Origin of the sequence: Marivirga aurantiaca (assembly GCF_016679925.1) — a bacterium.
GTDB classification, from domain to species: domain Bacteria; phylum Bacteroidota; class Bacteroidia; order Cytophagales; family Cyclobacteriaceae; genus Marivirga; species Marivirga aurantiaca.
On sequence record NZ_JAEQBW010000001.1, the window covers coordinates 403700 to 634385 of the forward strand.

199 protein-coding genes and 2 riboswitches (2 of these 201 cut by a window edge) are annotated in these 230686 nt (G+C 37.0%); of the genes, 84 read left to right on the forward strand and 115 right to left on the reverse strand.

What is annotated here, in order from left to right:
• A protein-coding gene (locus JKA74_RS01725; RefSeq protein WP_201429427.1) for an NUDIX hydrolase crosses the window boundary here: on the reverse strand, positions 1–13 show its 5' end (the start). It extends 674 nt beyond the left edge of the window; the window shows 13 of its 687 coding nt (coding positions 1–13); its start codon is at positions 11–13; its stop codon lies beyond the left edge, outside the window.
• A gap of 292 nt (positions 14–305) precedes the next feature.
• On the opposite strand from JKA74_RS01725, the gene JKA74_RS01730 reads away from it, so the two are divergent.
• Positions 306–719 (forward strand): hypothetical protein, encoded by a 414-nt coding sequence (locus JKA74_RS01730; protein ID WP_201429428.1) that lies wholly within the window; start codon positions 306–308, stop codon positions 717–719.
• A gap of 37 nt (positions 720–756) precedes the next feature.
• On the opposite strand, the gene JKA74_RS01735 is transcribed toward JKA74_RS01730, so the two are convergent.
• The 5 genes from JKA74_RS01735 to JKA74_RS01755 form a co-directional block, all read right to left on the reverse strand.
• Positions 757–1566, reverse strand: a complete 810-nt coding sequence (locus JKA74_RS01735) for a ZIP family metal transporter (protein ID WP_201429429.1) — start codon at positions 1564–1566, stop codon at positions 757–759.
• 320 nt (positions 1567–1886) lie between these two features.
• The gene (locus JKA74_RS01740; RefSeq protein WP_201429430.1) at positions 1887–2549 is read right to left on the reverse strand and encodes a hypothetical protein; all 663 of its coding nucleotides are present in this window, start codon (positions 2547–2549) and stop codon (positions 1887–1889) included.
• A 202-nt stretch (positions 2550–2751) separates the two neighbouring features.
• Entirely contained in the window at positions 2752–3498 is a 747-nt protein-coding gene (locus tag JKA74_RS01745; protein ID WP_201429431.1) for a L,D-transpeptidase family protein, read from the reverse strand.
• Between the two features lie 15 nt (positions 3499–3513).
• Positions 3514–4173: a DUF998 domain-containing protein gene (locus JKA74_RS01750; RefSeq protein WP_201429432.1), complete on the reverse strand. Its 660-nt coding sequence runs from the start codon at positions 4171–4173 to the stop codon at positions 3514–3516.
• Between the two features lie 63 nt (positions 4174–4236).
• Positions 4237–5271 carry a hypothetical protein gene (locus tag JKA74_RS01755; protein ID WP_201429433.1) on the reverse strand — a complete coding sequence of 345 codons (1035 nt, stop codon included), beginning with the start codon at positions 5269–5271 and terminating at the stop codon, positions 4237–4239.
• Between the two features lie 350 nt (positions 5272–5621).
• On the opposite strand from JKA74_RS01755, the gene pyrE reads away from it, so the two are divergent.
• Entirely contained in the window at positions 5622–6266 is a 645-nt protein-coding gene (gene pyrE / locus JKA74_RS01760) for an orotate phosphoribosyltransferase (protein ID WP_407659036.1), read from the forward strand.
• A 200-nt stretch (positions 6267–6466) separates the two neighbouring features.
• Here the strand turns inward: pyrE and JKA74_RS01765 are convergent, their stop codons facing one another.
• The 8 genes from JKA74_RS01765 to pdxA all read right to left on the reverse strand — a co-directional run bounded on the left by JKA74_RS01765 (position 6467) and on the right by pdxA (position 13030).
• Entirely contained in the window at positions 6467–7168 is a 702-nt protein-coding gene (locus tag JKA74_RS01765; protein WP_201429434.1) for a hypothetical protein, read from the reverse strand.
• A gap of 166 nt (positions 7169–7334) precedes the next feature.
• Positions 7335–8678 carry an acetyl-CoA carboxylase biotin carboxylase subunit gene (gene accC, locus JKA74_RS01770; protein WP_201429435.1) on the reverse strand — a complete coding sequence of 448 codons (1344 nt, stop codon included), beginning with the start codon at positions 8676–8678 and terminating at the stop codon, positions 7335–7337.
• Between the two features lie 56 nt (positions 8679–8734).
• Positions 8735–9217: an acetyl-CoA carboxylase biotin carboxyl carrier protein gene (gene accB / locus JKA74_RS01775; RefSeq protein ID WP_201429436.1), complete on the reverse strand. Its 483-nt coding sequence runs from the start codon at positions 9215–9217 to the stop codon at positions 8735–8737.
• A 67-nt stretch (positions 9218–9284) separates the two neighbouring features.
• Positions 9285–9851: an elongation factor P gene (gene efp, locus JKA74_RS01780; protein WP_201429437.1), complete on the reverse strand. Its 567-nt coding sequence runs from the start codon at positions 9849–9851 to the stop codon at positions 9285–9287.
• Positions 9852–9872: 21 nt separating this feature from the next.
• The gene (locus tag JKA74_RS01785) at positions 9873–10871 is read right to left on the reverse strand and encodes a beta-ketoacyl-ACP synthase III (protein WP_201429438.1); all 999 of its coding nucleotides are present in this window, start codon (positions 10869–10871) and stop codon (positions 9873–9875) included.
• A 348-nt stretch (positions 10872–11219) separates the two neighbouring features.
• A complete protein-coding gene (rpmF, locus tag JKA74_RS01790; RefSeq protein WP_201429439.1) occupies positions 11220–11411 on the reverse strand; it encodes a 50S ribosomal protein L32 in 192 nt (63 codons plus the stop codon).
• Between the two features lie 21 nt (positions 11412–11432).
• Positions 11433–11963, reverse strand: a complete 531-nt coding sequence (locus JKA74_RS01795; RefSeq protein WP_201429440.1) for a YceD family protein — start codon at positions 11961–11963, stop codon at positions 11433–11435.
• 56 nt (positions 11964–12019) lie between these two features.
• Positions 12020–13030, reverse strand: coding sequence for a 4-hydroxythreonine-4-phosphate dehydrogenase PdxA (pdxA, locus tag JKA74_RS01800; protein ID WP_201429441.1), 1011 nt, complete (start codon positions 13028–13030; stop codon positions 12020–12022).
• An 89-nt stretch (positions 13031–13119) separates the two neighbouring features.
• Here pdxA and rsmA point away from each other — a divergent pair, with 89 nt between their 5' ends.
• From rsmA to JKA74_RS01830, 6 genes are all read left to right on the forward strand, one after another.
• Positions 13120–13911: a 16S rRNA (adenine(1518)-N(6)/adenine(1519)-N(6))-dimethyltransferase RsmA gene (gene rsmA, locus JKA74_RS01805; RefSeq protein WP_201429442.1), complete on the forward strand. Its 792-nt coding sequence runs from the start codon at positions 13120–13122 to the stop codon at positions 13909–13911.
• Positions 13889–15253, forward strand: a complete 1365-nt coding sequence (gene mgtE / locus JKA74_RS01810; RefSeq protein ID WP_201429443.1) for a magnesium transporter — start codon at positions 13889–13891, stop codon at positions 15251–15253. The genes rsmA and mgtE overlap by 23 nt, the downstream gene beginning before the upstream one ends.
• A 3-nt stretch (positions 15254–15256) precedes the next feature.
• Positions 15257–16201, forward strand: coding sequence for an NAD(P)-dependent oxidoreductase (locus JKA74_RS01815; protein ID WP_201429444.1), 945 nt, complete (start codon positions 15257–15259; stop codon positions 16199–16201).
• Between the two features lie 81 nt (positions 16202–16282).
• Entirely contained in the window at positions 16283–17119 is an 837-nt protein-coding gene (locus JKA74_RS01820) for a pentapeptide repeat-containing protein (RefSeq protein WP_201429445.1), read from the forward strand.
• A gap of 124 nt (positions 17120–17243) precedes the next feature.
• Positions 17244–17717: a transcription elongation factor GreA gene (greA, locus tag JKA74_RS01825; protein ID WP_201429446.1), complete on the forward strand. Its 474-nt coding sequence runs from the start codon at positions 17244–17246 to the stop codon at positions 17715–17717.
• 12 nt (positions 17718–17729) lie between these two features.
• The gene (locus JKA74_RS01830; RefSeq protein WP_201429447.1) at positions 17730–18125 is read left to right on the forward strand and encodes an HIT family protein; all 396 of its coding nucleotides are present in this window, start codon (positions 17730–17732) and stop codon (positions 18123–18125) included.
• A 92-nt stretch (positions 18126–18217) separates the two neighbouring features.
• On the opposite strand, the gene JKA74_RS01835 is transcribed toward JKA74_RS01830, so the two are convergent.
• The 3 genes from JKA74_RS01835 to folK all read right to left on the reverse strand — a co-directional run bounded on the left by JKA74_RS01835 (position 18218) and on the right by folK (position 19729).
• Positions 18218–18811, reverse strand: coding sequence for a hypothetical protein (locus JKA74_RS01835; protein ID WP_201429448.1), 594 nt, complete (start codon positions 18809–18811; stop codon positions 18218–18220).
• Positions 18812–18822: 11 nt separating this feature from the next.
• Positions 18823–19035 carry a hypothetical protein gene (locus JKA74_RS01840; RefSeq protein WP_201429449.1) on the reverse strand — a complete coding sequence of 71 codons (213 nt, stop codon included), beginning with the start codon at positions 19033–19035 and terminating at the stop codon, positions 18823–18825.
• A gap of 208 nt (positions 19036–19243) precedes the next feature.
• Positions 19244–19729, reverse strand: coding sequence for a 2-amino-4-hydroxy-6-hydroxymethyldihydropteridine diphosphokinase (gene folK / locus JKA74_RS01845; protein ID WP_201429450.1), 486 nt, complete (start codon positions 19727–19729; stop codon positions 19244–19246).
• A 136-nt stretch (positions 19730–19865) separates the two neighbouring features.
• Between folK and sppA the strand changes: the two genes are divergently transcribed.
• The 3 genes from sppA (at position 19866) to JKA74_RS01860 (ending at position 24491) form a co-directional block, all read left to right on the forward strand.
• Positions 19866–21617 carry a signal peptide peptidase SppA gene (gene sppA, locus JKA74_RS01850; protein WP_201429451.1) on the forward strand — a complete coding sequence of 584 codons (1752 nt, stop codon included), beginning with the start codon at positions 19866–19868 and terminating at the stop codon, positions 21615–21617.
• A 43-nt stretch (positions 21618–21660) separates the two neighbouring features.
• Positions 21661–22665, forward strand: coding sequence for a biotin synthase BioB (gene bioB, locus JKA74_RS01855; protein ID WP_201429452.1), 1005 nt, complete (start codon positions 21661–21663; stop codon positions 22663–22665).
• A 149-nt stretch (positions 22666–22814) separates the two neighbouring features.
• Positions 22815–24491 carry an alpha-amylase family glycosyl hydrolase gene (locus JKA74_RS01860; RefSeq protein WP_201429453.1) on the forward strand — a complete coding sequence of 559 codons (1677 nt, stop codon included), beginning with the start codon at positions 22815–22817 and terminating at the stop codon, positions 24489–24491.
• A 55-nt stretch (positions 24492–24546) separates the two neighbouring features.
• On the opposite strand, the gene JKA74_RS01865 is transcribed toward JKA74_RS01860, so the two are convergent.
• The 3 genes from JKA74_RS01865 to JKA74_RS01875 are packed head-to-tail and all read right to left on the reverse strand — an operon-like array spanning position 24547 to position 27922.
• Positions 24547–25392, reverse strand: a complete 846-nt coding sequence (locus JKA74_RS01865) for a 1,4-dihydroxy-2-naphthoyl-CoA synthase (RefSeq protein WP_201429454.1) — start codon at positions 25390–25392, stop codon at positions 24547–24549.
• Positions 25389–27083, reverse strand: a complete 1695-nt coding sequence (gene menD / locus JKA74_RS01870) for a 2-succinyl-5-enolpyruvyl-6-hydroxy-3-cyclohexene-1-carboxylic-acid synthase (protein WP_201429455.1) — start codon at positions 27081–27083, stop codon at positions 25389–25391. The genes JKA74_RS01865 and menD overlap by 4 nt, the downstream gene beginning before the upstream one ends.
• 26 nt (positions 27084–27109) lie before the next feature.
• A complete protein-coding gene (locus tag JKA74_RS01875; protein ID WP_201429456.1) occupies positions 27110–27922 on the reverse strand; it encodes a DUF3108 domain-containing protein in 813 nt (270 codons plus the stop codon).
• A 283-nt stretch (positions 27923–28205) separates the two neighbouring features.
• On the opposite strand from JKA74_RS01875, the gene JKA74_RS01880 reads away from it, so the two are divergent.
• Positions 28206–29561: an alanine/glycine:cation symporter family protein gene (locus tag JKA74_RS01880; RefSeq protein ID WP_201429457.1), complete on the forward strand. Its 1356-nt coding sequence runs from the start codon at positions 28206–28208 to the stop codon at positions 29559–29561.
• A 65-nt stretch (positions 29562–29626) separates the two neighbouring features.
• Here JKA74_RS01880 and JKA74_RS01885 read toward each other — a convergent pair whose 3' ends face one another.
• The 10 genes from JKA74_RS01885 to JKA74_RS01930 are packed head-to-tail and all read right to left on the reverse strand — an operon-like array spanning position 29627 to position 38876.
• On the reverse strand, positions 29627–29824 hold the full coding sequence (locus tag JKA74_RS01885; protein ID WP_201429458.1) for a hypothetical protein: 198 nt from the start codon (positions 29822–29824) through the stop codon (positions 29627–29629).
• Positions 29825–29876: 52 nt separating this feature from the next.
• Complete coding sequence (locus JKA74_RS01890; protein ID WP_201429459.1) at positions 29877–30140, reverse strand: hypothetical protein; 264 nt, start codon at positions 30138–30140, stop codon at positions 29877–29879.
• Between the two features lie 33 nt (positions 30141–30173).
• On the reverse strand, positions 30174–31541 hold the full coding sequence (locus JKA74_RS01895; RefSeq protein WP_201429460.1) for a glycosyltransferase family 2 protein: 1368 nt from the start codon (positions 31539–31541) through the stop codon (positions 30174–30176).
• A 9-nt stretch (positions 31542–31550) separates the two neighbouring features.
• Positions 31551–32384 carry a class I SAM-dependent methyltransferase gene (locus JKA74_RS01900; RefSeq protein WP_201429461.1) on the reverse strand — a complete coding sequence of 278 codons (834 nt, stop codon included), beginning with the start codon at positions 32382–32384 and terminating at the stop codon, positions 31551–31553.
• Complete coding sequence (locus tag JKA74_RS01905; RefSeq protein WP_201429462.1) at positions 32377–33399, reverse strand: N-acetylneuraminate synthase family protein; 1023 nt, start codon at positions 33397–33399, stop codon at positions 32377–32379. The genes JKA74_RS01900 and JKA74_RS01905 overlap by 8 nt, the downstream gene beginning before the upstream one ends.
• Positions 33389–34078, reverse strand: coding sequence for a cytidylyltransferase domain-containing protein (locus JKA74_RS01910; protein ID WP_201429463.1), 690 nt, complete (start codon positions 34076–34078; stop codon positions 33389–33391). Before JKA74_RS01910 ends, JKA74_RS01905 begins: the two co-directional genes overlap by 11 nt.
• Complete coding sequence (locus tag JKA74_RS20930; RefSeq protein WP_201429464.1) at positions 34075–34620, reverse strand: acyltransferase; 546 nt, start codon at positions 34618–34620, stop codon at positions 34075–34077. The genes JKA74_RS01910 and JKA74_RS20930 overlap by 4 nt, the downstream gene beginning before the upstream one ends.
• A complete protein-coding gene (locus JKA74_RS01920) occupies positions 34621–35535 on the reverse strand; it encodes a hypothetical protein (RefSeq protein WP_201429465.1) in 915 nt (304 codons plus the stop codon).
• Between the two features lie 6 nt (positions 35536–35541).
• Complete coding sequence (locus JKA74_RS01925) at positions 35542–36438, reverse strand: glycosyltransferase (RefSeq protein ID WP_201429466.1); 897 nt, start codon at positions 36436–36438, stop codon at positions 35542–35544.
• A complete protein-coding gene (locus JKA74_RS01930) occupies positions 36438–38876 on the reverse strand; it encodes a YfhO family protein (protein ID WP_201429467.1) in 2439 nt (812 codons plus the stop codon). Before JKA74_RS01930 ends, JKA74_RS01925 begins: the two co-directional genes overlap by 1 nt.
• Before the next feature lie 194 nt (positions 38877–39070).
• Between JKA74_RS01930 and JKA74_RS01935 the strand changes: the two genes are divergently transcribed.
• Complete coding sequence (locus JKA74_RS01935; RefSeq protein WP_201429468.1) at positions 39071–39649, forward strand: hypothetical protein; 579 nt, start codon at positions 39071–39073, stop codon at positions 39647–39649.
• Positions 39650–39787: 138 nt separating this feature from the next.
• On the opposite strand, the gene JKA74_RS01940 is transcribed toward JKA74_RS01935, so the two are convergent.
• Genes JKA74_RS01940 through JKA74_RS01955 form a run of 4 tightly spaced genes read right to left on the reverse strand, consistent with a single transcriptional unit; the run spans position 39788 to position 43561 of the window.
• Entirely contained in the window at positions 39788–40888 is a 1101-nt protein-coding gene (locus JKA74_RS01940; protein WP_201429469.1) for an alanine racemase, read from the reverse strand.
• A gap of 4 nt (positions 40889–40892) precedes the next feature.
• Positions 40893–41633, reverse strand: a complete 741-nt coding sequence (locus JKA74_RS01945; RefSeq protein WP_201429470.1) for a GIN domain-containing protein — start codon at positions 41631–41633, stop codon at positions 40893–40895.
• A gap of 3 nt (positions 41634–41636) precedes the next feature.
• The gene (locus JKA74_RS01950; protein ID WP_201429471.1) at positions 41637–42734 is read right to left on the reverse strand and encodes an acyloxyacyl hydrolase; all 1098 of its coding nucleotides are present in this window, start codon (positions 42732–42734) and stop codon (positions 41637–41639) included.
• 32 nt (positions 42735–42766) lie between these two features.
• Positions 42767–43561: a thymidylate synthase gene (locus JKA74_RS01955; protein ID WP_201429472.1), complete on the reverse strand. Its 795-nt coding sequence runs from the start codon at positions 43559–43561 to the stop codon at positions 42767–42769.
• A 220-nt stretch (positions 43562–43781) separates the two neighbouring features.
• Here JKA74_RS01955 and JKA74_RS01960 point away from each other — a divergent pair, with 220 nt between their 5' ends.
• The 8 genes from JKA74_RS01960 (at position 43782) to rimK (ending at position 52062) form a co-directional block, all read left to right on the forward strand.
• A complete protein-coding gene (locus tag JKA74_RS01960) occupies positions 43782–45275 on the forward strand; it encodes an NAD(P)H-hydrate dehydratase (protein ID WP_201429473.1) in 1494 nt (497 codons plus the stop codon).
• Between the two features lie 45 nt (positions 45276–45320).
• Entirely contained in the window at positions 45321–45713 is a 393-nt protein-coding gene (locus tag JKA74_RS01965) for a T9SS type A sorting domain-containing protein (RefSeq protein ID WP_201429474.1), read from the forward strand.
• A gap of 205 nt (positions 45714–45918) precedes the next feature.
• Complete coding sequence (locus JKA74_RS01970) at positions 45919–46593, forward strand: lysoplasmalogenase (RefSeq protein ID WP_201429475.1); 675 nt, start codon at positions 45919–45921, stop codon at positions 46591–46593.
• Positions 46594–46729: 136 nt separating this feature from the next.
• Positions 46730–46823, forward strand: a riboswitch (SAM riboswitch).
• 293 nt (positions 46824–47116) lie between these two features.
• On the forward strand, positions 47117–47560 hold the full coding sequence (locus tag JKA74_RS01975) for an OsmC family protein (RefSeq protein WP_201429476.1): 444 nt from the start codon (positions 47117–47119) through the stop codon (positions 47558–47560).
• 12 nt (positions 47561–47572) lie between these two features.
• A complete protein-coding gene (locus tag JKA74_RS01980) occupies positions 47573–48901 on the forward strand; it encodes an O-acetylhomoserine aminocarboxypropyltransferase/cysteine synthase family protein (protein ID WP_201429477.1) in 1329 nt (442 codons plus the stop codon).
• Complete coding sequence (locus JKA74_RS01985) at positions 48888–49901, forward strand: homoserine O-acetyltransferase family protein (RefSeq protein WP_201429478.1); 1014 nt, start codon at positions 48888–48890, stop codon at positions 49899–49901. Before JKA74_RS01980 ends, JKA74_RS01985 begins: the two co-directional genes overlap by 14 nt.
• Positions 49888–51087, forward strand: coding sequence for a homoserine dehydrogenase (locus JKA74_RS01990; RefSeq protein ID WP_201429479.1), 1200 nt, complete (start codon positions 49888–49890; stop codon positions 51085–51087). Before JKA74_RS01985 ends, JKA74_RS01990 begins: the two co-directional genes overlap by 14 nt.
• A 63-nt stretch (positions 51088–51150) precedes the next feature.
• Positions 51151–52062, forward strand: coding sequence for a 30S ribosomal protein S6--L-glutamate ligase (gene rimK / locus JKA74_RS01995; RefSeq protein ID WP_201429480.1), 912 nt, complete (start codon positions 51151–51153; stop codon positions 52060–52062).
• A gap of 81 nt (positions 52063–52143) precedes the next feature.
• Here the strand turns inward: rimK and JKA74_RS02000 are convergent, their stop codons facing one another.
• Positions 52144–52866, reverse strand: coding sequence for a TIGR04283 family arsenosugar biosynthesis glycosyltransferase (locus tag JKA74_RS02000; protein ID WP_201429481.1), 723 nt, complete (start codon positions 52864–52866; stop codon positions 52144–52146).
• A gap of 50 nt (positions 52867–52916) precedes the next feature.
• On the opposite strand from JKA74_RS02000, the gene JKA74_RS02005 reads away from it, so the two are divergent.
• A complete protein-coding gene (locus JKA74_RS02005; protein ID WP_201429482.1) occupies positions 52917–53714 on the forward strand; it encodes a DUF547 domain-containing protein in 798 nt (265 codons plus the stop codon).
• Between the two features lie 107 nt (positions 53715–53821).
• On the opposite strand, the gene JKA74_RS02010 is transcribed toward JKA74_RS02005, so the two are convergent.
• The gene (locus JKA74_RS02010) at positions 53822–54943 is read right to left on the reverse strand and encodes a BamA/TamA family outer membrane protein (protein WP_201429483.1); all 1122 of its coding nucleotides are present in this window, start codon (positions 54941–54943) and stop codon (positions 53822–53824) included.
• Between the two features lie 432 nt (positions 54944–55375).
• Here JKA74_RS02010 and guaA point away from each other — a divergent pair, with 432 nt between their 5' ends.
• The 4 genes from guaA (at position 55376) to JKA74_RS02030 (ending at position 61359) form a co-directional block, all read left to right on the forward strand.
• Positions 55376–56905 carry a glutamine-hydrolyzing GMP synthase gene (gene guaA, locus JKA74_RS02015; RefSeq protein WP_201429484.1) on the forward strand — a complete coding sequence of 510 codons (1530 nt, stop codon included), beginning with the start codon at positions 55376–55378 and terminating at the stop codon, positions 56903–56905.
• A 69-nt stretch (positions 56906–56974) separates the two neighbouring features.
• Complete coding sequence (locus tag JKA74_RS02020; RefSeq protein ID WP_201429485.1) at positions 56975–58756, forward strand: ABC transporter substrate-binding protein; 1782 nt, start codon at positions 56975–56977, stop codon at positions 58754–58756.
• 27 nt (positions 58757–58783) lie between these two features.
• Positions 58784–60079 carry a glutamate-1-semialdehyde 2,1-aminomutase gene (gene hemL / locus JKA74_RS02025; protein WP_201429486.1) on the forward strand — a complete coding sequence of 432 codons (1296 nt, stop codon included), beginning with the start codon at positions 58784–58786 and terminating at the stop codon, positions 60077–60079.
• A gap of 221 nt (positions 60080–60300) precedes the next feature.
• Positions 60301–61359 (forward strand): hypothetical protein, encoded by a 1059-nt coding sequence (locus JKA74_RS02030; protein ID WP_201429487.1) that lies wholly within the window; start codon positions 60301–60303, stop codon positions 61357–61359.
• A gap of 117 nt (positions 61360–61476) precedes the next feature.
• On the opposite strand, the gene pgi is transcribed toward JKA74_RS02030, so the two are convergent.
• The 4 genes from pgi to JKA74_RS02050 all read right to left on the reverse strand — a co-directional run bounded on the left by pgi (position 61477) and on the right by JKA74_RS02050 (position 68013).
• Complete coding sequence (gene pgi, locus JKA74_RS02035; protein ID WP_201429488.1) at positions 61477–63129, reverse strand: glucose-6-phosphate isomerase; 1653 nt, start codon at positions 63127–63129, stop codon at positions 61477–61479.
• 101 nt (positions 63130–63230) lie between these two features.
• Complete coding sequence (locus JKA74_RS02040; protein ID WP_201429489.1) at positions 63231–64223, reverse strand: polysaccharide deacetylase family protein; 993 nt, start codon at positions 64221–64223, stop codon at positions 63231–63233.
• Positions 64224–64225: 2 nt separating this feature from the next.
• Entirely contained in the window at positions 64226–65431 is a 1206-nt protein-coding gene (locus tag JKA74_RS02045; protein ID WP_201429490.1) for a glycosyltransferase family 4 protein, read from the reverse strand.
• Between the two features lie 146 nt (positions 65432–65577).
• On the reverse strand, positions 65578–68013 hold the full coding sequence (locus tag JKA74_RS02050; protein ID WP_201429491.1) for a glycoside hydrolase family 31 protein: 2436 nt from the start codon (positions 68011–68013) through the stop codon (positions 65578–65580).
• Positions 68014–68271: 258 nt separating this feature from the next.
• Between JKA74_RS02050 and JKA74_RS02055 the strand changes: the two genes are divergently transcribed.
• Together JKA74_RS02055 and JKA74_RS02060 are read left to right on the forward strand one after the other, a co-directional pair.
• Entirely contained in the window at positions 68272–70095 is a 1824-nt protein-coding gene (locus tag JKA74_RS02055; protein WP_201429492.1) for a glycosyltransferase, read from the forward strand.
• Positions 70096–70113: 18 nt separating this feature from the next.
• The gene (locus tag JKA74_RS02060) at positions 70114–71619 is read left to right on the forward strand and encodes a DUF4301 family protein (protein ID WP_201429493.1); all 1506 of its coding nucleotides are present in this window, start codon (positions 70114–70116) and stop codon (positions 71617–71619) included.
• Positions 71620–71681: 62 nt separating this feature from the next.
• Here JKA74_RS02060 and JKA74_RS02065 read toward each other — a convergent pair whose 3' ends face one another.
• Entirely contained in the window at positions 71682–72149 is a 468-nt protein-coding gene (locus JKA74_RS02065; protein ID WP_201429494.1) for a hypothetical protein, read from the reverse strand.
• Between the two features lie 162 nt (positions 72150–72311).
• Between JKA74_RS02065 and JKA74_RS02070 the strand changes: the two genes are divergently transcribed.
• The 4 genes from JKA74_RS02070 (at position 72312) to JKA74_RS02085 (ending at position 75277) form a co-directional block, all read left to right on the forward strand.
• Positions 72312–72572 carry an autorepressor SdpR family transcription factor gene (locus JKA74_RS02070; protein ID WP_201429495.1) on the forward strand — a complete coding sequence of 87 codons (261 nt, stop codon included), beginning with the start codon at positions 72312–72314 and terminating at the stop codon, positions 72570–72572.
• Positions 72569–73216 carry an SdpI family protein gene (locus JKA74_RS02075; protein WP_201429496.1) on the forward strand — a complete coding sequence of 216 codons (648 nt, stop codon included), beginning with the start codon at positions 72569–72571 and terminating at the stop codon, positions 73214–73216. The genes JKA74_RS02070 and JKA74_RS02075 overlap by 4 nt, the downstream gene beginning before the upstream one ends.
• A gap of 346 nt (positions 73217–73562) precedes the next feature.
• Complete coding sequence (locus tag JKA74_RS02080; protein ID WP_201429497.1) at positions 73563–74849, forward strand: ATP-binding protein; 1287 nt, start codon at positions 73563–73565, stop codon at positions 74847–74849.
• Positions 74846–75277 (forward strand): response regulator, encoded by a 432-nt coding sequence (locus JKA74_RS02085; protein WP_201429498.1) that lies wholly within the window; start codon positions 74846–74848, stop codon positions 75275–75277. The genes JKA74_RS02080 and JKA74_RS02085 overlap by 4 nt, the downstream gene beginning before the upstream one ends.
• Before the next feature lie 163 nt (positions 75278–75440).
• On the opposite strand, the gene JKA74_RS02090 is transcribed toward JKA74_RS02085, so the two are convergent.
• The 4 genes from JKA74_RS02090 to JKA74_RS02105 form a co-directional block, all read right to left on the reverse strand.
• Positions 75441–76235 (reverse strand): zinc ribbon domain-containing protein, encoded by a 795-nt coding sequence (locus tag JKA74_RS02090; RefSeq protein WP_201429499.1) that lies wholly within the window; start codon positions 76233–76235, stop codon positions 75441–75443.
• A gap of 4 nt (positions 76236–76239) precedes the next feature.
• The gene (locus JKA74_RS02095; RefSeq protein ID WP_201429500.1) at positions 76240–77337 is read right to left on the reverse strand and encodes a Nif3-like dinuclear metal center hexameric protein; all 1098 of its coding nucleotides are present in this window, start codon (positions 77335–77337) and stop codon (positions 76240–76242) included.
• Between the two features lie 176 nt (positions 77338–77513).
• Positions 77514–78725 carry a succinylglutamate desuccinylase/aspartoacylase family protein gene (locus JKA74_RS02100; RefSeq protein WP_201429501.1) on the reverse strand — a complete coding sequence of 404 codons (1212 nt, stop codon included), beginning with the start codon at positions 78723–78725 and terminating at the stop codon, positions 77514–77516.
• Between the two features lie 3 nt (positions 78726–78728).
• A complete protein-coding gene (locus tag JKA74_RS02105; protein ID WP_201429502.1) occupies positions 78729–80639 on the reverse strand; it encodes a CBS domain-containing protein in 1911 nt (636 codons plus the stop codon).
• Between the two features lie 615 nt (positions 80640–81254).
• Between JKA74_RS02105 and lpxK the strand changes: the two genes are divergently transcribed.
• From lpxK to miaE, 3 genes are read left to right on the forward strand one after another with little or no spacing between them, the layout of a single operon-like run.
• Positions 81255–82274 (forward strand): tetraacyldisaccharide 4'-kinase, encoded by a 1020-nt coding sequence (lpxK, locus tag JKA74_RS02110; protein ID WP_262895923.1) that lies wholly within the window; start codon positions 81255–81257, stop codon positions 82272–82274.
• A 34-nt stretch (positions 82275–82308) separates the two neighbouring features.
• Positions 82309–84150 (forward strand): putative porin, encoded by a 1842-nt coding sequence (locus JKA74_RS02115; protein ID WP_201429504.1) that lies wholly within the window; start codon positions 82309–82311, stop codon positions 84148–84150.
• A gap of 6 nt (positions 84151–84156) precedes the next feature.
• Positions 84157–84750: a tRNA-(ms[2]io[6]A)-hydroxylase gene (gene miaE, locus JKA74_RS02120; RefSeq protein ID WP_201430164.1), complete on the forward strand. Its 594-nt coding sequence runs from the start codon at positions 84157–84159 to the stop codon at positions 84748–84750.
• Positions 84751–85576: 826 nt separating this feature from the next.
• On the opposite strand, the gene JKA74_RS02125 is transcribed toward miaE, so the two are convergent.
• Genes JKA74_RS02125 through JKA74_RS02140 form a run of 4 tightly spaced genes read right to left on the reverse strand, consistent with a single transcriptional unit; the run spans position 85577 to position 89064 of the window.
• Positions 85577–86059, reverse strand: a complete 483-nt coding sequence (locus tag JKA74_RS02125; RefSeq protein ID WP_201429505.1) for a low molecular weight protein-tyrosine-phosphatase — start codon at positions 86057–86059, stop codon at positions 85577–85579.
• Positions 86056–86922, reverse strand: coding sequence for a glycosyltransferase (locus JKA74_RS02130; RefSeq protein WP_201429506.1), 867 nt, complete (start codon positions 86920–86922; stop codon positions 86056–86058). The genes JKA74_RS02125 and JKA74_RS02130 overlap by 4 nt, the downstream gene beginning before the upstream one ends.
• Positions 86915–88153 (reverse strand): MATE family efflux transporter, encoded by a 1239-nt coding sequence (locus JKA74_RS02135; RefSeq protein ID WP_201429507.1) that lies wholly within the window; start codon positions 88151–88153, stop codon positions 86915–86917. The genes JKA74_RS02130 and JKA74_RS02135 overlap by 8 nt, the downstream gene beginning before the upstream one ends.
• A complete protein-coding gene (locus tag JKA74_RS02140; protein WP_201429508.1) occupies positions 88147–89064 on the reverse strand; it encodes a GNAT family N-acetyltransferase in 918 nt (305 codons plus the stop codon). The genes JKA74_RS02135 and JKA74_RS02140 overlap by 7 nt, the downstream gene beginning before the upstream one ends.
• Before the next feature lie 114 nt (positions 89065–89178).
• On the opposite strand from JKA74_RS02140, the gene JKA74_RS02145 reads away from it, so the two are divergent.
• Positions 89179–89772, forward strand: coding sequence for an IMPACT family protein (locus JKA74_RS02145; RefSeq protein WP_201429509.1), 594 nt, complete (start codon positions 89179–89181; stop codon positions 89770–89772).
• Positions 89773–89863: 91 nt separating this feature from the next.
• Here the strand turns inward: JKA74_RS02145 and JKA74_RS02150 are convergent, their stop codons facing one another.
• From JKA74_RS02150 to JKA74_RS02170, 5 genes are all read right to left on the reverse strand, one after another.
• On the reverse strand, positions 89864–90250 hold the full coding sequence (locus tag JKA74_RS02150; RefSeq protein WP_201429510.1) for a hypothetical protein: 387 nt from the start codon (positions 90248–90250) through the stop codon (positions 89864–89866).
• A 34-nt stretch (positions 90251–90284) separates the two neighbouring features.
• A complete protein-coding gene (locus JKA74_RS02155) occupies positions 90285–91184 on the reverse strand; it encodes a helix-turn-helix domain-containing protein (RefSeq protein WP_201429511.1) in 900 nt (299 codons plus the stop codon).
• Positions 91181–91996 (reverse strand): SDR family oxidoreductase, encoded by an 816-nt coding sequence (locus JKA74_RS02160; protein WP_201429512.1) that lies wholly within the window; start codon positions 91994–91996, stop codon positions 91181–91183. The genes JKA74_RS02155 and JKA74_RS02160 overlap by 4 nt, the downstream gene beginning before the upstream one ends.
• Positions 91997–92120: 124 nt before the next feature.
• Positions 92121–92513: a DUF1801 domain-containing protein gene (locus tag JKA74_RS02165; RefSeq protein ID WP_201429513.1), complete on the reverse strand. Its 393-nt coding sequence runs from the start codon at positions 92511–92513 to the stop codon at positions 92121–92123.
• A 330-nt stretch (positions 92514–92843) separates the two neighbouring features.
• Positions 92844–93896 (reverse strand): DUF4407 domain-containing protein, encoded by a 1053-nt coding sequence (locus JKA74_RS02170; protein ID WP_201429514.1) that lies wholly within the window; start codon positions 93894–93896, stop codon positions 92844–92846.
• Positions 93897–93953: 57 nt separating this feature from the next.
• Between JKA74_RS02170 and JKA74_RS02175 the strand changes: the two genes are divergently transcribed.
• Complete coding sequence (locus JKA74_RS02175) at positions 93954–94166, forward strand: hypothetical protein (RefSeq protein ID WP_201429515.1); 213 nt, start codon at positions 93954–93956, stop codon at positions 94164–94166.
• 27 nt (positions 94167–94193) lie between these two features.
• On the opposite strand, the gene JKA74_RS02180 is transcribed toward JKA74_RS02175, so the two are convergent.
• From JKA74_RS02180 to JKA74_RS02200, 5 genes are all read right to left on the reverse strand, one after another.
• Positions 94194–95288: a serine hydrolase domain-containing protein gene (locus JKA74_RS02180; protein WP_201429516.1), complete on the reverse strand. Its 1095-nt coding sequence runs from the start codon at positions 95286–95288 to the stop codon at positions 94194–94196.
• Between the two features lie 317 nt (positions 95289–95605).
• Positions 95606–96169, reverse strand: coding sequence for a DUF4256 domain-containing protein (locus JKA74_RS02185; RefSeq protein WP_201429517.1), 564 nt, complete (start codon positions 96167–96169; stop codon positions 95606–95608).
• Between the two features lie 27 nt (positions 96170–96196).
• Complete coding sequence (locus JKA74_RS02190; protein ID WP_201429518.1) at positions 96197–96571, reverse strand: DoxX family protein; 375 nt, start codon at positions 96569–96571, stop codon at positions 96197–96199.
• Positions 96572–96575: 4 nt separating this feature from the next.
• On the reverse strand, positions 96576–97052 hold the full coding sequence (locus JKA74_RS02195) for an SRPBCC family protein (protein ID WP_201429519.1): 477 nt from the start codon (positions 97050–97052) through the stop codon (positions 96576–96578).
• 3 nt (positions 97053–97055) lie between these two features.
• Positions 97056–97379 (reverse strand): ArsR/SmtB family transcription factor, encoded by a 324-nt coding sequence (locus JKA74_RS02200; RefSeq protein WP_201429520.1) that lies wholly within the window; start codon positions 97377–97379, stop codon positions 97056–97058.
• Between the two features lie 294 nt (positions 97380–97673).
• Here JKA74_RS02200 and JKA74_RS02205 point away from each other — a divergent pair, with 294 nt between their 5' ends.
• Entirely contained in the window at positions 97674–98249 is a 576-nt protein-coding gene (locus JKA74_RS02205) for a YdeI/OmpD-associated family protein (protein WP_201429521.1), read from the forward strand.
• A 157-nt stretch (positions 98250–98406) separates the two neighbouring features.
• Here JKA74_RS02205 and JKA74_RS02210 read toward each other — a convergent pair whose 3' ends face one another.
• Positions 98407–99438, reverse strand: a complete 1032-nt coding sequence (locus JKA74_RS02210) for a chemotaxis protein CheB (RefSeq protein WP_201429522.1) — start codon at positions 99436–99438, stop codon at positions 98407–98409.
• Positions 99439–99777: 339 nt separating this feature from the next.
• Positions 99778–101460 carry a CocE/NonD family hydrolase gene (locus JKA74_RS02215; protein ID WP_201429523.1) on the reverse strand — a complete coding sequence of 561 codons (1683 nt, stop codon included), beginning with the start codon at positions 101458–101460 and terminating at the stop codon, positions 99778–99780.
• Positions 101461–101851: 391 nt separating this feature from the next.
• Here JKA74_RS02215 and JKA74_RS02220 point away from each other — a divergent pair, with 391 nt between their 5' ends.
• Positions 101852–106924 carry a T9SS type A sorting domain-containing protein gene (locus JKA74_RS02220; RefSeq protein ID WP_201429524.1) on the forward strand — a complete coding sequence of 1691 codons (5073 nt, stop codon included), beginning with the start codon at positions 101852–101854 and terminating at the stop codon, positions 106922–106924.
• A gap of 471 nt (positions 106925–107395) precedes the next feature.
• Here JKA74_RS02220 and JKA74_RS02225 read toward each other — a convergent pair whose 3' ends face one another.
• The 3 genes from JKA74_RS02225 to JKA74_RS02235 form a co-directional block, all read right to left on the reverse strand.
• Positions 107396–108889 carry an alpha/beta hydrolase gene (locus JKA74_RS02225; protein ID WP_201429525.1) on the reverse strand — a complete coding sequence of 498 codons (1494 nt, stop codon included), beginning with the start codon at positions 108887–108889 and terminating at the stop codon, positions 107396–107398.
• A 134-nt stretch (positions 108890–109023) separates the two neighbouring features.
• On the reverse strand, positions 109024–112203 hold the full coding sequence (locus JKA74_RS02230) for an FG-GAP-like repeat-containing protein (protein WP_201429526.1): 3180 nt from the start codon (positions 112201–112203) through the stop codon (positions 109024–109026).
• A 234-nt stretch (positions 112204–112437) separates the two neighbouring features.
• Positions 112438–113742 carry a PorP/SprF family type IX secretion system membrane protein gene (locus JKA74_RS02235; protein ID WP_201429527.1) on the reverse strand — a complete coding sequence of 435 codons (1305 nt, stop codon included), beginning with the start codon at positions 113740–113742 and terminating at the stop codon, positions 112438–112440.
• A gap of 364 nt (positions 113743–114106) precedes the next feature.
• On the opposite strand from JKA74_RS02235, the gene JKA74_RS02240 reads away from it, so the two are divergent.
• Positions 114107–114892, forward strand: a complete 786-nt coding sequence (locus tag JKA74_RS02240; RefSeq protein ID WP_201429528.1) for an outer membrane beta-barrel protein — start codon at positions 114107–114109, stop codon at positions 114890–114892.
• Between the two features lie 519 nt (positions 114893–115411).
• On the opposite strand, the gene JKA74_RS02245 is transcribed toward JKA74_RS02240, so the two are convergent.
• A complete protein-coding gene (locus JKA74_RS02245) occupies positions 115412–115936 on the reverse strand; it encodes a transposase (protein ID WP_201429529.1) in 525 nt (174 codons plus the stop codon).
• Positions 115937–116455: 519 nt separating this feature from the next.
• Here JKA74_RS02245 and JKA74_RS02250 point away from each other — a divergent pair.
• Both JKA74_RS02250 and JKA74_RS02255 read left to right on the forward strand, forming a co-directional pair.
• A complete protein-coding gene (locus tag JKA74_RS02250) occupies positions 116456–122578 on the forward strand; it encodes a gliding motility-associated C-terminal domain-containing protein (protein ID WP_201429530.1) in 6123 nt (2040 codons plus the stop codon).
• Between the two features lie 5 nt (positions 122579–122583).
• A complete protein-coding gene (locus JKA74_RS02255) occupies positions 122584–123543 on the forward strand; it encodes a PorP/SprF family type IX secretion system membrane protein (RefSeq protein ID WP_201429531.1) in 960 nt (319 codons plus the stop codon).
• 23 nt (positions 123544–123566) lie between these two features.
• Here the strand turns inward: JKA74_RS02255 and JKA74_RS02260 are convergent, their stop codons facing one another.
• The 16 genes from JKA74_RS02260 to JKA74_RS02335 form a co-directional block, all read right to left on the reverse strand.
• Entirely contained in the window at positions 123567–124544 is a 978-nt protein-coding gene (locus tag JKA74_RS02260) for an NAD(P)-dependent alcohol dehydrogenase (RefSeq protein WP_201429532.1), read from the reverse strand.
• Between the two features lie 75 nt (positions 124545–124619).
• Positions 124620–125195, reverse strand: a complete 576-nt coding sequence (locus JKA74_RS02265) for a Crp/Fnr family transcriptional regulator (protein ID WP_201429533.1) — start codon at positions 125193–125195, stop codon at positions 124620–124622.
• A gap of 128 nt (positions 125196–125323) precedes the next feature.
• Positions 125324–125752, reverse strand: a complete 429-nt coding sequence (locus JKA74_RS02270) for a nuclear transport factor 2 family protein (RefSeq protein ID WP_201429534.1) — start codon at positions 125750–125752, stop codon at positions 125324–125326.
• A 311-nt stretch (positions 125753–126063) separates the two neighbouring features.
• On the reverse strand, positions 126064–126492 hold the full coding sequence (locus JKA74_RS02275) for a DUF2141 domain-containing protein (RefSeq protein ID WP_201429535.1): 429 nt from the start codon (positions 126490–126492) through the stop codon (positions 126064–126066).
• The gene (locus JKA74_RS02280) at positions 126489–127031 is read right to left on the reverse strand and encodes a peroxiredoxin family protein (protein ID WP_201429536.1); all 543 of its coding nucleotides are present in this window, start codon (positions 127029–127031) and stop codon (positions 126489–126491) included. Before JKA74_RS02280 ends, JKA74_RS02275 begins: the two co-directional genes overlap by 4 nt.
• Positions 127028–127516, reverse strand: a complete 489-nt coding sequence (locus JKA74_RS02285; RefSeq protein WP_201429537.1) for a hypothetical protein — start codon at positions 127514–127516, stop codon at positions 127028–127030. The genes JKA74_RS02280 and JKA74_RS02285 overlap by 4 nt, the downstream gene beginning before the upstream one ends.
• A gap of 77 nt (positions 127517–127593) precedes the next feature.
• Complete coding sequence (locus JKA74_RS02290; RefSeq protein WP_201429538.1) at positions 127594–127980, reverse strand: DoxX family protein; 387 nt, start codon at positions 127978–127980, stop codon at positions 127594–127596.
• Between the two features lie 101 nt (positions 127981–128081).
• Entirely contained in the window at positions 128082–128942 is an 861-nt protein-coding gene (locus JKA74_RS02295; protein ID WP_201429539.1) for a helix-turn-helix domain-containing protein, read from the reverse strand.
• A 144-nt stretch (positions 128943–129086) separates the two neighbouring features.
• Complete coding sequence (locus tag JKA74_RS02300) at positions 129087–129686, reverse strand: START domain-containing protein (RefSeq protein WP_201429540.1); 600 nt, start codon at positions 129684–129686, stop codon at positions 129087–129089.
• Positions 129687–129697: 11 nt separating this feature from the next.
• Positions 129698–130108: a hypothetical protein gene (locus JKA74_RS02305; RefSeq protein ID WP_201429541.1), complete on the reverse strand. Its 411-nt coding sequence runs from the start codon at positions 130106–130108 to the stop codon at positions 129698–129700.
• A 95-nt stretch (positions 130109–130203) separates the two neighbouring features.
• Positions 130204–130776 (reverse strand): Crp/Fnr family transcriptional regulator, encoded by a 573-nt coding sequence (locus JKA74_RS02310; protein ID WP_201429542.1) that lies wholly within the window; start codon positions 130774–130776, stop codon positions 130204–130206.
• Between the two features lie 86 nt (positions 130777–130862).
• Positions 130863–131213 carry a bleomycin resistance protein gene (locus JKA74_RS02315; protein ID WP_201429543.1) on the reverse strand — a complete coding sequence of 117 codons (351 nt, stop codon included), beginning with the start codon at positions 131211–131213 and terminating at the stop codon, positions 130863–130865.
• A 558-nt stretch (positions 131214–131771) separates the two neighbouring features.
• The gene (locus JKA74_RS02320; RefSeq protein WP_201429544.1) at positions 131772–132896 is read right to left on the reverse strand and encodes a hypothetical protein; all 1125 of its coding nucleotides are present in this window, start codon (positions 132894–132896) and stop codon (positions 131772–131774) included.
• Positions 132897–133487: 591 nt separating this feature from the next.
• Positions 133488–134474 carry a T9SS type A sorting domain-containing protein gene (locus JKA74_RS02325; RefSeq protein ID WP_201429545.1) on the reverse strand — a complete coding sequence of 329 codons (987 nt, stop codon included), beginning with the start codon at positions 134472–134474 and terminating at the stop codon, positions 133488–133490.
• A 149-nt stretch (positions 134475–134623) separates the two neighbouring features.
• Positions 134624–137692, reverse strand: a complete 3069-nt coding sequence (locus tag JKA74_RS02330) for a WD40/YVTN/BNR-like repeat-containing protein (RefSeq protein ID WP_201429546.1) — start codon at positions 137690–137692, stop codon at positions 134624–134626.
• Positions 137693–137985: 293 nt separating this feature from the next.
• A complete protein-coding gene (locus tag JKA74_RS02335; protein WP_201429547.1) occupies positions 137986–138636 on the reverse strand; it encodes a hypothetical protein in 651 nt (216 codons plus the stop codon).
• Positions 138637–138781: 145 nt separating this feature from the next.
• Between JKA74_RS02335 and JKA74_RS02340 the strand changes: the two genes are divergently transcribed.
• Together JKA74_RS02340 and JKA74_RS02345 are read left to right on the forward strand one after the other, a co-directional pair.
• Entirely contained in the window at positions 138782–139030 is a 249-nt protein-coding gene (locus JKA74_RS02340; RefSeq protein ID WP_201429548.1) for a hypothetical protein, read from the forward strand.
• A gap of 456 nt (positions 139031–139486) precedes the next feature.
• Positions 139487–140374, forward strand: a complete 888-nt coding sequence (locus JKA74_RS02345) for a tetratricopeptide repeat protein (protein ID WP_201429549.1) — start codon at positions 139487–139489, stop codon at positions 140372–140374.
• A gap of 218 nt (positions 140375–140592) precedes the next feature.
• On the opposite strand, the gene JKA74_RS02350 is transcribed toward JKA74_RS02345, so the two are convergent.
• Positions 140593–141069 (reverse strand): Mpo1 family 2-hydroxy fatty acid dioxygenase, encoded by a 477-nt coding sequence (locus JKA74_RS02350; RefSeq protein ID WP_201429550.1) that lies wholly within the window; start codon positions 141067–141069, stop codon positions 140593–140595.
• Between the two features lie 463 nt (positions 141070–141532).
• On the opposite strand from JKA74_RS02350, the gene JKA74_RS02355 reads away from it, so the two are divergent.
• The 4 genes from JKA74_RS02355 to hisC all read left to right on the forward strand — a co-directional run bounded on the left by JKA74_RS02355 (position 141533) and on the right by hisC (position 145695).
• Complete coding sequence (locus JKA74_RS02355; protein WP_201429551.1) at positions 141533–141943, forward strand: hypothetical protein; 411 nt, start codon at positions 141533–141535, stop codon at positions 141941–141943.
• A gap of 497 nt (positions 141944–142440) precedes the next feature.
• The gene (gene hisG / locus JKA74_RS02360) at positions 142441–143301 is read left to right on the forward strand and encodes an ATP phosphoribosyltransferase (protein WP_201429552.1); all 861 of its coding nucleotides are present in this window, start codon (positions 142441–142443) and stop codon (positions 143299–143301) included.
• Between the two features lie 29 nt (positions 143302–143330).
• Positions 143331–144620: a histidinol dehydrogenase gene (gene hisD / locus JKA74_RS02365; protein ID WP_201429553.1), complete on the forward strand. Its 1290-nt coding sequence runs from the start codon at positions 143331–143333 to the stop codon at positions 144618–144620.
• A 19-nt stretch (positions 144621–144639) separates the two neighbouring features.
• Complete coding sequence (gene hisC / locus JKA74_RS02370) at positions 144640–145695, forward strand: histidinol-phosphate transaminase (protein WP_201429554.1); 1056 nt, start codon at positions 144640–144642, stop codon at positions 145693–145695.
• A gap of 612 nt (positions 145696–146307) precedes the next feature.
• On the opposite strand, the gene JKA74_RS02375 is transcribed toward hisC, so the two are convergent.
• The gene (locus JKA74_RS02375) at positions 146308–146721 is read right to left on the reverse strand and encodes an OsmC family protein (protein ID WP_201429555.1); all 414 of its coding nucleotides are present in this window, start codon (positions 146719–146721) and stop codon (positions 146308–146310) included.
• 254 nt (positions 146722–146975) lie between these two features.
• On the opposite strand from JKA74_RS02375, the gene JKA74_RS02380 reads away from it, so the two are divergent.
• Positions 146976–148973, forward strand: a complete 1998-nt coding sequence (locus JKA74_RS02380) for an alpha-amylase family glycosyl hydrolase (RefSeq protein ID WP_201429556.1) — start codon at positions 146976–146978, stop codon at positions 148971–148973.
• A gap of 92 nt (positions 148974–149065) precedes the next feature.
• Here the strand turns inward: JKA74_RS02380 and JKA74_RS02385 are convergent, their stop codons facing one another.
• Entirely contained in the window at positions 149066–149572 is a 507-nt protein-coding gene (locus tag JKA74_RS02385; RefSeq protein WP_201429557.1) for a Rid family hydrolase, read from the reverse strand.
• A gap of 180 nt (positions 149573–149752) precedes the next feature.
• Here JKA74_RS02385 and JKA74_RS02390 point away from each other — a divergent pair, with 180 nt between their 5' ends.
• Positions 149753–150451 (forward strand): 3'-5' exonuclease, encoded by a 699-nt coding sequence (locus JKA74_RS02390; protein ID WP_201429558.1) that lies wholly within the window; start codon positions 149753–149755, stop codon positions 150449–150451.
• A 63-nt stretch (positions 150452–150514) separates the two neighbouring features.
• Complete coding sequence (gene rnr, locus JKA74_RS02395; RefSeq protein WP_201429559.1) at positions 150515–152680, forward strand: ribonuclease R; 2166 nt, start codon at positions 150515–150517, stop codon at positions 152678–152680.
• Between the two features lie 166 nt (positions 152681–152846).
• Here rnr and JKA74_RS02400 read toward each other — a convergent pair whose 3' ends face one another.
• Both JKA74_RS02400 and JKA74_RS02405 read right to left on the reverse strand, forming a co-directional pair.
• A complete protein-coding gene (locus tag JKA74_RS02400) occupies positions 152847–154034 on the reverse strand; it encodes a phosphoglycerate kinase (RefSeq protein WP_201429560.1) in 1188 nt (395 codons plus the stop codon).
• Positions 154035–154061: 27 nt separating this feature from the next.
• Positions 154062–155009, reverse strand: a complete 948-nt coding sequence (locus JKA74_RS02405; protein WP_201429561.1) for an L-threonylcarbamoyladenylate synthase — start codon at positions 155007–155009, stop codon at positions 154062–154064.
• A 98-nt stretch (positions 155010–155107) separates the two neighbouring features.
• On the opposite strand from JKA74_RS02405, the gene JKA74_RS02410 reads away from it, so the two are divergent.
• Entirely contained in the window at positions 155108–155266 is a 159-nt protein-coding gene (locus tag JKA74_RS02410; protein WP_201429562.1) for a hypothetical protein, read from the forward strand.
• 50 nt (positions 155267–155316) lie between these two features.
• On the opposite strand, the gene JKA74_RS02415 is transcribed toward JKA74_RS02410, so the two are convergent.
• The 9 genes from JKA74_RS02415 to JKA74_RS02455 form a co-directional block, all read right to left on the reverse strand.
• Positions 155317–156024 carry a tetratricopeptide repeat protein gene (locus JKA74_RS02415; protein ID WP_201429563.1) on the reverse strand — a complete coding sequence of 236 codons (708 nt, stop codon included), beginning with the start codon at positions 156022–156024 and terminating at the stop codon, positions 155317–155319.
• A 182-nt stretch (positions 156025–156206) separates the two neighbouring features.
• Positions 156207–157265 carry a saccharopine dehydrogenase family protein gene (locus JKA74_RS02420; protein WP_201429564.1) on the reverse strand — a complete coding sequence of 353 codons (1059 nt, stop codon included), beginning with the start codon at positions 157263–157265 and terminating at the stop codon, positions 156207–156209.
• Position 157266: 1 nt separating this feature from the next.
• Positions 157267–157806 carry an NUDIX hydrolase gene (locus JKA74_RS02425; protein WP_201429565.1) on the reverse strand — a complete coding sequence of 180 codons (540 nt, stop codon included), beginning with the start codon at positions 157804–157806 and terminating at the stop codon, positions 157267–157269.
• A 54-nt stretch (positions 157807–157860) separates the two neighbouring features.
• Positions 157861–158301 carry a hypothetical protein gene (locus tag JKA74_RS02430; RefSeq protein WP_201429566.1) on the reverse strand — a complete coding sequence of 147 codons (441 nt, stop codon included), beginning with the start codon at positions 158299–158301 and terminating at the stop codon, positions 157861–157863.
• A gap of 76 nt (positions 158302–158377) precedes the next feature.
• Complete coding sequence (locus JKA74_RS02435) at positions 158378–158998, reverse strand: ABC transporter ATP-binding protein (RefSeq protein WP_201429567.1); 621 nt, start codon at positions 158996–158998, stop codon at positions 158378–158380.
• A gap of 11 nt (positions 158999–159009) precedes the next feature.
• Positions 159010–159789 (reverse strand): acyl-ACP--UDP-N-acetylglucosamine O-acyltransferase, encoded by a 780-nt coding sequence (lpxA, locus tag JKA74_RS02440; protein ID WP_201429568.1) that lies wholly within the window; start codon positions 159787–159789, stop codon positions 159010–159012.
• 96 nt (positions 159790–159885) lie between these two features.
• Positions 159886–161286, reverse strand: a complete 1401-nt coding sequence (locus JKA74_RS02445; RefSeq protein WP_201429569.1) for a bifunctional UDP-3-O-[3-hydroxymyristoyl] N-acetylglucosamine deacetylase/3-hydroxyacyl-ACP dehydratase — start codon at positions 161284–161286, stop codon at positions 159886–159888.
• Positions 161287–162336, reverse strand: a complete 1050-nt coding sequence (lpxD, locus tag JKA74_RS02450) for a UDP-3-O-(3-hydroxymyristoyl)glucosamine N-acyltransferase (RefSeq protein WP_201429570.1) — start codon at positions 162334–162336, stop codon at positions 161287–161289.
• 25 nt (positions 162337–162361) lie between these two features.
• The gene (locus JKA74_RS02455) at positions 162362–163582 is read right to left on the reverse strand and encodes an HD domain-containing protein (protein WP_201429571.1); all 1221 of its coding nucleotides are present in this window, start codon (positions 163580–163582) and stop codon (positions 162362–162364) included.
• A 31-nt stretch (positions 163583–163613) separates the two neighbouring features.
• Between JKA74_RS02455 and porX the strand changes: the two genes are divergently transcribed.
• From porX to JKA74_RS02485, 6 genes are all read left to right on the forward strand, one after another.
• Positions 163614–165176: a T9SS response regulator signal transducer PorX gene (gene porX, locus JKA74_RS02460; protein WP_201429572.1), complete on the forward strand. Its 1563-nt coding sequence runs from the start codon at positions 163614–163616 to the stop codon at positions 165174–165176.
• Positions 165166–165630: a tRNA (adenosine(37)-N6)-threonylcarbamoyltransferase complex ATPase subunit type 1 TsaE gene (tsaE, locus tag JKA74_RS02465; RefSeq protein WP_201429573.1), complete on the forward strand. Its 465-nt coding sequence runs from the start codon at positions 165166–165168 to the stop codon at positions 165628–165630. The genes porX and tsaE overlap by 11 nt, the downstream gene beginning before the upstream one ends.
• On the forward strand, positions 165608–166840 hold the full coding sequence (locus JKA74_RS02470; protein WP_201429574.1) for an alanine dehydrogenase: 1233 nt from the start codon (positions 165608–165610) through the stop codon (positions 166838–166840). Before tsaE ends, JKA74_RS02470 begins: the two co-directional genes overlap by 23 nt.
• A 99-nt stretch (positions 166841–166939) precedes the next feature.
• Positions 166940–167449 (forward strand): hypothetical protein, encoded by a 510-nt coding sequence (locus JKA74_RS02475; protein WP_201429575.1) that lies wholly within the window; start codon positions 166940–166942, stop codon positions 167447–167449.
• A 78-nt stretch (positions 167450–167527) separates the two neighbouring features.
• Positions 167528–168403: a hypothetical protein gene (locus JKA74_RS02480; RefSeq protein WP_201429576.1), complete on the forward strand. Its 876-nt coding sequence runs from the start codon at positions 167528–167530 to the stop codon at positions 168401–168403.
• Positions 168404–168411: 8 nt separating this feature from the next.
• Positions 168412–169914: a vanadium-dependent haloperoxidase gene (locus JKA74_RS02485; protein WP_201429577.1), complete on the forward strand. Its 1503-nt coding sequence runs from the start codon at positions 168412–168414 to the stop codon at positions 169912–169914.
• A 494-nt stretch (positions 169915–170408) separates the two neighbouring features.
• Here the strand turns inward: JKA74_RS02485 and JKA74_RS02490 are convergent, their stop codons facing one another.
• Both JKA74_RS02490 and JKA74_RS02495 read right to left on the reverse strand, forming a co-directional pair.
• The gene (locus JKA74_RS02490) at positions 170409–171011 is read right to left on the reverse strand and encodes a ribonuclease HII (RefSeq protein WP_201429578.1); all 603 of its coding nucleotides are present in this window, start codon (positions 171009–171011) and stop codon (positions 170409–170411) included.
• Positions 171008–171811, reverse strand: a complete 804-nt coding sequence (locus JKA74_RS02495; RefSeq protein WP_201429579.1) for a transporter — start codon at positions 171809–171811, stop codon at positions 171008–171010. The genes JKA74_RS02490 and JKA74_RS02495 overlap by 4 nt, the downstream gene beginning before the upstream one ends.
• Positions 171812–172487: 676 nt before the next feature.
• Here JKA74_RS02495 and JKA74_RS02500 point away from each other — a divergent pair.
• Positions 172488–181781 carry a LamG-like jellyroll fold domain-containing protein gene (locus JKA74_RS02500; protein ID WP_201429580.1) on the forward strand — a complete coding sequence of 3098 codons (9294 nt, stop codon included), beginning with the start codon at positions 172488–172490 and terminating at the stop codon, positions 181779–181781.
• Between the two features lie 234 nt (positions 181782–182015).
• Positions 182016–183911 carry a ribosomal protection-like ABC-F family protein gene (abc-f, locus tag JKA74_RS02505; RefSeq protein ID WP_201429581.1) on the forward strand — a complete coding sequence of 632 codons (1896 nt, stop codon included), beginning with the start codon at positions 182016–182018 and terminating at the stop codon, positions 183909–183911.
• Positions 183912–184158: 247 nt separating this feature from the next.
• Here abc-f and JKA74_RS02510 read toward each other — a convergent pair whose 3' ends face one another.
• The 7 genes from JKA74_RS02510 to JKA74_RS02540 form a co-directional block, all read right to left on the reverse strand.
• The gene (locus JKA74_RS02510; RefSeq protein ID WP_201429582.1) at positions 184159–184455 is read right to left on the reverse strand and encodes a putative quinol monooxygenase; all 297 of its coding nucleotides are present in this window, start codon (positions 184453–184455) and stop codon (positions 184159–184161) included.
• A 69-nt stretch (positions 184456–184524) separates the two neighbouring features.
• On the reverse strand, positions 184525–185484 hold the full coding sequence (locus JKA74_RS02515) for a transketolase family protein (protein ID WP_236587476.1): 960 nt from the start codon (positions 185482–185484) through the stop codon (positions 184525–184527).
• Between the two features lie 10 nt (positions 185485–185494).
• Positions 185495–186883, reverse strand: coding sequence for a vWA domain-containing protein (locus JKA74_RS02520; protein WP_236587477.1), 1389 nt, complete (start codon positions 186881–186883; stop codon positions 185495–185497).
• 163 nt (positions 186884–187046) lie between these two features.
• Positions 187047–187898: a transketolase gene (locus JKA74_RS02525; RefSeq protein ID WP_201429583.1), complete on the reverse strand. Its 852-nt coding sequence runs from the start codon at positions 187896–187898 to the stop codon at positions 187047–187049.
• 5 nt (positions 187899–187903) lie between these two features.
• Positions 187904–188353, reverse strand: coding sequence for a thioredoxin-dependent thiol peroxidase (gene bcp, locus JKA74_RS02530; RefSeq protein ID WP_201429584.1), 450 nt, complete (start codon positions 188351–188353; stop codon positions 187904–187906).
• Between the two features lie 4 nt (positions 188354–188357).
• Positions 188358–190256: a M23 family metallopeptidase gene (locus JKA74_RS02535; protein WP_201429585.1), complete on the reverse strand. Its 1899-nt coding sequence runs from the start codon at positions 190254–190256 to the stop codon at positions 188358–188360.
• On the reverse strand, positions 190243–190854 hold the full coding sequence (locus tag JKA74_RS02540) for a fumarylacetoacetate hydrolase family protein (RefSeq protein ID WP_201429586.1): 612 nt from the start codon (positions 190852–190854) through the stop codon (positions 190243–190245). The genes JKA74_RS02535 and JKA74_RS02540 overlap by 14 nt, the downstream gene beginning before the upstream one ends.
• A gap of 137 nt (positions 190855–190991) precedes the next feature.
• Here JKA74_RS02540 and JKA74_RS02545 point away from each other — a divergent pair, with 137 nt between their 5' ends.
• Positions 190992–191894, forward strand: a complete 903-nt coding sequence (locus tag JKA74_RS02545; protein WP_201429587.1) for a M48 family metallopeptidase — start codon at positions 190992–190994, stop codon at positions 191892–191894.
• A gap of 119 nt (positions 191895–192013) precedes the next feature.
• On the opposite strand, the gene JKA74_RS02550 is transcribed toward JKA74_RS02545, so the two are convergent.
• Complete coding sequence (locus JKA74_RS02550) at positions 192014–194233, reverse strand: amylo-alpha-1,6-glucosidase (RefSeq protein WP_201429588.1); 2220 nt, start codon at positions 194231–194233, stop codon at positions 192014–192016.
• A 25-nt stretch (positions 194234–194258) separates the two neighbouring features.
• Positions 194259–195338, reverse strand: a complete 1080-nt coding sequence (locus JKA74_RS02555; RefSeq protein ID WP_201429589.1) for a glycosyltransferase family 4 protein — start codon at positions 195336–195338, stop codon at positions 194259–194261.
• A gap of 564 nt (positions 195339–195902) precedes the next feature.
• On the opposite strand from JKA74_RS02555, the gene JKA74_RS02560 reads away from it, so the two are divergent.
• The 14 genes from JKA74_RS02560 (at position 195903) to JKA74_RS02625 (ending at position 212589) form a co-directional block, all read left to right on the forward strand.
• A complete protein-coding gene (locus JKA74_RS02560; protein ID WP_201429590.1) occupies positions 195903–196841 on the forward strand; it encodes an IS110 family RNA-guided transposase in 939 nt (312 codons plus the stop codon).
• A 64-nt stretch (positions 196842–196905) separates the two neighbouring features.
• On the forward strand, positions 196906–197142 hold the full coding sequence (locus tag JKA74_RS02565) for a hypothetical protein (RefSeq protein WP_201429591.1): 237 nt from the start codon (positions 196906–196908) through the stop codon (positions 197140–197142).
• 382 nt (positions 197143–197524) lie between these two features.
• On the forward strand, positions 197525–198031 hold the full coding sequence (gene lspA / locus JKA74_RS02570) for a signal peptidase II (RefSeq protein ID WP_201429592.1): 507 nt from the start codon (positions 197525–197527) through the stop codon (positions 198029–198031).
• A 269-nt stretch (positions 198032–198300) separates the two neighbouring features.
• Complete coding sequence (locus tag JKA74_RS02575; protein WP_201429593.1) at positions 198301–198681, forward strand: response regulator; 381 nt, start codon at positions 198301–198303, stop codon at positions 198679–198681.
• Positions 198682–198724: 43 nt separating this feature from the next.
• Positions 198725–201184 (forward strand): PAS domain S-box protein, encoded by a 2460-nt coding sequence (locus JKA74_RS02580; protein ID WP_201429594.1) that lies wholly within the window; start codon positions 198725–198727, stop codon positions 201182–201184.
• Positions 201185–201893: 709 nt separating this feature from the next.
• The gene (locus JKA74_RS02585; protein WP_201429595.1) at positions 201894–202430 is read left to right on the forward strand and encodes a DUF421 domain-containing protein; all 537 of its coding nucleotides are present in this window, start codon (positions 201894–201896) and stop codon (positions 202428–202430) included.
• A gap of 349 nt (positions 202431–202779) precedes the next feature.
• Positions 202780–203772 carry a chemotaxis protein CheB gene (locus JKA74_RS02590; RefSeq protein WP_201429596.1) on the forward strand — a complete coding sequence of 331 codons (993 nt, stop codon included), beginning with the start codon at positions 202780–202782 and terminating at the stop codon, positions 203770–203772.
• Positions 203769–207812 carry a CheR family methyltransferase gene (locus JKA74_RS02595; protein WP_201429597.1) on the forward strand — a complete coding sequence of 1348 codons (4044 nt, stop codon included), beginning with the start codon at positions 203769–203771 and terminating at the stop codon, positions 207810–207812. Before JKA74_RS02590 ends, JKA74_RS02595 begins: the two co-directional genes overlap by 4 nt.
• A 272-nt stretch (positions 207813–208084) precedes the next feature.
• Positions 208085–208182: riboswitch (TPP riboswitch) on the forward strand.
• 70 nt (positions 208183–208252) lie between these two features.
• Positions 208253–208975 (forward strand): class I SAM-dependent methyltransferase, encoded by a 723-nt coding sequence (locus JKA74_RS02600; RefSeq protein ID WP_201429598.1) that lies wholly within the window; start codon positions 208253–208255, stop codon positions 208973–208975.
• The gene (locus JKA74_RS02605; RefSeq protein WP_201429599.1) at positions 208975–210030 is read left to right on the forward strand and encodes an AIR synthase-related protein; all 1056 of its coding nucleotides are present in this window, start codon (positions 208975–208977) and stop codon (positions 210028–210030) included. The genes JKA74_RS02600 and JKA74_RS02605 overlap by 1 nt, the downstream gene beginning before the upstream one ends.
• The gene (locus tag JKA74_RS02610; protein ID WP_201429600.1) at positions 210030–210671 is read left to right on the forward strand and encodes a thiamine phosphate synthase; all 642 of its coding nucleotides are present in this window, start codon (positions 210030–210032) and stop codon (positions 210669–210671) included. Before JKA74_RS02605 ends, JKA74_RS02610 begins: the two co-directional genes overlap by 1 nt.
• Positions 210668–210970 carry a Trm112 family protein gene (locus JKA74_RS02615; protein WP_201429601.1) on the forward strand — a complete coding sequence of 101 codons (303 nt, stop codon included), beginning with the start codon at positions 210668–210670 and terminating at the stop codon, positions 210968–210970. Before JKA74_RS02610 ends, JKA74_RS02615 begins: the two co-directional genes overlap by 4 nt.
• A gap of 101 nt (positions 210971–211071) precedes the next feature.
• Positions 211072–211755 (forward strand): DUF6624 domain-containing protein, encoded by a 684-nt coding sequence (locus tag JKA74_RS02620; RefSeq protein WP_201429602.1) that lies wholly within the window; start codon positions 211072–211074, stop codon positions 211753–211755.
• Between the two features lie 105 nt (positions 211756–211860).
• On the forward strand, positions 211861–212589 hold the full coding sequence (locus JKA74_RS02625) for an alpha/beta fold hydrolase (protein ID WP_317193545.1): 729 nt from the start codon (positions 211861–211863) through the stop codon (positions 212587–212589).
• Positions 212590–212925: 336 nt separating this feature from the next.
• Here the strand turns inward: JKA74_RS02625 and JKA74_RS02630 are convergent, their stop codons facing one another.
• On the reverse strand, positions 212926–213648 hold the full coding sequence (locus JKA74_RS02630) for a hypothetical protein (RefSeq protein WP_201429603.1): 723 nt from the start codon (positions 213646–213648) through the stop codon (positions 212926–212928).
• Positions 213649–213660: 12 nt separating this feature from the next.
• On the opposite strand from JKA74_RS02630, the gene JKA74_RS02635 reads away from it, so the two are divergent.
• Positions 213661–214671, forward strand: a complete 1011-nt coding sequence (locus JKA74_RS02635; protein WP_201429604.1) for an acyl-CoA synthetase family protein — start codon at positions 213661–213663, stop codon at positions 214669–214671.
• On the opposite strand, the gene recN is transcribed toward JKA74_RS02635, so the two are convergent.
• The 7 genes from recN to JKA74_RS02670 form a co-directional block, all read right to left on the reverse strand.
• Entirely contained in the window at positions 214668–216320 is a 1653-nt protein-coding gene (gene recN, locus JKA74_RS02640) for a DNA repair protein RecN (RefSeq protein WP_201429605.1), read from the reverse strand. The genes JKA74_RS02635 and recN overlap by 4 nt on opposite strands.
• A 66-nt stretch (positions 216321–216386) precedes the next feature.
• Positions 216387–217283, reverse strand: a complete 897-nt coding sequence (porD, locus tag JKA74_RS02645) for a type IX secretion system protein PorD (protein WP_201429606.1) — start codon at positions 217281–217283, stop codon at positions 216387–216389.
• Positions 217280–218476: a bifunctional phosphopantothenoylcysteine decarboxylase/phosphopantothenate--cysteine ligase CoaBC gene (gene coaBC / locus JKA74_RS02650; protein ID WP_201429607.1), complete on the reverse strand. Its 1197-nt coding sequence runs from the start codon at positions 218474–218476 to the stop codon at positions 217280–217282. Before coaBC ends, porD begins: the two co-directional genes overlap by 4 nt.
• 9 nt (positions 218477–218485) lie before the next feature.
• Positions 218486–218797, reverse strand: coding sequence for a DNA-directed RNA polymerase subunit omega (locus JKA74_RS02655; protein WP_201429608.1), 312 nt, complete (start codon positions 218795–218797; stop codon positions 218486–218488).
• 4 nt (positions 218798–218801) lie between these two features.
• Positions 218802–219626, reverse strand: coding sequence for an outer membrane protein assembly factor BamD (locus tag JKA74_RS02660; protein ID WP_236587478.1), 825 nt, complete (start codon positions 219624–219626; stop codon positions 218802–218804).
• An 81-nt stretch (positions 219627–219707) separates the two neighbouring features.
• Positions 219708–220364: a T9SS type A sorting domain-containing protein gene (locus JKA74_RS02665; RefSeq protein ID WP_201429610.1), complete on the reverse strand. Its 657-nt coding sequence runs from the start codon at positions 220362–220364 to the stop codon at positions 219708–219710.
• A 144-nt stretch (positions 220365–220508) separates the two neighbouring features.
• On the reverse strand, positions 220509–222125 hold the full coding sequence (locus tag JKA74_RS02670; protein ID WP_201429611.1) for an OstA-like protein: 1617 nt from the start codon (positions 222123–222125) through the stop codon (positions 220509–220511).
• 64 nt (positions 222126–222189) lie between these two features.
• Between JKA74_RS02670 and tilS the strand changes: the two genes are divergently transcribed.
• The 5 genes from tilS to rlmF all read left to right on the forward strand — a co-directional run bounded on the left by tilS (position 222190) and on the right by rlmF (position 226384).
• Positions 222190–223530 (forward strand): tRNA lysidine(34) synthetase TilS, encoded by a 1341-nt coding sequence (tilS, locus tag JKA74_RS02675; protein ID WP_201429612.1) that lies wholly within the window; start codon positions 222190–222192, stop codon positions 223528–223530.
• Positions 223531–223579: 49 nt separating this feature from the next.
• A complete protein-coding gene (locus JKA74_RS02680) occupies positions 223580–224047 on the forward strand; it encodes a Crp/Fnr family transcriptional regulator (protein WP_236587479.1) in 468 nt (155 codons plus the stop codon).
• A gap of 119 nt (positions 224048–224166) precedes the next feature.
• Positions 224167–225087, forward strand: coding sequence for a malate dehydrogenase (locus JKA74_RS02685; protein ID WP_201429614.1), 921 nt, complete (start codon positions 224167–224169; stop codon positions 225085–225087).
• 101 nt (positions 225088–225188) lie between these two features.
• Positions 225189–225413, forward strand: a complete 225-nt coding sequence (locus tag JKA74_RS02690) for a VF530 family protein (protein ID WP_201429615.1) — start codon at positions 225189–225191, stop codon at positions 225411–225413.
• A gap of 41 nt (positions 225414–225454) precedes the next feature.
• The gene (gene rlmF, locus JKA74_RS02695) at positions 225455–226384 is read left to right on the forward strand and encodes a 23S rRNA (adenine(1618)-N(6))-methyltransferase RlmF (protein WP_201429616.1); all 930 of its coding nucleotides are present in this window, start codon (positions 225455–225457) and stop codon (positions 226382–226384) included.
• Between the two features lie 12 nt (positions 226385–226396).
• Here rlmF and JKA74_RS02700 read toward each other — a convergent pair whose 3' ends face one another.
• Complete coding sequence (locus JKA74_RS02700; RefSeq protein WP_201429617.1) at positions 226397–227881, reverse strand: aminopeptidase P N-terminal domain-containing protein; 1485 nt, start codon at positions 227879–227881, stop codon at positions 226397–226399.
• A gap of 229 nt (positions 227882–228110) precedes the next feature.
• Between JKA74_RS02700 and JKA74_RS02705 the strand changes: the two genes are divergently transcribed.
• From JKA74_RS02705 to JKA74_RS02715, 3 genes are all read left to right on the forward strand, one after another.
• Complete coding sequence (locus JKA74_RS02705; RefSeq protein WP_201429618.1) at positions 228111–229229, forward strand: cytochrome-c peroxidase; 1119 nt, start codon at positions 228111–228113, stop codon at positions 229227–229229.
• The gene (locus JKA74_RS02710; RefSeq protein WP_201429619.1) at positions 229216–229944 is read left to right on the forward strand and encodes an MbnP family protein; all 729 of its coding nucleotides are present in this window, start codon (positions 229216–229218) and stop codon (positions 229942–229944) included. The genes JKA74_RS02705 and JKA74_RS02710 overlap by 14 nt, the downstream gene beginning before the upstream one ends.
• 174 nt (positions 229945–230118) lie before the next feature.
• Positions 230119–230686, forward strand: partial view of an acyl-CoA dehydrogenase family protein gene (locus JKA74_RS02715; RefSeq protein WP_317193548.1) — the 5' end (the start) only. Its footprint extends 1676 nt past the window's final position; the window shows 568 of its 2244 coding nt (coding positions 1–568); it begins with the start codon at positions 230119–230121; the stop codon falls past the right edge of the window.

Here is a 230686-nt window from a genome sequence, read left to right on the forward strand (position 1 = left end):
TAAATATCTTCATAAATACTTTTTGAAACTCCTTGCAAGTAAAAGAATTATTAACAGTACACAAATTCAGGAAGCTAAATTACTTCAGAAATTTCGATTAAACTCCAATAGTGTGTTCATAAATTCGAGAGAGCGAAGGATGTTTTATCTTCTTGGGATTCAATGGTTGGGATAGCTGGCTTTTCCGCACTGTGAAAAATCACTTGCAACTTAACAGAGACAATATTAATTTAATCTTGTTAATCGGTCATATTTCCTTTGTGAAAAGGATTACATTTGTTTTTCAGTTATTTACTTCATCTAAAATGACATCAAACTTTACGAAAAACATATCCATTTACGGATTAATCATTATTTTTTCATTGACTATTATTTTCCATTTACTGGTGATAGTAGGAGTAGTGCCTTACGAAATAGTATGGGGCGGCCGGCTTACCAATCATTCACAGATGTTGATTTTTGAATCTGTTTCTATCACTATAAATTTATTGATGTTATGGGTTGTTGTCTCTTATGCAGGTTTTTTAAGAAGAAAACTCAATTTAAAATGGTTGAAAGTAGCTTTCTGGGTTATGTTTTTTCTTTTTTCGTTAAACACCATTGGTAATCTGAATTCCAGTAATCAAACAGAGAAAATGATATTCACCCCGGTAACTGTTTTGCTTGCGGTTTTTTGCTTAAGATTGGCATTGAGTAAGCGATCAGGAGAAAGTTTCTGATCACGATTAAAAGAAGTATTTCGTGATCTTCGACTAGTTAGCCCAAAGCCACATCCAACAACATCATTACGGCAAATCCCAACATAGCACCTATAGTGGCTGAATCGGTTTCATTGTCTCTTTGAGAGCTGGGGATTAATTCTTCTACTACCACAAATATCATGGCTCCTGCGGCAAAAGAAAGTGCATAGGGAAGTATTGGTTTAATCGTTGCCACAAGATAAGCCCCGGCTACTCCGGCTATAGGTTCAACAATTCCTGATAATTGTCCATAATTAAATGCTTTTAACCTTGATAGGCCTTCTTGTCTCAGGGGAACTGATATTGCTGCACCTTCGGGAAAATTCTGCAATCCGATTCCTATAGCAAGTGCCACATCCCCAGCCAATTGCCCCGTTTCCGGGCTATTGGCCAAAGCTCCAAAAGCCACTCCAACTGCCAATCCTTCAGGGATATTATGAATGGTTACCGCAAGCACTAACAAAATACTTCTTTGCCAATTGGTTTTAACCCCTTCCGCTTTATCAGTGGAAAGCCCCAAATGTAGGTGTGGAAGAAGTTTATCTATCAAAAAGAGAAATGCCCCACCAAGTAAAAAGCCAACTACAGCAGGAATCCAGGGACTTACATTGGTGGCTTCAGCCGCTTCTATGGCGGGTTTTAAAAGTGACCAGAAGCTTGCAGCTATCATAACTCCGGCAGCAAACCCTAACATAGGCTTTAATATCTTTTTGCTGATTGTTTTAAAAAAGAAAACCAATGAAGCCCCCAGAGTAGTAATACCCCAGGTAAATAAGGTGGCAAAGAGGGCTAGTAATACCGGGTCATATTTCAGAAGCCAATCCATTACTTTTTTTCAATTTCCGGCTGTATGATTAGTTACTAACCTGAGTTCGACTATTATTGAATACCGTCCCCGCTAAGGCGGGGCAGGCTATGCCGCAAAATAAAGACTTACTTTTTTAAAAAGTCTTTATTTATGCGGTATCTCATACTATATACAATGAGATTACGGATACCGCTGTGGCGGCACAAGTTAATTTTCTTTTTTATGAAAAATGTAATCCCGATCCATCGGGACCGAAATAGCCAGTCCCGCACGAGCGGGAACGTTCTAATGAGTTTTTAGTGCAAATTTAAAATCGAACTCAGCCTAATAGGCTCTATTTAATTTTGTAATTCTATCTGAGTTTCAAATTTAGGGTTTTCAATATCCGTGGCATTGATCCAATATTGGGAGGTTGTTACTTTAAATTGATTATTGTCTTTATTTTCAATCTTCCAAAGAATATCATTGGCCTCAGGTAAAGAGGTGTTTTCATCAAGTTGTTCACGAAACAACCGTTTAATGATATTACGATCAGATAAACCTCCCGTTAGTATCTTAAGAAAAAGTTCTTTATCAGTTGGATCGAGCTTGCCATCAGCAGAGATGATCTCACAACCAATTATAGTGGCCAGTGAATTCAGGAACTTTCCATTATAGGCTTTATACAGAAATTGGTTAATATGAAACAGAGGTTCATGTAAATCAATTTCCGGATACTCCTCGCTGATTCTGTCAATGAGCATGTCATTGGATATTTGATCGATTTGACCCTCGTTTAATTTGTCATTCAATTTATAGTTCAATAAAATAGCGGCCGATTCAGCTGGTTCAAATTCTGAAATAGCCATTTTTAGATATTCAAGACGGTTTTCTTTCTTCACTGTTTCAGCCTCAGGAAAGTCAAACAGTTCCAGAAGATTGAGATAGTCTTCGTCAGTCCAATAATCAGGTAATTCATCAACTGTAGTAATATTCTTTATCGTTACTTTAAATTTTGTCATGTCCGGGGGATCTTTTTATTCCTTTATTAGCAACGGGGATAAAGAGTTTTGGATACGCACAAATCTTCTTCTCTTTTCTATTTTGAGGTAATAGTTGGTGTGTTGATATAAAAGAAGTAATCGACAATACTTTTTAAAAATCAATTTTTAGGCTTACTGAATATAAATTTGTGTGTGGGACAACATCCATTAGTCACACAAATTAGAAAACATAATCCCCATCAGCTTCAACTGTGACTTTTAATTCTTTCTTTTCTCTGGAAAAGATATCGTAACCTGTTTTCAGGTTTGCCCAAAAATCAAGTAATTCTTTATTATTACTATACCTGTTTTTGTATGTGTTGAAATTCTGGTTAGTCATTTTAAAAGGAAAAATATAAACAGGGATTTTCATTTGTCCATTATTTCTTGCGTGAATGGCATATAGATAAATCTCTTTTATTTTGTCTGTGGTCATTGGCAAACATCCGATGGTCACGCAGGAGCCATGTATAAATATGTCCCCACCAAGATTATCCGCTTTACTTTTTCTTTTGTCCGATAAGTTGGGGTAATTAATTCCCAGCGATAAATAGAAATTACTAGCGGGATTATATCTGTCAACATGATAAAAACCTTCAGGAACCTGGTAATCCCCTTGTTTTCTTTTGGGGCCTGCCTGCCCTGATTTGGCACATACATCGTAGGTAATAAGTTTTTGATAAGTAAGCTCATCTTTCTTTTTTGCATATAGCTCAAGCTGGTCTTCCTCCTTATAAGCTATTATCAGGATGTTCAGGTTGTCGAGCGCTAATCCATTTTTGAGTAGCTTTTCTGATATAAGCTGTTCTTTGTCTGCAATGGAGGTGCGAACTCGCTGATATCTTTTTTGCTCAGTCAGGAAATCTGTAGGAGATACCAAAGCACTGAGGCTTGTTCCCAATATTATTAAAATAGCAATTTTGTTCATTCGTAAATGATCTTGTTATTTGTTTACCTTCACGCTGCTGAACGTAGCTTCAGACAACTTGCTGTTTTTAATAGAGATAGCACATGCAATTATCCAAATCATGAAGGTGCTTTCAACAATACGTTGGTATAGCCCTGCATATGTTGTTAGAGGATCTGCTATTAAAAGACTTATAAATCCAATACTTACTATAGCGCAAATAATTGAAACATTCGATAATTTGGGGTAAACCTTAAGATTGCGCAAACCAGCTCCCACATTAATGATACTGATAGGAACAAAAATATATGTTAAGAAGCCTGTGAGATTGTGGATTAGTTGTGAGACACTTGGATCAATCAGCTCTTTATTACAGCCTACATCACAAGGAAATAGGCCTACAATGATAGTGGCGATTCCATAAAATAGAGCAATTCCCCCAAAGCCATATTTGATATAAGCTGATGGAGGAAATTTTTTAATTGCTTGAATAGAAAAGATTGTGATGAGTATGCCGCTGGGGATATAACCAAAATACCTTAGTGTTTTACCATAAGGAGTACCAATAGCCATTGACTCACTTATTAATTGCGATACCGGATTGTAATCCTCAAATTGGAAACCACCCAGAACTGAGGCTACAAAAAAGAGTGCAGTACCTAGCAGCCCTACCCAGAAAACTAATTTGTTATTCATTCTTTTTTAAAGACAAGATAGTAATTTACGGACAAGAATATTTCACCTGATAGAAATTTTGTGTTATTTCCCTGATTGGGAAGTACTCAATATAGCTGCTTCCAACATCTTTTTAAACTCATTTTTCTGATCAACAAAAATGGCTAACTTGTTGTAATTTCTTTTAATGCCATACAGTCCAATTAAGGTGTTTTCTTCTTTGAGCGTTATCAGTAAATTGTGGCTTTCCAATTCTCCCAGGGGAGATAATTTTGCAATTCCGTCTTCCTTTTCTATTGACTTACTAAAAGCTTCAATGGATTCAATGTTTTTTAAATCAATAGTAGTTTCATTCAAAATTCCGTAGCGGAGTTTTAATTGATTGTTTTCCAGAACGTAAGGTCTTTTCGGAATAGATTTAATGATACCCCAAACCTGCATGGCAGTGTAGAGGCTGAGTCCGGTAAAAATCCAGGCTACTATGTTGCTCCACCTTACCAATAAAAGGTGAATTACAAAGGTCTCTACAAGGACTATCAAAATAAATACTGCCAATAAAGCAATTGCCCCACTGTTTTTGTGGTGCGTAAACTCATTAGGCTTCAGAATTCTCTTTCGCCAACTTATAAAACCATAGTACATAACAGCAACTTCAGTAGCAAATGGCATTACCGCCCCGCGAGGTAAAAGTTCATAGCAGCTGTCCTTAAGTGCAGTAAAAAAATCAGGGGTAGTTTCCTTTTGCGATCGAAAAGCTTTAACTGCCTTTCTTACTTTGAAAATGATGAAAGAAAGAATCGCAAGCTCAATGAAAGGGAGAGCCCATGTTTTAAAGAGTGCTAAATAATATTGATTTTCAATGGGTATGATTAGAGAGCCAATTATTACACCAATGATTAAAACCGGTACTACGGTAGTATTGGGGATTTTTGTTTTTCTGATTAATAGGAAATAAACCAAAGGAATGGTAAATAAAAGATCAGCTATAATCCCCAGAGATAAGGCAGAAGTATGTTGACTGAATGCAGTTGATTTGGCCAGTAAAATCAATGCTAAAAACAATAAAAGGGGAAGTGCAAGGGCAATAGTTGGACGGTTAAGACTGAGTGATTTTGTCATGTGATCAGTTTTTATGTAACAACTCAATAATTGATTGTATAATGATAAATATCAGTTTATACTTAGTTATACACCGAGTTTTGTTTAAAGTCAGTATATTTTTTAACTCCGCTAGTACATATCTAATATACGGATTTTTTAGGGAAAGAGTAATGTGTGGGAAAGGTATTGTCGGCAGTGGAGGCAGCCCGGCAGAGTAAGATTGCTTCCTGTCAAATACTACTTTATTAAACACTCGCTGATCTTGAGCTTTTCAACTTTCTGATGGAGGAATTCGCCAAATATCCGTCAAATCTCAATAAAAAACTTAATTTTGCAGAAATATTCAGCACAAATAAAACTCTCACATGATTTCAATTGCCAAAGCCGAAATAGCACAAAGAGTAGCTTCAGAACTCCTTCGTATTGGAGCTATCAAAATACAAGCTCAAAAGCCTTTTACCTGGGCTTCAGGATGGAAGTCGCCTATTTATTGTGATAATCGCTTGTCTTTGTCCTTTCCGGAAGTGAGAACAGCTATCAAAAACTATCTAAAAGAAGTGATGTTGCAGGAATTCCCAAAGGCAGAGGCCATTGCAGGTGTTGCTACAGCCGGTATACCGCAGGGAGCACTGTTAGCTGATTTACTGGATTTACCTTTCTTGTATGTGCGTTCGAAGCCTAAAGGGCATGGCATGGAGAATATGATCGAAGGTAAGCTGGAACAAGGCCAACAAATAGTGTTAGTGGAAGACCTGGTTTCCACAGGTGGCAGTTCAATCAAAGCAGCCGATGATATAAAAGCAGCCGGTGGCAAAGTTTTAGGTATGCTTGCCATTTTTACCTATGGTTTTGATGTAGCAGTGCAGAATTTCGAAAAAGCTAATATTTCTTTAGTTTGTCTGAGCAATTACCATTATTTGTTGGAAGAGGCATTAAAGGAAAACTACATTGAGGAAAAAGAGCAGACTACTTTAAAGGACTGGAGAGATAATCCGGCTGAATGGGGTAAGTAATTTCCTGGTCGTTTGGTTGAGAAAATGTCATAAAGTTTGAAATGGGTTTACTCCATGGGAAGTAATATATTTTGGTGAGCTAAGACTGTAAATAGCTTAAGTTGATTCGTAATCAAATAAACATGCCAACCTGCAAACTTGCTCACTTAATAAAACCTAATCACTTCAACACCCAGGCACATCCGCACCTCAAAACTTGTTCACTTTATCACTTTACTAAATCGCTTAACAACTGAAAGCTGAAAGTTCAGGATGTTATCATTATTATCAGGATTCCCAAAGCTTGAAATATTATCGAGGTAGTCTGTTTGTGTATTCCAAAGGCTTATTTTTGCATGAAACCCAAAATCATTGGGTAAAAAATAATAGGCTCCCAGGCTGGTAGGTAAGATCACTGCAAAGTTGGAAACAGACTCCCCCGGGGCTCTGGAGTTCAATTGGTCAGAGAGGTCATTATGGTGTTGGTCATATACCCTAAAGCTAAAAAAACCAAAACCCTGAGCGATGAAAATAGCCCAGTTTTCTTTTTTGACCAGATTGAAAGTAGGTTCTACATGTAGGCTTTGATAAACTGTAGAAGCATAGCTATTGATTTGAAATTCACTTTGATCCAAATAAGCAACCTCTCGGTCTTCGGATTGTACCTTACCTATATTTAAAAATAAAGACAGATTAAGCCTTTTCCTTTTATTGAAATGAAATGAAGCGGAATAATTGCTGCCGGGCTTTTGGTAAGTAGGAGCCAGGTCGGTTTTAGGTAAAACCATTCCTATCCCTATTCCGGTAAACTTATTTTTTTCTACTGCCCTTTCTGTCTCAAATGGTATAGAGTCTTCTTCCTGAGCATAGCTTAATGAAATACAGGAGCAAACCAAAGCAAGTACCAATAATATTCTGAGCATCCACATAGTTTGCAATATAGTTAATCAATGCAAGAATTATGAAAGCTGTGTTTAGATTTTTAATGACAGTCCCTTTCCTCTTTGTAAAATTGGACATAAAAAAACACTAATTAAGAAATCTAAGACCTTCTTAATTAGTGTTTTGATTCTTTGATTTAATTGGTTCCTAGAGGTCAGAAAAATCAAAATCTTCCAGGAACTTGGTAGTAAATTGGCCTGATTTGAATTTTTCATCTTCCATCAATTTAATATGAAATGGAATGGTGGTTTTTATTCCTTCTATCACGAATTCTTCTAAAGCTCTTTTCATTCTCACCAAAACTTCTTCTCTTGACTGGCCAGAAACTATGAGTTTAGCAATCATAGAGTCGTAATAAGGAGGGATTGTATAGCCTGCATAAACGTGACTATCAACTCGTACTCCATGGCCACCTGGTAGGTTTAAGTTAGTGATTTTTCCAGGGCTAGGTCTAAAACCATTTCTAGGATCTTCCGCATTGATACGGCATTCCATTGCAAATAAAGTAGGAAAATAGTTTTGGCCTGAAATGGTTTCCCCGGCAGCTACTTTGATTTGCTCTTTAATCAAATCAAAATTTGTTACTTCCTCAGTGATTGGATGCTCTACCTGTATACGGGTATTCATCTCCATAAAGTAGAAGTTTTTATGTTTATCAACCAAAAATTCTATGGTTCCTGCACCTTCATATCCTATGGCTTCAGCACCTGCAATAGCTGCTTTCCCCATGGCTTCTCTTAATTCATCGGTGATGATAGGAGAGGGAGTCTCCTCTACTAACTTCTGATGTCTTCTTTGAATAGAACAATCTCTTTCTGAAAGGTGACATGCTCTTCCATTCTTATCTCCAACAATTTGGATTTCTATATGGCGAGGCTCTTCAATGAATTTTTCAAGGTACAAGCCATCATTACCAAATGACGCTCCTGCTTCCTGTTTTGCATCATCCCAGGCTTTTTTGAAACCTGCATCATCCTTTACAATCCGCATTCCTTTACCACCACCACCGGCAGTCGCTTTAAGGATAACAGGATAACCCATTTCTTTGGCAATCACTAACCCATCTTTGATGGTGTCAACTAATCCATCTGAACCGGGTATTGTAGGAACACCTGCTTTCTTCATGGTGGCTTTGGCGGTTGCTTTATCACCCATTTGGTTGATCATTTCAGGATCAGCACCAATGAATTTAATGCCATATTCAGCACATATTTTAGAGAATTCGGCATTTTCTGATAAAAATCCGTAGCCGGGATGGATAGCATCTGCATTAGTGATTTCAGCTGCTGATATAATGTTGGGAATGCTCAGATAAGAGAACTTGCTTTGTGGTGGCCCAATACAAACGGCTTCGTCAGCAAATCTAACATGAAGACTGTCTTTGTCTGCGGTGGAATAAACCGCTACAGTTTTAATTCCCATTTCTTTACAGGTTCTTATCACACGTAATGCGATTTCTCCTCTGTTAGCAATTAATATTTTCTTAAACACAACGAATTATTTTTAAGTGAAAATCTCAAATATAAAATGATAGATCAAACCTTATTTCAAGAAGGATCCACTAAAAATAATGGTTGATCATATTCTACAGGGCTAGCATTTTCTACTAATATTTTCACGATTCTACCTGATATATCAGATTCTATCTCATTAAATAATTTCATTGCTTCCACAATACATACTGTGTCCCCGGCTTTTACGCTGTCACCAACATTTACAAATGAAGGAGAATCAGGATTAGGGGTTCTGTAGAATGTGCCAATCATTGGTGATTTGATGGTCAGGTAATTAGCTTCTTCATTGCTGGCTTCAGCAGGTTTTGCTTGTTCTGCCGGAGCAGGGTTGGCAGCTTGCTGAACTGGTGCTGCCTGTTGCTGTGGTTGAGGAGCTGCTGCAGCTTGCACCAATTGAGTTTTTACCTCAGAATTCTTTTTTACCTTAATCTTAAATTCTTCAGTTTCTATGTTTACCTCATCCAGGCCGGATTTTGAAATAAAATCGATTAAGTCTTGAATTTCTTTTGCTTTCATTGCTGTAGGTTTGTTATAGTTATTAGTCTGTTATCTGTTTTCCAATTAGCTAAATTGAATTTTACAATTACTTTTTTACCCGTTCTGCATAAGAGCGAGTACGTGTATCTACTTTTATCCATTCATCCTGCTCTATGAAAAGAGGTACTTTTATTTCAGCACCTGTTTCCACAGTGGCCGGTTTAGTTGCATTAGTAGCCGTATCTCCTTTTATGCCTGGTTCGGTATAAGTTACCTGCATTTCCACAAATGGTGGAAGCTCGCAGCTAAGTGCTTTTTCCGTTTCGGCATGGAAAAGAATTTCTACTTCCTGCCCTTCTTTGAACAAATCAACATTGTCAATCATTTCTTCCGGGATAGAAATTTGTTCAAAAGTGCTACTATCCATAAAGTGAAGTCCTAAATCATCTTTATACAAAAATTGCTGTGGTCTTCTTTCTATTCTTGCAGTAGTTACTTTATGTCCGGCAGTAAAGGTATTATCTAAAACCTTTCCTGTGGATAAGCTTTTTAGTTTAGTTCTTACAAAAGCAGGACCTTTACCGGGTTTTACATGTTGAAATTCGGTAATTACAAACAAGTCGTGATTGTATTCAATACAAAGTCCGTTTCTGAAATCAGCAGTTGTTGCCATTATTTTTATAGAATTAATTTATTATTTCGAATCATATGCCCATTTAACATAAACGGATCCCCATGTAAATCCGCCACCAAAGGCTGCCAATATTAAGTTGTCTCCTTTTTTCAGTTGCTTCTCATACTCCCAAAGACACAAAGGAATTGTGCCGCTGGTAGTATTTCCGTACTTGTGAATGTTTAGCATTACTTTATCAGAATTTACTCCCATTCTGTTGGCTGTAGCGTCTATTATTCTTTTATTAGCCTGGTGTGGTACCAACCATGCTACATCATCTCCAGTAAGATTGTTTTTCTCCATGATTTCAGCAGCTACACTAGCCATATTGGTCACAGCAAATTTAAATACCTGACTCCCTTCCTGAAACACATAATGTTCCTTAGCTAATAAAGTTTCAGGAGTGGCAGGTTTTCTGCTTCCCCCGGCTTTCATGTGCAAAAATTGCTCCCCTGATCCATCGGTATGGAGGATAGAATCTTTTATGCCATAACCTTCGGTATCAGGCTCCAATAACACAGCTCCGCCACCATCTCCAAATATAATACAAGTTTGCCGGTCAGTATAATCTATAATAGAAGACATTTTATCAGCTCCTACCACAATAACTTTTTTGTATTTTCCGGTTTCAATAAATTGTGATGCAGTACTTAGTGCAAAAAGGAAACCTGAGCAGGCAGCTTGCAAATCGTAGCTGAATGCATTAATAGCTCCTACGTTGTGCGATATAACATTAGCAGTAGCAGGAAATAGCATATCGGGAGTGGTGGTAGCGCAAATTAAAAGATCGATGTCTTTTGCATCTGTGCCGGTCTTCTCTAAAAGGCCTTTTACAGCACCTGTTCCAATTACGGAAGTACCCTGGTTTTCTCCTTTTAGGATTCGTCTTTCCTTAATACCTGTTCTGGAGGTGATCCACTCATCGTTGGTCTCCACCATTGTCTCTAACTCCTTGTTAGTAAGTACGTAATCAGGTACCCATCCATGTACTCCTGTGATAGCAGCTGTTATTTTATTCATATTATTTGTTTGCTTTTCTTCGCTTATCAAATGCTAATATATATAATTATTGATGTCAAGCCCGACAAAAAGCTAAGAAATACGTTGTTTTAAGGATAACAATCCTTTGGTTAAGATGATATTTAAATTCAGACTTATCAGAATGCTATTATTTATTAAGTAATAAGTGCGTGGCTTTCTTCAACACTAATTAATGCCCTGGTTAAATGGGAAAAAAAGTGTAGATCTTCATCATAAAAAGGAATCTATAGTAGATGTCCGTTTTATGATGCTGGAATAACCCGGGAAAGCCTCTAATAAAAAAAGCTTTGCTGTTGAGCAAAGCTTTAAAATAATTTTATAGAAATTTTATACTAAAACTTCTTTTTCCATTACTACATTACCTTTATAGTATAATTTACCTTCATGCCAGTGGGCTCTGTGAGGCAAATGAGCTTCTCCGGTTGTTGGGCAAATTGCTAATAATTTTGCCGTTCCTTTCTTATGTGTTCTTCTTTTATCTCTTCTGGTTCTCGAGATTTTTCTTTTAGGATGCGCCATTTTTATTTCTATTTATAATTCTTAATTCTTGTTTTTTAAATTCTTTAATGCTGCCCATCGTGGGTCTATATCCTCTTTTTCTTCATCTTCAGATTCCAAAGAGTCATCAATATAAATGTATTCGTCAGTATCCTCATCCTCAACTACTTCATCGGGATGAATTTTCTTTAATGGAACCTCCAGAGCAACTGTTTCATAGATGAAATGAGCCAGATTTATGGTTTGGGTGTTTTTGGTAATAACAAAAACATCTTCCTCTAATTCAGCTTCCTCTTCTCCATATTTAAAGAGTACTTTTTTCTTAATATCAACAGGCTTCTCAAAAGGTTTTAAGCTTCTGTCACAAATCAAATTAAGAAATCCATTAAAGTCAACACTTGCTTCAATCATATTCTCTCTTTTATCAAGAGTTATTCTGACCAAAAGCTTACCGCTTTCAACGATTTCCCCTTCAAATTGACTAAAAAAGGCATCTGAAATAGGGTATTCATATTCGTGCAGCTTATTGCTGAGCTTATATATTTGAATATCAAATTCCTTCAACTTTTCCATCCCACCTAAATTAAGAGCGCAAAGATAAATAATTTATTTTATTATGCTAAATCCATTCAAGAATATTCTTTCCTGTTTTTCAAGATTTCCAATGCAAGAAACAAAGCTTGTCTCATAGAAGTTTCATCTGCAAGGTTTTTCCCCGTTATATCATAAGCTGTACCATGGTCAGGAGAAGTTCTCACAAAGGGTAACCCGGCTGTGAAATTTACTCCATTGGCAAATGCTAGTGTTTTAAATGGAATCAATCCCTGGTCATGGTACATGGCCAAAACAGCATCAAATTTCTTGTATTGACCATTTCCAAAGAATCCATCTGAAGGAAATGGGCCAAAAACCAATTTACCTTTGTCTTTCCATTCCTGGATCAGTGGCTTGAGCATTTCCTCGTCTTCTGTCCCAATCACTCCGCCATCGCCTGCATGCGGATTTAATCCTAAAACAGCAATTCTTGGTTTGGCAATACCAAAATCTATTTTCAAAGACTTTTCCAGTATGCTTAATTTTTTGTTGATTTTCTCTTTCGTTACCTTTTGTGCCACCTCACTTATAGGAATATGGCCAGTTACCACGCCTACCCGTAATCCTTCATCGACCAGCAACATCAGGCTTTCATCAACCCCTGAAGCTTGTGCCAGGTATTCTGTGTGGCCTGCAAATTTAAATTCATCTGACTGAATATTATGTTTATTAATAGGAGCGGTAACAATAGCATCTACTTTTCCGGCAAGGGCATCTTCCACAGCTTGCTTTATACTGATAAGTGCATATTTGCCGCCATCTGCAGTGGACTCACCCATAGTGATATTAATAGTGTCCTCCCACAGGTTAAGCACGTTAAGTTTTTTGTGGCTCAATTCATCCAGTTTTTTAAGCTGAAAATAATTAAAATCACGGATATTGAGTGCTTTTCTATAATACGACAAAATTTTACCTGAACCGTACACGACCGGAGTCATCATTTTTATGATCCTGGCGTCTTCCAATGCTTTGATAATTACTTCAGGAGCAATGCTGTTTACATCACCAATGGTGATGGCTATAATTGGTTTATCAGTTTCTTCCATATTGAGGTAATTTCGATGTTTTTCAGATTTACTGAAAATATTATGCTTAAATTCTGTGCAATTTAGTTTTTTTTTATCTGCTTTGAAAAATGAAGCAGGTACGCGCTAAAAAACATTTGGGTCAACACTTTTTGAAAGATCAAAATATAGCTCAAAAAATAGTAAATAGTTTGACAGGCCATAATGGCTACAATGATTTACTGGAAATTGGGCCTGGCACAGGTGTGCTTACTCAGTACATTCTTGAGGAGGGTAAATTCAATACTTTGTTTTTGGACGTGGACAAAGAATCTATTGATTTTTTACAGGAGAAATATCCGGAGGTCAGGGAGAAAATGATATTGGCTGATTTCCTGCATGTGGATATATCCAAATATTTCCCGGGACAATTTGCTGTAATAGGCAATTTTCCCTACAATATTTCAACACAAATATTTTTCAAAGTTTTAGAACACCGAACGCTTGTTTCCGAGGTAGTAGGCATGCTTCAGAAAGAAGTAGCCCAACGTATTGCAGCCGGCCCTGGAAATAAAACGTATGGGATACTAAGTGTTTTGCTCCAGGCTTATTATGACGTAGAATACTTATTTGAAGTGCCTCCTAATGTTTTTGTGCCACCACCCAAGGTAACATCTGCAGTTTTGCGTTTAAAAAGAAATAAAACCAAAACATTAGGCTGCGATGAAAAGTTGTTTTTCAGAGTAGTAAAACAAGGGTTTAACAATAGAAGGAAGACTCTTCGGAATGCGTTAAAAACTTTTGAGCTGATGGATGACGTTAAATCCTTGACTATAATGGATAAAAGGGCAGAGCAGTTAAGTGTGGCAGATTTTGTGGAATTAACAAATTATATAGCAGGTGGAGAAAGTAGAGCAATTTGAATTATCTAAAGAGTACCTAGAGAAGCTCCAGCAGGCCATTAAGGAAATGGACGATGTGTTTATTCTCAACACATTGGAAGGCATTAATCCTGCGGATATATCCACTATTTTATTGGAGTTCAGCACAGATGAGTCCAAATATGTGTTGGATGTGCTGGATTACGAGGTGAGTGCCGAGGTTATTAATGACCTTGATGAGGATACTCGTGCCAAATTCCTGAAGAATTTCAAGAATAAGGAAATATCCCTCATGTTGAATGAGCTTGATTCGGATGATGCCGTGGATATTATCAATGAGCTTCCACTAAAAGATAGAGAGGAAGTAATTGCCTTAATTGAGAATAAGGAAAAGGCTAAGAATATTCTGGATCTTTTACGCTACGAAGAAGATGTAGCCGGAGGTCTGATGGCCAAGGAATTGGTAAAAGCCAACGTGAACTGGTCGGTAAGGCAATGTATTGAGGAAATCAGGAGACAGGCGGAAAATGTTGAAAAGATCTATTCAGTATATGTAGTGGATGATCAGAATATTTTATTGGGCAGAGTTTCTTTAAAAAGAATTATCCTGGCCGAAGATCATGTGAAAGTAAAAGATCTGTATGATGATGAGGTAATTGCTGTTGAAACCTATATGGATGAGGTGGATGTAGCTGAAATCATGAGGAAATACGATTTGGATGCCGTACCTGTTGTGAACGTACAAGGTAAACTGATGGGGCGTATTACTATCGATGATATTGTGGATGTTATCACAGAGTTGGCAGAGGAAGAGCGTCAAATGATGGCGGGTATATCCGAAGATGTGGAGGAAGATGATAGTGTGTGGATGCTGACACGCGCCCGTTTGCCCTGGCTGATAATAGGGATGTTCGGAGGGTTGTTAGGTGCGCAATTTATCGGGGTATTTGAGGAAGATATTTTATTGGTGCCTGCCATGGCATTTTTTATTCCATTGATTACGGCTACTGGTGGAAACGTAGGGATACAATCTTCCTCTATTGTGTTACAAAGTTTGGCCAATAAATCGGTTTTCGATGATTCATTCCTTAAAAGAATCACTAAAGTATTACTGGTTGCCTTGTTGAATGGAATTGTAATAGCAGGCATAGTAATGGGAATGAATTTGATATTAGGGCAGGAGATGAGATTGGCCCTGGTAGTATCTTTAGCATTGTTTACAGTTGTGCTTTTAGCTTCCTTTATGGGAACTGTAACACCCTTGGTTTTGGATCGTTTTGGAATAAACCCGGCATTGGCAGCCGGTCCTTTTATTACTACTGCCAATGATTTGTTAGGGCTATTGGTCTATTTCTCAGTAGCTCATTTACTTTATTACGGTTAAAAAATGAATGTCCTGATTATAGATAAAATGCACGATAGTATCCATGGCTTGTTAAAAGCTATTGGAGTAAATGCAGACTACCAACCAGATATCACCAGGGAAAAGATACTTCAAATTATTTCTTCTTATGAGGGACTGATTGTGCGTAGCAAAACCTATATTGATGCAGAAGTTTTGTCCAGGGGCAAAAACCTGAAATTTGTGGCGCGTGCTGGTGCAGGTATTGATAATGTGGATATGGAAGTAATGAATGCAAGGAATATCACCTTGTTAAATGCTCCTGAAGGAAACAGAGATGCCCTGGCGGAACATTGTATTGGGATTTTACTTGCCTTGTTGAACAAAATACATGTTGCAGATCAGGAAGTAAGGAATGGCAAGTGGGACAGAGAAGGTAGCAGAGGAGTAGAACTCATGGGGAAAACCATAGGCTTATTAGGTTATGGTTTTATGGGGGAGGCATTTGCCAAACGTTTACAATCTTTTGGTTGTGAAATAATAGCTTATGATAAAGATAAGTCTGGTTTCGGTAATGAATATGTGAAGGAAGTGTCCCTCAGCGAATTGAAAGAAAAAACACAAATATTAAGTATACATATTCCCTTGATAAAAGAAAATCGAGCTTTGATTGATAAATCCTACCTCACTTCTTTTAAGCGATTAGACTACCTTGTAAATACCTCACGTGGTGAAGTGCTGGTGCTGGAGGATTTGCTTAGCTTGCTACAAGCCCAATCCCTTAAAGGAGCAGCACTTGATGTTTTGGAAAATGAAAAAATAAATAGCTTATCTTCTCATGAACAATCTGTTTTTGAACAACTGGTTCAACTTCCTCAAACCGTTCTGACTCCTCATGTTGCGGGCTGGTCTTTTGAGTCATATCAAAAAATAAATGAAATACTTACCTTCAAAATTGAAAAATTAGTCGAAAAAAGAACCGATTTTTAAAAAATAAATAAAACTGATAGTAAAATACATTTAACTTAGTATTAGTATTGCATAGCATTGCCAATTTTGTGAGCGTTAAATATGAAGTTAATTTTTACCAAAATAGAAGAAAAATTTAAAGAAATAATTGAGAAGCCAATTCTCACATCTTTTATTGTTTTAATAATATTATCGTTTATTGTCCTTGGCTTCAGTGCCCCTTATTATATTCATGATTTTTCCAATTTTTTTAAAGAAGTTCTGGCAGAAGCGCATGGTATGCTTTTCGATATTGCCATTATAGGTATCCTTATCTTCTGGATGAATGCCACAGGTGAGAAGCAACTTCGAATAAGGATGTATAAAGATGAAATTGACGATTTTAGGCAATGGGAATCCGAGGAAGCTGCCTTCAGGACTGTAGGTAACATTAAGAGGCTTAACAGGCATAATATCAGTACTATTAATTTAGTGGATTGTTACCTGACTCGAACGAATATGAGTCACCTCAACCTGGAAGGCTCTAATGTGAACTCAGCCAATTTTAGCCATTGCAATGCTATTGACTGTAATTTCAAAGATACGAGAGCCAATCAAACTAATTTTGAAAATGCTAAAATGAACCAGGCCAATTTTGAAGGAGCTTTTGCCAGTGGTGCCAACTTTAAAGATACTTTTCTTATCAAAGCCAATTTCAAGAATGCTTTTCTTATCAAAGCCAATTTTACTAACGCTTATTTAATGGAAGCCGATCTCAGTAATTGCCACTTAACAGGTGCTATTTTTGATGAGGCCAGCTTATATAAGGCCAATTTAAAAGGAGTGGAAGGTTTAACTGTTGAACAGCTTAAGAATGTTAAAACTCTTTACCTGGCTAAGCTGGATGATGATATTTTAAATGAAATCAAAGAAAATTATCCTGAATTGATTGGAAAATAAGCACTTGATTTTTCCTTGCTTTCAATTCATAATTCCTATATATTTGTATAAATAACAAATCGAATCGAAACGGCTCATGCAATTGTGCCGTTTTTTATTTGTACAAATTTCAATTTTTATAGTGATGAGTAAGGTATCATATTACACAGAAGAAGGGTTGCAAAAAATGAAGGATGAACTTCATGAATTGAAAACCAAGGGAAGATCGCAGGCTTCAGCTGATATTGCAGAAGCAAGGGATAAAGGTGATTTGAGTGAAAATGCAGAATATGATGCAGCTAAAGATGCACAAGGTCTGCTTGAAATGAAGATTGCCAAATTGGAAAATATTGTAGGTAACGCTCGGATTATCAGAGAGTCCGATGTTGATACTTCTAAAGTTGGCTTACTGACCAAAGTGAAAATTAAGAATAAGAAAAATGGTATGGAAGTAACCTATACTATGGTTTCAGAAGAGGAAGCTAATTTAAAAGAAGGTAGGATATCCATTAAATCCCCATTAGGAATGGGTTTAATGGGTAAGAAAATTGGTGAACTGGCGCTTGTAGAAGCCCCGGTTGGCAAAATGGAATTTGAAATTCTGGACATTAGTCTCTAAAAAAAATAAATTATGCCGAGCATATTCACAAAAATTATCAACAGGGAATTGCCTGGACATATTGTTGCCGAAAATGACAATTTCATTGCATTTCTTGATATTCAACCGTTAGTGCACGGGCATGTATTGGTTGTACCCAAAAAAGAAGTAGATTATATTTTTGATTTGGATGATGATACTTTCTCAGGTTTACATTTGTTTGCAAAGAGAGTAGCTAAAGCTATTGATAAAGCCGTGGAATGTAAAAGGGTAGGTGTTGCAGTAATTGGGCTTGAAGTGCCACATGTACATATTCATTTAGTACCTATGAACAAGATGGAGGATATTAATTTTAGTAAACCTAAACTAAAACCTTCGGAAAAGGAATTAAAGGAGATGGCCCGGAAAATCATTTCGGCTTTAGAGTGAGCTTAAACAAAATGATAAATAAGTCAATCAACAAAAAAGGAGGCAAAATTTTGCCTCCTTTTTTGTTGATGAATAATCCTTAAAGCATCTTTTTAATCTATTTTTTCTACCTTTTGTTTTTCATGGATTCGGGATACTTTCTCTTCTACTTTAATATTTCTAGCTTTGATTTTTTCCCTGGTTTCATTAAGTTTTTCCTCAGCCTGTTTAATGCGCTTTTCCTTTTCCTTTATTTCTTCTTCGCTCAGTTCCTGCCGGCTTTGAGCCTCCAGTAACTTTTCCTTGGCTCTGGCAATCTTCTCCTCGGTTCGCATCAAAATAATTTCAGCCTCTTCCATATTGGCTTTTGCTTCGCTCATTTTTGCTTTGGCCTGCTCAGAAGTTAATTTCCCGAATTCATTTTGGATATTATGCTTCTTGTTTTTATTTTCTCTTTGCTTTTCAGAATTGTGGTTTTTATGATCGTTTTCATGCATTTCCTGGTGATCTTCTTCCAAAAACTTCTCGTTTTCCAGCTCTTTCTCAATTTGTTTGTTGAGCTTTTCGGTTTCTCTACTCTTTTTGGCTTCCTCGGAAGTTTCATTCCCTTTATTTGATTTTCCCTGAGCTGAAATGTCACAGTTAAATCCTAATACCAATAGCAGGCTTAAGCTACTGATAAATATACTTTTGGTTAAATTTCTCATGGCTTTTGGTTTTAAATGTCCTTTAACAATTCCTCAACTTCCTTTTCAGTAGAAGAGGCTTCTTCTTTGGCTTTTTCAGAATTATCTTTAGCTTCATTAGCCAAATTTTCTTCTTGTTCCATTATAACTGTTTCATCTCGATTTTCTTCCGAACTATTATTGCCTCCACAGCCAAAGGCTATTAAAATAGTGGCGATTCCTAAAATAATTGAAATTTTTCTCATGTTTCCTTAGTTTTGAAAGGTTATATTCCAAGATACTTATTTTTTTGTAATATTGGAATAATACAAACTATTCTTTTGAAATAGTTTTTGTTTAGGTTTTAAATGTGATTGTATCCGCGATATCCAGAACAATATTTCGATTCGTTTATAATGAAAGAACAGGTTGTTCAATGCTTTAAATCTATGAAGGAAGATAAGTTGATGAAGGTTATATATCCAGTTTGTGTGCAGACAATGGATCGGTACATTCTTTCAATAGCTCCTTTTGGTTTTTCTTGTACACAGGGTGAATAAAATTTGCAGCTATTTCCCTTAAAGGAAGCAATGTGAATCTTCTATCAGGAATTCCTTTATGGGGGATTTGCAAATTGGCAGTATCTATAACCACATCATTAAAATACAATATATCAATATCAATTAGCCTCTCACCCCATTTTTCTGTTCTTACACGACCCAATTGAAGTTCAATTTTCAGTATAGTTTCTAAAAGCCCCTCAGGTGTTAAATCTGTATTGATTTGGATCACCTGATTATAAAAAGATGCCTGATCAGTTTTCCCCCAGGCTTCTGTTTCATAAATAGAGGATGATTTGATTAATTCAATTCCATTGTTATTTAATTTTAACAGCACATCATCCAAATGTTGTTTTTTTTCACCTAAATTACTGCCAAGTAATAAAAATATCCCTTTCATAAGTTCCTTTCACCAAAAATAGAATTATCCTTTTTTTAATAACACTTTTGTACCTATTTTGTATTCCTTACAATGATAAAACAAAACTATAGATTTACTATACTAGTTAAACACCTATCAACATAAATCAACAATCATGAAAAGTTTCTTTAAAATATTTTTCGCTACGCTATTGGCTTTTGTAGTGTTCAATTTTGTTCTGTTAATGATATTAATTGGTATAGCTTCCTCAGGGGAAGAAACTCCCGTACCGAATAATGCTTATCTGGAATTGGACCTGAACAGACCTATTGTAGAGATGACCTCAGAGGATCCTTTTGCTGAAATAGCACAGGCTTTTGGAAACGAAACTGCCCCGCAAAGCTTAAAAAATATTTTGGAGTCTCTCGAGAATGCTGCCAATGATGATAATATCAAAGGGGTTTACCTTAATGCCTCAAATGTAATAGCCGGATTTGCCCAAATAGAGGAAATCAGAAATGGGTTAATTGATTTTAAAGCTTCGGGGAAACCTGTTATTGCTTATGCAGAAACCTTTTCAGAAGGCGGTTATTATGTAGCTTCAGTAGCGGATGAAATTATTTTAAATCCTGTGGGGATGTTGGAATTCAATGGTCTTAGTTCTGAAGTAACTTTCTTTAAAGGTACTTTTGAGAAATTAAATATTGAACCTCAAATTTTCCGAGTAGGTACTTTTAAAAGTGCAGTAGAGCCTTTTATAAGAAAAGATATGAGTGATGCCAGCAAACAACAAATTGGGGAATTGCTTAACTCAGTTTATGGCCATTACTTGTCCAATGTTGCTGAGGCCAGAGGAATACCCATTGAGGAACTTACCAATATTTCTGATCAGTATTTGGTAAGAGAGGCGGAAGATGCTTTGAAATACGGCTTAGTTACGCAATTAGGATATTATGATGAAGTATTGAGTATCATTAGAAATAATATTGGTTTGGAAGCTGATGCGGATGTTCCGACAGTTTCTATAAAAGATTACAAGAAATCTTTTGTAGCTGAACCCTATCAGCAAAATAGAATAGCGGTAATTGTGGCCGAAGGAAACATCATTTCGGGAGAAGGGGATGGGAAATCTATTGGATCTGAGAAATTTGCAAAGGAAATTAGAAAGGCAAGACTGGATGATAAAATTAAAGCAATTGTAATTAGAATCAATAGCCCGGGTGGAAGTGCTTTAGCTTCAGATGTAATGTGGAGAGAAGTAAAATTAGCCAAGCAAGTGAAGCCTGTAATTGCTTCAATGTCTAGCGTGGCTGCTTCCGGAGGATATTATATGGCCATGGCATGTGACACTATTGTGGCACAGCCTAACACCATTACAGGTTCTATAGGGATTTTTGCAATTATTCCGGATTTATCAAACTTTATGGATTCCAAATTGGGAATTACATTTGACAGGGTGAGTACAGGAGAGTATTCTGATTTATTTACCGTTACCAGAAGTTTGAATGATGCTGAAAAACAAATTATTCAAAATATGGTTGAAAGAGGCTATGAAGATTTTACCACAAAAGCTGCAGAAGGCAGGAACATGCCAGTGGAAGCCTTATTGGAAGTAGCGTCAGGTAGAGTTTGGTCAGGAATAGAAGCTCATGAAAGAGGTTTGGTGGATGTTTTAGGTGGTTATGATGATGCCATAAGAATTGCTGCACAATCAGCAGGTCTTGAAGAGGGGAATTATATGAAAGTTTATTACCCGGAGCAAAAGCCGTTATTCCAGAAGTTGATGGAAGATTTAGGTTCTTCAGCTAACATTTTTTATCAAAAAGTCATATATGGTGAGGCTTCTCCTTACGTAGATGAATTTAAATATGTGATAGAAAACAAAGGATTACAAACAAGGATGCCATTTGATTTGGAAATCAAATAAATTGCCCGTTTTTTTACAATCAAATTAAAGTATACATACGCTTATGACTGAGATTAGAAATAACTGGACAAAGGAAGAAATAGAAAAAATATATAATCAACCGATTTTAGAACTGATTTACAATGCAGCTACTGTACACAGGGAATATAATGACCCACAGGAAGTGCAGGTTTGTACACTCCTTAGTGTGAAAACCGGTGGTTGCCCTGAAGACTGTTCATATTGCCCTCAGGCTGCTCGTTACCATACTGATGTTAAAGTGCACAAATTACTCCCAAAAGAGCAGGTTTTGGAAAGTGCCAGAACTGCAAAAGAAAATGGGAGCACCCGTTTTTGTATGGGAGCTGCCTGGCGAGAAGTACGCGACAACCGTGATTTCGATAGCGTACTGGAAATGGTAAAAGGCATTAATGCAATGGATATGGAAGTTTGCTGTACTTTGGGTATGCTGACAGAATCCCAGGCAGAGAAATTGAAAGAAGCAGGTTTGTATGCTTACAATCATAACTTGGATACCTCAGAAGAGCATTATGAGGATATCATCAGTACAAGAACTTATGGTGACAGGCTTGATACTATTGGTGCAGTGCGTAAAGCTAAAATTTCTGTTTGTTCAGGGGGAATTATAGGTTTAGGCGAACAACATAAAGACAGAGTAGGCATGTTGCACACTTTGGCTACTATGGAAGAGCATCCTGAATCTGTACCGGTAAATGCATTGGTGCCTGTAGAGGGAACTCCACTTGAAAAACAACCTAAAGTTTCTGTTTGGGAAATGGTGAGGATGATAGCTACTGCCAGAATTATTATGCCTAAGGCAATGGTTCGATTATCAGCCGGAAGGGTTAGGATGAGCCAGGAAGAACAAGCACTCTGTTTTATGGCCGGTGCTAACTCTATTTTTGCAGGTGATAAATTATTGACCACTCCTAATCCTGAAGTGAATGAAGATGCGGAGTTATTCCAGGTGCTTAATCTGAAGCCCAGAGCTTCATTCAAGGACAAAGAAAGAACTGTAGAATTTCAGCAGATTCCGACAGTGAGTTAATAAAGATATTGTTACTATTTATTAGGAATGGATAATAGAGGCTATGAATGATCTCTATTATCCATTTTTTATTTTAGCCCAATTCCAATTTTTTCTATTAACTTACCCTTTCATAAATAATATTACCACAAATTTTAGCTTAACCAAGCATGAAAAATCTTCTTCAAATTTCACTAATCTTATTATTCATTTTTGGATGTCAATCTACTCCTAATGAAACGACTAATAAAAGCCGGAAAACAAAAGCTCCTTTTATGTGGGAAAATGCTACTGTATATTTCCTTTTAGCAGATCGATTTAACAATGCAGACTCCACTAACGATATTAACTTTGGACGACAGCCTGACGGGGCACCGCTAAGGAGTTTCATGGGTGGGGATATCAAAGGAATTACTGAAAAAATTAAGTCAGGCTATTTTACTGATTTAGGGGTCAATGCCATCTGGATGAATCCATTAGTTGAGCAGATCCATGGATCGGTGGATGAGGGCACAGGAAAATCCTACGGCTTTCATGGCTACTGGACAAAAGACTGGACTGCTTTGGATCCTAATTTTGGTACGATGGAGGATTTGCAAAAATTAGTAAAAACAGCACATGAACATGGCATCCGGATTTTGTTGGATGTTGTAATGAATCATACAGGGCCCGTTACCGAACTGGATCCACAGTGGCCTACTGACTGGGTGAGAACTGGTCCGCAGTGTACCTATCAGGACTGGGAATCAACAGTAAAATGTACTTTGGTAGAAAACCTGCCAGATATTCTTACAGAAAGTGAAGAACCAGTTGATTTGCCTCAACATTTGTTGGATAAATGGGAAAGTGAAGGAAGGTTGGAGCAAGAGCTGAAAGAACTGGATGAGTTTTTTGAAAGAACGGGTTACCCGAGAGCACCTAAATACTACATTATTAAGTGGTTAATTGATTATGTGAGAGCTTTGGGGATTGATGGATTCCGGGTAGATACGGTAAAGCATACTGAGGCCGGTATTTGGGCTGAATTATATGCAGAAGCATTAAAAGCCCTGGAAGATTGGAAAAAAGAAAATCCTAATGAGAAATTGGATGATTTACCATTTTATATGGTAGGAGAGATATATAATTACTCTATCCATGATGGTTTAAATTATACCTATGATGGTGATACTGCTATTAACTTTTTTGCAGAGGGCTTTCACAGTATGATTAATTTTTCTTTAAAATGGGAGTTGGCGCAAAAGCCGTTAGAGGAAGTTTTTAGTAATTACGCACAAATTCTGAATGAGGGAGAATTGAAAGAGAAGTCAGTACTCAACTATCTTTCTTCTCATGATGATGGCAATCCTTTTGATGCCGAGAGAAAAAATGTATTTAATACTGCTGCTTATTTACTTTTAAGCCCGGGGGCAGCACAAGTTTACTATGGAGATGAAACTGCCAGGTATCTTAATGCGGAAGCTTCAGGTGACGCCAAATTACGCTCATTTATGAATTGGGGAGATTTAGAGCAAGACGTGCAAAGAGATGGTTACAGTGTGAAAGAGATTCACCAGCATTGGCAAAAATTAGGTCAGTTCAGGAATAATCATCCGGCAATTGGAGCGGGAAGGCATCAGAAAATCAATGATAAACCTTATACCTTCACTAGAAACTACTCAAAAGATGGTTTTACAGATAAAGTAATAGTGGTAATAGATGGTAAGCCAGGACCAATTTCAGTAATGAATGTTTTTGCTGATGGAGATGAAGTAAGAAACTTTTATACAGGAGAAATAGCCACTGTGAAAGATCAGACTCTGACTTATGAAAAAGCAGGAAAATTGATGTTGTTGGAAATCATCTGACAACTATAGTTATATAAACCCGCAAGATTTTCAAAATCTTGCGGGTTTATATAACTTAATTGCTCACCCTTTTAAACTTGTTAAAATCAGGTTTTCTTTTTTCAAGGAATGCATTTCTGCCCTCTTTGGCTTCTTCTGTCATGTAAGCCAGACGAGTGGCCTCACCGGCAAAAACCTGTTGACCTACCATGCCGTCATCTGTGGCATTGAAAGCAAATTTCAACATTCTAATAGATAGAGGAGACTTTTCCAATATTTCCTGAGCCCACTGGTAGGCAGTGTCTTCCAGCTCTGCATGGGGAACAACGGCATTTACCATTCCCATATCAAAGGCTTCCTGTGCTGAGTAATTTCTACCCAAAAAGAAGATTTCCCTGGCTCTTTTCTGACCCACCATTTTAGCCAAATAGGCTGACCCATAACCGCCATCGAAGCTGGTTACATCTGCATCGGTTTGTTTAAAAATTGCATGTTCTTTACTGGCTAAAGTCATATCACAAACAACATGCAAACTATGTCCGCCACCAACAGCCCAGCCGGGAACAACGGCAATCACCACTTTTGGCATAAAGCGGATTAAGCGCTGCACTTCCAGGATGTTCAATCTGGCTACACCGTCATCTCCTACATAGCCTTGTTCGCCACGCGCTTTTTGATCGCCCCCACTGCAAAAGGCGTAAATACCATCTTTAGGGGAAGGCCCCTCGGCAGATAGTAATACTACTCCAATTTCATCGTCTTCCCGGGCATGCAATAAAGCATCAAATAATTCTGATGTGGTTTTTGGGCGGAAGGCATTACGCACTTCAGGTCTGTTGAAAGCAATTCTAGCTACATTTCCAGCTCTTTTATAAGTGATATCAGTATATTCTTTTACGGTAGTCCAGGTGATGTTATTCATGATTTAAGATGGTTTTTAAAGTCTTCAAATATTTGTTGATTATGCTTGCTGTTTGATTTTATTTCTAAAATAACGGTAGATTTTGTTTGATAAAATGTTTCCAGATGGTCTTCTAAAATGGAGTAAGAATCAGCTTCTAAATGTAAAATGTTAAATTCTTTACACAAGCTTTTTGCATTGAGCATTTGCCTGGTTTCAAAAAATTCTTCGAGTTCAGCTTGTTCCTGTGGGCCTGTAATCATTCGAAAAATGGACCCACCCTGATTGTTTATAAGGATAATTTTTAAGTTGTTATAAGCATAGTTGTGCCAAAATGCATTTCTATCATAAAAGAAGGCTACGTCACCTGTAATGAGGAAATGTTGCTTTTCATTTGCTGCAAGCGCATGCCCCATCGCGGTGCTGTTGGAGCCATCAATCCCGCTGGTGCCTCGGTTGGCCCATACCTTTATCTTGTTGTCAGGGTTTAAACCTATGAAATTGGCGTAGCGTACACTCAGACTGTTGGCTAAGTGTAAATTGCTTTCTTTTGGTAAGCCCTTCATTATAAAATTGAGCGCTGAGAATTCATTAAAGATCTTTTGCTCTGTTAAAAAATCAGCAGTTTTTTCATGACTCTCCTCATTACTTTGTCTCCATATCTCCAAAAAACCAGACGGCTTTTCTACTGCTTTCTCAAATAAGGATAGAAAATTAACAGGGGAAGCCGTAATCAGTTGTTTCAAAGAATGGAATGGATCAGCTAAAAAGGAGCGTTCCACCGAAACATGCCACTGATTAGAAACATTCTTTCTGAGAAATAATTTCAGGTTTTTGGAAATGATAGATTTTCCAAAACTAATCAGGAGCTCGGGAATATGTGTTTCATCAGTTGCTGTATGATGGTTCATACAGATACTATCCGGTAAGGTTACAGCATTTTTTAAAGTATGTCCGTTGGAAATAACATCAGCAAATACAGGAATATTTAAGCGCTGTGAAACTGTGTCAACCAATTCCAGAAACAAATCAGAATAATCATCCTGCCCCAATAGGAAGGCGATCCTGGACTTTTTAGCAAATTCACCTAAGAGTTTTTCCGCAGCATTTGTTGATAATTGAGTTTCAACAGTGCTTTTTATCATAATTGGTACATCCTTGTTATAGCTCCACTCAGAACCTTGTGTAGGATAAAAGGGCTCACGAAAAGGAATATTCAGATGTACAGGTCCGGGAGCATCTGAATTACATTCCATAATTGCCTCATTTACCATTCTATAGGCGTGCATTCGGACATCCTGATGTGAGAGGTCTATGGGTAAATGGTAACTCTTCTTAGCATGTTTTCCGAAAATATTTTCCTGCCGAATGGTCTGCCCGTCCCATTGATCTATCCATTCCGGTGGCCTGTCTGCTGTAATCACTAATAGTGGAACTTCCTGAAAAAAGGCTTCAGCTACTGCGGGGGCATAGTTTAAGGCAGCAGAGCCTGAGGTGCAAATCAATGCTACAGGATTTTTATCTGCCTGCGCCATTCCTAATCCGATAAAGGCTGCTGAGCGTTCATCGCTGATAGAAAAGCATTCGAATTGAGGATGCCGGCTGAACGCCAGGGTTAAAGGGGCATTTCTGCTTCCGGGTGAAATAATAGCTTTCCTGATACCAAGCTGGCTACATATTTCTGCTATATTGTTAATGGATATTTGTGACATAATTAGGTGGCAATTTAACCAACTATTTATTCATCCAATGGCTTTAATTCAGGATATTTTAAACCTTTTGTACTTTTTAGAAATGCCTTCACCCAGCCAACCTGAATTTTAGCCTCTACTTTTAGGGGGATTTTATTTTGATCATCTGTCACCCATACCGTCATATCCTCCCCACCATCGAAAATAGTACCCTCCACGAGTAAGGCACTGAATTTTATGCTTTTATACCTTTCTCCGGATGGCATTTCCATTATTTCCTTGCCCAAATAACGGACAAAAAGGTTATGAACTTTCCCGTCTACAATTAAATTGAAAGGAATCTTTTCATTGATAGTGTAAGGAGAGAAATCCAGGTTTCTTGCATAATAAATAGCAGTAAGTACATCAAATATACAATCGTTGTATGGTATAGTCTTTTCTACTTTTTCTTCTTGCTTTGATGTAATGATGGAGGATCGGATTGTTTTTGTTTCCTTGTTAAACCAGTATTTTTCACTGACTTTGTAGCCGCCTTCGTTTGTGTTTCTGTGAAAATATAAAGGTTTAAGTTGTTGTATAGTGCCTATGGCATCAAAAGAATCCCGTACTTTATACACCCAATCCCATTTAGGCATGGAACGGCCGTAACCTTGGAACCAATAGGCATCTTTTCCTTCCCATTTGGCATCTTCCACCGCAAACTTTACTTCAGCAGCATCTACCCAAATAAAACCCCAATTGTACTTTACGTCATACCAGATCACCTCCCCGGATTGGTAAGCTGTTTTTTGTGGAAGACATTGTGACTTTCCCTGATAGGGTATTAACAAGAAGAGAAAACTGAGAATTATGTATTTCATTAAATTGCTAAACGTTTGGAGGTTAAAATGTTTTCAATAATGATAAATTATAAAAAATGGTTGAATAGGATGGTATTAATAGAGGCTTTACCTGTTAGTTATAGTTTTATTAACTCCTAATTAAAATCAATTGACATTTAAACTATTCCCAATATGTGATATTTATTCCAAACATTATTTAAGAAAATTAATTTATACTGATTTGACATTTATATAAAAGAGGTTATTTGGTTTTGTAGTAGCAATAGTTTATTACTTTAGCACTTTATTCAACAGCGTTTTCATGACATTAGAAATTATATTCAAGGCATTTGGTAATTTTATGTGGGGTAGTCCTCTTTTAATATTACTAATGGGAGGAGGTCTTTTTTTTCTTTTATATTCCCGTTTTTTACCTTTTCGTTATTTCAGACATGCCATTCAGATATTAAGGGGGAAGTATGATGGAGAGAAAGGAGAAGGGGATATCAACCATTATCAGGCACTTTCTACTGCCCTGGCGGCTACAGTAGGTATGGGTAATATAAGTGGGGTGGCAGTAGCCATAACAATGGGTGGTCCCGGAGCTATATTCTGGATGTGGGTTAGCGCATTTGTTGGCATGGCTACTAAATTCTTTACCTGTACTTTGGCTGTAATGTATCGTGGAAAGGATTCTTTAGGCCAATTACAAGGGGGACCTATGTATGTCATTCGAGAAGGGTTAGGTAAGAAATGGCAGCCTTTGGCAGTATTGTTTTGTGTGGCAGGAATGTTTGGAACTATTCCCAGTTTTCAGTCCAATCAATTGACAGCTGCGTTGGGAGAGGGGTTGCTTATCCCTTTAGGTGTAGAAATGACTTTTGCAGTACGTATTACTATTGGTATTATACTGGCTATTATTGTAGCCATGGTGATGTTGGGTGGAATCAAAAGGATTGGCACAGTAGCAGGAAGTTTGGTACCTATCATGGTTGGCCTTTATGTAATTGCTGTTGTGGCTATTTTAGTTCTTAATTATCAGGTTGTACCTGAAAACCTGACTTTAATTTTCACAGATGCTTTTACGGCAGATTCAGTATTAGGTGGTGCAGTGGGGGCTATTATCATAGCAGGGGCCAGGCGTGCGGCCTTTTCCAATGAAGCTGGTATTGGTACAGCGCCCATGGCACACGGAGCTGCTAAAACAAATGAGCCAATCCGTGAAGGTTTGGTAGCAATGTTGGGACCTGCCATTGATACCATAGTAGTATGTACTATGACTGCTTTGGCCATTTTAATTACAGGTATTTGGCAGGAACATACAGAGGGAGTAAGTGGAGTTACCCTTACCATCAAAGCCTTTGACGATTCTCTTTATGGAGGACGGTTTATTTTAATGATAGCATTAGTGACATTCGCCATTACTTCATTGTTTAGCTATTCATACTATGGAGGGAAATGTTTTTCTTACCTTTTCGGAGCAGAATATATTCGCTATTACCAGTATTTTTATATTGGTATGGTAGTTTGGGGATCAGTTACATCACTAGGTGCTGTGATAGGCCTGATAGATGGAATGTATGCGCTAATGGCATTTCCCACAATGATTTCAGCTTTACTACTGTCACCAAAAGTGATCGCGGCAGCTAAGGTGTATTTTAAGAAAGTGGATATATAGATTTAATAGGCATAAAAAAGGCAACTGATCTCAGTTGCCTTTTTGGGATAGAATTTTTAAAATCTTTATTCAGGACAAGTAGTTGCTGTAAAAGCAGGATTTCCATCATTGCCTACAGTCATTCTCCAGCAGTTACCGTCAGGAGAAGTCATAATAACACCCTTTGTGGCATCTTCTATATAAATATCTCCTTCAGTTACATGAAGTTTTGATTTAGGTGTTGTAGTTCTAATACCTACATTGCCGCTGGATTTCACTGTCATTAAGTCTTAAAGGTTGTTTTGGATTTGTAAGATATCCGAATTTACTAAGAGGCTAAATTTCCCACCCCCTTAAAAGTATTGCCCTTGAATTTTCAAGGGCAGAAGAGGGAGTTATTGTTAATACAATTCCAGGGAAATAATCATGAGTTGATCTTGCAGAAATCCTTGCCTGAAAATCACCATCATAAAGTGTTAAGTTGATTAGGTTCAAAACCCCGTCATTTCTATTTAACGATATTTCAATATCTTTTTCATTGCCCGTGGTATGTTGTGAAATATCTAATACTGAATTTGGGCTTTCATTTCCAATACTCACATAATCCTTCAGTAAAATTAATAAATGGCGGATTCAAATCATTTTCTGCATTATTTCAAAATCAAATTGTCCGAAAACCCCAAAGGCACTTTTTTGATCCACTACTATATGACTTATCTTTCCTGAAGCCATTTTTTTATTTTTAAGTAGATTTTCCACTGTGGATAATACTATTCCACCCGCACTTTTATATAAAGCTTCTCTTTCAAGTTTAGTGAATTTTTCCTGATCCAGTATGGGCTGAAGAGTGGCTCCATTGTGCTGGTAATACATTCTGTTATCAGGTCTTACACTCATTACAGTATCAGATTTAAATAACATTAATGTATCTATCGCCTCATCAATAGTTTCATATTCAAGAAAAGGATATTCAATGGAAATAGTCATTACTGCTTCAATATTTTTATAATGATCTTTTTCAATTTTCAATACCTGCTCTATGGTATCATATAATGTCTGGTTAGGAGCAGAAAATAATTTAGGTCTTTCAATTATGCTTATTTTATCAAATTCAGAAAAATGCTTCTTAGCATAATTGATTATTTCCTGATCGGAAGAAGAGATTACAATTTTTTCTATTTTAGATGATTTGAGGCATTCTTTCACTTTCATCGACAGCAAACTTTTACCATTAATTTCATGTAAGGGTAAATTTACATCTCCTATAAAAGTATTCCTGACCGGAATAATGCCAATTGTAAAAGGAGTGACAAAATTCTCCTTTACAAAAACAGATTTAATCTGCTTTCTGGTTGCTAAAATCTTCTCTTCATTAGTGGTAAGATTGCTACCGTGTCTTCTATAAGAAAATAGAGGCGTATTGATGTTGCCTACTTTGTGATGAGTCACAAACTTAATCCAAAGATCATAGCCGTCCTGACAAGTAAAGCTTTCATTATATCCTCCCAATTCTTTTAAGAATTGAAGTCTTATCATTGTGCAGGCACCATGAGCGGGTTGATCATAAAGTGAAACTTCTTTTTCAAAATTATGACGTTGCTCTATCCCTGTTCTATTTCCTTCAGCATCAACATAGTAGTAGTCAGGAAAAACCAAGCCTAATTCATCATCGCTTTCAAGGGCTAAACTCATTTTTTCCAAGGCCTCTTTTTCCAGAAAGTCATCAGCATCCAAGCGCATTAAGTACTTCCCATTTGCAGCGCGCATGGCTATATTATTAGTGATATTCAGTCCTTTGTTGTTTTGATATATCACCGTTATTTTCGGATGCTCTCTAAATTGCTCAATAATTTCTCTGCTATTATCAGTTGAACCATCATCAATAATTAGCAATTCAAAATCCTGAAGAGTTTGGTTTAAAACACTTTCAATGGATTGCTTCAAATACTTATCATAATTATGATTAGTTATATAAACAGAAATAAGTTGACTTGAATCCATAGATTTTAATTATTGTACTTTACAAAAGGCAAATATGGAATGTTTTCCACTGGGCTCGATAATTACATCCATATGAAGATTGAAGAGACCAGCTTTTTTTATTAAGTATTCCAGTGAATTTCGATTATATATAACCAAATGCTCAATAAAAAATTCGGCCCGCACTTTCTGTTTTTCTTCAGAAATTATGAAGTCAGAATATGGCAGCTCAATGTAAATAACACCATTTTCTTTCAGATGTGAAACTGCATTCTTTAGCAGATTTATAGGGTCTTCAACGTGCTCCAATACTTTATTAAAGCTTATAAAATCAAAATTGAAATCAGTAGGAATATTTTCCACAGACCCTACCCATGCATTATTCACTGCTATTAATTCTTTCACCAATTTAATTGAATGCGGATCCGGATCAACACAGTATATATTGTTTATAAACTTTTTCGCTTCGTGGAGAAACACGCCTGTGCCAGTTCCCACATCAAGTAAATCAACAGCATCTAATTTAAAGTTTTCGGAAGTGGTTAAAAACTCTACAATTCTTTTTACACGCTGTTTATTATCAGACTCTTCAAAAGATAATGAAGTAATTCTCTTAAATCTTTCAATTAGCTTACCAGAATCAATTGAGCTATTATAAAAGCCAGAATAAAAACTTTCAGGAAGTAGAGTAGGAGAATAATGATTAAAGTAAGCAGAGCATTCCAAACAGTGATAGATGATTCTAAAATATTTTCCCTTTTCTATCCCATAGTCGGTTTCCAGATCCGGCTTTGATCTTACCTCGGATATTTTTTCACTTTTATCAATGCTTCCGCAAAGGTTACATACTACTTGATCACTCATTACTTAAATTATTATAATTGATTTTTTGACTTTTCATAAGATCAGTTTTGGCTCTTTTACCCAAAACACTTTGCCATTCTCTTGGGTCTAATCCATGTGCTGGACGTAATATGGTTAGATTTTCTTCAGTTAAAATTTCACCTGATTTAATATCACGACTTGGATATATTGCTCTTCTAAAAGAAATGAGATGACCATTCTCTATTTCAATATGCAGTGCTTTCTTCTCTGAGGATCCTTTTAATGTATTAATTAATTTAATCTTTTGAATTAATTCCTGGACCTCACTTTTAGTTAGGGATACTTTATGATCTCGAAAAGTTTTACCAGTCCTATCGTCAGTGAAATGGAATTCCAGTATTTCAGCGCCCATAGCTACAGCAATTTCCATTGCATAACTGCCTTCCGTATGATCCGAATAGCCAATTGCACAATTCAAAAGTTCTTTGAAACGATGCATTACATTTAAATTTGCATCCGAATCATTGATAGGATACATAGAAGTACATTGTAATACCGCTATACTTTCCTTCTTTTTATAGAATTCATTTTGTTCTCTAAGAAAAGCTACAGCTTCAACCACTTCTTTTTCACTGGCCAATCCTGTTGATATTAAAATCGGCTTTTTATATTTCGCCAATTTCTGAAGCATTGGATAGGCAGTAAGATCGCCAGAGCCAACTTTGAAAAAATCCATATAAGGATTTATCCAATCTAGTGCATCAAAGTTCCAAACAGAAGCGGTATAGCCGACTTTTTGATTACGACACATTTCAGCTAATTCAATATGTTGCTCAGGACTTAATTCAAATTTCTTGAAATGCTGATTACGGTCAGGACTTTCTATTTCACTGACCAAACCATCTCCAGTATATATCTGAAATTTCACATAATCAGCACCAGAATCTATCGCTAATTGCGTTAATTTTTTAGCATATTCAAAGTCCCCCTCATGATTTCCTCCAATTTCTGCTATAAGCAATGGCCCGTGCTTTCCTTTCCAATTATTGTTCATTCAAATAAATTTTTGTAATCGCCTTCCAATCATAAGAAAAGTGTGGTTTATCCATCTTTTTTATAATTGAGCTAACAAAGGTAAAATCATTTTGGGTATCTACCGCCATTTTTAAACCTTTTGCTTCCTCCATCTCTTCATTAGTGAAGAAATAAAAGTTACCTGCTTTTTCATTTTCATAAAAATATAGGGTCACGTGCTCTAGATGGCGTTCTTCGCTAAAGTTATGAATTTGCTCATTGTAAAATTTAGATGAAACCACTTCCACGCTCATACCTGTTGGGAAAGTCCTGCCCTTTACATTGGATACAAAGTCGTAATCGTTTTTCAGTGCTAAATCTATGGCTTGATCTACAAGTTTAGGATCTGTGAATATATTATCACCATTAATTCTTACTCCATAATCAAAATTGAAGAACTGCATACATTTTGCAAATCGAAGACTGACGTTTTTCAAATCTCCTCTAAAATATGGGATATTACCTTGTATGCAATAATCTACAATGGGTTGATCGGTTTCTTCATCTGAAGTGGCAATCACTATATTTTTATGATATTTAGACTGTTGTAATCTTTCAAGTATGTAAGAGAGCAAAGGTTTTCCATTGATCTCCTTAAGTATTTTCCCTGGAAGTCTGGAAGAATTATATCGACAAATGATAATTATTCCTACCTTCATTTTCTTTCACTGATTTTTTTAGCAGGAATTCCGCCAAATATTTCATTGCTTTTTACAAGTCCCGAAACCACCGCTCCAGCCGCAATTACAGCCCCATCTTCAATTGTAGTTCCTTTCAAAATCTTTGCTCCAGTGCCAATCCAAACATCATTACCAATCTTTACTGCTGAGGTCATATTAGGCTGTTGATTAATTAGTTTCCCTTTTTCAGCAGAGTGATCGCTATCCACTATATAAACGAATGGAGCAATAAGGCAATCATCTCCAATAGAGATTTTTTCTGAGGCAAAAATAAAGGTTTGAAATCCAACAGTAGTGTTTTTACCTATGCTTACTTTAGCCTTTTCATTGCAAGCACAAATGCGACTTCCTTCTTTTAAAACTACAAAATCATCAATTGAAATATTTTTTGGGAATCGCTGTAATTCTACGTTTTTATCAATGAAAACTTGTTCTCCTAAAAAGCCAAGTCGGGTTCTCTGCAATAAAGCTCTCCAACGGTTTTTCCATGTAAATTTCAGATGTTTTCGCAGCTGGCTCATTTAATTTTGCTTATTTGAAATATCAAATCTTTCAAAAGCATCAATATAGCTAATAGGGGTCACATTATAAATTTTCACACCTTTTGCTTCGGAAAAGCTTTTTATTTTCCAGTACGAACGAAATGTATAGTAAAATTTCTCCAAGACCTCATGTAATTTTCTGGTTTTGGTGGTTCCTCCCTGATACATTGGTTTAGGAAAAGACATATCTTTGTCCTTGCTTTGTTTTTTTGCCTCATGATCATAAAAATGTTTTTGACTGAGTAATACTTCATTTTCTTCGGTGACATTGATCTCTTTTAGCCAACTATGATCTGCTCCGGCAACATAAATCTCAGAGAAATGCATTTTTATTGAAAGGATAAGTGATGGAATTAGAACGTTATGAGGTCTAGGCATTCCAATGTTTTTTGAATAGCAAAAGTTAGAAAACCAGCTGAATCCTGAAATAGGAGTGGTATTAAAATAGTAAATAGAGATGTTGGTATTATTAATAAATATTTTTTTCCATTCATTTTGCTGTTTTGCTTTGGCTGGTAAGAAAAGAATCAGAGGCCAATCAGTTTTTGTTGCAATGTCTTCCAGTGTTCTTTTCCGTATAGTTACAAGTTCTTCTTTTTCGTCTTTAAAAAAATATTCTAAGGAAGTGATTACATAAAAAGAGGGTTTTAATTTTACGTATTCATCTGTTCTACCAAAATAGTTTACGCAAAGAAGATTATGTTTATTAAGAAATTCATGGTTCTCTAAGGTGGAATTTAACGAGGGTCCGTTGGCTAAAATAATTAAAGACTGATCACGATAAGATTTTAATTTAGAATTAAAGGTGATTTTTGTTAAAAAGATAATCTTGATTATAGAGAGTACTACATCAAATATGCTAATCACAAAATCTCTTATTTTTATTAAAGACATCTATCCTTACTTTAAATACCCCTTTAAAACCCAAAATCTAAATTTCACTAGCATAGCTGCTGCCTGAAATCTAAATTTCAGCAGGTAGATGAAAAATAAAACAAATGTACCGCTAACTTTGATTAGCTCACTCATAAACTTCTCAGCCTTTTCATTTAAACTGCTTCCTTTCAACCTTTTTCTTTCACTTCTACCTACACCAATACCTAAGCCTTTGATATACTCAATTTTAGTCCTTTTTTCTGGTATAATATGATCTATTTTTACGGACGGTACATAATGAATTATTTCATTGTTCTTCTTCATTCTCAAAAACATTTCCTTTTCATCTCCTCCTTCCAAACCCTCAGCTCTTCTTCCTAATTCCACATTAAAAGGGCCATATTTTTTAAATACTCTTTTTCTGAATGACATATTAGCTCCTATAGGAAACTTGTTTCCTCCAAAAGCTTTAGGCTGATTACCTAAATCAATGGCAGAGACTAAAGTCAGTAGATATTTTGACATCCATTTAGGCTCTTCGACTTCATAAACAGGCTTTATTTTGCCCCCAAGCGCCTGGACCTCCCGATTTGTATCAAAATAATCTTGTATGTTTTTCACAAAGTCCACATCTACAAAAGCATCATCATCAATGAATGTTAGTATTTCACCTCTTGATTCCTTAATACCTCTATTTCTGGCAAAGGTATGTCCCTGGTTTTCTTCCAGATAATAACGTATTTCTATATCAGGATTGGTAACTATAAATTCTTTAGCAATAAGAGCAGTGCTATCTGTACTTTTATTATCGATAATTAATACCTCATAACCATCTGTCTGCTTTGTTTGCCGGGACAAATGCTTTAGACAATCAGGTAAATATTTTTCCCTGTTGTAAGTACATACTATTACGGATACCATTAAACCACTTTTGATTTTTTAACGGAATAAAAAAGACTTCCCAAAAGCAAGAGAATCAAAACTATGGAGCTGCCCATCATGATTTTATTTCCGATATAATAAGCTTGAGGCTCAAATTTAAACACTACTTCATGTTCTCCTGCAGGAATTTCCAAAGCTCTTAACACGTAATTCACCTGCAATATTTCAACTTCCTTGCCGTCAATATAGGCCTTCCATCCTTTGGGATAATATACTTCTGAGAATACAGCTAAACCTTTATCAGCATTTTTACTGCTGTATTCCAATTGATTGGGCGCATAGGAATCAAGTTCTATTGTGCCATCCATAAAGCTGTTTTCAGCCACGGTAAATTCACTGCTATTGATAACTGCAGTATTTTCAGTGTCAATATTGCCAAGGGCTTCAATTGCTTCATCCGGAGTATTTACTTTCTGAAGATTTCTTACAAACCAGGCATTACCCAAAGCAGCCTGGTTGACTATTACCTGCCCTGCCTCTGCACCAAATTTAATGTATTTGGTATTTAACATATTGATGACATCAAAATCTGAAAAATCAGTATTTCCCGCTCTCAGGCCTTCAATCAGTTCATTTATTTCCGACTGTAAATGATATTCTATCAAATCCTGATAACGTCTCATTTTAGCACCATGGTAACCTCCAATAGAGGAATGATAGTAGGAGGTACGTGCTTCGTTAAATGGGTTATTTAAATTTAGCACTCTGTAATGTCCATCATCCTGAAGGATACGTTCATCTGCTTGACTTTTAGCAAAAAATGAACCTTTAACATCTCTTTTAAAATTCTCATCATTCAGATAACGTTTTGCTACAGGGATATAGTCTACTAAAATAAGACCCGCAATTAATAAAATGGCAGTATATTTTTTGATCTTATTTTCTCCCATGAAATAGATAACTGCTGCGGCTAGTACTACAAAAATTAAAGATCTGAAGGCATCGCCTCTCATCATGGAAGCACGTTGGTCCCGAATGAGGTCTACTAACCAGGCCTGATCACCTAATTGAGGGTCTACTGTTCCCCGGAACCTCATCATAAAAGACCCTGCTATAAAGATTAGACATAAGCCTGCAACTACTCCAGCAGCATAAAATAATGACTTTTTTGTTTTATTCCAGTCTTCATCTATCAGCTTTTGCAGGCCAATAAATCCTAATAAAGGCATACATAAAAAAGGTATGGTAACAGTCATTGATACAGACCTAAACTTATTATAACCGGGAAAGTAGTCGAACATAAAGTAGTTAAATGCTTCAAAATTATCTCCCCAGGAAAGTACAATTCCCAAAACTGAAGCAATTACCAGCCACCATTTAACCGGACCTTTAACAACTAAAATGCCCAATACAAAAAGAAATATAGCAATAGCTCCTAAATAATAAGGGCCGCTGGTAAAAGGTTGATCTCCCCAATAAGTGGGTACTGATTTTACAAAACTCCTGATCTGACCGCTGCCTGCCCCCTGTTTTCTTAAACCTTCTGCCAGTTTGGAATTCATTGATACTTCTTCCTGTGAAGCTCCTCCATAAAAGTTAGGAATTAAAAAGGTAAGAGGTTCCCAAATACCATTACTCCAGGCAAAGGCATAATCTCTGTCAAGTCCACCTGTTGATTGTGTGTTGGAGCTTAAAACTGCCTGCCCTCTAATTGAATACTTACCATATTCATAGGCTGTCCATATTTTACCAATATTGGCACCTATTCCCAATAAAACGGCTATAATAAGTATTCCTATAGTTTTACCGAATTCAGGCAGGGTTTTATTTTTAATGGCATCAATTAATTTAAAAACCCCAAAAATCAGAACAATAAATAACAGATAATACGTAATTTGGTAATGATTGGAGCTGATCTCCAATGCCATTGCAAGTGCTGTTAATACAAACCCTAGCAGATATTTTTTCCTGAAGGTCAGTACAATGCCCGCTAAAACCAATGGCATATAACTGATAGCTGCTACTTTCCAAATATGGCCTGCTTCCACGCTTATGAGAAAAAAGGTGTTTAAGCCGTAAGCAAATCCTCCGGCTATTGCCAGATAGGGGTTAACCCTGAAAACCAGTAGTAAAATATAAAAAGCCAGCATGGCAACAAAAGTATGGTTGGCAGGGGAAGGTAAACCAAAGCTAATGACCTTTCTTATGTGCTTAGTGAGTTCTCCTGACCACTGAACATTAATAAGGTAAGCAGGCATACCACTGAACATCCCGTTTGTCCATAAGGCTTCTTCACCAGTAGCTTCTCTATGTTCTATAATTTCCTGGTTAGCTCCGGCACCTTGCAATATGTCATTTTGGTTCAATGTTTTATTTTCAAGAAACAAGGGCCAGTACATTACTACATTGATAATAATGAAAACTACAACTGCTAAAATGTGAGGGGCTAGATTTTTTAAATTGAATTTCTGATTCATTTTGAAAGAGCTTATGAACTGCAATAATAGGCATTTATAAAATTGCTCCAAAATGCAAGTAAACCGAATTACTAATTTAGTTGTTGATGACGGAATCCTGTTATTAAAAAAACAAAGTAATAATATGTCGTATAAATATTTACATCCGTTCAAAAATATGTTAATTTAATGATTCAATCTTAAAATCAGAAGAAATGAAAAAGCTATTGTTTTTAGTTTTCGTTACTGCTTTTTTTGCCTGTGAGGCACAAATTCCTAATAAGGAGTATCAGATAAATACTGCTGTAAAAGCGGCTCCTCCGGAAAAGCAAGCAGAAGCTACGGTTTTAGGCTATAATGAAGATGGTGATTTGCTTACTTTAAGAGAAGGGAAGAATGAAATGATTTGTGTGGCCGATGACCCCAACAAAGAAGGATTCCAGGTAGTGTGTTACCATCAGGATTTGGTGCCTTTTATGAAAAGAGGGGAAGAATTAAGAAAAGAAGGAAAGAAACCAGATGAAATTTTTAAAATACGGGAGGAAGAAGCAAAATCCGGGGCTTTGAAGATGCCTGAAAATCCATCTACTTTGCATGTGCTTTATGGTGGAGAAGGAAAAATCAATGCTGAATCAGGTGAATTGGAAGATACAAAATTAAGATATGTAGTATATATTCCTTTTGCCACAGCTGAATCGACAGGGCTTCCTATCAGACCACTCGTTCCGGGCGGGCCATGGATAATGAATCCCGGAACACATAGGGCGCATATTATGGTGTCACCCGAAAATTAATTTTTAGTACCTGAGAGTTACTTTTCTAAAAACAAAAATAAAGTATGAAAAGAGCATTATCAAAAGCTTTATTTTAATTGTATAGCCTTAAAAAAAAATCTTACGGGTTTAAACTAATTTTACTCCGAAAGATTTAACTCAAAACCCAAACCTGTACATTCCTATTTCTTTACCTTTTAAAGTGCTGTATTGTCCTATTAAGTTTGCAGTTAAACAAGAGTGTATTGGTAAAATATAGAGTATGTCACCAATTTTTACTTTTTCTATAAATGCATCTGGTGCATGAATAGTGCCATGTTCCTGCGATAGTTTTTTCACATAAAGCCCCTCAATAGGTTTGCCCCAGCCTGATGTGTGTGGTTCAGCTACTAATCCATAAATAGTAATTCCATCTTTGTTAGTAACCCTCTCTTTAGAAAGATGCACAGCCCCACCATATATAATGATTTCATTTCTTTCAGGATGTTTGGCCACTACAGGACATGCCATAGCTACTGCAATTTCTTCATAACTGCAGGAACCTATTTCAGCCTGCATTACATCATAAAACACAAAATTACCAGGACGCATCTCCTCAATATGTTCAAAATGCTCGCTTAAGCTACAAGTGGGTGTGTCGCCATTTGAAATAATTAAATTAGGATATTCAGAGATAAATCTTTCTTTCAAGGCAATCATTTTTGCAGAAGTTGATTGATGAATTTGATCCACTTCCAGCTTTCCTTTTGCCTGGTAGGTGTGTCCCGCATGTTGGAGAAAGCCTTTGAAATTTAACAACGGGTTATCATTTATCTTTTGTAAGATTGCTTCTATTTGTTGAAAATCATCAGTATTTATTCCGGTTCTGTGATAACCGGCATCTACTTTTATAAAAATATTCACAGAATGCTGAATGAAATGGGATAGGATTTCTGCTGTTTCAAGAGATTCAATGCATATATTTAAGGTGATCTTTTTAGCTAATTCATTTACTTTATCGCTTTCCAAAACGTTTAATGGAAATGCTACTGTAATGTCTTTCCAACCGGCATTGGTAAAATAAATAGCCATTCCCAATGAAGATACTGCACATTTTGTAACACCTTGTTGCCTAAACCACTGTCCAATTTCTGCCGACTGATGGGTTTTAAAATGAGGTCTTAAAATGCAGTTATGCTTCTTTGCCTTATCCACCATATTTTGAATATTGCGGTGGCATGTTTCTTCGTTTAATAGCAAAGTTGGTTGTATGATTTTCATGCGATTACTCCTCAAGTTTAATGAGTTTCCCACCATTTTGAACTACCATTTTAACCCCAGGGTTTCCATAATAAAGCACTCGTCCGGCATTTTCGATGCTCCCAATTAAGCTGTCCTTAGCATGCACAATAATATCGTTAAATCCTCTTTGTAAAACGCTGATATGATTTACTTCAAAGTTTCCTAATTCAAAACGACTGTCACTGAAGTAAGAAAAAATTTTCATACTATTAGAATTACCTGAAATATGGAAATTGGAAATAGAGCTGCTACTTAAAACCGTAGCATTATTAGATACAAATAGTTCTATTTCATTTGAAATTTCCCTGGTATGAATTTGAAGATTCTTTCGTAGTGTATCCGTATTAAATATTTCTCCGGTAGTTTGAGAATTAATGTAAATACTTTCTTTATTGGTATGCCATTTTAACAATGGTTTTTGATAATCCCTCGCCCAACTACAAAAGTTGTCATTAGTTAATAAAAGTGAGTCATTCTCTAACTTAAAATTGATTTTGGAGATCAAATTCTTCCCATATGTCAATTCGAAATACTCAGATTCATCTTCTATTATTTGCAATGAAATATCATCGTGGATCACTAAATCATTGAATTCAGGAAATTCAGTTATAACCTTAGTTTCTATATCTCCTGGCTTTTTTACACAATCAAATGCTTCTTCCGAGTCACAGGCAGACAATAACACGAAAAGTGAATAAACCGCTATTTTAAAGATTCCTTTCATATTTCAAAATTTCCATCCAAGGCCAAGTTCTGCTTGCTCTGCGGTAGCGGCATGTACTTTGAGCGATGTTTGTACAATCAGATGCTTTTGAAGTTGATATTTTAACCCATAACGTTGATATACCGGCATTCTGGATTTACTTGGGTTGTAAACATACACACCCAGTTGTGAGATAAAACCTAATTTACCTGCTTTCAATTCATGCCCAATCAAGAGGCCAACCCTCCTGAAATCAACTAATCTTTCTTCATCATTTAAAAACCAGTTCCCCCGTATTTCTTCCCTTAATCCCAAATTGTGAAAATATTCAATTCCAAATTGCAAATCACTTTTGGGATTCAGGGTTTTGTGTCCCATCATTGCCAAATTGAAAAACATTCGGGGTTTTCTGACCTGGAGACTTTTCGTTCCTTTGCCGTAACTAAATAAAAAGTAAAATTTATAAAGTTTCTCCCTTGGCGCTTCTAAAGTCAAGTCTGTTTCAGGGTACTCTTTTTTAATGATTCTATAAGATAAACCTAGATTTGCAGTAACAATATTTATTCCCCTGTTGGGGGAAGTAAATGCTCCATTGCTTGCATGGGTGATATTTAAATTAGGGGTAAGTTTGAAATTTTCGTTTAACTGGATTTCATACGTCAGTCTTGTTTGAAGCAAATAACTGATAGTACTACTCAACATGGTGTTCTGATTATTAAATTCTCTATCGTAAGGGTTGGTGCAGTAAACCAGGCCGGTTCCTATTCGGATAAACAGTGCGGTTTTTTCCTTACGGGCGAGGGGTAAATCCATAGCTGCGGAAGCTATAAATAATCTACCTAGTTGCTGATCATTGTAAAGATTATAATAGGAGAGACCATAATTAACGATTGGTCTGTTGTATAAGCTTTCCCAATATCTTCTTCCATTGAGTTCCTGCTGCAGGTTTATTTCAAAACCTTCAGGATGTGCACTGATTAAATGGCCTACTTTTTTATTGTGCTGTAGTACAAAACCTTTTATCGCCTGACCATTAACCCACCAATCATATTCCTGGGAATACAAATGGCAGGACAAGAACATTCCTACTATTAATAAAATGAGGGTTTTTCTCCTTAACACTTTAGATGAAATAAATTAAGTTGAATATGAAATCAAACGGCAACAGGTGCTTTTATATGCGGATGATGTTGATAATTTACCAATTCAAAATCTTCGAATTTGAAATCAAATATGTTTTTCACATCAGGATTGATTTTCATTTCCGGTAAGGGATAAGCTTCTCTTGATAACTGTAAACTTGTTTGCTCCATATGGTTGGCGTAAAGATGTGCATCACCTAATGTATGTATAAAATCCCCGGCTTTTAAATCACAAACCTGGGCCATCATCATAGTTAACAAAGCGTAAGAAGCTATGTTGAATGGTACGCCCAAAAATACGTCAGCTGATCTCTGGTACAATTGACATGAAAGTTTGCCATCTGCTACGTAAAATTGAAAAAATGCATGACAAGGAGGCAAAGCCATATTGGAAATTTCAGCTACATTCCATGCACTGACAATCATTCTACGTGAGTCGGGAGTATTCTTTATTTGATTAATCACCTCTGTAATTTGATCAATATGCTTTCCGTCAGGTGTAGGCCAATTGCGCCATTGCGAACCATAAACTGGCCCTAAATTTCCTTCTTCATCAGCCCACTCATCCCATATGGAAACGCCATTTTCTTTTAGGTATTGAATGTTAGTATCACCTTTCAGGAACCATAATAATTCATGAATAATTGAGCGGAGGTGTACTTTTTTTGTTGTCACTAAAGGAAAGCCTTTTTGCAGATCAAAACGCATTTGATAGCCAAAAACACTGAGAGTTCCAGTGCCTGTGCGGTCTCCTTTTTGAGCTCCCTGATCTAAAATATGTTGCATTAACTGATGATATTGCTGCATAATTATACGGATTTAAGCTCAAAATTAATCATATCTGGATGAGATGCATAGAATAAATATATATTATTTTAGCTATTAAATTGAGTAATGAAAAATAATAGAGAGATTTGATTCTTTTTCTTTGAAATTAAAAAGTGGAGATACCATTGAATTTTTCATCAAAAACATTCTTTCTCTTTTTAAGTATCCTAAAAAGAGAAGGAGTATAAAAACAACATTAATGAAGATTTTATCTACCCAACAAATACGAGAAGCAGATAAATTTACTATCAAAAATGAACCTATTGCTTCCATTGACCTGATGGAACGGGCGAGTGAAAAGGTTGCCAAATGGATTCTGACTAATTTTTCTAAACGCTATAAGATTTGTGTATTGGCAGGAAATGGCAACAATGGTGGTGATGGGCTTGCTGTTGCCAGAATGCTTGCTAATTATGGCTATAAAGCAGCTGTTTTATTGGTGTTAGGCGATTCCGGCTCTGATGATTTTAATGAGAACTTGCATAAGCTTCAGGAAATCTCAGTTATTCGATTAGTTGAGGAGGTAGAAGAATTCAGTACGATTCATGGAGATAAAATTTATATTGATGCCATCTTTGGTTCAGGTTTGTCAAGGGATATTGAGAAAAAACCTGCCGAAATTATTAATAAAATCAATATTACAAGAGGAGTGAAAATCTCAATAGATATACCATCAGGGATATATGCTGACCAACATTCCACTGGTAACGCCATTTTTCAAGCTGATCATACGCTAAGTTTTCAAACCCCAAAATTAGCTTTTATGATGCCGGAGAACCATCAATTTGTAGGTGAATGGCACATACTGGACATTGGTTTGCACAAGGAATTTTTGAAGCAGATAGAACCTGAGTTTTCCTTTTACAAACCTGACCCTGAATCCTATCAATCAGTATCAGCTTTTAGCCATAAAGGTAATAGAGGAAGACTCACCGTAATTGCAGGAGGCTATGGGAAAATGGGGGCTGCTGTATTAGTGCTGAAAGGAGCTTTACATTCAGGGATAGGTTTGTTAACTGCCCAGGTTTGTAATCCGAGCATTAATGTAGTGCAGGTAAGTGTGCCAGAAGCATTGATCTTGAAAGATGAGAATGAGTATGTTTTAGGTACTTTCCATGATTATTCCACTCAGGACATAATTGTGATGGGGCCTGCAATAGGCTTAGCAAAGAAAACGAGAGATTTATTAGAGGAGATACTGAAAAATTATAGAGGACAATTGATTTTGGATGCAGATGCATTAAATATCCTCTCTGAAAACAGGGAGTTATTGGAATTGTTACCTGAAAACACCATACTTACACCTCATCCCGGTGAATTTAACAGGCTTGTGGGGAAAACTGTTAATGATTTTGATCGTATAAAAAAACTAAAAGCCTTTTGTCAGAAGTATAAAGTGGTGACTTTATTGAAAGGCAGATTTACAGCTGTATGTAATAGTGATGGTCAGATTAGCTTTAATTCTACAGGTAATTCTGGCATGGCCAAGGGAGGTAGTGGCGATTTATTATGTGGTATCATCGCAGGGATTTATCCCAGGGTAAAAAAATCCTTCGAAGCAGCAAAAATGGCAGCATTTTTGCATGGGCTTTCGGGAGATTATTGTAAGGATCAATTGGGGGAAAACTCTATGAGTTCTGGCGATATGATAGAATTTTTTGGTAAAGCTGAAAGAAGTTTTTCAACCGTTTGATACTATTTTATAACCAAATTGGCTATATTTGTAATTATATAGAATATGAAGAAAATTATACTCACATATTTATTCACATTTGCTCTTATCACTCATCTGAGTGTACAAGATTCGTACTCGAAAATTGTACCTTATAGTGGAAACGAAGTGGCTAAGCAAAAAATTGCTTTAAATCAAAATTCAAATATTGAGATTTTGAAAATTGAGGCATATCCCAACCCCGCTGAGGAATATATCTATATTAAATTTAAAGAGCAGGGTGGCCAGAAAGTGCAAATTGATGTGATGAGTTTTATTGGCAATAAAATGAATGTCTCTTCAGAAAGGATCGAAAGCGGTCTTTATAAATTAAATCTTAGAAATATTGCCTCAGGCCATTATTATGCATTAGTGACTGTCGGCAATGAAAAGCATATCAAGAAGTTTTTAAAACAATAAACATTTCCTCAAAGCCTATTCTATTCTCCGTAAACCTTCACCGGAAAATAAAACTTGGTTTCTTATTTATCTCTTTAGAATAATTATGGATTGCAATTGTTCCTGATGTTTATTGACTCTTTTTAATAACATTTTATCATTTTAATGGATTAATTCTTTATTTAGCAGGAAATAATACTTACTTTCATTTTTAAAGTAAATGTAAATGATTTCCAAAAAATACTTTTTCTTTCTGGCAGCTGTAGGAGAGATTATTTCATTGTTATTTCAAATAGAATTATTACATCAGATATGTAAGCCTTTATTAGTTTTAACATTGTTAATGTTTTTCTGGGAAAAATCGGATCATCGTAAAAACGAAAAATGGGTTATTCACGTCACTTTAGCCTTAGCTTTCAGCTGGATAGGTGACGTTATGTTGTTGTTTACAGACAAAAATTTCTTATTCTTTTTTGCCGGACTCGGCTCATTTCTTGTTGCCCACTTGTTTTATATTCTGGCTTACTGGAAAGCAACTTATGAACGGAGACTTAAATTTCATTTATCAGTTGTTCCCTTTGTAGTCATTGGATATGCCGTTCTTATGGGGTATTTGATATTGCCTTACCTTGATGGCATAATACAAATTCCGGTGGGTTTTTATGCAGTAATAATTTCATTAATGGTGGTTTTTGCATGGTATCGAAGAGGCCAGACCAGCTCTTCCAGTTTTCAATGGGTATTTATTGGAGCGATTCTTTTTGTAGTTTCTGATTCAATTTTAGCCATTAATAGATTTGCAGAAACCATTCCTTATGCGGGGCTTGCTGTAATGATCACTTATATAGCAGCTCAATGGACAATAGTGAATGGTCTTTTAAAACATCCAAATGAATCTTAAGTAATTGATTATAAGTTAATTATATGCCATTCTTTATTTTCATTAGGCAGGTAAGTAAAAACATATTGTAAATTTTTTTAGAATAATGTTGTATGTTTCAAAAAGCATTTCCTACATTTGAAGCATAATACGAGTCAATTTATAACGAAGAGGTGAGAGACAGGCTCTGTGATCCTCTGGCAACCTGATTCAAGGTGCCAAATCCTGCCCAACAAAGGGAAATATAAATAGTAGGACAATGAACACAATCGAAATTCTCGCACCTAGCGAAACGAACAGAGTAACAGGATTTGATTCTCAAATTCTAAATTCCAATCAACAAATTTCTATTTCAAGAATAATTTTTTGTATGCGAATGTGCATGCATTGTTGTTGCTAACAACTAATCTCCAACGCTTCAGGATTGTTGATTTTAAAGTTTAAAGGTATTCCTTTTCATTAAAATCTATTATTCAATTCTGTAAGTAGCTCTTTCCGAGCATAATTCTTTCATTCTCAATATTTATTTTATTCAATTTTTCAAATGTCACACTTATTGAAATTTAGAGTGGCTTCACAAAGTGAATCTGCTGCTAAAACCGCCATTCAAGTGCGTGGTTTTAAATTTTTTGTTGATGAACCTCAGGCTTTGGGAGGCACTAATCTTGCGCCAAACCCGGTAGAATACATTTTGGCAGGCTATGCTGGTTGTATTAATGTAGTTGCTCATATAGTAGCTAAAGAATTAGGGATTAGCTTAAAAGATTTATCAATTAATATTCAGGGAGATATAAATCCTGAGAGATTATTTGGTCGCTCATTTAGTCACAGGGCAGGATACCAATCCATTGAGGTAAATATTAAAACATCTACCATCATCAGTAATACATTAAAAGTAAAATGGTTAAAATCAATTGAAAGCAGATGTCCTGTTAACGATAATTTATCCAATGTTACACCAATAAATTTTCAATTTTCTAACAATTAAAATTCTAAGATTATGTCAAATTCATTAAAATTCGAGACACTACAATTACATGCCGGTCAGGAACCGGATCCTACTACCAATTCAAGGGCGGTGCCTATTTATCAAACTTCCAGCTTTGTCTTTAACGACTCTGATCATGGAGCTAATTTGTTTGCACTAAAGGAATTCGGGAATATTTATTCACGGATTATGAATCCTACCAATGATGTTTTTGAGAAGCGTATTGCTGCTCTAGAGGGTGGCGTTGCTGCTGTTTCAGTGGCTTCAGGGCAGGCAGCTCAGTTCATCGCTCTTACTAATATTTTGGAAGCTGGTGACAATTTAGTCTCCACTCGTTTTTTATATGGTGGTACCTATAATCAATTTAAAGTTTCATTCAAAAGGATTGGTATTGAGGCGCGCTTTGCAGCTGATGAATCTGTTGAAGCTTTTGAGAAATTGATTGATGAGAAGACTAAAGCTATTTACGTTGAGACTATTGGCAACCCGGCTTTTAATATTCCGGATTTTGAAGCCATTGCTGCGCTTGCAAAAAAATATGATATCCCATTTGTAGTAGATAATACTTTTGGAGCCGGTGGATATTTGTTCAGGCCTATTGAATATGGGGCCAATGTAGTGGTCGAATCGGCTACTAAATGGATAGGAGGACATGGTACTTCTATTGGAGGAGTAATTATTGATGGGGGGAATTACAATTGGGGCAATGGTAAATTTCCTCAATTTTCTGAACCATCAGAAGGTTATCACGGACTGAACTTCTGGGAAACATTCGGAGATAACAATCCTTTGGGCTTGCCGAATATTGCTTTTGCCATTCGTGCACGAGTGGAGGGGCTTCGTGATTTCGGCCCTGCTTTAAGTCCTTTCAATAGTTTCCTTTTAATTCAAGGGCTGGAAACTCTATCATTGAGGGTACAAAAAACAGTGGATAACGCACTGCAACTGGCGTATTGGCTTGAGAAACATCCGTTGGTGGAGAAAGTGAATTACCCAGGCTTGGAATCCAGTAAGTACTACCAATTGGGTAAAAAATATTTAAGGAATGGCTATGGCGGGGTACTTTCGTTTGTGTTGAAGGGTGACAAGGAAGATACCAAAGCTTTTATCAATAACCTGAAACTGGTAAGCCATTTGGCCAATGTTGGGGATGCGAAAACTCTGATCATCCAGCCATCAGCAACTACTCATCAGCAACTTTCTGATGAAGAACAACTAGCTGCTGGTGTGTTGCCTACATTGCTCAGAATTTCTGTAGGAATAGAGCATATTGATGATATCACTGCTGATCTGCAGCAATCATTCGAAAAAATTCATACAACAGCATATGCCACAGCATAAATTACCTGAATCTTTCCAATTGTTGAATGGTGGAGCATTATCAAAGGCATCTCTATACTATGAAATTTCAGGAGAACTATCTCCTGCTAAAGAAGTAGTTTGGGTTTGCCATGCTTTTACCGGAAGTGCCACTGTTAAGGAATGGTGGCCTTCTTTATTCAAAGAAAATGGTGGGTTTATCGACTTGAATAAGCATGTTTTAATTTGTGCCAATATGTTGGGCTCATGCTATGGAAGTACAGGACCACTTTCCATCAATCCTGATACTGAAGAAGCTTATAATGATAATTTTCCTGAATTACATAATAGGGATGTGATCAATGCTTTTATCGATTTGCGAAAAGCATTAAATATCAAGAGTATTGATTACTTAATTGGGGGCTCATTGGGAGGTCAACAGGTATTGGAGTGGAGTATCATGGAATCTGTAGTGATTAGAAGACAGATTATTATCGCTTCCAATGCACGGCATTCCGCCTGGGGTATTGCTTATAATGATTTGCAAAGAAGAGCGATTCAATTGGCAGGAAAAGATTTAAAATTAATGGAGGAAGCATTGTCATTAGCCAGAGGAATTGCCATGCTAAGTTATCGGTCCTACCAGGATTTTGAAGCTCAGCAGAGTGGGAAAGGAGAGAGCAATGAATTAAAGGCTGTTACATATCTGAAATATCAGGGCGCGAAATTCCATAAAAGATTTAACCCCGATTCTTATCAAATACTTTCCAAAATGATGGATGCCCATGATATTTCTTTTGATCGGGAGGGAAATGATGAAACTATTTTGGAAAAGGTGCTTACGGAAACACTTTGTATAGGAATAGATTCAGACCAGTTATTTCCTATTCAAGAGCAGATCTACCTGAGTAGTAAAATTCCCAATTCTTCATTTGAAACCATCATTTCAGACAAAGGGCATGATGCTTTTTTGCTGGAGGGAAATTTGATTAGTTCTTTTATTTATAAAAAATTTAATAAAGTAGTAGATGAAAAAATATAAAGCAGGATTATTTGGTTTAGGTGTGGTAGGCAGTGGAGTTTACCAGTCAATAAAAGCAGATGGGGAGTTTCCTGTCAGCATCAAAAAAATAGCAGTGAAGAACCCTCAAAAGCAGCGTAATTTCCCTGTAGATAAAGACATTATTTACACTGATGCCAATGATTTATTGAATGATGATACGTTGGATATCATTATTGAGTTGATCAATGATCCGCATGAAGCTTTTGAAATAGTAGCAAAAGCCTTGCGAAATGGAAAATTTGTGGTAACTGCCAATAAAAAAATGATTTCTCTCTATCATCAGGAGTTGCTACGGATTCGTAAAGAAAACGAAGGCGTTCTGCTGTATGAAGGAGCTGTTTGTGGTAGTATTCCTATTATCAGGTTATTAGATCAGCAATTCAGCTCGGATGAAATTCGTACAATTTCCACTATTGCCAATGGAACCTGTAATTACATACTTTCACAAATGTCAGCACAAGGGTGGCCTTACGATAAGGCTTTGCAAGAAGCACAAAAACTTGGTTTTGCGGAGTTGGATTCTTATTCTGATGTAAGCGGGGAAGATACACGATTTAAGTTGTCCATTTTGATTTTGCACAGCTTTGGAATTCATGTGGCAGCTGAAGATATTCCTATGATTGGTATTGAACAAGTTAGCAAGGAGGCTATTGATTTTGCTAAAAGCATTGATGCGGAAATTAAATTAGTGGGTAAGGCAGAGTGGAATAAGGGAAAGTTGACCGCATCCGTTGCTCCTGAATTTGTGGGAGCTTCAGAGGATTTTTCTCAAGTGCACCAGGAGTACAATGCTGTTCAAGTAGATGCGAAGTATGCAGGTTTACAATTCTTTAAAGGTAAAGGGGCTGGTAGCTGGCCCACAAGCTCAGCAGTATTGTCAAACCTAAAGGATATTACCAAAGATATATGTTATCAATTTCCCAAAAGTGCCCAAACCATTTCAAATCTCTCCTCTCTCGTTGACACTTATTATATTTCAGGAAAAGAATCAATTTTAAACAGACTTGACTTCGAAAAAATAGTGGATCAGGGAAAAGATTATTGGATTGTAAAAGCTTCATTGACAGCCTTATTAAAAACTATAAAAGAAGGAGCTACGTTTACCTGCATACGTTTACCCGAGAATATATTAAAAATAAATGCTAATACCGGTGTGTTAGTTTAGGTAACTCAAACTATTTTATCTTAATTCGGGGCAAACAAATATTTAAAATCTAAAATTTAGAAAATGAAGATTGCAGTCCTATCCAGGAATCCCAGATTATATTCCACAAAAAGGCTGATTGAAGCTGCTGAAAAACGTGGTCATGAAGCCCTTATTTTAGATCATATGCATTGTGATATTATTATGGATGAAGAGGGCCCCTCAATTTATTACCATGGAGAACAGTTAAATAAGATAGATGCAATTATTCCTAGAATTGGTGCTTCGGTTACATTTTATGGTACTGCAGTTGTACGTCAATTTGAAATGATGAAAACTTTTAGTGCAGTGGATTCTTTGGCCATCACCCGTTCAAGAGACAAACTAAGGAGTTTACAAATCCTTTCCAGAAGTGGTTTGGGTATGCCCAGAACAGCATTCACCAATCGTTCAGAAAATGCCGGAGAATATATTCTGGAACATCTGGGTAAAGCACCGGTGGTATTGAAGTTATTGGAGGGAACACAAGGCTTGGGTGTGGTTTTAGCCGAAACCAGGAAAGCAGCAGTTTCTGTAATTGAAGCTTTCGAAGGTTTAAAAGCCAGGATTATTATGCAGGAATTTATTAAGGAAGCTGGTGGAGCAGATATTCGTGTATTTGTGGTGGATGGGGAAGTGGTAGGAGCTATGAAGCGCCAGGGAAAAGAAGGGGAATTCAGAAGCAATCTACATAGAGGAGGTTCGGCCAATGTGATAAAACTGAGCAGGGCTGAGAAAACAGCTGCCTTGACAGCCGCTAAAGCCATGGGGCTGGCAATTGCAGGAGTGGATATGTTACAATCTTCCAGAGGACCTTTAATTTTGGAGGTAAATTCCTCCCCGGGTTTGGAAGGAATTGAAAAAGCCACAGGTGCTGATATAGCTGGCAAAATTATAGAGTATATAGAACGGGGAAAAGACAAAAAACGCTTACCAAAAGATAAAGTCAAAGCCTGATTTTCTACAGAAATTAAAGTAGTATTTTATGGAAATGCAATGACAGAGGTTTTTCATTCATTGAAAGACCTCTGTCTTTTTTCAACTTTTATCTTTAGGGTGTTTAATTAACTGATAATATTTATCCTTCAATACCTGGGGGTCACACTCTTTTTGGAACATCCTGAAGATAATTAAATTGGATATGTTCACCTTAAAATAGCCATTCAACTTATATTTCCTGGCCGATACAATTACAGATTTGGGAATAACAGTAAAAGAATACTGATTCCAAAGTCTTTTTATCAATTCAAAATCTTCCATCATCACATAGCTTTCATCAAAACCGGATGATTGTTCAAATACCTTTTTTTCAATAAAAAGGGTTTGATCGCCTCCCCTGCACCATAAAAACTTAAACCTGGTGAAAAATGAATTTACCCTTAACAAGGGGTTTTTGGAATTAAAACGAAACCTGTAACAACCAAATTGATGCCCTCCTGCTACAGCCTTGTGGATATCATTTACAAAGCTTTTTGGTGGCAGGGCATCAGCATGAATAAAATAGAGGATTTCCCCTGTAGCACTTTTGCTTCCCAGATTCATTTGATGTGCCCTGGAGGCAATTGCCGTACTGATTATATGTGCGCCATTATAGTAAGCCACTTCCCTGGTGCTGTCAGTGCTGTTGGCATCCACCACAATAATTTCAGCCAAATGGTTTTGTCCATATTGATGAATGTACTTTACTAATTTGCCAATATGAGGAGCTTCATTAATTGTCGGAATAATGACACTTATCCTTTTATTTTTGGTCGGGAACATCTGGATGATTTTTATTATCGTATTTAACTCATACTTACGAACTAACAGCAATGACAAGATTTATATTTTCATTACATATTATTTATTTTATTTTACTTATCAATCTATCCCAGTTGAAAGCACAGTCGATTGTCAGAAATGAGACAAATGAATATGTGCAAATAAGCATGAAACTTTTAGGTGCTATAAAAAATAAAGAAAATTATACTCCTTATATTGTTCAGATGAAAGAACTTTCGCTGGATAAACTTGCGAAATCCTTAGATACCGATAATAAAACAAAAGCATTCTGGATAAATGTATATAATGCTTATGTACAGATAATATTAATGGAAAACCCATCATTGTTTGATGAAAGGAGTGAATTTTTTAAAGCTGACCAGATTAATATAGGCGGAGAAATGATGAGCTTTGACTTTATTGAACATGGGATCATCCGTGGGTCTAAGGTGAAGCTTTCACTGGGCTTCTTAAAAGATCCTTTTGCAGGTGAAATTGAAAAAGAATTCAGAGTGAGTGAAACAGATGGAAGAATTCATTTTGCTTTAAATTGTGGTGCCAGAAGTTGTCCGCATATTGCTATATACAGTGCTGTAAATTTAGATGAAGAATTAGATACTATCGCCAAACAATTTCTGGAAAGGACTACAATCTATGATAGATCTGAAAATGTGGTGAATGTTACAGTGTTGTTTAGTTGGTTTAGAGGAGATTTTACAGAGCGTGGTGGAGTATTAGGTGTTTTGAAATCCTATAATATTATTCCTGAGGGTGCTGAACCCAATGTAAACTATAAAGAGTATGACTGGACATTGGATTTAGGTAACTTTACAGATCTGAAGCCTTAAAAAAGAATATTTGTTAGGGGAAAGAACTTATTGAACTTCATGTTTGGTAGGTTCTTTTATTTCAAAATTTTAATGAATTTCTTTTAGTGATCAAATAGAGTAGCTTATTAAAAAGCCTCATTAAAAGAGATGTAAAAGCCGTTACTGTTTTTACCTATGGCATAATCCAGTCTCACATTAATTTTCTTTTTAGTATCAAACCTGAACCTGAGCCCCGCACCACCAGCAAAATTCCATCTGTTCATGCCAAATTCATCCAGTTTTTCTGCTACCTGACCTGTGGAAGCGAATGCCGTCATTCCAATTCTCCAAAATAATTCCTGCCGGACTTCTAATTGTCCCAGTAATAAATTTTTATCCTGAAAGAACCCCTGAAAATAACCTCTCATCTTTTTATTTCCTCCTAATTGAGCCAGTCTGTTAAAAGGTACAGTGCCAAAATTAGATAAGCTATAAGCATTGGCTGCAATCACTGTTTTATCAAATAATGGATAATAGTAGGCATAATCAAAAGAGATAGCAGTATAATTGTGTGTACTGCCGGTATATTGATGATTGATCTCCAAATAGCTTTCCAAATAATGGCCGGAAGTAGGGTAGTAAACACCATCACGCGTGTCGTATATAAGTGCCGGGCCTATGCCACTGGTTCGGTTATAAATAGCACCCTCAACTTCTTCCTGAACAAAATCACTATTTTCTTCCCACTGAATAATATCATAGTTTTCGAACCAATAACGAGCACCTACATATAAATTAGGCTTTAGCTCTTTCAGAAAAAATATACGTGCCCTAGGAAATAGGGCTCGATAGGTGGAGTAAATTTCTTGATGATTATTGTTGCCAACACCATAAAACGGATAGGCATAGTTATAAAATCCTAATTCTCCGATGCTACGCCACTTATTTTTGTTCCAATAAAGCTGAAATGGAAAAAATATCAATAATTGATCCTTAGTGGTATAGCCGGCTGCCAATTGTATCTGACTGGCGTTAATTGGTTTTTCTCTGTCGATATAGAAATTATATAATAAGCTGGCCCCAAAAAACAAACCAGACTCCGGGGTATAATATACGACCGGAAGTGGGAAAAGTGAATTTTTGTCCAATTCCAATTTGGAGGAATCTATGGGAAGTGGGGCATCTAAAGTTGTATCCTGGCAAATACCTGTGGTTGCTACTAAAATGAATAATATTCCAATTAAAGTGAATTTGAACCGGTATTCCATTTGCAATTTATTTTACGAATATAATCTTTAGGCCTCAAAATTATCTGTTTATTTTAATTTAAAGTCAGCAAGTTTAAATAAATAATCAATAAAGCTTAATTAAATACCGAATTGACTAGCTCAAAAAATTAAAGATTTTATTATTTCTGATAAATCTCTAATTGATTTTTTAGGATGTATTTAGCAGCAACGAATTCTGAAATGGAATTGCATTTTAGTGAAGTGGCAAAATGCAAAATTCAATATTTGTGAGGTTAATATAAAACATGTGGAAAAAATAATTTAAGACAATAGGGTTAAATAATTGGGTTTAATTATGATTCAATTTTCTTTAATCATTTATTTTCATTTTTAATTCGCTGTATATCAGGTATTTAAAAGGTTGATAAAAAAAGTTTATGCTTAACTGATTCATCCTGTTATTTTTGCACCATGGCTGAGCAAATATTAATCCTTGATTTTGGTTCTCAATACACCCAATTAATAGCAAGACGTGTACGTGAACTGAATGTTTATTGTGAAATACAACCTTTTTATGATGCTCCGGAATTGACCCCGGATATCAAAGGGATTATCCTGTCAGGAAGTCCCTGTTCCGTGCGCGATGCGGAATGTCCGCAGGTGGATTTATCAAAGTATCGTGGCAAAGTCCCTATTTTGGGAGTATGTTATGGAGCGCAATATATGGCGTTCAAAAATGGAGGGCATGTTTTGCCTTCTGAAATCAGGGAATATGGTCGGGCTAAATTGTCATCAATTGACTCAAAAAATGCACTACTGAAAAATATTACCATTGGTTCGCAGGTATGGATGTCACATGGGGATACCATTAAATCATTGCCTGAGAAATTTAAAATTATTGCCAGTACCCCCACGGTAGAGGTAGCAGCTTTTCAAATAGAAGATGAGCCTACTTATGGCATTCAATTTCACCCGGAAGTAACGCATAGCCTGGAAGGCAAGCAGCTTTTGGAGAACTTTCTGGTAGAAATCTGTCATTGTGCACAAGATTGGACCCCGGACGTTTTCGCTGATGTGACCATTGCAGAATTAAAAGAACAATTAGGGAATGATAAAGTAGTATTAGGTCTGTCTGGTGGAGTAGATTCATCCGTTGCGGCTATGTTGATACATCATGCAATTGGAACAAATCTCTATTGCATTTTTGTTGACAATGGGCTGTTACGCAAGAATGAATACGAAGAAGTATTGGCTTCTTATAAAAACATGGGGCTAAATGTAAAAGGAGTGGATGCCAAGCAACAATTTTATTCTGCTTTGGCAGGCTTGTCAGATCCTGAGGAGAAAAGGAAAGCGATTGGGCGTACTTTCATTGAAATCTTTGATCAGGAAGCTAAAACAATTCAGAATGTGAAATGGTTGGCACAAGGAACTATTTACCCTGATATTATCGAATCCGTATCGGTGAAGGGACCATCGGCTACCATAAAATCGCATCACAATGTAGGAGGATTACCGGCTAAAATGAACTTGAAGGTAGTAGAGCCTTTAAAAACACTTTTTAAGGATGGTGTTCGTTTAGTGGGAAAAGCCCTGGAAATTGATCAAAAAATATTAGGTAGACATCCTTTTCCGGGACCGGGCCTGGCTATTCGTATTTTAGGGGATGTCACTCCTGAAAAAGTTAGAGTAATCCAGGAAGTAGATTATATCTTTATCAACCATTTGAAAATAACCGGATTATATGATGGAGTATGGCAGGCAGGAGCTATCTTGCTTCCAGTTCAATCAGTAGGAGTGATGGGCGATGAAAGGACGTATGAAAGTGTGGTAGCCTTAAGGGCAGTAGCAAGTGTGGATGGAATGACAGCCGACTGGGTACATTTACCGTATGACTTTTTAAGTGATGTTTCCAATGAGATTATCAATAAAGTAAAAGGAGTGAATAGAGTGGTTTATGATATTAGTTCCAAACCTCCTGCTACTATTGAATGGGAATAAAATGTTTCTAAATATTAAGCTATGGTTTTAATAAGTTAATATAATTATTGTAGCACTAAACAAAACTCAATGTCTAAATCAGTAAAATGTTGCCTGTTAATAATTAGTTCGTTAATAGCTTTTCAAAGTTTAGGGCAGGTTAATTACCAATCAGAATATTTATCCGGAAAAAATTATTTCAGGGAAGGTAATTACCAAATGGCCAAGAATAAATTCGTAAAAGTTCTGGATTCTGACGAGCAAAATCCTTTTTACTTATATGCGTCTTACTTTTATGGTATTTCAGCCTATCAAACAGGTAATGAGAAGGAGGGAATGGAACAATTTCGGAAGGTGAGGATTACACATCCACAGTGGGATAAACTAGATGAATTGAATGTTTGGTATGGCCATATGTTACTGGATCAAGCGGATTTATTTAAAGGGCTTGAAGTATTGAACGGGATTAAAAAAACTGATCTGAAAGAAATTGCAAGTGTAATTAAAAAGAAACACCTGAACAGGTATGACAGCATTCCATTATTGCAAAAAGCAATTGAGCTAAATCCATATGATAGTGTACTAGCCAAGCATCTGGCGGAAGTAATTAGTAAAAAACCATTAGTTGACCGCCCCATTGAATTGCTGGAATTCCTGATTGAATCTTTTGATCTTGAAAAAGCTGAATATGATTTCTTTGATAAGAATGTATCTCAAAAGAAAAAAACTTATAATGTGGCCGTTATGCTCCCATTCATGGCAGATAACCTGACTACTACTATGGGAAACAAGGCCAATCAATTTGTTTTGGATTTATATCAGGGAATACAACAAGCAGCAGATGAGTTGAACGAGGATGGCCAGAAAATCAAGCTTTTTGCCTATGATACAAAAAGAGATAGTGTTGCAACAGCTAAAATACTGGCATCAGGTGAATTATTGGAAATGGATATGGTGATTGGTCCTTTATATCCTGCCCCATTTAAGCTAATGACGGATTATTCCAATAAAAACAGAATAAACATGGTGAATCCTTTATCCACCAGTTCTTCAATAATTGGTACAAACCCTTACTCATTCCTTCTGAAATCCACAACGGAAACCAGGGCTAAAAAGGCCGCTGATTATGTGAAAGAAAATTTCCCCAATAAAAGGGCTACTATTTTCTATGGTGAAAGTAGCCAGGATTCCATATTTGCTCATTCTTACAGAAAATATTTAGAAGCAGATTCATTTAAAATAACATGGTTTGCCCAGGCAGTCACGCCTGAAGAGTCTACAGAGATACTGAAAGAATTAACAACAGTATATGAGGAAAACAGCAGTGGTGAATTAACTACTAAACGATCGGTGAAAGTAAGAGTAGACAAAGATGATGAACTGTATTTGTCCAAAGATAGCATAGGCCATATAATGGTGGCTTCTTCCGATAATTTATTAATATCCAATGTACTAAGTGCTGTGGATACACGGAGGGATGGGTTGCCGGTTCTGGGGTTTGAAGATTGGCTGGACATCAACCAAATTTCCTTTGAGCAGTTGGAGAGAATGGGGGTAATCATGATAGGGCAAAACTATTTTGATTTCAGCTCTCAGAAAGTCGCTAACTTTAAGCAAAAATATAAAAATACTTACAACACATTGCCTAGCCAGTTCAGTTATGATGGATATGAAACAATGATGGTTTTCGGGAGAAATTTGATCAAATATGGTAATTACTTCCAATATGGTATTTATGAAAAAGGATATACCAATGGATTTCTATACCATGGATTTGATTATTCAAATGCCAATGACAACCAGTTTGTTCCTATCATGAAGCTGGAAAACCTGGACCTGAAAATGCTTGATAAGGAAGATGGTAATAAATAATATAAAGAAATAGAATTAATTGGCTTTATGAATGAATTAAGAAGGAGTAAAGAATTATTTGAGAAAGCACAACATGTAATTCCGGGTGGTGTCAATTCACCCGTGAGGGCTTTTAAAGCGGTAGGAGGGGATCCTGTGTTTGTTAAAAGTGCTAAAGGAGCTTATATGTATGATGAGGATAATAATCGCTACATAGAGCTAATCAATTCATGGGGCCCAATGATATTGGGACATGGAAATGAGTTGATTGAAGAAGCAGTGGCTGAAGCCCTAAAAAGTTCACTATCTTTTGGTGCACCCACTGCCAAAGAAGTAGATATGGCTGAATTGATTACTTCAATGGTACCATCTATTGAAAAAGTAAGAATGGTTAATTCCGGTACAGAAGCTACTATGTCTGCTATCAGAGTGGCAAGAGGTTATACCGGGAAAGATAAAATAGTCAAGTTTGAAGGCTGTTATCACGGGCATGGTGATAGTTTCTTAATTGCTGCAGGTAGCGGGGCTGCTACTATGGGTACTCCTAATTCACCGGGGGTTACTAAAGGCACTGCTAAAGACACATTAACAGCGCCTTTTAATGATTTGGCAGCTGTTGAAGCAATTGTTGCTCAAAATGCAGGAGAGATTGCAGCACTTATTGTAGAGCCTGTTGCCGGTAATATGGGCTGCGTACTTCCAAAGGAGGGATATTTGCAGGGGTTACGCAATATTTGTGACAAAGAGGGAATAGTACTCATTTTTGATGAAGTGATGACAGGATTTCGTTTATCCAGATCCGGTGCACAAGGCGTATATGGTGTAAAGCCTGATTTAACCACTCTGGGTAAAATTATAGGTGGTGGAATGCCGGTCGGAGCCTATGGTGGTAAAAAGGAAATAATGGACTATGTATCTCCTCAGGGGCCAGTTTACCAGGCAGGTACACTTTCAGGAAATCCTATTGCGATGTCTGCGGGCTTAGCAATTCTTACCTATTTAAATGAAAATCCCGAGGTATATGATCAAATTGAAAGCTCAGGCAAATACCTGGCTAAAGAGTTATCTTCCATAAATACTGCACTGGGCAAAAATTACACTATTAATCAAATTGGCTCTATGATTAGTTTGTTCTTTACTGAGGAGCCTATTCATGATTTTGAGTCTGCTAAAGGTGCTGATACAGTAATGTTTGGTAAATATTTTCAGGGCATGTTGGCAGAGGGTGTATACTTACCTCCGGCCCAGTTTGAATCATGGTTTTTATCAACAGCATTAAGCACGGTTGATTTGGAAGAAATATTGACTGCTCATAAGAAAGTTTTAGGAAAAATACTGACTTAGGAGCTTGAGTTCAGACCGTTTGTCTTTTAGGGAAGTAGAAAGCCTGAATTCTATACACAAGGGCGTGCAAGAAAGAGAGAAATCGTGTGATTCCTCCAAATTCCATACATATTCAGTAAATTATGCGTATTTAAGTGTTTTTTTCTCATTTACTTACTACTTTTAGCGCAGATGTATTTTATTGCTATATTTACACTTGTAAAAAATAACTTTAATAAAACGTGAAATTTGCTAAATTTTTACTTTTAACACTCATTTTAGGGGCTTTTGGATATTCAGCTGATGCGCAGTTCAGAAGGAGTAGTGCCAATAAAACAGTTACTTATGAAGAACTGTACAATGATCCCTATGATATTAACAAATTATTCATTGGTATTACCCCATTGTATGGGGATGTACATGTGACTAATATTACCACAGGTTTTGGAGTAGATGCTACTTATTACCTGAATGATTTTATGCATTTTAAAGCCAATGCCCGTACACCTTATTACTCTGGGAGTGATTTTGCACGAAATGCGGCTAATAAAAGTGACGGATTTGATGGAAGGGCCAGGAACTATTTTCATGCAGAAGTCAGTGGAGCGTACCATATTTGGGATAAAGAACAGGAATCAAAAAGTATGATTTCCTTATATTCCAAAAATTATAAAGGTGCTCAATGGGCGGCCAAAGTTCCTCAACGAGCTGAAATCCCTAATAAAAGAAGAGAGATTTTGTTTGCAAGGCTAGGAGGTGTATACTATGAAACTACTTCAGAGCTAAGCAGAGCCATTGCAGCCCAGGGAATTGAGGTAGTAGGCACCGCAACAGTTGAGGGAGAGGAATTTACTCATACACTTTCCGGAGAATCAGATAACGCTGTTTATGGCAATGTAATAGGTTACGGAGTAAGTGTTGGGGGAGGCTTTACCTGGATGAAGAATTTTGCTGCAAAACCTGATAAAACTTACGAGGAGCTGGTAGATGATCATGTGTTATCTACATTTCTCGATTTGTTCATCTTCCCGGTAGTTAAGGTGGAAGATTTCTTCCATAATCCTGATCCTGTAAATTCCAATATGTTTTTTCAATATAATGGTGAAGATGTGAATACTTTTATGTTCGGTGGTAGATTGGGCATTGAAGGACACTTTAACCGAACATTGGGTTGGGGTTATGGTGCTGAGCTGGGTGTTAGGCCAGGCTTGGAAAAAAGAGGTTTTTATGGCCTCATAAAAATTACATTCCCGCTATACGGAACCAAGCTTGATTATAAAGTGGAGGCTTTTGGCAGATAGAGATATTAAGAACATTTATGATTAAACGAAAAGGTCTGATTGTAACACAATCAGACCTTTTTTATTGGCAGATGAAGCTGGTAAAAGCAGTTTTTGTACACTTTTCAACCACTGAACCTACTTCTTTCTCATCTTTTTATATTCATTAATCAGTCCATTGGTTGAACCATCATGACCAATGACAGGGTTGTTATGTCTCAATTCCGGCAAAATATTTCCTGCCAATTGCTTTCCTAACTCTACTCCCCATTGGTCAAAACTGAATATGTTCCAAATAATGCCCTGAACAAAAATCTTATGCTCATACATTGCAATTAAATTACCCAAACTTCCGGGCGTAACTTTATGAAGCAATATGGAATTGGTAGGTTTATCGCCCTGAAAAATTTTAAAAGGTAATATTTTACTGATTTCTTCTTCCGGTATATTTTTTTCTTCCAATTCTTTTCTGGCTTCTGCCTCACTTTTTCCATTCATCAGTGCCTGTGTCTGGGCGAAAAAATTGGCTAGCAGCTTTTCATGATGATCTCCAACAGGGTTGTGTGAGTTGGCCGGGGCAATGAAATCACAAGGAATCATCTTTGTTCCCTGATGGATTAATTGATAAAAAGCATGTTGTCCATTAGTGCCGGGTTCTCCCCAAACAATAGGACCCGTTTGATAATTTACCTCATTGCCATTTCTATCAACTGATTTTCCATTACTTTCCATATTGCCTTGTTGAAAATAAGCAGCAAATCTATGCATGTACTGATCGTAAGGCAAAATGGCTTCTGTCTCGGCTTCAAAGAAATTATTGTACCAAATACCTATAAGTGCCAGAATAACAGGAGCGTTTTTCTTTAAGGGTTGCTTTCTGAAATGCAAATCCATTTCATGCGCTCCTCTTAGTAGTTCCTCGAAATTTTCGTAACCTATAGTTAGTGCTATTGAAAGACCTATAGCAGACCATAAGGAGTATCTTCCTCCTACCCAATCCCAAAACACAAACATGTTATCAGGGTCGATACCAAAAGATACTACAGCTTCTTTATTTGTGCTCAATGCTACAAAATGCTTGGCAATATCCTTTTCTGATCCTCCATTATCCAAAAACCACTTTCTTGCAGTATGTGCATTGGTCATTGTTTCCTGAGTGGTAAAAGTCTTGGAAGCAATTAGGATAAGAGAAGTCTCAGGATCGATTTTCTTCAGGACTTCAGCTATATGTGAAGCATCCACATTAGATACAAAGTGTGTCTTTATACCTTCTTTTTGATAAGGTTTAAGTGCTTCTGTTACCATCACAGGTCCCAAATCTGAACCCCCGATACCAATATTTACTACATCTTTTATTTTCTTACCTGAATATCCTTTCCATTCCCCGGAGTGTACCTTATCGCAGAAAGTTTTCATTTGCTTTAACACCTTTTGTATTTCAGGCATAACATCTTTATCTGATTCTAAAACAGCTTCCCCGGAAAAATTTCTTAAAGCAGTATGTAATACAGCCCGTCCTTCTGTTTTATTTATTTTGTCACCTTTAAACATGCTTTCAATCTGCTCAGAAAGCTTGAATTCTTCGGCCAATCCTACCAGAAGCCCTACTGTTTCATTGGTGATTTTATTTTTGGAATAGTCAATAAAAATATCATTTACCGATAAGCTGAATTGGTCAAATCGATTCACATCATTTTTAAAATGATCTTTTATGGATACAGCTTTTATATCCTGAAAATGCTCCTGAAGTGCTTTCCAGGCTGATGTAGTAGTAGGGTTTATATTTTTCATTTTATTCAATTCTTGGATTTCATTTTAAAATACAAAGTTAAACTGTCTTATCTTAAATGATAAGCTGAAATAGGATTTTGCAACATGCAATGAATCAAATCCTAATACTTCAAACTCAAATCTGTGAGAATATTCATGCTACTGATAAATTGATTGTAGCCATTATCTTTGCTAAACTGATTGATACTCATCAAGTGCTCAGGCTGGCATAAAAGCATCAGTGTTTTTAAGTCTTTAGGGTCTTTTAGCAATCCTTTCGTTTTAAATAGTTCGGAAATCTGGTGCAATAATGCTTTTTGCAACGGATTATTGGTGTAATCGGGGATTTTATGTTCCCATGAAGGAGAGGTGAGAGGCATGCTCACTGCGTATACCGGCTTTTTCTTTTTCCGGGAAATAGAAAATAGCTTAGTAATATCAACATTGTTGACTACTTTTTCATCTATGTGATTAGTAGTGTAGGCACTTCCGTAACCATTGATCAGGCTTATGTGGAAATTGTCAGGGTCATCTCCGTTGGATAGAAGGATATCGAAATCTCCTGTAATATTTGCCCGATAGAGTTGTCCTGAGTGCTTTCCTGCCAAATGCCACGGATTGGCTGTGGCAATAATTGACTTATAGCCCATACTTTGAACAATATTAGCTATGTCATCATCGTAAAGACAAGCAGTGTTAATAAATATTTCCGGTGTGGGCTGGAAAAACCTTTTTAAAAGATTTTTATGCAATAATGCCTCCTGGTGAAACAGTTCATGGGAGCAAAGGTAACTGAATGAATGATAGGCACAGGAGCCAATTAAGAGCAATTTTTCTTTGTTCACATACTCCTGGATTTCCAAAAGGAAATCAGGATCTATATTTTCCAACTGCTCAAGAAATGAAATGCTAAAATACACAATGGTATTTCCTGGCTTTTCAGCCATAGAAAGCACTGTCCGTAAACGTGGCTTGATATAGTTTTTATACTGATCTATAAATAATTGTTCAGTAGCTTCTTTGTCAATAGCGTTTTTCCCTTTTCCTATTTCAAGAAAGGAAAGTGGTTTCAGTTTCTGAGGATGATGAAAATGTATGATTTGGTAATTATCCATCTTTAGATACTATTTTCAAATATTTTAATAATTTTATCGACCGAATTACTCCAATTCTTATCTTTCAGAGCTTCGTGATTACCTTTTATACTATTCCTGGTTTCTTCCGGGTTTTGAAGCAATTTGATGATCCTTTGTGCGTACACTTTAGGATCTGATTTGGAAACCACTTCTGCATTGGGTAAAAGTTCTTTTACACCACATTTATCCGATAGCACAACCGGAAGCCCCATGTTGGCAGCTTCCAATGCGCTCAAACCAAAGGGATCTGATGCTGATGGCATAACAAAAACAGAAGCACCCGACATTAAACTAAATAATTCCGGTTGCTTGAGGTGCCCCGTGAAATGGAATTTATCCATCATTCCTTCTTCCATGCATTTATTGATTAATGCAGGAAACAATTCGCCTTCTCCAGCCATCACAAATCTGACATCCTCATTTTTGTTATGCAGGATTTTAGCTGTTTCAATAAATTCCATAGCTCCTTTTTGGGAACATAGCCTCCCTGCAAATAAAATGATGGGTTCTTTTAGAGGGGAAACAAATTTCTCTATCTCCTTTTTATTCACCCCATGATGTACCACATGGATTTTATTTTTATCTATTCCGTAATTTTTAATAATGATATCAGCATGGTAATGGCTCACTGATATGATAGCATTGGCTGCGTTTAAACCTTCTTTCTCCAGTTTGTATAGCCATGAATTACTTTTTTTGCCTGTTCTGTCATAATCCAAGGCATGGATATGCAATACAAGAGGCTTATTAAATCTTTTCTTTAATTGAATAGCAGCCGGAATCGACATCCAATCATGGGCGTAAATTAAGTCAAAATCTACTTTTTCTCCTTGTATGGTTAAAGCTTTTGTATACTCATCCAATGCTTGCTGTATATGATTATCCTGTTCCTGCGTGATTTCCTGCTCGGTATTGGAAAGGTAAAAATAGGGGGTAAGTGCGGATTTAATCTGCACATGAACAATGTCGGCATTTAATTCCCTGTGATCGCCCAATTTATCCCCCAGGTGGATTTTATAAGTATTCTTGTTTTCGCTGGAATGTTGTGCATTTTCTTCCAGTGTTTCAGGGGAAAATAATCTCAAATGGATTTTGTTCGACAACTCATGGGCAATATGATCACACGCAACTCCCAGTCCGCTATTTCTTCGGCTTGGTTCACCGGGGCCAATCATCAGAATTTTCATAATCAATAGTTATAGGTTGATGAATTAATTTTTATATTGGTTTTACTACTTTCTTGTCATTGACTTACGTTAACTTTTTGTTAGTATCCAAATGAGTAACATCATCAGGTATACTTAATAGCTGTACGGGATTTTATCAAATATGATTAAGTTATGGTAATTTCAAGTACATCAAAATTCTTTGCAACAGTGAATTTAGTAATATTACTTTCGGAATTCCATTCAACTTTTTTATCATCCACCACAATGTTTTGAATTGATTCTCCAAAACCATGGAGTACTATTTCATACCCTTTGTTTCCTGCCTCATATAATCCATCCTTTATTTGTTTTAATTGAAAGCGGTTACCAGTTGGCTCTTGAATAAAAGTTCTTAGAATGTTAATACCCTTTTCAAAATCCTTGGTAGCACCATCGTCTTCATATAAAAAAGACTCAGTTCGTTTGCTGGCTTTATAAACATAAAGTGTGAGATATTCAGGCACAAATTCGTCCATGTATTGCATAGTGGGTTGAAAAGGGATTACAGCGCCTGCTTTTATAAATAAAGGAATTTGCTCTAATGGTGTTTCTACAGATATTTCCTGTTGACCGCTTAATAATTCATTGGTCCAGAAATTATACCATTCACCTTCAGGTAAATACAATAATCGGGAAGACATACCCGGTTTGGAAACCGGACAGATCAACATTAGGTTGCCCAATAAAAATTCTTCTTCCCTGTTGAGGGTTTCCTTGTCATGCTGGTAAGCTAAACTTAAAGATTTGAGCATTGGAATACCAGACTCGGCATATTGCCAGAAAGTAGTATACAAATAAGGCATCAACTCATATCGGAATTCAATATATCTTCTGACAATATTCAAATAATTATCTTCAAATTTCCATGGCTCTTTATCCCCATGGTCTCCTGATGAGTGTGTTCTAAAAAATGGATGGAAAGTTGCCAGTTGAATCCATCGGGTATATAGTTCCCCGTCAGGAGAACCTATAAATCCACCCACATCTGAGCCCGCAAAGGAAATCCCTGAACTACTTAATCTTTGGCATTGTACATTGGCCAGGTGCAGATGTTCCCAGGAGGCCATATTATCCCCTGTCCAAACTGAACTAAATCTTTGAATTCCTGAATAGGCAGAGCGCGTAATAGTGAAGCTTCTTTTGTTTCCGGCAAATTGTTCCAAACCATTGTAGGTGGAGCGGGCCATTTGCATTCCGTATACATTATGCCCTTTTCTATGGCTGCACGGATGTCCATCATAATCATGGCGCACATCTCGTGGGAATGTGCCACCCTCAAATACGGCCGGCTCATTCATATCATTCCATACGCCAGCCACACCATCCTGTGCAAGTCCGGCAAACAAACCTGACCACCATTTCCTGGCTTCCGGGTTGGTAAAATCAGGGAAATGACATGGCCCCGGCCATACACTGCCCTTAAAACGGGCACCATCCATTCTTGTACAAAAATAATTATGGTACACGCCCTGTTGGTAGAGAGAATAAAGCGGGTCTATTTTTATTCCCGGATCTATAATAACAATAGTTTTAAAGCCATCTTTTTTCAGATCAGCTATCATCTTATGAGGCTCAGGAAATCTCTCACTGTCCCATGTAAAACACCTATAACCATCCATATAGTCAATGTCCAAATGGATAACATCACAAGGAATTTTCTTTTCCCTGAAAGTTTTGGCCAACTCCCTTACTGTACTTTCAGGATAATAACTCCACTTGCTTTGATGGTAGCCCAAGGCCCATTTTGGGGGCATAGGGGATTTTCCTGTTAATTCAGTATATTGTATGGTGACATCCTCTAATTGTGGGCCATAAATAAAATAGTAGCGCATTTCGCCTCCCTGAGCCCAAAAACTGAGTGCTTCTTCTCTTTCATTTCCAAAATCAAAGTAGGAGCGGAATGAATTATCCATAAATATCCCATAGCCTTCGCCTTCATTTAACCCGAGGAAAAAAGGAATATTTTTATAGACAGGATCTGTTTCATTTCCATAACCATAGCAATCAGTACCCCAAAGTTCTCTTCGGGTGCCATTCAAATTCAGAGCACCGGTTTTATCTCCTAAACCATAGTAACTGCTTGTTTTACTGGACTTGATGGTGGAAATCACAACATGCCCTCCAAACCGTCTTTCTTCTTTCCAATGATATCCTTTCTCATCTTCCATCAGTACTTTGCCTGACAAATCACAAATTTTGATTTTGCTGTCTTTTTTATTAACAAAGCACAATAATTTAGAAGTGCTGATCAGTAGGTTTTTATCGCCACTCTTAAAAGTAAAAGGCGTTTCAGGGGCTTCAAATTCCGGATCAATGGCATACGAAAAATCGTCCTCAAAATACCCGTCATTTGCATACCTGAATTTCAGGATACTATCGCTAATTATATTTATTTCCAAAGTAGAGAACTCTGAATAAACCTTTACTTTATGTTTTTTCTGTTTCCAGCTAATAATTCCACCCGGATAAAACTCCTCCTCCTTACCTTCTTTAAATTTCTCAATATAATTGCCCTCGAAATTGACATCTTTTTCTTGTGCTATATTTTTTTCTTCTTCCATCCTAAACAATGATTTATGCAATCAAATATTTCTTTTTATGTCAAATATTGTACAAATTAACTACTTATTGTATTTTATACACTAAGTTATCTGTGAAATATTTTTGATCTGTGACATCCTTTTATTCAAAGTTTGGCCATTCTTATCAAAATCATTTTATAAATTAAAAAACTAATTAATGATTTAACCTTTTAATACGTATTATAAAAGATATGTTAGCCATTTTAATAGAAAGAGTTAATTAACCCGCACGAAAATATGAGTAATACAGAACCACTGGACACACAAAATCATATTCTGACGGAAATCGCCTGGGAAGTATGCAACCAGGTAGGAGGGATTTATACCGTTATACGTTCCAAGGCACCTGTTATGGTGAAGAAATGGGATGAAAATTATTTTTTAATGGGGCCATATGTTCAAAAAGAAGCTTCGACTGACTTTGAGGAATCTGATTTAGACCATCCGGTAATGAATGAAGCCTTAGCAATATGCAGGGACAAAGGACTGGATATTAAATCAGGTCATTGGCTGGTTTCAGGCAGGCCTCAAACATTGCTCTTCAATCATAAAGCAGTGATGCATGAACTGGGGAATGTTAAATATTATTACTGGCAGAATCATTCCATAGACTTTAAAAACCATGATCCTTTAATGGATGAGGTACTGGCTTTCGGTTATATGGTTCACATATTCTTATCCGAACTCACCAGAGTTGCCTTGAATCATAAAGTAAAGCCTTTGGCCCACTTTCATGAGTGGATGGCAGGAAGTGCCATTCCAAATTTACGCAGGGACCAAGTGCCCTTACAAACTGTTTTCACTACCCATGCTACTTTATTGGGCAGGTATCTGGCCATGAATGATCCTCAGTTTTACGATCATCTCCCTTTTTTGGATTGGCATAAAGAAGCTGTGCATTTTAATATTGAAGCCAATGTAAAGTTGGAAAGAGCTTGCGTGCACGGGGCTCATGTGTTTACTACTGTGAGTGAAGTAACAGGAAAAGAGTGTTTTCACTTATTGGGTAGAAATCCGGATTTGATATTGCCCAATGGCCTAAATATTGAACGTTTTTCTGTTTTGCATGAAGTACAGAACCTTCATCATGATTTTAAGCAGTTGCTGGAACAGTTTGTGATGGGCCATTTCTTCCAAAGCTATTCTTTCGATCTCAATAAAACCATGTATTTCTTCACTTCAGGAAGATTTGAATTTTCCAATAAGGGGTACGATCTCACTCTTGAAGCCCTTGCAAGGTTAAACCATCGTTTAAAGGAAGCTAACTCGTCTTTAACGGTGGTGATGTTTTTTATCACAAAGCAACCTGTGCATTCTATTAATCCTGATGTGCTTAATGCACGAGCCATGCTGGATAAAATTAACCATAACTGCAATGCTATCGTTGATCAAATTAAAACCAGGCTTTACAGGCAAGCAGCTGCAAGTAAAGGAGATCATAAATTACCCAATTTGAATGAAATGGTGGATGATTACTGGAGATTAAGACATAGACGTACCATTCAATCCTGGAAATCAGGAGTGTTGCCTGCTGTTGTTACACACAACTTGGTGAATGACGAAAGCGATCCTGTTTTAAATTTCCTGAGGTCTTCTGACCTGATCAATAAAAAAGAGGATAATGTAAAAATTGTTTATCATCCGGACTTTATTTCTTCAACCAACCCTTTGTTTGGGATGGAATATGATGATTTTGTAAGGGCTTGTCATTTGGGGATTTTTCCTAGCTATTATGAGCCCTGGGGATATACGCCTATAGAATGCCTGGCAAGGGGAGTGGCGGCAGTTACTTCCGATTTATCAGGTTTTGGGGATTATCTCAAAAATGTTCCAATAGCAGATGAAGCACATGGCTTGTTTTTGGTAAAGAGAGCCGATAAAAGTTTTGATGAGGCCGCAGAAGATCTTACAGACATCATGTGGCGTTTTATTCAGATAAGTAGTAGAGAGCGAATTGACATGCGGAATAAATCAGAGGATTTGTCTGAGGCGTTTGATTGGAAAAATCTCTATTCAGCATATGAAAAGAGTTATAAAATGGCTTTAAAGACACTTTTTTAAACTATAAACGATTAATTTATGAACCAGGAATTAAGAGAAAAGATCAAACATTTAGGTAAAGACTTTGAAACTATCGAAGAACAATTGGAGCGCTTTAGAACGGGATTCCCTTATTTGCCTATCGAAAAACCAGCTACTGTTGGAGATGGTTTAATTCGTTTAAGTGAGGAAAGTTTGGAGCAATTTGTCTCCTTTTATGAGGAACAATCCAAAGATTATAAAATTTTCAAATTTGTACCTGCAAGTGGGGCTGCAAGCCGGATGTTCAAAAACTTATTTGTCTTTTTGGAAGAGGATGAATTGAAAGCCGAAACTGATGAATTTCTTATTAAATTCTTTTCTGGTATCGATCGTTTTGCTTTTGCGCCAGCATTGGATAAAGTCTTGTCCTCGAAAGGAGCGGGACTTAAGGAAACTTTAAAGAACAAGGAGTATCATCGGATAATAAGATTTTTGCTGACTGAAGAGGGACTTAACTATGGTAATTTGCCCAAAGGATTAATCTATTTTCATCAATATGGAAATGTGGCGAAAACCCCTGTTGCAGAGCATTTTACGGAAGGCGAGAATTATGCCAATGGTAAAGGAGGTAAAGTGAATTTGCATTTTACAGTATCCCCGGAGCATCAACAGGCTTTTGAGGAACATGTGGAACATTTGAACAAAGGTTTTTCCCAGTATGAAGTGTCCTTTTCGCAGCAGAAGCCAGCAACAGATACCATTGCCGTGACTCCTGACAATCAACCATTTTATAATAGTGATGGTAGTATTTTATTCCGGCCTGCGGGACATGGGGCACTATTGGAAAATCTAAATGATTTAGATGCCAACATTGTTTTTATCAAGAATATTGATAATGTAGTGCCGGATCATCTGAAGCAGGAAACCATTCACTACAAAAAAGCTTTGGGTGGGTTGTTGATGAGTATTCAGCTAAAAGTGTTTTCTTATCAGAATCAGTTGGAGCGGAATATCAGTGAATTGGAATTGATTGAAGTAGAGAATTTCGCAAAGAATGAATTGTCATTGATCTTTAAATCAGATTATGATGAATTGCCGTTTGCAGAAAAAGTTGGCTATCTGGAATCGCTACTACACAGGCCTATTAGGGTGTGTGGCATGGTGCCCAATACCGGGGAGCCGGGTGGTGGCCCGTTTTGGGTAAGAGAAGAAGATGGTTCTTTAACTCTGCAGATTGCGGAAACCTCCCAAATAGACCCTACTGATACAAAGGCGATGGATGCATTGCAATCAGCCACACACTTTAATCCTGTTGATTTGGTCTGTGGTTTGAAAGATCTTCATGGACGAAAATTTGACCTATTGAGATACCGGGATCCTGAAACAGGTTTTATTACAGAAAAATCGAAGGATGGGAAAACATTAAAAGCCCTGGAACTCCCCGGTTTATGGAATGGCTCTATGTCCAACTGGATTACACTTTTTGTGGAGGTACCGTTAGTTACTTTTAATCCTGTCAAAACTGTGAATGATTTGTTAAGGAAAGAGCATCAAGGTGTTTAATATTTAATTTTCATACTATAAATTTTATAGAAGAAGGAGCACATAACAGCTCCTTTTTTTAATCAATTAAATTGCTCCCTTTCTTCAGGAGTTAGGTTGAGTTTGTCTTCCAGCTTTACAATAGAAGGTGTTTTACTGAGGAAAATCAGAAATATGAGTGCTACCAAGCCAATATTGTAAATAGAGCCGGTAATAAAACTTACCACTACAGCAAATAAACCTACACCTTCATACAGGGCCATTTGCACTATATGGGCGGATGAAAACGCACTCATCTTCTTTTGTAAAGAGGGATTTGGGCCAATTGAATTTTTATAGGTGGTATTAAATAGCTTTCCTGAAATAAAGAAAACCAACAAAAGAAAGATAGTGGGTATGAATTGTAATACTTCCAATTCATTTTCCACCTTTTCTGAGGAGGACTCATTGTTGAACAAGAAGAATATTGTTGCAAATACCGGGAAGGCAAGCAAACCAAAATGAATTATTTTAAGGGTGGATAGTTGCTGTCTGGGAGAATAGTTGGTCATGTTTTTTTTTTATTAAATATAAATAAAAAGTTGTTTTTGGCAAGATTAGAACTCAGGAAAACTGTCCACTCTCATCAGGGAAGTGTTTTATTTGTATTTTTTATCCATAAAAATTTTTATTACTCAATAATATTTAGATATTTGTCTAAATAACTAAATATAATGAATCATATTTTCAAGGCATTAAATGATGAGACAAGGAGGAAGATTATTGAAATGTTAAAAGCAGGGCCTATGAACGCAGGTGAAATAGCAGAAGTATTTGATATTTCAAAACCTAGTATCTCACATCACCTGGATATATTAAAAAGAGCGGATTTGATTACAAGCGAAAAGAAAGGACAATTTATTGAATACTCATTGAACACGAGCATTATAGAAGATTTGCTAAGCTGGATATTAACTTTAAAGAAAGAAAAATGAAACTTACACTTAAAAGGGAACTGCCTTTGATTTTAGTAGTGCTGCTCCCATTTGCTTATTTAGCGTTTGTTTGGAATGATCTTCCTCAAGCTGTTCCATTGCATTGGAACCTGGAAGGGGAAATTGACAGGTATGGCAATAAGTTGGAATTATTACTTATTCCAATTCTTTTGCCATTGCTTTTTTATCTCATATTTTTAGTTGTTCCTAAAATTGATCCCAAAAAAAAGATACGGAAAATGGGGAACAAATATCATCAGATAAAATTCATCCTAACTGGATTTATGTCGATGCTTGCCTTGTATATCCTTTATGTCTCGAAAGAGCAATCCCTTTCAAGTCCGAATATCATCCTATTGATTATTGGGATTCTCTATGTCATTTTAGGTAATTATTTTAAAACCATAAAGGCTAATTATTTCATTGGTATTAGAACTCCATGGACACTGGAAAGTGAGCCCGTTTGGAATGCAACCCATAATTTGGGAGGGAAAATGTGGTTTATAGGCGGCTTACTAGTGGTTATAGCAAGCATGGTACTAAAAGAGAAAGTGAATATCATCGTGTTTATTGCGATTACAGCCATTATCACTATTATTCCTGTTTTATATTCTTATTTTAAATTCAAAGAACTGTCAAAGTGAGAGGGGCCATCATCTTTCCTTTTATGTTTTTTAGTAATCAACAGCCTTTCAGCTCAATGAGCTAGATTTTTTATTGAAACAAAATTAACCCGCAGACAGGTCCCGGGAAATCCACGGGACTTTGACTACTTCTGAAGATTATGATGAAGGTACTTTAGTTTTGGTTTGTTCGGGTTCGTACAAGACCAACCGTTCCCTATTCGCATATAGTTTTCAATTATAATTAATAAAAATTATAACAAAATTTTAATTAATAGAAAAAAACTATTATTTTAATCATGAATTTATAGAAATAATAAATACTTAATTTAGTTGCGTCACACAATTTATACAAATAACAATAACTATGAAAGAGAATCAAATCGATTTTGCCCACTTATTTGATTCATTACCAGGCTTATACCTTATCCTTTCAAAAGACCTCACCATCATTACTGCAAACAAAGCCTATACAAGAGCTACCATGACCAACAAGGAAGATATTGTCGGGCGGGGAATGTTTGACGTTTTCCCTGACAACCCCGAAGATGAAAGTGCAGATGGTGTTTCTAATCTATCCAAATCATTACAATCAGTGATAAAAAACAAGATGCCCCATACAATGGCCGTTCAAAAATATGATGTAAAACGTCCTGACGGCACCTTCGAGCCACGCTATTGGAGCCCAATAAACATACCTGTATTGGATTCTGAAAATGAAATAGCCTATATAATCCATCGCGTAGAAGACGTGACGGAATTTGTGGAATTAAAAAAAGAAAAGGCGAGAAACAAAGAGAAAACCATTGGCCTGGAGAAAAAAGTAAACGAAATGGAGGTGGAGATCATCAAGCGTTCAGGAGAAATTCAGCGAATAAATAATGAATTAGAAGACCGGGTAAAAGAAAGAACCTCAGAATTGCGTGAAAAGGAACTACTGCTTGAAAACCAAAATAAGAGGTTGAAAAGTCAAAACAAAGAACTGGAACAATTTACCTATATCACTTCGCACGACCTGCAGGAACCACTCCGGACCTTGATCAGTTTTTCCCAACGACTTGAAAAAGAGTACAAAAGTGAGCTAAAGGGCCGGGCCATTCAATACGTAGATTTTATCTCAAAAGCATCCATGCGAATGAAAGAGTTGGTGAAGGTACTAATGGACTATTCCAGAATAGGAAAGGAGAAAGAAATCACTTTTGTGGATTCCGGACAAATCCTGGAAGAAATCCTTTCTGACATGTCACTGTTGATAAACGAAAATAGTGCTGAAATAAACATAGCCGAGATGCCCAAACTAAATGCCTATTCTGTAGAATTAAGGCAACTATTTCAAAATTTGATTGGCAATTCCATAAAGTTCAGAAAAAAGGATATTCCGCCACGCATCAAGATAAAAGCCTCTGAAGATGAGGATCAGTGGCTCTTTTCTGTAGAAGATAACGGTATCGGCATTGAAGAAGAAAACATACATAGACTTTTCATTATTTTCAAACGACTGCACAATCGTCACGAATATGAAGGTACTGGTATAGGGTTGGCGCACAGTAAGAAAATAGTAGAAATGCACGAAGGTAATATATGGGTAGAGTCAAAGTTTGGAGTTGGTAGTATTTTTAATTTCACCATTACAAAAAATCTTAAACAAGCATGAAGAAAAAATTGAATTGTGTATTATTGGTAGATGATGATGAAGCTACCAACTTCCTTAATTCCATATTTATAGAAGAGTCGGAGATTGCAGAACGTACCGAATCGGTATTGAATGGAAGGGAGGCTCTTGATTACCTCACTTGCGAAGGGGAATATAAAAATAGAGGCAACAATCATCCTAAGCCCGACTTGATTTTACTGGACATCAATATGCCCGTAATGGACGGATGGGACTTCATACAAGCTTACAAGAATCTTGATGATGATATGAAAGGAAATATCATTATAGCCATGCTCACTACCTCTCTCAATCCTGATGATAAACTTAAAGCGGAAAAAATAAGAGAAATATCTGCCTTTGAACATAAGCCTTTGAGCGTGGAAATGCTGTATGAACTGATGGAGAAGTATTTCTCGCATCATTTTTAACTCTATTCGTATCGTGGCAATAGACATTTGAGTCAAGAATAGCCTGGACGGGTTTAAATCCCTATGAATATTAAGTAATGTAGATCAGTTGATTTCAGCTAAGTAATAAAAAAGCCCTTAAGAACGAATTCCTAAGGGCTTTTCAATATATATTTCAGATTAATTAATTATCTGCTGCTTTTTTAGTGGTTGTTTTACGAACCGTACGTTTCTTTTTAGGCTTTTCTTCTATTACCTCTTCTTCCACGTTGGTCAATAACCTGCCACAATGTTCGCAAACGATTATCTTTTTTCTATCACGAATGTCAGCTTGTTTCTGAGGAGGAACAGTGTTGAAACAACCACCACAAGCACCTCTTTTTACAGGTACTACAGCTAATCCGTTTCTTACATTGTTTCTTAATTTCTCATAAGAAACAGCCAGTCTTTCTTCCAGATTTTTAAGCGCTTTTTCGCGGTCTTTTTCTAGTTTTTTAACGTCTTCTTCGCTTTCTGAATTGATGTTTTCCAACTCGGCTCTTTTATTTTCCAAGTCTTTCTGACGATCCTCATGCAGTCTTTTAGTTTCCTCAATACCGGAAATTTTCTCTTCAATTTTAGCTTCGGCTTCCTTGATTCTTTTTTGGTGAATCTGGATGTCCAATTGCTGAAGTTCAATTTCTTTGGTAATCGCATCATACTCCCGGTTATTTCTAACCGTCATTTGTTGCTCACTGTATTTAGCGGTCATTTTTTCGGCTTCCTTGATGCCCTTTTTGCTGGCTTCAATTGTGTCGTTAATTTCCTTTACAGTGTCATCAAATTTTTCGATGCGTGTTTCGTATCCTACGATTTCATCTTCTAAGTCGCGTACTTCATCAGGAAGTGCACCTCTTACTTTCTTAATTTCGTCTAATTTTGAATCTATGCCTTGTAACTTTGTTAAGGCGTCAAGCTTTTGTGCTACAGTACTTTCCATGCAATTAATAATATTTTATCGGATTCGTAACAGTCTCTCCTAAATGGAGTGCAATATTAGCAAAATTTTCTCGCAATATCTCATAAAATAATTCATTTGTGAATATCTCACTCTCATAATGTCCAATATCGGCAATTAATACCTTACTATCGGCATCAAAATACTCATGATATTTGATGTCTGCCGAGATATAAACATCTGCCTTTTTGGCTATTGCCTCTTTTATCAAAAATGAACCGGAACCACCACAGACTGCTACTGTTTTTATTTTTTTATTTAATAAGGGTGTATGTTTAATTATTTTAAGGTTCATTTTTCCCTTTAAATGATCCAGAAATTCAATTTCAGACATAGGTGATGCCAATTCTGCTATCATTCCTGAGCCAACCTCTGCATATTCATTCTCCAATTGATGCAAATAATAAGCGACTTCCTCGTGGGGATGTGCTTCATTCATAGCATGAAGTACTTTGTTTTTGAGATACATTGGAAAAATTACTTCTATCTTATTCTCATTAACCTTTTCCAGCTCTCCTTTAGTTCCGATATTCGGATTTGCTTTTTCAGAGGGAAGGAAACTTCCGGTGCCGGAGCTTTCAAAAGCGCAATCTTTATATTCTCCAATTTGTCCGGCACCGGCCTCATGCAAAGCCTTTTTTACTGATTCTGAATTTTCAATAGGAACAAATACACTTAATTTGGCCAGTTGTCCACTTTTGGGACGTAAGATTTGAGGGCTATTCAATCCTAATTTTTCACATATTTTAGCATTTACACCATGCTTTACATTATCGAGATTGGTATGGGATGCGTAAATGGCAATATCATTTTTGATGGCTTTAATGACTGTTCTTTCCACATAATTACTGCCGGTCAATTTCTTTAGTCCTTTGAAAATTATAGGATGATGGGCAACAATTAATTCACAGCCTTTATTAATGGCTTCCTGTACCACTGCTTCAGTTACATCCAATGTGATAAGAATGTTACTAACTGTAGCTTCAGAATCACCTATTATGAGACCTGCGTTGTCATAACTTTCCTGGTAGGCTCCGGGAGCAATAGCATTCAGATGCTGTATAATAACCTTTATTTGAATCATTGTAATTAAAAGAAGTCTTTTTCAAAGTTATGAACTTTTAATGGTAAGCCAATTTTGCAATATAAGAATCTCATTTTTTACCTTTCTTACTTTAATTCACTGAATTTTCCCGCATCTATTGTGTATCAATCTTGTAATCTGGTTTTTTGGCGCCCCTTCCTTAGAATGAAAGAGGACTATAAATCCATTTTCAATGATTCTAGATCCGGTACATCTATATCGTAGGCTCTTCGGGTAATTATTATTTTCCCGTCTTCTGAGCGTTTTCTTCTAAAACCGAGCATGTGCAATCTATCTCTGATATCATCATAGAGTTTTTGTTCAATGATAAGCGTATGTTTGTCTTCAGGATGTACTTTTGCTCCCGGTAATTCTTTTAAATATTTATCATCCCGCTTTGACCTCATTTTCTCCGTAAGCTCCAGCCATTCTTTACTTTTTTCCTGCACTATAAAGTAGCCATCATCACCTTGAGCCTGGTATAAAGGCATAAAAATGTGTCCCGATTCCTGTGCGTAAACTGGCCCATGAATATCATCAGCCAAATGTTCGCCTTTTTCAATTTTATCGAAAGTAGTATAGCCTGATTTCATCTGGAATTTATCTTCCGGACTTATTTCGTGATGATACACCAGGTCAAATATTTTATGCTCACCAAAATTGGCTTTCCCTAAAAATTGAAAATGTCTGTCGTATTGAGGTATATTCTCAGGCTTCATGCAGCCCACTACAGTTAAAGCACACCAAATAAAAGCTATGTTATTTTCTATGGAATCCAGTGCATAGTGTTCGCCTGCTTCAAATGCAACCCCAGGCAATCCCATTTCGCTGATGTAATTCATGAAAGTCCCCCTTGTCTGTTCATCAAATCCTACTACACAAGGAACAGGAAACTGAAGTGCCACTTTCCTGTTGCGAATAGTATCGCTAATGGCACAAAATGGGGGACTTACGGAAGAGGTAGTGTGGAGGTCAAAAATGAAAATCTCACCTTTTGCTCTACCAATGACCTCCTTAAGCAGCTTGATAATTTCCTGCTGTTCCTTTCTTTCATGACCTTGCATTTCATCTTTTTCATCAAGAAAACCCAGTTTTCTTAATCTGGCGGTTACCCACCCGCGGTTCATGTCATTGTCAATAAACCTTACACCTCTTGACAGGGCTTCCAGGTTTCCTGCAAATGCAGCTACCATTTCCCCATCTACATCCAAATCAAACCTCTCCATTGTTTCAAAAACTTTTTTGATTCCGAAAACACTTGAGGTTTCATTGCCATGTGTACCGCAAAGAAAGATGAGGGTAGGCCCTGGTTTATTTTTGCTATAACTTCCTATTACGCGTTCTACATCTGTTGTTTCTTTTAATCTTTTGTGGGTTATTTTTACCATAGCTTAATCAGTTACTTCATGTTTTAATAAATGCTCTGCTATATGCATCATATCAAACTCTGTGATTATGCCAGCCAGCTTGGTTTTATATTTTACAGGCAGACATTTGATTTTGTTTTCCTGCATAAGTTTAATAGCCTCAATTACAGAAGTGTTTGGCTCAATGGTGAGTGGATTATTGTCCATTACATCCTTTACTTTTTTAGCACTTTTCTCCACATTAGAAGTGTCAAATATTTCTTGTTCCAGCATTTGGGTTTTAGTGAGCAAACCTTTCAAATTACCTTCTTTATCAGCTACGGGTAAGTAATTAAGGTTTTTTTTGATCATGCTAAATACAGTCTGATCCAGTAAGTCATCTTCTTTTACGGTAAAAAGTGAAGTGCTCATAAACTGACCTACATTAGCATATTGATGATATTTGAATTCATCTTCATCGGGTATTTCCCACTCGTGTACAGGGCTTCCTTCTTCTTGTCTTTTCAGCATGGCTGCTGTTACTGAAGTTGTTCGACAATTATCACCACTTAAACCATTTAGCTTTGACCATGTATCAAATACCCACTGAGAACCTGTTTTTCCACTTTTTACCCTGTTCTCAATAATCCCCAGATATTCATCAATATTTCTTTTATGTACTTTGGCATCTTCCAGCCCTTTTGCTGCTATAGGCAGCAGTTCTTTCAGGATAAGATCTTCAGATTTGATTCTTTTTCCTTTAAGCCATCTGAATTGAGTATCGAGGCCATATCGGGCAGCTTTTAAAAGATTGACTTTTGCATATTCGAAATCCATTTTCGAGGAAATGTTTTCATACTTTTTGGGCATTCCATTCATTAGTCCCAGCCAGAATGCTGAATTGGCTATTTCATCTTTAATTGTGGGGCCGGAAGGCAATAAACGATTTTCAATTCTTAGGTGGGGCTTTCCGTCCAGTACACCATAACAGGCTCTGGTCCAACGAAAAATTGAACTGTTGAATACATCCAGGTTTACAAGTTTAGGGATTTCACCTTTTTTCCATTGTTTTTTGGAATCATCGGCTTTAGTATGTCTTAAGAAGATTTTGAATTTGGCAAGGTCATCTTCAAACATATCAACTACTGAGTTTTTAGCCCACTTGCTTCCAAAAGGAACACGTAAGTTGTCTTCGCTCAAATGGGCTGTGCTTTCCCTGGTGTCTACTGCTTGCTCGAACAATGCAATCCTGGTTTCATGCCATAACCTTTTACCAAAAAGAGTAGCTGAATTAGTGCATGCAGCCAGTACAGGGGCGGCAATGGCCTGGGAAAAATTGTATTTGGCAATAAAATCATCAGGGTTTACCTGGTAGTGTATTTGGAAGCTGGTGTTGCAGCTTTGGAACATATTGGAAAAATCGGTAGTGTATAAGTCATCTACTCCATTAATTCTTATAGGTGAATTTTTCTGTCTTAGCCAATTCATGGCTTCAATCATGGCTTTTGATCTATTGGTAGGAGTGAGGTTGTTAAGTTCCAGGTCCATCTTACGGATTGAGGGGGTAATACCTGTCATAATCAAACTGATGTCTCCAATTTCCCTCGTTAAAAGATTGCCTTTCTTGAGATGTCCTCTAAGGTTGTTTTCCATTTTGGAAAAACAGTCACCGGTAAACTCCAGTGGTTCTAGGTTTATTTCCAAATTAAATTGAGCTAGTTCTGTGGTAAAGTGAGGATCATCTATTCGCTTAAGAAATTCAGTAATTATAGGAGCCGGTCTATAGGCACTATCAATAAAACAGACCTCCTGTTCTGCTCCTATTCTTTGGGTTTTTCGATCAAGCTTTCCTGCTCCTATCATCTCTTTAAGATATTTCAGGTCCAGCAGTATGTGGTAGAAAGCTTCTTTCTGTTTATCTGCTTCGTTTATAAATTCTACAGCTTTTGTTCCCATTAGTTTAAAAAATTAGCAGCCAGGTCGGAAAAAAAATAATTCGACCAGCACCATCATTTTATAATATTGAAATCCGTTTAAGTACTGCTTCTGAAAATAAAAAAGTAAAGAAATAGCTTATCAGGATAAATACTTGTGATGGAAAATTTAGTGCTTGTTTAATGTTGAAAATACTTGAAACACGCTATTAAAATAATACGCTGAGTTCCGGAAATTTGTTACTTTAGTAGATGATATTGTGATTTAGATTTACTCCCTCACCACCAATGTCGTTAAGTTAAGCTTTAAACTAAAACCTCAACCTTTTATCCTTCTCTCCCGATTGGTCGGGACAAGCTAAAGGGAGAAGGAGGTTTGTCTTAACTTAACGACATTACCCTCACCACTGTATTTATTTTAAAATACATGATAGCGTATAAAATTATGGAGGGTTTCTTTTTTTTTGTCCATATTTGGGATAGTGATTAAGTTTTCAATGTCTGCATGGCGGTTTTACTCTTTTCCTTAATAGTTACAGTGAGAGGAAATGATGATTTTAAACCGAAAATCATTGTCTTAATTTTTTAATACATAAACATAAGCTGAGTGTTCGACAATAAGTATTGGCAGTTGATAATGTCCCCTTTTAGTTTGTTGTACAAGTGGGTGATGCAATTTCGAAACCATTTGTACAATATAGAATATAAAGCCATTTTTCAGTTTGAAACAACCGTGATCTCCGTTGGAAACCTTTCGGTTGGAGGAACGGGCAAAACTCCGATGGTAGAATACATCATACGCTTTCTACTAAAAAACAAGTTGGAAAACAAAATAACTACCTTGTCCAGGGGTTATGGAAGGAATACGAAAGGTTTTCGAATGGCTAATGAACAGGATGATGCTAATACTTTAGGGGATGAACCTTTTCAGATTTACAGGAAATTTAGACCCGCAATTAATGTGGCAGTGGGAGAGGATAGGGTTTTGGCTATCCCTAGTATATTGTATGAGCAACCGGAAAATGAAGTAATTATTTTGGATGATGCTTTTCAGCACCGCAGTGTAAAGCCGAACTTATCAATTGTATTGTCTGATTACCAGCATCTTTTTTATAAAGATTATGTTTTGCCATCTGGGAGGTTGAGGGAAAGCAGAAGTGGGGTCTCTCGTGCCGATGCATTGGTTATAACAAAATGTCCGGATAATTTATCGGCTGAGGAAATGGGAAATATCCGTGAGTCTGCATCAATATACATGAGGGACAAGCCTATTTACTTTAGTGGGATTTCCTATGGAAATTGTTATTCACCCTATATGGAAAGGCCTGTAAAGGAGAAAATTGCTGTGGTTACCGGTATTGCACACCCTGAGCCTCTGCTTGAATTTCTGAAATCAAAGTATAAGATTTGTAAACATTTTAGGTTTCAGGATCATCACTACCTATCATCCAATGAAATACAAGAAATTGCGTTATTTGCTCAGGAAAATCAAGTTGATGTTTTAACAACGGAAAAAGATTGGGTGAAATTAATCAATCATTCCAACTTTGAAGCTTCTTTGAAGAACCATCTCTTTTATGTTCCAATGATGGTACAGTTTTTGGATGAAGAGAAATCTTTTCAACAATTGATTGAAGAAACCTTAAAAGAGCATTAGAAAATCCACTATTATATTTAATTTCGCGACTGCTTTGACAAAAAGACTGCTATTCATATCGATACTCATTTTAGGAAGTGCTGCTGCCCGGGCACAGGTTATCGATGATTCTACCAAACAAGTTTATGGCTTTGAAACTACACTTTTCACAACAGAGGAGTCCATAAAGAACAATAGAATCAGATACCAAGTGATTGATACTTCTTTAAAGGACATGCATCTTTGGGAACCGGTAGAAAGAGAAGATTATTATTATCAGGATTTGGGCACTGTAGGTACCGCTATGCAACCTATTTATTACCAGACTCCTGATGTTATTGGTAAGCGGAGTGGGTTTAGCGTATTTGATTATTATGTTAAAGAGCCGGAGGATTTCAGATATTTTGACACTAAATCACCGTATACCAAGCTAAGGTCAGTGATTGGCGGCAATTATAGAGCCTACATTGGTATTGACTTTTCCCGCAATGTAACGGAGAACTGGAATACAGGCTTTAGTTTTAGAAGATGGACTATAGATAAACAAATTGGGCCCTCTCAAAGTAGAGGTGATTTGAATGTGCTTACGCATTCTTATGATATTTATTCTGACTATCAAACGCCTAATAAAAAATACAGAGTATTATTTAATTTTGCCCGTACTTTTCATAAGGTGAACGAGACAGGAGGAATTGTTCCTCTTGATTCGGTATTGATATATGAAAATTTATTTCAGTACAGAGATGCAAATATTAATATGCGCAATTCTCAGGCAGGGGAGTTAAGGCAACAGTACCATGTTTACCAACACTATAAAATCAATGACCTGGTACAGGCATACCATACTTTTGACAGGTCAAGGAGAATGAATGCTTTTGACAATCCATCCGCTAGCATTGGCCCCGATTCCGCCTTTTTTGATCAATACCTGATCAGGACGGACTCTACCAAGGATTTAAGCCAATATTATTATGTTCAAAATGAAATAGGATTGAAAGGAGAGTTGTCCAAACTTTTTTACCGCTTTTATTTTAAACGAAAGGATATCAGGTATACCGTTAAATACCTGGATGTAGTGAATCCTCTGGTAGAAAACTATGGTGGAGGCTATGTAAGGTTGGCTCCCAAAGAAGATTGGCGATTGGAGGCATCTGCCGAATATGAATTAAATGGTAATTATAAATTACAGAGTACATTGAACATTCCTTTTCTGGAAGTAAGTGCCTTGTCAATGCAATTTGCCTCACCTTTCTTTTATGAACAATATTTAGGCAATCATGACTTTTGGAGAAATGATTTTGGAAGTGAACAAGTGCAACAGTTATCCGGAAAATTCACTTTTGGATGGAAAGATTATATTCAACTACAGCCCAAAGCAGCTATTAAAGTAGTAAGTAATCATATGTATTTTGATACTTTGGCTATGCCTCGGCAAGGAAATGGTACGGCAACCATGCTTCATCCCGGACTGGAATTTAAAAGTAAATTTTCCTATTTCCATTTGAATGGGGACTATGTTTATACTACGATTGAGGGAGGGGATGCCAATTTGTTTAGAATACCTGAACATTTTCTCACACTTAATTTATATTATGAGCGTAATCTGATCAAGAATTTAATAGCACGATTTGGAATTGACGCCCATTACAAAACTTCCTATTTTGCAGATGACTATGATCCTGTGATCCAGCAGTTCCACCTTCAGAACCATTTTGAAATCCCTTCCTATTTCTTTGCTGATGTTTACGCCAGTTTTAAAATTAACACCGCTAGTTTTTTTCTGAAAATGCGACATGTTAATATGGGATTAAATGCAGGAGGGTATTTTACTACTCCTTACTATACGGGCCAGGAAAGAGTATTTGATTTAGGTGTAAGTTGGTCATTTTTTGATTAATAGATGATGGAAAAATTTACTTTAGGATTGACATTGCCTACAGACCCAAGGTGGGCAAATATAGCTGAAAAAAATCTGGAAGATATTTTATCGGATCATGCCTATTGTGAACAGAAAGCAGCCAGTTCCTGCATTAGCATGATTACTTTGTTTCCTGATATGGAAGAAATGGTTGAAGTGCTTACCCCTGTGGTAGCTGAAGAATGGTCACATTTTGAAAGGGTACTGGAGCAGTTAAATAAGCGCGGTTATAAGCTGGGGTTTCCTCGTAAAGATGAATATGTGGCGCAATTACTTAAGCTTGAGGTAAAAGGCGGAAACAGAAAACATCAGGTAATGGAGAAGCTTTTGATCAATGCTTTAATTGAAGCCAGAAGTTGTGAGCGTTTCAGACAATTGAATTTACATTTGAAAGATGCTGAACTGAAAAATTTCTATTATGAATTAATGGTTTCTGAGGCTGGTCATTATAGGAATTTCATCCAACTGGCAGAAGTGTATATGGCCAAAGAAGTGGTGAGGAAAAGATGGGAAGAACTGCTTGCTGCTGAGGGAGAAATTATGAAAAATTTAGTACCAAGGGCAGATAGGATTCATTAAATGTGAAAGAATTTGGAACGTGTCTGTTATTAGTTTGCGTGAGAGTAACCGAAAAACAATTATATCCTGAGATGCTTGCAATTCATCAATGAGTTGAGCAATTTCGTATGGTTCCCATGCTTCTAATTCATGGCGCATTTTCATCAGATCTTGTTAGTCAATCAGGTCTTGGATGGTGGACTTTTTCTGTAGCTTTTGCATCTTTTACCAGCTTTAAAAAAGCAAAGAATTTTTTATCCCCCTGGAAATTTAGTGTTAATTGGGCATACTTATAGCGCAACTATTGGTTTAGACAGTTTTTATAATAACGCTACTATATAACAAGATTTCTTATTTTCCAGCCAACACCCCTATAATCCCCTCGAGGGGATAGTTCTCACAGATTTGCATCAGTAGAAAACCACAAACTTTATCACTATTTTCTACTGATGTAAAGCCCTGTTATCTTATTTGGGGTACTCTTGATAAATACTCCAATGTTCGAAAACCAAATAAACTTTGCTCGAGAAAGCGGGCGGGAGGACAAAAAGGCGAGGAGCGCGTGGAATTGCAGCGTGGAAGCATCTTTTTGTCTTGATTTTTTCTATCTTTTGTATCAAGACAAAAGATTAAGAATAAAATTTGGTATAAAAATTCTTGGAACTTAAGTTAAACCTCAATACTAAATGAAATTCCTATTTTTTGAGGTTTTCTACTTAGATTTAAATTTGTAAATATTAATATAAAGGCAGACCTAGTTTATAGGTGAAATTTATTTTTCATGAGGAGCCTATTTGAAGTTCAGTTCAAAGACTGCGATGACTTGATATGAATAAGCATTATGGGATCAGCCAGGGATTTTTCCGTGGATTTCCATTAGTAATTGATCAGTTGTCCTATTGAGTATATCGTATACCTCCTGAAAGCTTTGTTCGCCTCCATAAAAAGGATCCGGCACATCCTGATGTCTACTTTTGATGTCAGGTTCATAGCTTCTTAAAAGCTTTACTTTCTCAACTTCTTCTTTTGATCTGGCCAATCTTAAAACATTTTGTTTGTTACTGCTGTCCATTACCAGAATTTTATCGAAATGCCTGAAATCATCAATGGAAAATTGTCTGCCCCGATGCTTTAAGGAGATGCCATTTTCTTTTGCATTCCGTAAAGTTCTTTCATCAGGAAGCTCTCCTATATGATAATCTGATGTGCCACATGAATCTACTTTAATGAGGCTGTCAAGACCTCTTTCAGTAATTTTATGTTGCATTAATCCTTCTGCTAGTGGGGAGCGACAGATGTTTCCTAAACACACAAATAGAATTCTAATCATTTCATTAATAATGTTTTAAACCACAAGCTACTAAATTTCAAAAACAAAAACAGCCTTCTGAAGATTAAAGCTTGCTTCGCTTCAAATGCCAACCGTTTCAATAAAGCATATTTTTCTGCTTTACCCCTGATCATGCAGAAGATCTTACGACAAATTATTAGCGTGGAATATAATTGAAAGTTTCCTTTTTTATACTGTTTTTGCGACATAGCAGTATTCAATATCCTTTTTCTGACTAAAATTTTATCGGTATAGGAAAACGGATAAACTCTTGATAATCGTATTTTTATGTCAAAATCTTCGTAAGCTAAATTTTCATCATATCCGCCTGCTTTTTTTAAGAAAATAGCTCTGTACATCATAGTAGGTGAACAAATAAAATATCTTTCTATAATATTTCGAAAGACTATTCCCTCTGGAACTGGTATAGTGGATTTTCCCCATTGGTCAATTGGGTAATGACTGTGCAAAAGTTTTCCGGATTCGTCAATATAATTTGCATTGCTAAAATTAATGGCTACTTCAGGTGACTTTTCCATATTGGCCAATCCCAGTTCCAGTCTTTCAGGCAGCAAAATATCATCGGCTGCCAAATCAATAATGTACTCAGCCTCGGTAAGTGCCAGGGCTTTGTTAAAGGCACGGCAGTTGCCCATGTTTTCGTTAAGGAAAAGGGTGCTGATTCGGGAATCGGGATGTGCTGATATAAACTGTTCTATTTGCTGTTTGCTGTTATCATTGGAAGCATCATCTACTACAATCAATTCCCAATTCCTGTAGGTTTGTGCCAATACAGAATCCAGAGTTTCCTGCACATAATTTTCATGGTTGTAACATAAACAGATGACAGCTACTTTAAGCAAAGCTCCAATTTTTTCGAGTAAAAAAAACAACAAGTGTAAAATAAAAAACAAATCTCAGGATATGAGCATACACTAAGATTTCGATCCCTATACTATTTCCTGCAAAGATGTATATAATAAAAATAAAAGCACTTAACAATTCACATAGGATGTACTTTTTAGTCTGAACCGAAACCATGAGCATCAATGCAAAAGGAAAGCTGGCAAAGGCCAGTATATCTCCCAATATTTGAAATTTAAAAAGAGGAGTGGCTTGAAGGTATTCTGAAGAGTACAACATTGTTATAATGGGTGCTCTGAATACAAAAACCAGGATGAAAAACAGAGCTGTGAAAAATCCTAAAATTTTCACTTGTTTTCGAAAATGCACTTTCATCTTATCTCTACTTTTGTGGTAAAGCCTGGAAATCACAGGATAGAAAGTGAGAAATAAGAAACTCACAAACAATGCCCTGTAAGCTTCTGAAATTCGGACTATGGATTGCCAGTAGCCTGTTTCAGTACTCCCAAATAGATTGATGGCGTATTCACGAATGAAAAAATCCACCCATTTGCTGCTGATCCACACTGCCAAAGCCATCCATAAAAATTGCTTAAAATGATTGAGGATTTCCTTATCCTGTGTGAAAGAAAGTGGTAAAAAAGTCAGTAAATCCCTATAAAGTACCCCTATAAAAATAAAGGTAAACATGCCTTGAATGTAAAGGTAATACTGAAGCGTTTCTTCAATCCCTCCGGAAAGAATAAATAAGAAGGTAAAGATTATTATCCATTGTAGTAATTGAAGAACTCCTAACAGTTTTAACTTTTGCTTTGCTATTAATACGGCAGATGCAATGCCTTGCAGGCAAAGGAATAAAATAGCCATCAGAATGAATCCCCAATTTTGACTGGAAAAATTAAACAGGTCAGTGGGAAAAGCCTTTAAAATCCATAGAAGAAATAAGGTTGAGAGGAAAATAAGAATCGTAAAACCAATGGCAGTAGCCATAAGCTTATTTTTGGAAAATGAATCCTTAGGATAGGCATTGATAAATCCCTGGACAACTGTATCCTGAATGGGTTGGTTAAACAAGCTGATCAAATTTTGAAAGTGACTGAGAAGAGTGGTTCCGGCCGGCCCGTATAAAATGGCTACAAATTTTTGCATACCCAAGCCTCCAAGTGTACGGATAAGGATGATAAATCCTCCCCAAAAACCACTCTTTCTTAATTTCAACCACTTTAGCATACCAAGGTGTGTTTTTTTGTCATTACACTCCCAAGTGCTAATTTATGATGCAAGAGTCCTCTGTTGATCTTATTATTTATCATAGAAGTGCCCATATCAATGTATTGGACATTCTCTTTTTGGGCTAGCTCATAAAGCGCATTCCATAGTAAAAGCCCAGGATTGTCTTTGTCAAAGTCAGGATTTGTTATCAATGAATATATATAGTAACTATTGGATTTTGTCCTCATAAAAAATACTAATCCAATGAGGTTTTGCCCATCCCTAAGTTGAAGGCATTGATAAGCATCAGGGAATGCGGTTTTGGCTTTTAGCATCCACTCTTTTGATATCAGGTTTCGATGGCCTTTCAGTTGCCGCCAATCCAGTAGTTGCTGATAAAGACTTTCCCATTCATTGGGCTCTGCTTCTTTTATGTTATAATTTGAATTGAGCAGACTTTTTAACTTTCGTTTTTTCCTTTTCTGCTGAATGTTTTCTTTAAAGGTTCTATTAGCTTTTATCGCTAAGTAATTTGAAATTTCTACTTTTTCAATGAAGCCATTATTTTCAGTAATGGTATGTATTATAGCTTTACTAATTTGGTTAAATGCAGGAGGGAGGATAAAGCTTATTTTTTGGTGATATTTACTTTTCAGGTGGCTGATGATTTGTGGTATAAGTACTGGTAAGAGATTTTCATCAATGATAAATGGCTCAAAATAAGGAGCTTGGTAGGGGGTTTTCCATTCACCTTCCAACCGGGCAAAACACCAGAATGAAATAATTTTACCGGCCGGGTTTTTTACTGTGAGGGGCACATATTTTATTTCTGATTTCCTTAGTTCCCAAAATCCTTTCTTAGTGAAAAGGCTAAAATTCATCAGCTCTTCCCATTCGGATTCCGGCCATTCTTCAAAAATGCTGTACATAATTGGATTTTTGATTATCGTTTGACGATTTTTGATTTTAGCTAAGGATTTATGGGCACAAAACCCGTACTTCTGCCAACAGTTAAGCAAGCATGCTCGAAATATAATAAATAAATGGAAGATTACTTTTTTACAGTATCAGGAAGTGGGGAAAGTTTATACAAAGAAAAGGGAAGCAAATTCATAGGACTGACTTTTCGGGTAAAAGATGAAGAGGAAGTAAAAGAAGTGCTTGAAGAAGTGAAAAAGAAATATTATGATGCCCGCCATCATTGCTATGGCTACATTTTAGATGAAGATAAATATAGAGCCAATGATGATGGAGAGCCCAATCATTCTGCCGGGGACCCCATTTTAGGACAAATTCGTTCTAAAAAACTACAGCAGGTTCTGGTAGTAGTAGTCCGCTATTTTGGGGGCACTAAGTTAGGTGTGTCAGGCTTGATCAATGCTTATAAAACTGCTGCTTTTGAAGCCCTGGAAAATACAAAGTTATTAAAAGTAGTAATTGAAAAACACTATAGTTTGCACTATGGCTATGAACTTACCAATGAAGTGATGAAATTACTCTCTGATTTTGAAGTCAATATCATAGACCAGAATTTTACCGATACCTGTCGGGCCAAAGTAGGAGTAAGGCAGTCTCTGGCAGGAGAATTTGAGGAGGAGTGTGAGAAAACACAAGGTTTGGAAATAGAGGCAAACTGATGCTTATCTGATAATATTGTCTCTCGATTTTTGGGTTATGAGGTTATATGATAATTGTTTCCTTTTTGTTATAGCCTAATCAGCCAAGGTTTCAGTTAAAATAATCTATGAAATATTTATTCTTGAACAACAAGAGCAAGATTACTGTATATGTCAGAAATTCTGCGCCCATTGCCAAATATTTGGTTTTACTTGTCATATATCCAAAGGTTTCAATGACACAAACCAAAGCCATTAATCCGTAAGCAACTGCCATTATTTGAGGTGTTTTGGTCCATTGTGCAAAATATCCGTAGAGGAAACTTATTGAGGCAAACAATACAGAACCCCAATGAATGATCAACAGCCAATTGGGAAATTCAGGATTGGTAAAAGGTTTCCAGGGAATCCTTGGCAGAATCATTTCAAGAAACCCACCTGCTGACCAAAGCAACAATAAGAAGTGAATAACCAATATTATGTATCCTAAAACGTGCATATTTAGTTGTCTTTATAGTTTTGTTGTCTATTTTTTAATTCATATGCTGTGCCCGAAATTCATTTGGATTAATTCCTACTCTCTTTTTGAACAACCTTGTAAAATATGGTGGATGTTCAAAACCCAATTGATAGGCTATTTCCGCAATAGTGACATCCGAACTTGTAAGGATGTTTTTAGCCTGATTAATAAGGTATAAGTGGATGTGTTCCAGTGCTGATTTTCCCGTTTCATGTCGCAATAGATCACTTAAATATTTTGGAGACAGGTGTAACTTTTCAGCTATATAATTTACTGAAGGGAGTCCTGAAATGTACTGCTGTTCTGTTCGATAATAAGCTTGTAAAACCTCATTAAATTTGGTGTAAAACCTTGAATTAATTGGTTGTCGATGTAAAAATTGTCGTTTATAAAAACGTTTGGCATAAACCAGAATTGATTCAATTTGTGCAATAATGAGTTCCTTGCTAAATTCATCTTCATTACTGTTGTACTCTTTTTCCATTTGGTGGAAATGTTGCCAGAAGATATGTTTTTCATTCTCCGAAACGTGCAAGGATTCATTCACTTCATATTCAAAAAAACTCATTTTTGTTATTTTGTAAAACAAGCCGCTATTGTTCAAAAAATCTTCATGAAATGCCAGAATAAATCCTTTTTCATCGCATTTCACTTCCTTGAATTCAATAATTTGTCTTGGTTTAAAAAAAGATAAAGTTCCCTGCGTATGATCGTATGAGGAATGCCCATATAAGATTTGTCCTTTGGTAATTTTTTTGAAAAAGATAAGATAGCAATCGCAAGTGAACTTTGGAACCTGTTTGAAATTCTCCATTTCGCAAGCTTCAAAACTATTCAACCAGATCAACGGATGTTGCGGACCGGGTAATCCAAAGGCTTGCAATAAGTGGGATATGGTAGCGTAATGAATCATAATTTATAATGCCGTTTTACCAATCTCTGAAAATTGTTGGTTCCTAATATTTTTTTCATCCGAACCATCATTTTAGCATCTTTCCCTACCAAATATCGCATTTTTTTGCTACTTGTAGTAGCCGCTTCAAAGATGACTTTGGCCACATCTGTAGGCTTGGAAGGAAATGCAGCCTCATCACCTTGAAGTGCATTGTGTAGTTTGTTTTGGATCTGATTATAATCTGTCAGATTGCCTTCCACAAAATTCATGCTTCTTCCGGCAAAATCGGTTTGCACTCCTCCGGGCTCTATGAGTTTTACGTCAATTCCCAAGGGGTTGAGTTCGTAGTTGAGTGATTCACTAAATCCTTCTACGGCATATTTGGTAGCATGATAGTAGGTAAATAGCGGAAAGGAAACCCGGCCGCCCATGGATGAAATATTGATGATCCTACCTGATTTTTGTTGACGAAAATGTGGAAGTATTTGTTTGGTCACTTCAAACAGGCCGAATACATTTACATCAAATTGGTGTTGAATAGATTCTTTGCTTGCATATTCCATAACACCTGCCATTCCATATCCGGCATTATTGAGCAGGACATCTATTTTGCCAAAGGCAGTAATTGTAGCTTCAATTGCTTTTTGAATGGAACCGGTATTTAAAACATCCAATTCAAATAGTTTGAGGTGGTCTGTTTCCTTCAGTTCTTTTTCATTTTGCGGTTTTCGCATTGTCGCTGCAACGTTCCATCCTTTTTTTGCAAAATAAAATGCAGTTTCTTTTCCTATTCCACTGCTTGCTCCTGTAATTAAAATCGTTTTTGCCATATCAGTATGTTTAATTATTATACTTAGGCAAATGTCGGACAAGCTAGGCTAAAGATGTTTATACAAACTGCTGTATGCGTGATACTTTTTGCCGGAAACTTGAAGCGTTCGATTTAGCAGCTGTTCATTTGAGGCGTTCTAATACTCCTTTACGCTTGATGAGGTTTTTATAGTCCCATTGAATCTCTTTCGACTTTTGAAGCCAGCGGCTTAAATCCTCTTTGTTAATTTGCTCTTTGGAGGTATATCGGATTTCGGCAGCTTTGAATTTACCTTCCTTTTGCAGCCCTTCTTCATCAAAAGATTGCCCACTCCAAAATAATAACCTGATATTTTTTTTTAATTTACTATATCCCACAATTGGATTGCCATTCAAAAACCAAACAGGGTGTGCGTGCCAAATTTTATTTTCTGCTTCCGGTAAGTTACTACTGATTTCCCGGGATAAGATATGGCAGATTTCCTGGTCTTCCTCACTTAAAAGTGAATTATTATATGCTTGAATTTCTTCGTTCATTGACTTATTTTGTTGGTGGTATATTATCTACTATTTTTTTTATGGATTGTTTAAGTTGTGCTATAAAATTCAATGATAATCCGGGTTCTTGATTATAATAGCTGTGCTGACCAATCAACATATCTCACGCTAAACATTAATGAGATACCGATACCGCAGTGGCGGCATAAGTTAAATTTCTTCTTTTGAAAAATTCAAGAATCCCCCTTAGTCCCCCTTTTGCTGAAAGGGGGAGCGTATAAGGAATCATCAAAATCTTCTTTTAGAAAGTTTGTTTTAAGGCGATATAATATTTCCTGAAAACAAAAACTTATAATAAAACATTCTGTCTTATGCTTGATCAAGCTTTATATCCAATCGCTCTTTCACAAAGTCTTTTTCCCTTGCAGATAATTCCTCACTTTGCTTTTTAATTTCGTGGTGTAAAAAAGCTTTATCTTTATAAGATGCAGCTTCAAAACGATATTCTGTTGTTTCCAACTCATAATCATAAGGGCCTTTTTGGGAAATCAACTTTACTATAATTGGGGAGGTTTCCACCACAATAAATAGTAAGAGGATAAAGATGTTAGCATACCAAATGGCAGTGCTTTTAGCACTTAGTCTATCAAGTGATTCCAGCCGGGCTGCGGGGCCGTCAACTGAATCCTCTTCCAAGCTCTCAACTTTATGTTGTTCATCCTGAATCAGGGCTGTCAGTGCTTCCTGTTTTTGGGCAATCAGCTGGTTGTTGGTAGTCATTAAGGCTTGTAGTTCCGATTCTACCTGGTCTACATCGGCTTTTTTAATTTTGTAAATAGGTCCCGGGCTGCGTTGGCCGGTGCCGCCTGTTCCATCTGCCTCCTGTTGTGCAATACGTGCCAACTCATCTCTTTTAGCTGCTTTAAGAGTTATTTCTTCTTTTAAAGTAGCTATTTCTGATTGCAATGCTTCTCTGGGAGCAGTATATTGATTCCTGATGGCATTTTCTTGTGAAGCGTAACTCTCCTGTGCCATTACAGACAGTTCTGCATTGATTTCTTTTTCAAATATTTTTAACTCCAGAGGTTTTGCAATTACAATGGAGATCATCACAGCCAACAAAATCCTTGGGAGTGCTATTTTGAATTCCTGAAATCTCCGGTTACTTTTTCGCATCCCGGACACAATATAGCGGTCCAGGTTGAAAATCATCAGGCCCCAGACCAAACCTAAGGCTATGGCGAAAAAAGCCTGGTCAAAAACTGTGTAGAAGGCATAGGCTGCAGCGAATGCCGCAAATAGTCCTGTAAAAAAGATAGTGGCTCCTATACCGATATATTTATTGGAGTCGGTGGGACATTTCTTTAAGGTTTCGGTATCTGCTCCCGAGCAGTACCAGAAAAATGATTGAATCTTTTCCATAGGCTACAAACGCTGTGGGTGTTTAAATATTAGAATTGATTTACAAAGTTGGTGCCAGTGCTGTTTGGAACAATTCCACCACATTTAGAGGCTCAGGAAGTTCGGTTTCGTACAGTAGAAGTGTACGATATTGCATTTTTGATCGCTTTTACTTTACTTAATAGTTCTAACCAATTTGGAGATGGTTTTGAGATGCCACTAAAAATCTTGTACATTTTGATCCTCAGTGGCTGGTATTTACTGCGATTTATCGAAAACCCTCAATCATAAATCCACTTTGAATCCGAGGAAAAGTTGTTAATTTTCGGTCATGAAAGTAGGTAGGAAAACCTCTTTCATTATCACAAAAGGCAGCTTGTCTTCCTGGGAATTGTACGCTCCACCTGTAAACACAGCAACCATATCCGCTTCAGGAAAAACCAAAATATATTGCCCGCCATTTCCGGTTGCAGCCTTAGAGATAATGGTTTTTTGGTTCACTTCAAGCGGAACATTCCACCATAAAAAACCATAGTCCATTCCTGTAATAGCAGTTTTAGCCGAAGTGGATTCCTCAATCCATTCTTGAGAAACAATTTGTTGTTTATTCCACTTTCCTTTATTAAGTATTAGTTGCCCAATTTTGGCCATATCCCGGGAAGTCATGTATAATCTTTTGGCAGATGGAATAACTTCTTTATTGGAAGTATGTCCCCAGCTTACATTATTAATAGCCAATGGATTGAATAAATATTGTTCGGCAAACTTATCTATTGTCATTCCGGAAGCCTGAGATATAATTTCAGTAGCTAAAATCTGTCCCATTGTACAATAGTTGGATACTGTTCCCGGCTCGTTTATGAGTGGTAAATCCCAAAAATATTGTAGCCAATCATTTTTCTTGTATACCCTGTCTTCCTGTCCTTTTGATTTCTTATCCCAGTCATTACAATCAAGCCCGCTTGACATTGTCAGAAGGTGCCTGATAGTGATTTTGTCTTTTCTCTTGTCTGGATTTTTTTTGGCAATTGGGTGTTTCACATATTTAATTACAGGGTCATCTATATTATCAATAAATCCCTTATCAATAGCAATTCCCATTAAAAGGGAAGTGATACTTTTTGTTGCGGAACGAAGATCGTGTTGCTTGTTGATAGCGTTTTCACCAAAATATTCCTCGATGAGGATTTGATTAGTTTTGACTAATAATATACTATGGATTTTATGTTCTCCATTCTGTAATTGGTTGAATAGCTGATAGATTCTTGTTGAATCCACATTTTGAGATTTTAGGCTGTTGGTATTCCATCCGTCTTCAAGATTTTGTGGTTGAGAATATCTGTAAACATTTTGCCCATAGGAAATCATACTTAAAGATAGAATGAAGCTTATTATGATTATGCCATGTTTCATGTGTATATAATTTGTTTTTTAAGACCACCCCGAAATAGTCGGGGCAGGCTATGCTCCAAAGGGATCCCTTCGGGAGAATTCAATAAATTTTATTAATCCTCGGTTGCCCCGATAGCTATCGGGGAAGGATTCTAAAATTTATGCTCATTTCATATTATTGAAGTAACGTTTAGGTACTAATCCTGCTACACAAGATAGAGAAACAAAATTAAGATTCCGAGACTTGAAATAAAATGAGTAAAACAGCTATAAGTCATGGTTTTTCACATAAATGTCCCTCTTAATCCCTCACTTTACATAAAGCTGATTGCTCAAAATTAAACCCTGAGAGAGCCACGGAATCCTCTGGCTCCGTAGTAAGATTCAGCACCATTATGGTAAATGAATACACTCCCGTAACGCCAATCTCCAAAGATGGCACCACCTTTTTTCCTAATATCAGCAGGTGTCTTTACCCAGCTCGATGTTTTTGTATCGAAATCTCCAAGTTTCTGTAACTCGCGGTATTGTTCTTCGGTTAAAATTTCAATACCCATTTCGTCTGCCATACCTATAGCACTATTTTCGGGTTTATATTTTTTTCTTGACTCTAATGCTTCAGGGTCATAACAAACACTTCTTCGACCTTTAGGACTTTCAGCCGAACAATCGAAAAAGATAAATTCATTGGCTTTTTTATCAAAACCTATCACATCAGGTTCTCCGCCCGTTTCTTCCATTTCATTAAGTGACCATAGTTTATCAGTATTGTTTTCGAGTTTAGTTTGTATGCTGTCCCATTCCATGCCTTTATGACGATGCATGTTTTTCTCGAAACGAGTTCGTAAAATTTTAAATAGTTCATCTATTCGTTCTTGAGGAAGTTTTGTTTGGTTCTTCATATTATCAGTTTTCTGTTGAATTGTCTTCTAATTTAAAATTTTTCTATTGGCAGGCCTAAAATACCAGGAGATCACAGTAAGAATTAGTAATAATGCGGGCCCGAAAAGTTCTTTGGCACCATCTCCAACTGCTAAATGAGAAAATATAGCACCGGACATGACAAAGAAAAATCCTGCATAAGCCCATTCCTTTACTAAAGGGAATTTCGGAAGAAGTACGGCTACAACTCCCAACATTTTCCAAATGCCAAGTATGGGTAGGAGATAGGCAGGATATCCCAAATTTGTAATCATATCTACCTCTTCCTGCATTTTAATGAGCTGTACAATTCCAGTGGATACCATTCCTAATGAAAGCCAGATAGTAGCAATCCAATAGATGATTTTGTCTCTTTTTTTCATAAAATTATTTTATTGTGTTCATGATTTTTTGTAATCGGTTATGTGCCATATTAATTCCTTGAGCAAAGGGTAACTGCAGTATTTGATCTCTAAGTGTAACTGATCTATAGACTATATGCATACTGAGCTTACTCTGATGATCACCGGAGTCGTCAGTAAGTTTTTCAAATTCCAAAAACTCAAGCTGGGGACCGAAATTTGCATTCTCCATTTCAAATGTTCGCGTGATTTTCCTGTTCATGACCAGCTCATGGATTACCCCGCTGAATCCGTGTTTGTTTCCCATCTGATCGGTTGTTTCAAATTGGTAACTGCCGTGATTTTTATTTTCGAGCTTCAACACCTTCGTTCCCATCCATTGCTCCACAATCTCCGGTTCAATATAAGCCTTGAACAACAATTCCAGTGGCAGCTCAAATTCCCTTGTGATCAACAGTTCCTGTTTACCATCTTCAGCATGAATTTTTGTTTTTAGTTCCATGGCTTATTTATCGGGTTTATAGTTTTTCATTATGGTTTCCAGTTTATTAAACCTGTCGTCCCACATCTTGCGGAATGGCTCAATAAAGTCAGCTATTTCTTTTATCTTTTTAGGATTAAAGTGATAGTAAATTTCCCTGCCGTTTTGCTCTTTTTCAAGCAATTCGCACTCAGTTAGGATTTGTATATGTTTTGAAACAGTTGGCCTTGCGGTGTCAAAGTTTGAGGCTATTGCACCTGCGGTTAAAGATTGCGAAGCCACCAATAGGAGTATAGCCCTTCTGGTAGGGTCTGCTATGGCTTGAAATACGTCTCGTCTTAAATTCATATGTAGTTATTTGACTACAAATATATATGTAGCTATTTAACTACGCAAATTTTTTTAAATATTTTTGGCCAAAAAGGAAATTACTTTTAAACTCAGTTTTAAATTTGAGCTAAAATTTAATTAGAGCGGTATCCATCATCTCATTAATATTTAGCATTAGATACCGGATAAATTAAGACTTTTTGAAAAGTAAGTCTTAATTTTCCGGCATAGCCTGCCCCGTTTTTGCGGGGACGTCATTAATTATTATTCGAACTCAGATCTTTAAAGACTGGATAAGCTAAACTATACAGCATGAATGATTTACAGGAACTCTATTTTAAGAATGCCAATGAATGGCGTGAGTGGTTAGCACTCAACTATAATAATGAGCCTGGTGTTTATTTGATCCTTTATACAGTGGCGCACGAAATGGAATCCATGCGTTGGGAAGAAGCCGTAAAAGTAGCTCTTTGCTATGGGTGGATTGACTCTACAGCCAAAAGCTTAGGGAATGGTAAGCGCAGACAATACTTCACAAGTCGTAATCCCAAAAGTGTATGGAGTGCATTAAATAAAAAATATATTGAAATGCTGATAGATGAGGGGTTAATGCATCAAAGTGGTTTGGAAGCCATAGCGCTTGCCAAACAAAATGGTAGTTGGTTCGCCTTAGATGAGGTTGAAAAAGGCATTGTGCCGGAGGATTTGCAACAAGCATTCCAGAGGAATCCAAAAGCATATGAAAACTATCAAAGTTTTGCACCCTCCTACAGAAAGAGCTATTTGTACTGGTTGAATCAGGCAAAAAGAGCAGAAACAAGGCATAAGCGTATTGTCCAAATCATAGAGTTGTGCGCAAATAATATTAAATCGAGGGATGCTCGCTGAGGATTAAAGCCATGCATAGTTTATCAAGCTTTGCTTCAATGTTATAGTTTGCAAAAGCTTGAGTCCTGTTTGATGGATTAGGAATACGAATTTCTGTCATGGTTTTACATCAGAAAAAACCTGCATTTTATCAACCCGCTATTGGCTTTAGTTTTCATTAGGTTGGCATATCATCCCCATTTTCATTATTCGCTGTTTTCAATATTGCTCTAATTCTATTTATATGAACCTGAGACATTTTTGCCCTTTCATTGGCTGATTGAGAACCTACACCTTTTTTTCCTCTTGATATCTCAGTCAGCAGGTTTTTATGCTCCTCGAACATCCGCAATGCAGTCCACATGGTTTCTTCAATCTTATCAGTTTGTTCAGCTAAAAGTGAGGCTGCCGTATAAGCATGCCCAGTGTGGCAACGGAACCGCAAACTGCTATTTTTTTCTACTTTCCATAAAATACCACCACATCCCGGACAGTTAAAGGGTACTTGATCGCCCAGTTTATTAACTGAAGCCAAATCGCTTAACACACGTTCGGCAATTTTAGCTTCTATTAAAACATCTTTTGGAGCAGGTTTGCTTTTTGGTAATTTCTGTGGAATAAGCTTGTAAAGCAGAGCTCCCATCTCTGATATTGGGATGCAATAATCTACCTTTACATTATTTATAGCATTTCTTGGCATAGCCGGATACTCCGCTTCCTCAGGATCCTGTACGATACAGGTTCCACCACATCTTTTGATAGCTTTCATTCCTGATGTTCCATCATCAAGATAACCTGTCAGCAATATCCCGATAACACCAGCCCCAAACGCTACGGCAGCTGACCGAAACAATGGATCAATTGCAGGACGCGACCTGTTTTCGTGGGCTCCTTTGGTCACAAATATTTTCTTGTTGCTATCAATCAAAAGGTGATGATCTGATGGAGCCTTATATAAATATCCAGCTTCCAGCTTGCTTCCGCTTTTTGCATGCTGACACTTTAGGGTATTTAACTTATTAAGCTCGTCTATAAGTATATTTCCTGTAGCATCAGGAGAAATATGCTGGACAATCAATATTGGCAGTGGAAAGTCTGTGGGCAGTTGGCTTATTAGTTTTTTTAATGCGCTCAGCCCGCCAGCAGATGTGCCTATTACAACGACTCGGGAAATTTTTTTTGGTGGATTGGTTTTTTTGTTTTCTTTCATCAACTAAAATTTAATTAAGTGTTAATCTGTCACAATCTATTTCTCTTACGTTTTTCTGAAAAACCTGACTAATTTTTATCAAAATATTGAAAATAGCATTGCGTAATTATTGGGGTTGAATGTGCATATTATTTGTTTTTTGTCCAGGAAGAATCGTGAAAGATGGTTCCACACTACAACCAAGTGCCCCCTGTCTTTTGTCTTCTAGACTGCTCTCTTTGGACGAGGATTGTTTGTTTTTGAACATTGAAGCTTTTTAACAAGAGTACCATAGTTAATCCTCTTTCATTTAGCACTTTCTAATTAGCAAGCAATGATGGTGTCTTGCGTTTTTGATGTTCAATTTTCCCAAACCGGGATTTCAATATAACTGTCACTAAACCATTTAATTATCATTGGGGCGCCAGCATCTGTAATTATTTCTTCTGATGGTTCTTTTCCTGAGCCATAATTGATGATTTCAAATGGGTGCTTGTTTACGTTTACTACAATCACCAATCGGCTGCCCTTTTTAATCTCCTTACTGATAATATGAGAGGCATTCAAAGGAATTTGCTCTTTTTTACCTGGTGTTAAAAGCTGCCTTTGACTATTGTCTTTAGCATAGCTGGCCCGTCCTAAATAACGGGATAGTAAAAAATAGTTTTTGTCTTCAGTTTGTTCGTAAAAAGAAATAGAAATATCCATATCCCTTTTGTTGGTTTCCAAAACCAATTGACCTGTAAACGGACCATTGATGCTAAAAGCCTTTTCAAATGTTTCGGAAGCATAAACGATTCCATTACTTGCATCAAGACTATCAATAATCAAAGTGGGGTGAAAATAGTTGTTCATACTTTCACGATTGGTAAAATTGATTGTTTGCTGCTGGAACACTGGCTTTTTAGAGACCTCCTTAGCCAGGTTGTTATTGTGGAGGTACATTCGCAGGCTTTGGTTGCTCATTGCTTGCAGTGATGGTTCATGTCTCCAGGTATTGGTTCCCATTAACTGGAAATTTACTTTATCCTTAAGTAACTCTGGTTTTGGTGCATCTTTAAGAATCCAATCTAACCACTCATACGCCAGTTTTCTCATACTTATGTTGGCCACCGAATCAATTTCATACCCTCGAAGGTTGGATGACGGGTTTGCCTGTCCACCCCAATGATCATAAGGACCTATTACCAAATAATGCTTTGCTTTTGGATGATACTTGTTGTGCAATTTGAAATATTCTACTGCTGAAATTTGCGGACCGTCAAAGTAGCCAGTGGTAGTCAATACAGGAATATCAATTTTGGCATATTCTTCAGCTGTGGGTACCAGGGATTTCCAATATTCATCATAGGCAAGGTGTTGGAGCCATTTTTGGAAATGGGGGTTGGTATAACCTAATGCGCTGTCTATTTTGGAATAAGCGTATCCCCTTTCATACCACTCCCATAGCAGTGAAGCAGGAATTGGCTCTTTTCCTAAAATATTGGTGTGCGACCAATTTAATTCAAAGCCTAATTGGACATTGTTCTGCATTGGAAAATCGAAGCCTGGCATTACTGCTACTTGTGGTACAATAGTTTTAAGCGCAGGATGTATTTTTTTTACTGTTGCCCATTGTGAAAAGCCTGTATAACTGCCACCATACATCCCCACTTCTCCGTTGCACCAATCTTGCTTACTAATCCAGTCTATTATGTCATATATGTCTGATTGTTCATTCTCATAGGGCATATAATTTTCTACATCAGTCCGAATACCACGAGCGTAGGCCACCACGCCTACATAATCTCTATCTGCTGACCGCCTGGCAAATATGGCATCTCCTTCTCCCTGATGATAGGTAGTGTAAAATAATATTACAGGCATGGCTTGGGTATTTACTTTCTTATGAGCTATGATAGCCGAAATATCAACTCCACTTTTTGTGGGGATTAGTACATTTTTCTGGATATGGTAAATACTATCTGCTGTATTTTTCTTTTGTGCAAAAGAAGTAGCTGATATTGCCAGGAAAAGACAGAGCATTGTAAAAATATATTTCATTTCTTTTAATTTTTTCTGTTTTATGGTGGGTTCTTTTTTTATACTTGACAACCAACAACTAATGAACATACAATCCCTGTAAAATTTACGCTACAGTTTATGTGGGATCAGGTACCGGACTAATTTAGTATTATTCTTAATTATTTACATATTTCTCAAAATTTTAATTTTAAGAAAGATTTAGGAGTGAGGTTTGGTAGAGAAATGGCTAGAAGGTAGTATAGAACATTCAGCTTTGTCTAGTAGGGATTTACACTGAGATATCATATAAAATCAATTATTTTTATGATATAAGTAGTATTAATTGTGAATAACTAAGCCGTTTTCTTATATGTTTTAGTAAATTGCAGCTTATATCTCATTCATATTAATTTACAAATCCCCTACTGTATTGAAAAAGATTTTATTGTTGTTAGTTTTCCCCTTTTTATTTTTCAGTTTTACTAAAGCCCAGGAAATTTGTAATGATGGCATAGACAATGATGGAGATGGTTTTATTGACTGTTTTGATTCTGATTGTTCAGGCAATAGTGCTTGTGATGGCTTTTATATGGGAAATGATGCTTCATGTGAAGCAGTACCTTCAGATTTCCCTGTTTTTTCACTTCAATTGGCTTATCAGTCAGCTAATGATGTAACCAATAATTTAAGCAGGATAGCCATAGGTGATTTGGATCGAGATGGGATACCTGAAATCCTGTCTACAAATCGGTATAATGATCGAATCTTTCTTTTAAATGGTAATGATGCTACTATAAAATATCAAGCATCCATTAACAGCCCAAGTTATAGTTCTGCATCTATGGCCAATGTACAGGATGATAATTGTGGAGAAGTGTTCATTGTAAATTCCAATACTGGAAGCGATTTTAGGATTAATTCATTTGATTGTGAACTCAACTTACTATGGACATCAGAAACTTTGCCAAATGACCCCGTTTTCATTGGTCATGCAGATTTTGACCGAGATGGCAAGCCTGAAATGTATTACAAGGATGAAATTAGAGATCCTGTAACAGGTGTCCGTATTGTGGAAAATGCGGGAGTCGATTGGGACGTTATTCCAGGTGGACCTATTGCTGTAGACATTCTAGGAGATGAAGATTTAGAATTAATTTTAGGGGACAAGATTTACAGCGTAGATTTAGGAGACAGGACAGAAGATGCCGGCTCCTTAACCTTGCTGGCTACAATGCCAGCTACTTATCAAACGAAATTAATGAGCTATGCTTCTGGAGTTAGTGCAAGCACATCTATAGCTGACTATAATCTTGATGGTAATTTGGATGTGATTGTTACCGGAGCTGATGGAGGAAACGTATCAACTGTTTTCTTATGGGATGTAACCAATAATACTGTAAAAACTTTCAATGATCCTTTTGGCACAGGTGATTATCAATACGGTTGGAAACGAGGAATGGGAAGGGTGAATATCGCTGATTTAGATGGTGACGGGCAATTAAATGCAACATTTGTATCTGGTAAATATCTATATGCACTAGATGAACATTGGAATATCTTATGGAAATTGGCCATAAATGAGGAAACTTCAGGGCTCACTAGTAGTACCTTGTTTGATTTCAATGGTGATGGTCGATCAGAATTAGTTTACAGGGATGAGGACTTTCTATATATCATCAACGGAAGTGATGGTAGTGTGAATATTTCCATTCCTTGTCGTTCCAGAACTAATATTGAGTATCCTATTGTGGCAGATGTGGATGCAGATGGCTCAGCCGAAATTTGTGTTGTATGCGCAAGTGAAGATTTTAGTCCTGGCACAAGAGGAAAAGACCTTGACTTATATGCCCCCGCGGAAGTGAGAATTTATAAATCTGGAGGAGAACCATGGGTACCTGCCAGAAGAGTATGGAATCAGTATGGCTATTTCAATGTGAATATCAATGATGATTTGTCCGTGCCTCGAAATCAACAAAAGCATCATCTGGTTTGGTCAAATGGCACTTGTGCAGTTGGACCTGTCCGTCCCTTAAATGGCTTTCTAAATCAATCACCCTTTTTAAGCTCAGAAGGTTGCCCTACTTATGCTTCAACCGATTTGAATATCATCGAATCCACCTTTTCAGTTTCACCACCCACCTGCCCTGACGAGCAGTTTACAGTCAGCTTCGAATTTGAAAACATAGGGGACGTTCCATTATCAGGTAATGTTCCTGTCACATTTTACGATGGTGACCCTTTGATTGCAGGAACTAATAAGCTGAATACAGTATCTATACCTCTCAACAATTTTGGAGTAGGACAGGTTAGTTCAGCTGTTGACCTTGTGGTGCATGGTGCAGGTTCACAATTTACACTCTATGCTGCCTTAAATGATAATGGTTCCACCACGCCAACGCCTATAAGTTTTCCAAATACCAACTTTTTGGAATGCGACTACGCCAACAATATTGTTTCTACCGAGGTAAACCCTATTCCTTTTGCCTTATCAGCGGAGGCAACGAATAATATAACTTGTGGTGGCAATACTGTTGATCCTCATGGTTCTGTCAGAGTATTTAGGTTAGTTGGTGGCACCGAGGTGACAGCAGACTATGATTTCTTTTGGTTCAATGGAACAACGGTTGATGATACTCCTGATTATACAGGTGCTGTCTATACAGGTTTAAACGCAGGTACCTATACTGTTTTTGCTACAGATAAATTAGTGGGATGTAGTTCTGATACCATACAAGTAGTCATTGAGGATAGTATAATAACTTTCAATGCAGAAATTACTGTGGATAGTGGGAACGATAATTGTCAAAATCCTAATGGAGAATTAACAGTTAGTATCAATGATGCTAATGGGGTTGCGCAACCTGTAGGCAACTATGACTATGAATGGTATGTAGGAAACACTGTTGGTGGTGGTTCACAAATAAGCAATAGTCATGTGGTTAACGGGTTGGATTCTGTTACTTACACCGTTTTGGTCACTGAAAAGGCGACTGGCTGTGAAACCATCGAATCTGCCAAAGTGCCAAGTGAGATTGAACTTCCCGAAGTTGAGGCTTCAGCAACCGATATTGTTTGTTCTGATACAAATTCCGGAAGCGTGAGTGCTTCTGTAGGAGGTACAACCTCCGGATATACTTTTGAATGGTTTATCGGAAGCAGTGAGAAACCAACAGCTGACTACACAGGAAGCACGGTGGACAATTTACCGCAAGGGAGTTATACTATTAAAGTGACTGATGATGCTTCTAATTGTCAAACAGCACTAGTCACTGTTGAAGTTAAACAAACACTTTCTCCTGAAATTGAGGACATATCAAGTACAGAAAATAATTCATGTGATAGCAACAGTTCCAATGGAAGTGTAACAGTTTCAATAGTGGGTAATGAATCAGATCACACTATTGAGTGGTTCTCTGGCACTAGCACCACTACTGCAGTAATTGGTACAGGTGTTTCGCTAGATAGTTTAGGTGGAGGAGAGTACACTGTAAAAGTTACAAACGATGAAACCGGCTGTGTGGTGACAGATAGAGTGACTATCAATAACAACATTGTCATTCCTGAGTTAAGTGTAACAGTCGATCCGGTAACAACTTGTTCTCCTTTTAATGGAAGAATTGAAGCTACTGTTGATTTAGGTTCTGAAAATGATTACACATTTTTTTGGTATGAAGGGACATCAGTAAAAGCATCTGCAGATTTTACTGAAACAGGAAATCTACTTGATAATATGGAACCTGGCTTTTATACAGTCCAGGCACTTAATAATGATCGAAACTGTTTGGCTGAGCCTGTTACTGTAATGGTTAATGATTTGGCTACTTTTACAGCTAGTATAGTAAATACAGTAAACGAAGACTATGGTGCTTTAGGTAATGGCAGTATAACTATTGAAGTTGATAAAGCTGACTGGGAATATGAGATTTTCTTAAATGGCGAATCTTACCAGATTATTGATTCAGGTTTAAGAGAGTTTGAAATCAATGATCTATCTGCTGGCGTATATGATGTTAAAGTAAAGGGTATCGAATCAGGATGCAGTGTCAATTTAACCATTGAAATTTTTATCAATCCGAATACAGCTACTGATATTGTGGATTTTGAGTTACCAAATACTACCTCTCCGGCTATTATTGATTTAGTAAATCATACAGTTGAAATTGAAGTGGATGGGTTAACAGATTTAAGTAGTTTGGTGCCTGAAATTCAAGTTTCAGAAGGGGCTTCCATTAGTCCGGATGTTAACGAGCCTGAAAATTTCACAGAACCTGTTTTATATTCGGTAACGGCTGAAGATGGTGTCACATCTCAAGAATGGGAAGTTACTGTCAATAAGGCTCCTATTATTAAAGAGGATCAAACAATTACATTTAATGTTCCTGACAGCCTGTATCAAGATGAATCTCCTTTTCCTCTGGAAGCAACTTCATCAAGTGGGCTTTCAGTGATGTTCGCTATTGAAAGTGGAACTGCAACAATTCTTAATAATCAGCTAGTACTGACAAATGAATCTACTGATGTAGTTGTAAAAGCATTTCAGGCAGGAAATGATACTGTGAACTATGCTGAAGTTGAAAAAAGAGTTACGGTTTTAGGAAACTATGATATTTCAGTTAATGTAATCAGACCAGATGATACCCCTTTGGAAGAAGGATTAGCAAAACTATTTAATTTGAAAGGCGGCATTTATAGTAGGAAAAAATTTACTGGCGGTGATTTAACATTCAAAAATGTTCGGAAAGGAGAATATATCTTGCAAATCATACCTTTAGGTGAAAGTGGGGCCGATGTTTTTCCTGGATATTATAGTAGTGCTCATTTTAATAAAGATGCTACTGTCTTAAATATTAATAACAATTTAAGTCTAAGGATGAAAATGAAAGCTAAGACTGTGTCATCTACCGAAAAAGGAAATGGCGAAATAAATGGGAGGGTGGTGAAATCTGAAGATTCATCTAATGGAAGAATATCTTTGGGGGAAATTAATGAGGGGGAAGGAATTAAAGAGTTAGTCATCTATTTGTTACAAGAGACTGCAGGAGATATTCTTAGAGTAGCCGATACAGATAGTTTAGGTAATTTTAATATGTTGGAGATCCCAGGTGGTAGTTATCAATTATTACTTGATATCCCTGGTATTGAGCAATCTGCTACCTCTTTTAATTTGCCGTATGACGAGCAAAATTTGGAGATGAATCTTACAATATTTGTTAATTCTGAAGGCGTGGTAAGTGTAGATATTAATACAGTTTTAGGAAATAAGAATTCCGACTTTGCTTTTAATATTTTTCCTAATCCAACAAATGGAATATTGCATGTAAATGGATATTACGGAGCTGAACAAGAAATATCTATTATATCTTCAAACGGAGCAATAGTAAAAACAGTAATACTCTCATCAGAAAATATGCAAAAAATTGATTTAACTGATTTAAGAGAAGGAGTGTACTACTTAAGATCTGACAGCGGAAAACAGCGTATGGTTAAGGTTATAAAGAATTAAATTAGAAAGGGAACTCTTGAAAAATGCTTCAATGTTCGAGAACCAAATAAAGTTTGCTCGGAGTATGCGCGTGGGTGGACAAAAAGGCGGGGAGCGCGTGGAATTGCAGCGTGGAAGCATCTTTTTGTCTTGATTTTTTCTATCTTTTGTATCAAGACAAAAGATTAAGAATAAAATTTGGTTTAAAAATGCATAGAATTTAAGTTAAAGCTCAATATTAAATGAAATTACTGTTTTTTGAGGTTTTGTACTTAGGTTTAAATTTAAAGAAACACTAATAAAAGTAAGGATATCCAGTTTATAGCTGAAATTTATTTTTCATGAGGAGCCTAGAAAGCTTTAAAAATGAATGATAAAAGGGCTGTCTTAATTTGAGATGGTCTCTTTTTGTGGAGCCACTGATTTTGTAAATTAATCGATATAAGAATTCCCTACTATGAAAGCACTAATGCTCAAATATGACACCTAGCTTTAATTCCAGTTCAAATTTTCAAGGTAATTACTTCTAATTTCAGAAACGTCTGTAGCGTGTTGACCAAACCAAATAAAGTGCCCGGCCTCTTCTATGGTATGAAACTCGATATTGTTTCCAAGCGCTTTCATTTTATCTCGAAAATAGACTGCTGTTTCATAGGGCGTATTGCTATCCTTTTCTCCATGAATGAGAAGCATGTTGGGCATATTGCTTTTTAAAAGATAGTTGGGAGAAATTTCCTTCACAATGTCTTTGTCATCGCTGTTTAGTGTGATCCATTTGGAGTTTTCAATAGTCAGGTCGTAAGCACCGGAATTGACCATCACAATATTTGGCATTGAACTGTATTTGATATCATCGGATTCCTCATTCCAGTTCTCAACTAAAGCAGTACATAAAGCCAGGTGGCCACCTGCTGAATTTCCCGTTACAATAATTTTATTAGCATCAATGTTAAATTTATCCGCATGCTCTCTTAACCACCTGATGGATGATTTCGCATCCTTTACAGCTTCAAAAGGAAGTGTATTGTGCCTTGCCTTTATTCGGTATTCAACTGCTGCTGCAACATAGCCCTTTTTAGCGTAATACTCACCTGCTTCGAAGAACCAGTCCGGTTTTCCTTCTGACCAGCTTCCACCGTGGAAATATACAATAGTCGGTCTTGAACTATTAAATAAATTGCTGTCAGGTAAGAATAAGTGCATCTCTAAATTGAGACCATTAATTGTTTTGTATGATTCAATGAGGTGTTGGTTTCGTCCATTGATTGATTGTTCGTAAGCCTTGGTAATTTGTTGTTTAAATTCTTCGGATTGACAAATGTTTAAAAAATCATTGTATATACTTTCAATATTTTTAACCCCTATGTTGGCAATATGGCTATTTAAGTATTCAAACATCCAGAAATCCTTTATTTCCGGAACAGTAAAAAACTCATGAATCTTCTCCCAGGTCAGATGTAAGTAAATGTTATCAGTATATCCATGTTGCCCTTTGAGAAGCTCTTTTTCCACTTCTTTTGTTAGATAGGACTTAACGTATGCTTTAAAATCTCTATTTTCCAATAAAGGGATTTTATTGAAATCCTGTAGGTTATTAGCCAGCTCCTGTTGTTTTCCTTTGCTTAAATGTATTTTCTTTCCCGTGTAAATTTCATGTTGCATAGGGTATTCCAGAAGGAGCATATCAAAAAAATACTTAATACCAGCTTCTTCATCCTTGATAGTTTGCTGAGATAAATATTGGGAGTAATTATTAAGATGTTTGACGAATATTTGCTCTAATGAATCTATTTGATTAATAAATCCGGCCGGAGTTTGGGAGTTAAATGCGGGAAAGTCATTATAAATATAATGAGAAACTGAATTAGCAATTACTTTTAATTCGCTAAAGTACTTATCCGATGAATCGCTATGGGAACTGTTGTTTTGAGCCCACATTAATTGTGATCCCAAGAGCATTATGAGGAAAATCGTTTTTTTTATCATAGTACAATATTATGCATAATGGTAAAGGGTGAAACATGGAGAGCATTGAGTACCCAACCATCAGTTCAAAGAGACCAAAATAGCAGAAAGATGATAAAATTACAATTAGCGGATTGCTTAATTACCCAAATAGCTTATCTTAGTAAAGTAATACTACCTGATTTAACTATCCCACTATCCTCACATCTTATCACATAGTAATATACACCATCGGGCACCGGGCTTCCACTAGCAGTCCCTTCCCAGTCATTATTGTAAGGCTTAGCTTCATAAATCTTATTTCCTTGTTGATCATAGATTTCAACTCCACACTGAGTGAAGCTTTCAATATTCTCAATTTCCCAGAATTGTGCAATGGCATCGTTATTAGGGGAGAAGAATTTCATCGGGCTAATTCTATCACCAATATTCGCTTCTTCTTCTACCATTATTACAATTTCCGCACTTCCAAAGCAACCATTTTCATCTTTGCCTTCCACCCTAATAGTGGTGGTTGATGATGGAGCATATTCTATTTGATCATTAGTGTAATTTAATGAGGTAGAATCTGCAAACCATAAATATTCAATTAGCCCTGAAGCTGTTAAGGACACGGTGTCTCCCGCACTCACCGAAGTGCCAGACGCAGTTATAGCTACATTAGGAATTGGTGATGTTTGTATTGAAATTTCTGAAAAACCTTCACAACCATTCTCATCTGCTACAGTTACCGAATAAGTACCACCCTCATTCACTGTAATTGTTGAACTCGTTTCTCCGGTATTCCATTGATAGGATTCAAATGTATCATCTACTGATAGAGTGGCATTTTCTCCGTCACAAATAGAAATAGCTGAAGAGTTTATAGCTACATTGAGTGCTCCATTGATGACAATCTGTTGTGATAGTTGTGATGTGCAGGAAGAAAAACCTTCATATGAGACTTCTAAAGTAACCTCAAACGTTCCCGCTGAGTTGTAGGTATGAGTAGGGTTGGGATCTGTTGAAACACTTCCATCGCCAAAATCCCAATCGTATTGAGCAAGTGATTCATCCGCAACTACTGATTCATTTGTAAAAGAAACAGGCGTTGCAACGCAGGCAGTAGAAGATAGGTTAAAGTCTACTTGTGGTGAATCTAAAAATGCTACCTCTAAAGTGTCAGAATAAATGTTAGGACAGAATGTGTTTACCTGATCAGTAATCTCTACATAATAACTGCCAGAGTTTGTAGGATTAAAAGTAGCGGAGGTAGCTCCGGAAATAGGGGATTCGTCTTTATACCACTGAAGGGCAAAATCAGTGTCATTAGGGGATATGCTAAGGACAATATTTTCGCCTTCACAATAAGTTCCTTCACCTGATTGCCCGATGGAAAAATTAGGGGCAGAAACTATATCAACCACAATGCTTTTGGTTTCAATAATACAAGATCCTGCATAAATATCCAGATAATAACGGCCGGCTTTGTTTACATTAAAATTTGCAACATCTACGCTTATGCCAGTTGCAGTGAAATTTTGTGGACCACGCCATTCATAAGTAGTTGCCCCTACATCAGATGAATTCAAAGTGAGGGTACCGCCAACACATACAGGTTGATTTGAGCTAATATTGGCACTAGGCAAGCTTCCTGCTGAAATTATTGTTACATCTACTTCCTCGGATATTTCTGAGCAACTTCCTCCCTCAGAAATTATCGAAACTGTATAACTACCTGAAGCTGAAATATCATTCAGCTCTATGAAACTTTCGGGACCTGACTTTACTACATTTCCATCTTGTCTCCATTCATACGTAAGACCAGCTATATTTTGCGTTTGCAGCACTACCGAATTTCCTTCACAGGAATTGATGGGTCCTTCAGGAGTTATCACTGGTATAATGCATCTATTATTTCTTAATATGGAGATATTTGATGATGTAATATTATTGGTTTCATCATCCACACTGGAAAAAACAATATCCGGTTTACTATCTCCATCAATATCACCAATCTTTATATTTCTATTAATAAAGGTGACAGGTACTGCTATTTTTGAAAAATTTACGCCACCGGAACCATTATTGTTTAAAACATTGATGGTTTTATTAGAACCGATAGTAGAAACTGCTATGTCAATATTCCCATCTCCATCAAGATCTCCAAAATCCAATCCCCACGGCCTAAGGTCTGTACCTAAATTCTGAGCGGAACCAAATTGCAGTTGGCCTCCGGTACTATTTGTTTCATTAACGAATACTGCAACAGCAGAACTTAAGAAAAGTGTAGCCACAATGTCCGGTTTATTATCATTATTGATATCTCCTACTTTAAGATTAACAAATGTCCCAGCTGAATTAAATTGATTAAAGCCACTAAAGGAAAAGTTGCCAGGACTGCTTTGATTAGTCGCAATATAAAATCCACCTCCATCGGTAAGAAATTGATTTGTAATAATCTCAGGTTTCCCATCACCATTTAAGTCTTCTACATCTAAACCGGAAGTACTTTGAGCATTATCAACAGTAAGCTCAATGATATCATTACTAAAAGTAAGAGTACCTCCGGAAGAAGTATTCTTTACGATAAAAATTTTATTAACGGTTTGATCGGAAACTACTAAATCTGGTTTTCCATCAAGATCTAAATCTTTTATTACTACTCGCTTGGTGGAAGAACTATTTAAAGAAATAGTTTGAAGTGTAAAGGACAAATTGCCAGGTGTACTAAAATTGACTAAAATCATGAGCTTGTTCCCAACAGAGAATACTACCTCAGGTTTACCGTCTCCATTCAGATCCCCGGCTGTATTATTGAAGCTTGGGGCACCTAAGTTAAGTTTTGTTTTTGCCAGGCTTATGTTACCTGGTGTACTGAGATTTCTCAATATAGTAGCAAATGGAGATTTTGAGTTGGCACCTATTATATCATTTTTACCATCTCCATCAATATCACTAATGGTAACATCATAAAGGCCACTTTCGGAAAAAACGTCAATTTGTGAATCAAAATCGGTACTCGCTAACCCTTGGTTTCCTCCATAGCTGAGCATAAAGTGCTCACCACTATAGTAAAGACGAGTTGATGAATTAAAAACAGTTACATTATCATAAGTAGTCCCATTGGGTACTTCGGCTTCAATCAGCTGGTTCGTAGCGCTTACTATTCGTCCTTCAACACTTCCGAAAAACACTTGGTCAGCATCCTCTAAACCCACACCTTTAATATTAACGAGCTTACCTGCGTATCCGCTTTTAGGACTTACAGATTCTATAAAAGAGCTTTGTCCCAAAACCTGGTTAGTTATAATAACTAAACAAAATAAGAGATAATATTTGCGTGAGAATTTCATGTGTATATAATTTGTATTTTAGTAGTCACATGGAATAGTTCAGCTGTCAGAATACCTGAAAACCGTCACATTTACTTTTAATATTCATGCTCGGTTGACCTCGAGTACTCGGGATGACTATTTCATGTGTCTATAATTGTTTTTATTGGTCACATGGAACACCCATTAAAATCATCACCTTATGGGTAACGTATGTCATGTTCGATTTCATCATATATAAATGCATAAGAAGCACTATTTTACATCAACAACAATAACTTTAATATTCTTAAAGTTTGTTATTTCTTCTGCCGCTTTTTTGTCTTTATAAGCATCTCTTCTCGAGAAGGTCTCATAAATATATACATAATAAACTCCGTTTTTCTCATTGTAAAAAATATCCGATGTAATATCCTCCTCTTTTTTTAACTTTTTCACCAGGCGGTCAGCTGAGTTGAAGTCCTTGTATTCCTGGACTACTACATAATATTTTGTTTTTTGAACCTGACTTTCATCACCACCTAGCTGTACATCCTGACTTGAGAATCTGGGTGCTTTTTCCTGAGACCTATCGAGAGATTTTAATTTGGGTCTTTCAAGAAGTTCTTTGACCTTATCACCAATTGTGAATTTTAGCTGAATTTCATGCGAACCGCTAGCAATGCCATTTACTAATTTACTCGATGGTTCATATGAATAGCTGAACGCCAGCTTTTTCATATTGAATCCTACAAGCCCTGACATCCCATAATTGAGCCTGTACGAAGCACCAACCCAGAAAATTTCATTATAAGTAAGAGTGCTTAGCAACTCTATTCTTTGACCAACCAGTTGGGAGTGTTGATAAAGTGCGTAAATCTGTAATGGTGAGTAGACATCCTCAATTTTCACACGTTTTTTATATCTACCGTTTCTTTTAGTGATAATCCTATTATCTATGCGCTTCTTATAGTAGGCCATAATAGTAAATTCGTCAAAAGGTGATAATTCTATCACTTCAAAGTTCTGAGTATTGGCATATTGAAGTTTAAACAACCTTGGTAAGGATGCGCCTATGTTAATTCCGCTTGAAGTTTCTAATTTGAAACCAACATTGGAAATGGGTTGTGTATTATTGTCCAGAAAATTATTTATTGCCGGGTCGCTTAAGTCTTGAACCTGAGATAAATCAATGCTATTGGCTGTAAGTCCACCTGAAATTCCAAAATGGAGGGCAGCATTTTTCGTTAAATTAATATAATAAGAATAGGTGACTAAAAAGTCATTAGTTGATAAAAGGCCGCGATTAAAATTCCTTAGTGTAGCACCTATTCCCCATTTTTTATAATCAAAAGGTGACTCAAATGTTAAGGTAGTAACTACTGGCGCATCTTCTATTCCTCTCCACTGTTGGCGATGATTCAAAGATACATTCATAAAAGGATAAGCAGCCGCTTCAGCTGGATTGTATAAATAAGGGGTGGAATAAAAATGGTTATAGACAGGCAATTCTTGTGCTACAGAGGGAAGCACATAAACAAGTAGGGGGAATAATAATAATGCAAAGATGAACTTGAACATACAAAGGTGATAACTTTTATTCTTTCATTCTGTAAATGATTATGATTAAGGAACCATTGTATAACATAATAAAAAGACAATGTATTAAATACATATTCAATTAACAGCATTTTAAATAACAAATTTAAAAATATTTTCAAGCTTTTATTTAAAGGTTGGTGTATGCATTTAACTACTTTTAAATTGGAATTGTGCCTATTTATGTATAGTCTTGGGATTAAAAGAAAATGAAGATTTAATGCCCATGAAATGAGCATAAATTTTAGAATCCTTAACATACCAACCTAGGATGAATAAAATTTATTGAATTCCATAGCCTGCCCCGACTTATCGGGGTGACAATTGAAGAACAACTAATATACACATGAAACCTACTGCTATCTCTCTTTTAATAGTAGTTCTGTATTTTTTTAATATGGAGCAATTAAAAGCGCAAGTATTTATTGGGCCTAAATCCGGTGCCAGAATCTCCTGGCTACAGTATGAGGATTTTGATAAGGAAAAATATGAAAAAAAACCAGTTTTTGGATATAGTGCTGGCATAACAACAGCTTTTAAGGTACAGAAAAGGTTTTTACTTCAACTTGATATCATGTATGCTCAGAGTGGAAAAAAAATAGATGGTGTTAGTGATCCTTCATTGCAGAATTATGCCAGGTACCATTATTTAAATACCCCTGTAGTGTATAAACTGGATTTCAAAGAGGCCTTTGGTGATAAATCATTTAAATGGTACGTGGGAGCAGGGCCAAATGTAAATTTTTGGTTGGGAGGAAAGGGAGTTTTGAAGTCGGTGGAACTAAGAGAGGAAAATATTGAACAACTCAATTACAATATCATTTTTGATGCCTTACCTGCAAATCCTGAATATGGAGCTTTATATTTTAAAGGGGCCAATAGGTTACAGGTGGGTTTGATTGTTTCAACAGGTTTAGTGTTGGAACCGATGCCTGGTCAATCAATAATGATTGATTTTAGGTATGAATGGGGACACAGCTATATAGCAAGGGAAGAAGGCAGGTTCACTAATGTAATAGCCTATGAAGATGATTTGAGAGCAAGAAATCAAGCACTTCAGATTTCTGTGGCTTATGTTTTCGATATAATTAATAAAGGTAAAAAAGAAAAAAAGATATACTATAAAAATTAAGGATGTAAAATCGAATGAATAAATAAAACTCTATTCCTGCTTTCTCCTATTACTCTATGATTGACAAGAACTGTGATTTGTGAGGACAAAAATCAGGAGCCAGGGTTATTACGTAAAATAGGACTATTTAAATAGGCCCCTCAAGAAAAACACCTCAATGTTCAAAAGCCAAATAATCTTCGCTCGAAGCAGGCGGGCTGGACGACAAAAAGGCGGGGAGTGCGTTGATTGTAGCGTGGAAGCATCTTTTTGTCTTGATTTTTTGTTTCTTTTTGATCAAACAAAAAGAAAGGAGAATAAAATTTGGAGACAAATGACTTGAAATTGAATAAGAAACCCCACATTTAAGTGAAAACCTTAATTTTTAAGGTTTTTTAACTGTTGTGATTTTTTATTAAGTGCTTTAAAAACCCGCGAAGAAGAGTTTTATTGAAAAATCAATTTTCATGAGAACCCTAAATAGGTAGAATAAAAAAAACTTCAAGAATTTTTCGCCTTGGTTCGTGTCTCACGAACCAACTACTGTCCCCTATTAAAATTCTTCACGAATATCTTTAAAGTAAAATTTCTGACTCCGGTTTCATAGAACCGAGCTGAAGAATATTTATAAGCAGCAGGCTCTTGCGCAAGATTCCAACGTTCTGTCAATGGATTATTATGGATATATTCCATCTTTTGTAAAATTACTTCGGGTGAATAAAGATGGATGGCCAAAGGATCCCTCTGCCAAAACTCATGTTCTTTATTGGCAGCATTGGAAATAAAGTTGCTTAGCTTCCAGTTTCCACTATTCATAATTCTCTTTCTGAATTGATGAGCGGTAAACTTCATGAACGAGCCTTGCGGTGTTTCTTTTCCATTCATTTTGTTTATTCTCCAGATGAAATGGATGTGGTTTGGCATTATGACAAATGAAAAAACATCCACTAATCCTTTATCAGAAAGAAATTTGAGTGACTCAACAATAATATCTTTATAAGAATCATCTGCTAATAACCTTTGCCATTTATTTAATAGTAGTAGTCCAGAAGTAAATCTTTTCAAGCGCCATTTGTGACTTTCGATTTACTTCAAAGGGATTGAATGAGTGGGTTGGATCACTTACCATTCTTAAAAATAACTTAAATATCAATAAATGTAAAGAATAAATAATTATTCGGGTTTGGTGGTTCGTGAGACACTAACCACGGCCGAAGAGAGCAAGAAATCAAGCACTGCAGATTTCAGTAGCTTACGTTTTTGATATAATTAATAAGGGTAAAAAAGAAAAAAAGATGTATTACGAGAATTAATAAGTGTTCTAAATTTAACTACTTTATTTACAACCGTATCCAAAAACTTCACATAACCCAGTCCTCAAGTACCCGATCTACTTTTTACAAGGTTTTGTATTAGTTTGTAAGAAAACATAGCTATTTCATCGATATTTTTATGAATATTATCGAATTTATTACATATGTGGTTATTGTTTACTTTTAGCTAAGTCTTATTCCTTATCTTTTTATTAATATGCACATCAATTGAAATCCTTATCAATAAATTGATTTATAGATTCTATCTGCTATGAAAAAGATTTTTCTATTAGTTCTCCCCTTACTATCAATAAGTTATGTTAATGCCCAGGAAATTTGTGATGATGGAATAGACAATGATGGCGATGGCTTTATTGACTGTTTTGATTCTGATTGTTCTGAAAATAGTGCTTGTGATGGGTTTTATTTAGGGAATGATGCCTCCTGTGAAGCAGTACCTTCGGATTTCCCTGTGTTTTCACTTGAACTAGGCTATCAATCAGCTAATGATGTAACCAATAATTTAAGCAGGATAGCCATAGGTGATTTGGATAGAGATGGCATCCCGGAAATTTTATCACAAAATAAAAACAGAGACCTTATTTTTCTATTAAACGGTGATGATGCTACTATTCAACATGAGGCATCTATTAATAACCCTGAATGGAGAGCGTCTATGGCCAATGTGCAGGATGATGATTGCGGAGAGGTGTTTGTAGTATATTATAGTGGTGGCTATAGAATCAGGTCATATGATTGTAATCTCAATCCATTATGGTCATCTGAGACATTACCAGATGATCCAATGTTCGTTAGCCATGCAGATTTTGGACGTGATGGTCAGCCTGAGCTGTATTATAAAGATGAAATTAGAGATGCAATAACCGGTGTTCGTATAGTGGAAAATGCGGGAGTTGATTGGGATGATATACCAGGTGGACCTATAGCTGTGGATATAATGGGGGATGAGGATTTGGAATTGGTCATAGGCAATAAGATCTATGGTGTGAATTTAGGAGACAGAACAGAAGATGCCGGTTCATTAACTTTACTTGCCACTATGCCTGTAAGCTACCAAACAAAAAATGGTGGCTATGCTTCCGGACAGAGTGCCACAACCGCAGTAGCAGATTATAACCTTGATGGTAAACTGGATGTTATAATTACAGGTGCTACTGGTGGAACCCCATCAAGTAACGTTTCAAGTGTATTCCTATGGGATGTAACCAATAACACCGTAGAAACTTTCAATGATCCTTTTGGCACAGGTGATTATCAATATGGGTGGAAACGAGGAATGGGAAGGGTGAATATAGCTGATTTAGATGGTGACGGACAATTGAATGCAGCATTTGTTTCAGGAAGATTTTTATATGCTTTAGATGAAAATTGGAATTTGTTATGGAAAGTGAGTGTAAATGAGGAAACTTCTGGTATTACAGGTTGTACCTTGTTTGATTTCAATGGTGATGGCCCATCAGAAGTAGTCTACAGGGATGAGGATTTTCTATATATCATCAACGGAAATGATGGAAGTGTGAACACTTCTATTCCTTGCCGTTCAAGAACTTCTGTTGAGTATCCTATCGTGGCAGATGTTGATGCAGACGGTTCAACTGAAATATGTGTGGTATGTACACCTGAAGGCTTTAGCCCGGGCACAAGAGGAAAAGACCTTGATGTAGATGATCCCGCAGAAGTAAGAATTTATAAGTCTGGAGGAGAACCATGGGTGCCTGCCAGAAGGGTATGGAATCAGCATGGCTATTTCAATGTGAATATCAATGATGATTTGTCTGTGCCTCGAAATCAACAAAAGCATCACCTGATTTGGTCAGATGGAACTTGTACAGACGGCCCTGTTCGTCCTTTAAATGGCTTCCTTAATCAGTCCCCATTTTTAAGTTCAGACGGTTGTCCTACTTTTGCTTCGCCCGATTTAAATATAATTGAATCTACCTTTTCAGTTTCACCACCTACCTGCCCTGACGAACAGTTTACAGTCAGTTTCGATTTTGAAAACATAGGTGATGTTCCATTATCGGGTGATGTTCCTGTCACATTTTACGATGGTGACCCTATGATTGCTGGAACAAATAAGCTAAATACAGTTTTAATATCGCTTAACAATTTTGCGGTAGGCAATGTTGGTTCAGCAGTTGATCTTGTAGTGAATGGTACAGGCGCACAATTTACACTCTATGCAGCCTTGAATGATAATGGTTCCACCACGCCAACACCCATAAGCTTTCCAAATACTAACTTTTTAGAATGCGACTACGCCAACAATATTGTATCTGCTGAGGTAAACCCTATTCCTTTTGCCTTATCAACGGAGAAAACGAATAATATAACTTGTGGTGGCAATACTGTTGATCCTAATGGTTCTGCCAGAGTATTTAGGTTAGTGGGAAGTACGGAAGTGACAGATGATTATGATTTCTTTTGGTTCAATGGAACAACGGTTGATAGCACTCCTGACTATACAGGTGCTATTTATACAGGCTTGAGTGCAGGTACCTATACTGTTTTTGCTGCAGATAAATTAGTGGGATGTAGTTCTGATACTGTGCAAGTAGTAATTTCTGATAGTGCAAGAACGATTGAGGCTGAAATAACTGTGAACAGCGGGAACGATAATTGTCAAAATCCTAATGGAGAATTAACAGTTAGTGTCAATGATGCTGATGGTGTTACCCAACCTGCAGGCAACTATGAATATGAATGGTATGTAGGAAGTACTGTGGGTGGTGGTTCACAAATAAGCAATAGCCATGTGGTTAACGGATTGGATTCTGTTACTTACACCGTTTTGGTCACTGAAAAGGCGACTGGCTGTGAAACCATCGAATCTGCAAAAGTGCCAAGTGAGATTGATATTCCAGAAGTAACGGCTTCAGCAACCGATATTGTTTGTTCCGATACAAATTCCGGAAGCGTTAGCGCTTCTGTAGGAGGTACAACCTCCGGATATACTTTCGAATGGTTTATCGGAAGCAGTGAGAAACCAACAGCTGATTATACAGGAAGCACGGTGAATAATTTACCGCAAGGGAGTTATACTGTTAAAGTGACTGATAATACTTCTGATTGTGAATCAGCACTTGCCATTGTTGAAGTTGAACAAACACTTTCTCCTGAAATTGAGGACATATCAAGTACAGAAAATAATTCATGTGATAGCAGTAATCCCAATGGTAGTGTAACAGTCTCAATAGTAGGAGATCCTTCAGAACATACTATAGAATGGTTTGCAGGTGCAAATACCACTACATCAGTCATTGGCACAGGCTTATCCTTAAATAATTTAGGCGCTAGCGAATACACCGTAAGAGTTACAAATGACGAAACCGGCTGCGTGGTGACAGATAGGGTGACTATCAATAACAATATTGTCATTCCTGAATTAAGTGTAAGTGCCGATCCGGTAACTACTTGTTCTCCTTTTGATGGAAGAGTTGAAGCTACTGTTGATTTAGATTCTGAAAGCGATTATACCTTTTCATGGTATATTGGTGAACAAGTTAAATCTACGCCAGACTTTAGCGAAACGGGAAACATTTTAGAAAATTTAGAACCTGGTTTTTATACCGTTCAGGCTTTTCATAATACTCGTAATTGCTTAGCAGATGCTGTTACCATTGAAGTGATCGATCAGGCGATTATTGCAATTACTCAAAATGATAATGTAATTTCATTACCTTCTGATTGTTCAACTAGTAATGGTGTTTTAGAAGTTGAGGTCAATTCACCCAATAACACCTCAGGATTTTTGCTGGAATGGTATAGCGGTACCTCAACAACAGGAACGCCATTTTTTACCGAGACGGGGGTTACTGTTTCACAAGCAAGTAATCTCATTTCGGGAATCTATACCGTTGTTGCCACCGATTTAGATAATGGATGTTCTAATTCCCAAATCTTTAATTTACCATTTGCAGATGCTCATGGATTAACAACTATTTCCATCACAAATGCCACTACCTGTAATCCTAATGATGATGGGGCTATTACGGTAGAATTGACACCAACAGATTTAGCCGGTTTTGATGAATCCAATTATACCATTAATCTTTATAGTGGTGATGATGTAAGTGCTACTCCAACTGCAAGCCAGGCAGGGGTTTCAGGCACTTCAGATTACATTTTTAGTGGTTTAGGAAATGGCAACTATATTATTGAAGCACTTGCTGATGCTACATTGAACAATTGTTCAGTTTATTCTTTTGCTGAAATCGAGCTTGATGCAACAGATCCTATAGTTAACATAGCAAGCAAATTGCCTGACACTAATTGCACAAATGCACTGGCGAATGGCTCTTTAGAAGTTAGTATAGACAACGGAGCATCACCATCATTATATACTATTAATTGGTTCGAAGGAAATGATACCACAATTCCATTGGGAACCAATATAGGAAGTACTGCCGGAACAAATGAGGAAATAGCAGCAGACTTAATTGGAGGTAATTATACAGTTGAGGTAATAAACAATGCTACACAATGTTCAACAATCAGAACTTTCAGTGTGGCTGACAATCCTGTAGTGGTTTCAGTGCCTTCTGGTGATTTAGATATATCTTCTATAACAAGATGTGATATCATTGATAGCGAAGCCACAATAACCAATGTTTATGAAAATGGAAATGTTGCCAATATGAGTGATTATACTTTCGAGTGGTATGATGCCAGTATGAATATTTTACCCAATGCATCATCGCCTAACAATACCAATTCGATAAGTGAGCTTGTGGAAGGAACTTATTTTGTTCAGGCAATAAATACTAATACAGGTTGTGAAACCTCATTAATAGAATTCTCGATTGAGAATGAGATCGTTGAGCCTTCTATAAGTCTGGACTTCACGCATCCCCAAAGATGTGTAACCCCTGGATCCGGAGAGTTACATGTAACTGCTACGGCTCCATCGGCCACTTTCTCTTATAATTGGTATAATGGATCAGATGCCTCAGGTACTGTTGCACAAACCGGTCCGGACTATGTGAATTTGGCTGAGGGATTTTATACGGTAGAGATTGTTAATAGCTCTACCAACTGTATTTATATTGAAACCTATGAATTAGTCACTGAAATAAATACTGTCAATATCTCAGCTTCTGCAACTCCTGTTACCAATTGTGATTCTCCAAACGGGTCGGTATTCGCCACAGTTACTTCAGCCGGGAATTATTCGTATGCATGGACAGATGCCAGTGGTAATACCATAGGAACTACCAAAGAGATAACCTCACTTCCTGAGGGGGAATATACTGTTGTGGCAACAGATAATACAGATTCATTCTGTCAGAATACGGCAACAGTAACAATAACCAACGATCAGATAATGCCTCAGCTTACAGTAGAACAGATTGCGCCATTATCAGTTTGTGATTTAAGATTAGCAAATGGAACCGCACGTGCAAACGTTGATGGTGGGTATGTGGGTTATACCTTCGAGTGGTTTGAAGGGAATTCATCTACTGGTACTGTAGTTCATTTAGGACCTGAGTTCTCAGAGATGGAAGACAATACTTATACTGTGAGAGCTACCAATAACCTGACACAATGTTCGAGCGAACAAAGCATCACAATTTCTGCTGAATTACCGGTTGTTCAGGATCCAACAGTAGAAGTAGTTGCTAATGATACTCATTGCCAGGTTGATAATGGAGCACTGAGGGTAGATGTAGGTGGCAATACCGGAAACTATCTCTTCAACTGGTATAGGGGAGCAAATGCAAATGGTACGGCTTTCGCTACCGGAGACAGAGTCACTGAATTAGCAGCAGGACAATATACCGTAGTAGCCACTGACATAAGAACCGGATGTAGCTCAGCAGCAGTGACGGCCACAATAATTGAAGATTTAAAGTACCCTGAGTTAGATATTGAAACACAGGGAGCAAATTGTAATGAAGATAATGGAGCAGCCTCTGTTTATATTTCAGGTGGGGTAGAAATTCGCAGAATCGAATGGTATAATAGTTCTGGTACCAGGGTGGCTACCGGCCCAAATTTGTCAGAAGCTTTGGCTGGAAATTATATTCTAAGTGTGGAAACAGCACAGGGGTGTATTGTCGAAGAAGAAGTTAATGTCCCATCAGAAATCAATGCATTTAATGGTATCTCACGAAATGGAGATATATCAAATAGTTATTTTAAAATTGATTGTATTTCGCAGTATCCTAACAATAGTGTTAAAATTTATAACAGAGCTGGGACTTTAGTATACGAAGCAAGGGGTTATGATAATAATAATACTAAATTTGATGGTGTATCTAATAGAGGCATTAGTATATTAGGACAAAATGTGCCAGATGGTACCTATTTTTATGTGATTGAAAAGAATAATGGGTCTAAGCCTCAAAATGGGTATTTGGAAATAGTAAATTAAAATTAATGTATAATAGCTATCTTAAAAGCAGGTCTTTATATATAATAATTCTGTTATTGTTGCTAACAGGAACTTCAAAGGCTCAGCAGTACCCTATTTATTCACAGTATATTTTTAATGGGCTTATTTTAAACCCGGCCTATGCAGGAAGCCATGTTCAATTAAGTGCTTCAGCTATGTATAGGAATCAATGGGTGAATTTTGATGGAGCACCTAAAACATTGTTTTTTAGTGCTCACACCTCCCTGATGAAGGAAAGAATGGGATTAGGACTAATTATTAATGATGATCGAATAGGTAGTTACTCTAATCAAAATATTTATGGGAGCTATGCTTTCATCATTAAGACTCCCAAAGGAAAACTGGCAATGGGAGTACAAGCAGGTCTCAATATTTTATCAGCAGACTTTCGGGATCTTAATTTAGATGATATAGATGATATTTCGTTTGCCAGCGTGAGTGGTAATCTTAAACCAAATTTTGGAACGGGTGTTTATTTCTACAATAAAACATTGTTTGCAGGGTTTTCTGTACCTTTTTTACTGAATAATGGATATGGTGGTCTTAACCTTGAAAATGCTCTGAACGAAATAAGATCAGCCAGATATTATTATTTGAATGGAGGTTTAATGCTCCCTTTAAATCGCGAAAAAACAGTACACTTACAGCCATCTGTCCTTATAAGAGGCCAGGAGGGTGCTCCACTTAACTTTGATATTAACACCAGTGTAATCTTTTATGATTTACTCAATGTAGGTTTATCATACAGGAACATTGATGCGGTTGTTTCATATATTGATTTTAAATTGAGCGAGTCTTTTCATTTTAGTTATTCATATGATTGGACTACCTCAGCTATTCGCAATGCTTCTAGCGGTACACATGAATTCATGATTAATTATAGGGTACGCTTGAAGGAAATTCATGATGATGTAACTTGCCCAAAGTTTAATTATTTTATGTAACCCATACTTGACAATTATAAAGTTCATACTGAAATAGCCACATTACCCACTTTATGTCCGGATTCCACATACCTGTGGGCTTCGGCAATTTCTTCCAATTGAAAACACTTGTCAATTACAGGTGTGAATAATCCTTTTTCGGTAATGTCTTTGAGAAAAATCAGATCCTCCTTTTTCCAATAAAAATTGGAGGAGGCAACAATCACTTTTTTGTTTTTAAAAAGAAATGTGTAAAGGGAGGCAAGGATATGTGAAAGATTAAAATCCGTTAGTAAGTATTTCCCATTTGGTTTCAACAACCTGATACATTCTTTCATTGAAGTTTTACCCACTGTATCGAATATGATGTCATAGTTTTTATGGGCTTTTGTAAAGTCGTCTTTGCTGTAGTCAATTACATGGTCTGCTCCAATAGATTTTACCAGTTCCATATTCCGGGTACTGCAAATTCCTGTGACACTTGCTCCAAAGTATTTTGCTAATTGAATTGCAGCAGTACCTACAGAACCAGATGCTCCATATATCAACACATGGTCTCCTTTTTTGATTTCAGCTTTTTTCTTTAAATAAGTTAAGGCAGAAAGAGGGCCGTTTACAATTGTTGCTGATTGTTCAAAGGATAGATTTTTGGGTTTGAAATACATTAAAGCAGTTTCCGGGACGCACTTATATTCAGCATATGTTCCAAAGCTTAGCCCTGAATACCCGAATACCTCATCACCTGGTTTGTAGTCTTTGACCTTGTGTCCAACTGCTTCAATGGTTCCGGAGAATTCCATACCCAGAACAGTTTTTTTAGGTTTCCTGAAACCAAACATCAAACCAACAGGAAGTTTTAATAGGGGAGGGTGATCAAAACTTCTCATCTTTGGATCCTCTGCCGTTACTGAAGTAGCATGAATTTTTACAAGCACTTCATTTTTCTTTGGGACTGGTTTTTCAATTTCTGTTATTTGTAAAACTTCAGGGTCTCCATATCGCTTAAATACTGCTGCTTTCATTTGAGTGATTGTTTGTTTAACTTTTCTCAAAGTTAAGGCGTATGGAAATCCGTAAATTTGATGTAGGTCAAATAATCATTCGGATGTCATTTTTGACCTGATCCTGGATAATGTTTCCAAAGAAACATTCAGGAAGGAGGCTATAATAGTCACTGGTAAAAAGCGGATGATTTTGGGTTCTTTTTCAAGCAGGCTTAAATATCGCTGGGAAGCATCCATGGTTTGAAACTCTTTCAGTCTTTGCTCAAACCAGACGGCATAATACTCAATAAACATTTTGTCCAGCATCATTACTTCAGGATACTTGTGTGTCAGTTTATGAAACCGTCCGTAATCTATAATAGTTACTTCCAGTTCAGTCAAAGCCTCTATAAATACATCTCCCGGTTTTTGCATTATGTAACTATCAAGGGATACAGCTACATCATCATGAAAGTATATTTCAGTGGTGATTTCTTTATGGCCATTGAAATAAAACTTTCTGGCTATACCTTCTTTGATCAGCAGATGAGAACTGCATATTTGTCCCGGCCGGAGCAGGTAAGCACCCTTTGAGAATTTTTTATCCACAAATACTTCTTCCAGTTCCGCAAATATTTCAGGGTTTAACTGGTTGGATGCATCTTTAATTCTTTTTATGTAAGGGTTCATTTATAGGTTTTTGAATGACGCACAAGGTATTAAAAGGGGGCTGTTGGCTAATTGAATTTCCAATGCTCAAAAAGTTAAGTCGGCTACTCAATTTTTATTTTATTCAACAGGTCTTTTTTCTCCATTCATCAATGGGCTATTTTCTTTTTTAAAAAACGAATAATATTTCCTAAAACAGGTACATTTTCATAGAATAGTTCTCCCGCATCAAAATAATCTCTATGCTTGATTATTTTTTGTTCAATAGTGAGTACCGAAATACCTGATGCTTTCACCTTCTTTTTAGGCCGTTTCAGGCTTAGATGCATTTCCCATTGAAGATAAACTATATTATCACGGCTAGATTCGTCAGTAAACTGAAATGAGCCTTCTACCAAATTACTATCTAATTTTTTGAAATAAGATTTCAGATTTTCAAGCCCTTTTATTTGGTGAATTGGGTCAGTGAAAATTACGTCTTCTGAATAAATTTCATTTAATACAGCATTATTATCAAGTTTCAATTGGGCGAAGTATGACTTAAACTTTTCAACTGTCTCTATTAATGTGTCCTTCATATTTCCCCAATTTTTATTGTGACAATCCTGACTAATGCTTTATTAAAATAAATTACTCATTTGCAGTTTCACAACCATTCTACTGATTGAACCATAGTTAAATATATGAAATAATCATAAGCCGAACATACGAACCAGGATGAATAATTGGATACAAAACGTTCCTTCTGCAAGAGAATTATGTTTAGATTATTCCATAGCCTGCCCCGACTAATCGGGGTGACAACTTAAAATCAATTATATACACATGAATAAATTTAAGGGGTAATTCGATTGTAAAAAACTTATATTTTAGAACTTGATCACTAAGTTTAAAAGTATAATATCTTTATTGTCATTTCTGCGTACTCAGTGAAATTGAACATGGCATCTTTATAATCGGGAGGCCCCATAAAACCTTCGGCATTATTCGAAGCAGCTGCACCTTCCTTGGGAATTCCGATAAAGTTCACATCCAGTTTGTCATTATTGTTTTGATCATGAATCAGGGCAAAGGCATATTCCCCATTTTCTAAGCCATCAATGTAAAAGACCACTTTTCCATTTTCAGGAATAGCCAGCTTTTTTCTGAGGATGGCGTTTTCTGTTTTCATAGGATAGCCGTTTTCCTTGTCAAAAATGTCAAGAATGACTTGTCCCTTAGTGCTTTTCAAGCCGACTATATAAATCGTTAATCTATTTTCCTGAGCATGAAGCTGGGTGGAGATTAGGATCAAAAGCTGAATCAAGATTGTCTTCATAATCCTTTTAGCTGTTGAAGTATCAATTCAATTTTAGGATGGTCACCAAAGTGCTTTCCATAATAGGCCAGCTGTATAATGCCATTGGGATCTACCAAAAAGCTGGCAGGCATGAGTTTCGGATCAGCATCAATCTCAATGTTTTTATGCTTATTTCTGATAGCATTCAACATTAATTGAGGGTGAAGCAGGAGCCGCATACCTCCCATAAATGAAGATTCTGTAACACCGTATGCTTTATATATGCTCTTATTCTTGTCGGATAGCATTGGAAAAGGTGTCTTTTCACTTCCTGCATGACGCAGGAGATTGTCTTTGTCAGAAGGCCAGATGGATACTACTTCTATATTAAGCTTCTTGAAGCGTTCATAGTGCCGTATCAATTCATTTGTTCTCAAATTACAATACGGGCATGCTGCAAAACGATGGAAAGATAAATAAATCCATTTGTCATTCGATGGTACGCTGATGTTGTTGCCCCATACATCTGTGGCATGAATCGCTGGAGCATTATCTCCCACTTTGATAATTATACTCATCGGTATGCTTTGGCTAAAAGGATTTTCAATATCAAAACCTGTATCACGATCAACATGGGTACATAAACCGAGACAGTAAAGTAGTTGGCTCCGAGGGGCAATAGATATACTTTTTCACTCATGGCCAGCGTCAGTACTACCACGATATCAATGAGACTCACCACAGAAAAAAGCCAGGTGAATGCAATGGCGGACTTCTTCTTTTTAGACTTGAGCAAGATCAGTGCGATCAATGCTATTATTCCGGAAAGAAAATCTCCATGAGCTACTATTTCCTTCAGATAGGGAGGAAAGTCAGCCGAAACCTGCCCCGGCATGAATAACGAAAGTGGTAAATATCGAAAAACGTTGACAAGAAGCAGAACAGCTAAAATATCAAACCTGGTTTCTTTCGTGATTTTGGGAACCACATACCATTTGAGAATCAGGAAAAATACCAACATGCTGAACGTACACTGTACGCCTAATACGACTAAGGGATCCATAATATTTATTTTTGATTAATAACTTCGAAAGTGTTTTGACACAATGAATTTTTCAATAAGGTCAATGCGTCTGGCTCCTATATCTTGGGAACTATTGAAAAACCAGATTTAGATTCTGGTCTGCTTATCCAGGAGATCACTACTAAGCCCATAATCAACAGGGGTATAATGATCATTTGAGCCGGGTCTCCAATACTCATTCGTGAAAAGGCCGCTCCTGATAAGTCAAATAACATTCCCGCGTAAGCCCATTCTTTTAATCTAACTGTTTTGGGTAGCAGAATGCTGATGGCGGCCCCAACTTTCCAAAAACCCAGGATTTTCATGATGTAGGTTGGAAAACCTAAATGAAGGATGTCCGTCAGGATATGATTGTTCCCCATTAGATTCAAGATGCCTGTTGCTGTAAAAACAAGGACTACAAGTAGGGTGCTAGCCCAATATAGAGTTGATTTTAGTTTCATAATCTGCTGTCATTTTGTTTTTGATGAATAACTTCAACAAAGTTATCCTATGCAAAGCCTTTGGCACTGAGGTAAAAGGTTCAAAAAACAGGACTTATGGTTCAGCGTGTCTGATTGGTCTGTTTTTGATTGGATTTCCTGTAATCAGAAGGAAGAATGCTAAACTTCTGATAGAAAAGTCTCGAGAAATACGAGCTGTCTTCGTAGCCTATCTGAAAGCTGATCTCGCTTACAGTGAGCGAAGAATGAATCAGCAGATTCGCTGCTTTTTTCATCCGCTTATTGCGAATGTAGTTGGCCGGAGTATCATCAAAATGCTTCTTAAATTCCCGCTTGAAGGTAGAAAGACTTTGACCTGCCAAAAAAGCCATCTGGTCGAGACTTAGATTGGAATAAAGGTGCGACTCAATTACTTCTGAAATACTCGCTTTTTGTGGCGTAAATAAATAACTATAAAGTTCTAATATGGTATCAGCTGCTTCCGTATGGAGCAAAAGCAAAACAAGTTCTTTAATCTTGAGATAGAGTATTTCTTCTTTTGCCATCTCAGGATTATCAAAGTAAAAATTCAAACTCTCCATAAAATGGTCGATAACATTTTTTTGAGAAACGCTATAGGTGTAGTTACCCAATTTTTTCTGTTTCACAAAAAAAGGAACCTCCTCCTTAAATATTTTTTCAAGAATATCCGGGAAAAAATGAATCACACATACTTCACAAGTGCCCGAAACCCTGTTTTGAAAAAGGTCGGCAAAATAGGTTCCGCATTTTAATAAAACACTTTCATTCTCCCTGATAGTGATTTTTTCCGTAGGAGCGGAGATATGTGAGCCTCCTTCGCTAAAATACAGGAAACAAGCTTCATCCTGAAAAACAGGGTTTTGACGTAAAGGTGGCAGAACTTTTAGTTTCTCAATAATCGTTCTTCCATTTAAGTCAATATGTTGTCTGCTTTTTATCATTTCATTGATGGCACTTGTGATCAAGTAAATTTATAATTTTCTATTGAATTGGCTAGAACATCCGACAAAATGAGTAAGTGCCTGTTTTTCGACTTTCAATAAAAAATCTTCTATTTTGGTATAAATGCCCACCTCCTTTACTTCTTATTCTTTTAGTGTTTTTCTTAGTCCAAGAAACGTTTTAAAAGGTAGTTCCGCAATTGAACTGTTGGCCAGCCAAACCGGAATGTTGTCGCCAGGTTCGGAATGAAATTGATAGGTAATTTCTGTATGCTTACCCATGGATTTCAATAATATGAATCCTGCCGCTTTTTTCATCCTTACAATTCCTTTTTTTTCTGGTATATAATCGGGAATTCCTTCCAGAAGAATTGTCACTTCTTTTGAACCTGAAGCATCAATTGACATTTTGTAAACCATGTCCCTGTTGCTGTAAGGCCATGGAAATAGGGTTTCTACATAATTATACTGGATGTCCTCTTCTTGTTTAAGAACTTCAGATGTTTTCGTGTAACCATACCATTCGACATAGTCATTGGCATTTTTCAATACTTCAATTATTTCATCCGTAGGCACATCCACAGTCATAACAGCCTTAAAAGACTTAAAATCCGAATCCTTTTCCATTCTGGTGTATACGATGATATCTTCTTCCCATTTGTCAATCTCCCATGATGTTTGAGCAGATGTCATCAATGAACTCAACACAAAGACTATTATTAAGAGTAACGTTCTTTTGCTCATGATTGCTTAGGCTATAATATGCGTTCATTTGTTTTATAGAGCCTGATGAAGTAGTACAAGAACAGCAGTGCAAAAATGAAATCACCTATGATGACTACAAAAACGATAGGCCCTGCAATATCTGATAAGTAAAATTTCATCAGCGTAATAGCGAAACCGACTTTACCAATCCCACCTACAATGACAATTCCGGTATGTTTTAAGGGATTATAGGCAACTATTAGGTAGCCGATGAAATATACCAGTGTGGTTCCCCATGCGCCTTGATAAATGGTATAATAAAGTGGATCATTTAACTCTCTGTTAAAAAATCCCTGAAAGGTATAGGCAGTGTTAAAATATCCGAAGATGGCACCAATCAAATTCCATATTGCGGATATGATAAATAGTGCCCTGAAAAAGGTAAATTCTTTGCTTTGCATGATAATAAATCTAGAAGTAAGTAAATTGTTAAACTCTACTGCAAAGAAAAGGTAACCAAAAGTCCGGTGCATTTACCTATGTAAAGAAATACTGACTATTGAGTCAAAGTTTTCCTAATTCGGCTGAGTTGGGTTGGGCTGATGCCCAGATATGCTGCGATATGATACTGCGGTATTTTCAATTCAATTCCGTGATATTCCTGCTGAAGGATTAAATAGCGTTTCTCGGCATCCAGCAATGCCATTTCTATTTCTTTTTTCTCGTTACTCAAAAAGTAACTTTCTGCAATAATTCTCCTGAGCCTCTCAATTTCAAAATTGCCCTCTGACAATTCTTCAATTTTATGAAAAGATGCTTTCCAAATTTGACAATCGGTAAGTGCCTGTTGGGCAACAGCGTTCTTCTGCTTGCTGATGAGTGATGCATAGGAACCTATGATAGAAGGTCCTGAAAAGAAGGTTTTGTTGTATTCTTTTCCTTCATTGTTAATGTAGTAGGCCCTTACGATTCCAGTTTCAAGAAAGGCGATTTCTTTTGCGAACTGCCCTTTTCGGATGAAGTATTCGCCTTTTTTTAATTGAGCAGAAACAAATATTTCACTCATTAAACTTATGGTTTTCTCAGAAAGGGGGATAATGTTATTGAAGAATGTGATAATCTTTTCCATATTTTTTTCGTGAATTTTGACAAAGGCCTTCAAGAACTGGAGATAGTGAGCATAAGTGGTTCATTACATTTCTCGTTTGTCAATTTTTAGATGTTTTGCCCAAATGTCAGCAAATTATTATCAGGGTCAAGTAATGCAAATTCCCTCTGTCCCCAGGGTTTGATTTGTAAATGTCCATTTGGATGTATGCCTATTTTACTGTCAAGCAACGATTGGTAAAGTTTGTCTATGTCTTCAGTTCTGATATAAACTTGTCCGTAGTTTTCTTTCGGGTCAAGTCCCTTAAACTCAAAAAAATGAATTTCTATATTGTCTTTTTTAACCATTAAATAGTCGCCATAGTCCCCAAGTTCTATAAAGCCTAAGTTATTCAGGTAAAAGTCTTTGGTTCGAGCTATGTCTCGCATTGGTAATTTCGGGTGAATGTCTGTGAGCATAATTTTTAAATTTTTGTTGTCAATTTTCGTCTGTCAGTGTCGTTCTGTACAATGCTTGTTAACGCTTAGTGATTAAATTGTGCCTTTAAGTTACTTTGTATAGAGTTGAACGAAAGTAATAAAAAGCAGGTAATTTCTAGAAACACCCTTACAAGGGCATAATTTAAACATACTGTGCGTGCCCAGTATGGACATCTGGTATCTGAGATATCATATTATTCCAGAGGGTGCAATGCCTGTGCTAAAAATCAACATCCATTAAAGGCAAGGTGGTGAAGCCTGTAAACTCTAGTGGGATGAAGGCGGAACAGCCTGCCCCGCACTTGATGCGGGGTACAGTGTGGTGTGTGTCCCGCAAGGATGCCTATGGCGAGAGGCGCACCCCCGAGAAAAAGGTCGGGGCAGGCTATGGGCTTATGATCACGGCCGTCTACTCATTGCGATCTGTATTCTATCTATTTTATAAATCTAATTTGTCCTGATTTTTATCCGTTAAGTAAGAATTATAAATGGGGGAGAAATGCCTCAGGCATAAAGTCAAGCTAGGCTAATTACTCTTCAAAGTTTATCCCATCCTATCCCACTTTTCGTAAAAAAAAGATATTTACTAGTTTTTATAATACCATATTCTTTACTGTAAACCGTAGTAAATCCAAATGCATCACTTCCTAATCGAAGATTATAAATATTAATATTTAGGTGATCATATTGATTGCCAAAAAGTGAATAATTATTCGTGAACAATTCAACATGGTCTTCAGTATACGGATAAGATGTTCTCCAACCTGTTATTTCGACTTCTTCTTCATTAAATAATCTTAAAGAAAGATTGATATTATATGGAATATCTGTCATGTGATCATGACCTATTAAATGGCTTTTAAAGCGACCACTAATAGGTTCAAAAATCAAAGAATCGTTTCTCATGATCCAATAATTGGTGTGAACAGCATCTCTATCACTAAACCAACTATAGCTATAATCCTGTTCGAATTTCATATTGGATAGATCAGTGATCGTTTCTGAAATTAACAGACTATCACCATTGACTTCTAAAACCTCAAGTTGGAGTGTGTCACCAGAATAATAAAAAGTATCTGAATGATAATAATCAGAACCCCATAACAAAACATATCTAAATATTTGGCCTTTCTTTAAATTCATCAAATCCATATGCCGTTGCCAGGCATAATTGAATGTGATGTTGAAATTCCCTGGATTAGTTCCAATCTTGTCTCTATCTAATAGATTCATCTCAATTGAAAATGATGTGGAGGTTGGTTGGTTTAATTCTTCAATCGGAATTAAGCTGACAATGATCTCATCAGTATAATTATTTTCCTTATTTAGGTCAAAAGTTTGTCGTGATAATTCGCTTGTGGCGATTTGATTAAAATTTTCCTGATCGCCAACTACACTTAATGTACCAGCAATTGAGTTTCCATTTTCCGGATGTGGAGTTACTGAAATGTTTATAAGCTGATTGGCTTTTTCTTTCAAATACCCATCAATACTTAGGTTGTCTTGAATGATATAAACTGTCTGTTCTGGTTCAAATGAAGAGTTATCATCTGTACATGAAGTTACAAGTCCTACGATTATTAATGCTAAGCAAATAAAACCGTTTTGGACATTTGTTAAAAATGAACCCATCTTACAGAGTACTGTTTTTGAGTTTAACATTTAAATTTGTGTTTTTGATTACAAATGCTAAGGCTATGATGAGGGGGCTTAGAAAATACTAAGTTTGCCATCTGTACACAGCCATAGCAATTAATAAATTTACACATTGTGGCTGACTTTCCAACTACTACTACATTTCCTGACTGATAAAACCCATTCATTCATAGGTTTTGTGTGTGTACAGTATAGCATCAGGTATTTTCGATACTAGATATTCCAGAGGGTGCAATGCCTGTGCTAAAAATCAACATCCCTTAAAGGCAAGGTGGTGAAACCTGTAAGTAAACTCTAGTGAGATGAAGGCGAAACTTCAGGGGATTCGAAAATTTGATAGGGAGTGAAAGAGTGGCTATATTATGATTGACGAACTGCCGTGGGCTTATGGCTCACGGCCGTCTTCTCGATTGGCAACAGTTGGGTTTCGTCCTGTTGATAGTCAACCGTTCTTTAATTTTTATTCAATCTTCATTTTAAATAAAGTTATCGCATGCAGCAAAACCCAACTCAATATTTAATGATATAGTCGTTTCTGATTTTACTAACCGTTAGCAGGGGACTGAAATTTTGTACTATCAGTCCGAATGATGTAAATCAACGCTTTATAAATTTCAAGATATTAGTCTCGTTTTTATGGATAATTTTCACAAAATAAATACCTGACTGGAAGTCGCTTATGTCAAGGGGGATTCTCTCTGTAGCAGTAGTTGTAATCATGTGACGATCCCTCCCATACATATCATAGACTGAAATAGTAACTGTTGAATTGGTAAATTCAGCCAAATCGATTACAATAACTCTATCCGCTGGATTTGGATAGATGATTGATTTGTCCAATGCACGCTCTTCAATTCCTAAAATAGCCGAAATTTCAAGATTTTTTGTGACACTAGCTTCGTAATATATTGAGGTGGACTCCGCTGTTGCAGTAATATTGGTGTTACCTACGGACTTGATTCGTATCATGTTGCCATTTATCAAATTAACCGCAGAATTATTGTCGATTGAGTAAGTTATCGATATTCCAGCATCAGATCTTGCATCGAGAGCAAAATCTGGATCTCCATATTTCTTAGATGGTAAATCGAATACTATATTTTGCTGAACCTTATGAACTTCTAAGTTTTGGACAACAGGTATAGCTTCATCATAAATATCATCCCCTACCTGTTTGGCTGTTATCTGTACAGTGCCTGCCTTTTTTATTGTTGCTGAGTTGCCACTGATTGAAATTACTGACTCATCTGATGTGAAATAGGTAAGAGGTAAACCCGAGGAAGAAGAACCTACAAGATCAAAAGGAGGATCAGTCGCCAATTTCTGGGATGCCAAGGTAAAGCTGATGTCTTGAGGGGCTTTTGTTATTGTAAGACTACGAGAGACAGCTGTAGCTTCATCAAAAATATCATCTCCTTCCTGTTTCGCTGTAACCTGTACAATACCTGCCTTTTTTATTGTTGCTCTGTTGCCGCTGATTGAAATTACTGACTCATCTGATGTGAAATAGGCAAGAGGTAAACCCGAGGAAGAAGAACCTACAAGATCAAAAGGAGGATCAGTCGCCAATTTCTGGGATGCCAAGGTAAAGCTGATGTCTTGAGGAGCTTTTGTTATTGTGAGACTACGAGAGACAGCTGTAGCTTCATCATAAATATCATCCCCTTCCTGTTTGGCTGTTATCTGTACAGTGCCTGCCTTTTTTATTGTTGCTGAGTTGCCACTGATTGAAATTACTGACTCATCTGATGTGAAATAGGTAAGAGGTGTACAGTGCCTGCCTTTTTTATTGTTGCTGAGTTGCCACTGATTGAAATTACTGACTCATCTGATGTGAAATAGGTAAGAGGTAAACCCGAGGAAGAAGAACCTACAAGATCAAAAGGAGGATCAGTTGCCAATTTTTCAGATGACAAGCTAAAGCTGATGTCCTGAGGAGCTTTTGTAATTGTAAGACTATGAGAGACAGGTGTAGCTTCATCATAAATATCATCCCCTTCCTGTTTGGCTGTTATCTGTACAGTACCTGCCTTTTTTATTGTTGCTGTATTGCCACTGATTGAAATTACTGACTCATCTGATGTGAAATAGGTAAGAGGTAAGCCCGAGGAAGAAGAACCGTCAAAATCAAAATCAGGATCATTCACAAATTTTGGAGATGCCAAGGTAAAGCTGATGTCTTGAGGAGCTTTTGTTATTGTAAGGCTACGAGAGACAGGCAGAGCAGGATTAAAACTATCATTACCAACTTGTCTTGCTGTGATTTGAACGACACCTGGATTTTTGAGCGTAAGGACATCACCAGAAATGGATGCAATAGAATTGTTAGAAATCTCATACGTTACTGGCAATGTAGACGAAGCTACTGCACCTAACTTGAAAGGTGCATCAAGAAGAGTTTTTGGAGTTAAGTTTGAAAATTCTATGGTCTGATCCGTTTTTAAAGAAGGCAAAAAATCGCCCTGGTAAATGGATTGGCCTGTAAAGCTAGTAACGTTAGTGCCAACAATTATTTTTTTGTTTTTGGAAATGTACAATGTATTAATTTTGCTAGCATCGCCTATTTGCCCAAGTTTTTCCCAACAACCACCGCCATCAACTGTACGGAATAATGACCCGCTTCCCCGGCTCGCAGCAAAACCATTTTGGTTATCAATGAAAGTTATTTGAGACGGTGCCAAACTTGCTACCCTGTAATCCAAGCCACTCTCTATATTTAGTTGAGAATCTAAATTCCAGGACCTACCTCCATCCAAGGTTTTCCAAATGTATGCCCCACCTGTCGCATATCCCGTAGTATCATCAATAAATGAAAAGTCATTAATTAATTGTGAAGACGTAATATCATCGGTATAAACTGCATTTTGCCAGGATATCCCATCATCGCTATACAAAAAAATTACATTATAATTGCTGTATCCGGTGGCTACACATCGGCCGGATGGAAAGCATTTGATTTTACTTATCTGTCCTCGCTGGCTATACACCTCTCTCCATGTTTTGCCGTCTACCGTCCGTAAAATTGAACCAAATTCTCCGGTGGGAGAAAAAGATGCGATATATCCAACATCAGTGCTTAAAAATTCAATATCATGAACTCTTCCACCAGCGAGTTTTTCAGCAGTTTTACCGCCATCTGTAGTCTTATACAGGTAAACGGATCCAAAGTAACCTACGTCATTAGAAAGGAACTCCACATCTCCATAGGGTCCGGTGCTAAATGTTGCCATGTGAAAAGTTTTTGACCAATTAGTTCCACCATCTGTTGTTTTGTAGAGGTCCTGCTGTCCCAAGGCATATCCTATATTTTCATCTACCATTTGAATCCCCACGATCCATCCGGAGGAGTCTATATTCATTTTTTTAAAATCCAAGCCAGGCACCGGAGGATTTCGATATATCACAACAGTGTCTCTTGAAACACATGATTCATAAGAGGCAGTAAAGACATACTCCATTGTTGTTAGATTTGATGCTACTGGAGTAAGGATATTTGGATTACTAAGTCCCGTACTGGGTGTCCAGCTAAAATCTCTGGCCGATGCACCAGCTGTTGCAGTAAGTTGAATGGGCTCATTGGAGCAAGCATAAACATCGGGCCCTGCATCAGCTTGCACCTCTATTATACGAATACCAAATGATTTAGTGAGTGTGTCTGAGGCCAGCCCGTTACTGCACACCAATGATATGGTTGAAGAAGTATTATTTGTAAAACTTACAGAATCCTGTGCATTCGTGCTTACGGGTTGATCCTCTATCAGCCATTGATAACTATAGTTATCGCGCGTATTGGTCGCTGTAAAAATCAAAGATGAAGCATTACAATACTGTTTTTGTTCAAAATTAAAACTGACAATAGGAACGGCCGCACCGCCAAAGTTATTCGTTTTGAATGCATCTCCGTACTTGCTTAGTGCTAAACCTTTGCCATCAGGATTGATAACAAGGGTGTTTATAGTTGTTCCTTGGGTCTCTTTAAAAATTTCCCAGCTGACACCACCATCCGTTGAAATATAAACCCCATTATCTGTTCCAACATAAATTTTTTGCTGGTCCAAAACAAACATCGTATTAATCTGGCTATAGGGGAATTCAATGTGAGTCCAATTATCACCACCATCTGAAGATTTACTAATCTTAGTAGTGGATGCTGCCATGAGCGTTTTATCATCGGTAACTTTGAGATCTACAAACTCACCGTCAAAGGCATACAACTTTAATCCAGTGTATGACTGCCCATCAAAGCCACTAAGATGCTTGGAAGAAAATGTGTAACCTTCATTAACATCCACCATCGCTAACCCTCGTAAGTTCTGATCATATAGTGGGTAGAGATTTGTCCATGTATCACCTCCATCGGTGGTTTTTATCATTATATTATTTCTGCCAACTGCATAGCCATTCAGCTTGTCCACAAATTCCACATCATTTATCTCACGCAACACAGTACCATTATTGTTTATATAGGTTGTTGTCCATGTCTCGCCTCCGTTAGAGGTTTTCATTGTAATAGCTGAATTCCCGCCAATACCTCCAACTCCAATTCCTTCCTTTGAGTTAAAAAAGTTTATATCATTCAAAGTAACGGTCCCATCAAGGTTATGCTTGGTCCAAGTATTTCCTGCGTCAAATGTTCCATATAAGCCACTACCTCCTGAAACGTAGAATGTGTCTACCGACACATGTACCGATTGATAAATGACAGTCTCATCAAAAAGCTGAAATTCTTCCCATTGGGCTACTACAATTTGAGGTAACAATAGGATTAATGATAAAAGGATTAATCGATAGTGATTTTGCATATATGAAACCGTTGACTTAATTATCAAAAATAATGATCTTCATATGTATTAACCTAATGCTTTACTCTTTATTTATGTCTATTAATAATTTAAGCAACTGAAGTCTTTCAAAATATACATAATTTGTTATAGGAGCTCTAGCGGGATGAAGGCGAAACTTCAGGGGATTCGAAAATTTGATAGGGAGTGAAAGAGTGGCTATATTATGATTGACGAACTGCTGTAGGCTTATGGCTCACGGCCGTCTCGATTATATGGATTTTAGAATTGTTTTATCAACAATCCTGCATCTATTAATTCTTGATTTTCAAAAACGGATAATGTTCTTCCAGCTTATTCAAGGATTCCTTAGTGGCTCTAATTAGATATTGTTCTTGTCCAGCGATTTCCCTAAAAGACCAGGCTGTCAAAAAAATTAATGCTTCGGATTCTTCTTTTTTAAATTGAGATTGAGTGTTAAATAATTCTGAACCAATTTTCTGAATCGTTAATTCAACCCCACTTTTTTGTAGCCTATATAGTTTTCCCAGATTACTTGCCAACTCATAATCCAAAGTTATATATGCTTCAGACCTCTGTAACATCTCCCAGGAATCTCGATTTAAATGAGGCATGCCAAGACTATTTGAGCGCCTTGTAAAAATTTTCGAAAGGTGATCTTTCGGTTTTAAACTGTTGGCTACAATTAATTTTTTTTCGATACTATCTGTATAAGAGAACAAACGATCACGGATTTCTTTGTGAAATTTTTCTGCTTTATCAAGCTGGATTAGGTTTTCTTGAAGTTCCTTGTAAAGTGATTCAACTGCCTTTTTTTCTATTTTTTCTATTTCTTTTGCTTCACGATAATTGGTTAACCAAACAGCGAAGTAAACACTACTAAAAATAAAAATAAACTGGATGAAGTTATTTAATATAACGTCAGAAATTTTTAACTTCTTCATGTTCTTTGATTCTTGGTATTCGAACTCAATTCTATATAGCGCGAAGCTAAAATGCGTTTGCTACACTTCGCTAATGAAATACTAAAGTAGCGAAGCCAAACCATAACCACAATTATTGGAAGAAAAAAGAAGAGATAGATGCTGAATGCTTGTACTAAATCTAAATGAAATCGTCAGTTTGGCTTTGTGGCGATTCTCTGCACTTTCCTGCAGTTTCAGTAACTGGCTGTCGAAATCATTTTTCAACTGGCCAATAATGGTGATGCCTTTCCATGCTGATGTGTTTGCGTCCAAAAGTCAATCCCAGGTTTTTGCAGGAGGGAAGATTGGCCTTGTAATAGCGCAGATAGACCTTGCAGCGGTGCAGACTGACCTTGCAGCACTGCAGGTATAGCTTGCAGTCAATGTCGTTTAATTAAGCTTTAAACTAAAACCTCAACCTTCCATCCTTCTCCAAAGGAGAAGGAAGTTTGTCTTAACTAAACGACATTGAGCTTGCAGTAGCGCAGAGGGTTGTTGTTTTTTCAGAAGATTAATGGACCGGACCAGGGTTTCACAACTGCAAGATGCCCTTGGGTGTCAGCGGAAATTGCTTTTTTGACACTTTCCCTCATTTTAGTGCAAGAAGTACTACCTACATATAGGTATTTTGCTGTGCTTTTCGATGAATATTTAGGGTTTGATACAGGAATCACTTATGTTCAACACTTTGAATACAGTAACCGGCATAAAGCTGTGTATAAATGTTTGTAAGCGTTTTCACTCGTTTGCTGTCGGTTAATTAAAAATCCATTGCGGATAAAACACACTATGGTTTTTTTATTCGGATGTTAGCGAAAATACTCAGCCAATGAAAAAAATTCTTCCAATCCTGTTTCTATTTTTCACCTTCTGTTCCGACAAACAAACTGATACAACTCAAGAAGAATGGATTGAGATGAGTAAAAAGTTTAGTGGCTTTATTGATAAGGACGAATTTGATAGTGCGCTTAGTATAGCGAATAATCGTATGCGAATTGCAGAATCAAGTTCAAATGACCTTTGGAAAGCTGATGCAAACAATGATTTAGGTCTAATTCTAATGTATTTCGGCCAGCTTGAAAAATCAGAAAAGTATTACATAAAATCCATTGATTACCATGAAGACGCAGGCACGCTGTACGGGTTGTCATTAGTGCAAAGGAGATTAGGCAAATACGATGAGGCCTATTTAAATGCAACTAAAAGTTATGAACTTTATAGGAGTGATTCAACAACAAAACAAGAAGACTTAAATTTCTCAAAACTTTCATTGGCATCTATATTGAACGGTCAACAAAAATTTGAGGAGTCTGCAAAACTTGTTAATGAGGTTATTTTATTTGCCCAACATGAAACTGATTCAACTTTGCTCATGGAGTCAATGGATATGTTAGGTAGTATCTGTGTCTATTCTGGGCAACCAGAAAAAGCTCACCCTCTTTACAAGAAATTAATAAAGTATTACGAATCGCAAGACCTTCCTATCAAAACTGCAGAAAGCTATAATGACTTAGGGACGGTATTCCATCAACAAAATGAATACGATAGTGCAATTGCCTACTATCGAAAATCAATGGAACTAAAACTTCAACGCACACAGGATTCTTCTATTATCCTTGTCAATTTAGCTAACATTGCCAATGCATACGGTCGTCTTAACGAACCAGACAAAGAAAAAGAACTCAGAAGCTTAATAGATAGAATTAAAAGACAATAAAATTCGCTAACACTACATATAGCTTATGGCGGGGGAAGCAGTAAGGGAAAATTTTGTACATTTAATTAACTTTGGCGCGGACAGAGAAGACAGCCCTTTGAAAACCGCCACAAAGCCATATGCTTAGCGTTACCTTCTATAAAGGTTAACCGTTAAAAATGACTACATATATAATCATACATACTATTGTTCTACTTTGCCTGATCCTTACCTCTCTTTCAATAGTTAATCCCTAACTTCTTGTAAATAAAATGCAGAAGCCAGGCAGGGCCAATTAACAGAAATTGTAAATCTTTGAGGAAAGAAGGTTTTTTGCCTTCTATTTTATGGCCATAAAACTGGCCCACCCAAGCAAGGAAGAAAACGATTAAACCCACTGCCCATAAAGGAAGTAAATCCAGCTGAGTGACCCAACGGGCTACAGAAAGGCAGAGTACAGCAAAAAGAAAAAGCCCGATGGCCAATGGAACAGATAAAGTAAAATAGTAAATTAAAGCAAAGATTAATACAACCACTGCCCAGTTATTCAAATAACCATCCCCAAAGGCATAAGTCAGTGCATCGTTTGGAATGGAATATAATAATGCCACCACGCTCCAGAAAATAAGTGGTACACAAATCCAGTGAACTTTCTTGTTAAAAGCATTTTTATGGCTTTCACCATATTCATCCAATAATGCATCTATCTTTCTCATGTTACTAAAATATAGCTTTTCAATGGATTAGACAATTTAATGTGAGATGTTTTTTTGATGTATAAGTACAAAATAAGTGCAATAGGCTTATTAACCTGAGTTCGATTTTAAATATGAGTAAGAATTGCTGTAAGTCGTTCCCGCTAGGGCGGGACTGGCTATTTCGGTCCCGATGCATCGGGATTACATTTTTCATAAAAAAGAAAATTAGCTTGTGCCGCCACAGCGGTATCCGTAATCTCATTGTGTTTAGTATGAGATACCGCATAAATGTAAGACTTTTTGAAAAAGTAAGTCTTAATTTTGCGGCATAGCCTGCCCCGTATACGGGGACGCTATCATTAATAGTCGAACTCAGGTTATTAAACTTCTATGATCCTTTTCCTAAAACTGAAAGCTCATTTGCTACAACCAAATAGCTCCTTTAAGTGTCTTAACAGCTGAACATCCTTATCTAATTAAAATGAAAAGCATTATAACTGTATGTCTGGTTCTATTACTTATAACTTGTGTTTCCTGTCAAAATGATAAGGATAATTTTGAAATTGAAGAAGGAACTTATCAGGGAGTTTTTTATAGGTTTAATCCTGAGAGTAGCAATGAAACAGCAAATGTGACGCTTACTCTAAGTAATAATGAATTTGAAGGAACTAGTGATGCCTGGCGTTATCCTTTGATTTGTGAGGGGAGTTATAAACTAACTGGAAGGGAAATTACATTTACCAATACTTGTGGCCCATGGACGGCAGACTTTGATTGGACATTAATTCTCAACAACAAATTTGAAGTGGAAAGAATAGGAGATAAGCTCATTTTAACTTTGAACTACAACTATGGTCACTACGATAGGTACGAACTTGAAATCGCTCAATAAATAGAGTAAAAGTACTCATCTATCCTCATCTATCCGTAGAGTTCCGCAGGGCTCTACGGATTTCCCTATAATATAAGAGTCTTTTTGACTCGGGCTTTTGTGTGGTCTATCACAAAATAATTGTTCCTGTCCGTCCTTTAGACTCTTATTTTAAGAACACCATCACAAGAATAGAAACCTTTACATTTTTTAAGTTCACTTTATTCCAAAAAATCTATCACCAAAAAATTAGGACTATCTGTCTGTTGTATTTAATAAAATACTTCTTACATTTGCCAACACATGAGGATTTCAACAAATCATATCATAAGCATAGCCATCGCTTCTCAAGTGATGCACAGCACTCATGTATTCCATCATTCCTCTTTCTAAGAGGAACTATATATCATATCGCCCAAAGCAGATTGCTGCTATTTTATTAAGATTTTACTTAAAGAGGAAAACATTTCCTACGTAATTATCTTATTCTACTATTCTTTCAAATCACACAAAATCAAATGATAAATACATTGAAAATTGCTATACAAAAATCAGGTCGTTTAAGCGAAGATTCCCTTAAATTGATCAAAGAATGCGGTATAAAACTTAATAATGGAAAAGGCAAGCTCAAAGCTACTGCTGATAATTTCCCTCTGGAATTTCTTTTTTTAAGGGATGATGATATTCCCGGTTATGTAGAAGATGGAGTGGCGGATTTGGGCATAGTGGGTGAAAATGTGTTGTTGGAAAAGGAAAACAGGGTTGACCTGGTGAAGAAATTAGGTTTCTCCAAATGTCGCCTGTCCATTGGGGTTGACAGGAACTGGGATTATAAAGGCATTCATGAATTGGAAGGAAAAAGCATTGCCACTTCTTACCCCAAAATATTAGCCAAATATTTGGAAGAAAATAATGTCAATGCTGAAATTCACGAAATTAGTGGATCAGTGGAAATAGCCCCAAGTATCGGTTTAGCTGAAGCAGTATGCGATATAGTAAGTTCCGGGAGCACTTTATTGAGCAATGGTTTGAAAGAGACTGATGTGATTATGCGCTCTGAAGCAGTATTGATTGCGGCAAAATCCTTAAGTGAGGAGAAAAAACAAACGCTTAATAACCTCATTTTCAGGATTAATGCAGTACAGGAGGGAAAAAAGAATAAATACATTCTGTTAAATGCGCCTAATTCTGCTATCAATGAAATTATTTCAATTTTACCGGGCATGAAGAGTCCCACAATTTTACCACTGGCGATGGAAGGTTGGAGTTCTCTACACTCTGTCGTAAAAGAAGATGAATTCTGGGAAGTGATAGAGAAATTGAAAAAAGCAGGTGCCGAAAGTATATTGGTAGCACCTATAGAGAAAATGATCGTTTAAAAGATAAAGCTGCAAAATTCACATAGAAAATGAAGGAATATTATAACCCCAACCGGGAAAGTTGGAAAGAATTATTGGAGCGCCCCACCATCTCTTTAAAAGAGATCAGAACGGTAGTCCAACCTATTATTGATGCTATAATTGAAAAGGGAGATGAAGCGTTGACAGCTTATACCCGTAAATTTGATGGTGTGGAACTGGAAAATATGCTTGTTACTGAGGCTGAAATCAAAGGAGCTGCAAAGCATCTGACCACCGAATTGAAAGAGGCCATTAAAGTGGCCCATAAAAACATCGCGAAATTTCATAAAGCACAGCAAATAAAGCCACTAAAAGTGGAAACGATGGAGGGGGTGATTTGTGAGCGAAAATCTGTGGCCATACCCAAAGTAGGATTATACATTCCGGGGGGAAGCGCTCCATTGTTCAGTACTGTTTTGATGTTGGCCATTCCGGCAAAGATTGCAGGCTGTAGGGAAATAGTATTGTGCAGTCCACCCAATAAGGAGGGTAATTTGCACCCTGCCATTTTATATGCCGCGCAACTTTCAGGAATCACTAAAATTATTAAAGCGGGCGGTGCCCAGGCTATTGCGGCTATGGCTTATGGTACTGAAACCATACCAAAAGTAGATAAGATCTTTGGCCCTGGCAATCAGTATGTAACTGCTGCCAAGCAACTGGTGAGCCTGGATGCCGTAGCCATTGATATGCCGGCAGGCCCTTCGGAAGTTTTGGTGTATGCGGATGAAGATGCAAATCCGGCTTTTATTGCTGCTGATTTATTGTCTCAGGCAGAGCATGGTGTAGATAGCCAGGTGGTTTTCGTCACCATTAATGATGAAATTTTGAGTGACCTGCAAAAGGAAATTTATAATCAATTGCGAGAATTGCCAAGATGGGAAATAGCGGATAGATGCTTGCAAAACAGCCTGGTGATAATTCTCAAAACTGAGGAGGAAGCCATTGATTTAATCAATGCTTATGCTCCTGAGCACTTGATTTTTCTTTGTAAGAATGCCAGGGAAATGGCGGACAAAATTGAAAATGCCGGTTCCATCTTTTTGGGATATTTTACCCCTGAATCTGCGGGTGATTATGCTTCCGGTACTAACCATACTTTACCAACTAATGGCGCAGCAAGAGCCTACAGCGGGGTGTCACTTGATAGTTTCGTGAAAAATATTACCTATCAGGAAATTACAGAAACAGGCTTGAAAAATTTGGGACCCCATGTAGAGGAAATGGCGGCTGCTGAATCTTTGCAAGCGCATAAAAATGCAGTAACAGTTCGCTTAAACAGTTTAAAGAATAAGTAATTTTTGATATTTAGTAGTTATGGCTAATCTCATTAACTGGATGGATTATATCCGTCCTCATATATTGAATTTAAAACCTTATGCTTCTGCCCGGGATGAATTTTCCGGGGATGCCAAAGTATTTCTTGATGCCAATGAAAATCCATTTGATGAGGAACATAATGGATGGAATCGTTATCCTGATCCTCATCAAAAAGCCATCAAAGCAAAAATTAGCCAATTGAAATCAGTTGATGCAGGTGAAATATTTTTAGGAAATGGCAGCGATGAAGCCATTGATTTATTGTTCCGCATTTTCTGTGAACCGGGAAAGGATGCGGTAATTACCTGTCCACCTACTTATGGGATGTACTCCGTTTCAGCTTCCATTCATAATGTGAGGAATGTGGAAGTGCCTTTGACTGAGGATTTTCAGTTGGACGTGGAGGAGATTTTGAAAGCTTCCAAAAATGGAGTCAAAATGCTTTTTATTTGCTCTCCTAATAACCCTACAGGAAACAGTTTGCGTCAGGATGCTATTGAAAAGTTGCTTAAAGAATTTCAAGGCATAGTCATTATTGATGAAGCTTATATTGATTTCTCTCCCCAGCAATCATGGAGTAAAATGATTAATAAGTACCCTCATTTGGTGGTCTTGCAAACTTTAAGCAAAGCCTGGGGACTCGCTTCTGTGCGATTGGGAATGGCATTTGCCAATGAGCAGCTGATCAAAATCCTGAATAAAGTGAAGCCACCCTACAACATTAGCGGACCTAATCAGCAAGTGGTTTTGAAAGCTTTGGAAGGGGAGGAGAAGATGGAAAACCAAGTAGCAGAAATTATTTCTGAACGGGAGATTTTAGAACAGTTATTGACTGACGTGCCAGGTGTCAAAAGGATTTATTCTTCTGATGCCAATTTTTTATTGGTTCAAATGAATGATGCGGCTGATAAGTATCAAGCAATGATAGAAAAAGGAGTAGTGGTACGCGATCGTTCCAGGGTGATGCTCTGTGAGGATTGCCTGAGAATAACCGTGGGTACGAAAGAGGAAAACAAGCAATTAGTGGCTTTACTTGAAGAAATTAGTCATTAAACTGTTGCCTTCTCAATGGGGTAAATGTCTAAATTTTGAACACACAAGCTAATACACAAGCTAAAGGTTCGTGAGACACGAACCTTGGCTGGTATTGAACTTTGGTTACTTTTCAGCACTACACCAGCCTTGACTTGAGGTTTTGGCTGCTTACTACGCCAATTAATCACGCTCGATTGTGGGGACACAAATCGAGGGCGGAGGGTGTGGTTTAGCCACTGCTCGCCAACGCTCAATGTCGTTAAGTTAAAACAAACCTCCTTCTCCCTTTGGAGAAGGATAAAAGGTTGAGGTTTTAGTTTAAAGCTTAACTTAACGACATTGCACCAACGCTTGTGTCTCCACAAGTGCTTTGCAACTCGCCAAAGTTTGTGTCTTCACAAACTTTTTTTCTAGGTAGGTTTTTAGCAAGATCAATGCTTGTTTGTGAGGACTCAAATCGAGGTCGAATAGAACTAATTAGCTGGAACTGGCTTATTGTTTAGCCAAGGTCTTTGGCTCAAATAAATAAATGTGAATGTCCTGTGAGTCACAGGACAAGGAGAGATAAAAGGATAAAAGCCGTGGTTTGTGTCTCACAAACCACTCTATTTCATTCATTTAATAGTTAAATTACTCCCCATTCTTTCTTTTGATCACCACCTCATGTGTAGCTTTTATTGCTAAAGTGGCAGAAACAGAGCAGTATTTGCCTGCAGCCAACTCCACCAGTTTCTCAAATTCTTCTTTTTGCAAATCAGGAGAGGTAGCTGTAAAAACCATGTGGATAGTATGAAAAGAACGTGGATGCTCTTCTCTTCTTTCCCCATGCGTTTCTATCTGAAGGTCATTTAATTCTTTTCTTCTTTTTTTAATCATTTCCACCAGGTCCACAGCAGCACATGAGGCCAGAGCTCCCAATAAACTTTCCATAGGAGAGAAATAATCTTTCTCTTTGGCATCGTACATATCTATGTTTAAGATATTGCCTGACTCATTTTTGCTCTCATATTCCTTTGGAGCCAACATGTTGGTGATGATTTTCATACCTTGATACTTTTAATTTCAATTTTGCAAAACTACTATCTTGAGTAGAATTCACAGGCTAATATGGATATTTTTTTTAATCTATTTCAATGCCAAACAACCCTTATGGAATAGTTGCGTCTCTCACTCTATTTATTGTCATCTGAAAATGAACTGAAACCAGAAAGAATTTTCATGATGCACTACTTTATTAATTAATAATCGTTCAGTTTAATATTTCTTTTGTTAAATTATCAAAAACTAAAAACCGGACTATGCTGCAGCTTATTGAAGATGACCCTTGGTTAGCACCTTATGAGAGTGATTTGAATACACGATTTAATTATTTCAACGAGGAATTGGCCCGCATTGAAAACAAATATGGATCCCTCATCAATTATGCAGGAAGGCACCATGAACTGGGCTTCCACCATGACACCTCCAAAAAAGGTTGGTGGTACAGGGAATGGGCTCCGGCTGCGGAAAGTTTATTTTTAAAAGGAGATTTCAACGATTGGAACTCTGAAAGTCATCCGTTAAAGAAAAAAGATGGAGGTATTTGGGAAATATTTATTCCTGATAAAGAGGGCTTGAAGAATTTTTCGCAAGTGAAAGTACAGGTGAAAGGAGCCAATGGCACCAATGATAGAATACCTGCTTATACACGATATGCCCTGCAAAACCCGCAAACCCATGATTTCACAGCTTGTGTTTGGCAGGATAAGAAAAAATTTCCCTGGACTGATAAAAAATTTAAATTAAAGGAAATTAAGTCCCCTCTCATTTATGAATGCCACCCCGGTATGGCCCAGGAAATAGAAGGAGTAGGCACTTTCAGGGAATTTGAAGAGAATGTATTGCCTCGCATAAAGGATTTGGGATATAACTGCATTCAAATGATGGCCGTGAAAGAACACCCTTATTATGGGTCTTTTGGCTATCATGTTTCCAATTATTTTGCTCCCTCCTCACGTTTCGGAACCCCGGAAGATTTAAAATCATTGATCAATAAAGCTCACGAAATGGGAATGGCGGTTATTATGGATATGGTGCATTCGCATGCCGTAAAGAATTTTGCTGAAGGGCTCAATGATTTCGATGGTTCAGGTCATCAATATTTTCATGAGGGAGGAAGAGGCTACCATACCGGCTGGGATTCAAAGTTATTTGATTATGGAAAAGAAGAAGTCAGCAGATTTTTGCTTTCCAACATTCGCTATTGGCTGGAAGAATTTCACTTTGATGGCTTCCGTTTCGATGGAGTTACCTCAATGCTCTATCATCATCATGGTGAGGGAGTTGCTTTTGATCATTATGATAAATATTTCAAAGAAGGTGTAGATTGGGATGCCATTCGCTATTTGCAACTGGCCAACACACTGATTCATGAATTAAAACCGGAAGCCATAAGTATCGCAGAAGATATGAGTGGTATGCCAGGTAATTGCAGACCTGTCTCAGAAGGGGGAGTTGGATTTGATTATCGCCTGGGAATGGGGATTCCTGATGAGTGGATTAAACTATTGAAGCATAAAAAGGATGAGGAGTGGAAAATGATGGAAGTATGGAATGTGCTTTCCAACAGGCGGCAGGGAGAGAAAACAGTAGCTTATGCCGAATCCCATGATCAGGCCATGGTAGGAGATAAAACCCTTGCTTTCTGGTTAATGGATAAGGAGATGTATTGGCATATGCGTAAAGATGATAAAAACCTGATCATTGATCGGGGAATCGCTTTGCACAAAATGATTCGACTGATTACGTCCAGTGTGGGTGGTGAGGCATATCTTAATTTTATTGGAAATGAGTTTGGACATCCTGAATGGATAGATTTTCCCAGGGAAGGAAATCAATGGAGCTACAAATATGCCAGAAGACAATGGTCTTTGGTGGATAATCCGGAATTGAAGTTTGAGTATTTAAATAATTTTGATCAGGCAATGGTCAATCTCTTGAAAGATAATAATGTCTTAAGTGCTCAACCAGCGCAGCTTCTGAATGTGGATGAGACTAATCAGGTACTCATTTTTGAACGTGCCAATTTAATCTTTGTATTCAACTTTCATCCCAATCATTCTGTTCCTGACTATGAATTTTGGATCCCTAAGGCTGGAAAATTTCAGTACCTGCTGAATAGCGATGATCCCCACTTTGGAGGACACAATCGCATTGACTCAAAGACAGTAGTGCATACAAGCTTTGAAAAAGAGGGAGGGGATTTCCTTAAGATTTATTGTGTAAACAGGACTGCTTTAGTTTTAAAAAAGATGTGAGGTGGATAAATAGGTAAGGATTGAAGTGAATGAAGAGCCTAATGAACTATTCTATTATTAGGTGAATAGAGTAGTTCATTAGAGGAATATAACTACTTAGCTGCACAAGCCTCTATCTCAATCAATAAATCAGGATGAGCCAATGAATATACCGCTATGGTACTTCTTGCAACTTTTTCTTTCAAGTTATCATTATTGAAAAACTCTCCATAGGCTTTGAACCATGCATCAAAATCTACTTCTCCGGTGTTACGGTTAGGGGCCAGATAGACTCTTAGAAAATACACATCTTTTAATTCAAACTTAGCTTCTTGTAGTGTGGCCTCTATCTTTTTTAAGGTGGCCACACTTTGCTCATAGGTGTTGCCATATCGCTGATAAGTTCCTATTTCAGCATTTTCATCTTTCACAGGAGCAACCAGTCCGCTAGTGAAATACAGCTCTTTACCTACAGGAATATAAACACCTTTTAGTATACCGCTTTCGGGTCTGTCGTACCTTATTATTTCATTTGTAGAAATATGGTTCTCCTGGTTTTGGCAAGAGAAAGCACTTGTTAAGAGGAAAGAAAGGAGCAGTACTTGATGAAACTTTATCATGGAGATTAATGAGTTGATGTATCTGTTAAAGTTACCATTTTTGTCTTTTGATTAAAATTGTGCGGTCTATTTTAATTTTATATCAAACTAAATAGCAGTCCATGCGTTAAGAGATAAATTGATCTGCAATCACTAGCACAAAACATTTCTTTTTAATACCTTTCAGAAAACCTTCAGGAAATGGCAATACTTTTTATTGACATTGAAACAGTTCCCCAGCAACAGAACTATCAGTCATTAACCGAAAAAGAAAAAGAATTTTGGAATTATAAAGCGAAATTTATCGCTAAGGAAGAACAAACAGCAGAAGATGCTTACCCCCGTGCCGGCATATATGCAGAATTTGGGAAGGTAATTGTAGTGTCATTGGGCTGGTTCTCGGGAGTTGGTGAGCAAGCAAGCCTGAGAGTGAAAACTTTGGCCAATGATGATGAAGTAGCACTGTTAACAGAATTGATTGAAATTTTAGTAAAAGTTGATAATTCACATACCTTATTATGTGGGCACAATATAAAAGAGTTTGATGTGCCCTATATTTGCAGAAGAATTTTAATCAATGGCCTAAAACTTCCCGATATGTTGGACGTATCCTCTAAAAAGCCATGGCAAACACCTTACCTGGATACTTTGGAGATGTGGAAATTTGGGGATCGAAAACATTATGCCAAATTAGATTTGTTAGCCCACATTTTTGAATTACCTACAAGCAAGGATGATATAGATGGTAGCATGGTGAACGAAATATACTATAAGCATCATGACTTAGCGCGGATTGCCAGTTATTGCGAGAAAGACGTAGTACTGACTTGTCAGCTGTACCTGAAAATGAATTCATTGCCCATTTTGGAGAATGGCCAAATAAAAATTACTACTTCCTGATTTATTAAAGCTATTTTAATAGTGAGTTAACAGGAAGTTTATCAAACAACATTATATTTAATTATGAGTAAAAATAAAAGAACATCTGATAAAAAGAAGCCCAATAAAGTGGCTAGGAATTTATCAGAATTGAAAAATGAAATACAACAGATCCTTGATTTCAATGTCCATAAATCCTACACAGTTAGGAATATAGCCAAAGCATTGCAAAGCAATACAGCTGAGACTAAAAAGTATATTGAGAAGATATTAAATGAGCTATTGAATGAAGGTAAAATAGAAAAAGCCTCACGGAATTCCTTTGTTTCAATTAAAGAGCCGGACTATATTACTGGTAGGGTAGATCATGTCAATCCACGAGTGGCCTATATTATTGTAGAAGACCGAGAGGTGGATGTTATAGTAAAAGCAACTAACCTCAAAGGTGCCATTCATGGAGATACTGTGAAGGTAGTGGTTACCAAGAAAAATAAAGAGGGTAGGGAAGAAGGAAAAGTTCTTGAAATTGTAGAACGAGGTAAAACACAATTTGTAGGAAGGATAGACATGTCCGTTCGCTACGCATTCCTGATACCTGACAGTAGAGGAATACATACTGATTTTTTTATCAATAATGATCAATTGGCAGGAGCCAAGCATCAGGATAAAGTGATAGTGGAGGTGACTAATTGGCCGGACAGCCCGGAAAGAAAACCTGAAGCCAGGGTGATTCGTGTTTTAGGTAAAGCCGGGGACAACGAAGCTGAAATCCATTCAATCATGGCTGAATTTAATTTACCCATGGAATTTCCTGAAGCAGTGTTAAAGGAGTCTGAAAAAATCAGCGATCAAATTACTGAAAAAGAGATCTCCAAACGAAGGGACATCCGCGGAGTAACCACTTTTACAATCGATCCTGTAGATGCCAAAGATTTTGATGATGCCATTTCCTTTCAAAAACTGGAAAACGGTTTCTATGAAATAGGAATCCACATTGCGGATGTAACCTACTATGTTAAGCCTGATACTTTGTTAGAGGATGAAGCTTACCAAAGAGCTACCTCCGCTTACTTGGTTGACAGAACAGTACCTATGCTTCCTGAAAGACTATCCAATGGTTTGTGTTCGCTACGCCCTAATGAAGATAAACTTACCTTTTCAGCTATTTTTCAGTTAGATGATCATGGTACAGTGCATAGCGAGTGGTTTGGGAGAACAATTATCCATTCAGATAAAAGGTTTGCTTACGAAGACGCCCAGGCCATCCTGGATTCGCAAACAGGAGACCATGTGCAGGAATTACATAAGCTAAATGAGATAGCCAAAAAGTTAAAGCAAAAGCGTTTTGAACAGGGGGCTATCGCCTTTGAATCAGTTGAGGTAAAATTTAAGCTGGATGAGAATGGGAAACCACTGGGTATAGTACCGAAAGTACGTCAGGATGCCCATAAGCTTGTGGAAGAGTATATGCTATTGGCCAATAGAAAAGTAGCAGAGTTTATTGCCACCAAGAAAAAGGGGGAACAGAAATTGACCTTTGTTTATCGTCAACATGATTATCCTGATCCTGAAAAATTAAATACTTTCTCCATTTTTGCCAAGAGGTTTGGTCATGATTTAAAGGTGGAGGAAAAGTCCATTTCCAGATCATTGAATAATCTAATGAGTGATATTGAGGGTAAACCAGAGCAAAACGTGCTGGAAAGCCTGGCTATTCGCTCTATGGCAAAAGCAAAATATACCACCAAAAGTTCTTTCCACTTTGGGTTGGCCTTTCAATATTATACACATTTCACATCACCTATCCGAAGATATCCTGATGTAATGGTTCACCGCTTATTACAACACTATTTGGATGGTGGCAAGTCAGTCAGTGCTGAGCAATATGAAAGCAAGTGCTTACATTCCTCAGATATGGAAAAGCGGGCTTCTGATGCCGAAAGGGCTTCCATTAAGTATAAACAAGTGGAATATATGGCTTCAGTGGAGGATAAACCTTTTGCAGGATTAGTAACCGGAGTAACCGAATGGGGTATTTTTGTAGAAATCATTGAAACCAAATGTGAGGGCATGGTACGTCTGGCTGACATGCAGGATGATTATTATGAATTTGATGAGAAAAATTACCGGGTGTTTGGTAGGAACAACAAGCGAATGATCACTTTGGGGGACAAGGTGACTGTAGTTGTGAAAAACACCGATATTGATAAAAGAACAATTGATTTGGCTTTTGTAGAAGGGGAGAAGTAAATTTCTTCTTTCAAAAGGTAATGAGTCAAAAAAAATACCGGCCGATCGGCCGGTATTTTTTTTGAACTTATATGGATTCTAAAAATAAATTACAAATGTTCGTCATTTGATTTTTATTTTCAGGTAGCTACAAATGATTCTCGTGTAATTGCCTAATAGGCTCTATTTAATTTTCCAATGCAGCTACTCCCGGTAATGTTTTACCTTCCATATATTCAAGTAAAGCTCCGCCACCTGTAGAAACATAGCTTACTTTGTCACCAAAGCCTAAACTGTTAACGGCTGCTGCAGAGTCGCCACCACCTATTAAAGAAAAGGCTCCTTTTTCTGTGGCTTTTACTACAGATTCTGCTATTGATTTGGTTCCCTTGGCAAACTTCTCCATTTCAAACACTCCCATTGGACCATTCCATAGAATGGTTTTGGAATTCTCAATAGTCTGTTGGAAAATAGCGGTTGCTTCCGGTCCAATGTCAAGTCCCATCCAGCCGTCTTCAATAGAATGGTTTTGGGCCGTTTTGGTATTGGCATCTTCTGAAAATGCATCGGCTATGATTGAATCGATTGGTAATTTGAGGTCAACCCCTTTTGCCTTAGCTTTTTGTATTAATTCCCTGGCTAAATCTACCTTATCTTCTTCAACCAAAGAATTACCTATTTTCCCTCCCAATGCTTTAAAAAAGGTATAGGACATTCCACCACCAATGATCAGGTTGTCTACCTTGTTCAAAAGTTTTTCAATAATTTGAATTTTATCTGAAATTTTGGCACCACCCATAATAGCGGTATAGGGTTTATCGGCTTTCTCTAACACTTTATCGGCATTCTTTATTTCAGCTGACATTACATGTCCGGCCATTTTATCGGTAAAAAATTTAGCCACTACTGTGGTAGAGGCATGTGCCCGGTGGGCAGTACCAAAGGCATCATTTACATATACATCGCCCAATTCGGAAAGGGATTTGGCGAACTCCTCATCACCTTTGGTTTCCCCATCGTAGAACCGCACATTTTCCAGTAACAAAACTTCGCCTGCTTTCAATTCGCTTGCTTTATTTTTCGCTTTGTCGCCAACAGCCTCTTCACTGAAATGGACTTTTGTTTCATAAGCTTTTTCGAGTTCTTTTACAATGTGCCTAAGAGAAAATTTGTCTTCCGGGCCTTCTTTTGGCCTGCCCAGATGTGACATTAAAATCACTTTCCCCCCGTCATTTATTATTTTCTTTACTGTAGACACAGTAGCATCTATTCTGGTGTGGTCGGTTACCTCAAAGGCTTTGTTTAATGGAACATTTAAATCTACCCGTACTAAAGCTGTTTTGTTTTCAAATGAATAATCGTCTATGGTTCTCATCTTGTATTTATTTTTAAAGTTGTCGATTTAAATGGATGCTCTTTTTAATCTGTCATTGATGGCTTTGCCCAATCCTGTATTAGGTACTAGTTCAGTTAATATTATATCAACTGAACTTTCATCTAATAAACGAAGATAGGAAAATAGGTTTTTGGCAGCCTCATGCATATCTTGTTTTTCGCTTAAAATATAGGACAAGTCTGCCTCACTATATTCCTTATGAAAAGACAATACTCCAATATTAAGTCCTTTACATTGGATCAATAATTCTTCAATATTGCCTAAAATAATTTTCTTTCTTGGAGCATAATGGCTTTTTAGCATTCCCGGAGCATCCGGCTGCGAGCTAGAGTGCTCCATAACTTTAACTTTACCAATAATGCTTTCAATTTCATTTACATCCAATCCCCCCAGTCTGTAAACTACCGGTTGATCTTTATCGAAACCTACAATGGTGGATTCGATACCCACATTGCTAACTTCTCCATTCAGAATGTATTGGATTTTATCGCCTAATTGATTTTGTACATGCACCGCACTGGTAGGGGATATATAGCCAAAGGGATTGGCACTTGGAGCGGCTAAAGGATAATCCAAATTTTGTAATAGCTCTAATGCCACCGGATGATTAGGGATTCTGAAAGCAGCTCTGTCCAAACCTGAACAGGTTAGGTCTGGTACTTTATTGTTTCTTTTGAGCAGGATGGTAAGTGGGCCCGGCCAGAATTTATGGGCTAGCTCTATAGCTTCTTCAGGTATGTTTTCAGTATAAAGTTTGATGGCATCAATGCTATGGGTGTGTAAAATTAGCGGATCGAAATAAGGCCTGTTTTTTACTTCGAATATTTTACTGACAGCTTCAGTATTTAATGCATTTCCTGCCAGTCCGTACACAGTTTCGGTAGGAAGTCCTACTAACTCACCTCTATCAAGTAGGGATTTCGCTTTTTGAATGTTGTTGCCTATCTCTGCCATATTTCTGCCGCTAATTTAGAGGAAAATTGCCTTAAGCCACAGATTTATGAAAAGAGAATTTTATATTTAAGTTACTAATCACCAAAACAGAAAATGAAATGAGCAGAAAAACGAAAAATTTACTAAAGTTAGTAGCTATTATCCTTGTGATGATCTTAGTTTTTATGGAATTAGGAATTATTGCCATTCCGGCATTGGTTGCTTATAAATTTTGGTTGAGTGTTATTGCCTTCTGTATTGTGCTAATTGCATCCTGATTTAAAAAATACCACAAAACAATTATTCATTGCTTTGTGGTATTACTTATTTATTTGCAAAATTTATCCAATGCATTTTCTGCATCTTGAAAGCCTCTGTTTTTTGCTTTTACCAGATGATCGCAGCCCTCTTCCGGCTTGCCGGTATTTATTTTTATGAAGCCCAACCAATAAAAAGCTTCCCCACTTTCAGGATTCAATTCCAGTGTTGTATTTAACAACTTCTCTGCTTCCTCAAAGCCACCTAATTGGATAAAAACCTTTGCATTGTTTAGGTGGGGAATGTAATTATTAGGAGAAAGTTTGATGGCAAATCTATTATCCTCAATAGCAGCCTCATATTGCTTCAGTTCGAATAGTGTTGTACCCCTGTTGATGTACAAATCGGCATCATTGGGCTTTAGATTGATGGCCCTATTGTAATCTAATAATGCATTTTCGTAATTATTTAGCTCCAGATGAGTATTTCCTCTATTATAGTACGGCTTATAATTGGAGGTATCCAATTCTATGTATTTGTTAAAATCCTCAATTGCTTTGGAGTATTCCTCTTTTTGAAAATAGGCAACCCCTCGCATATTGAGTGCATCCAAATTTGTATTATTAGTTGATAATGCTTTATTGAGGTAATTAATAGCTTCGTCATAGGATTCTTCCTGCATTTTGGCCCTGCTTTCTTTTAATAGCGTTTCTTCCGATGGGTTACAGCTAAAAGTGAAAAGCATGATAATGAGTAAGTAGTTGATTTTTAGAGACATTTTGCTTTAGTTATAATTATTGTAAAATGTGAAAAATATTACATGCATTAGAAAAACTGCTTTTGTGATAAATTGTAATCAGAAAAGCATGTTACATTTGTAATAAGCTTTACGATTCATTTTTCAAATGAGCGTAATTTTAAGGTTGATAGTTTACCCCGGTTTGGTTCACCGGGGTTTTTTTATGTCTTGTCATTTCTACTAACATTTTCAAATTCCAATATAAAATCCTTTCCAAATGCTTGAGCAGGAGTCAGGTAACCTCTTTTATTTTCTGTATGGGTTAACTTTATGGCAGCTCCAAGTGCAGTTAGGGCTGTTAACCTGTAAGCCTCTGGTGTGACAAGGGTACTCGTTAGAGTTTCTCCCTCGTTGTTTGTCACTGTTCCCACCACATAGGTTTTTCCATGCGTGAGTGCTTCATCTGAAGGGCCTGTCACAGTGTTTTCAATTTTTTTTCTTACCATTTTTTGAATCCATGAAATGCCGAGCAAAAACTTCAGAAATCTATAACGTTTGATTTTCTTCAACATTTTTCTACTTGCCCCGGAATATATTTCAATAGTAGGAATTCCTGTTTGGTGGTGAGCGGTCATCAGGTCACCCCAGGGGATAGTCATACACCATTGTTTACGGTGAGGAAATTCAATCTCTTTTATTTTATAGGCTAAAGGCACATTGGTTAATCTTCCATTTTTTCTGATATATCCACCTTTGGAAATATTTTTGGCCATGGTTACTGCTGTTCCTCTTGACATCCCGGTTTTATCACCTACAAAAGCCATTTCCAGATGAGAGGCATCAGGCATCCTTTCTTTTAAATGAGCAGCCAGACAATCTGTGGGAACTACATCAAAACCCACCCCGGGGATCATTGCAATCCTGGCTTGCTTTGCTTCATTATCGAAAGCCATTATATTTTCAAAAACTGATACTTCTCCTGTAATATCCAAATAATTGGTTTTGCTGGCAAGACATGCTTTTACCATAGGTAAGGCTGTTTCTGAGAAAGGGCCGGCACAATGAATAACAGTATCGAAATTCTGTAAGAAGGATTTTAGTCTTTCACTTTCTTCTAAAGAGATAACAGTGGCTTCATAACCGGTTTGATCAGCTACTTTTTGAAGTTTTTCTTCATTTCTCCCTGCTAAATGAACCAAAACGGATTGTTTTTTTGCTTCTTTGGTAATTAATTGACCTGTATATCCGTAAGCTCCATAAATAAGTATTCTGGCGTGCATTTTAAAATAGCTTTTGAGTTTTCTCAACCATTCTCAGGATTGAGGGATTGCTGGTTAGTACTTTTATTTCCTCAGTACCAAGCCACTTAAATTCTTTACTCTCATTATTGATTTTTGTTGCTTCTGAATTGGCTACAAAAAAAGCATAACGCACATCGTAATGCTCATGCTCTTTAACGGACTGGTATTCCGGAATTGTATGTATGTCAATATCGAATATACCTGTAGATACAATGCGCAAATCTGTAAGGTTCGTTTCTTCTTCTACTTCCTTTATAGCCACCAGTTCCAAATCATGCATGCCATCTGCATGACCGCCCGGTTGAAGCCATCTGTTTAACTTTTTATGCTTAAGTAATAGGATGGTTTTGTGCATTTTATCTATTAGCCAGGCTGAAGCTGTAAAATGGGCATCAGCGGATTCTCTCAGAAAGGCTTTTTCACCTTTTTCTGCCAGATGCAAAAGCATTTTCTCCTTAAAATATAACTCTTCAGGAAATTCTGAATGATAACGAGATAATTGCTGTTTAAATTTTTTCATAAAAAAAGACCACCCAAGCTAGTCAGGTGGTCTTAGATTTCAAAGTATAGTACTTTATTGTTTTGTAGCAGTCAAAGTAATGCTTTTTTCTTCATCTGTTGCTTTTGGGAAGCTTGATTGATAAGTTAAAGTCAATGTTGTTCCACTTACAGTGAAATTAATTGCTCCTCCGGGAGTAAGTGTCATTACATCCAAATTGTCATTCAATGAAATAGTACCACTTGCAGTAATAACTTCACTATGATTTAGGTTATTGTCATTTAAAGTACCAATTCCTGTTAAGGCAAAAGAGCTATTTTCAGCTGTGTAATTAACAGTAACCCCAGTTAAAGGCAATGTTTCATTAGGCGTTACAGCCTGCGTAATTTCCCAGGTACCATTAAGTTCATTAAGCTTTTCTTGCTCAGGACTTACATCATCATCAGGTTTACATGCAGTAAAAACCAAAGCAAAAGCAAGTACAAAGTAGCTTAATAGTGTTAATTTCTTTTTCATAGTGATTAAATTAATTGGATTCCTTTTAAAAATTAAGTTTAAAGTATTGATATATATTGTCAATACCAATTGAATTCTATTTTAATTGTTCAATATTAATTAAATTATCTGTAAATCTAGTAAATTCTTGTTCATCATTTGAAAAAAATAATGTTATTCTTTCATTAATTTTTCCTTTTATTAACTCATTATACCACTCTTTACCGGCTTTGTCAAGATGAGAAGTTGGTTCATCCAGGAGTAATACATTGGAGTGATAACAGGTAGCCAGAATGATTTTTAAACGCTGTTTCATCCCTGATGAAAATTCCTGAACAGGCTTGTTCAAACTGTCAGACAACTGTGCCTTGTCAATTTCCTCCAGCAGATCACTGTCAAAGTAAACTTTTTTGAATTTACTGTGAAATTCAATATGTTCCGCCAAAGTGAACTCCTCAACCAAATCTAAATAGGGGGCACAAATATTAATATGTTGAAAGTGATTGTCTTTCGGAACTAATATTTCGTTTTCTGTAAAATTTACACTTCCTGATGAGGGTGCAATATATCCTGCTATGATTTTGAGCAGGGTAGATTTCCCACTACCATTTGATCCTGTTATGGCATAAGCCTTATTGGTCAGGAAAGTAGCATTAAGACCTTTAAATAAGGTGTTACTAACAAATTTCTTTGAAAGGTTTGTTAGTTTAATTTCCATCAAACATCAGTTTAATTGCTGTAACCTTTCATAATACCTCTTTCCGATTGTCTTACAAAGGAGGTAATATTATCTCTTTCTTCGCTACTTGGGATGAGTGTTTCAATTTTTTCAAGGGCTTTGGCATTGTTGAGCCCACTCAAATACAAGTTTCTGTAAATTTCCTGAATATCATTAATTCTTTCATTTGAGAAGCCTCTTCTTCTCAGCCCTACAGAATTAATACCACAATAAGTAAGAGGTTCTCTTGCAGCTTTTACATAGGGAGGTACATCTTTTCTGACAAGTGAGCCACCGGAAATCATTACATGACGTCCTACTTTGACAAATTGATGTATGGCAGATGCCCCACCAATAATAGCCCAATCATCAATAGTAACATGCCCACCTAGCTGAACTGAATTAACAATAATGCAATTGTCACCAATCATGCAATCATGTGCAATATGTACAAAAGCCATAATCAGGCAATTCGACCCTATCTTGGTTGTTTTTTTGTCATCTGTACCTCTGCTGATGTTGACGTATTCCCTAATAATTGTATTGTCTCCTATTTCAGTAAGCGTTTCTTCCCCTGCGAATTTAAGATCCTGGGGAATGGCCGCAATTGTTGCACCTGAAAAAATCTTACAACCCTTTCCTATTCTGGCGCCTGAATTAATGACTGCATTAGGCCCAATCCAGGTGTTATCTGCGATTTCCACATTTTTATCGATAAAAGCAAAAGGCTCTATGACCACGTTTTTACCTATTTTGGCCTCAGGGTGTATATAATTTAATGAATTTCCCATTTATGTAAATGTTTTTAATTAAACCAAGTAGCGGTTGAATATATAATAATTCCTTTCCGGACTCATTTGGTTTTATACTTGCTCAAGTTTTGGAATTTATTTAGCAACTTCTTCTTTTTTAACAATTCTTGCAGTAAGTGTTGCTTCGCTTACTACATTATTACCTACAAATGCTGTTCCGTGCATTTTAGCAATTCCTCTTTTTATAGGAGCTAATAATTCACATTTTAAAATTATTGTATCTCCGGGTTTTACAATTCTACGAAACCTGCAATTATCTATTCCTAAAAAATAGGTCCAGTAGTTTTCAGGATCAGGTACTGTGCTGAGCACTAGTATTCCTCCTGTTTGTGCCATTGCTTCAACCTGTAAAACTCCCGGCATCACCGGATTATCAGGAAAATGTCCCTGAAAGAAATTTTCATTGATGGTTACATTCTTTACCCCAACCACAGTTTTATGATCCTGATGAATGATTTTATCCACTAACTGGAATGGATATCTATGCTTAAGTTTTGCTGAAATACCCTCAATATCTAAAATAGGCTCTGCATTTGGATCATATTTTGGAGCTGTTCTTTCCGCTTGTTTAATAGCCTTTTTTATCCTCTTTGCAAATTCTACATTAGTAGAATGACCGGGTCTTGCTGCCAGAATTTGTGCTTTGATTGGTCGGCCAACCAAGGCTAAATCTCCTACAACATCCAATAATTTATGTCGAGCAGGTTCATTCTTATGGCGCAAGTCTATATTGTTTAATATGCCCTCTTCTTTTACTTCAATTTTTGGCTTGTTAAATAGTTTAGCCAACTCATCTAATTCTTTTGGCTCAATTAACTTATCCACAATGACAATTGCATTGTTTAAATCGCCACCTCTAACAAGATTGTTATTATATAAATACTGTAGCTCATGTAGGAACACAAATGTTCTGCTTGAGGCTATCTCAGTTTTAAAATCCTGGATTTTATTCAAAGAAGCATGCTGGCTTCCCAGTACTTTTGAATTATAGTCAACCATTACCGTAACCCGATAGTCATCTACAGGTAGGGCTGCCATTTCAACATTTTTTACTTCATCACGATAGAATATGCCTTCCGGCAATTCAAAAAAGTTTCTCAATGCATTTTGCTCTTCAAGGCCTGCTTCTTCAAGTGCTTCAACGAATAGAATGGCACTACCGTCCATTATCGGAACTTCTGCCGCATCTATTTCAATTAAAATATTATCAATCTGTAGACCTACCAGGGCAGCTAAAACATGTTCAACAGTAGATACTCTGCCTCCATCTTTTTCAAGTGTTGTTCCTCTGGAAATGTCAACTACTAAATCTGCATCAGCTTCAATGATGGGTTGGTGAGGAAGGTCTACTCTTTGAAATTTTATGCCTGAATCTATTTCATCTGGTTTGAATGTAAGATTAACTTTTCCTCCTGTATGAAGTCCTACCCCTGAAACGGTAATAGATTTTTTAATGGTATGCTGCTTTGTATACATTTAGTTTTTCTTGTCAGTCGGCAAATTTAAAATTTTTTCTTCCAAATTCTGTACCTTCAAGGATAATTCAGGTAGGTTTTTAAAAATAGTATTTGCTCGCAGAAATTTTTTATGTTCAAAACCCACATAGCCTGACAAAATAGTGTGGGGTTTCCTCACGGTTTTTGATATGCCTGATTTCGCACTTACTGTGGTATGATCTGCTACTTCAATGTGACCTACTATGCCCACCTGACCAGCAATTACACAGTTTTTGCCAATTTTAGTAGAACCTGATATGCCAGTTTGGGATGCAATTACTGTATTTTCACCGACCTCAACATTATGAGCAATTTGAACCAGGTTATCAATTTTGGCTCCTTTTCTAATAATGGTTGATCCTAACGTAGCACAGTCTATAGTTGTATTGGCTCCTATACTTACGTTATCTTCCAGTATAACATTGCCCAGCTGAGGAATGGTTTTGTAACTGCCATCTGCCTGAGGCGCAAATCCAAAGCCATCACTTCCAATTACAGCCCCTGCTTGCAAATTACATCGCTTACCTATTTTGCAATCCGCATATACCTTTGCTCCCTGGAAAATAATGCTTTCATCACCAATTTCTACATTATCACCTATATGAACTTGTGGGTATATTTTAACATTTTTACCTATTTTAACATTTTTGCCGATATATGAAAATGCTCCTCTGTATACCCCTTCACCTACCTGGCTTCCCTCACCCAGAAAGCAGGGTTCTTCTATGCCCGATTTCGCATACGAAACGATGGTGTGGTACTCTTCCAAAAGGCGGGTAAAAGCGGAGTATGGATCCTTGACTTTTATAAGTGCGGGTAATATTTTCTTTTTTGGTTGAAAATCTTCCTTTACAATAATAGCAGCAGCATGCGAACTATAGATGAAATGCTCATATTTAGGGTTGGATAAAAAGCTGATAGTCTTTTCTTTTCCTTCCTCTATTTTGCCTAAATTGTCCACTAAACGGCTTCCATCACCTTCTAATTGACCTCCAATTAATTCGCTAATTTGTTTTACACTAAATTCCATTTAAAATTTTAGATCTATATTGAATTTACAAAGATACAGTTTTCGGGAGGCAGAGATAATATTTTTTCACTATTTTACTCATTGCTTTTATATTTGGTAAATCGGCCGCCTGTGCAATATCTATAACATTTCCTTTTTTTGTTAAAATATTGATACTTTTGCCTCCCAAAATGTAAGCGGAATTGGTCACTTCTCCATGTGATAAAAAATAAGAGGCTTCTTTATTTAATAAATGATGCTCTTGAACGATCGCTAATTTAAAGGCTTTTATATCTGATTTTGCAAGTGGCTCATTGCTCAATTTGATTTTGAATAAATCTCTATTCAGTAATCTTCCGCTTAATTGGCTCAAAACCTTGTCTTTATTTGTAGACCATGTTTTTATAGCATGCCAAATATCCACATCATCTAATAATGAAAAGTGGGCAATAATTTCCGGCTTGTCCTGAATATCATCCAAATTAAAATTGTTTTCCAAAAAGTATTTTAAAGCTTTGGAAACATCATTAAGGCTATGTACTTCCTTTGCTCGTGCCATTAGGTTTATCAACATTCTTTCGGCACTAAGGGCTGTTTTATGTAAATATACCTGCCAATACATTAATCTTCTGGCATTCAAGAAATTCTCAATGCTGTAAATGGCTTTTTCCTCCACCACTATCTGATCATCTACTACCATTAAATGACTAATGATCCTGTCCACACTAATGTTTCCTTCCGAAACTCCTGTATAAAAGGAATCCCTGTTTAAATAATCTAACCTGTCAACATCCAACTGACTGGAGATCAATTGGTGAAAAAACTTTCTTGAATAGGTGTTTTTAAACATGGAAATGGCCAAATCCAACTTGTTTGAAAATTGAATATTTAACATTTTCATGAATTGGAGAGAAATATTTTCATGCGTAATGTTCTGTAACAAGCTAAATTCCAACGCATGAGAGAATGGGCCATGGCCAATGTCGTGCAATAATATAGCTATCTGCGCAGATTCATATTCCTGATCCGAAATGTCAATCCCTTTTTCCTTTAACTGATCCAATGCCATTCCCATTAAATGTGTGGCGCCTAAAGCATGATGAAATCTGGTATGGGTAGCTCCCGGATAAACAAATTCGCTCAAACCCAACTGTCGGATCCTACGTAAGCGTTGAAAGAAGGGATGATTTACGATTTTAAAAAGTAAATCACTTTTTATTGTAATGAAACCATAAATTGGGTCGTTTATTTTCTTTATCTTTTCCAACACTTACAATTTTTAAATACAAATATAATTTATGCAAAACTATCAGATTTTATGGGCAGATGATGAAATTGATCTATTAAAACCTCACATTATTTTCCTTGAAAACAAGGGATATAAGGTAACGCCTGTGAATAATGGTTCCGAAGCCATTGATTTGTGCCAGGAAAACAACTATGATATCGTGTTTTTAGATGAGAATATGCCGGGGATGACAGGTCTTGAAACATTAAGTGTGATCAAATCCAATAATCCCAATTTGCCGGTGGTAATGATTACCAAAAGTGAGGAAGAATATATAATGGAGGAAGCTATTGGTTCCAAGATAGCCGATTATCTGATTAAGCCACTTAATCCCAACCAAATATTGCTTTCGGTAAAAAAGATTTTGGACAACAAACGCCTGGTTACTGAAAAAACGAATCAAGGTTATCAACAGGATTTTAGGAACATAAGCCTGGCTTTTGGTGATGACTTAGACCATGAAGAATGGGCTGAAATGTATAAAAAGCTGGTCTACTGGGATTTGGAAATAGACCAAACAGAAGATCAAAGTATGGCAGAGGTGCTTTCTATGCAACATGTGGAAGCAAACAATAATTTTGCCCGCTTTATTGACGAAAATTATGAAGATTGGTTGAACGATTCTAAAGCAGATGCCCCATTAATGAGTCATCAGCTAATGGAAAAAAAGGTTTTTCCGTTATTGGGGGATGTTCCTGTGTTTTTTATTGTGATAGATAATTTACGCTTCGATCAGTGGAAATTAATTGAAGGGGAAGTTTTGAAACATTTCAAACTGGATGAGGAAACCAACTACTATTCCATTTTACCTACCACTACTGCCTATGCGAGGAATTCAATTTTTTCCGGCTTGTTGCCAGATGAAATGGCTGGCAGGCATCCAGATATCTGGGTAGGAGAGGATATTGACGAAGGAAAGAATAATCATGAAGATGAGTTTTTGGATAGGCATTTGAAACGGAGAAATATTAAAGACAAGTTTTCTTATAATAAAATAGTAAATGTAAACCAGGGTAAACAAATATTGGATAATGTTTCCCAGTTGATGGATAATTCCCTCAATGTGTTGGTCTATAATTTTGTGGATATGCTTTCGCATGCTCGCACAGATATGAAAATGATCCGTGAACTGGCTGCTGATGAATCAGCTTATCGTTCCCTGACACAGAGTTGGTTTTTACATTCGCCTCTATTGGAATTACTGAAGAGGATTTCCAATAAAAAAGTAAAAGTGGTGATCACAACAGATCACGGAACAATTAGGGTTAAAAAACCTTTTAAAATTGTGGGCGATAAGAACGTAAATCCTAACTTACGCTACAAACAAGGTAAAAACCTGGGTTATAAAAATAATAATGATGTTTTGGAAGTGCCTAAGCCTGAACGTTTTCATTTACCAAAATTGAATGTGAGTACATCATATGTCTTTACCAAAGGAGAAAGTTTTTTTGCATATCCCAACAATTACAATTACTACGTAAACTACTTCAAAGATACTTTCCAGCATGGAGGTGTTTCGATGGAGGAAATGATAATTCCTATTATTTCCTTATCTTCGAAGAATGGAAAGTGAAATCGATAAAAATTTGCTTTTTGAAAAAGTGAAACTGGTTGATTTGGCAGAAGTTGCAAGGGAAATTTTTCATTTTGGAAAAGAATACTCTATTTGGGCATTTCAAGCTGAAATGGGAGGTGGTAAAACCACCTTTATAAAAAGCCTTTGTAGTTATCTGCAGGTTTCAGATCATGTAAGTAGTCCGACATTTGCATTGGTGAACGAGTATGAATCACCTAAAGTAGGCCTTATTTATCATTTCGATTTCTATAGAATTAAGAATGAATTAGAAGCTTTTGAAATAGGGGCTGAGGAGTATTTTTATTCTGGGAATTTATGTCTGATCGAATGGCCTGAAATGATTCCTTCACTACTTCCTGATTCTTTTCTGAAAATTAGTATTGTTAGTGCTGATAAGGCTGACAGCAGGATGATTAAAGTTGAAAAACATGGCAAAGGAGATGTCTCGTAAGGGATTTGAAGTATTGGCCCGGAAATCAGGGCTTTATCCCCAGGAAGAATTATTGGCTGTAGAAAAGAGGAACAATTCCTTACAAATTGGTATCCCCAATGAAATCTCTTTGCAGGAACGGAGAGTGCCTTTAACTCCCGGAGCGGTGGCTTTATTGACCAACAACGGACATGAAATTATAGTAGAAAGTGGGATGGGCAAAAGCTGTAATTTTGGCGATAATGAATATAGCGATGCGGGTGCCAAAATAGTTTACTCCGCCAAAGAGGCTTTTGAAGCACATTTGGTCGTTAAAATTGAGCCTCCTACCAAAAAGGAAATTGAATATTTTAAACCTGGTAAGTTTTTGATTTCTGCCTTGCAAATTGGACAATTGGATAAAGCTTATTTTGAGGCTTTAAATGAAAAGAAGATAAATGCGATTGGGGTTGAACTGATTGAAGACAAAGTAGGAGGGATGCCGATAGTGCGCGCAATGAGTGAGATTGCAGGAATTTCAGCTATCCATATTGCCACGGAACTCCTTAATAACCTGAACAATGGAAAAGGAATCATTTTAGGTGGAATTACAGGAGTGCGGCCTACCAAGGTGGTAATCCTGGGTGCCGGTACGGTTGGGGAATACGCTGCGCGAGCTGCTTTAGGTTTGGGGGCTACAATAGAAATTTATGATAACCAACTCTACAAATTAAGAAGGATAAAACACGCATTGGGGCAGCCTGTTCATACCAGTACGTTGGATACCGTAATGTTAAGCGAGTCACTTATGGAAGCCGATGTAGTAATTGGAGCGATCAGAGCTGAAAAAGGGCGAAATAGATGCATCATTACAGAAGAAATGGTAATGAATATGCAAAAGGATGCTGTGATTATTGACGTTACCATTGATCAGGGAGGTTGTGTAGAAACTTCCGAAGTTACCACGCATGATAAACCCACTTTCAGGAAATTTGATGTAATCCATTATTGTGTGCCCAATATAGCCTCAAGGGTTTCACGTACAGCCAGCACAGCAGTAAGCAATATCTTGACCCCGATACTTTTACAAGCCGCTGAAGTTGGTGGAATTGAAGAAATGATTTTTAGCCACTCATGGTTTATGAAGGGTGTTTACACTTATAAAGGTGGCTTGACCAACATGCATATTGCCAAAAAATTCAATTTAAAGTATAAGGAATTGAGTTTGCTAATGGCAGCCAGATTCCAGTAAGGTTGGAATATTTTTATCTTCTATGAATAGCACTATGAAATAATTGGAAATTGATAAATTATCAATTATATTCATCTGTATGTTTATTTATATTCACTAATGAAGAATTTTATAGTTCTCTTTTTAATTGTAATGATGGCCTTCCAATGGCTGGGAAGCTTATTTACAATTAGCTTAGTTGATGCTATTGTAGTGAGAACTACTATGACTGCAAAAGAAAATTTAATGGCTGATTATTTGTCTGAGAGGTTTCAATTATCTTCAGATATAAGAATTTTAGAGGTAGACCCTGCTAATTATGTGAGAATGGGCTACAGTGCGCCATTTATTTTTTCAGATGATACGAATGGTGAACTTTCTCATTATTCAATTATGAATGAAGACACAAAAATATTGATAGAATTGAAGGAACTTAGCTTAGTTGATCTACAGGAAAATATGAATCCTCATATTATTTATTGCTTTTTCCCTATCTTTATTAGCGCCCTAAATCCTATAGAAATTGAAAATAACTATTTAATTGAGCAGATGTGCATCACCAGTTATTCTGAATTTTATCAATCTGTATACCCTTCTATTTTATTACCCCCACCTAATTTCTTAGTTTGATTTTTTGTTTCTCCTAAAATACATCTCATTCAGAGGTTTAAGGAGTAATTCATTTATTCAATTTCAAACTAATTCACAATGAAAAAAACATTCATATTGATGATGCTTAGTCTCTATGCATCATATAATTATGCGCAAGGCCTTATACTTGACGGCTTTATGCAAAAGAAAGGAGATATTATATCTGCCTTAAGTTTTAGCACTGAAAATTACGATACCTATTATGTAGGAGAAGTTAAAACACAAAACCCTAATTTAGGTACAATTACTACTAATAGTACAAGTTTATATGTTGTTGGAGGAATCACGGATTATTTAAATGTAGTAGTCAATTTACCTTATATTTCTTCCAAACCATCTGCGGGCTTTTGGTCTCCTCAAAGTGACTTTCAAGATTTAAGTATATTCCTGAAAGGAAGACTTTTTAATCACAATTTTGAATCTGTAGGCCAATTTTCACTTTCGGCAGGCTTAGGTTACAGTACTCCAATAAGTCAATACATAGCGGATGCACCTATTTCCATTGGCCACCAGGCCAAAAGGACTGAGTTCAGGCTTTTAGTCCAACATCAATTACCAATGGGTTTATTTATAATGGCTCAAGGAGGGTACTTGCATAATTATAATGTAACCATTGACAGAGGGTATGAAGTATTAGTTCCTGACGCCTTCGACTTTACTGCAAGAATTGGTGGTAACATAAAATCTTTCTATGCGGATGCCTGGTTAAGTAATCAAATAGCAAAAAAAGGCACCAATATAGGGCCTGGCGTCCCCTTTCCGGGAAATGCGATATCATTCTTAAGAACAGGTTTCAATCTATATTCCACATTACCTTTTGTGAAAAACTTAGGTGTTAGTGCCGGAATGGGTTTTACATTATCAGGTGAAAATATCGGAAAAGCGACACGTATTAGTGGAGGTTTAGTCTATAAATTATCGGTTTTAAAATAAAGAAAGAAATGAAGAATATTTACCTATATATAATAAGCGGCATTTTTATATTATTAATGCTGGCATGTAAGGAGGATCTTCCTGAGATGGAGAAACTCCCCATACTAAATCCTGTCAGTACTGACGCTGAAGCAGTTAACTGGCAAACTGTCCTCGATTTAGATTATCATAATTTAATAAGTATAGATCCGGCTGCTGAAGCTAATACTCCCGCTTATCAAAATGAGTTATCAGAATTGGTGACCATTACGAATGCAAGAACTGCAGAACAAGCGAGAAAAGCAGAATACTGGTCTGCAGGAGCAGTATTAAGATGGAATGAAATAGCACAGGAACTAGTGAGTAAGTATAATGTGGCACCACGCGTAGGTCAAGCTACTGATCCTCAAAAACCTTTTGCACACCCACCTTTTGCAGCAAGGGCTTATGCTTTGTTAAGTGTTGCTCAGCAGGATGCACTAATTAATACCTGGATTTATAAATATGAGTTTAACCGCCAGGCACCTGCTAGTTATGCGCAAGATATAGACTTATTATTCGAAATAAGTGATCTTCCGTCTTACCCTTCGGAACATGCTGTAGTGGCGAAAGTTTCTCAAGAGGTTCTAAGTTATTTATTTCCATTAGAGAAAGAGTATTTGGAAGAATTGGCAGAGGAACATATAGAAAGCAGGAAATGGGCAGGAGTAAATACGCAAAGTGATAATCTGGCTGGAATAAAAGTAGGGGAAGTAATTGCAGGGCAAGTAATAAATTATGCTAAATCTGATAGAATGAGTGAGGCAAATGATCCGGAGGATAGGCATTTAATTTACTTTGACATTGCCAATCAGATAAGTGTGCCATGGAAATGTATTGAAACACCTTTGCGTAAGCCAATGGTGCCTTTTTATAGCATAGTAAAAACATGGCATGATTCTACAGAAGTTTATAACACAACACCTCCTCCTCCCCCTGCAATAGGAAGCAATGAGTTTAATGAAGATATTAAATTTGTGAGAAATATTTGTGACAATAGAACGAGGGAACAATGGAGAATCGCAGATTTTTGGGCTGATGGGGGAGGGACTTCTACTCCTCCGGGACATTGGAACAGAATTGCAAAAGGTTTGATTTCAAATGAAAGCTTAAGCGAAGTGAGAGCAGCCAGAATTTTTTCTGTAATGAATAGAGCCATGATGGATGCGGGTATTTTGTCCTGGTGGTCTAAATATAAATATTACTTACCCAGACCTTCTCAGATTGACGAGAAGATTACTATTGCCACGGGTATACCTAATTTCCCCTCTTATGTTTCAGGTCATTCAACCTTTTCTGCTTCTGCGGGCACAGTGTTGAGTCATTTTTTTCCTGGAGAAAGAGAAAATCTCAAGCAAATGTATGAGGAGGCAGGTATCTCCAGAGTATATGGAGGTATCCATTATAATTTTGATAATTTGGCCGGAAGAGAAGCAGGTATTGAAATAGGTGAGATAGCCATTAAAGAAGCATTACCTAATAATTTAAATTAACGACTTTTGAGCACCAAATTTATTATTAAATCATTCTTGAATAAAGGTAAATTCAAGAATGATTTAATTCTTTCAAAGCTTAATTTTCTTGGTAATTTCCTTAATCTCAGTTGCCCTTCCTCAGAAAAACTTAACACATCATTTCATGTGTATATGTTTATTTCCATTAGTCACATGCCCCAAAGGGATCCCTTCGGGAGAATTCAATAAATTTTATTCATCCTCGGTTGGTATGTTAAGGATTCTAAAATTTATGTTCATTTCATGTGTATATAATTTGTTTTTAAGTTGTCACATGGAATAGTTCAGCCACCATAAAGCCTCATAACCGCCATTTGCGTTTATGACTATTTCATGTGTTTATGTTCGTTTTAAGTTGCCACATGGAATTCGCGATAAATATTCATCTGGCGGTTGGTATAAATTCGCCCTCGAATATTTATGCTCATTTCATGTATAATGTCTGCAGTAAGTAAGACTTCAGCAATTCCATATCATGAAGCAATAATCTCTTCTTCAAATAACTTAAAAGATTTCCTGTGAAGCTCACAAATTCCAAACTGTTCAATTCCTAGTCTGTGGGTTTTAGTAGGATAGCCAACATTCCTTTCCCATCCATAATGCGGATGCTTTTTGGCCAAATCCTTCATTAGGTCATCCCTATATTCCTTGGCCAATACTGAAGCTGCTGCTATGCTGAAATATTTACTATCCCCTTTAATAATACATGTATGGGGAATATTGTGATATTTTTTGAAGCGGTTCCCATCGATTAACAAAAAATCAGGAGAGCATTTCAATTGATCCAAAGCTCTGTGCATGGCCAAAAAAGAGGCATTCAGGATATTTATTTTATCAATTTCTTCTGGAGAACATGAAGCAATAGCCCAGGAAATAGCACTTGCTTTTATTTCCTCAACCAAAACAGCTCGTTTTTTTGCAGACAATTTCTTGGAGTCTGTTAAGTAAGGGTGGGTAAAGGAAGCAGGCAAAATGACGGAAGCAGCTACTACAGGTCCTGCCAAACAACCTCTGCCTACTTCATCGCAACCAGCCTCAAAATAGTTTTCTTTATTGTAGATGGATAAAAGACTCATTTCACCAATTGAAACATATAACCGATACCCAAACTTACAAAACTTTGACTGTAAGCCAGTGTTTCATTATAAAAAGAAACTATATCCATACCTGCATGCACATCAAATTGCAATTTGTTGTTCACCAGGTAAGCCAGACCACCGTTGAAATAATTTAAAGGAGTGGTTGATATTGATCGGTTGCCATAAAACTCCAGATAAGGAGAGAAATCATTGATAGTATAGACGCTTTTCAATGTGTAATTAAATTGTGTGCTTCTTTCATTAAAGCCTTGATGAATACCCAGGTTATAGGTGAATATCCAGCTATCATTTAAACTGTGCAAGGCAATGAAATTTAGTCTAAGCAGACTCTTTTCTTTCATGAAATAACCCTGGCTTTTAGGTAATGTTACTTCCGCAACAAAAGCTGTTTCAGGAATTAAATCATTTTCTTCTGTCAGGTTCACTTTAATTCCCAGCATCAGTGGAGAGAGGCCTTTTTGCCATCCTAATTCATTCAATTGGTCATTTTCAAGTATGCGCTCACTTTGTATGCTTTGATTTACCCTTAACTCCAGTCCGTTGATAATCCCGTATCGTAAGAGTGTATTATTGAAGTTGATGAGCTGTTGAGTCAAGGAGGTGTTAAAGCTTTCAGATTGGAAGGAAAATCCACTTTCAATTTGAAAATATCCTTTTGGTACCGTTCGCGAAGCATCTGAGAAACCGGGCCTGTCCGTATTGATCACCGACCCGTTGTTTTGTGCATTTAGCCAGATAGGCATAAACACCAATGCCAGGAGGAAACATTTTTTCATAGGCAGGTTTGTTTTCGTCTGTGAGCTTAAAAGTAATAATTTTTAATCATTGGACTAGTTTAAATTAGTATAAAAAAAGTAGGAGCATCAGGTTGTTTTTCAGTGAAATTATGGCTGAAAATTATAATAATATCAAATAAGGGATGTATACACTTTTAAGACGGACAAGAAAAAACCTGACTCTTTTTTCTCCTAATTTCCCTTAATTCAGGCTAGTTTATGGTTTCCGGAAACTGTGCTAAAAGTTTTAGTGGTTTCTAAGAAAAATATTAATAAAAATCATACTCCTGCCTTAGTGCAGCTGATTAAAATTTGCTTTTAATTAGAAAAAGGGTTTAAATAAGTTACATCCTAAATTATCTCATTGATGGTTTAATAATTACATCCTATTTGAGGAGGTTTCTTCTCTTTAAATTTCAATGCAGGCATAGAAACAGGTGGTTTTAATTTTTTGGCATATGAGAATAATCTTGTTTTGTGTTTTTGTAACACATTATAAAGTAATATTTTACAAGTTTTTTCAGTCATTTGAAATTACTATCCGTCTATAAAAAGTCTAGTTTGGTCGTTTTTTCCTAAATCTTCGAGCTTACGACCAACTTACATTGCAGAAATTACTTTATTTTGATATTATGATAGTATATTTGCAGTTAGCTTACATGAAAACCGATCTATTATGAAGAGATTCTACTTTCTAATCACAGTTGTTGTATTAATCAATTTATTGTCAGTTCAATCATCTTTTGGACAAAATGGCCCGGCTGGTGTGGGAAATTTTGATGGCTCATCTGGTGAGAAACAAAATATTATCTGGTTGGATGCAGGAGACTTGTCATCTTTAAGCAATGGAGATGCTGTAACTACCTGGACAGATAAAACGACTAACAACAATGATTTAATACAATTGGGAGCAGACCCAGTTCCTTTTTTTAGAAATGATGGTTTAGCAAGCGGAGCTTACCCGGTAGTTAGATTTGATGGTACTGAAAGATATCTTCAATTATTGGATAATGCGGGCCTTGATGAAAGCCTTGATGGAATTTCTATTTTAGGGGTTGTATATAACAATAACTTAAGTGGAGCTACTGGAATAGTGTCAAAAAGAAATGCTGCCGGTAATCAGGATAGCTATTCCATCTTTACCTGGACCAATAATAGGTTTATATTTGACGTAAATACCGGAAGCGGTAACAATAGATTGAATTCTTCAAATGATGTTGTGAATGTTACCGATGATTTTGTGTTTTCGGCTGTTTATGATGGTTCTTTGCAACGTTCGTTTTTGCAAACAGATGAATTGGCTTCTACCACCTTAACAGGTAATATCAGTAATACAACTTCTGACCTAATAATTGGAGCGTTAAATGAGAATTACGGTACTTATTTTGATGGGGATATTGCCGAATTAATTATTTATAGAGGAGGGTTAAATGATGCTGAAAGACTAATTGTAGAAAACTATTTAGCCGAAAAGTATAATTTGGCCATTACAAATGATATTTTCGGACAGTATGTTAATTTCGACCCTAATTACTTTAATGATTTAAGGGCAATTGGTACTTCAGATGGCACAGTAAAAAAATCAATCTCGGGTTTTTCAGATGCCTTACAATTAAGAGAAAGGAATGGAGGATTAAATACTAATTTAGAATTTTTTGCCATAGGACATAATGATGCTGTTGCTCATGCAGATGGAGTCACCGCAGATATTGGTGCAAATATAACTTCACGTTGGCAAAAGGACTTTTATTTGGAAAATAGCCAGAATAACATCATTGATAATGGAGAGTCTGATATGGACTTGATTTTCGATTTTGGGGATGCAGGTTTAACAATGGGCAGCCCTGCCAATTACGTTTTGTTATTCAGATCTTCTACTTCAGGTAATTATGAAAGAGTTTTTGCTAGTGATTATTCATCTGAAAATGGTGATCAATTGGTCATTTCAGTTCCCGGGAATAGAATTAAATCTGGCTACTACACGGTAGGTATCGGAGCACAATTAATTAGCAAGACCTGGTACGTATTGAAAAATGGTGATTGGTCTGACCCTAACACCTGGACATTAGATGCAGGTATAGCTCCTGCACCTAACAATCCGGGAAATGATATTCCAGGGGAAGAAGATAATATCATCATCAGAAATGGTAAGACTGTAAACGTTCAAACAGGAACGAATGACTTGGAAATTGCCAGCTTAAGAGTAGATGGGAAAATAGATTTAAATAATACTACAGGTCATGATTTTAAAGTGATTAATGGTAAAGGAACAATTGAAATGCAAGGTAATGCAGGTGTTTCTAATTTTCCTTTAGGAAGTACAACAGGCTCAAACGGGTTTGCGAATGAATTAAATGGAGGACTTTTAGTGGTAAGTGGAACCGGGCTTGAATTTGACCAGAATTTAACATTAAAAGATTTGAGAATTGATTTAACCAATCCAACTGATGAGGTTGTTTTAGGTGCTGATTTAACATTAAACGGGGACTTCACCATCAGAAAAGGAACTTGGGAATTTGGAGATAATACTCCTGCATCTAGAGAATTCACTGTTTTTGGAGATGCTTTGATACAAAATAATGGTAGTACACAAGATGGAAGGATAACCACTTCTACGCAAAATGTAAGACATAATTTTAACTTGTATGGTGATTTTACCAATGAAGGAGACGCCAGGTTTTCTCAGAGAACAACCCAAACTGTTGGAAGTGATCCTACTGATGGCATAACTGACTTTCATTTATTATCAACCGATAGAAATCAGGAAATAAGTGCCAATGGCCCAACATATTTTTTAAGAGTGATAATTGATAAAGGAGACCCGGCTTATTCGGCAACTTTTACTGCTAGTCAAGCATCTAATTTTGTATTAACAGGAAGGGCAAATGATAATACAGGCGGAGATATTGATGACCCTACAGACAATGAGAATGCTTTTGGATTAATTACAGGAACTGCTGTTTTAGGTACTAATATAAATGTAAATCCATTAAACAATACAGGAAATTATTCCATTGGAACCAATGCAAAACTTTTGATTGATGGGGGTTTTGCCAGAAAAACAGGTGGAGATGCTATAACTCCTTATGGAGAAATAGAAATAAATGCAGGAACATTACAAGTCGAGAGTAGTAGCGGTATAACTTCAAGAGGTACTGGTTTATTAAAAGTAAATGGTGGAACTGTTAATATTCCTCAATTTAGAACTTCAGTAAATGGCCCTGAAAATGTAGGTGGGCTGGAGATCAATGGCGGGCAAGTCAATATAGGACAAACCAATGGAGTTTCCCCCTCTAACAACTACTATACTCTGTCATTGACTTATACTGAAAATGCCTTTATAATGACGGGTGGCGAATTGAATGTAAGTGATGCGTCCAATAGAGGCTTGGTTTTTATTAATAGTGCACCAGGTAATGTAAATGTTTCAGGTGGACAAGTTAATTTATACAGAACTAATAATAATTTGGCCAAAATTACCTCAAAAGCACCATTTTATAATTTATCCTTGGATAACAGTAATAATAGTACCAACGCAAATGCAAAATTTGCAGTGGTAACAGGTTCTTCCGGCAATGGTGGAGAGGAAAGAACTATTACTGATCCAAATCTTTATGTTTTAAATAACCTAATATTAGAAACTGGCACTACCAGAACTTCAGGAGGCAATACATATGGTTCTTACATTGATTTTTGTGATGGAGGAAATTGTAATGACTTATTTGTGGGAGGCGATTTGAGGATAGAAGATAGTGCAGTATTGGACATATGGAGTGGTAATGCTGATAATGCCGGTAGTTCAACTGTTACATTTAATTCTAATAATGATGCAGTTCTTTATATAGGTGACATTACTACCTACGATGAAGCTTTCGTTGGTTACACAGATCCTGAATCGGTTGTTACCTTTGGTGTATGGGAGCATCCTTTTTATAACCTTATTATAGATAAACCAAATGCAGTTTTATCCCTTCAAGCAAAAGACCCAGGGGTTACAGGAAACACAACTGATATAAAAACTACATCTGGAGGTAAAAATGTAGAAAGTTGGAGAACTAATATTTTTAAGGTAGTAAATGAATTTAGTTTAGAAAATGGTACTCTTGATCAAATGGATAATAGAAATATTTCTTATACAGACTCCTTTGGTACATTTAATATTGGATATAGTATGAGACTTTATGTCAATGATGTTTCATTAAATGGAACACTGTTTACATATGAAGATGGGGTTTCTCCAAAAAATGCCAATGTTAGATTTAGAATAAACGCGGGTACTGTTAATTTATCAGGTACAGAAGGAAGCGAAATTGGTAATGTTAGGATTAATTTGGCAGGTACTTCAGGAGGAGATACATTAAAATTGAATTCCGATATCTATATCAAAAGAATGGAATATCGTCATGGAAAAGTTAACCTTCAAAATAATAACCTGAAAATTGATATTTTAGATTTCAATTTAGCAAATGTGGAGGTAAATACGGCCAGTGGAGGAAGGCCTGTTTTTGACAATAATAATTTATTTCTAGTATCTGGAAACCCTTCCGCAAGAGGCTTGAGTTTGAAATGGCCAAGAAATGTCAATACCAATTATCCGGAGTATGACAATGATAATAGCGGCTATAATCAAGAACAGATATTATGGTTTCCACTGGGACCAGGTTATCCTGATGGTTCTGAAAATTCTAAAATGAATATGGGAACCACTTATTTTCATGAAGATGCGACAACTTTTGCAGATGAAGGTTATATTACTATGAAAATGATTAATCAACCTACGCAATTGGTCAATCAAGGCGAAACCTCAGGTGATTTATTGGATATCTATTGGGAAGTTGATTACGAGGGTTTTGAAAATACATTGCCAACTGTTTCGCAATTATTTCAATATCAGGATTCTCAGGTAGCCGGAACAGAAGGAAATTACGTGCCAGGCTCAATTTTAAATTCGAATCCTTATACCAGGAGTAGTCAGGATGCATCTAATATAAAAACCGGTGGTTCAGGTGGTAATAATGGTCAATTGTTAGGAACCGACCCACGAAATGTGATTGTATTTACAGATAGTAATAATGGAATTGGCGCTGGCAGATTCATTGAAAATGATGGTAGTTTAAATTGGACTGATTTTCCTGGGAATGGATTTCAATTACAAGGAGCTTACTATACTGCCGGTATTCAAAATTATTTTGTTGGTGCTCCAACTGTTTATTACAGCAATAGAAACGCTACCAGGAACTGGAATGACAATAATTCTTGGTATGATGCCCCAACTGGAACAACTAACCCCCCTGATTTTCCTGAAGCAGGGGATATAGCAATAATACGCGGAGATAACTTTTCAGATGCTATTAGAGTCAATGGAAATCAGGAAGCGGCTGAAGTTATTTTTCAAAGGGAAGGTACTTATTCGGATGTAGAGGATATACCAAGGTTATGGCTTGAACCAACAGATGAATTAACTGTAGGTAAAATATCAGGAGCAGGGGAATTGTATTTAAGGAATAACCTTTCAAATTTCCCTGTAGTAAATGCAGATATTGGAGAATATGCTGCAAATGATACTAGCGTAGTGATCTTTTATATGACTCAAAATGGAACTTATAATATTGATGAAACCGATTTTTTCACTGAGTTTCCTACTTTACGGATTTATGGTCAATTAGCAAATTATAATCGAATAGTGAGTTTTGATTATGATTTTAAAGCTAAAAATCTGAATGTAGATGGTCAATCAATTTTAAGAATTGGTGGTAATTATACAGTTGAAAAAAGAACAAGATTAGGCTATACAGGAGGTGGAAGAATTGAATTCCCTAATGGTAGTGAGGCTTTTAAGTTGAAAACCGGGGAATTTGTAACCGGAAGAGCCAAAGGTGGTAGTGATAACGATTATAGAATTACAGTAAATACAGGTGGTGGAAATGGTGTGGAGCATATTTTTGAAGTTGAGAATAATATTGACTTGAATTTTGCTGATGCTTTTGACGAAGGAACTGCTACTTTCGATTTATTTTCTAATTTCAGTGATAATAATGCCATCTTGAAATTATCCGGAACAGGCAATTATTCTTTCTTAGATAATTATTCAGCGGGCAATTCAGACATAGAATTATATAAAATTCAAATGGATAAAGAATCTTTATCGGATTCTTTTACTTTCGGTGATGGCTTTGATATTCCTGATGCTACCTCAACATTTCAACCAATCGAAATCCTAAACGGTACTTTAATTATGAACACTCCTGACATAAACGGAGGAACTGGAGTAACACTAGCCAACGAATCTAATTTTTTATTACCGAACACTAATAATCCTGAAGCCTCTTCTGGATCTGGGTCTTTGGAGTTACGAGATGGTAATTTCTTGATCGAAGGTGATGATACAGGTTTAATATTAGATGGATTATTAACTATTAGCGGTGGAACTCTTGATATGGCTTCTGGTGCTGGCAATGGTAATAATTTCATTGAATATTCTGTTTCAGGTAATGCCGAAATTGATATTACAGATGGTGTTTTAGACGTAGGTTCTCAAGTGAGGAGAGGACTACTGTCAACTTCTGGTGTTTTAAAATACAATCAAAGTGGGGGTGTAGCACGATTTGGAATTAATTCAGCCCCTGAACAAAACAGAGGAGTGTTTGAAGTATTGAACACAGGTAGTGAATTCAATCATACCGCAGGTGATTTCATTGTGGTAAGGCAAAATGGATCTACCACAACAGCTTCTTTAAGGCTGGAACCTGATAGTTATAATTTTACAGGTTCAACCCTTACTATTGGAGATGGCTCCACACCTGCAGGACAAAGCCAAATTGGAATAAATGCAACTGTTCCTCTTAATAATCTATTGATTACGGGAAATAACAACTTAAATGCCAGAACATTTATTAATCCTTTAACAGTAAATAATTTAGAGGTAGAGAATAATGGCAGGTTCTCTGCTAATGGTTTAGACTTAACGATCAATCAGGATTTTACGGTTGATGGCACTTTTAATAATCAGGGTGATGGCATAAATCAGCAGACAACATTCTTTAATACTTCTTCTTCTCAAACTATTTTAGGAACCGGAAATATATCGTTTTGGAATGTAGATGTAACGGGCAATGGTATGGTTTCATTTGAACATAATGCTACTATTGAAAATAATTTAAATATTTTAGATGGTATTTTAAATACAAACGCTATTGCACTAAACCTGGAAGGAGATTTAATCCATGATGGTGAGCATCAGTCTACGGTGGCGGGTCCTGGCATTGTATTTAATGGGGGTGCAACGCAAAATATTGCACGTTCTGTGAATGGCCAAAGTACTTTCGGAACCATTACAATTGATAATGGTAATGGAGTAGAAGTTACAGCCGGTCAGAATGACTTTGAAATCAATCATAAAGTGATTTTAGTATCAGGTGTATTTGACATTGGTTCAAACTTATTGATTATGGATGAAGATGCCTTATTTGAAAATGGTTCAGGCGGCACTTCAGTTTCTGATTTCAATGTTAATAATATGATAACTGTTAATACCAGTTTGATTGATAAAGGGGTGAGGAAAATATATCCTGATAATTTCTCAGGAAGTTTTCTATATCCTGTGGGATTATTAAACTATACACCTGCAGTTGTGAATGCAACTGATATTGATGGCAATGGATTTATCACTATTAAACCAATTGATAACTTCTCAGATGGGATTACAGATGATGATGATGAATTATGTGCTGGTGCTACTGATTATGATGATACTCAAAATGTGTTGCAATATTATTGGTTGGTGAAATCACAAAGCGTTACTAATTTCAATGGTTCATTTTTAATGTATCATAATGATGATCTGGAATCCATAAATAACAGTGAAGGGCTTGATTTGAATAATTATGCTCCAGCAAGATTATTAAATGCAGATGATACCTGGGATAAGAATTATACATCCCAGTTATTTGATGAAGTGGCTAATACCATTACATTCCAATCTGATTTAACGAATAATTACACTGGTTTAACCAGCGAAACTATAGAAGGAAGGTATACTGCAGGTATCACCAGAGATGATAGCGATGCTTTACTATGTGGAAGTGCCATACCCAATGTGGTACCATTGTTCGAAACACTAACTGGAATTGCTGATGGTAATGTAGATAATGGAGGTTCATATGATGGAGGTGCTGCCCCATCAGTTGGTCAATCGCCTGATTTAGTTGTTCGAGGTAATTATACTCTAGTGCTAAATGATAATTTCAGAAGGTTTAGAAAGGTTACTATTGAAGAAAATGCAACATTGGAAATAAATGGTACTTTTGGTCATAATTTAGGAACCATTGAAGGAAACGGAACTCTTAAGCTGGTGGATGATGCATCTTTCCCGGCCGGAGACTATGAAGATTTTTTCCCTGACTCCAATTGTTCTGATGGTGGAGGTTTAGAGTATGAAAATAATGATACTGGCAATGATATTACTATTCTAGCTGAAGGTTTTACCAATCTTCAAAGATTAGTTTTAAGTGGAAATGGCAAAAAGGTGATGTCCAATAATACTAGTGTTAACATCTGTGAGAACTTAGAATTAACTGGTGGGGATTTTGAAATGGCCAATAATTCTGAATTGAGAGTAAAAGGGGATGTGATTAAAAATGGAGGTAGTGGTTTCAATGCTGAATTTACTAACGCTACAATAGTAATGGATGGTAATACTAACCAATTTATTTCCGGTGCATTTACTGGTTTGGAAGCATTTAACATATTAGAAGTTGATAAATCAGGTGGTAGTTTATCTGTAATTGATGGTGGAAATAATGACGTAGAAATAAGTGGGGAGATTAAATTCATCAATGGATTAATTAATACCAATACTGACAACTCATTGATTCTTCAAAATTCCGCTACACTATCCGGATATAAAACTTCAAGCCACGTAAATGGACCTTTAATAAGGAATCTAAATGCTTCAACAGCTTCTCAATTTGATCCTTTCCCTGTGGGACAAGGTGGTAGATATGGTTTGATAGAGGTAAGTTATATCCAAACAACAGATGATTGGACGGCTACTTTTTTTGATGAAAGCCCTGAGGAAAATACAGATATAGGTACATTAAACAGTAACCTGGCTGGACCAAATCCTGTAGTGAGTGCTAATCAATATTGGGATTTAACCAGTGCCAGCTCTAATATGGCTAATGTGAAAATCTACTGGGATGTAAGCAGTAATATAGCAGATGGATCAGCAAGTGTTTCCGAGTCTTTAAATGAGTTGAGAGTTGTTAGGTTTAAACCTGGAAGTTCAGGAGAATGGGAAGACCAGGGTGCTTCATCTGTATCAGGAAATCAAAATAATGGTCAGTTGACATCAAATACCCGATTTGATTTTTCTACCAATTACATCACTTTTGGAGCAGGAGATGCTGATAATAATTCATTGCCTGTAGAATTAGTTTTCTTTACTGCAGAAAATAATGGAAATAGAATTGATTTGAAATGGCAAACAGCTTCTGAATTTGATAATGACTTTTTTGAAATCCAAAGGTCTTTTGATGGAAAAACTTTTGAGCTTATAGGCATTGTCGAAGGCAATGGTACTGTGAATCATTCTGTAGATTACCTTTATCAGGATTTTTCACCTTTAGCGGGAGAGTCCTACTATAGACTTCGTCAGGTAGATTTTAATGGTGATTTTGAATACAGCCCTGTTGTTAAGGTAAACAGGAAAGAAACTTCTAACCTGGCATTGGTGCCCAATCCAACCACCGATCAGGCAATCTATTTAAAATTATCCGGTTTTCATGGTGAACAATTAGTACAGGTTAAGATTTTCGACTTGCAAGGAAGACTCTATTATAGCAATTCTCATAAACCTGCTGACTTGGGACAAAAGGCTTTACCAGTTTCTGAAACAATGCATGCTGGTATTTATATGGTGGAAGTGGTGCAGGGCAATACTGTGAAGCAAATGAGACTGGCCATCAGATAAACATCATAGTACTTCAAATTAAACGGCAAGGAATCTTTTTCTTGCCGTTTTTTATATATAGTCTTTCAGCTGGTTAATGAGAATCCACAGATTATCGCTTATTGTCAATTAATTGTCTCATGAGCCAGGTGATGTATAGTGTAGAATAAGATTTTGCTTTTATCCTCTAATAATTTATTTAACTATTTCTCCCAAATCATTTCTTTCCGATAAAAAGCACCTTAATTTTGCAGCATGTTATCAATCAATAATTTAAGTTACTACATAGGCGACAGGCCACTTTACGAAAATGCTTCCTTACATATTAAGCCAAAAGACAAAATAGGCTTGATAGGCTTGAATGGCCAGGGTAAATCTACTCTTTTAAAAATGATTAATGGAGATGTTACACCTGATCAGGGTGAAATCCAAATGAGTAAAGATTGCACCTTAGGCTTTCTTAACCAGGATTTATTGTCTTTCCAGTCTGAGGAAAGCATTTTACATGTTGCCATGACAGCTTTTAAGGATGCTTTGGTACTTCAGGATAAGATTGAGAAAATCCTCAAGCAGATGGAGGAAAATTATACTGATGACTTGGTAGATAAATTAACTAAAGCACAGGAACAGTTTGAGATGATGGAAGGCTATAGCCTTCAAGCTAAAGCAGAAGAAATATTAGAGGGGATAGGCTTTAAAACAGAAGATTTAAACAGACCTTTAAAAACTTTTTCCGGAGGCTGGAGAATGCGTGTCATGTTGGCTAAGCTTCTATTGGAAAAGCCTTCTTTGTTGATGATGGATGAGCCAACCAACCACTTGGATTTACCCTCCATTCAATGGATTGAGAATTACCTTAAAAGTTATGAAGGGGCCTATATCATTGTTTCTCACGACAGGGAATTTATTGATAAAACCGTTGACACCATAGTTGAAGTAGATCAGCAGCAACTGAATGTATACGCAGGAAATTATTCTTTTTACGAAGAGGAGAAAGCGTTGCGTACAGAACTACAACAAAATGCCTTCGAAAATCAGCAGCAGAAAATAAAGCAAACTGAGAAGTTTATAGAGCGTTTCAGATCAAAAGCTACAAAAGCCAAACAGGTGCAGTCACGTGTTAAATCTTTGGATAGAATGGATAAGGTGGATGCTGTAGTAGATAATAATGCAGTCATCAACTTCAGTTTCAAGATCAATAACAAATCCGGAAGACAGATTGTAAAGCTTGATAATGTTTCTAAATCATATGGAGATATAAAAATCCTTGAAAACTCAGATGCCCTTATTGAAAGAGGGGATAAAATTGCTTTAATTGGGGCTAATGGAAAAGGAAAATCTACACTTTTAAGAATTATTGCAGGCGCAGAAAAATTAGAAGGCAAGAGAGAAGAAGGCTACAATGTTGAATTTGGTTTTTTCGCCCAACACCAATTGGAATCTCTTAATACAAATAATGAAATCCTGGATGAATTGAAACAAGCAGGAAGCGATCGCTCTGAGCTTGAATTGAGAAACTTGTTAGGTAGCTTTTTATTTAAAGATTCGGAAGTTTTTAAAAAGATAAAAGTATTATCCGGAGGGGAAAAATCTCGTGTAGCATTATGTAAGACCATGATCTCTAATGCGAATTTTCTTTTATTAGATGAGCCTACTAACCACCTGGATATGCAGTCCGAGAGCATCCTAATACAAGCTCTTAATCATTATGAAGGCTCTTTTATTACTGTATCGCACAACCGGCATTTTATTTCCAGGGTAGCCAATAAGATTTGGTTTATAGAAGATTACCAAATCAAAGAATACCCTGGTACTTATGAGGAATTTCAGCATTGGTACGAAAAAAGGGAAATGAAGAGAGCTTCTGAAATAGTAAAGGAGGCTCCTAAAAAGGTTGAAAAAATAGAAAAACCTCGAAAAAACCCTGATGATCAAATTTTTAAGGCAAAACAAAAGGAATTGACCACTTTAGAAAGTAAGATTGATGAGGCTGAGAAGCAAAAGAAAGTGTTAGAGGAGGAGTTGGCGAAACCCGAAGTATATGGTGATCCTGACACACTTATGAAAGTCAATCAGTCATTTGAAGCGCTTAATAAGATGTTGGAAGAGCTCACTGAGCAATGGGAAGAATTGGCTTTGGAGTTGGAGTAGGAAATTTTTAATGGAAATGGGCGAGAATATTGTCGTTAATATTTCATGGCGGATGAAGTCATCAATTGGAACTTTAATGGGTTGGAAACTAATAGAGCAAAACTTGTCCGAGAGTGGGATATAATTTGGTTTTGAACATTATCCTACTGCATTTCAAGTGAGTGGAAGACCCCTGTCATAGACATCTGTAAAAATTTTTGATGGTTTATCAATGGTTTTGTCAAACTTTGTTTAAGTCTGAAAAGTGCTATTTCAAAATCACTGATTGCTCAAAACTATGAGCAACTGGCTTTTCGCTAAATAAGGCTTTGGTAGCTGGCCAAACTTTGCCAAATGTCTCTGAATGACGGTAGTTGTTTAGTTCTTCCTCTGATTGCCAATGACTGTAAGTGGAATAGCTGTTAGGATGATGAATATCTTTTAATAATTCCAGGTGTGTGCAACCCGGTTGATTTCGAATGGCTTCTTTGTACTCATTGAAAAGCTCAAGGAAATCCTGGATTTTATCTTCCTTAAAAGTCATTCTAACCAGACGGATAATCATATTATATGGATATTGAAACAGGTTTATGCCTTAAATCATTATGGCATAAACCTGTTCTATGATAAATAATTATTTTCTTTTGATCACTTTTTCTACTGCTTTCACAATATTGTTAGCATCTAAGCCGTACTTCACCATTAATTCAGCAGGTTTTCCACTTTCTCCAAACTGATCATTCACAGCTACATACTCTTGTGGTGCAGGTTGGTTCTGTGATAAAACCTGAGCTACTGCATCACCTAAACCACCATTTCTTTGGTGTTCTTCAGCAGTTACCACACATTTTGTTTTGGCTACTGATTTTAAAATGGCAGCTTCGTCAATCGGTTTTATGGTATGGATGTTAATCAATTCCACACTAATTCCTTTTTCTCTTAAAATAGCTTCAGCTTCAATGGCTTCCCACACTAAATGGCCTGTGGCAAAAATTGTCACATCAGTACCTTCTATCATTGTGATTGCTTTTCCAATTTCAAACTTCTGGTTTGGGTCAGTGAAAATAGGTACAGACGGCCTGCCAAAACGTAAATACACCGGACCATGATGATCTGCAATCGCCATAGTGGCCGCTTTGGTTTGGTTATAGTCGCAAGGATTAATTACAGTCATGTGAGGCAACATCCTCATCATTCCTATATCTTCCAGAATTTGGTGGGTGGCACCATCTTCACCCAAAGTTAAGCCTGCGTGTGAGGCGCAAATTTTTACATTCTTTTCAGAATAAGCAATTGATTGTCTGATTTGGTCATAAACCCTTCCGGTAGAGAAATTGGCAAAAGTTCCTGTATACGGTATTTTACCGCCAATTGTCATACCAGCTGCTATGCCCATCATATTGGCTTCGGCTATACCTGTTTGGTAAAACCTGTCAGGAAAAGCTTTTTGGAAGTCTCCCATTTTTAAAGAGCCGGTAAGGTCGGCACAGAGGCCAACTATTTTATCGTTCTGTTTAGCCGCTTCCAATAACCCGTCACCGAACCCGGAACGTGTGTCTTTTTTTTCTGTGTAAGTAAATTTAGTATTTGCCATTCTGCTTATTTTAATAAATCCTAATATTTGCTGTTGTACCTGATTTAACTGTAAATTCTTTTATCTGTGTGTATTTGCTTCCCATTGCTTTGTCAGACCGGAATACAAATTTGTAGTTTCCGGGCTGTATACCAAAACTAATCTGTCCTCCGCGGGGATCAATATTTTTAATCCATCTTTGTTTTCCATCGGCATCTGTTTCGTATAAACTTCCTATTCCCTTGCTGGCATAAACTAAATTGACTCTACCGGGAGCCGGAATGGAGATTTCCCTTAATTCTCCCTGTTCAATTTTGATGTTTTTAATCAGTATTCTTGGTAAAGTTAATAGTTCAATATCATATGAACCAATCAAATATTTTTCTGAGCTATGGATAAGCTGTGTATTGATAATTTCACCTTTGCCTGATGCGCGAATAAGAGCTTCCACCGGATTTCCATATTCCGTAGAGTTACTTTGGTTGATTTTTAATGATCCTTGCGGGCTCTGAATTTTGATGACATTATGTGTACCTCCTTTTAAAAATACATTCTTTTTTACGACAGGAGGGATGGTATTTACATGTATGTTATAGGTTAAAACAGGATCCACTTCCACTGTATCTGGTTTTCCATTTCTATCGCGATAATGAATAAAGTCGAATTCGGAAGAGCCCGTGAAATTATTAATAAAAGATACATTCACATTGGTTTCAGTGGGATTGCCTTTATCATCCAGTAATTCTACGCTGGCAGTGGTCTTGTTTAGTGATTGTGCCAAAATTCCATTTAATACTGTACGAAATGCATTAATGTTTTTGGCATTAAAATAACTACCCATACATTCAAATTCCTTTGCAAATTGCTCTCGCATGCCCAGCCCAATCACAAAAGGTTTTAAGAAGATGTCTTTCTTCTGTAACTCCAAAGAAACAGCACAAGGATCACCATCGCATGACTCTATTCCATCGGTAATAATAATGATGATGTTTCTGTAGCTGTCGTCCACTGGAAAATCATTAGCCGATTGCAATAAGGAATAGGCAATAGGGGTGTTGCCTTTGGGGTAGACATATTCCAGCCTTTTAATGATGTTGTCATGATTGTTTTTTGAGAACCCGATCTCCAATCTGGTATCCTTGCAGTTTTGATCTTTGGCCGGGGACTGATGCCCATAGGCACGTAGAGCCAATTCCACCTTATCATTCACTTTAAGGGAATCTACCAGATCAGAAAGAATCTGCTTGGCAGCAGTTATCCGTAGGGTATTTTCCCATGGAGCCAACATACTTCCAGAAGCATCGAATAGAAACAGTATCCTTGTTTTCTCGGGAATACTTTGTTCTACCTTTTGACCAAAAGCATTTTTACTCGCTAAAAGTAGTATAATGGATAATATGGTATATTTAAATAATCTCAAGATTTAATTCGTATCCCACGATTGAAGCCATAAAATGGATTACAGGAATCAGGAGGGAATTTATAGGTGTTGTTCATTATAAGCTCTATAAGAAGGTAATCTCCAATAGCTGAACCTTACTTTTCAAACCTTTAAATCCTACTGCCCAATTCCTGAATCTTAATTAATAATCTCCCAGAGTTTCCTCTAATTGACTTAAGGCATCAGCCAATTGCTCATCATTAGGAGCAATCCCATGCCATTTATGTGTGCCTTTCATAAAATCCACACCATGTCCCATATCTGTTTTCATTAAATTGATCACAGGTTTGCCTTTTCTAGTCAAGCTTTTAGCATGTTCCATGGATTTAATTATTTCGGACATCTCATTTCCGTTGCTTTCAATTACTTCCCATCCAAAAGCCTGCCATTTTGCTTTCAAATCTTTTAAATCCATCACTTGTTCAATAGAGCCATCTATTTGCTGACCATTACAATCTACAGTAGCGATAAGATTATCAATTTTATGATGTGCAGCATACATGGCTGCTTCCCAAATTTGACCTTCCTGAAGTTCCCCATCTCCCATTAATGTATAAATCAATGATTTGTCACCATTCAAGGTTTTGGTTTGAGCTGCACCTATTGATACAGATAGACCCTGACCTAGTGAACCAGAGGCAATTCTGATGCCCGGTAATTCTTCTTCGGGTGTGGGGTGCCCCTGTAATCTGGAGTTTATTTTCCTGAAGGTAGCTAATTCTTTTGGCTCAAAATAGCCGCTTCTGGCTAGTGTGCTATACCAAACAGGGGAAATGTGACCGTTTGATAAAAAGAAAAGATCTTCTCCTTCTCCATTCATATTGAATTCCGGATTATGTTTAAGGATATGGAAATAAAGGGCTACAAAAAAATCAGTACAACCCAACGATCCTCCGGGATGACCTGATTGAACCTCATGTACCATCCTTACGATGTCCCTTCTTACCTGTGAAGCTATTTTTTCCAGCTCCTGAATATTTGCTTGACTTGCCATTGTGTTTATTTTAAAATTTGTGCTGTGTGTTCTTTCGTTTTTACTTTTTCTATGATGTCTTCAATTTTTCCCTCTTCATCAATTACAAAAGTGGTTCTTAAAGTACCCATATAAGTTCTTCCATACATCTGTTTTTCTGCCCAGGTACCATATAAGTTATGTACTGTGTGATCAATATCGGCAATTAATGGGAAAGGTAGATTTTGTTTTTCTATAAATTTTTGATGCGATTTTTCGGTATCCTGGCTTACACCCAATACCACATATCCGGATTTTTGTAAAGCTTCGTAGTTATCTCTCAAATTACAAGCCTGGGCAGTGCATCCCGGGGTATTATCTTTTGGGTAAAAATAAATGACTACTTTTTTACCTTTAAAATCCCCTAGTGATATCTCATTTCCATCCTGATCTTTCGCTTTAAAATCAGGTGCTTTGTCCCCTATTTTTAATTTCATTGCTTTAAAATTTTGAAGTATAAATTGATTGATTTCCTGCTTTATCTTTTAATGTTAAATTAAAATCGCCTGATTTTGTTTTGAGATCATCCGGCCATTCAATCCAGATGAGGTTAAGTTTTGGCTCGTATTTTAATAGAATCCATTGACCATTTAAACTCGCGGAATAGGAATCTATACCAGACAGCTCATCCTTAATAATAAAAGAGTACCTAGCTTCCCTGATGGTAATGGTAGGAGGGATGCTATCGGTAAGCAAAGTGAATTCACCCAGACTTCTGGTACTGAAATTGATGGTTTCGTTGTTCCATGAACCACCCACAAATGAAAAATTACCTGCATCATCTGTTTGATAAACATGGGTGTGTTCTTTATTATAATGAGAGAACTGTGGCATGAGATTAATATGAATATTGCTTTTAAGAGGTTCTGAGATAGGCTCTATAGAGAAAATTTCCAAAGAATCTTGTGTTCTGATTTCATAATTAGTACTTGTAAAAATCGTATCGAACAAAGAATATTCCTGAAAATCAACTGAGAAGTTTTCTGCAATGATTGTCTGTTTTTGAAGTGGAATCACCCGCTCGTTAATAGGGAAATTAACACCTTTTTCACATGACAGGGCAGAGGAGGGGATTCCTTGGTTCATATCCCATAAAAACACAGCTACCTTATCCAGAAAATATTGAGGGTGCAAGGTCTTAATACTATCATTAATGTAAAGAGATAGTTCAGGGATTTCATCTTCTGCACAATTTACCTCAGTAAAAACTTTTAATATGTTTTTATCAATTTCATAGCTAATTCTCTCTAATTGGAAATCTATTCTATCATTTACAGTTAAAGCGGGCTTCTCCCCTTTAATGTTGAAAGCGAGTTCACTCATATTTCCATAGGGGTCATACATTTTGACCAAAATATTATAGGTTTTATGCGCCTCTATATGCAGGTATCCATCATTATTTTTGCTTTCATAAAAGTTTAACTTGTTTCCCTTGTCAACATATAATTTATGAAAAGAGCTACCTTCTTTCAATTTGATATCATAAGGATAATGCACTAATATATGGCGCATCAGACTGAAACTCATTACATCGATATTTTGCGTATGGTAAAGTTCTCCATTGACTAATACCTCAATAGTACTTATTCCATTTTTATTAGCAGCTCCGTCCAATTTGTCATGACCCAGAAGTTCTATACCCACTTTCCCATATGCCGAAATAGTGTCTTTTATGTAGTAGTTCCTGCCATTGCGTGTCAGTGCAAAGTCCTTTCTTTGAAACCTTTGCTCCACTCTGGCATTAATACCGACAGGTCTGATGGCTAATTTTTGGGCGATAGGGGCTATGTTATCTTTCACCTCATCAAATCCATAGTGAAGCGGGTTTAGTACCCTTTGCTGTTCATCTCTGATTTCAAAATGTAAATGTGGTCCTGTTGAGCCACCAGTGTTTCCTGACTTGGCAATTTCATCCCCTTTCTTAAAAGCAAATTCATAAGGCTCAGGAAATAGCTCTATTTCGAAAGTTTTTTGTTGGTACTGAGCTTCTTTAACATATTTTTCGATCCTCGGATCAAAATCTCGTAAATGAGCATATACAGAGGTGTTGCCGTCCGGATGTAGCATGTAAAGGGCATTTCCGTAGCCCGAGGAAGAAATATTGATACGACTGATATACCCTCTTTTGGTAGCATAAACAGGTAAACCTTCCTGTCCTCCGGTCTTGATATCAATACCTGCATGAAAATGTGAAGAGCGCAGTTCACCCATGGTGCCGGCAAGATAGCTTTTAGTGCCTGGGGTAATGGGGAAAAGATATGTTTCAGTGGATTGTGCTTTCACGGAACTTAATCCTGAAAGTAAAAAAATGAGTAAAGTAAATGTTTTATTTAATTTCAAAATCAAAAAGTTTTTGCTGTTCAATAAATCCTTTCAGTCGGTTGCCGATTGCTACAGGCCCTACTCCTTTAGGCGTTCCGGTAAAAATGATATCTCCGGTTTTTAAAGTGAAAAATCGCGATAAATAGGAGATGATATAATCAAATGAAAATAACATGAGCGAGGTGTTTCCTTCCTGCCTGATAATATTGTCTACTTTTAATGAAAAATTCAAATTGTTCAAATCACCAAATGTGTCTTTGGGATACCATTCTGAAATAGGGGCTGAGCCATTAAAACCTTTTGCAATATCCCATGGTAATCCTTTTTCCTTGGCTTTAGTCTGTAAATCACGAGCTGTAAAATCAATTCCCAGACCTATTTTATCGAAGTACTTGTGGGCATGCTCTTCAGCAACGTATTTGCCCTCTTTACAAATTCTAAGGATAACCTCTACCTCGTGATGTACGTCTTGACTAAAATCAGGGTAATAGAAAGGTTCATTGTTTTTTAATACCGCAGTATCAGGTTTTGAGAAAATCACCGGTTCCTCCGGTCGCTCATTGGCAAGCTCTTTGATATGGTCTGCATAATTTCTACCTATAGCGAGTATTTTCATTATTCTGAAAAATTTAACACAAAAATATGCTTTCTTTTAAGTTTAAAAACCGAAACGGTCGTAAAATAAAAAAGAAATATGTAGTATATTGATATAATCAACTTAAACATTGCTATTATTATTTAAAATAAGGTTTTATGAAAAAAATATTTTATACTCTGGTATTTACAATGATGTTCGTAGCATGTAACAAAGTACCTTTATCCAATCGAAGTCAATTGTCATTAGTTCCTAAAAGTCAATTAATGGCTTCCAGCTTTTCTTCCTATGATCAGGTGTTGAGTGAAAGCAAACTCTCCAATAATACCCAACAAGTACAAATGATTAGGAATGTGGGCAATAAAATCAAAGTGGCAGTAGAGAAATATCTGGCTGACAACAATAAATCAGATATAATAGAGGATTTTGAATGGGAGTTCAATTTAATTCAGGAGGACGTAGTTAATGCATGGTGCATGCCGGGTGGCAAAGTAGCTTTTTATACAGGAATTTTACCTGTTTGCCAAGATGAGGAAGGAATTGCCGTGGTAATGGGACATGAAGTGGCACATGCTGTAGCCAGACATGGCGGAGAGCGAATGAGCCAGGCCCTGATACAACAATTGGGTGGCGTGGCGCTGTCAGTAGCCTTGAGAGAGCAACCAGAACAAACCCAGGCTTTGGCAATGGCTGCTTATACAGGTGGAAGTACAGTATTAGGTGTTTTGCCTTTCAGCAGATTGCACGAGTCTGAGGCAGATAGATTAGGGTTGACTTTCATGGCAATGGCGGGGTATAATCCTGAAGCAGCTCCTGAATTTTGGAAACGCATGCAGGCAAAATCGGCTGGTTCACCACCGGAATTTTTGTCTACGCACCCTAGTGGGGATACACGTATTAAAGATTTAAATAAATGGATGCCTGAGGCGAACAAATATTACCAGAAAGCGAGCAAGGAATCCAATAGCCCTATTCCTCAAGTTGATTCGCAATCAGATAATTCGAGTCAAACTGAACCTAAGAAGAAGAAAAAGGTAATTCAGCTAAAGATTGATAATTAATTTTCATATTGTGAAACCAATACCGGACGGTTCCAACCGTCCGGTTTTTGCGGAATTCAGCATTTAGGTGCACAGGTCGGTACCGGACTTGGCTTAAATATCCTACCGGCAGAATATAATCAAGAGTGAATATTGATGAACTGATGAGGCTCCACATTTTTATCCTTTGGCATTTCATTTAGGATTTTAACTTTTACTTTAGGCGCACCATTCAGTAGGGTAGCATGAAGATTTCCATTGACTTTTCTTATTTGTAATACTACTATATTGTCGGCATCCACTCTGAGGTTTCTAATGGTTATTTCATTTAAATAGGGTGGAAGTACCGGTTTGTGTAAAGTGATCTCACATTTTCGGGCGTCAATATTGAGCCCCAGGGCAGCCTGCAGTAATAGGTAAACAGATCCTACAGCCCATGCCTGAGGAGAGCATGCCACAGGATAGGCTGTTGGCCCATGGCCTTTTCTTCTTTTGAAACCGCAAAAAAGTTCGGGGAGCCTTTGATCCGCTTCATGTATGCTGGTATCAAACATGCCGGTTAGCAGTATGCTTACTTCCCTTTGGAGTCCGTAGCGAGAAAGCCCATAGGCAATCATAGCGTTGTCATGGGGCCAGATAGATCCATTGTGGTAGGACATAGGGTTGTAACAGGCTTCTTCTGTAGCCAATGTTCTAACACCCCAGCCTGAAAACATACTTTCACTTATTATTGATTTAGCTACTTTTTTAGCTTTTTCTTTTGTAGCAATCCCGGAAAAAAGACAATGGCCTGCATTGGAAGTAACAACATTACAGGCTTTCTTTTTCCCATCAAGCGCAAGTACATAAGTGTTTTTGCTTTCAGACCAAAACGTACGATTAAACTTCTCTTTCAGCTCTTCCGCTTCCCGTGTCCATTTTGATGCCTTGTCAGAAAACCCGAATTCTCTTGCCATTGTAGCGGCCTGGATTTTGGCATCATACACATAAGCTTGTACTTCACATAAGGCTATAGGGCCTTTTGCCATTTTGCCATTTTCATGAAAGACAGCATCAAAAGAGTCTTTCCATCCCTGGTTAATCAAGCCTTTGGAAGATTTGGTAGCATATTCTACAAAGCCGTCTCCATCAATGTCTCCATATTTATCAATCCAGGAAATAGCATTTTCTATGTTAGGCCAAATTTCCCTGATGGTTTCTTCATCTCCCGTACGCTCAAAGTAAGCACCTGCCAAACAAACAAAAAGAGGAGTGGCATCTATGGTGCCATAATATTGTTTGAAAGGAATCTCCCCTAGTTCGGCCATTTCACCGCCACGCTTTTCATGGAGGATTTTTCCAGGTTCTGCATCTGTAAAATCATCATTTTTTGTAGCCTGTGTGGCAGCTAAATATTTTAAAACGCCTTTTGCAATCAATGGCTCTACCCAAAGGCTTTCATAGGCAGTTATAATGCCATCCCTGCCAAAGGGTGTGCTGTACCAGGGGATTCCTGCATAAGGATAGGCTCCATGTTCGGTTTGTGTAACCATGGTGATCATGTCTGCTTTGGATCTGCTTATCCAATCATTGAACTGTTCATTGGAAGTGAAAATCTCAGCAGAATCTTTTTTAACCGAGGCATTGTAATTGTTTCTTTCCTTTACAGCATGTTTATAAGACAGTACTTGTGGTTTTTTGTGATTAACCTCAAAGGCAATTGATACATATAAATCAAACGTTTCTTTAGGAGCCAGTTTTATATTATGCTGGATGATGTTTCCCAAAACATGTTGCGGTGGTGGGTCAAATGTGATTCGGGTTGTCCTGCTTATTTTATCCAGGCCGGTGTATCCCATCAAAATTTCATTGGCTTTGGATTTTGGCTTTGTACATTCTCCCTTTTTGTCCCGATAGCTTCCCCTTACTTCAAAAATGTCGTCATAATCTGCTTCAAATTGTAATTCTACATTAAAATCCAGGGAAAAGTTAGCGAAATTCAGGAAGCTTATTTTCTCATAAGCTACTTCTTCAAGCAGGAATTTGTTCCTCAATACGTGAATCATACCACGGAGCACCATCTCCCCACTTTTGTCGGAAAAATCAGGATTGGTGAGGTCTACAGCATGCATTTCATTATTCTCACTTGTATTGGAACTTAAAAGCAATGGGCGCTTATTTTCCATTGTAAAGGCAAGCTTTGACAGAAAGCGGGTGCCTTCATGGTAAAGTCCTTGTGACTTTTGACCAATTTGATGGATGTCACCTAATTGATCGAACACGCCAAAAGATTCACCATGCTTGAGAACAGCAGTGCGATCATCGGCAAAAGAAGAAGTAGCAAGGATGTAGTGCTGATTTCCAATTTCAATTATGTTCATCTTTGCGAAATTTTAAAGGTTGATTTCATTCCAGAAATTTAGCTTTATACTGATAGTTTTTTGATAATTCTTGGTGATTGAGCGAGGCTTCTTGTTGGTAAAGCTTTACATATTCGTTGGCCATTCTTTCAACAGTGAACCTTTTCTCGAAAGTAGCCCGACACAAAAAGCGGTTGAAAGCGGGTAATTTAGATTGTATGGTTTCTAATGCTTCACTTACAGAATTAACAATAAATCCAGTAATACCTTCTTCCACAATTTCAGGCACACTTCCCTTTTCAAAGGCTATTACCGGAGTGCCACATGCCATTGATTCAATCATTACCAAACCAAATGGCTCAGGCCAATTGATAGGAAAAAGCAATGCCATAGCATTTCTCAAAAATTGTGACTTTTCCTTTTCCCCAATTTCCCCAATATATTCAATGAGGGGGTGGTTTAGTAAATGTTTGATTTCCCGGTGGAAATATTCTGCGTCTGCTTTGTCTATCTTGGCGGCTATTTTCAAAGGTATTCCACACTTTATTGCAATTTCTATAGCCAAATCCACTCCTTTTTCCGGACAAATCCTTCCTAAAAAGGCAAGGTATTCCCCCGTATTGTTATTATACCTGGTTTCTGTAATGGGAAGTCCGTGGTAAACATTTCCAACCCAATTGGCATAAGGGATTGGGGAACGTTGTGAATGAGAGATAGAAACAACCGGCATTTCCCTGTATTCTTTGAATAGAGGATGAATGTCAGGTATGTCTAGTCTTCCATGCAAGGTGGTGATATGCGGTTTTTTATTTTTTCTTGAAAGGGGGAAATGAAGGTAGTCAACATGGTAATGAACTATGTCAAATTCGTCCAGCTCTTGCTGAAGCATTTCCAGCATCAGAAAATGATAAGATAACTGGTCTATACAGTTTTTCTTTAATCTTAAAGACTCATTGCATGGAGCCCTTAATCTGGCCTTGCTTACGGAATCACCGCTGGCAAATAAACTTACTTCATGCCCCTGTCTAACAAGCTCTTCTGTTAAGTAGGAAACTACTCTCTCTGTACCTCCATAAAGTATAGGAGGCACGCTTTCATATAGCGGTGAAACCTGTGCTATTCTCATCCCACATCTGTTAAAATATTAAAAAATGGACCCTTACCTGTTAAAAAAAAAAGTAAATTAGATGCTATCGATATAAACTGGGCTTTTCAATTTAAGGTTACTGATTGATGAGGGAAAATATCCGGGAATAATTTTACTGGTAATCAAATTTTACAGATATTACCAGAATATCAAGTATGTGAAATGGCACTATTTGATTATATTTAGTCTCTAGAAGGTATTAACATCTATACCGGTAGAAATTGATTGCTGCTTTTTCCTATCTTTACCGAAAAAATCAGTAATAAAGGACAAGTTCTAGCGGAATTTAATAGCAGGACTATAGAACAACGATTTATTCATATCCATGAAATGTCCATCCCGAGTACTCGGGACCAACCGAGGATGAATATTATGAAAAACCTGTTTTGGAAGTAGATGGTAGAGATCAGACATTCTATGTGACCATGAAAAAAACAATTGTATACACATGAAATGAACATGAGGGCAGAAAATCACACCAACCGAGGATGAATATTTTGAGTTTCATTGCTAACTTTATTAGGTTGAAAAACCTATAAAGAGATGGAAGAGAAAGTAACATTCGAACAATTGGTGCAAGTAGGATGTGGTATAGATGTCCATAAGGAAAATATTGTAGCCACCATCCGCAAGAGTGATCAGACTTTTGAAACGCGAGAGTTTGATTCCTATACAAGTTCTTTGACAGAGTTAAGAGATTGGTGCAAAACTGAAAAGGTTACGCACATTGCCATGGAGAGCACCGGGGTTTATTGGAAGCCTGTCTTCAATATACTGGAGGCAGATTTTGAGATAATCCTGGTCAATGCGCGCCATGTGAAAAACGTGCCCGGCCACAAAACCGACAAGAAGGACAGCCGATGGCTGAGCAAGCTTTTGTTGGCGGGCTTGCTGAAAGGTAGTTTCATTCCACCGCAGGATATCAGAGAGTTGCGTGACCTGGTCCGTTACAAGCGTAAAGTTACTGATCAGGCTGCATCGGAGAAAAACCGCATCATTAAGATATTGGAAGATGCCAACATTAAGCTTAGCAGCGTACTGACTAATGTGGACGGGGTTACCGGGACGAAAATCATCAACGATCTTATAGCAGGTACCACTGATGTGAACGAGTTGATCGTTCACTATCACGGTAAAATGAAAGCCAGTAAGGAAGAGGTTCGAAAAGCCCTGGAAGGCCGTCTAACTGCCCATCATCAATTTATGCTACAGCTTGTTCAGCAAAGCATTCGGGACAAGGAAGCAGTGATTATAGCCTTAGAGGACAAAATTGATGAAGCTGTAAAAGGCTATGAAGTAGAGGTGGATTTATTGCAAACCATCCCGGGTGTGGCCAAGGACAGTGCCATCAATATCATAAGTGAGGTAGGGGCAGACATGGAGCGCTTTCCCAATGAGAAACATCTAAGCAGTTGGGCAGGCATGAGCCCGGGCAACAATGAGTCAGGAGGAAAAAAAAGCCGTAAAAACACTACATGGTAATCAATACCTACAACGGACACTGACTGAGAGCGCCTGGGGAGCTACCCGAAAAAAAGATAGTTACTTGAAAGGGAAGTATCATAAATTAGCATCGAGAAGGGGCAAGAAAAAAGCACTTGTAGCCATAGGGCATAAAATAATTGTTGCAGCTTACTTCATTATCAAAAACAAAGAAGAATACAAAGAGCCTGTTAGAAGAGACGACCCTATGAGTAAACAGCTGATAGCAAAAAGCTTTCTAAAGAGAATCAAGGAATTAGGCTTTATAATAGAAGAAAATCATTTAGTCCCTGCTTTATAAAGCAGCAGCAAGGTCGGATTCTTACTGTCAGGTTCTGTAATGCAGAAAAATTCGGACATGAAATTGACCAGGACAAAACAAACAGGTTAAGCACCAACCGATGTTGCCAATTCCTCAAAAAAAGGATGCTGAGCACGTACATGAAAATTTACTCTCTTAACCTTGTTTTAAAGACTTTATCAATATGTAAACGATTTAAAACTATATAGAAACCAAACAAATGCCCATAGCCAAGTGGCTGCGGGAACAAAAAACATATACACATGAAATGAACATAAATTTTAGAATCCTTAACATATCAACCGAGGATGAATAAAATTTATTGAATTCTCCCGAAGGGATCCCTTTGGGGCATGTGACCATTGGCAATAAACTTATACACATGAAATTTAATTTATTTACAAAAACCCTTTTTGCTTTAATAATTATCCTTTCTAATGTGGCTTGCGATCAAATTACAAAAGTGAAGGTTCGTAAAGAGATCAGCCTGAATGAAGTGATCAGTGTGATCAATGATAATTTTGTATTGACCAAAGTAGAAAATACAGGTGCGGCCCTTAGCCTGGGCAAGGATTTATCTCCCACTTTAAAAGTAGTGTTCCTTCAAATAATGCCATTGTTGGTTTTATTCTTTTTATTTAAAGTGATTGTTAGCAGGAAGGATACCTCCCGACTAAATGTTATTGCTTTTTCATTTATTATAGGTGGTGGAATTGGTAATATTTATGACAGGATTTTATACAATTCAGTAACAGATTTTATGTATATCAAAGTAGGAGCCTTTCATACAGGCATCTTCAATATGGCCGATGTTTCAGTAGTAATAGGTACGGTTTTAATTGTGGTGAACACTTTGATTACAGAAACCCGAAAATATAGATTGGGCTGATTATATTGAAGTGGGATATTTCAGGAAAGGAAGGCTTGTTTGAATGTTGCTGATTGAAAGATTGACGTAGTAAGTAGCTGAATATTAAAATTTTAAGTTGAAACCTTGTCTCATTTCCGTTCGTTTTTTTGAATAGATACCAGATAGTATAGTTTTAATGCTCTTGTATTTAATACAAAAGGATTTTTTTAAAAAGGAATAAAAAATTACCGCTTTGATTTACATCTAATAATTTTGATTATTTTTAGCTATGACTAACTTTAAAACTAATGAAAAACCAAAACCTATTGCTTATTGATGATGATAAGGAGGACCAGGAAATATTTTTAGAGGCCTTAGTGAAAGTGTCAACTGTTGCGTCATGCATCACAATGCAAGATGCGGCTGTAGCATTGCAAAAATTAAGTGCAAATGATATTTTTCCTGATTTAATATTTTTAGACCTTAACATGCCCGGAATGAATGGAGAGCAATTTTTATTGGAAATTAAGAGATGCGAAAAACTAAGAAAGGTTCCCGTTATCATACTATCATCATCATCCCATTTAAGTAATATCCAACTCTCTATAGATTTAGGAGCAGGCCATTTCATCACCAAAACCAATCCATATGAGGAATTTTTGCAGGAACTTTCTTATCTGTTGAATTAGATTATGTAAAAACAATAAATTACAGAAGCACTTTTTTTAATTTATGAAAGCACCTTCAGGGACGAACGATGAGTGGTATTTCCTTTCTGGGGGAGGAGAAATGGGAGAGCTAATAAGAAGATTTAATTGGTCTGGTACTAGCTTAGGTCCCCCGGGACAATGGCCTCAAAGTCTACGTTTAACTCTTTCAATAATCCTTTCCTCTAAATTTCCCATGTTGCTATGGTGGGGAGATGATTTAGTTCAATTCTACAACGATGCCTATCGTGAAAGCCTTGGAGATAATGGGAAACATCCTAAAGCCTTGGGACAGAAAGCAAAAGATTGTTGGCCGGAAACCTGGCATATCATTTATCCATTGATTAATAAAGGGCTCACCAGGGCTGAAGCTACATGGGGGGAAGATCAATTGATTCCTATTTACCGCAACGGAAAAATAGAGGATGTCTATTGGACCTATAGTTATAGCCCGGTTTTTGGTGAAACAGGAAATGTGGAGGGGGTATTAATGGTGTGCACCGAAACTACGAAGAAAGTACTTTCCCGAAAGCTTCTGGAAGGAAGTGAACAACGATTCAGGATGATGGCCGAAAGTACTGATATTTTCATTGCTACCAGCGATAGATCCGGAGATGCAAATTTTTTTAATAAAGCATGGCTTAACCTTACCGGTCGGTCTTTGGACGAATTACTTCAATTTGGTTGGGCAGACCTGATTCATCCTGACGATCGGGACGAATTTGTTTCGAATTACATGAAAGCAAATAGAAACAGAACATCCTTTAAAGGCGAATTTAGGATATTGAACAAAAACGGTCAATATAGCTGGTTGTTAGCAAAGGGCCCCGCAAGGTTTGATTCTGAAGGTGCATTTGTGGGGCATATCAGTTCCTGTGTGGATATTACAACGCATAAAAAAACGGAACAGAGACTGAAGGAAAGTGAGCAGGAAATGCGTAGCATAGTGGAAAGTGCTCATTTTCCTATTGGTGTATACGTAGGGAGGAAAATGAAAATAAAACTGGCCAATAAAGCCATGATGGAAGTAATGGGGAAAGGGTATGATGTAATAGGTAAAAGCTATTTTGAAATATTGCCGGAACTGGGAAGTCAGGAGATATTTCAAAAACTTAAAGATGTTTATACTTCAGGAACTCCTTATCATGCGGTAAACCAAAGGGTTGATATATTTATCAATGGAAAGTTGAGAAAGCATTTCTTTAATTATAGTTTCACACCTCTCTTCAATACCGCAGGGAAAGTTTACGGGATAGTGAATACAGCGGCAGATGTAACTGAACTTAATTTCGCTACCCTTAAAGTCAGGGAAAGTGAAAGAAACCTACGAGAAACTATATTACAAGCCCCTGTGGCCATGTGTATTTTTAGAGGGCCACGGCATGTAGTAGAGCTAGCCAATAAACGTATGTTTGAATTGTGGGGGAAAGAAGCAGAAGAAGTAATGCATAAATCAATATTTGAAGGACTGCCTGAAGCCAAAAACCAAGGCTTGGAAATCTTATTGGACCATGTATATAGAACCGGTAATACTTTTTCCGCCCAGGGGGAGCGTTTGAAATTGCCTCGTGATGGAAAACTGGAAACTATTTATTTGAATTTTGTTTATGAAGCTTATCGCGAGCCGGGAGGGGAAATATCGGGTATACTGGCTATGGCTATTGATGTTACCTCTCAGGTAACTACTCATCAGAAGATAGAGGAAGTTGTGGATAAGCGAACGAAACAACTGGCTGAAGCCAATTATGATCTTCAAAAATCCAATGATGAACTGGCTCAATTTGCCCACATTGCTTCACATGATTTGCAGGAGCCGCTACGAAAAATAAGTATTTTCACGCAATTACTGGAGAATAAGATAGGGAAGGCGATGGATGACCCCTCAAGGGATTATCTAAGGAAAATCCGTAAATCTTCTTCCAGAATGCATAAAATGATCAAAGATATTCTCACTTATTCGGAACTCATAAAGGAAGTGAAGGCTTTTACTGAAGTTGATCTTAATCAGGTGCTTGAAAGTACTATAATGGACTACGAACTATTGATTGAACAAAGAGGAGCCAATGTAAAATATGAAAAATTACCAGTGATAATAGCTGTTCCATTACAGATGTCGCAGCTTTTTGGTAATCTTATGGGAAATGCATTAAAGTTTGTTCATCAGGAAAGAAGCCCGGTAATAAGTATTTCAACTTCAGAGGTGTCCTTGACGGAAAAGCAAAAGCTTAACCTTGACACAGGCCTTGAATATGTTAAAATCCGGTTTGCAGATAATGGTATTGGTTTCAATGAGGAATATAAGGAACAAATATTCAATATTTTCCAAAGACTTCATGGCAAATCCGAATATGAGGGCACGGGAATTGGCCTGGCTTTATGCAAAAAAATAACATTAAACCATTTTGGAGGGATGAATGCAGAAGGCAGTTCAGAGAATGGGGCAGTTTTTAATATTATTCTTCCTCTCAAGCTTTCAGAGAAGTAGAAAAAATTTAAGATCTAAGTGGCTTCAAAGCAAGTAGGAAAAACCTAAAGGGTTTAAGTTAACATGGAATTAACGCCCCCCCTTTTATTTTCCCCCATGCTATTAAGTTAAGACAATCCTCCTTCTCTCTTTGGGGAAGGATACAAGGAAGGGGTTTTAATTAAAGCTTAACTTAATAGCATTGTTATTCTCGTGTTGGTGCGAGCTTTCAGCTCGTATCACGGTAGAACTAATCATTACCTGACGCTAGCTTCAGCTCATGTCCCTTTGCACAATTTGCGTAAGAATTGCGTCCCCCTTGTCAATTGTTTATTTGTCAACTGTCAACTTGAATACATTCAAAAGATTGCTTCACTGCTTTATCGTTTATACTGTTATAGAATGGATTGCCTCATTTAATAACATATGTAAATATTATAACTCCCTTGGGCTATCATGTAACATCCAACCACAGGGATAACAATACCTTAGTGATTATTCATTTTGCAAAGAGACTTCTCCATTCAGAATCGGAGAAGATCCATCTGAACCAACAATCAAATATTAAGAAAAGTATGGGTAATTTTGTCAAAACCGCATTAGCTGCCTATGGAGCCAAAAAATTAGGATGTGGTTGTTTCGGTACACTCCTCGTAATTGCAATCATTCTCATTTTAATCTTTGGGGATGTTTTTTAGCATGAGTAGAAACTTCTCCTTAAAAAAAATAAATGGAAAATTTATTGTTCAATAATTGGGAAAGTATCGCCAGAATCCTCATTATAGCTTTCCTGGCATATGTTGTCTTGATTTTTTTGCTGAGGAGCTCAGGCAAGAGAACCTTGTCGAAAATGAATGCTTTTGATTTTATTGTAACAATTGCCCTCGGCTCTACACTGGCTACAGTAATTTTAAATAAAGATATTTCTTTGGCCGATGGGTCAGTAGCTTTCTTCGCTTTAATTTTTCTTCAGTTTGCCATTACCTGGCTTTCCGTGAGGTCCGGGAAATTTAAAAGATTAATTACCAGTGAGCCTGTATTGGTATTATACAAAGGGGAATTACAAAAAAAAGTGATTAAACAAGAAAGGATTACAATAGAAGAAATCCATTTGGCTGTTAGGCAAAAAGGGATAGCCGATTTGAAAGCCATTGATATAATGATCCTGGAAACAACAGGGGAATTCACTGTTATACCAAAAATCGAGACATCAGAAACCGAATCAATAAATGAGGTGAAAAATTATCCTGCTGAGGAGAAGGATTAGTTGCCTACTCCAGCTGTTTTTACTCGTTTTTTTTAATGCTGAAATGGAAAATTGACGAAACTACATTCAGAGAGAATTTAAATTCGTTCATTTCTTTAGAGGGTGGTCTTTTGATTATCCTAATAGTTACCAAAGTTATTGTCACGCTTCCTTTGCGTCCTGTGAAGTGAATTGTTTTGCTATTGTGCATGTCCAAAATGGATCTTGTCAAGTGAAGGAGGAGTAGCGAAATATTGTTTTTTCTTTTTAATAACCACTGTGATATTTTGATGCATAGTAGAAATAATTAAATTTGAGTTGAATTTTCCATACAATTGTTGATATTTTTTAATTGTTAATTGATCATGAAATGGCAAAAAAAGCTTCATTCCGTCTTTTTGTTATTGGTGCTTCCTCCGGAGGGCATTCGGCTGTAAAAGCAGCACTGGCCAATATTCCGGCAGATATCAATGCAGCCTTTCTGGTAGTGATCCATAGTGGCTACAATACCATTTCCAATTTTGTGAAACATCTGTCCGGTAGAACTTCTTTGAAAGTGGTACAGGCATCACATAACCTGGAGATTGAGGCCGGCACAGTTTATATATCAATTCCTGATAAACACCTTGTGGTGCAAGATGGAGTGATGCTACTTTCCTATGGCCCCAGGGAAAATCTTTTTCGTCCTTCTATAGATGCATTGTTTAGGTCTGCGGCTGTAACCTATAAAAACCAATGTATGGGTATTTTGCTTTCCGGCAGGTTAAATGATGGAACTGCAGGCCTGGAAGCTATTAAAGACTGCGGTGGACTCACCATGATCCAAAACCCTGAGACAGCAGAATTTGAAGAGATGCCCCTGTTTGCCCAACAACATATGGTAATTGATTTCATTGTAAATGTAGAGGATATTTCTGCTGTAATTGATGAAATATCCATGGATGATTTACCTCCTGAGAAAGAGGCGCCTGTCCATCTAATAAGAGAGAATGCTATTGCTACTAATTTGAAAAGTGACGTAATCGCCACTGAAAGTTTAGGCGATAGAGTGCCATTAAGCTGCCCTGAATGCAAAGGTGTGCTATGGGAAATGAAAAACTCTAATATAGTGCGTTATAGATGCCATATTGGACATAGCTATACGGAAGAAGCATTAGTTGAAAGTAAAGATAATGGATTGGAAGAAGCTTTATGGATAGCCTTACGCACCCTTGAGGAAAAAAGGATGCTTTTGTTAAAAATCATTTCCGATTATAAAAAAAGAAACCTTTCTCAATTGGTGTTGTCTTATGAAAATAAACTGGAAGAAGTTTTAAGGCATATTAACCAGATAAGAAAAGTGATGCAATTAGAAAAACAATGACAGAAAAAGAGAATAAAGATAGCTATGTTGTGGGTGTTGGCTTAAATGGAGGCGGGTTGGATGCTTTGGCCAAATTTTTGAATTCCTTTTATGGAGCTGAGGCAGATTTTTGCCTCGTAGTAGTAATGCAATTCCATTCAGATAATAAAAATAAATTAATCAATGTTATTAAAAAGTATAGTAGCTGGCCAATAGTTACTTCCGAAAACAACTCTTCATTGCAAGCAAGACATATTTACCTTGCACCCCAAAATCATAATATCTCTTTCAAAAATGGTTTTTTAAAAACAGAAGCAGGTGCGCAAAATTTCCCGATTGATACATTTTTCAGCTCATTGGCAAAAGAGAGAAAAGGAAAAGCCATCGGGGTTATTTTATCCGGCACCGGAAGCGATGGATCGGAAGGTATTAAAGCAATAAGGGAAGCCAATGGGTATACCATGGCGCAAATGCCTGATACAGCTGAATGCAAGGGAATGCCCTCTTCAGCCATCCAATCTAATCATATAGATATTGTGCTGCCGGCTGAACAAATGTTTCAGGAAATTGTACATTATGTGAACAATCACCAGCTTATAACAGAAAGCAAACTGCCAAAGAAAGGAATAGATGCTATTTTTGAATTACTGGAAAAGCGTTCAGGAACAGATTTTTCCCAATATAAGCCTACAACTATTTTGCGTAGGGTGAATTACCGGATGAATAAATTACAACTTTCCTCTTTAGCAGACTATTACGCAATGATAGAAAAGAACCCTAAAGAATTGGATATCTTATTTGAAACGGTATTGATTGGTGTAACTGAATTTTTCAGGGATAAAAATGCATATGACAGTTTAAGTGCAAACTTTCAAAAGCTGATCAAGAGTAAAAAACCTGAAGATCCTATCAGGATTTGGTGTGTAGGGTGTGCAACAGGGGAGGAACCTTATTCTATTGCCATTTTATTGCATGAAATATTGGGAGCGGATATAAGTAAATATGATTTGCAAATATTCGCTTCTGACATTGATGAACGTGTGTTGAACTTCGCTCGGAAGGGGATTTATCAGAAGGTTTCGGTAGAAAATATCCCACCAAAATTACTGGCAAAGTATTTTGATAAAAAAACAAATACTCACTATGAAGTAAAGAAAACAATTAAGAAAGACATTCTTTTTTCACGACATGACATTACCAGCGATCCGCCATTTGTTAAATTAGATGCTATTATTTGTCGGAATTTGCTGATTTATTTTAACAATAATCTGCAAAAACAAACATTCCAGATCTTTCATTTTGCATTAAGGAACAATGGGTTGCTTTTTTTAGGCAAGTCAGAAAGTGTGAGCGTTGCTGCGGAACTTTTCGCCAAAGCCGATGAACACAAAATCTATCGTAAAGCCGATGCCAGTCTGGACTATCGCTTGAAATTTTCCCAATTCAAGAATAAAAATGAGCTAGTTCAATCTGATGTAAGGAAGCATGAAATCAGGAATATGTCTGTTGTGGACATTGCCAAAGAAACCTTATACTATAAATATGGCCATCCATTTGTCATCATTAATGAGCAGGCTGAAATAAAAGAAGTCAATGGAAGTTTGCGGCTTTATTTGGAAATTAGTCAGGGCACAATGAATGCCAACTTAACCAAGATGGTCAATACTGAACTGGTTACCTCCATAAAAATATTACTGGCACAGGTGAGAAAAACCAATGTGCCACATACCAGTCAGGTGATAAAGTTCACATTGTACGAGATGGACCATTACGTGAAACTTAAAATAATGCCGCTGATTTATTCGGTTAATGATTCACGGTATTATTTAGTGATTTTCGAGAAAATCCAACCGGGCGAGAATTTTGTGTCTTTACAGAAAGAAATGCACTCCTCGGATATAACAGGCTTTCGTATTCAAGAACTGGAAGATGAGCTTTCCTCCCTCAGGGAACATTTACAGCTTTTTACGGAAGAACTGGAATCCACCAATGAAGAATTACAAATTACCAATGAAGAGCTTCAATCCACCAATGAGGAGTTGAAATCTGCCAATGAAGAGCTTGAAACGTCCAATGAAGAATTGCAGTCTGCCAATGAAGAATTAAACATGTCCAACAGGGACCTGAACCTCAGCAATGAAGCCCTTAAGGAGAAAGAAGCAGAACTGAAAAAGGCGAAAAACATTAGCGAGAAGAATGAAATTATTTACCGTACGCTATCAGAGAACATCCCTAATGGCTCTATAGGTATTTTAAATGATCAAATGAAAATAGAATATTTAGCGGGAACAGGTATTAAAGAGTTTACAAAGAATTCTGATGAGCTTAGTGGAAAAGCATTTTTAGATTTGATAAAACTTTCTGAAACTGAAAGGGAGAAATTAACCACTATACTTCCTAAAACCCTGAAGGGAAAAACAGGCAATGCAGAATTCTATTATGAGGACAACTATTACGATTTACATACAGTACCTATTAAGCTGCCTTCTGATTCAAAAAATAAGGTATTGTTTCTCATTCAGAATATTACTCAAGCCAAGAAAGATCATCTAAAGGTGATGATGGCTATTGAAGTGGCCGAATTGGTTATTTACGAGTATAACTACAATACAGCTGCTTTCTTGCCTAACACTGCATTGTTAAAACTTTTTGAATTCGATGAATCTGATTTATTCAATACAGCTGCTTTCCTGAGTAAATACCATCCTGAGGATTTATCCCTGAGAAATAGAAAAAATGAGGAGGCATTGAAAACAGGTGTGCTTTCTTATGAAGCCCGGCTTCTATTAAAAAGTGGTATACGCTGGATAAGGGTTTTTGGACGTATTTTATTTGATGAAAATAAAAAGCCGGAACTGGAAGTAGCTACTATATTGGATATTACCAAAGATAAACAATTACTGGAACAAATTAGGGAAAGTGAAGAGCGGTTCAGGCATATTGCCGATAGTGCCCCTGTAAAGATCTGGATGAGTGATGTCAATAAAAATGCCACTTATTTTAATAAAAAGTGGTTGGATTTCGTTGGGCAATCACTTGAAAATGCGATAGGCAAGGATCGTTTGGAAAATGTACACCCTGATGATAAAAAAGAATGTGAAGCAATTTATAATACCAGCTTTGATAAAAAGGAATCCTTTTCAATGGAGTACCGACTTAAAAGACATGATGGGGAGTACCGCTGGATCCTTGATCATGGACTTCCTGTTATAGATAGCTTAGGTAATTTTGAGGGATTTATTGGTTCCTGTATAGATATTACAGCCCAGAAAGAATTCACAGTTGAGCTTGAGAAAAAAGTGGAGGAAAGAACTTGTGAACTCCAGAGGTCGAACGAAGAACTGATCAACCTGAATATTTCATTGGAAGAATATGCTCATGTGGCAAGCCATGACCTACAGGAGCCTTTGCGTAAAATCACCACCTTTGGCTCTATTTTGAAAAACAGGATGGACGACCCTGCCGCCATTTCCAAATATATTGATAAAATCAATAGTTCGGCAGCGAGGATGGGACACCTGATTAAAGATATATTGGATTATAGCAAAATATCAGAGTCAAGCCTGGATAAGTCTGAAGTGGATTTGAATGTCATACTAGAAGGAATAGAAATTGATCTGGAGTTGGAAATAAAAGAGAAAAATGCCAAAATAGAATTTGGCGATCTGGGCATGGTTACTGCCAATGAAGTTCATATCACTCAATTATTTTCCAACCTTATTAAAAATGCTATAAAATATAATGTAAATGAACCTAAAATCACTATTTCTGCAAAAGACATGCAAGGCGCACAATTGCCGGCCCATTTGCCGGCTGAAAGTAATCGTAAATATAAACAGATAAAAATGAGTGATAATGGCATTGGCATAGCCGAAGAGCATTACCTTATGATTTTCCAGCCTTTTAAACGCTTACATTCCAAATCGGAATATAGTGGAACGGGCATTGGATTGGCCATTTGCCGTAGAATTGTAGAAATACACGAAGGTTTTATAGAAGTAGAAAGCAAAGAAGGAGAAGGCAGCACATTTGTAATATATTTGCCGTTGAATAAAACTTAAGTACTGAAGTTTCGCCCCAAAATAATGTGCTTTAAAAATGAAAATTTGGAAAAATAATTCACTAATGAATCCTCCATCAATGCTATTAAGTTAAGCTCTATATTAAACCTCAACCTTTTATCCTTCTCTCCCGATTGGTCGGGACAAGCTGAGGGGAGAAGGAGGTTTGTCTTAACTTAATAGCATTGGCTCCTCAAAAGAGAATTTAAGGCGTTGTATTTTTCAATATGCGAAACTTCTGTTAAGTACATTAAATTTCCATATATTTGAACTATAAATGCACGGGGTGCTGAGGTTTTTGCCAAAGCTGAGATAATACCCGAAACCTGATTTGGATAATGCCAACGTAGGGATGCAGTATTAAAATATTCCATTTTGTACTCCATTACCTTGGGCATCCCAATTGATGGAGTTTTTTGTTTTAAAGCAGATCAATAAAAATGGAATTAGATAAAACAACTTCTGAATTAATCCCACAAGCACAGGCCAATTGGCAAGACCGACCGGAATGGTTTTTTAATAGAGAACATACCGATACCTACGAGCAATGGTATGAAGGGAGGTATAAACGAGCCGAAGTTTGGCAAAAGAAAGTAATGGAAGATCTTGTGTCTAAAGATACCAGGATTGAGCAATTACTGGAATTTGGATGTGGTACTGCACGCTTTACCAGGTGGTGGAAAGAAATAGGAATTGAAGCCACAGGCGGTGATATCTCACCTCTTATGTTATCACAGGCAGTTCATTTATTTGATGGGGATTTGGTAATGGCGGATTCACACAATATGCCCTTTAAAGATCATACTTTTGATGCATTGGCCTTTATTACCACTTTTGAATATTATAAAGATCCTGTGAAAGTCATCAGGGAAGCTGCCAGGGTAGCAAAATATGGTATAGCCATGGGGATGATGAACAGAAATTCTCCCAAAGTAGTACGCAGGCGTATTCAGCAAATATTCGGTAAGAACCCATTTTACATTACTGCGACCTTTTATACCCCCAAAAAATTAATAGAAATTATTAAAGTAGCCCTGGAGGGCAGGGACTATACCATTGAATGGTCATGTACAGGTCTTCCAAAGTGGTTCCCCGTTCAGAAATGGAGTGTGCCTTATGGTGATTTCTTCGGGTTGTATATTCAATTAAATGATATTGAGTGATGAAAGAAGTACTTGGAAAAATAGATCACCATTTATTTGAGGAAATAATACATAAAAATTGCGGAAGTCCACGAGCTGAAGTTAGTGTGGGAGCTCAATTTGGAGTAGATGTATCCGTAGTGGATTTGCCGGGAGGCATGGTAATGGCAGCCACCAGCGATCCTTTATCCTTGATTCCATCTCTTGGATTGGAAGAATCAGCCTGGCTTTCTGTGCATTTGATGGCCAATGATATGGCTACCACTGGTTTTGCACCTATGTATGCACAATTTGTTCTTAATCTTCCGGCCACTTTTTCCAAAGCTGATTTTGAGGTTTATTGGAATTATATTCATGTGTTTTGTGCAGATATGGGTACAGCCATTACGGGAGGGCATACCGGATTTATTGAAGGACAAAATTCCACCATAGCAGGAGGAGGTACTTTTTCTACCATAGCTCCTAAATCACAAATTCTCACCTCAATATTGGCCAGACCCGGCAATACCATCCTGGTGACTAAACAATGTGCTACTTCCTCAGCGGCCATACTGGCTATGAGCTTTCCGGAAACAGTAAAAAATAAGCTGGGAAACGAAAGCTTTCAAAAAGCATCAGAATTGTTTTATGAAACTTCTTCCTTAAAAGAAGCCTTGGTGGCAGTGGGCACGGAGCATCAACATACGGACATAACTGCCATGCATGATGTGACCGAGGGAGGCGTGCTGGGTGCCATTTATGAAATGGCGAGTGCTTCCGGCTGTGGAGCATTGATTCACAATAACAAGCTGCCAATGGGGCATACACAGAATGAAGTTTGCTCATTTTTTGAGCTAGATCCTCGTCATTGTGTGGGCGCAGGCTCTATGATAATCACCTGTGAAAAGGGGACCGATTCAGCTGTAATAGCACGATTGAAAAAAGAAGGGATTGCCTGCTCAGCTGTGGGGGAGATTCAGGAAAAGGAGCAAGGAATACATATAATAGAGGATGGTGAGCAAAAAAAATTAATCTATATGGAAGAAGACCCTTATTGGGCAGCCTTTTTCAAAGCGTATAAAGAGGGATGGAAATAATGGCTGCAAAAAGAAACATATCTTCTGGAGTATATTTGGTTATAGATCCTTCCATGGAGGAAGGGCTTTTATTGAAAAAATTGAAAGCAGTATTACCGGAGGAAATTGCTGCTGTTCAAATCTGGGATAATTTCCATAAAGGGCAAAATATCCAGGATTTAATTGAAAAAATATGTGCTATTTGCTATTTACATAATATCCCGGTGCTCATCAATAATCAATGGGAATTGTTGCTCAATACTTCTCTGGATGGTGTTCATTTTGATGTGATTCCTGAGAATTACAATGAAATCAAGCAAACAATAAAGAGGGAATTTATCTCGGGAGTAACCATTAATAATGATTTAACAGTAGTGAAACTGGCAGAAATGTATCAGATGGATTACCTCTCTTTTTGCTCAGTTTTTCCATCTGTTACTAGTAATAGCTGTGAACTCGTCAGTTTTGATACTATTAAGGCGACAAGGAAACTTACTTCCATGCCTGTATTTTTAGCAGGGGGAATCCGGCCTGATAATATCCACCAATTAAAAGACCTTCCTTTTGAGGGCGTTGCTGTAGTCTCAGGCATTATGAGTAGTACTGATCCTGCAGGAGCCGTAAAAAATTATATTACACAATTAAAAGCAAATAAGAAATGAGACTATCAACTATTAATAAATTATGTTGTCCTTTCGATAAAGCAGATTTGGCACTTACCACCATTACTCAGGATGTGAATGAAAATATATTGGAGGGTTTTTTAACATGTAGTAAATGCAATAGGATTTATCCTTTTGTGAAAGGAATACCTATCATGAGTCCGGATGAATACAGGGAGTTTAAACTTGAAAAGCCATTGTTGGATAAATGGGAATCCTACCTTAATGGTCAAACTGTTGAGAACTTTCGTTTGGTCTCAGGGGATAAAAATGGAACAGAAAACCAACTAAAGCAATAGTGAATGCCAGGATGGGGGAGGCTTTGATTTAGTGTGACAGATTCTATTATCTTTGGTAAAAGATATTTTTAAATATACATTTTACATAATTAATTGGAAACATGAAAAATCTATTGTTGGCTATAGTAATTTTTGTATTGGGTACTAGTTGCACAAATAATACAGAATCAAAAACTAAAACAGAAGAAACCAAAGTTGAATTCAATCAGGAATTAGCAAATGAATTAACGGAAATGGCTGTAACAGATCAAAAAGCAGCATGGATTCCTGAGGGAGAGTTTAAGGAAATGAGCAATGAGGAATGGGAAGAATATAAGGATAGTGTATTTACTACTCATCAAAAGAGGCTGGAAGAAATTTTCAATAAATACGGGTATCCCGGATATGATTTAGTAGGAGAGGATGGCTCGCATGATTTTTGGCTTATGGTACAGCATTGTGATTTTAATCCTGAATTTCAGCAAAAAGTATTGGTGGAAATGGAAAAAGAGATTAAAAAAGGCAATGCTAGCAAGAAGAATTATGCTTATTTAATTGATCGGGTAAGGCAAAATACCGGAGGGAAATTAATTTATGGCACTCAGGTAACTTACAATGAATTCGGGCAAGCCGTTCCCAAAAGTTTGGAGGATAGCCTGAATGTTAATAAAAGGCGAGCTGAGGTGGGATTAGAACCTTTGGAAGAATACCTCAACCTTATGACCCAGCATCATTTTGAAATGAATAAAGAAAATATGATCAATAGAGGTATTACAGAACCTAAACTATATAAAGTAAATGAATAGTAGAGTATTATATATTGCAGTGAAGCGATTTCTTCAAATCAATTGAAGTTCTTCTTTAATCTCAACTTTCGCCAAAATATCAGAAATATAATCTTTTAGGACAATGTGAAAAGCACTTTCAAAACGTTAGCTATTTTTGTCTTTAGTTTTATGATGGGTTTCACTGCTGTTTCTCAGGTCAGGCCCACCATCTATTTGTTGCCGGGACAAGGGTCTGACAAGCGGATTTTTGATTCACTCAATATTGGTCCCTCTTTTAATTTGGTGGTGATTGAATACGGAACGCCTGAGAAACATATGTCAATGAAAGATTTTGCGCACCAACTTGCAAAGAAGATTGATACCAGCCGCCCTTTTTATTTGGTTGGGGTATCTTTAGGAGGGATGCTTTGCGTAGAGCTGGATGAAATTCTGAATCCGGCAAAAACCATTATTATTTCAAGTGCCAAAAATAGGGAAGAGCTTCCTGGGAGGTATAAATTTCAAAAGGCCATTCCTTTTTATAAAATTATTCCGGGATTTCTACTTGTTGCAGGAAGTAAAATACTCCAGCCAATTGTAGAACCTGACAGAAGAAAAAACAAGGAGACTTTCAAGAAAATGTTAGCGGATAAAAAGCCTCGGTACATGAAAAGAACTGTTGATATGGTTATTCAGTGGGAAAGAGAAAGCAATAGTGACAAAATCTATCATATCCACGGAGATAATGACCACACGCTGCCTCTTAGGAAAATAAAATCGCCTGATTATGTATTAAAAGGAGGCTCACATATGATGACTCTTACAAATGCCCGGGAAGTAAGTAAAATACTCAATCAGATATTGATGGATTAAAGAAGTAATAGGAGACTCATGCTAAATACTGCTATGTTAGAAAGCCAAACAAATATTTGCTTAATAGCGCGGGTGGGTCGACAAAAAGGCGGGGAGTGCGCTGAATTGTAGCGTGGAAGCATCTTTTTGTCTTGATTTTTTCTATCTTTTGTATCAAGACAAAAGATTAAAAATAAAATTTGGTTAAAAAGTGCCTAAAACTTGAGCGAAACCCTAATATATTAATAGAAATTCCGGTTTTTTGAGGTTTTGTCCTTAGTTTTAGATTTAATAAACACGAATAAAAGTATAACCCGTTTTCATGAAAAATTTATTAATCAGCAGTAGTCTAAATAACTACTGCTGCACTATTTGAATTGTATCCGAGTTAATAACATTACTTTTATTTCCAGCCCTGTCCCAAATTTGAGCTTGTACAAACATAGGATAATTTCTAAAAACTGCTCTGAATCCTAAGGAAGTAAGATCATAAGTCAGGGTGCCATTGATAGGTCTGTCATAATCCTCTGTATTCAATTGAGGAAACCTTCCATTAAAAGATTGATAATATGGGGCTTCCTCCCATTTGTATTCTACAAATTCAGACGCTGGCTTATAAAAGGTTTTGATAAACATATTATAAAATCGGGGATTGCGTTCAATTAAGAAAGTATCTGCCGTTACAAGTGTACTGTTGACTATGATTGTGTCATCTTCTGCTACAACAAAATAATCCAACGGATTATAAGGGGGAAGACCTTCCTGGCTGCCAATAAAAATGATTTGTCCTTCATTGTTCAAAGGCAGGTTATACTGGTTATAAGGTGGTGCTAACTCCTCGCTACTCAAGCCTAAATCACCATCTCCGTCTTCAAAGTATATGGTGAGAGAAAGTATATCTTCTGTTATATTGGGATTTTTAGGATCAGTTCTTGTATCAAATTCAATGGATTCAAAAGCTATTTTTGGCGTATTATCAAACTCAGGAGGTTCAGGACATCCCGTAAAAATAAAAGATAAAAGAATTAGAGGTGCCGAAAGTATGAGTTGACCCGTCTTATTTTTAATATTGTAGCGCATAATTATTTATCTATGTCTGAAAGAGAACGTTTTTTTAAGCAAATTGATACTGTCACTAAGGAAAATTTTTCAAAGTTAGCCTTTTCTCTCTTTCAGTTCCAATATACTAACAATCCCATTTATAAAAAATATGTAGATTTTAGAGGATTACATCCTGATAATGTTAATTCAATAGAGAAAATTCCTTTTCTACCGATAGAATTTTTCAAGAATCATCAAATAATCACTCAATTAGACCCCAACGATGCTTTTGAAGCTATTTTCGAGAGCAGTGGCACCGGATCAATTGATCAGATCAGTAAACATTATGTGAAAGATTTCAATTTTTACTTATCACATAGCTTGAAATTGTTTGAGTCACTATATGGGTCTGTCAATGATTATATCATCCTGGCACTTCTACCTTCCTATCTGGAAAGAGCCAATTCCTCTCTGGTGGCTATGGTTGATTATTTTATTAAACAGACAGCATCGGTAGATTCGGGATTTTATTTATACGATCAGGAATCTTTGCTCAAAAAAGTGGATGATTTAAAAAAATCAGGAAGTGAGAAGAAAATAATCATATGGGGGGTGAGTTTTGCCTTACTGGACTTAGCGGAAGAATTCACACCGGATTTTTCAGACTGCATAGTAATGGAAACCGGAGGAATGAAGGGCAGGAGGAAAGAGATGATCAGAGAGGCAATGCATGATTTTTTGTGTGAGCGATTGAATGTAAAAAAGATCCATTCTGAATATGGCATGACCGAGCTTTTGTCCCAAAGTTATAGTAAAGGGGATGGTATATTTCAGCCTTCTCAAACAATGAAAATATTAGTAAGGGAAGTAAATGATCCATTTGAAATTACTACAGAATCGTTAAGATCAGGAGGGATTAATATCATAGATTTGGCCAATATCGACAGCTGTTCCTTTATTGAAACCAAGGATGTCGGATCTGTCAATGTGGATGGTTCATTCAGTGTGTATGGCCGCTTTGATCATTCGGATATCAGAGGCTGTAATTTGCTTGTGGGTTAATTCACCAACAATTCCCTCGCACTTTGCAAGGCCGATTCACTGGGATTGTCCCCACCAATCATTTTGGCGATTTCTACAGACCTTTCATCGGAGGAGAGTAGTTTTACTTTACTCACTGATTTGTCAGCCGAATTATCCTTATAAACAAAATAATGATGGGCGCCTTTGGCTGCTATCTGTGGCAGATGACTTATGGTGATGACCTGGTGATTGGCTGCCATTCTTTGCATCATGTGAACCATCTTAATAGCAATTTCTCCGGAAATTCCTGTGTCAATTTCATCAAATATAATAGTAGGCAAGGCTACTTTATCCGCCATAATATATTTTAAGGCAAACATCAGCCGGGAAAATTCACCACCTGAAGCCACATTCTTCAATGGCTGAGGGCTTATGCCTTTATTGGCACTAAAAAGAATTTTAATATCATCAATCCCCGTTTTGTCAGCTTCTTTTTTACTGTTGGAAATCTTCACTGTGGCATCCGTCATTCCCAGATCTGCCAGTAAGCCTTTTAACTCGTTTTCTAATTGAGGAAATTGTTTTGTTCTGTTTTTACTTAAGTTTGCTGCCAGTTCTTTAAGTTGGGTACTTAATGCATTCAGCTCACTTTCCAGTTTTTGCAAATCACCATCTGCGCTTTCTGCTGCCAGCAATTTCTCTTCCAATTCCTCCTTAATTTGCATTAAACCGGACATGCTGTCTGCCTTGTGCTTTTGTTGCAATTGATAAATCAAACTTAGCCTGTCCTGAGTTTGCCTTAGTTGGGCAGGGTCATGCTCAAATTGATTATTTTCTATTTCCAGCTCTTTGGCGATATCCTGAGATTCAATAAAAGCGCTATTCAATCTTTCGAATAATTCTTTGTAGGTTTTACTGTAGTTTTGAACAGATTTTAATGCCTCTACAGCCTGGTGCATTGTGGTGTTTACAGCAAATTCCGATTGGTCTAAAGCGGCATAAGCTTCAGATAATTTTTGCTGGATAAACTCCCCGTTTTCCAGGAGTTCAAGTGAATTTTCCAACTCTTCCTGTTCGTCTGCCTTCAGTTGGGCTTTGTCCAGTTCTTCAAACAGAAACTGGTGGTAATCTTTTTCTTGTTTAAGATTGTCAGAAGCTTCCTGAAATTTCTTCAGAGCTCTTTTAGCCCTGGTATAATCAGTAAAGACCAGCTGGTACTCATGAAGCAAGGATTGTGATTGTCCATAGGCATCAATTAGTTGTAATTGAAAATCCTGATCTCCCAGAAGCAAGGTTTCGTGCTGGGAGTGGATATCCATTAAAAAGCCCCCTAATTTTTTCAGCACATCCAGGGTAACTGGTGTGTCGTTCACAAAAGCACGGGATTTTCCACTGGCACTAATTTCTCTACGGATGACACATTCCGTTTCGTAATCCAGTTCTTCGGCCAGGAAAAAAGGCTTGAGTGCATAATCATCAATCTGAAAAATACCTTCTACCACGCATTTTTTATCTGCTTCATAAAGCACTTTGGTATCTGCTCTTTTCCCTATCAAAAGCCCAACGGCCCCCAGCATAATTGATTTGCCAGCTCCTGTTTCACCGGTAATGGTATTCAGTCCCTGGGCCGGGGCGATATCCAATTCCTTAATGAGTGCATAGTTTTTGATGAGAAGCTTTTGCAGCATGCTAATTGAAGTCTTTTATATCTGTGCCAAATTTAAAGAAAAATTAAAGCAAGTAAATATAATAATCTATTTTATCATCACCTCATACTTATCTGAATTAGCAGGAGCTATTTCTCGCATAATCTGGTAGGCTTCTCTTCTTAGATTGATATCTCCTTCGCTGAAAATAGAAACAATTTCATCCGACTTGGTCTGGATGAGTACAGCGATAAATCGTGCACTGGGATTTAATTTATTGGCTTTCTGTATGTTCCTTAAAGCCTCCAGAATGGACTCTCTGCCAGCTTCGGGATCTTTATGCATCACATCCAGTCCTTTTCTGTAATAAAGGTAAAGTGCTTGTCTCACGGGCTCCAACTGACCATTCAGTATGGATTGGATTAACACATATCTGCTATCCTCGGAGCCAAACTGCTCCCATCCGGGACCAGTGTTTTGTTGTTGTGCCGATCTGGCTATATTGAGTGCTTCATCAAAATATTGCTGCCCTCCAAGTTCCGAGTAGCTGTCAAAATCAAGCCCCATTAATAGGTTGGCATAAAAAGCAAGTATACTCACTAAGTTATCGTTGAAACTATTAGGGGTATAAATTAAAGGCTGGGACTCCGTAAAATCAAAACGTAAATTCCTGTCGGCCAGATTAATCATGACGGATTCGAAAGAGCTGCCATAAATGGGCCTGACGGATTGTATTTGGGCTTGTCCGGCATACCTTCCGGTACGGGGAATATCCGTGATATTCACCACCATAACAGACTTTATCCTTTCAAAGAGTTCAATGTCCTTTTCCATCCATTTTTTTTCATTATAAAACTGGCGGAAAGAATTTTCCATATTGGTAAATACCCTTGTTTCTGAAGTGTTGGCTGTGGTAGCATCCACTTTTACTTCAAAGAATAAATCCTGGGAATAGGATGCCATTGCTTGAAAACACAGGAAAAGAATGACTATTTGTTTCTTCATTTAAGCAGGGCTATTTGTTCTAAAATCATTTTTGCAATAGTGGTTTTTGACTCCAATTCCGATTGAAACTTTAAACCCTCTTTGTCAAAAATCTTTACTTGATTGGTGTCATGATTAAATCCTGATCCCGGATTTCTCAGACTGTTAAGAACGATGAGGTCGAAGTTTTTATTTTGCAGTTTCCGGATAGCATTTTCTTCTTCATTGTTGGTTTCCAGTGCAAAGCCTACCAATAGCTGCTTTTTGGATTTTATCTCTCCCAGACTTTTGGCTATATCTGTTGTTTTCTCCATTTCTATAGTCATACCGGAGTCTGCTTTTTTGATTTTCTCCTGAGCGATATCTTTAGGCCTGTAATCAGCCACAGCAGCGGACATTACAGCTATGTCCATTTCAGGAAAGCACTTATTGCTGGCTTCATACATTTCTTGAGCCGATTCTACTGGTATGAATTTCTTTATTCCTCCCGGTTTCACAAGATGAGAAGGCCCGGATATGAGTGTGACTTCGGCTCCCTGCTCTATGAAAGATTGTGCAAGTGCATAGCCCATTTTTCCTGATGACCTGTTGCCAACAAACCTTACAGGATCGATGGCTTCATAGGTGGGGCCCGCTGTGATCAGGATTTTCTTACCGGAGAAGTTTTTTTTTACGGCAAAATGCTTTTCAATATACTTTAATATGTCTTCAGGTTCCTGGAGCCGTCCTTTACCTTCCAATCCGCTGGCCAGCTCACCTGAAGTAGCTTCCAGTATACTGTTACCGTAGGATGCTAATTTGGCCAGATTGGATAAAGTACTGGGATGCACATACATATCCAGGTCCATGGCCGGGGCAAAAATGACAGGGCATTTGGCAGATAAATAAGTAGCCAGGAGCAAGCTGTCGCAAATACCATTGGCGCATTTGGCCAAAGTATTGGCACTGGCGGGGGCAATAATCATTAAATCCGCCCATAAGCCTAATGCCACATGATTGTTCCATGTTCCGGTATTGTCTTTCACAAAATCCGATAATACAGGCTTTTGGGAGAGGGTACTCAAGGTTAAGGGTGTGATAAAATCCTGCGCTGACTCAGACATGATCACCTGAACTTCAGCCCCGCTTTTAACCAACAAACGGGTAAGTACTGCCGATTTATAAGCGGCAATACTACCCGTTATACCTAAAATTATTTTCTTAGCTCGAAGCAAGTGAAATAATTATAATTTTTCTTCTTGATCTCTCTTTCTGTAATAAAGTTTTTCCTCCAGGAATTCTTCCATAGCCAAAATTGTAGGCTTAGGCATTCTTTCGTAGAACTTTGAAATTTCAATTTGCTCACGATTTTCAAATATTTCTTCCAGGTTGTCAACAGTAGAAGCAAATTCAGCTAATTTATTGCTTAGCTCTTCTTTCATATTACTGGAAATCTGTCTGGCTCTTTTAGAAACAACAGCTACTGTTTCATAAATATTTCCCGTTTGTTCTACTAATTCTTGTGTACTTCTCGTGGTAATTGATGGATTTGCCATATAATTAAGTATTTAATTTTCTGATTTCGTTTAAGGAACTCTCGTATATTTTTTCAGCTTTCTTTAAAAACTCGCTGTTTTCATAAGTTTCAATAAAATCCTGATAGAAACGAATTGCTTCAGTATATCGTTCCTTTTTCTTTGAAGCAATACTTACTTCAGCCAATTTGTACATTGCTTCTATTTCCAAATACCTTATCTCCTCTACATATTTTGAATCAGGGTAATCGTCCTGGAAGTTATCAAAGGCAACCAGGGCAGCTTTAAGGTATTCACCCGTTTGAAATTTTTTTAACTTATAGTAAAGAAATGCTTTTTCATAGGCTTTCTTCTCCAATTTTACCTGAAGGTCATCCAGTGCCTGGGTAGCTTTGGGTACAAATTCAGATTGTGGAAATCTATTAATAAAGCCCTGTAGGGCAACAATGGCTTGCTTGCTACTTGTTTGTTCCAGATTATACCTGGGGGAGTCCATATATAGTGAATAACCATACATGAACCTTGCTTCCTCGGCTAAATCGCTTCTCCCGTAGGTGTCATAGAAAGTTTTGAAATAATGAGAAGCCAATAAATACGACTGTTCGTGATAGTAAGTGTATGCATAAAGAAAATTAGCTTTTTCTGCTTTGGCGGAACCTTTAATGATAGGTAATATTTGCTCTAACAGAACCGAGGATTTGTAATATTCTTCTTGTTCAAAATATTGAATGGCAGCATCATATTTTTTCTCCCAATCATCACTTTTCTGGATTTTCCTGAAATCACTGCAGGAGCTAAGCCCCATGCCTAAAATGGCTAAAAATAGTATATAATTTCTCAAATTATGCATAAGGGTGCAAAGATACATTTGTTTTATGGAATGAACAATTTTATTTCCAACGATTAGTTGAGGGAAAGATTGGCTGGCACCTTATTTTTTAACAATTAATTTCCTTGTGGCAAGGCCCTCATCTTTAATAACAAGCGTGTAAAAGTAGATTCCCGGACTCATGTTTTCTGTGAGAAGGCGTAGTTTATTTTCTTTTGGATCTAGCGAGTACTCATTAATGACACTACCTAATACATTTTGCAGGATGATTTTTACGTTTTGCTCATAAGCATCAATGCTATACTCCATACTGGCAAACTCTTTAGCAGGATTGGGATAGAAGTTACTAATTAATAAATTGTCTTTCTGATAAAAAATATCATCATTTTTTTGATCGGTCACCTCAAGAAATATTTCACTGGTCACTGCCTTATCGTATTCCAAGTCTACTACTTTCAACAAGACTGAACTTTTAAAATTAGAGAGACCTCCCGAAAAGCGAATTTCTACTTCTTTTGAAGAACTATTTGGTGAAACAGACACTTTTAAAGTAGTTGCGTGGCATGTACCGGACTCACAGATTTTTATATTGCTACCGTTCTTTAACAGCTCATTATTAATACTTATTGAGTAGTTTTTTTTCTGATTAGTATAGTTTTTAATAGAAAAGGTACTTACAGTTTCTTTTTGATGCGGAACAGTTAATGATTTCTTAAGATCCACTATTATAAATTCCTGTGCATAGCTTGAGAAAGCCATTATTAGGAAATACAATATTGTAATCATTAATCTCATATGCTGCTTATCATATAAATGGTGATATTATTAGTAAAAATATAATAAAAATATTTATAATTCTAACCATTTATGAACAAAACCTTACAGCATATGTAATAATTGATTTTATTTTTCGTTTGAATCGATTTTCTTTAATTCTCCTTTAAGCCTGGAAGGATCAGGTTTAATAATTTCCGGTTGGTTTTCCAGGCTTGGCAAAGCCAGGGGCGCATGTTTTCCCAACACCTCTTTTAGCTCGGGTTTTTTATCAATTTGCCAGTTAAAATCCTTCAATCTAGTTTCAGGTTCATTTATTTCATGGGGAGGAATAAACCTGCCTTCAGGATCTTTGTAAAAGGTAATGTCATTCATTTGCCCATTCAAAAACTGGATTTTCATATTGCTACACAATATTTTGTTCATTCCAATAAGGGAATTATCCTTGTCGTCTATAGCAAAATAAATACTCTCCCCATTCCCGTTCACCAGGATTTTATCCATTTTATCATTCTTGAAATAGGCTGTCATATTCCGGCCTTTGATCTGGTTGAAATTGGCAACAGTATCTTTATTGATGGTAAAGGCGCGGTTCTTCATTTTCATTTTGTCCAATTTTCCATTGACCATTTCCAATGCGATGGTATCGGCTGTTATTTGGTTTCCATCACTCCAGAGGATAGGATCTTCATAGAGGAATATCATAGAATCCAACATCATGTAGGCCATAGAATCAGCCACTCCCTGCATATCGGATTTAAAAATCTTCACATTTTTATAGGCCAATAGTCGGCTTAATGAATCTACTTTAGAGTCAATGGATATTAAAGTGTCAGCCGACATGTAGAGTGTATCATTGTCCACTAATTGTTTCATCACGGGATTGCCCCAAATTTTAGTAATTCCGGAATCCTTTTGGGTAGTGGCTTCATCACCCAGAATGATGATATTGTCTTCTTCGGAAATCACGCGCACGTTTCCTTTTGCCCTGGATTCCTGTCTTATATCATCGAAAAACAAATCATCGCCAAATATCTCATAGCTTTCAGTAGTGATTTTTCCCTCCAGGTAAGTCACCTGCTTGCTATCTGTCTGAAAACGCCCACCTTCTTTGGCATCTATTATTTCACCATCCTTCATGATCGTCTGGGTAGGTCCGTAGGTAGTGGCTATTTTAGTGATTTGATGATAAAATAACGTGTCTGTTTTAAGATCATAGTCAGGACTTTTCAATTTTACATCTTCATAAAACTTAATTAAATTCTCAGCATTGATCACATAGGCATCTTCTGCCTCCAGAGTGGTTTCGCCATCTACAATTTTTCCTCCATTATAAAATCTGGCATCTTCAGTGTTGGTATAGTAGTCCAGGTAATTAGTGGTCAACCTTATCCTCTTGTCCTCATATACCACATTGTTTCTTAATTCAGCTTTATTATCATTCATATAATAATTCAACCTTCTTGCAGTAATAGTTACGGAATCACCTTTTTTAATTCGTACATCACCAAATACAATCATGATACCCTGTTTATCATAATATAAAGCTGAATCCCCGGTAATACGGGTATCTTTATCCTTAATGTCAAACCATACATCCTTTACCAGGCGGGTAAATCTGTCGGAACCTTTATTCACCGATTCCGAATATCCACTTGACCCGTATTTAACTCCGCCCCGCTGAGCGTGAAGAGAAAATGTGGAGATTAATAGTAGGCTTAAGAATAATATTCGCTGGAACTTCATACTTTTACTTTTGCTTGCTCTCAGAGCAAAATCTGTGCAAAACTAAGTATTTTAACAAAGAATTATGCTAACTGATTCATTTTTAGATTTTATCAGGCAAGAAAAATTACTTGATAAAACTGACGATTTGCTTTTAGCCATCAGTGGTGGGGTAGATTCTGTGGTTTTGGCCGATTTGCTTTTTCAAAATGGATTTAAGTTTGAAATGGCACATATGAATTTCCAATTACGTGGAGAGGATTCACATAAGGATCAGTCTTTCGTGGAAAGTTTAGCTCAAAAGTATCAGGTTAGCTGCCATGTAAAGAAAGTGGAGATAACTTCTTTGGATCATAAAAAAGGAAAATCCACTCAGATGCAGGCCAGGCAACTAAGGTATGGTTGGTTTTCGGAACTTATGGAAAAACATCATTTTAATAAATTGCTCACTGCGCATCATGCAGAGGATTCCCTTGAAACTGTATTACTGAATTTGGCTCGTGGCACAGGAATAAAAGGAGTGAGGGGAATAAAACCTGTCAATGGCTTTTTAGTCAGACCCTTATTGTTTGCCGATAAAAACAGCATCAGGGATTATGCCCAACAACAAGATTTGCAATGGCGGGAAGATATTTCCAATCAGTCAGATGCTTATAGAAGGAATGAAATGCGCCATCATGTAATTCCTCGATTAGTAGAACAAAACCCCAATCTTTTTGAAGGGTTCCAGGCCACATCTTTACGTTTACGTGCGGCAGAGGAAGCTTTTGAGGATAAAATCTCTTCATTAAAAAGGCAATATGTAACTGAAAAGGGAAAACAGCTTATAATCAATAAAGAAATATTAAATTTGAAGTTTGGGCAAGTTTATCTTTCGGAAGTGCTAAAACCTTTCGGGTTCTCTTTGCAGCAACTGAATGCTTTTTCTTTTGTAAATTCGGGAGCGAAACTAGAAAGTGAAGATTTTAGATTAGTAGTTGATAGAGATCAATTAATTGTTTCAGCAAATAGTGAAGGTTCTGCTTACAGCCAATCATTTACTATTTCCGGTAATGCCGGAACAATAGAAGGAGAAGTAATGGGAAATCGTTTTTCTTTGAATTGGCAACTATGCAATAGAAGTGAGGTAGTATTTTCATCTGAAAAAAATGTTGGGTATTTTGATTTCGATCTTTTAACAATGCCATTGGAATTGAGGAACTGGAAAGAGGGGGATAGAATTCAACCTTTAGGGATGAAAGGCAAAAAGAAGGTAAGTGATATATTGATTGATGGAAAGGTATCTTTAACAGATAAGGAACAGCAATTAATTGTAGCGTCAGGAAATCAAATTATGTGGTTGGTGAACCATAGAGTTTCTGAACAGTTTAAAATTACAGAACAAACACAAACAATATTACGAATAGAATATCATGAGATTAGTTAACCCCTTTAAAAAATCATATAGCAATAAGGAATTAATTTTATTCCGATTCTTGAAAAAAATCAATGTGTTTGAACAATTGTCCTTCGAACAACTGTCGCATTTTATCCCTTTTATGCATCTTCGTATTTATAAAGCTAATGAAGTGGTGTTTTTTAGAGGAGATCCCAGTCATGCACTCTATTTGCTAATTAAAGGGGAAATTGCCTTAACACTGGATATAAAGGATCATTTTGAACATCTGGGGTTTCTTCCTGCCGATAAGTCTTTTGGAGATAATGCCCTGGTGCCGGATGCTAAACGTATTTATAATGCAGTAGTGTCAAGTGAAGCAGCTCATATATATGTGATTCCCCAAATAAATATCTTCGAAATATTTGAACATTATCCTAAAATTAAGGCCAAGGTACTGGAGTCCTATCTGAAACAACAAGATGAATATATGAATCGCTTGTTCACAGCCTACAAAAATAATTTAGGCTTTTTTGAACTGGGGCATGTATATGGGAAGCTTATTTGAAATATTTTTTAATTAGTGGCAGATGAACAAACTAATAACTGATTTTATTAAACATAGCATATATCTTTGTAATTTTAAATTCGTGAAATACATAATGTTTAATCTTTAAAATAAATCAAATGAAAGTTACCGTAGTAGGAGCAGGGGCCGTAGGTGCCAGTTGTGCAGAATACATAGCAATCAAAAACTTTGCTGCAGAAGTAGTTTTAGTAGATATTAAGGAAGGCTTTGCCGAAGGTAAAGCTATGGATTTAATGCAAACAGCTTCTTTAAATGGCTTCGATACCAAAATTACAGGAGTAACCAATGATTACTCTAAAACTGCTGATAGCGATGTGGCAGTGATTACTTCCGGAATCCCTAGAAAACCGGGTATGACAAGAGAGGAATTAATTTCCACCAATGCGGGAATCGTAAAGCAAGTGGCAGAAAACCTGATTAAGCATTCACCTAACGTAATTGTGATTGTTGTATCTAACCCTATGGATACAATGACTTACCTGACTCATAAAGCAACGGGCCTTCCTAAAAACAGAATTATTGGAATGGGTGGAGCCCTGGATTCTGCCAGGTTCAAGTACAGATTGGCAGAAGCTTTGGATTGTCCGGCATCTGATGTGGACGGCCTCGTAATTGGCGGACATAGCGATACCGGAATGATTCCTCTTACTCGTTTGGCTACAAGAAATAGTGTGCCTGTAAGCAGTTTTTTAAATAGTGAACAATTGGAATATGTGAAAGAGGAGACAAAAGTAGGTGGGGCTACATTGACTAAACTTTTGGGTACTTCAGCATGGTATGCACCGGGTGCAGCTGTTTCAGCAATGGTGCAGGCAATAGCTGGGGATAGTAAAAAAATGTTCCCAAGCTCATGCATGTTGTCAGGCGAATATGGTCAGAAAGACATCTGTCTGGGTGTGCCTGCTATAATCGGCAGAAACGGTATTGAAAAAATTGTAGAAATCGCATTAGATGATGCGGAAAAGCAAAAATTCACTGAAAGTGCTGATGCTGTTCGTAAAACAAATGACTTGTTATAAATCCTGAACGGATATATTTGTACCTTTGAGGAAGATATATTTTAAGGCACTCTATTTTGCTAGAGTGCCTTTTTATTGATCCATAAACTATCATTGAAAAGATGGCAGAACAACAACCCAATAATCCACTTCATGGTGTTACTTTAAAAGCCATTTTGGAGCATCTGGTAGAGGTATACGGCTGGGAAGAATTAGGTGACAGAATCAGGATCAATAGCTTCAACACTGATCCTTCCATTAAATCCAGTTTAACTTTTTTGAGGAAAACGCCCTGGGCCAGGGAAAAAGTGGAGAAATTGTATTTGAAATCATTGAATAAAAAGTAATCTGTTTTTGAAATAGAGACTATTAATATTGAGCCTGGAATATGAGCAGTAAGAAAAAAATACATCCAACAGAAAAGCCCGGAATGCATCCCGATAACAGATTCAGGCATCGCTATGATTTACCTAAATTAATTGAAAGCTGTCCTGATTTGGCTCCATTTGTGGTGGTGAACAAATTTGATGATGAAACCATTGAATTTTCAAATCCTGATGCCGTAAAAATGCTGAATAAAGCTTTGTTGGTACACCATTATGGGTTAGAATACTGGGATATTCCTTCAGGCTACTTATCTCCTCCTATACCTGGAAGGGCTGAATACTTGCATCATATTGCTGAATTTTTAGGTAAGAAGAAAGGTGGGGTGGTCCCTAAAGGGGGGCTTGTTAATTGTCTGGATATTGGTGTTGGGGCAGGTTGCATCTATCCAATCATTGGGCATAAAGAGTTTGGCTGGTCATTTATGGGTACAGACATAGATCCTAAAGCTATCCGTTCAGCTCAAAAAATAGTCGATAAGAATAAATCCTTAGAAGGTAAAATCAACTTCCGCTTACAAAACAAGAAAACGGACATATTCAATAGCATTATTAAAAAACATGAGTTTTATGATTTGAGCATTTGCAACCCGCCTTTTCATTCATCAGCTGAAGAGGCGCAGGCCGGTACCATGCGAAAATTAAAAAACCTTGGGAGGGATAAAGTGACTGAACCTGTATTGAATTTCGGTGGCCAAAGCAACGAGCTTTGGTGTGAAGGTGGCGAAAGAAAATTTGTGACTAACATGGTGGTGCAAAGCAAGCACTTTTCCCATTCATGCAGATGGTTTTCCACTTTGGTTTCTAAAAGTGAGAATCTGAAACCGATATATGCTGCCATCAAACAGACTGGTGCTTTGGAAATGGAAACACTTCCTATAAGCCATGGTAATAAAACCAGTCGTATTGTGGTGTGGACGTTTTTGCCCAATTAATATGTTAAGCCATTAATCTTCTAAATCCGGCAAATTAAATTGAGTGAAGGCGCTTTTTTCTTTCATAAGCGCTTCAATTTCCTCGCTTTGTCTTGGGGCATCTTTGGAAAGCAACTCATATCCATCTGCCGTAATTAAATAATCATCTTCAATTCGCACCGGAATATTCCACCACTTGGGATCGCAAGGGCTTCCTTCGGGAATATAAATGCCCGGTTCAATTGTGATGACCATTCCTTCTTCTAAAAGATTGTAATTACCTGCATCATGTACATCCAGTCCAATGTGGTGGCAACACCCATGTGGATAGTATCTATGTCTTCCTGTTTTGGGGTCTATCAAATCTTTCGGCTCAAGGCTTTTTACAATACCTAATTCCAGAAGTCCTTCATTTATTACCTGCAATGTTTGTTCATATAACTCACTAAAAGGAGTCCCTGCTTTACAAATCCTCATAGCTGCTTCCTGCGCCTCATAAACGAGGTCATAAATTTGCTTTTGCTCTTTAGTAAATTTACCATTCACAGGAATAGTACGGGTAACATCCGCAGTATAACCATGATATTCTGCTCCCAAATCCATCAGAATCAATTCACCGTCTTCTATTTCCGGCTTATAGTTTTCTATATAATGTAATACACACCCATTGTGTCCTGCTCCTACAATGCTAGGATAACCTTCATACTCGGCCTTGTATTTTTTGTAGATAAATTCATGCATTCCCTGAACTTCCATTTCAGACATTCCGGGTTGAATAGCCCGCATCACTTCCGCCTGGCCTAAAGCTGAAATTTTTACCGCTTTTCTTAGCAGGTCAATTTCTTCTGCAGTTTTAATACCACGCATATCATTTAAGATTTCCTGAAGCAATGAGGTGTTAAGGTTATTTTTTTGTGGTTCTGGTTCGATGGAAAGCGTTCCCTTATCCGGGTAATTTACCTTTTGCTTAAATTGGGCAATCAGGTCATATAAATCTCCTTTTTCCTCTGTATCTCTCACATCATTTTGAAAATCAATAAATAGAATTTGGTCAAATTGACTAAAATCTATCGAGAATTTTTCAAACTCAGGAGTCTCAAAGGCCAGTTCAATGGCTAATTTCTCCCGACTATTTTCTGTTCCCAGGCGTTCCCCATCATACAATTCTGCAAGGGCATTTCTCCCTCTTATGAAAAGTATTTCGTCAAAACTTTTGTTATTGAGCTTTTGCTTGTCTTTAAATATCAATAAGAGGGCATGTGGCTGTTGATGCCCAGTTAAATAGTAGAAATTCGGATCCTGATGATACATGTAATTCACATCATTGGCACGATTACGGATTGGATTGGAGAATACAACCGTAACAGAATTTTCCGGCATCTTTTCTCTCAATAGCTGTCTTCTTTCTTTGTGAAAATCCATTGAAAGGAAATCAGTTGGCCTGGAATTGGTTTGAGCTAAAAGGGGAGTGGAAGTCAAGAGTGATAATATTACAAAGGAAAGGATGAGTAGACGCATGGCTTAAATTTTGTTTTTTAAATTAGTAACTTCTTAGCAGAATATATATTGTTATTACATTTTTGGTGATTTTCCTGTTTAAAGAATTCATTCTTCCTGTTTTTGGAAAATAGAATTTTAATATAAACTTTTCCATAGTACTTTAGCGTTATGAATCCAGAATACCTTCATTCTGGATTATTATTATTCTGCCTGTGAATTTCACTGGGATAATTGGTCAAATCAATAAATGAGGACACAGTTTATCATATATTTTTTGCTTCTAATAGCAGTTACATCCTGTAAGGAGCCGGTGGAATTGCCTCCTAAAGAAGAACCTTTTGAACTCAAAGCACCTGTGTACTTTGGAGAGTTTAATAACAGGATTCCGGAAGACAATCCTCCAACTGAGAAAGGATTTCAATTAGGCCGGATGCTATTTTATGAAACCAAATTATCGGGTGACAATAGCATGTCATGTGGCAGTTGCCACCAACAGCAAAAAGCTTTTGCAGATGGATTGGCAGTAAGTAAGGGAATTGATGGAGTTGCGGGGCAGGTGAGTGCAATGTCGTTGGTCAATATGCTGTGGTCAGAAAAATTCACCTGGAACGGACGCATGCCGTCACTGGAAACCCAATCTTTGGAACCCATCACCAATCCCATAGAAATGCATGAATCACTGGAAAATGCCATTATAAAATTAGAGGAAGATGGTTATTCTGATTTGTTTCAGGACGTATTTGGTTCTCCTGAAATTACAGAAGAGAAAATAGGCAAAGCGCTATCACAATTCCAAAGAGCTTTGATTTCTGCCGATTCCAAATATGATCAAAAATTGAGAGGTGAATACCAGCCTACACAGCAGGAATTAAGGGGTGAAAAATTATTCTTTACACATCCGATTCCCGGCCAGCTAAGAGGTGGAAATTGTGGTGATTGCCATTTGGGCCCACTTACTTCCGGGGCTATTGACGGATTGCAAGGCTTTCATAACAATGGGTTGGACAATGATGAAAACATGGACGAGGGATTGATGGCGGTTACAGGAGACCCTAAGGATAGAGGAAGATTTAAAACTCCCAGTCTAAGAAATATAGCTTTAACAGCTCCTTATATGCACGATGGGCGATTTCAAACCCTGGAAGAAGTGCTGGAACATTACGATCAGGGAATCCATCAAAGTAATACTCTGGATATTTTAATTATCGAAGGAAGCAATGAAAATCAAGCTGCGGGCGAAAGACCTCAACTATTCCTGTCCGAACAGGAGAAAGAAGATATTATTGCTTTTTTACATATGCTGACTGATGAAAATTTCATCAATAACCCTCAATTCTCTAACCCATTTGAAAATGAAAACAACTAATCTATTGAGCCTATTAATAATTGCTTTATTGTTTGCTTGTAAAGATGATGAGCAGGCCACTACTTCACTGGAATTGACTTTTGAACATAAAGCAGGGGAAGAGGTTTTTGAGTATGAACATTTGTACGAAACCGAAGCAGGAAATGAATTTTCATTAAGATTATGGAGAACATACATTAGTAAAGTTAGACTCATCAAGAAAGATGGAGCCATATATGAAATCCCTGATAGTTATTACCTGATTGAACCTCTGAACGAAGGACGATTCTCCCTGGAGTTGGAGAATATTCCTGTAGGGGAATATGAAAAAATTAGCTTCTACATCGGAGTGGCCGGGGAAGCCAATTTATCGGAAGAAATAGTAGGCGATTTAGATCCCTCCAATAATATGGCATGGAACTGGACAACAGGCTATAAGTATGTCAGGATGGATGGGGAATTCATAGATATCGTGGGAAACAGAAGGGGAGTAGTGGTACATATCGGTACTGCAAATAACCTCAAAAATCTTGTGTTCAACTTATCACCATTGTCTTTAGGAGAGGAAAGGGCTCATTTGAATTTTGTTGTTGATCTTTTAGAAGCGTTTAAAAATCCTCATACTATTGATTTTGAAGTAGAGAATGATTTTCAGTTCAATAATGAAGCAGATTTGATTGGCGAGAACTATTCAAATGGATATATTTATTTAAAAGAGGAAACAGCCCAACATTAAAATGCTTTGGTGTGTGAGAACAAGTAGGCTAAAGGGTTGATTCAATCCAATAATCTTCTTGTTCAATAACTATCACCCCATTAAAGCGTATAGTTATCTAGTTCCAAAGAACAGGTAAACATGATCCATTCTGCTGAATTCAAAAATAATCCAAAGCTGTATCTTTTTCTCCCAATGTACTATTTACTTTGGGCAGATTTAACTGTCACCCCCTCAGAAATGAAGGTGATGAAAAAGTTACTGGAGAGGCAAAAATGGCTCAGCAAGGAAGAAAAGAAGTTTTTGCTTGATAAATTAAATCTCTCTGAATTTCCAGGACCCAATGAACTCAAAGCCTGGAGAAAGGAAATCAAAAATGTAAAGAAAAATGGCTATCGAAGTCCTATTGATTTAGGAATAGAATTGGTAAAGCAACATACCAATGGACAACCAATAAGCTTTGATGGTGAGAGTATTCAATCCTTACAAGAAGCAGAATCGGAATTAGGTTTGCTTAGCCGTGAAGTGGGTTACCTTTTTGAACAGGAACACAGCACAATTACCTCCCGATATGAGGCAAGATCAGTTTTTGGTGTCGAGAGCATGCAAAGTATTTTGGATGGTAATCAAGCTGGGCTGATCAAAAAAATCAAGGAAACTATCTCCGATCAATCCTTTGCCTACCCTGAATATGAAAGCATAAAAGCCCAGCGGGAACAAGTCTTTGCCTGGAGCAAAGCGCTTGCTGAACAAGGCTTTGGAA

What these genes read in the sequence shown, in the direction of transcription:
- JKA74_RS02235 (WP_201429527.1), bottom strand. Translation starts at nt 113,742, where the DNA reads ATGTTCAAGTTCATCTTTGCATTATTATTATTCCCCCTACTTGTTTAT.
- JKA74_RS02660 (WP_236587478.1), bottom strand. Translation starts at nt 219,626, where the DNA reads ATGCATAATTTGAGAAATTATATACTATTTTTAGCCATTTTAGGCATG.
- JKA74_RS02635 (WP_201429604.1), top strand. Translation starts at nt 213,661, where the DNA reads ATGTCTGAAAGAGAACGTTTTTTTAAGCAAATTGATACTGTCACTAAG.
- JKA74_RS01835 (WP_201429448.1), bottom strand. Translation starts at nt 18,811, where the DNA reads ATGAGAAATTTAACCAAAAGTATATTTATCAGTAGCTTAAGCCTGCTA.
- rimK (WP_201429480.1), top strand. Translation starts at nt 51,151, where the DNA reads ATGAAGATTGCAGTCCTATCCAGGAATCCCAGATTATATTCCACAAAA.
- JKA74_RS02655 (WP_201429608.1), bottom strand. Translation starts at nt 218,797, where the DNA reads ATGGCAAATCCATCAATTACCACGAGAAGTACACAAGAATTAGTAGAA.
- lpxK (WP_262895923.1), top strand. Translation starts at nt 81,255, where the DNA reads ATGTCCCCTTTTAGTTTGTTGTACAAGTGGGTGATGCAATTTCGAAAC.
- JKA74_RS02590 (WP_201429596.1), top strand. Translation starts at nt 202,780, where the DNA reads ATGGCAAAAAAAGCTTCATTCCGTCTTTTTGTTATTGGTGCTTCCTCC.
- JKA74_RS02330 (WP_201429546.1), bottom strand. Translation starts at nt 137,692, where the DNA reads ATGCAAAATCACTATCGATTAATCCTTTTATCATTAATCCTATTGTTA.
- JKA74_RS02165 (WP_201429513.1), bottom strand. Translation starts at nt 92,513, where the DNA reads ATGAACGAAGAAATTCAAGCATATAATAATTCACTTTTAAGTGAGGAA.
- bioB (WP_201429452.1), top strand. Translation starts at nt 21,661, where the DNA reads ATGACTGAGATTAGAAATAACTGGACAAAGGAAGAAATAGAAAAAATA.
- JKA74_RS02055 (WP_201429492.1), top strand. Translation starts at nt 68,272, where the DNA reads ATGAGTAATACAGAACCACTGGACACACAAAATCATATTCTGACGGAA.
- JKA74_RS02280 (WP_201429536.1), bottom strand. Translation starts at nt 127,031, where the DNA reads ATGAGTATAATTATCAAAGTGGGAGATAATGCTCCAGCGATTCATGCC.
- JKA74_RS01940 (WP_201429469.1), bottom strand. Translation starts at nt 40,888, where the DNA reads ATGAAAATCATACAACCAACTTTGCTATTAAACGAAGAAACATGCCAC.
- JKA74_RS02205 (WP_201429521.1), top strand. Translation starts at nt 97,674, where the DNA reads ATGAATGATTTACAGGAACTCTATTTTAAGAATGCCAATGAATGGCGT.
- JKA74_RS02710 (WP_201429619.1), top strand. Translation starts at nt 229,216, where the DNA reads ATGAAAACAACTAATCTATTGAGCCTATTAATAATTGCTTTATTGTTT.
- JKA74_RS02180 (WP_201429516.1), bottom strand. Translation starts at nt 95,288, where the DNA reads ATGAAACATGGCATAATCATAATAAGCTTCATTCTATCTTTAAGTATG.
- JKA74_RS02610 (WP_201429600.1), top strand. Translation starts at nt 210,030, where the DNA reads ATGGCTGCAAAAAGAAACATATCTTCTGGAGTATATTTGGTTATAGAT.
- JKA74_RS02580 (WP_201429594.1), top strand. Translation starts at nt 198,725, where the DNA reads ATGAAAGCACCTTCAGGGACGAACGATGAGTGGTATTTCCTTTCTGGG.
- JKA74_RS02000 (WP_201429481.1), bottom strand. Translation starts at nt 52,866, where the DNA reads ATGTTCCCGACCAAAAATAAAAGGATAAGTGTCATTATTCCGACAATT.
- JKA74_RS02230 (WP_201429526.1), bottom strand. Translation starts at nt 112,203, where the DNA reads ATGAAATTCTCACGCAAATATTATCTCTTATTTTGTTTAGTTATTATA.
- JKA74_RS02380 (WP_201429556.1), top strand. Translation starts at nt 146,976, where the DNA reads ATGCTGCAGCTTATTGAAGATGACCCTTGGTTAGCACCTTATGAGAGT.
- JKA74_RS01840 (WP_201429449.1), bottom strand. Translation starts at nt 19,035, where the DNA reads ATGAGAAAAATTTCAATTATTTTAGGAATCGCCACTATTTTAATAGCC.
- JKA74_RS01765 (WP_201429434.1), bottom strand. Translation starts at nt 7,168, where the DNA reads ATGCTCAGAATATTATTGGTACTTGCTTTGGTTTGCTCCTGTATTTCA.
- JKA74_RS02085 (WP_201429498.1), top strand. Translation starts at nt 74,846, where the DNA reads ATGAAGAAAAAATTGAATTGTGTATTATTGGTAGATGATGATGAAGCT.
- JKA74_RS02415 (WP_201429563.1), bottom strand. Translation starts at nt 156,024, where the DNA reads ATGTCTCTAAAAATCAACTACTTACTCATTATCATGCTTTTCACTTTT.
- JKA74_RS02420 (WP_201429564.1), bottom strand. Translation starts at nt 157,265, where the DNA reads ATGCACGCCAGAATACTTATTTATGGAGCTTACGGATATACAGGTCAA.
- JKA74_RS02595 (WP_201429597.1), top strand. Translation starts at nt 203,769, where the DNA reads ATGACAGAAAAAGAGAATAAAGATAGCTATGTTGTGGGTGTTGGCTTA.
- JKA74_RS01985 (WP_201429478.1), top strand. Translation starts at nt 48,888, where the DNA reads ATGCCACAGCATAAATTACCTGAATCTTTCCAATTGTTGAATGGTGGA.
- JKA74_RS02605 (WP_201429599.1), top strand. Translation starts at nt 208,975, where the DNA reads ATGAAAGAAGTACTTGGAAAAATAGATCACCATTTATTTGAGGAAATA.
- JKA74_RS02705 (WP_201429618.1), top strand. Translation starts at nt 228,111, where the DNA reads ATGAGGACACAGTTTATCATATATTTTTTGCTTCTAATAGCAGTTACA.
- JKA74_RS02685 (WP_201429614.1), top strand. Translation starts at nt 224,167, where the DNA reads ATGAAAGTTACCGTAGTAGGAGCAGGGGCCGTAGGTGCCAGTTGTGCA.
- JKA74_RS02195 (WP_201429519.1), bottom strand. Translation starts at nt 97,052, where the DNA reads ATGGAACTAAAAACAAAAATTCATGCTGAAGATGGTAAACAGGAACTG.
- JKA74_RS02560 (WP_201429590.1), top strand. Translation starts at nt 195,903, where the DNA reads ATGGAAGAGAAAGTAACATTCGAACAATTGGTGCAAGTAGGATGTGGT.
- JKA74_RS01965 (WP_201429474.1), top strand. Translation starts at nt 45,321, where the DNA reads ATGAAGAAAATTATACTCACATATTTATTCACATTTGCTCTTATCACT.
- JKA74_RS02480 (WP_201429576.1), top strand. Translation starts at nt 167,528, where the DNA reads ATGAAAAAAACATTCATATTGATGATGCTTAGTCTCTATGCATCATAT.
- JKA74_RS02040 (WP_201429489.1), bottom strand. Translation starts at nt 64,223, where the DNA reads ATGGATAATTACCAAATCATACATTTTCATCATCCTCAGAAACTGAAA.
- JKA74_RS02490 (WP_201429578.1), bottom strand. Translation starts at nt 171,011, where the DNA reads ATGAGTCTTTTATCCATCTACAATAAAGAAAACTATTTTGAGGCTGGT.
- tsaE (WP_201429573.1), top strand. Translation starts at nt 165,166, where the DNA reads ATGGAAAGTGAAATCGATAAAAATTTGCTTTTTGAAAAAGTGAAACTG.
- JKA74_RS02310 (WP_201429542.1), bottom strand. Translation starts at nt 130,776, where the DNA reads ATGGAAAAGATTATCACATTCTTCAATAACATTATCCCCCTTTCTGAG.
- JKA74_RS02135 (WP_201429507.1), bottom strand. Translation starts at nt 88,153, where the DNA reads ATGCTAAAGTGGTTGAAATTAAGAAAGAGTGGTTTTTGGGGAGGATTT.
- rpmF (WP_201429439.1), bottom strand. Translation starts at nt 11,411, where the DNA reads ATGGCGCATCCTAAAAGAAAAATCTCGAGAACCAGAAGAGATAAAAGA.
- JKA74_RS20930 (WP_201429464.1), bottom strand. Translation starts at nt 34,620, where the DNA reads ATGAGCCAGCTGCGAAAACATCTGAAATTTACATGGAAAAACCGTTGG.
- JKA74_RS02540 (WP_201429586.1), bottom strand. Translation starts at nt 190,854, where the DNA reads ATGAAAATACTCGCTATAGGTAGAAATTATGCAGACCATATCAAAGAG.
- JKA74_RS02665 (WP_201429610.1), bottom strand. Translation starts at nt 220,364, where the DNA reads ATGGCTTTCTCAAGCTATGCACAGGAATTTATAATAGTGGATCTTAAG.
- rsmA (WP_201429442.1), top strand. Translation starts at nt 13,120, where the DNA reads ATGAAGCAGGTACGCGCTAAAAAACATTTGGGTCAACACTTTTTGAAA.
- porX (WP_201429572.1), top strand. Translation starts at nt 163,614, where the DNA reads ATGCAAAACTATCAGATTTTATGGGCAGATGATGAAATTGATCTATTA.
- JKA74_RS01960 (WP_201429473.1), top strand. Translation starts at nt 43,782, where the DNA reads ATGAAGATTTTATCTACCCAACAAATACGAGAAGCAGATAAATTTACT.
- JKA74_RS02300 (WP_201429540.1), bottom strand. Translation starts at nt 129,686, where the DNA reads ATGAGCAAAAGAACGTTACTCTTAATAATAGTCTTTGTGTTGAGTTCA.
- JKA74_RS02275 (WP_201429535.1), bottom strand. Translation starts at nt 126,492, where the DNA reads ATGAAGACAATCTTGATTCAGCTTTTGATCCTAATCTCCACCCAGCTT.
- JKA74_RS01865 (WP_201429454.1), bottom strand. Translation starts at nt 25,392, where the DNA reads ATGAATAACATCACCTGGACTACCGTAAAAGAATATACTGATATCACT.
- JKA74_RS02495 (WP_201429579.1), bottom strand. Translation starts at nt 171,811, where the DNA reads ATGAAAAAATGTTTCCTCCTGGCATTGGTGTTTATGCCTATCTGGCTA.
- JKA74_RS02105 (WP_201429502.1), bottom strand. Translation starts at nt 80,639, where the DNA reads ATGGGAACAAAAGCTGTAGAATTTATAAACGAAGCAGATAAACAGAAA.
- recN (WP_201429605.1), bottom strand. Translation starts at nt 216,320, where the DNA reads ATGCTGCAAAAGCTTCTCATCAAAAACTATGCACTCATTAAGGAATTG.
- rnr (WP_201429559.1), top strand. Translation starts at nt 150,515, where the DNA reads ATGAGTAAAAATAAAAGAACATCTGATAAAAAGAAGCCCAATAAAGTG.
- JKA74_RS01925 (WP_201429466.1), bottom strand. Translation starts at nt 36,438, where the DNA reads ATGGTATCCGTAATAGTATGTACTTACAACAGGGAAAAATATTTACCT.
- tilS (WP_201429612.1), top strand. Translation starts at nt 222,190, where the DNA reads ATGCTAACTGATTCATTTTTAGATTTTATCAGGCAAGAAAAATTACTT.
- JKA74_RS02100 (WP_201429501.1), bottom strand. Translation starts at nt 78,725, where the DNA reads ATGGTAAAAATAACCCACAAAAGATTAAAAGAAACAACAGATGTAGAA.
- JKA74_RS02500 (WP_201429580.1), top strand. Translation starts at nt 172,488, where the DNA reads ATGAAGAGATTCTACTTTCTAATCACAGTTGTTGTATTAATCAATTTA.
- JKA74_RS01885 (WP_201429458.1), bottom strand. Translation starts at nt 29,824, where the DNA reads ATGACAGTGAAATCCAGCGGCAATGTAGGTATTAGAACTACAACACCT.
- JKA74_RS02265 (WP_201429533.1), bottom strand. Translation starts at nt 125,195, where the DNA reads ATGAACCCTTACATAAAAAGAATTAAAGATGCATCCAACCAGTTAAAC.
- JKA74_RS02525 (WP_201429583.1), bottom strand. Translation starts at nt 187,898, where the DNA reads ATGGCAAGTCAAGCAAATATTCAGGAGCTGGAAAAAATAGCTTCACAG.
- JKA74_RS02020 (WP_201429485.1), top strand. Translation starts at nt 56,975, where the DNA reads ATGTCTAAATCAGTAAAATGTTGCCTGTTAATAATTAGTTCGTTAATA.
- JKA74_RS02320 (WP_201429544.1), bottom strand. Translation starts at nt 132,896, where the DNA reads ATGTTAAACTCAAAAACAGTACTCTGTAAGATGGGTTCATTTTTAACA.
- lpxD (WP_201429570.1), bottom strand. Translation starts at nt 162,336, where the DNA reads ATGGAATTTAGTGTAAAACAAATTAGCGAATTAATTGGAGGTCAATTA.
- JKA74_RS02355 (WP_201429551.1), top strand. Translation starts at nt 141,533, where the DNA reads ATGAAAAGCATTATAACTGTATGTCTGGTTCTATTACTTATAACTTGT.
- JKA74_RS01740 (WP_201429430.1), bottom strand. Translation starts at nt 2,549, where the DNA reads ATGACAAAATTTAAAGTAACGATAAAGAATATTACTACAGTTGATGAA.
- JKA74_RS01970 (WP_201429475.1), top strand. Translation starts at nt 45,919, where the DNA reads ATGATTTCCAAAAAATACTTTTTCTTTCTGGCAGCTGTAGGAGAGATT.
- JKA74_RS02225 (WP_201429525.1), bottom strand. Translation starts at nt 108,889, where the DNA reads ATGATAAAAAAAACGATTTTCCTCATAATGCTCTTGGGATCACAATTA.
- JKA74_RS02215 (WP_201429523.1), bottom strand. Translation starts at nt 101,460, where the DNA reads ATGAAATATATTTTTACAATGCTCTGTCTTTTCCTGGCAATATCAGCT.
- JKA74_RS02700 (WP_201429617.1), bottom strand. Translation starts at nt 227,881, where the DNA reads ATGCGTCTACTCATCCTTTCCTTTGTAATATTATCACTCTTGACTTCC.
- JKA74_RS01935 (WP_201429468.1), top strand. Translation starts at nt 39,071, where the DNA reads ATGAAAAAGCTATTGTTTTTAGTTTTCGTTACTGCTTTTTTTGCCTGT.
- JKA74_RS02515 (WP_236587476.1), bottom strand. Translation starts at nt 185,484, where the DNA reads ATGGCAAATACTAAATTTACTTACACAGAAAAAAAAGACACACGTTCC.
- JKA74_RS02630 (WP_201429603.1), bottom strand. Translation starts at nt 213,648, where the DNA reads ATGCGCTACAATATTAAAAATAAGACGGGTCAACTCATACTTTCGGCA.
- JKA74_RS02170 (WP_201429514.1), bottom strand. Translation starts at nt 93,896, where the DNA reads ATGGAAAAGATTCAATCATTTTTCTGGTACTGCTCGGGAGCAGATACC.
- hisC (WP_201429554.1), top strand. Translation starts at nt 144,640, where the DNA reads ATGGCTAATCTCATTAACTGGATGGATTATATCCGTCCTCATATATTG.
- rlmF (WP_201429616.1), top strand. Translation starts at nt 225,455, where the DNA reads ATGAGCAGTAAGAAAAAAATACATCCAACAGAAAAGCCCGGAATGCAT.
- JKA74_RS01990 (WP_201429479.1), top strand. Translation starts at nt 49,888, where the DNA reads ATGAAAAAATATAAAGCAGGATTATTTGGTTTAGGTGTGGTAGGCAGT.
- JKA74_RS01910 (WP_201429463.1), bottom strand. Translation starts at nt 34,078, where the DNA reads ATGAAGGTAGGAATAATTATCATTTGTCGATATAATTCTTCCAGACTT.
- JKA74_RS02510 (WP_201429582.1), bottom strand. Translation starts at nt 184,455, where the DNA reads ATGATTATCCGTCTGGTTAGAATGACTTTTAAGGAAGATAAAATCCAG.
- JKA74_RS02615 (WP_201429601.1), top strand. Translation starts at nt 210,668, where the DNA reads ATGAGACTATCAACTATTAATAAATTATGTTGTCCTTTCGATAAAGCA.
- JKA74_RS02150 (WP_201429510.1), bottom strand. Translation starts at nt 90,250, where the DNA reads ATGCACGTTTTAGGATACATAATATTGGTTATTCACTTCTTATTGTTG.
- menD (WP_201429455.1), bottom strand. Translation starts at nt 27,083, where the DNA reads ATGTCACAAATATCCATTAACAATATAGCAGAAATATGTAGCCAGCTT.
- JKA74_RS02290 (WP_201429538.1), bottom strand. Translation starts at nt 127,980, where the DNA reads ATGAAACTAAAATCAACTCTATATTGGGCTAGCACCCTACTTGTAGTC.
- JKA74_RS02345 (WP_201429549.1), top strand. Translation starts at nt 139,487, where the DNA reads ATGAAAAAAATTCTTCCAATCCTGTTTCTATTTTTCACCTTCTGTTCC.
- hisD (WP_201429553.1), top strand. Translation starts at nt 143,331, where the DNA reads ATGAAGGAATATTATAACCCCAACCGGGAAAGTTGGAAAGAATTATTG.
- abc-f (WP_201429581.1), top strand. Translation starts at nt 182,016, where the DNA reads ATGTTATCAATCAATAATTTAAGTTACTACATAGGCGACAGGCCACTT.
- JKA74_RS01785 (WP_201429438.1), bottom strand. Translation starts at nt 10,871, where the DNA reads ATGAATAAAATAACAGCTGCTATCACAGGAGTACATGGATGGGTACCT.
- JKA74_RS02155 (WP_201429511.1), bottom strand. Translation starts at nt 91,184, where the DNA reads ATGATTCATTACGCTACCATATCCCACTTATTGCAAGCCTTTGGATTA.
- JKA74_RS02075 (WP_201429496.1), top strand. Translation starts at nt 72,569, where the DNA reads ATGAAACTTACACTTAAAAGGGAACTGCCTTTGATTTTAGTAGTGCTG.
- pgi (WP_201429488.1), bottom strand. Translation starts at nt 63,129, where the DNA reads ATGAAAAATATAAACCCTACTACTACATCAGCCTGGAAAGCACTTCAG.
- JKA74_RS01955 (WP_201429472.1), bottom strand. Translation starts at nt 43,561, where the DNA reads ATGCAGCAATATCATCAGTTAATGCAACATATTTTAGATCAGGGAGCT.
- JKA74_RS02445 (WP_201429569.1), bottom strand. Translation starts at nt 161,286, where the DNA reads ATGTATACAAAGCAGCATACCATTAAAAAATCTATTACCGTTTCAGGG.
- JKA74_RS02385 (WP_201429557.1), bottom strand. Translation starts at nt 149,572, where the DNA reads ATGATAAAGTTTCATCAAGTACTGCTCCTTTCTTTCCTCTTAACAAGT.
- JKA74_RS02095 (WP_201429500.1), bottom strand. Translation starts at nt 77,337, where the DNA reads ATGATTCAAATAAAGGTTATTATACAGCATCTGAATGCTATTGCTCCC.
- JKA74_RS02315 (WP_201429543.1), bottom strand. Translation starts at nt 131,213, where the DNA reads ATGCTCACAGACATTCACCCGAAATTACCAATGCGAGACATAGCTCGA.
- JKA74_RS02410 (WP_201429562.1), top strand. Translation starts at nt 155,108, where the DNA reads ATGAGCAGAAAAACGAAAAATTTACTAAAGTTAGTAGCTATTATCCTT.
- JKA74_RS02545 (WP_201429587.1), top strand. Translation starts at nt 190,992, where the DNA reads ATGAAAAAAATATTTTATACTCTGGTATTTACAATGATGTTCGTAGCA.
- JKA74_RS02405 (WP_201429561.1), bottom strand. Translation starts at nt 155,009, where the DNA reads ATGGCAGAGATAGGCAACAACATTCAAAAAGCGAAATCCCTACTTGAT.
- JKA74_RS02550 (WP_201429588.1), bottom strand. Translation starts at nt 194,233, where the DNA reads ATGAACATAATTGAAATTGGAAATCAGCACTACATCCTTGCTACTTCT.
- JKA74_RS02005 (WP_201429482.1), top strand. Translation starts at nt 52,917, where the DNA reads ATGACAAGATTTATATTTTCATTACATATTATTTATTTTATTTTACTT.
- JKA74_RS02200 (WP_201429520.1), bottom strand. Translation starts at nt 97,379, where the DNA reads ATGAATTTAAGACGAGACGTATTTCAAGCCATAGCAGACCCTACCAGA.
- pdxA (WP_201429441.1), bottom strand. Translation starts at nt 13,030, where the DNA reads ATGGAAGAAACTGATAAACCAATTATAGCCATCACCATTGGTGATGTA.
- sppA (WP_201429451.1), top strand. Translation starts at nt 19,866, where the DNA reads ATGAAAAGTTTCTTTAAAATATTTTTCGCTACGCTATTGGCTTTTGTA.
- JKA74_RS01875 (WP_201429456.1), bottom strand. Translation starts at nt 27,922, where the DNA reads ATGAAATACATAATTCTCAGTTTTCTCTTCTTGTTAATACCCTATCAG.
- JKA74_RS02555 (WP_201429589.1), bottom strand. Translation starts at nt 195,338, where the DNA reads ATGAGAATAGCACAGGTTTCACCGCTATATGAAAGCGTGCCTCCTATA.
- JKA74_RS01820 (WP_201429445.1), top strand. Translation starts at nt 16,283, where the DNA reads ATGAAGTTAATTTTTACCAAAATAGAAGAAAAATTTAAAGAAATAATT.
- JKA74_RS01980 (WP_201429477.1), top strand. Translation starts at nt 47,573, where the DNA reads ATGTCAAATTCATTAAAATTCGAGACACTACAATTACATGCCGGTCAG.
- JKA74_RS02065 (WP_201429494.1), bottom strand. Translation starts at nt 72,149, where the DNA reads ATGACCAACTATTCTCCCAGACAGCAACTATCCACCCTTAAAATAATT.
- JKA74_RS02140 (WP_201429508.1), bottom strand. Translation starts at nt 89,064, where the DNA reads ATGTACAGCATTTTTGAAGAATGGCCGGAATCCGAATGGGAAGAGCTG.
- JKA74_RS02285 (WP_201429537.1), bottom strand. Translation starts at nt 127,516, where the DNA reads ATGGATCCCTTAGTCGTATTAGGCGTACAGTGTACGTTCAGCATGTTG.
- JKA74_RS02350 (WP_201429550.1), bottom strand. Translation starts at nt 141,069, where the DNA reads ATGAGAAAGATAGATGCATTATTGGATGAATATGGTGAAAGCCATAAA.
- JKA74_RS02160 (WP_201429512.1), bottom strand. Translation starts at nt 91,996, where the DNA reads ATGGCAAAAACGATTTTAATTACAGGAGCAAGCAGTGGAATAGGAAAA.
- JKA74_RS01930 (WP_201429467.1), bottom strand. Translation starts at nt 38,876, where the DNA reads ATGAATCAGAAATTCAATTTAAAAAATCTAGCCCCTCACATTTTAGCA.
- JKA74_RS02620 (WP_201429602.1), top strand. Translation starts at nt 211,072, where the DNA reads ATGAAAAATCTATTGTTGGCTATAGTAATTTTTGTATTGGGTACTAGT.
- JKA74_RS02390 (WP_201429558.1), top strand. Translation starts at nt 149,753, where the DNA reads ATGGCAATACTTTTTATTGACATTGAAACAGTTCCCCAGCAACAGAAC.
- JKA74_RS01860 (WP_201429453.1), top strand. Translation starts at nt 22,815, where the DNA reads ATGAAAAATCTTCTTCAAATTTCACTAATCTTATTATTCATTTTTGGA.
- JKA74_RS02585 (WP_201429595.1), top strand. Translation starts at nt 201,894, where the DNA reads ATGGAAAATTTATTGTTCAATAATTGGGAAAGTATCGCCAGAATCCTC.
- JKA74_RS02250 (WP_201429530.1), top strand. Translation starts at nt 116,456, where the DNA reads ATGAAAAAGATTTTTCTATTAGTTCTCCCCTTACTATCAATAAGTTAT.
- greA (WP_201429446.1), top strand. Translation starts at nt 17,244, where the DNA reads ATGAGTAAGGTATCATATTACACAGAAGAAGGGTTGCAAAAAATGAAG.
- JKA74_RS02210 (WP_201429522.1), bottom strand. Translation starts at nt 99,438, where the DNA reads ATGAAAGAAAACAAAAAAACCAATCCACCAAAAAAAATTTCCCGAGTC.
- JKA74_RS02060 (WP_201429493.1), top strand. Translation starts at nt 70,114, where the DNA reads ATGAACCAGGAATTAAGAGAAAAGATCAAACATTTAGGTAAAGACTTT.
- JKA74_RS02575 (WP_201429593.1), top strand. Translation starts at nt 198,301, where the DNA reads ATGAAAAACCAAAACCTATTGCTTATTGATGATGATAAGGAGGACCAG.
- JKA74_RS02045 (WP_201429490.1), bottom strand. Translation starts at nt 65,431, where the DNA reads ATGAAAATTCTGATGATTGGCCCCGGTGAACCAAGCCGAAGAAATAGC.
- JKA74_RS02090 (WP_201429499.1), bottom strand. Translation starts at nt 76,235, where the DNA reads ATGGAAAGTACTGTAGCACAAAAGCTTGACGCCTTAACAAAGTTACAA.
- JKA74_RS02260 (WP_201429532.1), bottom strand. Translation starts at nt 124,544, where the DNA reads ATGAAAGCAGCAGTATTTAAGCGATATGGAGACCCTGAAGTTTTACAA.
- JKA74_RS02295 (WP_201429539.1), bottom strand. Translation starts at nt 128,942, where the DNA reads ATGATAAAAAGCAGACAACATATTGACTTAAATGGAAGAACGATTATT.
- JKA74_RS01755 (WP_201429433.1), bottom strand. Translation starts at nt 5,271, where the DNA reads ATGACAAAATCACTCAGTCTTAACCGTCCAACTATTGCCCTTGCACTT.
- JKA74_RS02010 (WP_201429483.1), bottom strand. Translation starts at nt 54,943, where the DNA reads ATGGAATACCGGTTCAAATTCACTTTAATTGGAATATTATTCATTTTA.
- JKA74_RS02270 (WP_201429534.1), bottom strand. Translation starts at nt 125,752, where the DNA reads ATGAAGGACACATTAATAGAGACAGTTGAAAAGTTTAAGTCATACTTC.
- JKA74_RS02425 (WP_201429565.1), bottom strand. Translation starts at nt 157,806, where the DNA reads ATGAAAAAATTTAAACAGCAATTATCTCGTTATCATTCAGAATTTCCT.
- JKA74_RS02335 (WP_201429547.1), bottom strand. Translation starts at nt 138,636, where the DNA reads ATGAAGAAGTTAAAAATTTCTGACGTTATATTAAATAACTTCATCCAG.
- JKA74_RS02080 (WP_201429497.1), top strand. Translation starts at nt 73,563, where the DNA reads ATGAAAGAGAATCAAATCGATTTTGCCCACTTATTTGATTCATTACCA.
- JKA74_RS01945 (WP_201429470.1), bottom strand. Translation starts at nt 41,633, where the DNA reads ATGAAAGGAATCTTTAAAATAGCGGTTTATTCACTTTTCGTGTTATTG.
- JKA74_RS01735 (WP_201429429.1), bottom strand. Translation starts at nt 1,566, where the DNA reads ATGGATTGGCTTCTGAAATATGACCCGGTATTACTAGCCCTCTTTGCC.
- JKA74_RS01895 (WP_201429460.1), bottom strand. Translation starts at nt 31,541, where the DNA reads ATGGATTCAAGTCAACTTATTTCTGTTTATATAACTAATCATAATTAT.
- JKA74_RS01795 (WP_201429440.1), bottom strand. Translation starts at nt 11,963, where the DNA reads ATGGAAAAGTTGAAGGAATTTGATATTCAAATATATAAGCTCAGCAAT.
- hemL (WP_201429486.1), top strand. Translation starts at nt 58,784, where the DNA reads ATGAATGAATTAAGAAGGAGTAAAGAATTATTTGAGAAAGCACAACAT.
- porD (WP_201429606.1), bottom strand. Translation starts at nt 217,283, where the DNA reads ATGAAGAAACAAATAGTCATTCTTTTCCTGTGTTTTCAAGCAATGGCA.
- JKA74_RS02070 (WP_201429495.1), top strand. Translation starts at nt 72,312, where the DNA reads ATGAATCATATTTTCAAGGCATTAAATGATGAGACAAGGAGGAAGATT.
- JKA74_RS02430 (WP_201429566.1), bottom strand. Translation starts at nt 158,301, where the DNA reads ATGAAAAAGAAATTAACACTATTAAGCTACTTTGTACTTGCTTTTGCT.
- hisG (WP_201429552.1), top strand. Translation starts at nt 142,441, where the DNA reads ATGATAAATACATTGAAAATTGCTATACAAAAATCAGGTCGTTTAAGC.
- efp (WP_201429437.1), bottom strand. Translation starts at nt 9,851, where the DNA reads ATGGCAACAACTGCTGATTTCAGAAACGGACTTTGTATTGAATACAAT.
- JKA74_RS02600 (WP_201429598.1), top strand. Translation starts at nt 208,253, where the DNA reads ATGGAATTAGATAAAACAACTTCTGAATTAATCCCACAAGCACAGGCC.
- JKA74_RS01750 (WP_201429432.1), bottom strand. Translation starts at nt 4,173, where the DNA reads ATGAATAACAAATTAGTTTTCTGGGTAGGGCTGCTAGGTACTGCACTC.
- JKA74_RS02435 (WP_201429567.1), bottom strand. Translation starts at nt 158,998, where the DNA reads ATGGAAATTAAACTAACAAACCTTTCAAAGAAATTTGTTAGTAACACC.
- JKA74_RS02485 (WP_201429577.1), top strand. Translation starts at nt 168,412, where the DNA reads ATGAAGAATATTTACCTATATATAATAAGCGGCATTTTTATATTATTA.
- JKA74_RS01815 (WP_201429444.1), top strand. Translation starts at nt 15,257, where the DNA reads ATGAATGTCCTGATTATAGATAAAATGCACGATAGTATCCATGGCTTG.
- guaA (WP_201429484.1), top strand. Translation starts at nt 55,376, where the DNA reads ATGGCTGAGCAAATATTAATCCTTGATTTTGGTTCTCAATACACCCAA.
- JKA74_RS02255 (WP_201429531.1), top strand. Translation starts at nt 122,584, where the DNA reads ATGTATAATAGCTATCTTAAAAGCAGGTCTTTATATATAATAATTCTG.
- JKA74_RS01730 (WP_201429428.1), top strand. Translation starts at nt 306, where the DNA reads ATGACATCAAACTTTACGAAAAACATATCCATTTACGGATTAATCATT.
- JKA74_RS01830 (WP_201429447.1), top strand. Translation starts at nt 17,730, where the DNA reads ATGCCGAGCATATTCACAAAAATTATCAACAGGGAATTGCCTGGACAT.
- JKA74_RS02050 (WP_201429491.1), bottom strand. Translation starts at nt 68,013, where the DNA reads ATGGAAGAAGAAAAAAATATAGCACAAGAAAAAGATGTCAATTTCGAG.
- lpxA (WP_201429568.1), bottom strand. Translation starts at nt 159,789, where the DNA reads ATGGGAAATTCATTAAATTATATACACCCTGAGGCCAAAATAGGTAAA.
- JKA74_RS01900 (WP_201429461.1), bottom strand. Translation starts at nt 32,384, where the DNA reads ATGAGTGATCAAGTAGTATGTAACCTTTGCGGAAGCATTGATAAAAGT.
- JKA74_RS02305 (WP_201429541.1), bottom strand. Translation starts at nt 130,108, where the DNA reads ATGCAAAGCAAAGAATTTACCTTTTTCAGGGCACTATTTATCATATCC.
- JKA74_RS02125 (WP_201429505.1), bottom strand. Translation starts at nt 86,059, where the DNA reads ATGATTAGAATTCTATTTGTGTGTTTAGGAAACATCTGTCGCTCCCCA.
- JKA74_RS02240 (WP_201429528.1), top strand. Translation starts at nt 114,107, where the DNA reads ATGAAACCTACTGCTATCTCTCTTTTAATAGTAGTTCTGTATTTTTTT.
- JKA74_RS02690 (WP_201429615.1), top strand. Translation starts at nt 225,189, where the DNA reads ATGGCAGAACAACAACCCAATAATCCACTTCATGGTGTTACTTTAAAA.
- JKA74_RS01745 (WP_201429431.1), bottom strand. Translation starts at nt 3,498, where the DNA reads ATGAACAAAATTGCTATTTTAATAATATTGGGAACAAGCCTCAGTGCT.
- JKA74_RS02340 (WP_201429548.1), top strand. Translation starts at nt 138,782, where the DNA reads ATGCTTGTACTAAATCTAAATGAAATCGTCAGTTTGGCTTTGTGGCGA.
- JKA74_RS02470 (WP_201429574.1), top strand. Translation starts at nt 165,608, where the DNA reads ATGGCAAAGGAGATGTCTCGTAAGGGATTTGAAGTATTGGCCCGGAAA.
- JKA74_RS02670 (WP_201429611.1), bottom strand. Translation starts at nt 222,125, where the DNA reads ATGAAGTTCCAGCGAATATTATTCTTAAGCCTACTATTAATCTCCACA.
- miaE (WP_201430164.1), top strand. Translation starts at nt 84,157, where the DNA reads ATGGAAAAATTTACTTTAGGATTGACATTGCCTACAGACCCAAGGTGG.
- JKA74_RS02190 (WP_201429518.1), bottom strand. Translation starts at nt 96,571, where the DNA reads ATGAAAAAAAGAGACAAAATCATCTATTGGATTGCTACTATCTGGCTT.
- JKA74_RS01880 (WP_201429457.1), top strand. Translation starts at nt 28,206, where the DNA reads ATGACATTAGAAATTATATTCAAGGCATTTGGTAATTTTATGTGGGGT.
- JKA74_RS02400 (WP_201429560.1), bottom strand. Translation starts at nt 154,034, where the DNA reads ATGAGAACCATAGACGATTATTCATTTGAAAACAAAACAGCTTTAGTA.
- JKA74_RS02375 (WP_201429555.1), bottom strand. Translation starts at nt 146,721, where the DNA reads ATGAAAATCATCACCAACATGTTGGCTCCAAAGGAATATGAGAGCAAA.
- JKA74_RS02145 (WP_201429509.1), top strand. Translation starts at nt 89,179, where the DNA reads ATGGAAGATTACTTTTTTACAGTATCAGGAAGTGGGGAAAGTTTATAC.
- bcp (WP_201429584.1), bottom strand. Translation starts at nt 188,353, where the DNA reads ATGAAATTAAAAATAGGGGACAAAGCACCTGATTTTAAAGCGAAAGAT.
- folK (WP_201429450.1), bottom strand. Translation starts at nt 19,729, where the DNA reads ATGAAAGGGATATTTTTATTACTTGGCAGTAATTTAGGTGAAAAAAAA.
- JKA74_RS02185 (WP_201429517.1), bottom strand. Translation starts at nt 96,169, where the DNA reads ATGAAGAACCAAACAAAACTTCCTCAAGAACGAATAGATGAACTATTT.
- JKA74_RS01975 (WP_201429476.1), top strand. Translation starts at nt 47,117, where the DNA reads ATGTCACACTTATTGAAATTTAGAGTGGCTTCACAAAGTGAATCTGCT.
- JKA74_RS02475 (WP_201429575.1), top strand. Translation starts at nt 166,940, where the DNA reads ATGAAGAATTTTATAGTTCTCTTTTTAATTGTAATGATGGCCTTCCAA.
- JKA74_RS01920 (WP_201429465.1), bottom strand. Translation starts at nt 35,535, where the DNA reads ATGTCTTTAATAAAAATAAGAGATTTTGTGATTAGCATATTTGATGTA.
- lspA (WP_201429592.1), top strand. Translation starts at nt 197,525, where the DNA reads ATGAAATTTAATTTATTTACAAAAACCCTTTTTGCTTTAATAATTATC.
- JKA74_RS01905 (WP_201429462.1), bottom strand. Translation starts at nt 33,399, where the DNA reads ATGAACAATAATTGGAAAGGAAAGCACGGGCCATTGCTTATAGCAGAA.
- accB (WP_201429436.1), bottom strand. Translation starts at nt 9,217, where the DNA reads ATGAAAGCAAAAGAAATTCAAGACTTAATCGATTTTATTTCAAAATCC.